This window comes from Aromatoleum tolulyticum (assembly GCF_900156155.1).
Lineage (GTDB): Bacteria > Pseudomonadota > Gammaproteobacteria > Burkholderiales > Rhodocyclaceae > Aromatoleum > Aromatoleum tolulyticum.
Genome location: NZ_FTMD01000002.1, coordinates 1 through 228,355, shown reverse-complemented (window position 1 = coordinate 228,355; position 228,355 = coordinate 1). Strand labels below are relative to the sequence as shown.

221 protein-coding genes and 2 tRNA genes (1 of these 223 cut by a window edge) are annotated in these 228,355 nt (G+C 65.6%); 102 read left to right on the top strand and 121 right to left on the bottom strand.

The genetic code is table 11. From position 1 onward, the window contains the following. Positions 1-56: the beginning of a DUF1415 domain-containing protein gene (locus BW991_RS03675; protein WP_076600732.1), read on the bottom strand. It extends 505 nt beyond the left edge of the window; only the first 56 of its 561 coding nucleotides appear in the window; it begins with the start codon at positions 54-56; its stop codon lies beyond the left edge, outside the window. Between the two features lie 88 nt (positions 57-144). Between BW991_RS03675 and ylqF the strand changes: the two genes are divergently transcribed. After that, on the top strand, positions 145-1,053 hold the full coding sequence (ylqF, locus tag BW991_RS03670; RefSeq protein ID WP_076600731.1) for a ribosome biogenesis GTPase YlqF: 909 nt from the start codon (positions 145-147) through the stop codon (positions 1,051-1,053). On the opposite strand, the gene BW991_RS03665 is transcribed toward ylqF, so the two are convergent. After that, entirely contained in the window at positions 1,019-1,228 is a 210-nt protein-coding gene (locus BW991_RS03665; RefSeq protein WP_076600730.1) for a dodecin, read from the bottom strand. The genes ylqF and BW991_RS03665 overlap by 35 nt on opposite strands. Before the next feature lie 205 nt (positions 1,229-1,433). On the opposite strand from BW991_RS03665, the gene BW991_RS03660 reads away from it, so the two are divergent. The 6 genes from BW991_RS03660 to BW991_RS03635 all read left to right on the top strand — a co-directional run bounded on the left by BW991_RS03660 (position 1,434) and on the right by BW991_RS03635 (position 10,765). Next, positions 1,434-2,636 (top strand): YbfB/YjiJ family MFS transporter, encoded by a 1,203-nt coding sequence (locus BW991_RS03660; protein WP_076600729.1) that lies wholly within the window; start codon positions 1,434-1,436, stop codon positions 2,634-2,636. 56 nt (positions 2,637-2,692) lie between these two features. After that, complete coding sequence (locus tag BW991_RS03655) at positions 2,693-4,318, top strand: NAD(P)/FAD-dependent oxidoreductase (RefSeq protein WP_076600728.1); 1,626 nt, start codon at positions 2,693-2,695, stop codon at positions 4,316-4,318. Continuing rightward, positions 4,318-4,518: a SlyX family protein gene (locus tag BW991_RS03650; RefSeq protein ID WP_076600727.1), complete on the top strand. Its 201-nt coding sequence runs from the start codon at positions 4,318-4,320 to the stop codon at positions 4,516-4,518. The genes BW991_RS03655 and BW991_RS03650 overlap by 1 nt, the downstream gene beginning before the upstream one ends. A 90-nt stretch (positions 4,519-4,608) precedes the next feature. Then, positions 4,609-4,854, top strand: a complete 246-nt coding sequence (locus BW991_RS03645; RefSeq protein ID WP_076600726.1) for a CDGSH iron-sulfur domain-containing protein — start codon at positions 4,609-4,611, stop codon at positions 4,852-4,854. A gap of 184 nt (positions 4,855-5,038) precedes the next feature. Beyond that, positions 5,039-9,556, top strand: coding sequence for a PAS domain S-box protein (locus BW991_RS03640; protein ID WP_076600725.1), 4,518 nt, complete (start codon positions 5,039-5,041; stop codon positions 9,554-9,556). Between the two features lie 3 nt (positions 9,557-9,559). After that, positions 9,560-10,765 (top strand): EAL domain-containing response regulator, encoded by a 1,206-nt coding sequence (locus BW991_RS03635; protein WP_076600724.1) that lies wholly within the window; start codon positions 9,560-9,562, stop codon positions 10,763-10,765. 4 nt (positions 10,766-10,769) lie between these two features. Here the strand turns inward: BW991_RS03635 and BW991_RS03630 are convergent, their stop codons facing one another. From BW991_RS03630 to BW991_RS03620, 3 genes are read right to left on the bottom strand one after another with little or no spacing between them, the layout of a single operon-like run. Further along, complete coding sequence (locus tag BW991_RS03630; protein WP_076600723.1) at positions 10,770-11,810, bottom strand: CobW family GTP-binding protein; 1,041 nt, start codon at positions 11,808-11,810, stop codon at positions 10,770-10,772. 38 nt (positions 11,811-11,848) lie between these two features. Next, a complete protein-coding gene (locus BW991_RS03625) occupies positions 11,849-12,043 on the bottom strand; it encodes a YbdD/YjiX family protein (protein WP_076600722.1) in 195 nt (64 codons plus the stop codon). A 4-nt stretch (positions 12,044-12,047) separates the two neighbouring features. Beyond that, positions 12,048-14,117 (bottom strand): carbon starvation CstA family protein, encoded by a 2,070-nt coding sequence (locus BW991_RS03620; RefSeq protein WP_076600721.1) that lies wholly within the window; start codon positions 14,115-14,117, stop codon positions 12,048-12,050. 234 nt (positions 14,118-14,351) lie between these two features. On the opposite strand from BW991_RS03620, the gene BW991_RS03615 reads away from it, so the two are divergent. Both BW991_RS03615 and BW991_RS03610 read left to right on the top strand, forming a co-directional pair. After that, entirely contained in the window at positions 14,352-15,722 is a 1,371-nt protein-coding gene (locus BW991_RS03615) for a cache domain-containing protein (protein ID WP_076600720.1), read from the top strand. Next, positions 15,719-16,363, top strand: coding sequence for a response regulator (locus BW991_RS03610; RefSeq protein ID WP_076600719.1), 645 nt, complete (start codon positions 15,719-15,721; stop codon positions 16,361-16,363). The genes BW991_RS03615 and BW991_RS03610 overlap by 4 nt, the downstream gene beginning before the upstream one ends. A gap of 15 nt (positions 16,364-16,378) precedes the next feature. On the opposite strand, the gene BW991_RS03605 is transcribed toward BW991_RS03610, so the two are convergent. The 15 genes from BW991_RS03605 to BW991_RS03535 all read right to left on the bottom strand — a co-directional run bounded on the left by BW991_RS03605 (position 16,379) and on the right by BW991_RS03535 (position 27,655). Then, positions 16,379-17,281, bottom strand: coding sequence for a DMT family transporter (locus BW991_RS03605; protein ID WP_076600718.1), 903 nt, complete (start codon positions 17,279-17,281; stop codon positions 16,379-16,381). Then, a complete protein-coding gene (locus tag BW991_RS03600) occupies positions 17,281-17,991 on the bottom strand; it encodes an ABC transporter ATP-binding protein (protein WP_076600992.1) in 711 nt (236 codons plus the stop codon). The genes BW991_RS03605 and BW991_RS03600 overlap by 1 nt, the downstream gene beginning before the upstream one ends. Further along, positions 17,991-18,821 (bottom strand): ABC transporter ATP-binding protein, encoded by an 831-nt coding sequence (locus BW991_RS03595; protein WP_076600717.1) that lies wholly within the window; start codon positions 18,819-18,821, stop codon positions 17,991-17,993. Before BW991_RS03595 ends, BW991_RS03600 begins: the two co-directional genes overlap by 1 nt. Beyond that, positions 18,818-20,119 carry a high-affinity branched-chain amino acid ABC transporter permease LivM gene (gene livM, locus BW991_RS03590; RefSeq protein ID WP_076600716.1) on the bottom strand — a complete coding sequence of 434 codons (1,302 nt, stop codon included), beginning with the start codon at positions 20,117-20,119 and terminating at the stop codon, positions 18,818-18,820. Before livM ends, BW991_RS03595 begins: the two co-directional genes overlap by 4 nt. Next, the gene (locus BW991_RS03585) at positions 20,119-21,033 is read right to left on the bottom strand and encodes an ABC transporter permease subunit (protein ID WP_076600715.1); all 915 of its coding nucleotides are present in this window, start codon (positions 21,031-21,033) and stop codon (positions 20,119-20,121) included. Before BW991_RS03585 ends, livM begins: the two co-directional genes overlap by 1 nt. A gap of 162 nt (positions 21,034-21,195) precedes the next feature. Beyond that, entirely contained in the window at positions 21,196-22,293 is a 1,098-nt protein-coding gene (locus tag BW991_RS03580; RefSeq protein ID WP_076600714.1) for a branched-chain amino acid ABC transporter substrate-binding protein, read from the bottom strand. After that, positions 22,290-22,988, bottom strand: coding sequence for a GntR family transcriptional regulator (locus tag BW991_RS03575; protein WP_076600713.1), 699 nt, complete (start codon positions 22,986-22,988; stop codon positions 22,290-22,292). The genes BW991_RS03580 and BW991_RS03575 overlap by 4 nt, the downstream gene beginning before the upstream one ends. A gap of 120 nt (positions 22,989-23,108) precedes the next feature. Beyond that, positions 23,109-23,321, bottom strand: a complete 213-nt coding sequence (locus BW991_RS03570) for a hypothetical protein (RefSeq protein ID WP_076600712.1) — start codon at positions 23,319-23,321, stop codon at positions 23,109-23,111. A 24-nt stretch (positions 23,322-23,345) separates the two neighbouring features. Further along, positions 23,346-23,744, bottom strand: coding sequence for a thioredoxin family protein (locus BW991_RS03565; protein WP_076600711.1), 399 nt, complete (start codon positions 23,742-23,744; stop codon positions 23,346-23,348). Between the two features lie 123 nt (positions 23,745-23,867). Next, positions 23,868-24,659, bottom strand: coding sequence for a methyltransferase domain-containing protein (locus BW991_RS03560; RefSeq protein ID WP_076600991.1), 792 nt, complete (start codon positions 24,657-24,659; stop codon positions 23,868-23,870). A 23-nt stretch (positions 24,660-24,682) separates the two neighbouring features. Next, complete coding sequence (locus BW991_RS03555) at positions 24,683-24,922, bottom strand: anti-sigma factor family protein (protein WP_076600710.1); 240 nt, start codon at positions 24,920-24,922, stop codon at positions 24,683-24,685. Continuing rightward, the gene (locus BW991_RS03550) at positions 24,915-25,508 is read right to left on the bottom strand and encodes an RNA polymerase sigma factor (RefSeq protein ID WP_244551599.1); all 594 of its coding nucleotides are present in this window, start codon (positions 25,506-25,508) and stop codon (positions 24,915-24,917) included. The genes BW991_RS03555 and BW991_RS03550 overlap by 8 nt, the downstream gene beginning before the upstream one ends. A 63-nt stretch (positions 25,509-25,571) precedes the next feature. Beyond that, positions 25,572-26,348, bottom strand: a complete 777-nt coding sequence (locus BW991_RS03545; protein ID WP_076600708.1) for a methyltransferase domain-containing protein — start codon at positions 26,346-26,348, stop codon at positions 25,572-25,574. A 123-nt stretch (positions 26,349-26,471) separates the two neighbouring features. Next, entirely contained in the window at positions 26,472-26,927 is a 456-nt protein-coding gene (locus tag BW991_RS03540) for a cupin domain-containing protein (protein WP_076600707.1), read from the bottom strand. Between the two features lie 116 nt (positions 26,928-27,043). After that, the gene (locus tag BW991_RS03535) at positions 27,044-27,655 is read right to left on the bottom strand and encodes a hypothetical protein (RefSeq protein ID WP_076600706.1); all 612 of its coding nucleotides are present in this window, start codon (positions 27,653-27,655) and stop codon (positions 27,044-27,046) included. 285 nt (positions 27,656-27,940) lie between these two features. On the opposite strand from BW991_RS03535, the gene BW991_RS03530 reads away from it, so the two are divergent. Beyond that, entirely contained in the window at positions 27,941-29,041 is a 1,101-nt protein-coding gene (locus tag BW991_RS03530) for a PQQ-dependent sugar dehydrogenase (RefSeq protein ID WP_076600990.1), read from the top strand. A 15-nt stretch (positions 29,042-29,056) separates the two neighbouring features. Here the strand turns inward: BW991_RS03530 and BW991_RS03525 are convergent, their stop codons facing one another. Beyond that, positions 29,057-29,620 (bottom strand): thioesterase family protein, encoded by a 564-nt coding sequence (locus BW991_RS03525; RefSeq protein WP_342066997.1) that lies wholly within the window; start codon positions 29,618-29,620, stop codon positions 29,057-29,059. 106 nt (positions 29,621-29,726) lie between these two features. On the opposite strand from BW991_RS03525, the gene BW991_RS03520 reads away from it, so the two are divergent. Next, positions 29,727-31,862, top strand: a complete 2,136-nt coding sequence (locus tag BW991_RS03520) for a DUF1631 domain-containing protein (protein WP_244551598.1) — start codon at positions 29,727-29,729, stop codon at positions 31,860-31,862. Positions 31,863-31,975: 113 nt separating this feature from the next. Then, positions 31,976-32,911, top strand: coding sequence for an HDOD domain-containing protein (locus BW991_RS03515; RefSeq protein ID WP_076600989.1), 936 nt, complete (start codon positions 31,976-31,978; stop codon positions 32,909-32,911). Between the two features lie 14 nt (positions 32,912-32,925). Here BW991_RS03515 and BW991_RS03510 read toward each other — a convergent pair whose 3' ends face one another. Next, positions 32,926-33,435 (bottom strand): helix-turn-helix domain-containing protein, encoded by a 510-nt coding sequence (locus BW991_RS03510; RefSeq protein WP_076600703.1) that lies wholly within the window; start codon positions 33,433-33,435, stop codon positions 32,926-32,928. 221 nt (positions 33,436-33,656) lie between these two features. Between BW991_RS03510 and BW991_RS03505 the strand changes: the two genes are divergently transcribed. The 4 genes from BW991_RS03505 (at position 33,657) to BW991_RS03490 (ending at position 36,667) form a co-directional block, all read left to right on the top strand. Then, positions 33,657-33,731: transfer RNA gene (locus tag BW991_RS03505), tRNA-Val, on the top strand. A 27-nt stretch (positions 33,732-33,758) separates the two neighbouring features. Then, a tRNA-Val gene (locus BW991_RS03500) sits at positions 33,759-33,833 on the top strand. 139 nt (positions 33,834-33,972) lie between these two features. Then, positions 33,973-35,370, top strand: coding sequence for a glutamate--tRNA ligase (gene gltX, locus BW991_RS03495; RefSeq protein WP_076600702.1), 1,398 nt, complete (start codon positions 33,973-33,975; stop codon positions 35,368-35,370). Positions 35,371-35,596: 226 nt separating this feature from the next. Further along, the gene (locus BW991_RS03490) at positions 35,597-36,667 is read left to right on the top strand and encodes a L,D-transpeptidase Cds6 family protein (RefSeq protein ID WP_084204943.1); all 1,071 of its coding nucleotides are present in this window, start codon (positions 35,597-35,599) and stop codon (positions 36,665-36,667) included. 152 nt (positions 36,668-36,819) lie between these two features. Here the strand turns inward: BW991_RS03490 and BW991_RS03485 are convergent, their stop codons facing one another. Beyond that, complete coding sequence (locus BW991_RS03485; RefSeq protein WP_139335892.1) at positions 36,820-37,287, bottom strand: hypothetical protein; 468 nt, start codon at positions 37,285-37,287, stop codon at positions 36,820-36,822. A 199-nt stretch (positions 37,288-37,486) separates the two neighbouring features. On the opposite strand from BW991_RS03485, the gene BW991_RS03480 reads away from it, so the two are divergent. From BW991_RS03480 to BW991_RS03375, 22 genes are all read left to right on the top strand, one after another. Continuing rightward, positions 37,487-38,383: a helix-turn-helix transcriptional regulator gene (locus BW991_RS03480; protein WP_076600699.1), complete on the top strand. Its 897-nt coding sequence runs from the start codon at positions 37,487-37,489 to the stop codon at positions 38,381-38,383. Between the two features lie 473 nt (positions 38,384-38,856). Next, positions 38,857-39,996 (top strand): benzoyl-CoA reductase, bzd-type, subunit N, encoded by a 1,140-nt coding sequence (bzdN, locus tag BW991_RS03475; RefSeq protein ID WP_076600698.1) that lies wholly within the window; start codon positions 38,857-38,859, stop codon positions 39,994-39,996. A 21-nt stretch (positions 39,997-40,017) separates the two neighbouring features. Beyond that, the gene (gene bzdO / locus BW991_RS03470) at positions 40,018-41,331 is read left to right on the top strand and encodes a benzoyl-CoA reductase, bzd-type, subunit O (protein WP_244551597.1); all 1,314 of its coding nucleotides are present in this window, start codon (positions 40,018-40,020) and stop codon (positions 41,329-41,331) included. Positions 41,332-41,359: 28 nt separating this feature from the next. Then, on the top strand, positions 41,360-42,169 hold the full coding sequence (locus BW991_RS03465; protein ID WP_076600697.1) for an acyl-CoA dehydratase activase: 810 nt from the start codon (positions 41,360-41,362) through the stop codon (positions 42,167-42,169). A 38-nt stretch (positions 42,170-42,207) separates the two neighbouring features. Beyond that, entirely contained in the window at positions 42,208-43,113 is a 906-nt protein-coding gene (gene bzdQ / locus BW991_RS03460; protein ID WP_076600696.1) for a benzoyl-CoA reductase, bzd-type, subunit Q, read from the top strand. Between the two features lie 90 nt (positions 43,114-43,203). Beyond that, complete coding sequence (locus BW991_RS03455) at positions 43,204-43,488, top strand: ferredoxin (protein WP_076600695.1); 285 nt, start codon at positions 43,204-43,206, stop codon at positions 43,486-43,488. Between the two features lie 40 nt (positions 43,489-43,528). After that, positions 43,529-43,825: a hypothetical protein gene (locus BW991_RS03450; RefSeq protein ID WP_244551596.1), complete on the top strand. Its 297-nt coding sequence runs from the start codon at positions 43,529-43,531 to the stop codon at positions 43,823-43,825. 51 nt (positions 43,826-43,876) lie between these two features. Next, positions 43,877-44,329, top strand: coding sequence for a GNAT family N-acetyltransferase (locus BW991_RS03445; protein ID WP_076600693.1), 453 nt, complete (start codon positions 43,877-43,879; stop codon positions 44,327-44,329). A gap of 30 nt (positions 44,330-44,359) precedes the next feature. Further along, positions 44,360-45,001, top strand: a complete 642-nt coding sequence (locus BW991_RS03440; protein ID WP_076600692.1) for a CehA/McbA family metallohydrolase — start codon at positions 44,360-44,362, stop codon at positions 44,999-45,001. A 57-nt stretch (positions 45,002-45,058) separates the two neighbouring features. Further along, positions 45,059-47,608, top strand: coding sequence for an FAD-dependent oxidoreductase (locus BW991_RS03435; protein ID WP_244551595.1), 2,550 nt, complete (start codon positions 45,059-45,061; stop codon positions 47,606-47,608). Between the two features lie 10 nt (positions 47,609-47,618). Beyond that, positions 47,619-47,801, top strand: coding sequence for a hypothetical protein (locus BW991_RS03430; RefSeq protein WP_076600690.1), 183 nt, complete (start codon positions 47,619-47,621; stop codon positions 47,799-47,801). Positions 47,802-47,846: 45 nt separating this feature from the next. Further along, positions 47,847-48,626, top strand: coding sequence for an enoyl-CoA hydratase/isomerase family protein (locus BW991_RS03425; RefSeq protein ID WP_076600689.1), 780 nt, complete (start codon positions 47,847-47,849; stop codon positions 48,624-48,626). Between the two features lie 168 nt (positions 48,627-48,794). After that, entirely contained in the window at positions 48,795-49,862 is a 1,068-nt protein-coding gene (gene had, locus BW991_RS03420) for a 6-hydroxycyclohex-1-ene-1-carbonyl-CoA dehydrogenase (RefSeq protein ID WP_076600688.1), read from the top strand. Between the two features lie 35 nt (positions 49,863-49,897). Further along, the gene (gene oah / locus BW991_RS03415) at positions 49,898-51,028 is read left to right on the top strand and encodes a 6-oxocyclohex-1-ene-1-carbonyl-CoA hydratase (protein WP_076600687.1); all 1,131 of its coding nucleotides are present in this window, start codon (positions 49,898-49,900) and stop codon (positions 51,026-51,028) included. A gap of 156 nt (positions 51,029-51,184) precedes the next feature. Further along, the gene (locus BW991_RS03410) at positions 51,185-51,931 is read left to right on the top strand and encodes an SDR family NAD(P)-dependent oxidoreductase (protein ID WP_076600686.1); all 747 of its coding nucleotides are present in this window, start codon (positions 51,185-51,187) and stop codon (positions 51,929-51,931) included. Between the two features lie 49 nt (positions 51,932-51,980). Further along, complete coding sequence (locus BW991_RS03405; RefSeq protein WP_076600685.1) at positions 51,981-53,582, top strand: benzoate-CoA ligase family protein; 1,602 nt, start codon at positions 51,981-51,983, stop codon at positions 53,580-53,582. Between the two features lie 61 nt (positions 53,583-53,643). Then, the gene (locus BW991_RS03400) at positions 53,644-54,831 is read left to right on the top strand and encodes an ABC transporter substrate-binding protein (RefSeq protein ID WP_076600684.1); all 1,188 of its coding nucleotides are present in this window, start codon (positions 53,644-53,646) and stop codon (positions 54,829-54,831) included. 178 nt (positions 54,832-55,009) lie between these two features. Continuing rightward, positions 55,010-55,876, top strand: coding sequence for a branched-chain amino acid ABC transporter permease (locus BW991_RS03395; RefSeq protein ID WP_076600683.1), 867 nt, complete (start codon positions 55,010-55,012; stop codon positions 55,874-55,876). A gap of 2 nt (positions 55,877-55,878) precedes the next feature. After that, positions 55,879-56,856: a branched-chain amino acid ABC transporter permease gene (locus BW991_RS03390; protein ID WP_076600682.1), complete on the top strand. Its 978-nt coding sequence runs from the start codon at positions 55,879-55,881 to the stop codon at positions 56,854-56,856. After that, complete coding sequence (locus BW991_RS03385; protein WP_076600681.1) at positions 56,849-57,610, top strand: ABC transporter ATP-binding protein; 762 nt, start codon at positions 56,849-56,851, stop codon at positions 57,608-57,610. Before BW991_RS03390 ends, BW991_RS03385 begins: the two co-directional genes overlap by 8 nt. Further along, entirely contained in the window at positions 57,603-58,319 is a 717-nt protein-coding gene (locus tag BW991_RS03380) for an ABC transporter ATP-binding protein (RefSeq protein ID WP_076600680.1), read from the top strand. The genes BW991_RS03385 and BW991_RS03380 overlap by 8 nt, the downstream gene beginning before the upstream one ends. Positions 58,320-58,392: 73 nt before the next feature. Then, positions 58,393-59,751 (top strand): MFS transporter, encoded by a 1,359-nt coding sequence (locus tag BW991_RS03375; protein WP_076600679.1) that lies wholly within the window; start codon positions 58,393-58,395, stop codon positions 59,749-59,751. 75 nt (positions 59,752-59,826) lie between these two features. On the opposite strand, the gene BW991_RS03370 is transcribed toward BW991_RS03375, so the two are convergent. The 5 genes from BW991_RS03370 to BW991_RS03350 are packed head-to-tail and all read right to left on the bottom strand — an operon-like array spanning position 59,827 to position 66,329. Beyond that, on the bottom strand, positions 59,827-60,207 hold the full coding sequence (locus BW991_RS03370) for a hypothetical protein (RefSeq protein ID WP_076600678.1): 381 nt from the start codon (positions 60,205-60,207) through the stop codon (positions 59,827-59,829). A gap of 50 nt (positions 60,208-60,257) precedes the next feature. After that, entirely contained in the window at positions 60,258-63,377 is a 3,120-nt protein-coding gene (locus BW991_RS03365) for an efflux RND transporter permease subunit (protein ID WP_076600677.1), read from the bottom strand. A 9-nt stretch (positions 63,378-63,386) separates the two neighbouring features. After that, entirely contained in the window at positions 63,387-64,541 is a 1,155-nt protein-coding gene (locus tag BW991_RS03360; protein ID WP_212566853.1) for an efflux RND transporter periplasmic adaptor subunit, read from the bottom strand. Between the two features lie 22 nt (positions 64,542-64,563). Further along, on the bottom strand, positions 64,564-65,127 hold the full coding sequence (locus tag BW991_RS03355; protein WP_076600676.1) for a hypothetical protein: 564 nt from the start codon (positions 65,125-65,127) through the stop codon (positions 64,564-64,566). Continuing rightward, the gene (locus BW991_RS03350) at positions 65,124-66,329 is read right to left on the bottom strand and encodes a TolC family protein (protein WP_170879038.1); all 1,206 of its coding nucleotides are present in this window, start codon (positions 66,327-66,329) and stop codon (positions 65,124-65,126) included. The genes BW991_RS03355 and BW991_RS03350 overlap by 4 nt, the downstream gene beginning before the upstream one ends. A gap of 314 nt (positions 66,330-66,643) precedes the next feature. On the opposite strand from BW991_RS03350, the gene BW991_RS03345 reads away from it, so the two are divergent. Together BW991_RS03345 and BW991_RS03340 are read left to right on the top strand one after the other, a co-directional pair. Continuing rightward, positions 66,644-68,647 carry a methyl-accepting chemotaxis protein gene (locus BW991_RS03345; protein ID WP_076600674.1) on the top strand — a complete coding sequence of 668 codons (2,004 nt, stop codon included), beginning with the start codon at positions 66,644-66,646 and terminating at the stop codon, positions 68,645-68,647. A gap of 169 nt (positions 68,648-68,816) precedes the next feature. Next, positions 68,817-69,173, top strand: coding sequence for a DUF423 domain-containing protein (locus tag BW991_RS03340; RefSeq protein ID WP_076600986.1), 357 nt, complete (start codon positions 68,817-68,819; stop codon positions 69,171-69,173). A 21-nt stretch (positions 69,174-69,194) separates the two neighbouring features. Here the strand turns inward: BW991_RS03340 and BW991_RS03335 are convergent, their stop codons facing one another. The 8 genes from BW991_RS03335 to BW991_RS03300 all read right to left on the bottom strand — a co-directional run bounded on the left by BW991_RS03335 (position 69,195) and on the right by BW991_RS03300 (position 75,536). Continuing rightward, on the bottom strand, positions 69,195-69,734 hold the full coding sequence (locus BW991_RS03335; protein WP_076600985.1) for a TPM domain-containing protein: 540 nt from the start codon (positions 69,732-69,734) through the stop codon (positions 69,195-69,197). Between the two features lie 31 nt (positions 69,735-69,765). Then, positions 69,766-70,722: a TPM domain-containing protein gene (locus tag BW991_RS03330; RefSeq protein ID WP_425290201.1), complete on the bottom strand. Its 957-nt coding sequence runs from the start codon at positions 70,720-70,722 to the stop codon at positions 69,766-69,768. Beyond that, positions 70,703-71,323 (bottom strand): LemA family protein, encoded by a 621-nt coding sequence (locus BW991_RS03325; protein ID WP_076600673.1) that lies wholly within the window; start codon positions 71,321-71,323, stop codon positions 70,703-70,705. The genes BW991_RS03330 and BW991_RS03325 overlap by 20 nt, the downstream gene beginning before the upstream one ends. Positions 71,324-71,485: 162 nt before the next feature. After that, positions 71,486-71,944 carry a hypothetical protein gene (locus BW991_RS03320; protein ID WP_076600672.1) on the bottom strand — a complete coding sequence of 153 codons (459 nt, stop codon included), beginning with the start codon at positions 71,942-71,944 and terminating at the stop codon, positions 71,486-71,488. Positions 71,945-72,002: 58 nt separating this feature from the next. Continuing rightward, positions 72,003-72,662 (bottom strand): peroxiredoxin, encoded by a 660-nt coding sequence (locus tag BW991_RS03315; RefSeq protein ID WP_076600671.1) that lies wholly within the window; start codon positions 72,660-72,662, stop codon positions 72,003-72,005. 47 nt (positions 72,663-72,709) lie between these two features. Beyond that, positions 72,710-73,648, bottom strand: a complete 939-nt coding sequence (locus BW991_RS03310; RefSeq protein WP_076600670.1) for a PLP-dependent cysteine synthase family protein — start codon at positions 73,646-73,648, stop codon at positions 72,710-72,712. A 23-nt stretch (positions 73,649-73,671) separates the two neighbouring features. Continuing rightward, positions 73,672-75,123 (bottom strand): molybdopterin-synthase adenylyltransferase MoeB, encoded by a 1,452-nt coding sequence (moeB, locus tag BW991_RS03305; RefSeq protein ID WP_076600669.1) that lies wholly within the window; start codon positions 75,121-75,123, stop codon positions 73,672-73,674. After that, positions 75,120-75,536: a M67 family metallopeptidase gene (locus tag BW991_RS03300; RefSeq protein WP_076600668.1), complete on the bottom strand. Its 417-nt coding sequence runs from the start codon at positions 75,534-75,536 to the stop codon at positions 75,120-75,122. The genes moeB and BW991_RS03300 overlap by 4 nt, the downstream gene beginning before the upstream one ends. A 213-nt stretch (positions 75,537-75,749) precedes the next feature. On the opposite strand from BW991_RS03300, the gene BW991_RS03295 reads away from it, so the two are divergent. From BW991_RS03295 to map, 3 genes are all read left to right on the top strand, one after another. Next, on the top strand, positions 75,750-77,990 hold the full coding sequence (locus BW991_RS03295) for a DUF6351 family protein (RefSeq protein WP_244551594.1): 2,241 nt from the start codon (positions 75,750-75,752) through the stop codon (positions 77,988-77,990). A 179-nt stretch (positions 77,991-78,169) separates the two neighbouring features. Continuing rightward, entirely contained in the window at positions 78,170-78,403 is a 234-nt protein-coding gene (locus tag BW991_RS03290) for a ParD-like family protein (protein ID WP_076600983.1), read from the top strand. Continuing rightward, positions 78,403-79,230 carry a type I methionyl aminopeptidase gene (gene map / locus BW991_RS03285; RefSeq protein WP_076600666.1) on the top strand — a complete coding sequence of 276 codons (828 nt, stop codon included), beginning with the start codon at positions 78,403-78,405 and terminating at the stop codon, positions 79,228-79,230. Before BW991_RS03290 ends, map begins: the two co-directional genes overlap by 1 nt. A 55-nt stretch (positions 79,231-79,285) precedes the next feature. On the opposite strand, the gene BW991_RS03280 is transcribed toward map, so the two are convergent. Together BW991_RS03280 and BW991_RS03275 are read right to left on the bottom strand one after the other, a co-directional pair. Further along, positions 79,286-80,959 carry a sialidase family protein gene (locus tag BW991_RS03280; RefSeq protein ID WP_139335891.1) on the bottom strand — a complete coding sequence of 558 codons (1,674 nt, stop codon included), beginning with the start codon at positions 80,957-80,959 and terminating at the stop codon, positions 79,286-79,288. A 133-nt stretch (positions 80,960-81,092) separates the two neighbouring features. Beyond that, entirely contained in the window at positions 81,093-81,626 is a 534-nt protein-coding gene (locus BW991_RS03275; protein ID WP_076600664.1) for a hypothetical protein, read from the bottom strand. Positions 81,627-81,809: 183 nt separating this feature from the next. On the opposite strand from BW991_RS03275, the gene BW991_RS03270 reads away from it, so the two are divergent. Both BW991_RS03270 and BW991_RS03265 read left to right on the top strand, forming a co-directional pair. Then, on the top strand, positions 81,810-82,289 hold the full coding sequence (locus tag BW991_RS03270) for a VOC family protein (RefSeq protein WP_076600663.1): 480 nt from the start codon (positions 81,810-81,812) through the stop codon (positions 82,287-82,289). 267 nt (positions 82,290-82,556) lie between these two features. After that, a complete protein-coding gene (locus tag BW991_RS03265; protein WP_244551593.1) occupies positions 82,557-84,050 on the top strand; it encodes an FAD-binding oxidoreductase in 1,494 nt (497 codons plus the stop codon). Positions 84,051-84,164: 114 nt separating this feature from the next. Here BW991_RS03265 and BW991_RS03260 read toward each other — a convergent pair whose 3' ends face one another. From BW991_RS03260 to BW991_RS03250, 3 genes are read right to left on the bottom strand one after another with little or no spacing between them, the layout of a single operon-like run. After that, entirely contained in the window at positions 84,165-84,710 is a 546-nt protein-coding gene (locus BW991_RS03260) for a methyltransferase family protein (protein WP_076600661.1), read from the bottom strand. A gap of 33 nt (positions 84,711-84,743) precedes the next feature. After that, positions 84,744-85,997, bottom strand: coding sequence for a beta-ketoacyl-[acyl-carrier-protein] synthase family protein (locus BW991_RS03255; protein WP_076600660.1), 1,254 nt, complete (start codon positions 85,995-85,997; stop codon positions 84,744-84,746). Positions 85,998-86,000: 3 nt separating this feature from the next. After that, positions 86,001-86,243, bottom strand: a complete 243-nt coding sequence (locus BW991_RS03250; protein WP_076600659.1) for an acyl carrier protein — start codon at positions 86,241-86,243, stop codon at positions 86,001-86,003. Between the two features lie 93 nt (positions 86,244-86,336). Here BW991_RS03250 and BW991_RS03245 point away from each other — a divergent pair, with 93 nt between their 5' ends. Next, positions 86,337-87,032: a phosphatase PAP2 family protein gene (locus BW991_RS03245; protein WP_076600658.1), complete on the top strand. Its 696-nt coding sequence runs from the start codon at positions 86,337-86,339 to the stop codon at positions 87,030-87,032. Between the two features lie 75 nt (positions 87,033-87,107). On the opposite strand, the gene BW991_RS03240 is transcribed toward BW991_RS03245, so the two are convergent. From BW991_RS03240 to BW991_RS03210, 7 genes are all read right to left on the bottom strand, one after another. Next, the gene (locus BW991_RS03240; protein WP_076600657.1) at positions 87,108-87,893 is read right to left on the bottom strand and encodes a phosphate ABC transporter ATP-binding protein; all 786 of its coding nucleotides are present in this window, start codon (positions 87,891-87,893) and stop codon (positions 87,108-87,110) included. Beyond that, positions 87,890-88,744 (bottom strand): phosphate ABC transporter permease PstA, encoded by an 855-nt coding sequence (pstA, locus tag BW991_RS03235; RefSeq protein WP_170879037.1) that lies wholly within the window; start codon positions 88,742-88,744, stop codon positions 87,890-87,892. Before pstA ends, BW991_RS03240 begins: the two co-directional genes overlap by 4 nt. Next, the gene (locus BW991_RS03230) at positions 88,734-89,630 is read right to left on the bottom strand and encodes a PstC family ABC transporter permease (RefSeq protein ID WP_076600656.1); all 897 of its coding nucleotides are present in this window, start codon (positions 89,628-89,630) and stop codon (positions 88,734-88,736) included. The genes pstA and BW991_RS03230 overlap by 11 nt, the downstream gene beginning before the upstream one ends. Then, positions 89,590-90,438: a phosphate ABC transporter substrate-binding protein gene (locus tag BW991_RS03225; protein WP_170879036.1), complete on the bottom strand. Its 849-nt coding sequence runs from the start codon at positions 90,436-90,438 to the stop codon at positions 89,590-89,592. The genes BW991_RS03230 and BW991_RS03225 overlap by 41 nt, the downstream gene beginning before the upstream one ends. After that, positions 90,429-91,475, bottom strand: a complete 1,047-nt coding sequence (locus BW991_RS03220; protein ID WP_076600655.1) for a methyltransferase domain-containing protein — start codon at positions 91,473-91,475, stop codon at positions 90,429-90,431. Before BW991_RS03220 ends, BW991_RS03225 begins: the two co-directional genes overlap by 10 nt. Before the next feature lie 51 nt (positions 91,476-91,526). Further along, positions 91,527-92,525: an arsenosugar biosynthesis radical SAM (seleno)protein ArsS gene (gene arsS / locus BW991_RS03215; protein ID WP_076600654.1), complete on the bottom strand. Its 999-nt coding sequence runs from the start codon at positions 92,523-92,525 to the stop codon at positions 91,527-91,529. Positions 92,526-92,766: 241 nt separating this feature from the next. Then, positions 92,767-93,306: a carboxymuconolactone decarboxylase family protein gene (locus tag BW991_RS03210; RefSeq protein ID WP_076600653.1), complete on the bottom strand. Its 540-nt coding sequence runs from the start codon at positions 93,304-93,306 to the stop codon at positions 92,767-92,769. Positions 93,307-93,558: 252 nt separating this feature from the next. On the opposite strand from BW991_RS03210, the gene BW991_RS03205 reads away from it, so the two are divergent. Further along, the gene (locus BW991_RS03205) at positions 93,559-93,951 is read left to right on the top strand and encodes a hypothetical protein (RefSeq protein ID WP_076600652.1); all 393 of its coding nucleotides are present in this window, start codon (positions 93,559-93,561) and stop codon (positions 93,949-93,951) included. A 271-nt stretch (positions 93,952-94,222) separates the two neighbouring features. Continuing rightward, positions 94,223-94,612, top strand: a complete 390-nt coding sequence (locus BW991_RS03200) for a copper-binding protein (protein WP_076600980.1) — start codon at positions 94,223-94,225, stop codon at positions 94,610-94,612. Positions 94,613-94,739: 127 nt separating this feature from the next. Here the strand turns inward: BW991_RS03200 and merR are convergent, their stop codons facing one another. Further along, complete coding sequence (gene merR, locus BW991_RS03195; RefSeq protein ID WP_076600651.1) at positions 94,740-95,195, bottom strand: mercury resistance transcriptional regulator MerR; 456 nt, start codon at positions 95,193-95,195, stop codon at positions 94,740-94,742. A gap of 72 nt (positions 95,196-95,267) precedes the next feature. Here merR and merT point away from each other — a divergent pair, with 72 nt between their 5' ends. The 3 genes from merT to merA all read left to right on the top strand — a co-directional run bounded on the left by merT (position 95,268) and on the right by merA (position 97,395). Next, positions 95,268-95,618, top strand: a complete 351-nt coding sequence (merT, locus tag BW991_RS03190) for a mercuric ion transporter MerT (protein ID WP_076600650.1) — start codon at positions 95,268-95,270, stop codon at positions 95,616-95,618. A 62-nt stretch (positions 95,619-95,680) separates the two neighbouring features. Beyond that, a complete protein-coding gene (merF, locus tag BW991_RS03185) occupies positions 95,681-95,938 on the top strand; it encodes a mercury resistance system transport protein MerF (protein WP_076600649.1) in 258 nt (85 codons plus the stop codon). Beyond that, the gene (gene merA / locus BW991_RS03180) at positions 95,935-97,395 is read left to right on the top strand and encodes a mercury(II) reductase (RefSeq protein ID WP_076600648.1); all 1,461 of its coding nucleotides are present in this window, start codon (positions 95,935-95,937) and stop codon (positions 97,393-97,395) included. Before merF ends, merA begins: the two co-directional genes overlap by 4 nt. A 43-nt stretch (positions 97,396-97,438) precedes the next feature. Here the strand turns inward: merA and BW991_RS03175 are convergent, their stop codons facing one another. From BW991_RS03175 to BW991_RS24320, 4 genes are read right to left on the bottom strand one after another with little or no spacing between them, the layout of a single operon-like run. After that, positions 97,439-98,338, bottom strand: coding sequence for a transporter (locus BW991_RS03175; RefSeq protein WP_076600647.1), 900 nt, complete (start codon positions 98,336-98,338; stop codon positions 97,439-97,441). Next, the gene (locus BW991_RS03170; protein ID WP_076600646.1) at positions 98,335-98,649 is read right to left on the bottom strand and encodes a heavy-metal-associated domain-containing protein; all 315 of its coding nucleotides are present in this window, start codon (positions 98,647-98,649) and stop codon (positions 98,335-98,337) included. The genes BW991_RS03175 and BW991_RS03170 overlap by 4 nt, the downstream gene beginning before the upstream one ends. A 25-nt stretch (positions 98,650-98,674) precedes the next feature. Beyond that, on the bottom strand, positions 98,675-99,073 hold the full coding sequence (locus BW991_RS03165) for a hypothetical protein (RefSeq protein WP_076600645.1): 399 nt from the start codon (positions 99,071-99,073) through the stop codon (positions 98,675-98,677). After that, entirely contained in the window at positions 99,070-99,198 is a 129-nt protein-coding gene (locus tag BW991_RS24320; RefSeq protein ID WP_280174115.1) for a hypothetical protein, read from the bottom strand. The genes BW991_RS03165 and BW991_RS24320 overlap by 4 nt, the downstream gene beginning before the upstream one ends. A gap of 228 nt (positions 99,199-99,426) precedes the next feature. Here BW991_RS24320 and BW991_RS03160 point away from each other — a divergent pair, with 228 nt between their 5' ends. Then, positions 99,427-100,272 carry an AraC family transcriptional regulator gene (locus BW991_RS03160; RefSeq protein WP_076600644.1) on the top strand — a complete coding sequence of 282 codons (846 nt, stop codon included), beginning with the start codon at positions 99,427-99,429 and terminating at the stop codon, positions 100,270-100,272. Positions 100,273-100,366: 94 nt separating this feature from the next. Here BW991_RS03160 and BW991_RS03155 read toward each other — a convergent pair whose 3' ends face one another. Further along, complete coding sequence (locus BW991_RS03155; RefSeq protein WP_076600643.1) at positions 100,367-100,810, bottom strand: CzcE family metal-binding protein; 444 nt, start codon at positions 100,808-100,810, stop codon at positions 100,367-100,369. Between the two features lie 155 nt (positions 100,811-100,965). After that, positions 100,966-101,511, bottom strand: a complete 546-nt coding sequence (locus tag BW991_RS23475; RefSeq protein ID WP_212566852.1) for a hypothetical protein — start codon at positions 101,509-101,511, stop codon at positions 100,966-100,968. A gap of 129 nt (positions 101,512-101,640) precedes the next feature. Here BW991_RS23475 and BW991_RS03145 point away from each other — a divergent pair, with 129 nt between their 5' ends. From BW991_RS03145 to BW991_RS03060, 18 genes are all read left to right on the top strand, one after another. Further along, on the top strand, positions 101,641-102,432 hold the full coding sequence (locus BW991_RS03145) for a cytochrome c peroxidase (RefSeq protein ID WP_244551592.1): 792 nt from the start codon (positions 101,641-101,643) through the stop codon (positions 102,430-102,432). After that, positions 102,429-103,217, top strand: coding sequence for a DUF6969 family protein (locus BW991_RS03140; protein ID WP_084204965.1), 789 nt, complete (start codon positions 102,429-102,431; stop codon positions 103,215-103,217). The genes BW991_RS03145 and BW991_RS03140 overlap by 4 nt, the downstream gene beginning before the upstream one ends. A 62-nt stretch (positions 103,218-103,279) precedes the next feature. Further along, positions 103,280-104,221 (top strand): HD-GYP domain-containing protein, encoded by a 942-nt coding sequence (locus tag BW991_RS03135; RefSeq protein ID WP_076600641.1) that lies wholly within the window; start codon positions 103,280-103,282, stop codon positions 104,219-104,221. Further along, positions 104,218-104,457 (top strand): nitrate/nitrite transporter NrtS, encoded by a 240-nt coding sequence (gene nrtS, locus BW991_RS03130; protein WP_076600640.1) that lies wholly within the window; start codon positions 104,218-104,220, stop codon positions 104,455-104,457. Before BW991_RS03135 ends, nrtS begins: the two co-directional genes overlap by 4 nt. Continuing rightward, positions 104,454-105,068, top strand: a complete 615-nt coding sequence (locus tag BW991_RS03125; protein WP_076600639.1) for a sigma-70 family RNA polymerase sigma factor — start codon at positions 104,454-104,456, stop codon at positions 105,066-105,068. The genes nrtS and BW991_RS03125 overlap by 4 nt, the downstream gene beginning before the upstream one ends. Next, positions 105,065-105,256, top strand: a complete 192-nt coding sequence (locus BW991_RS03120; RefSeq protein WP_076600638.1) for an anti-sigma factor family protein — start codon at positions 105,065-105,067, stop codon at positions 105,254-105,256. Before BW991_RS03125 ends, BW991_RS03120 begins: the two co-directional genes overlap by 4 nt. A 31-nt stretch (positions 105,257-105,287) precedes the next feature. After that, entirely contained in the window at positions 105,288-106,082 is a 795-nt protein-coding gene (locus tag BW991_RS03115) for a YiiX/YebB-like N1pC/P60 family cysteine hydrolase (protein ID WP_076600637.1), read from the top strand. Between the two features lie 30 nt (positions 106,083-106,112). Further along, positions 106,113-106,700, top strand: a complete 588-nt coding sequence (locus BW991_RS03110; protein WP_076600977.1) for a TetR/AcrR family transcriptional regulator — start codon at positions 106,113-106,115, stop codon at positions 106,698-106,700. Positions 106,701-106,758: 58 nt separating this feature from the next. Further along, a complete protein-coding gene (locus tag BW991_RS03105; RefSeq protein WP_076600636.1) occupies positions 106,759-107,334 on the top strand; it encodes a carboxymuconolactone decarboxylase family protein in 576 nt (191 codons plus the stop codon). A 92-nt stretch (positions 107,335-107,426) separates the two neighbouring features. Next, positions 107,427-107,816 (top strand): carboxymuconolactone decarboxylase family protein, encoded by a 390-nt coding sequence (locus tag BW991_RS03100; RefSeq protein WP_076600635.1) that lies wholly within the window; start codon positions 107,427-107,429, stop codon positions 107,814-107,816. A 62-nt stretch (positions 107,817-107,878) separates the two neighbouring features. Beyond that, positions 107,879-108,586, top strand: a complete 708-nt coding sequence (locus BW991_RS03095) for a haloacid dehalogenase type II (RefSeq protein WP_076600634.1) — start codon at positions 107,879-107,881, stop codon at positions 108,584-108,586. 90 nt (positions 108,587-108,676) lie between these two features. Beyond that, the gene (locus BW991_RS03090; RefSeq protein WP_139335889.1) at positions 108,677-109,060 is read left to right on the top strand and encodes a hypothetical protein; all 384 of its coding nucleotides are present in this window, start codon (positions 108,677-108,679) and stop codon (positions 109,058-109,060) included. A 71-nt stretch (positions 109,061-109,131) separates the two neighbouring features. Continuing rightward, on the top strand, positions 109,132-110,292 hold the full coding sequence (locus BW991_RS03085) for a YeeE/YedE family protein (protein WP_170879035.1): 1,161 nt from the start codon (positions 109,132-109,134) through the stop codon (positions 110,290-110,292). 131 nt (positions 110,293-110,423) lie between these two features. After that, the gene (locus BW991_RS03080; protein WP_076600631.1) at positions 110,424-110,741 is read left to right on the top strand and encodes a hypothetical protein; all 318 of its coding nucleotides are present in this window, start codon (positions 110,424-110,426) and stop codon (positions 110,739-110,741) included. Between the two features lie 112 nt (positions 110,742-110,853). Further along, on the top strand, positions 110,854-112,011 hold the full coding sequence (locus tag BW991_RS03075; protein ID WP_076600630.1) for a multiheme c-type cytochrome: 1,158 nt from the start codon (positions 110,854-110,856) through the stop codon (positions 112,009-112,011). Positions 112,012-112,129: 118 nt separating this feature from the next. Beyond that, positions 112,130-114,346 (top strand): FAD-dependent oxidoreductase, encoded by a 2,217-nt coding sequence (locus BW991_RS03070; protein ID WP_076600629.1) that lies wholly within the window; start codon positions 112,130-112,132, stop codon positions 114,344-114,346. 40 nt (positions 114,347-114,386) lie between these two features. Continuing rightward, positions 114,387-115,061, top strand: coding sequence for a TIGR04283 family arsenosugar biosynthesis glycosyltransferase (locus BW991_RS03065; protein WP_244551591.1), 675 nt, complete (start codon positions 114,387-114,389; stop codon positions 115,059-115,061). Beyond that, positions 115,058-115,732, top strand: coding sequence for a TIGR04282 family arsenosugar biosynthesis glycosyltransferase (locus tag BW991_RS03060; RefSeq protein ID WP_076600628.1), 675 nt, complete (start codon positions 115,058-115,060; stop codon positions 115,730-115,732). The genes BW991_RS03065 and BW991_RS03060 overlap by 4 nt, the downstream gene beginning before the upstream one ends. A gap of 58 nt (positions 115,733-115,790) precedes the next feature. On the opposite strand, the gene BW991_RS03055 is transcribed toward BW991_RS03060, so the two are convergent. Beyond that, a complete protein-coding gene (locus tag BW991_RS03055) occupies positions 115,791-116,285 on the bottom strand; it encodes a GNAT family N-acetyltransferase (RefSeq protein WP_084204936.1) in 495 nt (164 codons plus the stop codon). 383 nt (positions 116,286-116,668) lie between these two features. On the opposite strand from BW991_RS03055, the gene BW991_RS03050 reads away from it, so the two are divergent. The 6 genes from BW991_RS03050 (at position 116,669) to BW991_RS03025 (ending at position 124,064) form a co-directional block, all read left to right on the top strand. Further along, positions 116,669-117,346, top strand: coding sequence for an OmpW/AlkL family protein (locus BW991_RS03050; RefSeq protein ID WP_076600627.1), 678 nt, complete (start codon positions 116,669-116,671; stop codon positions 117,344-117,346). A gap of 144 nt (positions 117,347-117,490) precedes the next feature. Next, positions 117,491-118,595 (top strand): peptide chain release factor 2 gene (prfB, locus tag BW991_RS03045; RefSeq protein WP_139335888.1). Its coding sequence is split into 2 segments (ribosomal slippage): positions 117,491-117,571 and positions 117,573-118,595, totalling 1,104 coding nucleotides; the frame shifts between segments, so codons are not numbered across the junction. A gap of 21 nt (positions 118,596-118,616) precedes the next feature. Next, entirely contained in the window at positions 118,617-119,924 is a 1,308-nt protein-coding gene (locus BW991_RS03040; RefSeq protein WP_076600626.1) for a hypothetical protein, read from the top strand. Further along, a complete protein-coding gene (locus tag BW991_RS03035) occupies positions 119,924-120,631 on the top strand; it encodes a hypothetical protein (protein WP_076600625.1) in 708 nt (235 codons plus the stop codon). The genes BW991_RS03040 and BW991_RS03035 overlap by 1 nt, the downstream gene beginning before the upstream one ends. After that, positions 120,631-123,423: an AAA family ATPase gene (locus BW991_RS03030; protein ID WP_076600624.1), complete on the top strand. Its 2,793-nt coding sequence runs from the start codon at positions 120,631-120,633 to the stop codon at positions 123,421-123,423. The genes BW991_RS03035 and BW991_RS03030 overlap by 1 nt, the downstream gene beginning before the upstream one ends. Continuing rightward, positions 123,420-124,064, top strand: a complete 645-nt coding sequence (locus tag BW991_RS03025) for a LysE family translocator (protein WP_244551590.1) — start codon at positions 123,420-123,422, stop codon at positions 124,062-124,064. Before BW991_RS03030 ends, BW991_RS03025 begins: the two co-directional genes overlap by 4 nt. A 92-nt stretch (positions 124,065-124,156) precedes the next feature. Here BW991_RS03025 and BW991_RS03020 read toward each other — a convergent pair whose 3' ends face one another. From BW991_RS03020 to BW991_RS03010, 3 genes are all read right to left on the bottom strand, one after another. Continuing rightward, positions 124,157-127,258, bottom strand: a complete 3,102-nt coding sequence (locus BW991_RS03020) for an efflux RND transporter permease subunit (protein ID WP_076600623.1) — start codon at positions 127,256-127,258, stop codon at positions 124,157-124,159. Next, positions 127,255-128,391, bottom strand: a complete 1,137-nt coding sequence (locus BW991_RS03015) for an efflux RND transporter periplasmic adaptor subunit (protein ID WP_076600973.1) — start codon at positions 128,389-128,391, stop codon at positions 127,255-127,257. Before BW991_RS03015 ends, BW991_RS03020 begins: the two co-directional genes overlap by 4 nt. An 84-nt stretch (positions 128,392-128,475) precedes the next feature. Next, positions 128,476-129,093 (bottom strand): TetR/AcrR family transcriptional regulator, encoded by a 618-nt coding sequence (locus tag BW991_RS03010; protein ID WP_076600622.1) that lies wholly within the window; start codon positions 129,091-129,093, stop codon positions 128,476-128,478. A gap of 117 nt (positions 129,094-129,210) precedes the next feature. Between BW991_RS03010 and BW991_RS03005 the strand changes: the two genes are divergently transcribed. The 4 genes from BW991_RS03005 to BW991_RS02990 are packed head-to-tail and all read left to right on the top strand — an operon-like array spanning position 129,211 to position 132,475. Then, a complete protein-coding gene (locus tag BW991_RS03005; RefSeq protein WP_076600621.1) occupies positions 129,211-130,716 on the top strand; it encodes an efflux transporter outer membrane subunit in 1,506 nt (501 codons plus the stop codon). A gap of 5 nt (positions 130,717-130,721) precedes the next feature. Beyond that, on the top strand, positions 130,722-131,507 hold the full coding sequence (locus BW991_RS03000; RefSeq protein WP_076600620.1) for an SDR family NAD(P)-dependent oxidoreductase: 786 nt from the start codon (positions 130,722-130,724) through the stop codon (positions 131,505-131,507). Between the two features lie 46 nt (positions 131,508-131,553). Then, on the top strand, positions 131,554-131,877 hold the full coding sequence (locus BW991_RS02995) for a hypothetical protein (RefSeq protein ID WP_076600619.1): 324 nt from the start codon (positions 131,554-131,556) through the stop codon (positions 131,875-131,877). 40 nt (positions 131,878-131,917) lie between these two features. Continuing rightward, complete coding sequence (locus BW991_RS02990; RefSeq protein ID WP_076600618.1) at positions 131,918-132,475, top strand: PaaI family thioesterase; 558 nt, start codon at positions 131,918-131,920, stop codon at positions 132,473-132,475. A gap of 375 nt (positions 132,476-132,850) precedes the next feature. On the opposite strand, the gene BW991_RS02980 is transcribed toward BW991_RS02990, so the two are convergent. The 6 genes from BW991_RS02980 to BW991_RS02955 all read right to left on the bottom strand — a co-directional run bounded on the left by BW991_RS02980 (position 132,851) and on the right by BW991_RS02955 (position 140,068). After that, a complete protein-coding gene (locus BW991_RS02980; protein WP_076600616.1) occupies positions 132,851-135,529 on the bottom strand; it encodes a LuxR C-terminal-related transcriptional regulator in 2,679 nt (892 codons plus the stop codon). Positions 135,530-135,558: 29 nt separating this feature from the next. Then, positions 135,559-135,774 (bottom strand): cysteine protease, encoded by a 216-nt coding sequence (locus BW991_RS02975; protein ID WP_076600615.1) that lies wholly within the window; start codon positions 135,772-135,774, stop codon positions 135,559-135,561. Next, a complete protein-coding gene (locus BW991_RS02970) occupies positions 135,771-136,262 on the bottom strand; it encodes a hypothetical protein (RefSeq protein WP_076600614.1) in 492 nt (163 codons plus the stop codon). Before BW991_RS02970 ends, BW991_RS02975 begins: the two co-directional genes overlap by 4 nt. Continuing rightward, entirely contained in the window at positions 136,252-136,815 is a 564-nt protein-coding gene (locus BW991_RS02965) for an acyl-CoA thioesterase (RefSeq protein WP_244551589.1), read from the bottom strand. Before BW991_RS02965 ends, BW991_RS02970 begins: the two co-directional genes overlap by 11 nt. Before the next feature lie 87 nt (positions 136,816-136,902). Further along, a complete protein-coding gene (locus tag BW991_RS02960) occupies positions 136,903-138,918 on the bottom strand; it encodes a 3-hydroxyacyl-CoA dehydrogenase/enoyl-CoA hydratase family protein (RefSeq protein WP_076600613.1) in 2,016 nt (671 codons plus the stop codon). Positions 138,919-139,153: 235 nt separating this feature from the next. After that, positions 139,154-140,068: a TetR/AcrR family transcriptional regulator gene (locus tag BW991_RS02955; RefSeq protein WP_076600612.1), complete on the bottom strand. Its 915-nt coding sequence runs from the start codon at positions 140,066-140,068 to the stop codon at positions 139,154-139,156. A gap of 234 nt (positions 140,069-140,302) precedes the next feature. Between BW991_RS02955 and BW991_RS02950 the strand changes: the two genes are divergently transcribed. The 15 genes from BW991_RS02950 to BW991_RS02880 all read left to right on the top strand — a co-directional run bounded on the left by BW991_RS02950 (position 140,303) and on the right by BW991_RS02880 (position 159,314). Continuing rightward, on the top strand, positions 140,303-140,986 hold the full coding sequence (locus BW991_RS02950; protein ID WP_076600611.1) for a GntR family transcriptional regulator: 684 nt from the start codon (positions 140,303-140,305) through the stop codon (positions 140,984-140,986). A gap of 55 nt (positions 140,987-141,041) precedes the next feature. After that, on the top strand, positions 141,042-142,250 hold the full coding sequence (locus tag BW991_RS02945) for a thiolase family protein (RefSeq protein WP_076600610.1): 1,209 nt from the start codon (positions 141,042-141,044) through the stop codon (positions 142,248-142,250). 187 nt (positions 142,251-142,437) lie between these two features. After that, positions 142,438-143,970, top strand: a complete 1,533-nt coding sequence (locus tag BW991_RS02940) for an acyl-CoA synthetase (RefSeq protein WP_076600609.1) — start codon at positions 142,438-142,440, stop codon at positions 143,968-143,970. Next, a complete protein-coding gene (locus tag BW991_RS02935; protein WP_076600608.1) occupies positions 143,970-146,096 on the top strand; it encodes a hydantoinase/oxoprolinase family protein in 2,127 nt (708 codons plus the stop codon). The genes BW991_RS02940 and BW991_RS02935 overlap by 1 nt, the downstream gene beginning before the upstream one ends. Further along, the gene (locus BW991_RS02930; protein ID WP_076600607.1) at positions 146,093-147,790 is read left to right on the top strand and encodes a hydantoinase B/oxoprolinase family protein; all 1,698 of its coding nucleotides are present in this window, start codon (positions 146,093-146,095) and stop codon (positions 147,788-147,790) included. The genes BW991_RS02935 and BW991_RS02930 overlap by 4 nt, the downstream gene beginning before the upstream one ends. Further along, positions 147,787-148,920 (top strand): benzylmalonyl-CoA dehydrogenase, encoded by a 1,134-nt coding sequence (gene iaaF / locus BW991_RS02925; protein ID WP_076600606.1) that lies wholly within the window; start codon positions 147,787-147,789, stop codon positions 148,918-148,920. Before BW991_RS02930 ends, iaaF begins: the two co-directional genes overlap by 4 nt. Continuing rightward, entirely contained in the window at positions 148,917-149,333 is a 417-nt protein-coding gene (locus tag BW991_RS02920) for a cobalamin B12-binding domain-containing protein (RefSeq protein ID WP_076600605.1), read from the top strand. Before iaaF ends, BW991_RS02920 begins: the two co-directional genes overlap by 4 nt. After that, the gene (locus BW991_RS02915; protein ID WP_076600604.1) at positions 149,330-150,943 is read left to right on the top strand and encodes an acyl-CoA mutase large subunit family protein; all 1,614 of its coding nucleotides are present in this window, start codon (positions 149,330-149,332) and stop codon (positions 150,941-150,943) included. Before BW991_RS02920 ends, BW991_RS02915 begins: the two co-directional genes overlap by 4 nt. A gap of 10 nt (positions 150,944-150,953) precedes the next feature. Continuing rightward, complete coding sequence (locus BW991_RS02910) at positions 150,954-151,820, top strand: FAD binding domain-containing protein (protein WP_076600603.1); 867 nt, start codon at positions 150,954-150,956, stop codon at positions 151,818-151,820. Next, positions 151,804-152,277, top strand: a complete 474-nt coding sequence (locus BW991_RS02905; RefSeq protein ID WP_076600602.1) for a (2Fe-2S)-binding protein — start codon at positions 151,804-151,806, stop codon at positions 152,275-152,277. The genes BW991_RS02910 and BW991_RS02905 overlap by 17 nt, the downstream gene beginning before the upstream one ends. A 10-nt stretch (positions 152,278-152,287) precedes the next feature. Beyond that, the gene (locus tag BW991_RS02900; RefSeq protein WP_076600601.1) at positions 152,288-154,696 is read left to right on the top strand and encodes a xanthine dehydrogenase family protein molybdopterin-binding subunit; all 2,409 of its coding nucleotides are present in this window, start codon (positions 152,288-152,290) and stop codon (positions 154,694-154,696) included. Further along, a complete protein-coding gene (locus BW991_RS02895) occupies positions 154,693-155,889 on the top strand; it encodes a CaiB/BaiF CoA transferase family protein (RefSeq protein WP_076600600.1) in 1,197 nt (398 codons plus the stop codon). Before BW991_RS02900 ends, BW991_RS02895 begins: the two co-directional genes overlap by 4 nt. A gap of 157 nt (positions 155,890-156,046) precedes the next feature. After that, on the top strand, positions 156,047-157,195 hold the full coding sequence (locus BW991_RS02890) for an ABC transporter substrate-binding protein (protein WP_211164940.1): 1,149 nt from the start codon (positions 156,047-156,049) through the stop codon (positions 157,193-157,195). Positions 157,196-157,490: 295 nt separating this feature from the next. Next, entirely contained in the window at positions 157,491-158,654 is a 1,164-nt protein-coding gene (locus tag BW991_RS02885; protein WP_244551588.1) for an NnrS family protein, read from the top strand. A gap of 396 nt (positions 158,655-159,050) precedes the next feature. Then, a complete protein-coding gene (locus tag BW991_RS02880) occupies positions 159,051-159,314 on the top strand; it encodes a hypothetical protein (RefSeq protein ID WP_076600598.1) in 264 nt (87 codons plus the stop codon). Positions 159,315-159,642: 328 nt separating this feature from the next. On the opposite strand, the gene BW991_RS23610 is transcribed toward BW991_RS02880, so the two are convergent. The 31 genes from BW991_RS23610 to BW991_RS02720 form a co-directional block, all read right to left on the bottom strand. Then, entirely contained in the window at positions 159,643-160,542 is a 900-nt protein-coding gene (locus tag BW991_RS23610) for a surface-adhesin E family protein (protein WP_139335885.1), read from the bottom strand. Between the two features lie 526 nt (positions 160,543-161,068). Further along, the gene (locus tag BW991_RS02870; protein ID WP_076600596.1) at positions 161,069-161,491 is read right to left on the bottom strand and encodes an iron-sulfur cluster assembly scaffold protein; all 423 of its coding nucleotides are present in this window, start codon (positions 161,489-161,491) and stop codon (positions 161,069-161,071) included. Further along, positions 161,488-162,570 (bottom strand): molybdopterin-binding protein, encoded by a 1,083-nt coding sequence (locus tag BW991_RS02865; protein WP_076600595.1) that lies wholly within the window; start codon positions 162,568-162,570, stop codon positions 161,488-161,490. Before BW991_RS02865 ends, BW991_RS02870 begins: the two co-directional genes overlap by 4 nt. Before the next feature lie 202 nt (positions 162,571-162,772). Beyond that, positions 162,773-164,584: a methylmalonyl Co-A mutase-associated GTPase MeaB gene (meaB, locus tag BW991_RS23990; protein WP_084204935.1), complete on the bottom strand. Its 1,812-nt coding sequence runs from the start codon at positions 164,582-164,584 to the stop codon at positions 162,773-162,775. A 98-nt stretch (positions 164,585-164,682) separates the two neighbouring features. Next, complete coding sequence (locus BW991_RS02850) at positions 164,683-165,075, bottom strand: hypothetical protein (RefSeq protein ID WP_076600594.1); 393 nt, start codon at positions 165,073-165,075, stop codon at positions 164,683-164,685. Positions 165,076-165,084: 9 nt separating this feature from the next. Further along, positions 165,085-165,477 (bottom strand): RidA family protein, encoded by a 393-nt coding sequence (locus BW991_RS02845; RefSeq protein WP_076600593.1) that lies wholly within the window; start codon positions 165,475-165,477, stop codon positions 165,085-165,087. A gap of 149 nt (positions 165,478-165,626) precedes the next feature. Further along, complete coding sequence (locus BW991_RS02840; protein WP_076600592.1) at positions 165,627-167,597, bottom strand: oxidoreductase; 1,971 nt, start codon at positions 167,595-167,597, stop codon at positions 165,627-165,629. 60 nt (positions 167,598-167,657) lie between these two features. After that, the gene (locus tag BW991_RS02835) at positions 167,658-167,897 is read right to left on the bottom strand and encodes a hypothetical protein (protein ID WP_139335884.1); all 240 of its coding nucleotides are present in this window, start codon (positions 167,895-167,897) and stop codon (positions 167,658-167,660) included. 255 nt (positions 167,898-168,152) lie between these two features. Then, entirely contained in the window at positions 168,153-169,163 is a 1,011-nt protein-coding gene (locus tag BW991_RS02830) for an AraC family transcriptional regulator (RefSeq protein WP_076600590.1), read from the bottom strand. Between the two features lie 241 nt (positions 169,164-169,404). Beyond that, positions 169,405-170,787, bottom strand: a complete 1,383-nt coding sequence (padI, locus tag BW991_RS02825; protein ID WP_084204934.1) for an NADH-dependent phenylglyoxylate dehydrogenase subunit beta — start codon at positions 170,785-170,787, stop codon at positions 169,405-169,407. A 4-nt stretch (positions 170,788-170,791) separates the two neighbouring features. Beyond that, positions 170,792-172,054, bottom strand: coding sequence for an NADH-dependent phenylglyoxylate dehydrogenase subunit epsilon (gene padH / locus BW991_RS02820; RefSeq protein WP_076600589.1), 1,263 nt, complete (start codon positions 172,052-172,054; stop codon positions 170,792-170,794). Then, the gene (padG, locus tag BW991_RS02815; protein WP_244551587.1) at positions 172,055-173,350 is read right to left on the bottom strand and encodes an NADH-dependent phenylglyoxylate dehydrogenase subunit alpha; all 1,296 of its coding nucleotides are present in this window, start codon (positions 173,348-173,350) and stop codon (positions 172,055-172,057) included. It lies immediately after the preceding gene. A 1-nt stretch (position 173,351) separates the two neighbouring features. Beyond that, entirely contained in the window at positions 173,352-173,642 is a 291-nt protein-coding gene (padF, locus tag BW991_RS02810; protein WP_076600588.1) for an NADH-dependent phenylglyoxylate dehydrogenase subunit delta, read from the bottom strand. Then, on the bottom strand, positions 173,639-174,211 hold the full coding sequence (padE, locus tag BW991_RS02805) for an NADH-dependent phenylglyoxylate dehydrogenase subunit gamma (protein ID WP_076600587.1): 573 nt from the start codon (positions 174,209-174,211) through the stop codon (positions 173,639-173,641). The genes padF and padE overlap by 4 nt, the downstream gene beginning before the upstream one ends. Positions 174,212-174,221: 10 nt before the next feature. Further along, complete coding sequence (locus BW991_RS02800) at positions 174,222-175,010, bottom strand: cyclase family protein (RefSeq protein WP_076600586.1); 789 nt, start codon at positions 175,008-175,010, stop codon at positions 174,222-174,224. A 10-nt stretch (positions 175,011-175,020) separates the two neighbouring features. Further along, positions 175,021-175,983, bottom strand: a complete 963-nt coding sequence (gene fdhD / locus BW991_RS02795; protein ID WP_076600585.1) for a formate dehydrogenase accessory sulfurtransferase FdhD — start codon at positions 175,981-175,983, stop codon at positions 175,021-175,023. Positions 175,984-176,005: 22 nt separating this feature from the next. Beyond that, complete coding sequence (locus tag BW991_RS02790; protein ID WP_076600584.1) at positions 176,006-176,905, bottom strand: DmsC/YnfH family molybdoenzyme membrane anchor subunit; 900 nt, start codon at positions 176,903-176,905, stop codon at positions 176,006-176,008. 11 nt (positions 176,906-176,916) lie between these two features. After that, positions 176,917-177,516, bottom strand: a complete 600-nt coding sequence (locus tag BW991_RS02785) for a 4Fe-4S dicluster domain-containing protein (RefSeq protein WP_244551586.1) — start codon at positions 177,514-177,516, stop codon at positions 176,917-176,919. Positions 177,517-177,530: 14 nt separating this feature from the next. Next, entirely contained in the window at positions 177,531-180,146 is a 2,616-nt protein-coding gene (locus BW991_RS02780) for a molybdopterin-dependent oxidoreductase (RefSeq protein ID WP_076600582.1), read from the bottom strand. A 366-nt stretch (positions 180,147-180,512) separates the two neighbouring features. Then, positions 180,513-181,142 (bottom strand): hypothetical protein, encoded by a 630-nt coding sequence (locus tag BW991_RS02775; protein ID WP_076600581.1) that lies wholly within the window; start codon positions 181,140-181,142, stop codon positions 180,513-180,515. Positions 181,143-181,234: 92 nt separating this feature from the next. Then, positions 181,235-181,774 (bottom strand): hypothetical protein, encoded by a 540-nt coding sequence (locus BW991_RS02770; protein WP_076600580.1) that lies wholly within the window; start codon positions 181,772-181,774, stop codon positions 181,235-181,237. A gap of 132 nt (positions 181,775-181,906) precedes the next feature. Continuing rightward, complete coding sequence (locus BW991_RS02765; protein WP_212566850.1) at positions 181,907-182,704, bottom strand: hypothetical protein; 798 nt, start codon at positions 182,702-182,704, stop codon at positions 181,907-181,909. A gap of 36 nt (positions 182,705-182,740) precedes the next feature. Continuing rightward, a complete protein-coding gene (locus BW991_RS02760; RefSeq protein ID WP_076600578.1) occupies positions 182,741-183,601 on the bottom strand; it encodes a hypothetical protein in 861 nt (286 codons plus the stop codon). Between the two features lie 161 nt (positions 183,602-183,762). Beyond that, entirely contained in the window at positions 183,763-184,524 is a 762-nt protein-coding gene (locus BW991_RS02755) for a DUF4145 domain-containing protein (RefSeq protein ID WP_076600577.1), read from the bottom strand. A 425-nt stretch (positions 184,525-184,949) separates the two neighbouring features. Then, the gene (locus tag BW991_RS02750) at positions 184,950-186,251 is read right to left on the bottom strand and encodes a DUF1329 domain-containing protein (RefSeq protein ID WP_076600576.1); all 1,302 of its coding nucleotides are present in this window, start codon (positions 186,249-186,251) and stop codon (positions 184,950-184,952) included. Positions 186,252-186,270: 19 nt separating this feature from the next. Continuing rightward, a complete protein-coding gene (locus BW991_RS02745; protein ID WP_076600969.1) occupies positions 186,271-188,226 on the bottom strand; it encodes a DUF1302 family protein in 1,956 nt (651 codons plus the stop codon). Next, on the bottom strand, positions 188,135-190,687 hold the full coding sequence (locus BW991_RS02740; RefSeq protein ID WP_244551585.1) for an efflux RND transporter permease subunit: 2,553 nt from the start codon (positions 190,685-190,687) through the stop codon (positions 188,135-188,137). The genes BW991_RS02745 and BW991_RS02740 overlap by 92 nt, the downstream gene beginning before the upstream one ends. A gap of 9 nt (positions 190,688-190,696) precedes the next feature. Further along, positions 190,697-191,662: a YCF48-related protein gene (locus tag BW991_RS02735; RefSeq protein ID WP_076600575.1), complete on the bottom strand. Its 966-nt coding sequence runs from the start codon at positions 191,660-191,662 to the stop codon at positions 190,697-190,699. Between the two features lie 310 nt (positions 191,663-191,972). Continuing rightward, positions 191,973-194,351, bottom strand: coding sequence for a xanthine dehydrogenase family protein molybdopterin-binding subunit (locus tag BW991_RS02730; protein ID WP_076600574.1), 2,379 nt, complete (start codon positions 194,349-194,351; stop codon positions 191,973-191,975). Then, positions 194,348-194,860: a (2Fe-2S)-binding protein gene (locus tag BW991_RS02725; RefSeq protein ID WP_076600573.1), complete on the bottom strand. Its 513-nt coding sequence runs from the start codon at positions 194,858-194,860 to the stop codon at positions 194,348-194,350. The genes BW991_RS02730 and BW991_RS02725 overlap by 4 nt, the downstream gene beginning before the upstream one ends. Before the next feature lie 33 nt (positions 194,861-194,893). Beyond that, on the bottom strand, positions 194,894-195,763 hold the full coding sequence (locus BW991_RS02720) for an FAD binding domain-containing protein (RefSeq protein ID WP_076600572.1): 870 nt from the start codon (positions 195,761-195,763) through the stop codon (positions 194,894-194,896). 272 nt (positions 195,764-196,035) lie between these two features. Between BW991_RS02720 and BW991_RS02715 the strand changes: the two genes are divergently transcribed. The 3 genes from BW991_RS02715 to BW991_RS02705 all read left to right on the top strand — a co-directional run bounded on the left by BW991_RS02715 (position 196,036) and on the right by BW991_RS02705 (position 197,986). Continuing rightward, positions 196,036-196,248 carry a hypothetical protein gene (locus tag BW991_RS02715; RefSeq protein WP_076600571.1) on the top strand — a complete coding sequence of 71 codons (213 nt, stop codon included), beginning with the start codon at positions 196,036-196,038 and terminating at the stop codon, positions 196,246-196,248. 206 nt (positions 196,249-196,454) lie between these two features. Continuing rightward, entirely contained in the window at positions 196,455-196,640 is a 186-nt protein-coding gene (locus BW991_RS02710) for a hypothetical protein (RefSeq protein WP_076600570.1), read from the top strand. Positions 196,641-196,723: 83 nt separating this feature from the next. Then, entirely contained in the window at positions 196,724-197,986 is a 1,263-nt protein-coding gene (locus BW991_RS02705) for a cysteine desulfurase (protein WP_076600569.1), read from the top strand. Between the two features lie 373 nt (positions 197,987-198,359). Here the strand turns inward: BW991_RS02705 and guaA are convergent, their stop codons facing one another. Together guaA and guaB are read right to left on the bottom strand one after the other, a co-directional pair. Continuing rightward, positions 198,360-199,925: a glutamine-hydrolyzing GMP synthase gene (gene guaA, locus BW991_RS02700; protein WP_076600568.1), complete on the bottom strand. Its 1,566-nt coding sequence runs from the start codon at positions 199,923-199,925 to the stop codon at positions 198,360-198,362. A gap of 71 nt (positions 199,926-199,996) precedes the next feature. After that, positions 199,997-201,457, bottom strand: a complete 1,461-nt coding sequence (gene guaB, locus BW991_RS02695; protein ID WP_076600567.1) for an IMP dehydrogenase — start codon at positions 201,455-201,457, stop codon at positions 199,997-199,999. 83 nt (positions 201,458-201,540) lie between these two features. Here guaB and BW991_RS02690 point away from each other — a divergent pair, with 83 nt between their 5' ends. Then, positions 201,541-202,089, top strand: coding sequence for a DUF4124 domain-containing protein (locus BW991_RS02690; protein WP_076600566.1), 549 nt, complete (start codon positions 201,541-201,543; stop codon positions 202,087-202,089). 38 nt (positions 202,090-202,127) lie between these two features. On the opposite strand, the gene BW991_RS02685 is transcribed toward BW991_RS02690, so the two are convergent. Then, positions 202,128-202,448, bottom strand: a complete 321-nt coding sequence (locus tag BW991_RS02685; RefSeq protein ID WP_076600565.1) for an RnfH family protein — start codon at positions 202,446-202,448, stop codon at positions 202,128-202,130. Between the two features lie 2 nt (positions 202,449-202,450). Further along, positions 202,451-202,888 (bottom strand): type II toxin-antitoxin system RatA family toxin, encoded by a 438-nt coding sequence (locus BW991_RS02680; protein WP_076600564.1) that lies wholly within the window; start codon positions 202,886-202,888, stop codon positions 202,451-202,453. Positions 202,889-203,002: 114 nt separating this feature from the next. Between BW991_RS02680 and smpB the strand changes: the two genes are divergently transcribed. Next, a complete protein-coding gene (gene smpB, locus BW991_RS02675) occupies positions 203,003-203,449 on the top strand; it encodes an SsrA-binding protein SmpB (RefSeq protein WP_076600563.1) in 447 nt (148 codons plus the stop codon). 1 nt (position 203,450) lies between these two features. On the opposite strand, the gene BW991_RS02670 is transcribed toward smpB, so the two are convergent. From BW991_RS02670 to BW991_RS02655, 4 genes are all read right to left on the bottom strand, one after another. After that, positions 203,451-205,010 (bottom strand): protein adenylyltransferase SelO, encoded by a 1,560-nt coding sequence (locus tag BW991_RS02670; RefSeq protein WP_076600562.1) that lies wholly within the window; start codon positions 205,008-205,010, stop codon positions 203,451-203,453. A gap of 82 nt (positions 205,011-205,092) precedes the next feature. After that, positions 205,093-206,508, bottom strand: coding sequence for an ABC transporter permease (locus BW991_RS02665; RefSeq protein ID WP_076600561.1), 1,416 nt, complete (start codon positions 206,506-206,508; stop codon positions 205,093-205,095). Positions 206,509-206,511: 3 nt separating this feature from the next. Next, a complete protein-coding gene (locus BW991_RS02660) occupies positions 206,512-207,489 on the bottom strand; it encodes an ABC transporter permease (RefSeq protein ID WP_076600560.1) in 978 nt (325 codons plus the stop codon). Next, positions 207,489-209,660: an ABC transporter substrate-binding protein gene (locus BW991_RS02655; RefSeq protein WP_076600559.1), complete on the bottom strand. Its 2,172-nt coding sequence runs from the start codon at positions 209,658-209,660 to the stop codon at positions 207,489-207,491. The genes BW991_RS02660 and BW991_RS02655 overlap by 1 nt, the downstream gene beginning before the upstream one ends. A gap of 128 nt (positions 209,661-209,788) precedes the next feature. Between BW991_RS02655 and BW991_RS02650 the strand changes: the two genes are divergently transcribed. Beyond that, positions 209,789-210,580: an enoyl-ACP reductase FabI gene (locus tag BW991_RS02650; RefSeq protein WP_076600558.1), complete on the top strand. Its 792-nt coding sequence runs from the start codon at positions 209,789-209,791 to the stop codon at positions 210,578-210,580. Between the two features lie 137 nt (positions 210,581-210,717). Here BW991_RS02650 and BW991_RS02645 read toward each other — a convergent pair whose 3' ends face one another. From BW991_RS02645 to BW991_RS02565, 17 genes are all read right to left on the bottom strand, one after another. Continuing rightward, positions 210,718-212,616, bottom strand: a complete 1,899-nt coding sequence (locus tag BW991_RS02645) for a SurA N-terminal domain-containing protein (RefSeq protein ID WP_076600557.1) — start codon at positions 212,614-212,616, stop codon at positions 210,718-210,720. 114 nt (positions 212,617-212,730) lie between these two features. Then, positions 212,731-214,011, bottom strand: a complete 1,281-nt coding sequence (locus tag BW991_RS02640; RefSeq protein ID WP_076600556.1) for a nucleotide sugar dehydrogenase — start codon at positions 214,009-214,011, stop codon at positions 212,731-212,733. Between the two features lie 48 nt (positions 214,012-214,059). Beyond that, entirely contained in the window at positions 214,060-214,536 is a 477-nt protein-coding gene (locus BW991_RS02635) for a glycosyltransferase (RefSeq protein WP_280174116.1), read from the bottom strand. 5 nt (positions 214,537-214,541) lie between these two features. Further along, the gene (locus tag BW991_RS02630; protein WP_076600554.1) at positions 214,542-214,988 is read right to left on the bottom strand and encodes a glycosyltransferase family protein; all 447 of its coding nucleotides are present in this window, start codon (positions 214,986-214,988) and stop codon (positions 214,542-214,544) included. A 24-nt stretch (positions 214,989-215,012) separates the two neighbouring features. Then, on the bottom strand, positions 215,013-216,089 hold the full coding sequence (locus tag BW991_RS02625; RefSeq protein ID WP_084204931.1) for a glycosyltransferase family 4 protein: 1,077 nt from the start codon (positions 216,087-216,089) through the stop codon (positions 215,013-215,015). Between the two features lie 2 nt (positions 216,090-216,091). Beyond that, positions 216,092-216,358 carry a hypothetical protein gene (locus tag BW991_RS24420; protein ID WP_342066914.1) on the bottom strand — a complete coding sequence of 89 codons (267 nt, stop codon included), beginning with the start codon at positions 216,356-216,358 and terminating at the stop codon, positions 216,092-216,094. Positions 216,359-216,545: 187 nt separating this feature from the next. Continuing rightward, positions 216,546-218,051, bottom strand: coding sequence for a hypothetical protein (locus tag BW991_RS02615; RefSeq protein WP_076600553.1), 1,506 nt, complete (start codon positions 218,049-218,051; stop codon positions 216,546-216,548). Further along, positions 218,048-218,881, bottom strand: a complete 834-nt coding sequence (locus BW991_RS02610) for a polysaccharide lyase family 20 protein (RefSeq protein ID WP_084204929.1) — start codon at positions 218,879-218,881, stop codon at positions 218,048-218,050. The genes BW991_RS02615 and BW991_RS02610 overlap by 4 nt, the downstream gene beginning before the upstream one ends. Further along, positions 218,878-220,386: a lipopolysaccharide biosynthesis protein gene (locus tag BW991_RS02605; protein ID WP_076600551.1), complete on the bottom strand. Its 1,509-nt coding sequence runs from the start codon at positions 220,384-220,386 to the stop codon at positions 218,878-218,880. The genes BW991_RS02610 and BW991_RS02605 overlap by 4 nt, the downstream gene beginning before the upstream one ends. Then, positions 220,383-221,099, bottom strand: a complete 717-nt coding sequence (epsI, locus tag BW991_RS02600) for an exosortase-associated protein EpsI, B-type (protein WP_076600550.1) — start codon at positions 221,097-221,099, stop codon at positions 220,383-220,385. The genes BW991_RS02605 and epsI overlap by 4 nt, the downstream gene beginning before the upstream one ends. Continuing rightward, on the bottom strand, positions 221,096-222,010 hold the full coding sequence (gene xrtB / locus BW991_RS02595; protein ID WP_084204928.1) for an exosortase B: 915 nt from the start codon (positions 222,008-222,010) through the stop codon (positions 221,096-221,098). The genes epsI and xrtB overlap by 4 nt, the downstream gene beginning before the upstream one ends. Positions 222,011-222,020: 10 nt before the next feature. Next, on the bottom strand, positions 222,021-222,893 hold the full coding sequence (gene epsG, locus BW991_RS02590; RefSeq protein ID WP_076600549.1) for a chain length determinant protein tyrosine kinase EpsG: 873 nt from the start codon (positions 222,891-222,893) through the stop codon (positions 222,021-222,023). 7 nt (positions 222,894-222,900) lie between these two features. Continuing rightward, positions 222,901-224,244 (bottom strand): chain length determinant protein EpsF, encoded by a 1,344-nt coding sequence (epsF, locus tag BW991_RS02585; protein WP_076600548.1) that lies wholly within the window; start codon positions 224,242-224,244, stop codon positions 222,901-222,903. A 55-nt stretch (positions 224,245-224,299) separates the two neighbouring features. Beyond that, complete coding sequence (gene epsE / locus BW991_RS02580; RefSeq protein WP_076600547.1) at positions 224,300-225,136, bottom strand: polysaccharide export protein EpsE; 837 nt, start codon at positions 225,134-225,136, stop codon at positions 224,300-224,302. 61 nt (positions 225,137-225,197) lie between these two features. Next, on the bottom strand, positions 225,198-226,151 hold the full coding sequence (locus tag BW991_RS02575; protein WP_076600546.1) for an EpsD family peptidyl-prolyl cis-trans isomerase: 954 nt from the start codon (positions 226,149-226,151) through the stop codon (positions 225,198-225,200). A gap of 139 nt (positions 226,152-226,290) precedes the next feature. Beyond that, the gene (locus tag BW991_RS02570; RefSeq protein ID WP_076600545.1) at positions 226,291-226,650 is read right to left on the bottom strand and encodes a PEP-CTERM sorting domain-containing protein; all 360 of its coding nucleotides are present in this window, start codon (positions 226,648-226,650) and stop codon (positions 226,291-226,293) included. A gap of 240 nt (positions 226,651-226,890) precedes the next feature. Beyond that, positions 226,891-227,565 (bottom strand): PEP-CTERM sorting domain-containing protein, encoded by a 675-nt coding sequence (locus BW991_RS02565; RefSeq protein WP_212566848.1) that lies wholly within the window; start codon positions 227,563-227,565, stop codon positions 226,891-226,893. A 526-nt stretch (positions 227,566-228,091) separates the two neighbouring features. On the opposite strand from BW991_RS02565, the gene BW991_RS02560 reads away from it, so the two are divergent. Then, the coding region (locus tag BW991_RS02560; RefSeq protein WP_139335883.1) for a transposase at positions 228,092-228,355 on the top strand (264 nt) is incomplete at its 3' end.

Here is a 228,355-nt window from a genome sequence, read left to right as displayed (position 1 = left end):
ATCACCGCTTTCTCGATCCACTGGCGCGTGGCCGCGATCACTTCGTCACGATTCATGCACTACCCCTCGAAAGGCCGCCATTTTGCCCCAATCGGGGGCCGAACGAGGCGATAATGCGCGCCTTGTCCAATACTTACTGTCCAGATGTCCATCCAGTGGTTTCCCGGTCACATGACCTCGGCGCGCAAGAAGGCGGCCGAGACCATGGCCATGACCGACGTCGTGATCGAGGTGCTCGACGCCCGCATTCCCGAGGCGAGCAGCAACCCGATGATCCGCGAGTTGCGCCTGTTCCGGCAGCGTCCGTGCCTCAAGCTGCTCAACAAGGCCGACCTCGCGGACCCCGTCGCGACCCGCGCCTGGCTGGACTTCTTCAACGCGCAGGCCGGCGTGAAGGCGGTGGCGCTGTCGTGCAAGAAGCCGGGCGATGTCGCGCGCGTGCCGGCCCTGTGCCAGGCGCTCGCACCGCACCGCACCGACGGCACGAAGCCGCTGCGCATCATGATCATGGGCATCCCCAACGTCGGCAAATCGACGCTGATGAACGCGCTGCTCAAACGTCGCGTCGCGGCGGTGGGCGACGAGCCGGCAGTGACCAAGCAGCAGCAGACCTTCGATCTCGGCTCGCACATGACGATCACCGACACGCCGGGCCTGATGTGGCCGAAGATCGACCACGATTCGGACGGCTTCATGCTCGCCGCGAGCCACGCGATCGGGCGCAATGCGGTGATCGACGAGGAGGTTGCCGCGTTCCTCGGCGACGTGCTGGTGGAGCGCTATCCCGATCTCGTCGCGAAGCGTTATGGCATTGCTCCCGAACGCATGGAGGCGCTCGACGGCGTCGGCGTGGTCGAGATCGTCGCAGCGCGGCGCGGCTGCCGCCTCAAGGGCGGTGCGCCTGACCTGGAGAAGGCCGCGCAGATCCTCCTGGTCGACTACCGCAGCGGCGCCCTCGGGCGCATCAGCCTCGAGACGCCGGAAAGCCGCCGCATGATGCTCGAAGCCGGCCGCGGCCTCACACCTCCAGCCGGAACCCCACCTTCAGCTTGACCTGGTAGTGAGCCACCTTGCCGTCGGTGATGTGGCCGCGGATCTCGGTCGCCTCGAACCAGTCGAGATGACGGATCGTCTTGCCGGCGGTCTCGATCGCGTTACGGATCGCGGCGTCGACGCTGTCCGGGGACGAACCGACGATTTCGACGAGTTTGTAGGTGTGGGCGGACATCGCGGTCTCCTTTGTTGTTCGGGATCGAGTTCCCAGTATAGATAGGCGGCTCGGCGCCGCACGGCCGACGGGCCGGTTGCCGTGCGCTATTTCGCTGCGCGGGCATATGCGCAGGAGATCAGTCGCGCTTATGCCGGTATATGCGGGACTTGCGCGATACGGTTCCATACCGTAGCGTATTGATCCGGATACCACGGCCCCCACGATGAGCGATTCACAAAAACAACGACTGAAGGTCCTGAGTGCCGGCATCCTGAGCCTGATCCTGGTGATGGGCGTTGCACGCTTCGCCTACACCCCTCTCTTGCCGTTGATGCAGCAGCAGGCCGGCCTCGGCGTGGCCGATGGCGGGTGGCTGGCGGCGTGGAACTACGCCGGCTACCTCAGCGGTGCGCTGATCGCATCGATGATCAGCGACCTCGTGCTCAAGGATCGTCTCTACCGCATCGGGCTGGTCGTCGCCGTGCTCACCACGGTGGCGATGGGCCTCACGACCGACGTCTTCTGGTGGTCGGTGTCCCGCTTCCTTGCCGGTTTGAGCACCGCCGGGGGCATGCTGCTGGGTACCGGGCTGATCCTGAACTGGCTCATCCGCCACCAGCACCGCTCCGAGCTGGGGATCCACTTCACCGGCATCGGCCTCGGCATCGCGGGCTGTGCGGCCGCGGTGGCGCTGATGACGCAGTGGCTGGACTGGCGCGCGCAGTGGTTCGTGTTCAGCGCCCTGGGTGTGCTGCTGCTGATTCCCGCGTGGCGCTGGCTGCCCCCGCCCGACAGCACGTCCCTCACGGTCGGCGGACAGAAGATGGAGGACAACCCGCCGGGAGCCGGCTTCCTGCGCGTGTTCATGGCGGCGTATTTCTGTGCCGGCGTCGGCTACGTGGTCAGTGCGACCTTCATCGTCGCGATCATCGACAAGTTGCCCGGGCTGGGCGGGCGAGGGGCGCTCGTGTTCCTCGTGCTCGGGCTCTCCGCCGTACCGGCGTGCATCGTGTGGGACTTCATCGCGCGCCGGGTCGGCTACCTGAATTCGCTGCTGCTGTCTTTCGTGCTGCAGATCGTGGGCATCCTGCTGCCGCTGGCGGGCGGCCTGATCCCGGCCTTCCTCGGGGCGACCCTGTTCGGCGGCAACTTCATCGGCGCGGTCAGCCTCGTCCTGACGATGGCCGGCCGCTACTATCCGACCCGTCCGGCGAAGATGATGGGGAAGATGACCATTGCCTACGGCATCGCGCAGGTCGCCGGTCCGGCGGTCACCGGCACCCTCGCGGCACATGGCGGCAGCTATGCGGACGGGCTCTACGTGGCGGCGGCGGTGATGGCCGTCGGAACGGTGCTGGTCGCGCTGCTCAGGGTAATGGCCGCGCGGGGACCGGAAAACACGGTGACGGCAGGCAATCCCGTTTAAAATCGCGGCCTTCGACGTGCACGGCACGTCCCCGAGAACCTGCGACCGGAATCACCATGCTGCGAATCAACGAACTCAGGCTGCCCCTCGATCACCCCGAGGGCGCCCTGAGGGACGCCATCGTTGCCCGCCTGGGCATCCAGCCCGCCGAACTGGGCGAGTTCACCGTGTTCAAGCGCAGCTACGATGCGCGCAAGCCGAGCGCGATCACGCTGAGCTACACGATCGACATGCAGTTGGCGAACGAGGACGCGCTGCTGGCGAAGTTCGCCGGCGACCGCAACGTGGTCCGTACGCCCGACACGAACTACCGTTTCGTCGGCAAGGCGCCGGAGCAGCTCGCCCACCGGCCGGTGGTGGTCGGCTTCGGCCCGTGCGGCATCTTCGCGGCGCTGATCCTCGCGCAGATGGGCTTTCGCCCCATCGTGCTGGAGCGCGGCAAGGCCGTGCGCGAGCGCACCAAGGACACCTGGGGGCTGTGGCGCAACAGTGTGCTGAACCCCGAGTCGAACGTGCAGTTCGGCGAAGGTGGGGCGGGCACCTTCTCGGACGGCAAGCTCTACAGCCAGATCAAGGACCCGAAGCACTACGGTCGCAAGGTGCTGACGGAGTTCGTGAAGGCGGGCGCGCCGGAAGAGATCCTGTACGTGAGCAAGCCGCACATCGGCACCTTCCGCCTCGTCGGCATGGTCGAGAACATGCGTGCGGACATCATCGCGCTGGGGGGCGAGATCCGCTTCCAGCAGCGCGTTGCCGACGTGCGGATCGAGGACGGGCATCTGCGTGGCGTCGTCCTCGCGAACGGGGAGGAAATCCGCTCGGACCACGTCATCCTCGCGCTCGGCCACAGCGCGCGCGACACCTTCGAGATGCTGCACGAGCGGGGCGTGTACATGGAGGCCAAGCCGTTCTCGGTCGGCTTCCGCGTCGAACATCCCCAGTCGCTGATCGACAAGGCGCGCTTCGGCCCCAATGCCGGACATCCGGTGCTGGGCGCGGCCGACTACAAGCTCGTCCATCACGCGAAGAACGGCCGCTCCGTGTATAGCTTCTGCATGTGTCCGGGCGGGACGGTGGTCGCGGCCACCTCCGAGCCCAATCGTGTCGTCACCAACGGCATGAGCCAGTATTCGCGCAACGAGCGCAACGCCAACGCCGGTATCGTCGTCGGCATCACGCCGGACGACTACCCGGGCGGCCCGCTGGCGGGCATCGCCTTCCAGCGTCACTGGGAATCGCGCGCCTATGAGCTGGGCGGGGGCGACTACATCGCGCCGGGCCAGCTCGTCGGCGATTTCATCAAGGCACAGCCGTCGAGCGTGCTCGGCTCGGTCGAGCCCTCGTACAAGCCGGGCGTGAAGCTGGGCGACCTGTCCACGAGCCTGCCCGACTACGCGATCGCCGCCGTGCGCGAAGCGCTGCCGGCCTTCGAGCGCCAGATCAAGGGCTTCTCCATGCGCGACGCGGTGCTCACCGGCGTCGAGACGCGCACCTCGTCGCCGTTGCGCATCACGCGCGGTGCGGACTGCCAGAGCCTCAACGTGAAGGGCTTGTTCCCGGCGGGCGAGGGAGCGGGCTACGCCGGCGGCATCCTGTCGGCCGGTGTCGACGGCATCCGCGTTGCCGAGGCGGTGGCGAAGTCCATTCTCGGCGACGTGAGCGTCGTGGCGGAGGAGGCGTGATGGAAGACCGCCTCGACCGCATCGAAAGCAAGCTCGCACTCGCCGAGGACGCAATCGACGAGCTCAACATGACGGTGTTCCGCCAGCAGCAGCTGATCGACCGCCTGCAGAAGCAGATCGTCGAATTGCACCGCCAGATCGCCTCCGGTTCGCCCGGCGAGCGGCGCGACCTGCGCGAGGAGATTCCGCCGCACTACTGAGGTGCCCGTCTGGCGGAGCGTGGCTGCGGTCGTCTAGAGTGGAAAAGCGCAGGCCCGGTCGCGGGCCCGCTTCATTTCAGGAGTGATGTCATGACCGAGCCGGAACCGACCATCGCACAGAAAGGGCCCTATGCCGTCGAACTGGAGGCCGGCAAGAGCTATTACTGGTGCCGCTGCGGCAACAGCAAGAACCAGCCGTTCTGCGACGGTTCGCACAAGGGTGGGCCATTCCTGCCGGTGAACTTCACCGCGAAGGAGACGGGCACGGCCTATCTGTGCGGCTGCAAGCACACCGGCCACCAACCCTACTGCGACGGCACGCACAAGACGCTGTAGGTATCCGGCGACCGCGTCGGTCGCCCCGGCGGACAGAGCGAGCATGTCTGGAACCCCCGCATCGGGGCAGGGATGTGTGGGGAATATCACGCTGGGTTGGCAGCAGGGTGATAACATTGTCCCAAAGTAGATAACGGCGACATTTCGGATCCGCCGTTCGCCCCGGTCCGCGAGGTGCGTCCTGATGGCCGATTCCGGGCTGCAAACCGACCCCGATTCCTTTGCTTCAAACTCGCTGGACGCGATTGCCGGCGCTCGGTCAGGACTGACTGCGCCTGCCGGTGTCGCGGGGCCTGTCGCCCTCTGGCTCAGGATCGTCGTCGTCGCGGCGATGTATGTCGCGGGTGGGCTGTTGGCGCGTGCGCTGACTCAGTCATCCGGATACGCATCGCCCGTGTGGCCCGCGGCCGGAGTCGCCCTGGCTGCCTTGTTGGTGTGGGGCGGGCGGTGTTGGCCGGGGGTCTGGCTGGGAGCCTTCCTGATCGACTTCCTGCCCGATCGGACGTCCACCAGCGCGCTGATTTCCGTGATCGGCGCGACTGGGGCAACGCTTCAGGCATTGCTCGGCGCCGGTCTCAGCAGGCGCTTCCAGCGTTCGCCATCGTTTCCCGCACGTAATCGCGATATCGTGCGTTTCCTGCTGCTGACCGGGCCGGTCGCCTGTCTGGTGTCGTCGAGCATCGGCGTCGGCGCGCTGGTCGCCTTGGGACGCATTGCCCGGCCGGATGCGCCGGGCGAGTGGCTGGCCTGGTGGGCCGGCGACACGCAGGGCGTATTGCTGTTCGCACCGTTGGTGCTGCTTGCCTGGCCCGGAGCGCTTCGCCTCTGGCTGCGCCGGGGCGGGGGAACGCGGATTTCCATCCTGCTGATCGTCGCCGTCGCAATCCTCTCGGCCGGCAGCTTCAGTGTCGCCCGCATCGAGGAGGGGCGCAAACGCGCGGAAATCGCCCAGCAGATGGACGAGGTGTTCGAGATCGGTTTTCTTCCCCTGCCGGGCGTCATCGTTCCGCTCGAAGGGGTCGAGCGCTTCATCAGCGCGAGTTCGGTTGTGACTGCGGACGAGTTTGCGAGGTTCACTGCATGGATCACCCGGCATCCGGCTGTGATGTCGATCGATTGGGCGCCACGCGTGCTGCATGGCGAACGCGGGCGCTTCGAACGGGCCGTCCGCGCCGAGGGGATGCAGGACTATCACATCCGCGAGGTCGGCGAGGACGGCAAACCGCGACCGAGCACGAACCGGCCCGATTATTTCCCCGTGCTGTACACCGCACCCGCTGAAATGGGGCAGAGCATCCTGGGACTGGACCACGGCCATGATCCGCACCGACGCATCGAGATGGAGCACGCGACGGAAAGCGGTGTTGCCCATCTGGTTCGCGCGATACCGCTGCTGCGGACGAAACGCCTGGCGCTGCTCGTCTTCCAGCCGGTGCGTGGCGTGGCGCACGCTTCATGGATCGGTGCCGGGCGGGCCGGAACCCATGGTCTGCTGGGCCACGTCGTGGGCGTCTTCGACGTCGTGCAGCTGTTCGGTCCGCTGGCCGACGCCGCGCGCGCGCGGAGCATCGGTTTCCGCGTTTCGGACGTGACGCCCGGCGAACCCGTACAGACCTTGCTCGACGAAATGCGGCCGGGCGTGACGCCGTCCGTGCGCAAGGAGATCAAGTTCGGCGGGCGGACGCTCGGTCTGGATATGGCGTCTGACGGATCGGCCGGATACGCGGGTTATCGGGGCGAGGAGCGGATCTATCAGGTTTTTTCGGTTCTTGCGGCCGTGCTCGTGGCCTATGTCGCACTGAGCGGCGCCGGTCACACGGCGGCCATCGAGGCGGAGGTGGCCGAGCGCACCGTCGACCTCAAGCGCGCGCTGGATGCCAGGCTGGCCGCGGAGGACGAACGTGACCGCATCTTCGATCTGTCGCTCGATCTGATCGGCATTGCGGGCGTGGACGGGTATTTCAAACGCGTGAATCCGGCCTTCGGCCGGACGCTGGGCTGGAGCGACGAGGAGTTCCTGTCGCGGCCCTTCCTCGATTTCGTGCATGCCGACGACGTCGAGGCGACGCTCGCAGTGCTGGATCACCTCGCCCACGGCGAAACGACGATCGGTTTCGAGAATCGCTATCGCTGCAAGGACGGTACGTGGCGCTGGCTGGAGTGGAAAGCCTTGCCGCAGCCGGGCGGCTTGATACTCGCGACGGCGAGCGATTGCACGCACCGGCATGAGACTGCCCAGCACCTGCGCGAGCTCAACGCCGAACTGACGCGTCGCGTAGCGGAGCGCCAGACGGCCCTGGATGCGCTCGGTGCGAAGCAGGAGGAGATCCGTGCGGCACTGGACAATCTGCTCGAGTGCGTCGTGACGATCGACGCGCAGGGGATCGTCCACGGGGCGAACGCCGCCGTGGAGGCAGTGTTCGGATATGCGCGCGACGAAGTTCTCGGGCGCAACGTCTCGCTGCTGATGCCTTCGCCGCATCGGGAGCGGCACGACGATTACCTGGCGCGCTACCTGAAGACCGGCGTCAAGCACATCATCGGAACGACCCGCGAGGTGGAGGGGAGGCACAAGCTCGGCCACCCGATCGCGCTGGAGTTGAGCATTGCCGAGTACCGCGTGCGCGACGAGCAGTTTTTCATCGGCACACTGCGCGACATCGGCGCGCGCAAGGCATTGGTCGCCGCGCTGACGCAGGCCCGGGAAGACGCGGAGCAGGCGAACCGGGCGAAATCGGCCTTCCTGGCTGCGATGAGCCACGAGATCCGCACGCCGATGAACGGGGTGATCGGTTTGGTCGAAGTGCTCGCACGCAGCCAGATGTCGGAACATCAGGCCGATCTGGTGGCGACGATTCGCGAATCGTCATCGACGCTGTTGCGCATCATCGACGACATCCTCGATTTCTCGAAGATCGAGGCCGGCCGGCTGGAACTCGACATCGGCGCGGTGTCGATCGCGGATCTGGTCGAAGGCGTGACCGGGTCGCTTCTTCCGGTGGCGGCGCGGCGCAAGGTGGATCTGTCGGTGTTCGTGGCGCCGGAGGTGCCCGGGCGGGTGCAGGCCGACGAGCTGCGGATGCGGCAGGTCCTCTACAACCTCGTCGGCAACGCGATCAAGTTCTCGTCCGGCCGGCCGCAGGTGCGCGGGCGGGTATCGGTCCGCGTGACGGTGGCCGATACCGCGCCCCTGCGGCTCGCGTTCGCGATCGCGGACAACGGCATCGGCATCGATCCGGGCAAGGTGGAGGAACTGTTCAATCCCTTCACCCAGGCGGAAACCTCCACGACGCGCCGCTTCGGCGGAACCGGCCTCGGCCTGGCGATCTGCTGGCGACTCGTGAACCTGATGCAGGGCGAGATCAAGCTTCACAGCGAGCCGGGAAACGGATCGACGTTCGCGGTGACCATCCCCTTCGTGCAATCGGACGAACAGCCGGTGCCCAACCTGCCGGAGCTTGGCGGGGTGAACTGCGTCGTCGTCGACAGCCCGGAACTCAACACCGAGGACCTTCGCGTGTATCTGGAGCATGCTGGCGCAAACGTGTTCGCGGCGGACGATGAGGCCGCGGCCGGCGTCGCGGCGGCGAACCTGGCCGCACCGGTGGTCCTGATCGACTTTGGCGGCGAGGGACAGAATGCGGGAAGCGAAAGGGCGCTCGGCGCGGGCGCTGCAGCCCGCGTCCGGATCACGCGCGGCAGGCGCCGGCGCCCGCGCATCACGGGCCCCGACACGGTCATGCTGGACGGCAACGCGCTGCGCCGCCAGTCGCTGCTGCGGGCCGTCGCAGTTGCCGCCGGACGTGCGTCGCCGGAGATCTTCCATTCAGTGCCCACCGAGACCGCCGTGCCGGCGACGAAGAATGCGCCGAGTGTCGACGAGGCACGCCGGCAGGGGCGCCTGATCCTCGTCGCCGACGATGACGAGATCAACAAGAAGGTGATCCTCGAACAACTTGCGCTGCTCGGCCATGCCGCGGAAATCGCCGACGACGGGGCCGAAGCCCTGCGCATGTGGCAGCGCGGCGGCTATGCGCTGATCCTGACGGACCTGCACATGCCGACCATGGACGGATATAGTCTGACGAAGGCAATCCGTGAGGTGGAAGACGGTGCGGCGCGCATACCGATCGTGGCGCTTACGGCGAACGCGCTGCAGGGCGAATCAAGACGGGCGCTCGAAGCGGGGATGGACGATTACCTGACGAAACCCGTCAGGCTCGATGTACTCGGCGCGCATCTCGAACGATGGCTGCCGCGGCAGGATACGGTGGTTGCAAGGGCGGAGCAGGTCGCCTCCGGGCCGGCGCCGGACGCCTCGGCGTCCGCGCTGCCGATCCTCGATGTGTCGGTGCTGGGTGGACTGGTGGGGGACGACCCGGTCGTGATTCGCGAGTTCCTGGGCGACTATCTTGCGTCGGCAAGAAGCCTGGTGGCGGAAGCGCGGACTGCATTCGCCGCAGGAGACAGCAGCTTGATAGCCGCATGCGCCCACAAGCTCAAGTCTTCGTCGCGAGCCGTCGGCGCCCTGGCCCTGGGGGACCTGTGCAATTGCATCGAGAACGCGGTCCGGGTGGCGGATCCGGTAGCTCTGGAGCTGGAAATGGGGCGATTCGACAATGTCGTCATCGCGACCGAAACCCGTATCGCCGCGCTGTTGTCCGAACCGCTGGAACGCATCGAATCCCGTAGTCGGGGGTAGGCAATGAAGATTCTCGTGATCGATGACGAGCCTTTCGTACGCAAGCTCCTCGTACACCAGCTCGGGCGCCTGGGCTTCGGACGCGTGCAGCCCTGCGCGAGTGCGCAGGAGGCCCTGTCGCTGCTCGGGCATCCGGGAGAATGTGCCGATCTGATTTTCTGCGACCTGCAGATGCCGGAAATGGACGGCGTCGAGTTCGTCCGTCACCTCGTGCGCGTGGGTTATGCGGGCGGTCTGGTGCTGGTCAGCGGCGAGGACGAACGGGTCGTGCAGACCGCGGCGAAGCTCGCTCGCGCCCACAAGCTGAAGGTACTCGGCGCGCTCAACAAACCGGTTTCGATCGACAGGCTCAGGCAGATACTTGCAAGTGCCGGCGCGCACACCCCCGCCCAGCCGTGCGCGGAGCGCAAGGTCTACTCCGCCGAGCGCCTGCGGCAGGCGATAGCCGATGGCGAACTTATCAACCACTACCAGCCCAAGGTCGAACTCGCATCGGGGGTGGTCACCGGGATCGAGACCCTGGTGCGCTGGCAGCACCCGCAGGACGGACTGATATTCCCCGATCTGTTCATTCCGACTGCCGAAGAGAGCGGACTGATCAACGAGCTGACGCGATCGGTGCTGCGCACGGCCTTGCGCCACGCGCGCGCGTGGCGCGACGACGGCCTTCCGCTGCAGGTTGCGGTCAACGTGTCGATGGACAATCTGGTCTCGCTGGACTTCCCCGATTTCGTCGAACGCGCGGTCAGCGAGGCCGGTATCGCGGCAAGCGGCCTGTTGCTGGAGGTCACGGAAAGCCGCCTGATGAAGGATCCGCTGACGCCGCTGGAAGTGCTGGCGCGCCTGCGGCTCAAGCGCATCGGATTGTCGATCGACGACTTCGGCACCGGGCACTCCTCGCTTGCCCAGCTGCGCGACATCCCGTTCAGCGAACTGAAGGTCGACCGCGGCTTCGTGCATGGTGCGTGGCGCGACGCCTCGCTGCGCGCGATCCTCGAGGCGAGCCTCGGAATGGCGCGCCAGCTCGGCATGAAGACGGTTGCCGAAGGGGTCGAGGACCGGGAGGACTGGGACTTCCTGCGCACCATCGGTTGCGAACTGGCGCAGGGCTGGTTCATCTCCAAGGCTCTGCCGCCCGAGCAGATTCCTGACTGGATCGCCGACTGGGAAGTGCGGCGGTCGACCTTCATTGACCCGGGATCACGATGACCGCCTAAAGGGCGGCGATCACGCACTCCGCAAAACCGGCACGCAATTCGTCCGCCGGCAGCCGGCGGCCGATCACGACGATGCGCGAGCGCCGCGCGGCGTCGTCCCATTCCGCCCCGTAGTCGAAGCCAGCGAGACGATGCACGCCCTGGAACACCAGCCGGTTCGGCTGTCCGGGAATCGCGAGCACGCCCTTGTAGCGGAGCAGGTCGTCGCCGCGGCGGTCGAGGAGCCCCTGCACGAAGGCGCCGATGCGGTCGAGGTCGACGTCGCCTGCATGTTCGAGCAGCAGCGAGCCGATCTCGTCATTGTGTGCGCTTCCACCGACCACGCGGCTGCCGCCCTTTGCTGCCATGCGGAAACGGGGCGTGGCGGGGGCATCTTCGGCGAGCAGGTTTTCGTTCAGGTTGAAGCCGCGGATGTCGAGCAGGAAGCCGACATCGAGTTCGCCGGCGACGAGCTGGCGAATCGGCGCGCGCGCGTTGATGCGCGCGAGCCGGTCGCGCAGCGCCTCGAGCGCATCGGCGGCCACGCCCTCGCTCTTGGATACGAGCAGGCGATCGGCGAAACCGATCTGCTTGAGCAGCACGGCGTGTTCGTCGAGCTGGCGCGGGGCGTGTATGGCGTCGACCACCGTGAGCACCGCATCGAGCAGGTAGGCGTCGGCGAGTTCGGGTTCGGCGAAGAAGGTCTGGATCACCGGCCCGGGATCGGCGAGGCCGGTGGTTTCGATGACGATGCGGTCGAAGGCGAGCTCGCCGGTGTCGCGGCGCGCCTTGAGGTCGACGAGGTTCTTCGCCAGATCGCCGCGCACGGTGCAGCACAGGCAGCCATTGGTCATCTCGACGACTTCCGCGCTTTGCTGCACGAGCAGTTCGCTGTCGATATTGACCGGCCCGAACTCGTTTTCGATTACCGCGATGCGATGCCCGTGGGCGGTCGTCAGGATGCGGTTGAGCAGCGTCGTCTTGCCGGCGCCGAGAAAGCCGGTGAGGACCGTGACCGGAATCGGGACGGAGGAAGGGTTGGGGTTGGGGTGTTGCATGCTCGATCCTTGGTCCGTTCCGGTTTCTTGACGGTTCCTCAACAGCAGCGGCCGGTGCCGCCGCCGTAGCGCGCTTCCTGACGCTCGCGGAAGAATTCCTCGTAGCTCATCACCGGCCGGTCCGGGTGCGTCGCCTTCATGTGCGTGACGTAGGTATCGTAGTCGGGCAGGCCTACCATCAGGCGGGCAGCCTGCCCGAGATACTTGCCGAGCTTGGAGAGGTCGTTGAACACTGGCTTACGCCGCGACGCCCTGGGAGGTCGCGCCCGGTGCGCCGACCTCCTGCGCGGTCGGATGCGCCACGCGGTAGGCCTGGTAGCAGGTGCGTGCGCCGAACACCAGGATGCTCAGGACGACGAGCATGAAGAACGCGGTCAGTCCGGCATCGATCTGGTTGTTGAGGATGATCTGGTGCATCTGGTCCAGCGTCTTTGCCGGTGCGAGCAGTTCGCCGCGGGCAAGGGCGTCCTGATAGCGCGACGACTGGGCGAGGAAGCCGATCTTCGGGTTGGCGGCAAACACCTTCTGCCAGCCGGCCGTCAGCGTGCAGGCGAGCAGCCACACCATCGGCAGGATCGTCACCCACGCAAAGCGCTCGCGCTTCATCTTAAACAGCACGACCGTGCAGAGGATCAGCGCGACGGCGGCAAGCATCTGGTTGGCGATGCCGAACAGCGGCCACAAGGTATTGATGCCGCCTAACGGATCGACCACGCCCTGGTAGAGGAAGTAGCCCCACGCAGTGACGCACAGCGCGGTGGCGATCGCGTTGCCGGCCCAGGAGTCGGTGCGCTTCATCGCGGGTACGAAGGTGCCGAGCAGGTCCTGCAGCATGAAGCGACCCGCACGCGTACCGGCATCGACCGCGGTGAGGATGAAGAGCGCCTCGAACAGGATCGCGAAGTGGTACCAGAAGCCCATCATCGCGGTGCCGCCGAACATCTTCGAGAAGATCTGCGCCATGCCCACCGCAAGGGTCGGCGCGCCGCCGGCACGCGCGATGATCGTGTTCTCGCCGACCGCGGCCGCGGTGCCGGTGAGCGTTTCGGGGGTGACGACGAAGCCCCAGTTCGAGATCACTTGTGCAGCGCTTTCGGCCGTCGGCCCGAGCACCGCGAGCGGGCTGTTCATCGCGAAATACACGCCCGGGTCGATGATGGATGCGGCAACCAGCGCCATGATCGCGACGAACGATTCCATCAGCATGCCACCATAGCCGATCAGGGGCATGTGCGACTCGTTCTCAATCATCTTCGGGGTGGTGCCCGAAGAAATCAGCGCATGGAAGCCGGATACGGCGCCGCAGGCGATGGTGATGAAGAGGAAGGGGAACAGGCTGCCCGACCAGGCGGGGCCGGTGCCGTCGATGAAGCGCGTGACCGCCGGCATTTCGAGGTCGGGCGCGACGAACAGGATGCCGACCGCGAGCGCGAGGATCGCGCCGATCTTCAGGAAGGTCGACAGGTAGTCGCGCGGCGCGAGCAGCAGCCACACGGGGAGCACGGAGGCGATGAAGCCGTAGCCGATCAGCATCCAGGTTAGTTGCGTGCCGGTGAAGGTGAACAGCGCCGCCAGTGCGGGATCGGCAGCGATCTTGCCGCCGCCCACGATGGCCCAGATCAGCAGCACGAAGCCGATCACCGAGATCTCGCCGATACGGCCCGGACGGATGTAGCGCGCGTAGATGCCCATGAAGATCGCGATCGGGATCGTCGCGGCGACGGTGAAGGTGCCCCACGGGCTTTCGGCCAGGGCCTTCACGACGATCAGCGCGAGCACCGCGAGGATGATCACCATGATCATGAAGGTGCCGAACAGCGCGATCACGCCGGGAATCGGCCCGAGCTCGGACTTGATCAGGTCGCCGAGCGAGCGGCCGTCGCGGCGCGTGGACACGAACAGCACCATGAAGTCCTGCACTGCGCCGGCCAGCACGACGCCAGCGAGGATCCACAACATGCCCGGCAGGTAGCCCATCTGTGCCGCAAGCACCGGGCCGACCAGCGGGCCGGCGCCGGCGATGGCGGCGAAGTGGTGGCCGAACAGCACGTACTTGTCGGTCGGCACATAGTCCAGGCCATCGTTGTTTCGGCAGGCCGGGGTGGTGCGGTCGGGATCCAGCGACATCACCCGCTTCGCGATGAACAGGCTGTAGTAGCGGTAGGCGATGAGGTAAACGGAAACCGCGGCGACCACGATCCACAGGGCGTTGATCGTTTCACCGCGATTGAGTGCGATATATGCGAGCGCGAAAGCGCCGAAGATGCCGACAAGCGCCCACAGCGCGTGTCTCGACAGCGTAGCCATCTGTACTCCTCCTCTCTCCGGATAGGCCGTTGAATCAGGCTCTGGTCTTACCGGATCTGGTTCCGGGTCCCGGCACCCGTGTGCCGGGTATCACGCGTTAATGTCGCGGAATGGCGCCGGTCGGACCATTCGCACTACTACTTTCCGCGGCTGCGTAGTTCTACGCAGACGTGCCGTAGGACTGCCGCACGGCACTACAATCGCAAGCGGACAACGGGGGAGAGGAAGGCAGACTTGCGGCTCAAGCACAAAGTCATCGTCCTGGCCGTGCTGCCGCTCATTGCGGCGGTGGCCGCGATCGCGATCCTCGTCGCGATGCAGGCGCGCGACCTCGAACGACAGCAGGAGGGCGTGCTGAAGGAGGCGATGCTCGCCGCCAAACGCGCGGAGCTGCAGCACTACGTCCAGCTCGCTCAGACTTCGATCGACCATCTGTACTCGTCGGGGCGCGACGACGAGGCGACCAAGACGGAGGCAAAGCGCATCCTCGGCGAGATGAACTACGGCGACGACGGCTACTTCTTCGCCTACGACATCACCGGCCTCAACATCGTGCATCCCCGCCAGTCCGAGCTCGTCGGCCGCAACCTGTGGGACAAGCAGGATTCCGAAGGCCTCCCGGTCATCCAGCGCCTGATCGCCGCGGCCGCATCCGGCGACGGATTCCTCCAGTACAAGTGGAACAAGCCTTCGACGGGCAAGGAAACCGACAAGCTCGGCTATGTCGTGAAACTCGACCGCTGGGGCTGGGTGCTCGGGACCGGCATCTACCTCGACGACGTCGAGAGCATCCGCAGCATGCTGCGCGAGCGCATGGCGTCACGCATCGCGGCGACCGTCGTGGGCTTCACGGTCGTGGGGATCGTCGCGGCGCTCATCGTGTTCGCCGGTGGCATGGCGCTGAACATCAGCGAACACCAACTCGCCGACCGCCGGCTTAAAGCGCTCGCGCAGCGCATCGTGACCTCGCACGAGGAGGAGCGCACGCGCGTCGCACGCGACCTGCACGACGGCCTCAGCCAGCTGCTGGTGTCGGTCAAGTTCCACCTCGAACTTGCGAAGGAGAGGGCGCTCGCCGGGCGTGACGACGTCGCGGAGCACATCACCAAGGGTCTCGAAGGACTCGGCGTGGCGATCGGCGAGATCCGCAGCATCTCGCACAATCTGCGTCCCTCGCTGCTCGACAATCTCGGCCTGTCAGCGGCCCTGCGGCAACTGCTCGACGAGTTCCAAGTGCGCACCGGCATGGTCGTCGACGCCGACATTGGCAAGGTCGACCTGCTCGCCGACGAGGCCGGCGCGACGACGTTGTATCGCATCGCGCAGGAAGCATTGACGAACATCGAGCGCCACGCCGGCGCCCAACACGTCCGCCTCGCCCTTGCGGCCGGGGGCGGGACCGTCCGCCTCGTGATCGCCGACGACGGGCGCGGCTTCGACATCTCCCGGATCGACCACCCGCGCAGCGGTGGCATCGGCCTGCGTAACATGCGCGAGCGCATCGAGCATCATGGCGGGAAGCTTGCGGTCAGCTCCGTGCCCGGCCATACCGAGCTCAGTGCGCTGCTGCCGTGCCCGAATGCGAAGAAAGGAAGCCTGTCATGAGCGATACGACCGATCCCGGCGCCCGGATTCGCCTGCTGCTCGTCGACGATCATCAGCTCGTCCGCGACGGCCTGCGCGCGCGGCTGGGCGACATCCCCGAGATCGACATCGTCGGGGAGGCGGCCAACGGCGAGCAGGCGCTGGCTGCCGCCGAAACCCTGCGCCCGGACCTCGCGCTGGTTGATGTCGGCCTTCCCGACATCAACGGCATCGAACTGACCACGGCACTCGCACAACGGTGCCCGGAGCTGCGCGTGCTGATCCTGAGCATGTACGACAGCCAGGGCTACGTGATGTCGGCGATGCGTGCCGGCGCGCGCGGTTACGTGCTCAAGGATGCCCCCTCGGCCGAGATCATTGCGGCGATCCGGGCGGTCGCCGCCGGCGGCGCCTACTTCAGCAGCGCCCTGACCGCCGCGCTGGCGACGCAGGGCGACGACGCGACGGCCCTGACTGAGCGGGAACGGGAAGTGCTGATCCTCGTCGCCCAGGGCGACAGCAACAAGCGCATCGCGCAGAAGCTGGATGTCAGCGTGCGCACGGTCGAGACGCATCGCCTGAACCTGCGCCGCAAGCTCGGTATCGAGACGGCCGCCGGACTCGCCGGCTACGCGCTGAAGCGCGGCTGGATCAGGGGCTGACCGGCTGGGCGCCGCTCAGGATTTCTCGCCGCGCGCCGCCAGATAGATGCCCGCAAGCAGCAGCGCGAAGCCGCCGAACTGCAGCGGCGCGAAACCTTCGCCGAAGACGATGAAGGCCATCGCTGCGCTGGCCACCGGCTCGCCGAGCGTGACCACCGCGACGAAAGTCGCCGAGACGTGGCGCAGCGACCAGTTGTACGCGGTGTGCCCGAGCAGCTGCGGCCCGAGCGCCATGCCGGCCAGCACCGCCCAGGCGGTGACGCTGAAGCCGCTGAGCGGCGAGCCGCTGCTGCCGCTCGCCACAACCAGGAGCAGGGCCGCCACGCCGTACGCAAGCCACACATAGGCCGGCAGCGGCAGCCCCGCCCGCAAGCGTCGGCCGATAAGCAGGTACGCCGAGAAGCACCACGACCCGACCAGCGCCAGCAGGTTGCCGAGCATAGGGTTCGCCCCGGCGCCGGCGTTCTGGCTGTCGCTCCAGAAGATCAGCAGGCTGCCGCCGAAGGACAGGGCGATGCCGCCGAGCATCATGCGGCTGGGTCGTTCGCGAAAGAGTACGAAGGACGCCAGGCCGATCCACAACGGGTTGGTGGTCACCAGCGCCGTGCTGGAGGCGACCGAGGTGTATTCCAGCGACGTGATCCAGGTGCCGAAGTGCAGCGCGAGGAAGAAACCGGCCGCCAGGGCGAGCAGCCCCTGGCGACGGTTCAGCCGCGCGAGCGCGTGCCCCGACTGCCACAGCGCGATCGGCGTCACGACGAGCGCCGCCAACCCCAGCCGCCAGCACGCCACCGCGAGCGAGGGGACCCCTTCGGCCTGCGCAAAGCGCGCGAAGATCGCGCCGAAGGAAACCGCCATCAGTCCGATGCCCAGCACGACGAAGGGCATCCAGCGCGGCGGCGGGGCGCCTCGATCCATCAGTGCCCGCCCTCCAGGTAGGCCGCACGCACCTCCTCGCTCGCGAGCAGCTCCTGCCCGGTGCCCGCGAGCACGATCTCGCCGTGCTGCAGCACGTAGCCGCGGTGGGCGACGCGCAGCGCATGGTGGGCGTTCTGCTCGACCAGCAGCACCGTCATGCCGTGCTCGGTGTTGAGCTCGCGGATGATCTGGAAGATGCGCTTGATGTAGATCGGCGCGAGGCCCAGCGACGGCTCGTCGAGCAGCAGCAGCTTGGGCCGGCTCATCAGCGCGCGGCCGATCGCCAGCATCTGCTGCTCGCCGCCCGACAGCGTGCCGGCGCGCTGCGATGCCCGCTGCTCGAGGATCGGGAACATCGCATACACCCGCTTGATGTCGGCGTTGAAGTTCGCCGGGTCGGCGAAGGCCGTGCCCATCAGCAGGTTCTCCATCACCGTCATGCGCGGGAAGATGCGCCGGCCTTCCGGCACGATCGCGATGCCGCGACGCGAGATCAGGTGGCTGGGCACGCGCGTGATGTCCTCGCCGTCGAACACGATGCGCCCCGACGAGGCGCCCGGCTTGCCGAACAGGCTCATCATCAGCGTTGACTTGCCCGCACCGTTGGCGCCGATCAGCGTGACGATCTCGCCGACCTGCACCGTGACATCGACGCCGCGCAGCGCGTGAATATGGCCGTAATGGGCGTGCACGCCCTCCATGTGCAGCATCATGCGGCGATCCCCCCGGATGCGGTTTCCTCGTCATCCTCGCCGAGGTAGGCCTTGATGACTTGCGGGTCGTTGCGGATTTCCTCCGGCGTGCCTTCGGCGATCTTGCGCCCGTAGTTCAGCACGCAGATGTGGTCGGAGACGTTCATCACGACGCTCATGTCGTGCTCGATCAGCAGGATCGCGATGCCTTCCTCGCGACACAGCGACAACAGCAGCGTGTTGAGCTCGGCCGATTCGCGCGGGTTCAGGCCCGCAGCCGGCTCGTCCAGGCACAGCAGCACCGGATCGACGCACAGCGCGCGCGCGATCTCGATGCGCCGCTGCGTGCCGTAGGGCAGGTCGCCCGCGGCGACGTCGGCGATGCCGGTCAGGCCCAGGCGATCGAGCCAGTGCGCGGCCGTCTTCAGTGCCTCGGCCTCGGCCTTGCGGTAGCCCGGCAGCCGGAAGATGCCGGCGATCGAGAAGCGCGACGCCTCCTGCAGGAAATTGTGCTGCGCGACGATCAGGTTTTCCAGCACCGTCATTTTCGGGAACAGGCGGATGTTCTGGAACGTGCGTACGACCTGCGCATCGCGTGCGACGCGGTGGCCGGTCAACGTTTCCAGCCGCATCTCGCCCTTCTTCGGATGCACGAGGCGCACGCTGCCGGTGGTCGGCTTGTAGAAGCCGGTCAGGCAGTTGAAGAACGTCGTCTTGCCGGCGCCGTTGGGGCCGATGATCGCGGTGATCTTCCCGGCCGGCACGGACACCGACAGGTCGTCGATCGCGGTAAGGCCGCCGAAGCGCATCGTCAGGTTCTCGACCGAGAGCAAGGTGGCAGAGCTCATGCCTCACCTCCCGCGGTAACGGCCTTGTTGAGTCGGATTGTCGGTTCGCGTGACGCGAGCAGGCCGCCCGGTTTCCACACCATGATCAACACCATCGCCGCGCCGAACATCAGCATGCGGTACTCGGAGAAATTGCGCCCCAGCTCCGGCAGCAGTACCAGCACCAGCGCCGCGAGCACCACGCCCAGCTGGCTGCCCATGCCGCCCAGCACGACGATCGCGAGGATCGTCGCCGACTCGGTGAAGGTGAAGCTTTCCGGCGAGATGAAGCCCTGGCGTGCGGCGAAGAACACGCCGGCGAAGCCGCCCAGCATCGCGCCGATCGCAAACGCGGAGAGTTTCACGTTGGTCACGTTCATGCCCATCGCCTTGCACGCGATCTCGTCCTCGCGCAGCGCCTCCCATGCGCGCCCGACCGGCAGCTTCCTCAGGCGCGAGACGAAGACGTTGGTCAGCAGCGCCAGCACCAGGATCAGGTAGTACAGGAAGATGATGCGGTGCATGCCCGAGAAGTCGAGCCCGAAGAAGGTCGCGAAACTCTGCGTCCCTTCGGCCGGATTGCGGTCGAAGGGCAGGCCGAACAGCGTCGGGCGCGGGATCGAGCCGATGCCGTTGGGGCCGTTCGACAGCTCCGTCCAGTTCACCAGGATCACGCGGATGATCTCGCCGAAGCCCAGCGTCACGATCGCCAGGTAGTCGCCGCGCAGGCGCAGGATCGGATAGCCGAGCAGGATGCCGAAGGTCGCGGCCATCGCGCCTGCCACCGGCAATGCCTCCCAGAAGGTCCAGCCGAAATGCGAGAAGAGCAGGGCGTAGGTGTAGGCACCCACCGCATAGAACGCGACGTAGCCGAGGTCGAGCAGGCCGGCCAGGCCGACGACGACGTTCAGGCCCCAGCCGAGCATCACGTAGATCAGCACCGTCGTCGCGGTATCGATCACATAGCGGTTTTCGGAGAAGACGATCGGCAGGGCGATCGATGCGCCCAGCACTGCCCAACCGATCACCTTGATCGCCTGCGGCGTGCGGTCGACCTTCACCACGGCCGGTTTTGCCGCGCGACGGCTGCGGACTTGGTCCATGATCCAGCGGAAGATGAAACGCCCGACGAAGGATGCGCCGACGAAGGCTCCCAGCATGCCGAAGCGGGTGTGAACGGCCAGAGCGCCGCCCTCGTCGACAGTCGTCAGGCCGACCATCGGAATGCCCAGCAGCAGGGCGATGAAGGCGACCCAGGCCGCGTCCTTGAAGCGTTCGGCCGGCGTGCGCGCGTGGCGCGCGATGATCACGGCGCTCATCAGACCTTCTCCACTTCAGGACGGCCGAGGAGCCCGCTCGGGCGGAACATCAGCACGAGGATCAGGATCGCGAAGGTCGCGACGTCCTTGTATTCGGGCGACAGATAAGCCGCCCAGAAGGCTTCGATGAGACCGATGATCAGCCCGCCGAGCATCGCACCCGGCAGCGAGCCGATCCCGCCCAGCACCGCTGCCGTGAAGGCCTTGATGCCCGCGACGAAACCGATGAAGAAGTCGACGACGCCGTAGTACACGGTCACCATCACGCCGGCGACCGCGGCCAGCGCCGCGCCGAGCATGAAGGTCGCCGAGATCGTGCGATCGACGTTGATGCCGAGCAGCGCCGTCATCGTGCTGTCCTGCTCGCAGGCACGCTGCTGTCGCCCGAACGCCGTTTGCGTGATCAGCCAGGTGAAGGCCACCATCAGCACGATCGTTACCAGCACGATCATGATCTGCGTCCATGACACCTGCACCGTGAAATCGGCCGTCCGCCACAGTTCGATGCCGCCTTCCAGCACGGGCGGAATCGGCTTCACGCGCGCGCCCTGGGTGAGCTGCACCATGTTCTGCAGGAAGATCGACATGCCGATCGCGGAGATCAGCGGCGCGAGTCGCGTCGAGCCGCGCAGGGGTCGGTAGGCCATGCGCTCGACCGCCCAACCGTAGGCCGACGTGAAGAAAATCGCGGTGATCAGCACTGCGGTGATTGCCAGCGGCAGCGACGTGATGTCGAAGGCCGCGAGCAGCGTGAAGGCGGTGACCGCGATGAACGCGCTCACCATGAAGATGTCGCCGTGGGCGAAGTTGATCATGCCGATGATGCCGTACACCATCGTGTAGCCGATCGCGATCAGGCCGTACACGGCGCCCAGCGTCAGGCCGTTGATGAGCTGTTGCAATGCATATGCCACAGCAGTCTCCTTTCTCGTTATGCGGTGTCTCACGAGCGACGCCGGCCGACAGGGCTGCCGTCCGCGCCGTAAATCATTCCGCGAGAGTGCGCCGCCGGCCTTTTGGACCGGCGGCGCGTGGGCCGGGCGGGTTGCCCGGCCGGTGACTAGACCAAAGAAGGATTACTTGGCGGCGTAGTCGTACTGGCCGCCCTTCCACTGGTACACGACGAAGCCGGGCTGCTTCTGGTCGCCCTTGGCGTCGAAGGCGAGCTCGCCGATCACGGTCTTGAAGGTGCCGCCGCGCATCGTCTTCTCCAGATCGGAGAACTTGGTGCTCTTGGCCTGGGTCGCGGCGTCGGCGAAGAGCTGCATCGCGGCGTAGGCGTACATCACGTAGCCTTCCGGTTCGACCTTGGCGTCGCGGAAGCGCTTCACGATCGGAGCGGCATCCGGGTTCTTGCGCGGATCGGGCGAGAACGTGAACATCACGTTGTCGGAGTTGGCGCCGGCAGCGGTGACGAGCTCCGAGTTGGTCATGGTGTCGCCGCCCATCACGGTCAGCTTCAGGCCGGCCTGCTGCGCCTGGCGCAGGATCAGCGCGACTTCGGTGTGATAGCCGCCGTAGGCCAGCACCTCGACGCCGGCCTGCTTGAGCTTGGTCACGATGCCCGAGTAGTCCTTCTCGCCCGCGGTGATCGACTCGCGCAGCGTCGGCTTCAGGCCTTTGGCGGTCATCGCCTTGGCCATCTCGTCGGCCAGGCCCTTGCCGTAGGCGCTCTTGTCGTCGAGCACGGCGACCTTCTTGCCCTTGAACTTGTCGGCGATGTAGTTGCCGGCGACCAGGCCCTGCTGGTCGTCACGACCCATGATGCGGAAGATGTTCTTCAGGCCGCGCTCGGTGACCTGCGGATTGGTCGACACGGTCGCCATCGGGATGTCGGCCTCGACGTACACTTCCGACGCCGGGATCGTCGAGCTCGAGCACCAGTGGCCGTGCATGAACACGACCTTCTTGTTGACCATCGTGTTCGCGACCGAGACCGCCTGCTTCGGATCGCAGGCGTCGTCACCGACTTCCAGCTTGAGCTTCTGCCCGAGCACGCCGCCCTTGGCGTTGATGTCGGCGATCGCCATTTCCGCGCCGCGGCGGATCTGGTCGCCGGCCGAGGCATACTGGCCGGTCATCGGGCCCGCGATCGCCACCGTCAGGTCGGCGTGGGCGAGCGGCGCCTGCGCGCCGAGCGCGAGGAAGGCGGTCGCAATCAGGGTTTTCTTCATGTGTTTCCTCCGTGGTGTCTGTGGTCCTTCAGGTACTGCACGAGCGACGCCCCCGCATCGAGCACATGGGCCCGCGTCAGGGACGCCGCAGCGTCGGGGTCGCGCCTTGCGAACGCATCGAGGATCGCGCTGTGTTCGCTCTGCGTCTTGGGCATCTCGGTCTGCGCCGTCATTGCCAGCAGGGCGCGCACGTAGCGCTCCAGCTTGTCGTAGAGCGCGCGGATCTCGGCCAGCAGGATGGGCCGGTCGGCGTCGGCGTAAAGCGTCGAATGGAACAGCCAGTTCAGTTCGCCCCAGCGTCCGGGGTCCTGCGACGCGCCGAACTCGGCCAGCTTCTGGCGAGCTTCGTTCAGGCGTTCGTCGCTGATGCGGGCCGCTGCGAGCCCGGCGGCGCGTGCTTCGAGCATCGCGCGGATGTCCATGTATTCGAGAATCTCGGCCGGCGACAGGCCGGCCACCACTGCACCACGGTTCTTCGTGAAGCGTACCAGGCCCTCCGCTTCCAGCCGCTTCAGTGCTTCGCGCACCGGGATCTTGCTGACATGGAATCGGGCCGCGATCTCATCCTGGCGGAGCACCACGCCGGTCGCGAGGTGCCCCCTGACAATCGCGTCGCGCAGCGAACCGGCAATCTGGTCGGATGCCGAGAGACGCAAGACACGCGGGACTGCGAGTTGTTCGAGTGGCAAAGCCATGGATGGTCTTGTGTAAGATCGTATACGTTATACGGAGAGGCGCGAAAATTACCCGCCCGCGTAACGGATTGCAAGCTGCACCGCAACATCAGGATTTGCCGATTTTTCCCGGCGTCGCGCTCAGGCGTCGGGGAGCGTCAGTTCCGCCCACATGACCCACTGTCCGCAGGCATTGCGGGGGCCGCGCAGGGTGCCGTGCCACGGCCCCTCGTTGCACGGGCCGCGGGCATCGTCCTCGTACTCGACTTCGCCCGGATTCGCTCCGGGTTTGCGCGCACCGCCCCAGCGTTTGCACGAAACGCAGCGCTTGCGGTCGGCGGGCTGGACGGGCATCGAGGGGAAGCCGGAGGAGGGGGCTCAGGCGGCCTTGCGCGCGAGATGCTTCGCGAGTGCCGGGCGCAGATTGCACTCCTGCTGCCACGCCCGCCGCTCGTCGTTGGCAAAGGCGTAGGCACGCGCCTCGTCATCGCCGAGCGCAGTCAGGGTCTCCAGCGTGCGCTGCAGGAAAACGTGCTGCGGCAGCATCGTGCCGAAGAACAGCACCACATCGCCGCGCTGGATCAGTAGCGTGGGGAAGTTCTCGATATCGAGGTCGCCCGCCACGTCGGCATCGTCCTCGACATCCACCCAATGGAATCCGGCCTGCGGCCACTGCGCCGCGAGCGCCTCGAATCCGGCGCGGTATTCGCGGCACGTGCCGCACCATTCGGCGCACAGGCAGACGACTAGCAGTTCGGGAAGCGGCAGGGCATTCATTGGCATACTTTCGGGAAACCGGCGGCCCGAGGCTAGCACATCCGGCGCGGCGGCACACGCCGTGCCCATCGCGCATCGGCATGCGGTCGCGCTGACCGTCGGCGCCCAACGGCACCGCAGCGATCAGGTTCCGCCCGGTTTGTGCAGCTTGAGCTCCAGCGCATGCGCCCCCAGCGCAGAGGCGATCCGCCGGGTGTCCTCGCTGTTGCTGCCGGAGAAATAGTCGAATCGGCGCAGGATGCTCACGGCGTCGAAACCCGCTGCGCGGAACGTGTCGAGGTAGATTTCCTCGATGACTGCGCCCACCACGCACTCCGCCCACAACCTGGGATTGCTGCGCGACTTCTCCCCGATCGGCTGCGATACGACGATGTCGGCCAGCTGGACGCAGCCGCCCGGGCGGAGCACGCGGAAGATCTCCGCGAACGCCGTCGCCTTGTCCGGAACGAGATTGAGCACGCCGTTGCTCGTGACGACATCGACGCACGCATCGGGCAGGGGGATGGCCTCGGCATTGCCTTCGATCGGCTCCACGTTTTCGACGCCGGCGAGTGAGATATTGACGCGCAGCTTGTCGAGCATCGCGGGCGTCATGTCGAGCGCCAGCACACGTCCGGCATCCCCGACCAGCCCTGCGGCAATCAGCGTATCCGTGCCCGCCCCGGCCCCCACGTCGAGGACCCGGTCACCGCTGCGGATCACGTCCGCGGCGAACGGAAAGCCGACACCGGCGAAGGACTCCTGCGCGCTCGGCGGAATCCGGTCCAGCCAGCTTTCCGGATACCCGACGAACAGGCACGCCGCGCGCCCGGTCGGGAAGTGAAAGCGCCTGTCCGGCTGCGTGGCGACGTCCGTGTACATCTGCTGCACGGCTTCGAAGATCTGCTCCTTCCGGAGTCCGGCGATCGCAACCATGATCTCCTCCCGCATGAGTCCGTTCAGAATTCGTCGAGAATCGCTTTCAGTCGGCGCTTGAGCGAGTCGGGAGGGGGCTCAGTGGCGAGCGCCTGCAGCCTGCGTCGCAGCGCGCGCTCGAACTCGGCGCGGGAGAAGCACCCGCGGCACTCGGCGAGATGGTCCTCGATCCGTGCCCGCCTTGCGTCGTCGAGCTCGCCGTCCAGGTATTCCAGCAGGCTTGCGACCACCTCGTCGCAATGGATCCGTTCCTGCTCAGTCATGAGCATCTCCCTCGTCGAGGCTGCCGCGCACCAGGCCGGCCGCCTGCGCCTGCTGCCACAGCGCGCGCTGCAGCTGCGACCGCGCGCGGTTGAGCCGCGAGCGGACCGTCCCGACCGGCACGCCGAGCATCCCGGCGACCTCGGCATACGAGTGGCCGAGCAGGTCGACCGAAACGACAACCGCCCGATAGCAGTCGGGCAGGGCGCCCAGTGCGCGGTCCAGATCCTCGCACAGCAGCTTGTTGATCAGTTCCTGCTCGGGATTGCCCCACCACAACAGGAAGGGCTGGTGGAGGCGGTCGAACAGCGAAAAGCCATCCTCGTCCTCCTCGGCCGCAAGCGTCTCTTCGCGCCTGTGACGGCACTGACTGAAAAAGGTGTTTGCCAGAATCCGGAAGATCCATTTCTCGAAGCACGTCCGGTCTTCCAGTTGCGGCAGATGGGCCCACGCCTTGACCACTGTCTCGGAAACCAGATCTTCCGCGGCGGCGCGGTTGCGCGTGAAGCGCAGCGCGACGCCGTAGAGCCGGTCTGCCAGCTCTTCGATGCGCAGGGCGAAGAACGTGCGGTTGTCGGTTGCACACACGGGCGGCTCACGCCCTGACCGGCCGCACTGGCGCGAAGACCGAAGCGAACCTTGTTCCATGTGTCATGCCTTCGTCGCCAGGACCGAAACGCTCTTCACCCCGTATTTCCGGCACGCCGCCTGCGCGTTTTCGGAGATGAAGCGGTACGCTGGGTTATCGCGCATCTCCACGACGCGCAGGCCCGCAGACGCGATCATCTCGCGGTATGCATCCTGCTGCGCGGCACCGCCGATGCACGCCGCCCACAGCGTCGGATTGCACACGATGCCCTCCGGCAGCTCACGCTCCGCGACGATGTCCGAAATTGCCAGACGACCACCGGATTTCAGCACGCGGGCGATCTCCCGGAACACGGCGGGCTTGTCGGCGGAAAGATTGATCACGCCGTTGCTGATGACCGCATCCGCCGACGCATCGGGCTGCGGAACTTCCTCAATATAGCCCTTCAGGTAACTGATCTGCCCGAAACCGTGTGCGTCGCGCAGACGTTCGGCCTTCGCTCGCTGCGCGTCCGTCATGTCGATGCCGATCACGCGTCCCTGCGGTCCTACGCGGAGGGCCGCGATGAAGGTATCCATGCCCGATCCGCTGCCAAGGTCGAGCACGAGCTCGCCGGCGGCCGGCGCCGCGAGATCGAAATGGTGGCCGACGCCCGCGAAGGATTCGATGGCTTCGGCCGGCACCCGGTCCAGTTCGTCCGCAAGGTAGCCGAGGCGCTCGGCGAGCCCGCGGCCCATCTCGAAATGGAACTCGCCGTGCGGATTCTCGGCGACCTCGCAGTACATGGTCTTGACCCGGGACTCGAGTTCCCTGGGGTCGAACAGGGTATTCGTCGTCATGCTGCGTCCTCCAGCGAATGTGCTCGAACGCGGTCCCCGCAGGGGCGGGGCCGCGCACAGCCGTGGCGCCGCCCGCGACGGGCGGGCGACGCACCGTGGCCCGTCTGACAGACGGGCGCGTAGTCACTCGTGAAAGACGGTATCTTCCAGCGGTTTCCAGCCTGCGGTCGCGACGACCAGGAGGACAAGATCCTCCTCGCCGCTCCTCTCGAAAGCATGCTTCTTGCCGCGCGGCAGGTTGAAGATGTCACCGGGCTTGACGGGGCGGGCTTCGATCTTTCCGGCATCGTTCTCCAGCCGCGCGCTCCCGCTCCCGCGCGCAACGTAGACCACATGGTCTTCCTGCGCGTGGTGGTGGAGGCGGATCTTGCTCATGCGGATGATCTGCAGTTCGCTGTTGCCGGCGCGCGTCGAGGAAATGACCTTGGCCGTCGGGCCGCCCGCCTGCAGCGGGTTGGCCGTGACGACCGAATCGAGGTTTGCGGTTTCGATCCTCTTGTCCTGGGCTGCGAGCGGAGATGCGAACAGCTGAACGGTGGCGAACGCCGCCACGGTCAGCAAGGTGTGGGTTGTTTTCATGATCGACTGCTCCTTCGGGGTCGGGGGCCTCCCTGTTTTTGCCCAAAGGACGCAGAACTCCGCCGGATGGTTCCAACCCGGCGCCTATCCGTCGGGGACGGGGCGAAGCGCTCGCGTCAGCCGCAGGCGTCAACGCGGAAGACTGCAGGGTCGTCCCCGTGGTCGATCAGGATCCTGCGCACGCGCTCCTGCCAGAGGCGTCCGAAGCGCGCGGCCAGTTCGGTATCGCCGGGTGCCTGCAGGCAGCGCCCCAGCAATTCGGGCATTTCCGGAGCGGCCGGCACCGACGACAGGTCCGTTTGCGTGTCGACGGCGGTGCCCGTGTCGAGGCGCGTGAAGCGCATCGCCAGTGGCAGATCGGCGGCGAAGTCCAGCAGACCGCGGCGCACGAAGCGCCCGCCCAGCCCCTTGAACCCGCCATCGTGCGCCGCGCCGGTCAGCAGCGTGACGACGCTCGCGATCACCCCGGTGACACCTTCGTCCACGCGCCCGCGGAACGCAACGCTGACGCCGCCGCGCTCGGGCCGTTCATTGCCATACAGCGCACGCAGCGCATGCACGCAGATCATGTAGGCCGACGCGACGGTGGGGCAGGAATGTCCGGCAAGCTTCACCGCATCCTCGTAGCCGTACTCGATCACGCCGCCCTCGCTCGCGCCGAGAAAGGCTGCAAGCGGGTCGCGCAGTTCGATCCGACGCACGTCGGCAAAAAAATCGGGGAACCTCATTCGAGACCTCTTATCCTTTTGTGTGTTGGCGCTCTTTGTCGAGCGCCGCGCGTCGGGTGGGGCGCCATCCGACAACTTCGTTCATATCGCAAGGATCTCAGCAGCGCGCCCGGCGTCTCATTGATGCCCGTCAAATTGCCACCCGGATTCGCGGCGGGCCGGCTACCGATTATTCGAACGGATAGGGGAGATTCCATGACGCGGTTCTCATCGCTTCGCACCACGCCAGGCGCAGCTACCTCCGGCCGCAACACGCGTCTTGCGCGCTGCATCGGCTCTGTGCTGATGTTTTCCGTCCTTTGCCTGCCGCCTGTGACAAGCGCGCAGACGGTGGTCCGCAGCGAGGCAGGGCCGGTCCGCGTCACCGAAGTCGCGCGCGGGCTCGAAACCCCCTGGTCGCTCGCCTTCCTGCCCGACGGCAACATGCTCGTCACCGAACGCCCGGGGCGACTGCGCGTCGTGACGCCGGACGGCAAGCTGTCGGCGCCGGTCCAGAACGTTCCGCGCGTGCATGCAGCCGGGCAGGGCGGATTGCTCGACGTCGTCGTCGGGCCGGATTTCGCGCGCGACCGCCTCATCTGGCTGTCCTTTGCGCAGCCGACCCAGAAAGGCGCCCGCACCGCCGTTGCCCGGGCGCGGCTGGACGAATCCTCCCGCAGCCTGCACAACGTCGAGGTCGTGTTCGCCCAGCGCGACGATCCGGATGGTCGCAATCATTGGGGATCGCGACTCGTGTTCGACCGCGACGGCAACCTCTTCGTCACGCTGGGCGACCGCCACGCCTACCGCGACAGTGCCCAGGACACGGGCAGCCATCTCGGCAAGATCGTCCGGATCCGGCCCGACGGCGGCATTCCGCCCGGCAACCCGTTCGTCGGCAAGACCGGCGCATTGCCCGAAATCTGGTCCTACGGTCACCGCAACGTGCAGGGCGCGGCGCTGCACCCGGTCACCGGCAAGCTGTGGGCGCACGAGCACGGACCGCAGGGCGGCGACGAGGTCAATGTCGTCCGTGCCGGAGCCAATTACGGCTGGCCGGTGATCACGTACGGCAAGGAATACGTCAGCGGATTCAGCATAGGGGAGGGGACGCAACGTGCCGACGTCATACCGCCGGTCAGGTACTGGGTCCCGTCGATCGCACCGTCGGGGATGACCTTCTATACGGGCGACGTGTTTCCGAAGTGGAAGGGCAACCTCTTCGTCGGCGCCCTGCGCGGGCAACTCCTCGTGCGGATCGAACTGGATGGCGAAAAGTTCATCCGCGAGGAGCGGCTGCTGACCGAGCTGGGCAGCCGCATCCGCGACGTGCGCCAGGGGCCGGACGGCAAGCTCTACCTCCTCGACGAGTCGGAGGGGCGGATCCTGCGCCTCGATCCGGGCTGAATCCCGGGTGCCGTTTCAGGCGGCGGCCACCCGTTCGAGGAAGCGCGGAGGAATCGGCGCCACCTTGCGCGTCGTGTAGTCGAAAAACACGAAACCCAGCTTGGCCCGTGCAACTTCGCGCCCGCTCTCGCGCTCGCTGACGCGGCAGACGATGTCGCCGCCATACCTGTTGAAGTCGTTCGCAGCGAGCCGGAAGACCAGCGTCTCACCCTCGAAGGCTTCCGACATGTACTGGAATGCGGCATCGGTAATGACCGTGCCGAGCCCTTCGACATTGTTCTGGTTGTAGCCGAGACCGACAAAAAAAGCCTCGCGTGCGCCCGAAATCAGAACCACCATCTGTGCATTGTCGACATGGCCGGCGCCATTGATATGCAGTGCTTGCACCGGGATTTCGATTGCGAAGGAAAAACGTTCGGGCAGCTCGACCTTGATTCGTGGCATGGGGAAATCGCTAAAGAGATCACTTGCGGAGCCGTAATTATAAAGAAGGCGTCCATGCGCCGGTACGCGCCTGCCATTCGTGCCCGCACGCGGACCGGTCGTCGGAATGCCGCGTCGCAGCGTGGTTTGAAGCATCGAAGGGGCGGATAAAATGTGTCAAACTGATCGAGTTTAAGATTCGCCCCCAGTCCGGCGGCAGTAATCGCCATTGTCCCGTACCGCCATCGAAGCGGAGCATCTCGTGACTACCCTACAACCATCGCGCCAGACCGGAGCTTCCGATGCGTTCCGTCCGCATCAGGGGGTTCTGCTCGAATGCCGCGACTTCGTCAGCCAGCGCGTACGCGAAGCGCTCGCCCGGGCTGTCGGCGAGGTCGGCGATCAAATCCAGGCTCGCCGAATGGGCACAAAGAATGCGGAAGAGGCGCAGAAGCTGATCGAGCTACAGGTGCTCCTGCGCGGCATCGGTGCCGATATCGATCGCGCCTTCAGCTCCGGCTTCGAGGATCAATTCCAGGAGCGCGCGAAGACCTCGAACGTCGGCGACTCGTTCTACGAGAGCGAAAACGGCTTCTTTCCGGAACTTTCGCTCGTCGACGAGACCGAGATCGACGAAACCCTGGCCGTGAAGAACCTGGCAACCCGTCTCGAAAGAGCGTGCGAAGCCGAGAATCAGGACCTGCAGACCCGGGTCGCCTTCATGCTTGGCGAAAGCGACATCGACAACGCCACGAACCCCATCGGTCCGACCGCAATCTGCGAAGCGTTGAAGAACATCTGCTGGAGTCAGGAAGGGTCCGGCGGACTGCGCGCAACCGCGCTCGAACTGCTGATCGGCCGGCTGGCGGGAGAACTTTCCACCGTATATCACGATGTCAATGCGCTGCTCGTAGCACGGCGCGTCATGCCCAACGTCCGGCCGCGTGCGCGGCGCGGCAAGGCCTCGCAGCGCATGGCCGTGCGCAAGAGCGCAACGCTGCCGGGAGACCCCGATCCCGCCGATGTCGTGAAACAGATCTTCACGGCCAGGACCGCTGCCGCCGAAAGGGCCGACTGGCGCCAGCGCGCGGGTACGGTCGACCTCATGCAGTTGCTCGACGGCCTGCAACAGGGGCGGGGCGACCTGCAGTTCGGCGGGCAAAGCTTCGCGCTTCCGGCCGACGGCCAAACCAGCGGCAACGTCATCAGCGCACTGATCGAAGCCGGCCTCAGCAAGCAGGCGAGTTCCGTCGACGGCATCGTCATCGACGTCGTCGCCACGCTGTTCGACTACATCTTCGACGACTCGCGCGTTCCCGACGCCATGAAGGGGCTGATCGGCCGCCTGCAGATCCCCGTCCTGAAGCTGGCGATGATGGATCACGGCTTCTTCTCCAACCGCACCCACCCGGCGCGCCGGCTGATCAACTCCCTGGCACAGGCAAGCGTCACGTGGGACGGCCCGCTGAGCGAGGACAGCTCCCTCTACCGCATCGCCGAAGGCATCGTCGTCCGCATACAGAACCAGTTCGCGGACGACCCCAGCGTCTTCGCGAGCTGCCTGCAGGAGCTCGAGAACTACCTCGCCGAGCAGGAACGCTATGCGGACGCACGCGCGGCGACGCTGACCGAGCGCCTCAAGGAACGCGAACGCGTCGACCTCGCCCGCCAGGTCGGCGAGGACGCGCTCGCCGCTCACCTCGCGAACGAGGACGTACCTGCCGTCGTGCGCGATTTCATCCGCGACACGTGGACGCGGGTGCTCGCGCATGCCGCCCTTGAGAGCGGCGCCACGACCGCGCCGCCGGCCAACAGCGAGCGCTGGACCAATGCGATCGCCGCGGTCGGCGAACTCGTGTGGAGCGTCCTTCCCAAGCAGAGCATGGAAGAACGCCAGCGCATGGTAAAGCAGCTCCCGGCGATCCTGCGCAACCTGAAGGCGAGCATGACGGGGGCGGGCATAGACGAAGCACGCCAGAAGGCATTCTTTTCGGAGCTGGTCCGATGCCATGCCGCAGCCCTGAAAGCCCCGGTCGCAACCGCGCCGGCTCCGGTGCCCCCCGCACCGAACGCACCGGCGCGGCCCACCGGACCGTTGCCCGGCCTTCAGCCCATCGGAGAAGAGCCCACGCCCGAGATGCTGGAGCTCGATCTTCTCACCCGCGGGAGCTGGGTGGAACTGAGGGACGAATCCGGTGAGGTCCGTCGCGTACGCCTCACCTGGATCAGTCCCGCACGGACCATGTACCTGTTCGCGAACCGGCAGGGGCAGCGCGCGCTTGCCCTGACGCGGGCGGAACTCACGCGGCGCTTCTCGAACGGGGAGGCATCGACTGCCGATCAGGAACCCCTCCTGGATCGCGTCGTGGATGATGTGCTCGACGAATTGCGGGGCTGACCGCCGGGACGCTCGAATCGGCACGAAATGAAAGAGAATCCAGCAGTCGGGCCATCGCGCGGACGATACAGCGAAATGCCTTGCCCGACTGCGCTGCACTAGAGGTAATGGGAATGAATTCAGCCAGCAACCAGCGAGACCGCGGCCAGGTGACCGGAAGCATCCGGGACTTCCTGCTCGCGGCCGACGAGCTGCCCAGCCCGCGCGGAGCGGCGCTGAAACTTATCGAGCTCGCACGAGATCCCGAGGTGCGCATCGACGCCGTCGTGCGCGTGATCCGCTCCGACCCCGCACTGTCGGGCTTTGTCCTGCGTGCCGCTTCCGCTGCGCGTTTCGGCCGCACGGAACGTTCGCTCGACCTGCAGCAGGCTGTCATCCGGCTGGGCATGAACATCGTGCGCGCCCACGCCGTCGCGCTGTCGCTGGTTACGAATCGCCCGAAGGTGACCTCGAAACGCTTCAACTACAACGCCTTCTGGACCTCGTCGCTGCTCACCGCGGCCGTCATGGAAACATTGGCGCACCACCGCGGCGATCTGCCTGCGTCCGAAGCGTTCACGCTGGGTCTGCTGAGCGAGATCGGCACGCTCGCGTTCGCCACGGGTGCGCCGGCGACCTACGACCTCACGCTGGAGCAAGCCGCACGGGGTACGGATCCAGTCGAAACGGTCGAGGTCGCCACCTTCGGCTTCGACCGGCACGAGTTGTCGGCAGTCCTGCTGGCCGATTGGGGGCTGCCGACTTCGCTCGCCGACGTCGTCTACTGGCAATGCGATCCCGAGGGCGGCGGCTTCGAGCCCGATTCCCGTTCCTATCGTCTCGCCTGCGGCCTGCAGCTGGCGACGAAGCTCGCCGATACCTGCCTGGCCGCCCAGCCCGATCCGGATTCGGTGGCGACGATCTACCTGCGCGCGGCCATCCTCGACCTGACGCCGGAAGAAACGCGCAAGCTCGCAACCGATGCGCTGGCCGAACTCCCGATGTGGACCGATCTCGTGCGCCTTCCCAAGCCCGCGATCACGGCCCTGCCATCGTCATGGGTGGACTGAACTGAATCGCCGTCTCAGAGCACCTTCAGCAGATCCTTGCGCAGGTTTTCCGCGCTGCGCCGGCCGGAGCGGCTATCGACGATGAGCCGGTACCACTCCGGGTAAAGTTCGCGCAGCTCCTCGTGCGAGGATGCGGCGTTGATATTGCTCATCAGCGAGATGGGGCCGTACAGGCTGCAGAAGTTCTTCAGCGTGTTGATCATGAAGTTGCGCGCCATCTCGAGTTCCTTCGGCTGGCGATTCGCCGGCAGCTCGCGGAAGGCCGTGATCGAAGGCAGGGCGCCGGCAGGCTCGTCGCCCCCGCCGCCCGCCGAATCCGCCTTGCGCACCTCGATCAGGCCGAGCTCCTCGAGCGCACCCAGCGTGTGGGTCAGATCGTCGGCCGCCACCAGCTCGCGAAGTTCGGTAACCGTCTTCCGGCCGTCCACCAGAATCAGCACCCGGCGCACGCGGGGCGACAGTCCCCCGGCGCGGCTGGAAATTTCATCCTGCCCGTTCGCCGTCTTGGCGAAAACCACTCCCATCGATGTCTCCTCGTTATTTTCTCTGCATCGTCCGTCGAGGGACGCAGCACGATTCTGGCATGACTCGGGGCCTCGCCGCGAGACCGCGAAGGCATGCGCCGCGATCCGGGCGGCGAAACCGCCCATGAAGCGGCGCCGAACGGATGCTTCTTCGCAAAGTCTCGTCGCATGCTTGACGAAGGAATTCCCGTCCCTCTACAATCGCGCCTCTTCGCCACACTGGGCGGTTAGCTCAGCGGTAGAGCACTGCCTTCACACGGCAGGGGTCACTGGTTCGATCCCAGTACCGCCCACCAGTCGATGACGAAGACGCGCGGAATTCCGGGCGGTTAGCTCAGCGGTAGAGCACTGCCTTCACACGGCAGGGGTCACTGGTTCGATCCCAGTACCGCCCACCACAATGCAAGGCCCTGGAGCTTCGGTTTCAGGGCCTTTGTTCTTTTGCGTGCGGATTGCTCCCGTCATCGCCTCCGCGCCGTGGAGGCGGGGCGATGGCGTAGAATCCGCGTCTTTAGATCCGGTCCAGAGTCCTCATCGATGGCTTCCAACGTTCGCACCCGTTTCGCACCCAGCCCCACCGGCTACCTCCATATCGGCGGCGCGCGTACCGCGCTCTTCTCGTGGGCCTTTGCGCGTCGTCACGGCGGCACCTTCATCCTCCGCATCGAGGATACCGATGTCGCGCGCTCGACGCCCGAAGCGGTGCAGGCGATCCTCGACGGCATGGCCTGGCTGGGGCTCGATGCCGACGAAGGCCCGTTCTATCAGATGCAGCGGATGGAGCGGTACAAGGAAGTCATCCAGCAGATGCTGGCCGCCGGCACCGCCTATCACTGCTATACCTCGCCGGAGGAGCTGGACCGCATCCGCGAGGAGCAGCGCGCGCGCGGCGAGAAGCCGCGCTACGACGGCCGCTGGCGCCCGGAGGCGGGCAAGGTCCTGCCGACGCCGCCCGAGGGCGTGAAGCCGGTCGTGCGCTTCCGCAATCCCGCCGAAGGCGTCGTTGCCTGGGACGATCTGGTCAAGGGACGCATCGAGATCGCCAACACCGAGCTCGACGATCTCGTGATCGCGCGCGCCGACGGCACCCCGACCTACAACTTCTGCGTCGTCGTCGACGACCTCGACATGGGCATCACCCACGTCATCCGTGGCGACGACCACGTCAACAACACCCCGCGGCAGATCAACATCCTGCAGGCGCTCGGCGCCCAGGTGCCGCTGTACGCCCACCTGTCGATGATCCTCGGCGACGACGGCACCAAGCTGTCGAAGCGGCATGGCGCGGTGAGCGTGATGCAGTACGACGACGACGGCTATCTGCCGGAGGCGGTCGTGAATTACCTCGGCCGACTGGGCTGGAGCCACGGCGATGACGAGATCTTCTCGCGCGAGCAATTCGTCGAATGGTTCGATCTCGACCACATCACGCCGTCGGCCGCGCAGTTCAACACCGAGAAGCTCAACTGGCTCAATGCCCACTACATCAAGCAGGCCGACAATGCCCGCCTCGCGGCAGAGGTTGCGCGCCGTCTCGCACGCCGCGGCGTAGATCCCGAAGCCGGGCCCGCCATCGAAGCGGTTGTCGCCCTGTACAAGGACCGGGTTGCCAACCTCAACGAGCTGGCCGACTCGACGGAGCTCTATTGCGTCGAGGTTCATCCTGCCCCCGAGCTTGTGGCCCAGCACCTGACGGAGGTGTCGCGCCCGGCGCTCGCGGGCCTGAAGGCTCGCCTCGCAGCCGCCACGTGGGAGAAGTCGGCCCTCAATCAGGCCATCAAGGACACGATGGCCGAGCATGGCCTGAAGATGCCCCAGGTGGCGATTCCGCTCCGCGTTGCGACCCTGGGCGTGGCCCAGACCCCGGCAATCGACGCCGTGCTCGAGGTTCTCGGGCGCGAGCGCGTGCTCGCGCGCATGGCGCGCTACGTCTGACGGTTGCAGGAGGATGCCGCCTGCGGGCGGTGCCTCCGACACTCGTTTCCAACGGGGGCGCAGCGGGCGCCCCCGCTGCATTTCGGGCCTCCTGCAGCGCGAGCGCGTTTGACGACGATCAAAACGTCGGCAATTTCCCGGTTTGCGCGGCAGATCGGGGCGATCGCGCGTGCAAGCCACCGCCCGGCATTTGCTAGAATCGCCCCCTCCCGCTATCGGTAACAAAATGCAACCTGAAACCTTGCATCGCCGTGCACACCTGCGCGTAGTCAGGGGTCTCGCCGGCATCGCGCTGTTCGGCGTCACCGGTCTGGCGCTCGCGACGGTTGGCAACGGTCCGTTCGTCAAACCGTTCCGGCCCGATTTTCATCCCGTCACCCGTGTGTCCTGCCCGCCGTCGGGCCCGTTGCCGCGCAACCTGATCGACGCTGCAGCCTGCGGCGACCTGTTCCGCGTGCGCGCCCGCATTGCCGAGGGCGGCGACCTCACCGCGACAGATCCACGCAAGCCGCTTACGGGACGCACGGCGCTCCATCATGCGGTACAGCGTGGCGACAAAGACATCGTCGAAGCGTTGCTGGCGGCCGGTGCGAATCCCGACGCCGCAGACGCCGCGGGCAATTCCGCCATGCACCTTCTGGCGATGCGCTCACGCGGGGAGTCGGATGCCGCAATCGTCGATGCGCTGATCCAGGCCGGTGCAGATGGGCGTCTGCGCAACGCGAAGGGGCGCACGCCGCTCACGGAACTGCTGGATTTCACGACATACAGCATCGATCCCGCGCGAATCGGAGCAGAGCGAATCGGTCGCATGTTCGACGAGGCGGAGGCCAAGGGCCCTCTTAAGGCAAGTCCGGTCCAGCCCGCGCAGGCGGTGGTCGGGCAGGCGTCCGGCGCGGATGTGCGGCAAGGCGAGGCGGCGTCCGCCGGGGACCCTGCTCCGGCGAGCCCGCCGGGTGCCGAGTCGTCCGTTCGGGAGGCGCTGGATGCATGGGCCAGTGCCTGGTCTGCGCGCAATATCGACGCCTATCTGCACCATTACGCTTCCGACTTCCGTCCGGCCGATGGCCGTCAGGTTGAGCAGTGGCGCGCCTTGCGGCGGGAACGGATCGGCGGTGCGTCTTCGATCGACGTGAAGCTCACGGACGTGAAGATCCTGGTCGATGGAAGTCGTGCCGTTGCACAGTTCCGCCAGGACTATCGCAGCGACGCCCTGAAGTCCGTTGATCAGAAGACTCTGGTGCTCGACAACGTGGCGGGCAAGTGGCGTATCGTCGAGGAAAGGACGGGCAGATAGACCCGGCAATGCACCGGCCGCGCCGGAACGGACTACCGGGTTCGTCTGTTGCGCAGTAGCGATGCCGACCGATGGGCTCGACGCGTCCGGGGGCACCGGGGGTGCCTCCGCCTACGCGGGGCCGGGTATCGGCGCAGGAGCGCGGCCGGCCTTCAATCGGCCGCAAAACATTCGCTGAAGTAGCGGTCCCGCAGCGTGCGCGCACGCAGCTCGTGGTCGCGCTTGTGGCGGTTTCGCCGCAGGTGCATTCTGGCGTCCGCATCGGCCCGTTCCGCACGTTCCTGATAGCTCGCGCAGCGTGCTTCGTGTGCCTGCCGCTCCTCGTCGCGTTGCTTCTGCTCCGCCCGTGCGCTGCGCCTCGCGGCTTCCCGCGCGGATTCGATGTCGGTGACGAAACCCTGTTCCTTGCGCATCCGGGTCCGCGCGGCCGCTTGCTCCCCCGGGGCGGGATCGCGCACGGGGAGATCGATGCGCCCCCCGTCATTTTCGCACGGGAGTGCCTGATAGCTTGCCTGCCCGCTGCCGGACACGCACTTGAACACCTGCGCGGGGCAGGCGGGGGCGACAAGGACAAAAACCGTCGCGATGACGGCGAAGGCAGGCAGTTTTCCGCGGTTCATGACGTTCATCGGCTGGCAAGGTCACCGATGATGCCATATGCATCATCCGGCGTCTCGTGGATCCGATCACGAGCCTTCTCGCGCGATTCTTGGGGTTACTACGGATGGCCGCCACCGCAGCTGCATGTTGCAATCGCGCTCAACCTTGAGCACTATAATTCATCGGCACTTTACTGCCGCTCAAATAGGGGTAGCTCCAATGTCCAACGATGAGAATTCATCACGGCTCAAGCGCCCGGACCTGTCGCTGGAAGAGAACAATTACCTGCTGATGCTCGGCGACCGTATTCGCGACCTGCGCGCGCAGCGGGGAATGACGCGCAAGATGCTCGCGCAGCAGTCCGGGGTGTCGGAGCGCTACCTTGCCCAGCTGGAAACGGGGCACGGCAATATCTCCATCATCCTCTTGCGGCAGATTGCGCAGGGTCTCGGCTTTCCCATCGTGGATCTCGTGCGCGAAGAGGCGGAGCAGTCTCCGGAACTGACGTTGCTGATCCAGTACCTGACCCGTTTCCCGCCCAAGACGCATGAGTGGGCGCGCCGGCTGCTGCAGAACGAGCTCGAGTCGTCGGGACGATCCGCGCGTCGGCAGCGCATCGCCTTCATCGGACTGCGCGGGGCGGGGAAGACCACGCTGGGGACGATGCTGGCCGAACATCTCGGCGTACCTTTCCTCGAACTCGCGAAAGTGATCGAACAGGAAGCGGGTGCCGATCTGTCCGAAATTTTTTCGCTGTACGGTCAGACGGCTTACCGCCGCTACGAGCGCCGCGGGCTGGAGTCGGTGGTCGCAAACAACGAGGCGTTCGTGCTGATTGCGGGCGGCAGCATCGTGTCCGAGCCGGCCAACTTCGACCTGTTGCTGTCATCGTGTTTCACGATCTGGCTGTGCGCTTCCCCCGAGGAGCACATGTCTCGCGTCATGGCGCAGGGAGACTACCGTCCCATGCACGGAAACCAGGAGGCGATGGAAGACCTGAAGCGCATCCTGGCGGGCCGGACGGCCATGTACAGCAAGGCAGACGCCATCATCGACACATCCGGCCGCACGGTCGAGCAATCCTTCCTGGACATCCTCGAAGTCCTCGCGCGCTGAGCGTCAACCCAAGCGTGCCGTTCCGCGCCCGCCGGGCGCGGAACAATTTCGGAAGTCACTGCCGCGGGGCGAGCCCCCGCGTTCTCCGAATCCCGGGAAAAAGCGGCCACCGCACTGCAACATCCTGCATCGTGCGTTCCGGGAGCCTCTCCTCAGCCACCTGATCTTCCCTGAAGCCTTGCCCTCACTGGGGGGCGCGCCGGTTCGAGCTCGCTCCCGGGAGCTCGCCGTGTTCGCATTGTTGTTTGTTGCAATGCATCAAAATACATTTATTTGTGCAGCGCAGCGACTACAAGTGCATTTTGGTGCGCTGAAAATGCAATCGAGTGCATGCAAACGTGCCCGGCATTTGACTTAGGTCAACATCGCCTGCACTGCAGTGCGTAACATGCGAAATCATGCAGGAACGGCACAATAATGCAGCAAACGCGGACTCGGGGACGGATCCGCAACACATCAGAGGAGATAGTTCGATGAGCGATGGTTTGTTCGACCAGTTCAAGACCTGGTACGAGAAGCGCCACGATTATGCACGCGACTGGAAGGCGCGGACAGGTGGCCAGGTGGTGGCAACGATGTGCACCTACACGCCGGAAGAGCTGCTGATCGCGGCCGGCATGCTGCCGGTGCGCGTCCTTGGTGCGCACGAGCCGCAGAACGTGACCGAGCCGCACATCTTCGGCATGTTCTGCCCGTTCTGCCGCGACTCGCTCGCACAGGGCCTGCTGGGCCGCTTCGACTACGCGGAAGGCGTCACGCTGACCCAGTCGTGTATCCAGTATCGCCAGACCTTCGGTTCGTGGCGCCTGCACGTTCCCACCGTGAAGTGGGACTACTACGTGCCGATGCCCAACGAAGTCCAGTCGCAGCACTCGCGCAAGGCTCATTACGAGGAAGTGCAGTCCTTCCGCGTGTTCCTGCAGACGCTGACCGGCAAGGAAATCACCGACGCCATGCTGAGCGACGCGCTCGCCGTGTGCGACGAGAACCGCCGCCTGCTGCGCGAGCTGTATGAATACCGCAAGGAAGCCGACCCGAAGGTCACCGGCGTCGAGGCCTTGTACGCATCGCTGACCGCGCAGTTCATCGACAAGCGCGAACACAACGAGATGCTGAAGAAGACCCTCGCCGCGCTGCCGAACCGCAAGGTCGAGCGCAAGACGGGCGCGCGCTTCATGACCATCGGTTCCGAGAACGACGACATCGCGTTCATGGGCATGGTGGAGTCGGTCGGTGCGACCATCGTGATCGACGACCAGTGCTCCGGCAGCCGCTACTTCTGGAACGCCTCGAAGCCCGAAGGCGATGTGATCAAGGCGATCGCCGAGCGCTACTGCGATCGTCCGGCCTGTCCGACCAAGGATTACCCGGCTCACACGCGCTTCGACCACGTTCTCGGTCTGGCCAAGGAATACGACGTTCAGGGCGCGATCTTCCTGCAGCAGAAGTTCTGCGATCCGCACGAGGGCGATTACCCGGATCTGAAGCGTCATCTCGAAGACAACGGCATTCCGACGCTGTTCCTCGAGTTCGACATCACGAACCCGATCGGCCCCTTCCGCATCCGTATCGAGGCATTCCTCGAGACGCTGAGCGAAGAAGAACTGTTCTGAACCGAGACTGCGGAGCTAACGATGAACGCAATGGCAAACAAGTACCCGACCGAGCAGCTTAAGCTCTGGAAGAAGGCGAAGGAACTGCGCGAGCAGTACTACATGAACTACGCGCGGGCGAAGGAGAAGGGCGGCATCCGCTGGTCCGGCTCGGCCTGGGCGCTCGACGCGATCCCCGCCGGTCTCGGTGAGGACGTCTATTCGCTGACCGGCGAGCCGTACGCCGCAGCCGTCGCCCATGACCGCAAGTTCGCGAAAGAGTGCATGGATGCGGCCGAAGCCTACGGTTTCGCTCGTGACCTGTGCTCGTACATGCGCATCTACTGGGGTGGCATGCACCTGAACAAGTACGCCTTCGGCGGCGAGTTCCCGAAGCCCGACTTCGTGTTCCAGACGCAGATCTGCTGCTCGCACTCCAAGTGGTACCAGCACGTCGCGAAGGAAGAGAAGATCCCCGAGTTCTACCTCGACGTCGGCGTCGGTCCTTACAAGGACATGACGGATGCACGCCTCGACTACGTCGCCAACCAGCTGCACGACGGCATCGCGTTCGTCGAGAAGGCCAGCGGCCGCACGTTCGATGACGAGCTGTTCATCAAGGCGGTGAAGAACGAGATGCGTTCGACCTCCCGCTGGGCGGACATCTGCGCGCTGAACAAGGTGAAGCCCGCGCCGCTCGACGAGAAGACGATGTACTCGCTGTACGTGCTCTGCACGCTGTCGAAGTCGTCGCAATGGTGCGCGGACTTCATGGACGAGCTGTACGAGGAAGTGAAGGATCGCGTCGCCCGCGGCATCGCAGCCGTGCCGAACGAGACGATCCGCCTGATGACGGACACGCAGCCGCCCTGGTCGTTCCTGAAGATCTTCCGCTACCTCGAGACCTACGGTGCGGTTTCGATCGGCTCGCTCTACACCTTCGCGCTCGAAGGCATCTGGGAAGAGAAGGCCGACGGCACCTGGGGCGGCCGCACGCTGCCGTGGGACAAGGGCATCGAGATCAAGGATCGCGACACCGCGGTGCGCCTGTATGCCGACTGGAACCTGTCGAAGCCGCAGTGGCAGCACTTCTACGACCCTACCATCAAGAGCGACATGATGCTGCGCATCATCAAGGAATGGCAGGTCGACGGCGTGATGCTGCACCTGAACCGCGGTTGCGAAGGTCTGTCGGTCGGCATCATGGAGAACCGCCTTGCGATCGCGAAGTCGGGTACTCCGGTGATGACGTTCGAAGGAAACATGGGCGACGAGCGCGAGTTCGACGAAGTGCGTACTCAGGCACGGGTCGACGCCTTCATGGAACAGCTTGGGGTGCGCCGTCAGGCCGCCTGATCGGAAACAGAGCGAAGAGGAGACGAGAATGATTACCGCTGGAATCGATATGGGCTCCCGCAGCGTCAAGGTGGTGCTGCTGGAACAAATCAAGGTGGAAGGCGCCAAGGAGCCGAGCTTCGCGGTCAAGAAGGCTCATCTGATGATGCCGGGTGACCTCGACGCCGACCAGGCTGCCGAGAAGGCCTTCGACGCGGCGCTCGCCGAGGCGGGCGTGAGCCGTGACCAGGTGAAGTCGGTGTTCGCAACCGGCGCCGGCCGCGGCCAGGTCGCCTTCGCGACCGAAGGCGTCACCGAGATGACCGCCGGAGCGCGTGGTGCGGTGTTCATGTATCCGCAGGCCCGCACCGTGGTGGACGTCGGTGCCGAGGAAGGTCGCGGCATCAAGACCGATCCGGACGGCAAGGCGATCGACTTCGCCGGTAACGAGAAGTGCGCCGCGGGCGCCGGCTCCTTCGCCGAGGCGATGAGCCGCGCGCTGCAGCTCTCGCTCAAGGAGTTCGGCGAAGCCAGCCTGCGCTCCGACAAGAGCATCCCGATGAACGCGCAATGCACGGTGTTCGCTGAGTCGGAAGTGGTGTCGCTGATTCACTCCTCGACGCCGAAGGAAGACATCGCCAAGGCGGTGCTGGATGCGGTGGCGAGCCGGGTGTGCGCGATGGTTCGTCGCGTCGGCATCGAAGGCAACGTCGTGCTGATCGGTGGCATGGGTCACAACCCCGGTTTCGTCCAGTCGCTGAAGAGCGCGATGGATGTTGATCAGGTGCTGCTGCCCGAAATGCCGGAATTCGTCAGCGCCATCGGCTGCGCGCTGATTGCGGCCGAACGCCAGCACTGAACCGATACGCGAAACGACACGGATAAAGGAGCGATCAAATGAATGCAGAAGTTGCTGCCGCCACCGCCGCCCCCGAGAAGAAGGAATTCTGGCGCTGGCAGGAAAACACCTGGTTCGACGAGACGAAGAACTGGAAGGACGCCAAGATCATCACCTGCGGCATCGACGTCGGCTCGGTGTCCTCGCAGGCGGTGCTGGTCTGTGACGGCGAGCTGTATGGCTACAACAGCATGCGCACCGGCAACAACTCGCCGGACTCGGCCAAGAACGCCCTGCAGGGCATCATGGACAAGATCGGCATGAAGCTCGAGGACATCAACTATGTCGTCGGCACCGGCTACGGCCGGGTGAACGTGCCCTTCGCCCACAAGGCGATCACCGAGATCGCCTGCCATGCCCGCGGCGCAAACTACATGGGCGGCAACCAGGTGCGGACCATCCTCGACATGGGCGGCCAGGACTGCAAGGCCATCCACTGCGACGAGAAGGGCAAGGTCACCAACTTCCTGATGAACGACAAGTGCGCGGCCGGCACCGGGCGCGGCATGGAAGTCATCTCCGACCTGATGCAGATCCCCATCGCCGAGCTGGGCCCGCGTTCCTTCGACGTGGATGTCGAGCCGGAAGCAGTGTCGTCGATCTGCGTGGTGTTCGCGAAGTCCGAAGCGCTGGGTCTGCTCAAGGCCGGCTACACGAAGAACATGGTGATCGCAGCTTACTGCCAGGCGATGGCCGAGCGGGTCGTGAGCCTGCTGGAGCGTATCGGTGTCGAGGAAGGCTTCTTCATCACCGGCGGCATCGCGAAGAACCCGGGCGTCGTGAAGCGGATCGAGCGGCTGCTGGGCATCAAGCAGGTCGAGACCAAGATCGACAGCCAGATCGCCGGCGCGCTGGGCGCCGCGCTGTTCGGCTACACGCTGATGCAGAAGCAGGCCGCCAAGTAATTGGTGCCAGAGCCACGACCGTCGCCGGAACCCGCCTGAGGTATGGCGGTTCCGGCGGGGCGCGGCGCAAACGAATCCAGGAGGACGAACATGATCGCGAACTACGGTTACAAGGACGGTTCCGGCGAGTATTACATCAGCATCGACACGGACAAGTGCATCGACTGTGCCGCGGATCGGGCCTGCCTGACCGCGTGCCCCAAGCACATGTTCGAAATCATCACCGACGACTATGACGACGAAGTGGCGTGGGTGAAGAAGGAATGCACGCGCGCGCTCGCCTACGACTGCGCCGGTTGCAAGCCTGCGGGCGGCTACACCAGTTTGCCCTGTACCACCGCCTGTACGCCGGGCGCGATCAAGCATTCCTGGTAAGGAGAAGAACATGTTCCCGGCGATGACGGAGGGTTCCCCGATGAGCACGAAAAAGATGATCCCGATCAAGCTGGCTGGTGCCACGCGCGAAGAGGACGTCGAGGATCGGTTGCTGCGCGAAGGCTGGAAGCGGCTGACGACGATCGGCGAACCGCGCTTGTCCGAGATCGCCGAAGCATATCGGGGCATGGGTTTCGAGGTGCACGTCGAGAGCTACAAGACGGAAGGTGACGGCTGCACGACCTGCCTCGACACCGACCAGGAAATGGGGAAGGTGATCGGCACGGTGTATACGCGCCGCTCGACGAAGCCCCAGCAGGAAGACGAACTGTTCTGAGAGGCAGCGACGCGAACGGAAGCGGAACTGCCAACCAAAGGAGATAGGTAAATGTCTGACCAGAAGCGTGTGATGCGGGTGCTGAAGAAGGAAGACCTGAACGCGATCGTCGAGATCGACGCAGCAGGTTCAAAGCAGAACCGTCGCGACTACTACGAGCGCAAGCTCGATGCGATCCTGAACCCGAAGCACAATATCAACTCCTCACTGGTGTGCGAGATCGACGGCAAGGTTGCCGGCTTCGTGATGGGCGACATCTATTTCGGCGAGTTCGGCATTCCGGACTCGACCGCGACCATCGACACGATCGGCGTCGATCCGCGCTTCCAGAACCGCGGCGTGGCGAGCGAACTGCTCGACCAGTTCATGATGAACATGAAGGCAGCGGGCGTGAAGAAGGTCTACACGCTGGTGAATTGGGACGACTTCGCGCTGGAGAAATTCTTCTCCCGCCAGCGCTTCTCGCCGTCCAAGCGCATCAACCTCGAATACACCGTTTCCTGAGCGGCCAGGCCGGCGCGCGGAGTCCGTCCCATGTGGATCGATTGCCATTGCCATACCAAATATTCCTACGACAACTGGCTCGAGCCGGTGGATCTGATCCGCCGCGCGAAGGAGCTGGGACTCGACGGGGTGTGCATCACCGAACATTACTCGTACGAAGCATCGCTACCGGTTGAACAGGTGGCGCGCGACGAGGGTTTCCTGGTGTTGCGGGGCGTGGAGATCGCAACCGATCGCGGGCATATGCTGGCATACGGTGTCGAGGATGACGGCTGGAACATCTGGGGGCGCGACAACTACCTCCCGATGACCGACGTCATTGAGCACATCAACAGCATTGGCGGAATCTGCGTGCCGGCCCATCCGTTTCGCGAGGTCGGGGTGTCGAGCCTGCTGCACGGCCTGCTCGACATCACCGGGATCGCCGCCGTGGAAACGCACAACGGCGGCAACCTCGACAGCGACAACGATCTGGCAATCAGTGCCGCTCGCCACATGGCCCTGCCTGCGCTGGGCGGCAGCGATTGCCACAAGACGATTGCCGTCGGACGGTGCGCGACGAAGTTCTCGCAGCCCGTGACCGACATGGCGAGTTTCATCGCAGCGGTGCGCGCGGGAGCGTGCCAGGGGAGCTACTACCCCGGCTACGTGCAACTCGCGCAGGCTGCCTAAGAACGGCTTGGACCGGGCACACGCGAAGCCCGGCGCAGAATAGAGGACGAGAGAGACATGGAAGCCGTACAGACATCGGAAATCAGGTGGTGGAAGGCGAGCAAGCCGGCCGGGATGGCCGAGTTCGGCGCGCCGGTGAAGCTGAGCATCGACGGCGTCGAGGTCGAGGCACCGGCGGGCGCGTCGGTCCTGAATGCGGCGACGGCAGCGGGTCTCTACATTCCGGCGCTGTGCGCGCACCCCGATCTTCCCCCGGCCGGCCAGCGCGGTGCGGGCGAGGGCGGCTGCAACCTGTGCATGGTCGAGATCGAGGGCACGGACGGTCTGTCCAAGGCCTGTTCGACCACCGTCACGGCCGGCATGGTCGTGACGACCACGTCGGCGGCGATCCAGACCGTTCGCCAGGCGAACCTGGCGAAAATCCTCGGCCCGCACCCGCATGTCTGCCTCACCTGTCCGCAGCGCGACGGCTGTTCGCGCTCGCAGTGCTCCTACGGCAACCCGCAGGAGACGCGCTGCTGCACGATCTTCTCGTCCTGTGAGCTGCGCAAGGTCTCCGACTACATCGGCATCCCGAACACGACGCCGCCTTACAAGCCCGTGCAGCTGCCGATCATCAAGGACGAGCCGTTCTTCGATCGCGACTACAACCTGTGCATCGATTGCCGCCGCTGCCTCGTCGCCTGTAATGACGTGCGTGGCGTGGGCTGTCTCGAGGTGAAGGAAGTCGAGACGCCGCAGGGCAAGCGCACCTATGTCGGCACCATCGCGCCGACCCTGATCGAATCCGGCTGTACCTTCTGCCAGGCCTGTGTGACCGTGTGTCCGACGGGCGCACTGATGGACCGCACGCTCGACCCCGCGAAGCGCGAGGAGTCGATGGTGCCGTGCAAGAACGCCTGCCCGGCGGGCATCGACGTGCCGCGCTACGTGCAGCTCGCGGCCGAAGGCAAATACGGCGAGGCGATCGCGGTGGTGCGCGAGCGGCTGCCGTTCCCGGGCATCCTCGGCCGCGCCTGCTTCGCGATGTGCGAATCGGCATGCCGCCGCAAGGACCTCGACGATCCGCTGTCGATCCGCAACCTCAAGCGCATCGCCGCGGACAACGACACCGGCCTGTGGCGCGAGCATGCGAAGAAGCTGCCGGCGACGGGGAAGAAGGCGGCGGTGATCGGCGCCGGACCGGCGGGCCTGACGGTGGCGTACTACCTCGCCAAGCAGGGCCACGGCGTAACCATCTTCGATGCGCAGCCGGCCGCAGGCGGCATGGCGCGCTACGGCATCCCGTCCTATCGGGTGCCGGCTGAAGTCATCGATAACGAAGTCGCGGAAGTTTCGGCCCTGGGTGTCGAGTTCCGCTACGGCGCCAAGGTCGAGAGCGTCGATACGCTCTTCAACGACGGCTATGGCGCGGTGTTCGTCGGCATCGGCGCGCAGGGCGGCGACAGGCTGGGCATCCCCGGCGACGACCTGCCCGGCGTGGTCGACAGCCCCACCTACCTCAAGGCCGTGACGATGGGCCTGGTGAATACGCCCGAGGGTATCCAGACCGGCAAGAAGGTAGCGGTGATCGGCGGCGGCAACGTCGCGACCGACAACGCGCGTTCCTCGCGTCGCTTCGGCGCCGAGGTCGACATGGTGTATCGCCGCACCCGCGAGGAAATGCCGGCGCGCCTGGAGGAGTTCGAGGGCTGCGTGGAGGAGGGCGTGAATATCCGCTACCTGCTCGCGCCGAAGAAGATCGAGCCGGGCACCAACGGTTATCGCTTGCAGATCACGTACGCGAAGATGGCGCTCGGTGAGGCCGATGCATCGGGCCGCCGCAAGCCGGTGGAGACTGGCGAGGAAGTCGTCGAGGGCGTCGATCTGGTGATTGCCGCGATCGGCCAATTCCCGAACCGCTTCGAGGGCTTCGGCGTCGAGACCGATCGCAAGGGCCGCATCACGGTGCGCGAGGATTCGATGCTGACGAGCCGGCCTAAGGTGTATGCCGGCGGCGACTGCGTGCTCGGACCTTCGACGCTGATCGAGTCGGTCGCTCAGGGACGTGTCGCGGCCTCTGCGATGGACGTGGTGCTCGGCGGCGACGGCGACATCTCGGAAGTGCTGCTGCGCGACGGCTGGGAGACCAGCCCCTACATCGGGCGCAAGGAAGGCTTCAACAAGATCCGCAAGTTCCACCCGATCATGCTGGCGCCGGAACAGCGCACCGGCTGGGACGAGGTCGAACTGGGCTTCGACGACGCGACGGCACGCGCCGAGGCAGCGCGCTGCTTCAAGTGCAACCTCGCGCCGAAGATTGCCGACGCGGTGCTGCCGCCGGAGTCCTCGCTGAAGTTCGACGAGGCGACGATCGCCTCCGTGCCGACCGAGTCGGGCGTGTTCCAGTTGCTCGATGGCGACAAGAACGTGCTGATGATCAAGGGCGTGGAGAACCTGCGCGAAGGCTTGATGGAGCAGCTCGAGCGGGGCGGCGATGCGACGAACTTCGTGTTCGAGGAAGCCGCGCTCTTCACCTCGCGTGAAAGCCAGATGATCCAGGCCTACCTGCAGCAGTACGGAAAGATGCCGGGCGGCGGATCGGACGAGCTCGACGACCTGTTCTGAGGACCACGCCATGGGACAGGTGATCGATTTCTGGTCGGCGGAGGAAATCCGCCCGTCCGTCAAACCCGAGGCCAAGTGCCGGTGCACGAACTGCGGCGCGGACCTGTGGCACATCCGCTGCGACGGCGAAGTGTGCTGCGCGGACTGCGACGCGGTCTGCCCCTACCGGCTGCAGATGAAGAACGAAAACTGAAACACCCGAAGACGCGCACAGCGAACGAGAACCAGGGGAGACACCATGAGTAAAGCGCAATTCCAGTTCATCACCTACGGCGTGGCCGACGGCCTCGCGACGCTGACGATCAACCGCCCGCCGTTCAACGTCCTCGACATCCCGACGATGGAGGAGATGAACGTCGCGCTCGATCTGTGCCAGGCCGATACCAGCGTGAAGCTGCTGATGATTACCGGTGCGGGCGAGAAGGCCTTCTCCGCCGGCGTCGAGGTCGCGGACCACACGCCGGACAAGGTCGACCGCATGATCGAGGTCTTCCACGGCATCTTCCGCCGCATGCAGCAGCTGCAGATCCCGACGCTGGCCGCCGTGAATGGTGTGGCGTTGGGTGGCGGCATGGAAGTCGCGATCGCGTGCGACATGCTCGTCGCGGCCTCCAACGCCAAGTTCGGCCAGCCCGAGATCAAGCTCGCGGTGTTCCCGCCGATCGCCGCGGTGCTGCTGCCGCGCCTGGTGCCGCCGGCCCGTGCGCTGGAACTGCTGCTCGGCGGCGAGAACATCGGCGCCGACGAGGCGAAGGCGATCGGGCTGGTGAACCGCGTGTTCGCGAAGGAAACCTTCGCCGCCGACGTGCAGGCTTTCGTCGCTCCCTTCATGGGCCTGAGCCGTGCGGCGCTCGCCAGCACCCGCAAGACTATCCGCGCTGTGGCAGACAAGCCCTTCGGTGCCGCGCTCGACACGGCCGAGAACATCTATCTGAAGGAGCTGATGAACACCGACGATGCGAAGGAAGGGCTCGCGGCCTTCCTCGAGAAGCGCAAGCCGGTGTGGCGGAATACTTGAGAAATGTGATTAGCAGGTTCCTTCCCCTTCAAGGGGAAGGACAGGATGGGGATGGGTCAAGGTTGCGGTGAAGCATTAGACCCATCCCCACCCCGGCCCTCCGCTTGAAGGGGAGGGAGAAAACCGCAGCACCTCACATGACTACCGAAAGATAAAGGGAGACAAAGCGTGATTCCTGAATTCATCGATACCTGGCAGATGACCGAGCCGGGCAAGCTGCAGAAGACCCGCGTGCCGATGCCCGAGCTGCAACCGGGCGACGTGGTGGTGAAGATCGCCGGCTGCGGCGTGTGCCATACCGATCTGTCGTACTACTACATGGGCGTGCCGACGGTGCAGAAGCCCCCGCTGTCGCTGGGCCATGAGATTTCGGGCACGGTGATCGGCGGCGAAGCGTCGATGATCGGCAAGGAAGTGATCGTGCCGGCCGTGATCCCCTGCGGCGAGTGCGAGTTGTGCAAGACCGGCCGCGGCAACCGCTGCCTGTCGCAAAAGATGCCGGGCAACTCGATGGGCATCTATGGCGGGTATTCGAGCCACATCGTCGCGCAGTCGAAGTACCTGTGCGTGGTCGAGAATCGCGGCAGCACGCCGCTGGAGCACCTCGCCGTGGTCGCCGATGCCGTGACCACGCCTTACCAGGCTGCGGTACGCGCGGACCTGAAGAAGGACGATCTGGTGATCGTCATCGGCGCGGCCGGCGGCGTCGGCAGCTTCATGGTGCAGACCGCCAAGGGCATGGGTGCGAAGGCCGTCATCGGCATCGACATCAACGAAGAAAAGCTGACGATGATGAAGGACTTCGGTGCCGACTTCATCATCAACCCGAAGGACAAGAGCGCGAAGGACGTCAAGGAGCTCTTCAAGGGCTTCTGCAAGGAGCGCGGCCTGCCGTCGAACTACGGCTGGAAGATCTTCGAGGTCACCGGCAGCAAGCCGGGCCAGGAGCTCGCGCTGTCGCTGCTGTCCTTTACGGGCAAGCTCGTCATCGTCGGTTACGGCACGGCCGAGACCAACTACATGCTGTCGAAGCTGATGGCCTTCGACGCCGAGATCATCGGCACCTGGGGCTGCCCGCCGGACCGCTACGCCGCCGTGCGCGACATGTGCCTCGACGGCCGCATCAAGCTCGGACCCTTCGTCGAAACCCGCCCGATGAGCCAGATCGAACAAGTGTTCGACGAGGCCCACCACGGCAAGCTCAAGCGGCGCGTCATCCTGACGCCCGATTTCTGATCACGCACACCACTGGACAAAACAGGAGACATCTCATGGCACTCGATTGGCTGCGCCGCGACAACGAACTCAAGGATCACGCACTGCTCGGCGAGGAGCATTTCGGCACCGAAGCGCCTTCGGTGATCTTCGAGAAGCGCCCCGTCACCGACCCGCAGGGCAACCAGGTCCCGGGCCTGTACGCCGCCTGGATCATCCTGAACAACCCGACGCAGTACAACTCCTACACGACCGAGATGGTCAAGGCCGTGATCGCAGGCTTCCAGCGCGCGTCGTCGGACCGCTCAGTTGTCGCCGCGGTGTTCACCGCTGTCGGCGACAAGGCCTTCTGCACCGGCGGTAACACGGCCGAGTATGCCGGCTACTACTCGAAGCGCCCGAACGAGTATGGCGAATACATGGATCTGTTCAATGCCATGGTCGATGGCATCCTGAACTGCAAGAAGCCGGTGATCTGCCGCGTGAACGGCATGCGCGTCGGCGGCGGCCAGGAGATCGGCATGGCGACCGACCTGACCGTGACCTCCGACATGGCGGTGTTCGGCCAAGCCGGCCCGAAACACGGCAGCGCGCCGGACGGCGGTTCGACCGACTTCCTGCCGTGGATGCTGAACATGGAAGACGCGATGTACAACTGCATCTCGTGCGAGCCGTGGAGCGCGTACAAGATGAAGGCCAAGAACCTCGTCACCAAGGTCGTTCCGGTGCTGAAGAAGGATGGCCAGTGGGTGCGCAACCCCCTCGTCCGCACCGACGCCTACGTCGATGACGGCGAACTGGTGTACGGCGAACCCGTCTCCCCCGAGCAGGCGAAGGCAGCGAAGGAGCTGATCGGGCAATGCACTACGGACTTCGCGAAGCTCGACGAAGCAGTCAATGCGCTGGTGTGGAAGTTCACCAACCTGTTCCCGCACTGCCTGGTCAAGACGATCGAGGGCATCCGCGGCAAGAAGAAGTTCTTCTGGGATCAGCTCAAGGTCGCGAACCGCCACTGGCTGGCTGCGAACATGAACCACGAGGCCTACTTGGGCTTCACGGCGTTCGATAGCAAGAAGCAGACGGGCAAGGACGTCATCGACTTCATCAAGTACCGTCAGCTGATCGCCGAAGGCGCGATGTTCGACGAGAACTTCGCCGAGCAGGTGCTCGCGAAGCCGAAGGCCTGACGCCAGGGCGCTAAAAGTTTCATAAGGTCTCTCCCTTCCCGGGGTGGTGGATGCGGCATTGGTCGTTTTCCTCCCACCCCGGCCTTTTCTGATGCGGGGGAGCATTTGCAGTTCACCGGCGGTGCATCTGCCGCCATGCGGTTGAAGGGGACTTGCATGCAGTTGAAGGACAGGGTCGCAATCGTGACCGGAGCGGGGCAGGGCATCGGCGCGGCGGTCGCGAAGGCCTACGGGCGCGAAGGCGCGAAGGTCGCAGTCATCGATCTGGATCTCGCCGCCGCCGACCGGGTCGCGGCACAGATCGTCGAAGCGGGTGGACAGGCGATCGGGGTGGCCTGCGACGTCGCGAATCGCGAGCAGGTCGAAGCGATGGCCGCCAGGGTCAATGCCGAATGGGGACGCATCGACATCCTCGTCAATAACGCCGGCATCACCCGCACGGCGATGCTCAACAAGATGACGCCGGAGCAGTGGAACCAGGTGTTGGCCGTGCATCTGACGGGCGCGTTCAACTGCCTGCAGGCAGTGGTCGGCGGCATGATCGAACGCCAGTACGGTCGCATCATCTACGTCACTTCCACTGCCGGCGTGCTCGGCACGATCGGGCAGATCAACTACAGCGCGGCCAAGGCCGGTGTGCTCGGCATGACCAAGAGCACCGCGAAGGAGCTCGCGCGCTACAACATCACCGCGAATGCGATCGCGCCGGGAGCGGCCACGCCGATGACCGAGACGATCCGCACCGACGAGCGCTTCAAGGAAAAGTACCTCGACCGGATTCCTCTCGGGCGCTGGGCCGAGCCGGAGGAGATCACACCGGTGTTCGTGTTCTTCGCATCCGACGCGTCGAGCTACGTCACGGGACAGATTCTTGCAGCCGATGGCGGACTGACGATCCACTGAGAAATCCGCAACGCCACGCCAGCAAGAACCATAAGTAGAGGAGGAGTAAATGGCAGAACTCAGCGTCGCGGATCAAAGTGTCAGTCCTCCGCGCATCACCATCCCGCGCGAGTACAACGCCGCGCACGACCTCATCGAGCGCAACCTGCGCGCCGGGCGCGGCAGCAAGACGGCAGTGATCGACCACGCGGGAAGCTATACCTACGCGCAGCTTGCCGAACGAGTCGATCGCTTTGCCCATGCCCTGGGTGAGTTGGGCATCAGAATGGAGGAGCGGGTGCTGCTGTGCCTGCTCGATACCGTCGATTTCCCCACCGCCTTCCTCGGTTGCATCAAGGCCGGCGTCGTCCCGATTCCCGTCAACACCCTTCTGACGGCGTCCGATTACACCTACATGCTGCGCGACAGCCGTGCGCGTGGTCTGGTCGTTTCGTCGGCCCTGCTGCCGGCCTTTTCCAGCGCGATCGAAGCCAGCCCCTTCGTCAAGAATGTCGTCGTTTCGGGCGGCGATGCGGGCATGCGCGGCGGGCATCTCGATTTCGCCGAACTCGTCGCCTCCCCGCGTCCGCCGTACGAGGCGGCCCAGACCTGTTGCGACGATCCCTGTTTCTGGCTGTATTCGTCTGGTTCCACAGGGGCACCCAAGGGGACGGTGCACCTGCACTCCAGCCTGATCAACACCGCCGAGCTGTATGCGACACCGATCCTGGGTGTGCGCGAGAACGACGTCGTCTTCTCGGCAGCGAAGCTGTTCTTTGCCTACGGGTTGGGCAACGGCCTGACCTTCCCGCTCGCCGCGGGCGCCACCGCCGTGCTGATGGCCGAACGGCCGACGCCCGATGCGGTGTTCCGCGTGCTGCGCGAGCACCAGCCGACGATCTACTGCGGCGTGCCGACCCTGTACGCATCGATGCTGGCGAGCCCGGCGCTGCCGGGGCGCGAGGAACTGTCGATTCGCCGCTGCGCCTCCGCCGGCGAGGCTCTGCCGGCCGAAGTGGGCAATCGCTGGACCGAGCATTTCGGCGTCGAGATCCTCGACGGACTCGGCTCGACCGAGATGCTGCACATCTTCCTCTCGAACAGGGCAGGGGACGTCCATTACGGCACCAGCGGCAAGCCGGTGCCGGGATACGAGCTGCGCCTGATCGGTGACGACGGGGAGGAGGTCGCTCCCGGCGAGGCCGGCGAACTGCAGGTGCGCGGTCCGACCAGCGCGGCGCTCTACTGGAACAACCGGACCAAGAGTCGCGAGACCTTCGTCGGCCAGTGGACGCGCAGCGGCGACAAGTACAGCCAGGACGCTGACGGCAACTACGTGTACGCGGGGCGCAACGACGACATGCTCAAGGTCGGCGGTATCTACGTCTCGCCGATCGAGGTCGAATCGGCCCTCATCACGCATGCTGCGGTGCTCGAAGCGGCAGTGGTCGGAAAGGCGGACGATGACGGCCTGATCAAGCCGCTGGCCTTCGTCGTGCTGAAGCCCGGACGCATGCCCGCGGCGGATCTTGCCGACGAGCTGAAGCTCCACGTCAAGAGCAAGCTCGCTCCGTACAAGTACCCGCGCTGGCTGGAGTTCGTCGACGAGCTGCCCAAGACGGCAACCGGCAAGATCCAGCGTTTCAAGCTTCGTTCGCTTTCAGGGGCGTAGATCCCGCGCGAAAAACATAACCAGAGCCGCCCGAGCGGCCTAACCAAAGGAGGAGTGTGAGATGGAGCAAGGATTCAATCGCCGTCGTTTCCTGCTGTCCACTGCCGGTATCGCTGGGGGGCTTGCCCTGCCCGCAGCTCCGGTCTTCGCTCAAGGGGCGAAGAAGATCCGGGTCGGGCTGATGCTGCCATACACCGGCACCTACGCCTCGCTGGGTACCGCCATCACCAACGGTTTCAAGCTCGCGGTCGATGAGGGCGGAGGCAAGCTCGGCGGGCGCGAGATCGAGTACTTCACCGTCGATGACGAGTCGGACGCGGCAAAGGCGCCGGAAAATGCCAACAAGCTCATCAAGCGTGACAACGTCGATGTGCTGGTAGGTACCGTCCATTCGGGCGTCGCGCTGGCGATGGCGCGCGTCGCGCGCGAGACCAACACCCTGCTGATCGTGCCGAACGCGGGCGCAGACGAGATTACGGGCCCGTTATGTGCACCGAATATCTTTCGCACCTCGTTTTCGGCGTGGCAGCCGTCCTACGCCATGGGCCAGGTGATGGCCGACCGCAAGCACAAGAACGTCGTCACGCTTGCGTGGAAGTATTCGTTCGGCGAACAGTCGGTGGCGGGCTTCAAGGAGGCATTCGAGAAGGCCGGCGGCAAGGTCGTGAAGGAAATGTACCTGCCATTCCCGAACGTCGAATTCCAGCCCTACCTGACCGAGATCGCGGCGCTCAAGCCCGACGCCGTATTCGTGTTCTTCTCGGGCGGCGGCGCGGTGAAATTCGTGCGCGATTACGCGGCGGCCGGACTACGATCCTCGATCCCGCTGTACGGTCCCGGCTTTGTTACCGACGGCACGCTGGAGGGGCAGGGCGAGGCGGCGGAGGGGATGCTGACCACGCTGCATTACGCCGACAACCTGGACCTGCCAAAGAGCAAGTCCTTCAAGGCGGCGTATTTCAAGGCGTTCAAGATGCAGCCGGACGTCTTCGCGGTGCAGGGCTATGACGCGGCACAACTGTTTGCGGCAGGCCTCGCCCAGGTGAACGGTGATGTCGGCAAGCGTGCCGACATGATCAAGGCGATGGAAACCGCGACCATCGACAGTCCGCGCGGGGCGTTCACCTTGTCGAAGGCGCACAACCCGGTGCAGGACATCTATCTGCGCAAGGTCGAAGGCAAGGAGAACAAGTTCGTGTCGGTGGCGGCCAAAGCGTTGGCCGACCCTGCGCGCGGCTGCCGAATGTAATCCGGTTGCCTGCCCCGGCGGGGCCAGCGCGGGCGCGCACGCAAAGTGGCGCCCCCACGCGGACAAGGCCTCGCCGGCGCGGCACCATGCCTGCGGCAGACATTCGCCCTTTGCGGGCGAACGTCTGATCCGCTTCACCTGCATTCGGGTGCCTCGACGCGCCCGGAAGGATACGGCGATGGATTTCTCGACCTTCCTGATCCAGCTGCTGAACTCGTTTCAGTACGGACTGCTGCTGTTCCTGGTGGCCAGTGGGCTGACCCTGATCTTCGGCATCATGGGCATCATCAACCTCGCCCACGGCAGCTTCTACATGATGGGCGCCTACATGGCGTTCTCGCTCACCGCCCTCTCGGGCAACCTGCTCGTCGCGATTATCGTGGGTGTTGCACTCAGTGTGCTGATCGGCTTCCTGCTCGAGTGGGCGCTGTTCAGCAGACTGTATAAACGCGACCATCTCGATCAGGTGCTGCTGACCTACGGCCTGATCCTGATCTTCGAGGAGCTGCGCAGCCTGCTTGTCGGCGACGACGTGCACGGCGTGCCCATCCCCGAGCTGCTGTCGGCGTCGATCCAGCTCAGCGAAACGCTGAGCTATCCGGTGTACCGGCTGTTCATGTCCGCCGTCTGCATCCTGCTGGCGATCGTGATGTACTGGCTAATCCGCCACACGCGCCTCGGGATGATGATCCGTGCCGGCAGTTCGAACCGCGAGATGGTGCAGGCGCTGGGCATCAACATCGACCTGATCTACCGCATCGTGTTCGGCCTCGGGGTCACGCTCGCGGCCTTCGCCGGGATGCTCGCGGCCCCGGTGTCGTCGGTCTATCCCGGCATGGGCAACCAGGTGCTGATCATCTGCTTCGTCGTCGTTGTGATCGGCGGCGTCGGGTCGGTGTGGGGCGCGCTCGTAGCCGCGCTGCTGATCGGCCTGGCCGACACCTTCGGCAAGGTCATCGCGCCCGACTATGCGGGCCTTGCCGTGTATGTGCTGATGGCCGCGGTGCTGCTGTGGCGGCCCGAAGGCATCTTCCGGAGGATCTGACGATGCCGCTCGCGCGCAAGAAAACCCGCAACTACCTGCCGCTCGTGCTGCTGATGCTGGCGCTTTTTCCCATCTTCGGTTCGAGTTATTACAACGAACTGATCGGGAAGATCATGATCATGACGATCTTCGCGATGAGCCTGGACCTGCTGGTCGGCTTCACCGGCCTTGTCAGCTTCGGGCACGCGGCGTTCTTCGGTGTCGCCGCTTACAGCGTGGTGCTGCTGTCGCCGAAGTACGATCCAGGCAACCTGTTGCTCGTCCTGCCGGGAGCGGTATTCACCGGTGCGGCGGTCGCCTTCGTCGTGGGGCTCTTCGTGCTGCGCACGAAGGGGATCTACTTCATCATGGTGACGCTCGCGTTCGCCCAGATGATCTATTTCGTGTTTCACGACACGCCGCTGGGCGGGGGCTCGGACGGGGCCTTCCTCAACGTGAAGCCGGAACTGCGCATCGGCGAAAAGGTGCTGCTCGACCTCAACGAGCCGATGCAGTTCTATTACGTCGTGCTGGTCCTGCTGGTCGTGGCCTACGTGTTCCTGCGGGTGCTGCTGCGCTCGCCGTTGGGGCATGCGCTGGCGGGGATCCGGAGCAACGAGCATCGCATGCTCTCGCTGGGCTTTCCCGTGTTCCTCTACAAGCTCGCCGGGTTCGTTACCGCGGGAGGGATCGCCGGGCTGGCCGGTTTCCTGTCCGCCTGCCAGTACGGTTTCGTCACGCCGGAGATCCTGTCCTGGCACCAGTCGGGCAATGTGCTGCTGATGGTGATCCTGGGCGGCATGGGCACACTGAACGGGGCCGCGATCGGAGCCTTCGCGTTCGTGGTGCTGCAGGAGGTGTTTTCCGCACTGACGAAGCACTGGCAACTGCTGATGGGGGTCGTCATCGTGACGGTCGTCATGGTGCTGCCCGGCGGGCTGTCGAGCCTGCCCGCGCGACTGAAGGGTCTGCTGATCGGGGGAGGCAACCGCAATGGCTGAACTCGTTCTCTCGGCACGTGGCATGTCCCGCCGTTTCGGGGGGCTGTACGCCAACAAGGACGTATCGCTGGACATGCACAAGGGCGTGCTGCATGCGGTCCTCGGACCCAACGGCGCAGGCAAATCCACGCTCATCAACCTGCTTTCCGGTGACTTGCCTCCGTCTGCGGGAGAGATTCTCTACCGCGGCGAAGACATCTCGGGATGGAGCCCGGACAAGCGTTCGCGCGCCGGCATTGGCCGCAGCTACCAGCGTACAAACATCTTCCCCGGCTTCACGGTGTTCGAGAACTGTCGCCTCGCCGCGCAGTCGCGCGCACCGAGGGCGCTGCGCGTCTTCTCGAAAGCCGTTTCTTTCGCCGACCTGCGCGACGCGGCCGACCGGGCGATCGCGCAGGCAGGGCTTGCCGAGCGGCGCGATGTCGTCGCGGCGACCTTGAGCCACGGCGAGCAGCGGCAACTGGAAATCGCGATGGTGCTCGCGACCTCGCCCTCGGTGCTGCTGCTCGACGAACCGCTCGCCGGCATGGGCCCTGAGGAGTCGCAGTCGATGGTGGCGCTGCTGAAGAAGCTCACCCCGGATCACGCCATCCTGCTCGTCGAACACGACATGGACGCGGTGTTCGCGGTCGCCGACGTGATCACGGTGATGGTGGCGGGGCAGGTGCTCGAAAGCGGACCGCCGGATCAGATCCGCGACAGCGTCGCGGTTCAGGAAGCCTACCTGGGTGAAGGAGAACCGGACGATGAGTGACGTACTCCTGGAAGCCGAAGGGCTGCACGCCTTCTACGGCAGCAGCCACATCCTGCACGGCATCGATTTCCACATCAGCCGCGGCGAGACGGTCGGCCTGATGGGCCGCAACGGCATGGGCAAGACCACGCTGATCCGCAGCATGCTCGGCCACGTGCGCCCGCGCCACGGCCGCGTTGCGGTGCGCGGCAAGACGATGACGGGCGCGCGGCCCTATCTCATCGCGCGCAAGGGCATCGCCTACGTGCCCGAGGGTAGGGGAATCTTCCCTAACCTGACGGTGCGCGAAAACCTGATCATGGGGGCGAAACCGGGCGTCGACGGGCGGCGCGACTGGACCTACCAGCGCGTGCTCGACACCTTCCCGCGCCTTGGTGAGAGGCTCACCAACGGCGGCAATCAGCTTTCCGGCGGCGAGCAGCAGATGCTCACGATCGGCCGCGCGCTGATGACGAACCCGGACCTGCTGATCCTCGACGAGGCGACGGAGGGGCTCGCGCCGCTGATCGCCAAGGAGATCTGGTACATCATCCGCCAGATCCGTGCCACCGGCATCGCCACCATCGTCATCGACAAGAACCACGCGGCAGTGACGTCGATTTCCGACCGCAACGTCATCCTCGTGAAGGGTCAGGTCGCCCACGAGGCGAGCAGCGCCGAGCTGCGCGCGAACCCGGACCTGCTGCACAAACATCTGGGCGTGAGCTGATCGCCCGTCACCGAACTGCGCGGCTCCACAAGGAGCCCTGCGGGATTAAAACGATACCAGGAGACACGGCGGCATGAGAAACATCGATGTACACAAACTGATCGACGAGGCGAAATTCAATCGCTTCCACTGGCAGGTCCTGTTCTGGTGTGCCCTGATCATCATCTTCGACGGCTACGATCTGGTGATCTACGGGGTCGTGCTGCCGGTGCTGATGAAGGAATGGGGCCTGTCGCCGATCCAGGCCGGCACCCTCGGCAGCTATGCGCTGTTCGGCATGATGTTCGGCGCACTGGTGTTCGGTCCGATGTCCGACCGCTTCGGGCGCAAGAAGGTGATCGCGGTGTGCGTGATCCTCTTCAGCCTGTTCACCTTCCTCAACGGCTTCGCGCGCGATGTTACCGAGTTCGCAGTCTGCCGCTTCCTGGCAGGACTGGGGATAGGAGGCGTGATGCCCAACGTCGTCGCCCTGATGACCGAGTATTCGCCGAAGAAGCTGCGCACCACGCTGGTCGCGATCATGTTCAGCGGCTATTCGGTGGGCGGCATGCTGTCGGCGGGGCTGGGCATCTACCTGATCCCGGCCTACGGCTGGTCCGCGGTGTTCTTCGTCGCGGGGTTGCCGTTGCTGCTGCTGCCCGTGATCCTCTACCTGCTGCCCGAATCCATCGGCTTCCTGCTGCACGCGAAACGCGACCAGGAGGCGGCCATCCTGCTGTCGCGCGTCGAAGGCAGCTTCGTTCCGCAGCCGGGCGACCGCTATGATTTCCCGACCGGAACCACCGGCCACGCTCCCCTCGTGGCACTGTTCAAGCACGGCCGCGCGCTCAGCACGATGATGTTCTGGGTGGCCTTCTTCATGTGCCTGCTGATGGTCTACGCGCTGGCATCGTGGCTGCCGAAGCTGATGACGCAGGCGGGCTATGGTCTCGGCTCCAGCCTGTCCTTCCTGCTGGTGCTGAACCTGGGTGCCATCTTCGGCGCAGTGGGAGGCGGGGTCGTCGCGGATCGCCTGCACCTGAAGACGGTGCTGATGGTCTTCTTCGTGATTGGATCGGTCTCGATCAGCCTGCTCGGCTATAAGAGTCCGACGGAGGTTCTGTACATCCTCGTCGCGCTGGCCGGAGCGACCACCATCGGTTCCCAGATCCTGCTGTACGCGTATGCGGCGCAGTTCTATCCGATGGCGATCCGCTCGACCGGTATCGGCTGGGCTTCGGGCGTCGGCCGCAGCGGTGCGATCCTCGGACCCATCGTCGGCGGCACGCTGCTGGCGATGGCCATGCCGCTGCACTTCAACTTCCTGTTCTTCGCGATCCCGGGCGCCATTGCGGCATTCGCGGTCTCGCTGATCTCGCGCAGCGCGTTCCACGCGCCCGAAGAAGAGCAGCCGCTCGCCTTTGCGGGCGAAATCGGTGTCGTGACCGAATAAGACTGCGGAGAACGCCCGCCCCGTAGTCGGGGCGGGCGCCGTCGGTCGTGGGGCGGCGCGCCCCGCGGGACCGACCTACTTGATCGAAAACCGCGCCGTCGCCGGCGCCTTGCCGGCGAGCGTGACCACCGCCACCGCCTTGGTGCCCGAACCGACCTTGAACGCGCCGTTGGCTTCGAGCTTGTTGTCGCCGGCCGGGGCGAGGTTGGCTTCGGTTTTCTCGGCACCGTTCAGCAGCGTGACTTTCGCCGTGCCGCCGGTCGTGTCGACCTTCCTGCCGTGATCGTCGAGATACAGCGTCAGGGCCTCGGGCGTCGCGACCAGTTCATACACCACATCCTTGACCTCGACGACGGCGCCGCCGTGCCGGGGTGTCAGGTCGTGACCCGCACCGGCGAAGACGGCGGGGGCGGACAGGATCGCGATGGCGGCGACCAGGGTGTTGAGTGATTTCATCGGTTTCTCCTTTGATGTCGATGCTGGGGCGGATGAAGGGGGGAGGTCGTTCAATACGCCTCGCCGCCCGAATCGGCGACGAGACGCTCCATCGGCTTGCGCCCGAAGATCCAGACCATTGCGGGCGTCACGAAGGTATCGAGCAGCGTCGAGCTGATCAGGCCCGAGAAGATCACCACGGCGACGGGATGCAGGATCTCGGTGCCCGGTTGTTCGGCCTCGAACAGCAGCGGGGCGAGCGCGAAGGCGGCGACGAGCGCGGTCATCAGCACAGGCGTCAGCCGTTCGAGCGAGCCGCGCACGAGCATGTGGCGGTCGAATTTCTCGTCCTCGAAGGCGCACAGGTTGATGTAGTGGCTGACCTTGAGGATGCCGTTGCGCGTCGAGATGCCGGCGAGCGTGATGAAGCCGATCAGCGCCGCGACCGACAGCGGCTGGCCGGACAGCCACAGGCCGATCACCGAGCCGACCAGCGCGAGGGGGATGTTCGCCATGATCATCAGTGCGAGCGCGGTGCTCTTGTAGCGGCTGTAGAGGACGAGGAACACCATCGCGGCGGAGACCAGCGACAGCAGGCCGATCAGGCGGCTGGATTCCTCCTGCGCCTCGAACTGGCCGCCCAGGTCGATGAAGTAACCTTCCGGCAGCGGCGTATCGGCGATGACCTTGCGGATATCGGCAATGACGTCCGACAGCGGGCGTTGCGACGCGTTGGCGGACAGCACGATGCGTCGTTTGCCGTCGTCGCGGCTGATCTGGTTGGGGCCGTCGGATTCGTCGATGCGCGCGAGCTTCGATAGCGGCACGCGACCGTTCGGCGTGTCGATCAGGACGTTGGCGAGGCCGTCCACCGAGCGTGCGGCATCGGGCAGGCGCAGCACCAGGTTGAAGCGGCGGTTGCCTTCGATGACCTGCGTGATGCGTTCGCCGTCGACCAGCATCTTCAGCTCCTCGAGCAGTTTCGACGGCGGCAGGCCGTAGGCCTCGGCGGCGTCGAAGTCGACGCGCACCTTGATCTGCGGCGTGAGCACCTGCTTTTCGATCTCGAGGTCGGCCAGGCCCTCGATGCCGGCGAGGCGGCCGCGCAGGGCATCGGCCTGGGCGCGCAGCGTGTCGAGGTCGTCGCCGAAGACCTTGATCGCGATCTGCGCACGCACGCCGGAGAGCAGGTGGTCGATGCGATGGCTGATCGGCTGGCCGATGCCGATCGCCGCCGGCAGGCTCGCGAGGCGTTCGCGGATGTCGGCATACACCGCGTCGAGCGGGCGCTCGCCCGGGCGCAGCGCGATGTCCAGCTCGGACGAATGCACGCCCTCGGCATGTTCGTCCATCTCGGCGCGGCCCGAACGGCGGCCGACGTGCACCACTTCCGGCACCTCGCGAATGAGGTGCTCGGCCTGCGTCGCGATGCGTACCGACTCGGTGAGCGTGGTGCCCGGGTTCAGGCGCAGGCCGACCAGCACCGTGCCCTCGTTGAAAGGTGGCAGGAAGGTTGTCGGGAAGAAGGGCACCAGCGCCAGCGCGGCGGCGACCGCGACGGCCGCGGCGGCGAGCAGCGTGCGGGCGTGGTCGAAGCTCCATTCCAGCGCCGCGGCGTAACGCTTCTTGAGCCAGTGCACCAGCCGCGTGTCGCCGTGATCCAGGCTCTTCATGCGCGGCAGGAGGTAGAACGCCATCACCGGCGTGAGCGTCACGGACACCAGCATCGAGGCGAGGATGGAGGTGATGTAGGCGATCCCCAGCGGCATGAATAGCCGCCCTTCGATACCGGGCAGCGCGAACAGGGGCACGAACACGAGCACGATGATGAAGGTCGCGTACACGATCGCCGAGCGCACTTCCAGCGTGGCCTTGCCGATCAGTTCGAGCGGGTTCAGGCGGGCGTGGCCCTCGGCGCCGCGCCGGCGCTCCTGCTTGAGTCGCCGCAGCACGTTCTCGACGCCGACGACCGCGTCGTCGACGAGCTCGCCGATCGCGATCGCCAGCCCGCCCAGCGTCATCGTGTTGATCGACATGCCGAAGTAGCGGAACACCAGCACGGTCGTGAGGATGGAGGCCGGGATCGCGACGAGCGAGATCAGCGTCGTGCGCAGGTTGGCGAGGAAGAGGTAGAGCACCACCGCGACGATGGCCGAGGCGGCGACGAGCTTGCCCTGCAGGTTGCCGATCGAGGATTCGATGAAGTTGGCCTGGCGGAAGGTCACGCGCGGCGCGTCCATGCCGGCGGGCAGGGACTTCTTCAGCTCGTCGAGCGCGGATTCGATCTCGCGCGTGAGCTTCACGGTGTCGGCGTCGGGCTGCTTCTGCACCGACAGGATCACCGCCGGCTGGCCGTTGAAACCCGCATCGCCGCGCTTGATCGCGGGCGCGAAGGCGACCGCGGCGACCTGCTTGAGCAGGATGCTGCGGCCGTCGCGGACGGCGACCGGCAGGCGTTCGAGGTCTGCGAGGCGGGTGGTGTGGCCGATGTGGCGGATCAGGTATTCGCGCGCATTGAGTTCGAGGAAGCCGCCGCTGGTGTTGGCGGAAAAGCCCTTCAGCGCGCCTGCGATGTCGTCGATGGTGACGCCCAGCGCGGCCATGCGCGCGGTGTCGGGCTGCACCTGGTACTGTCGCACCTCGCCGCCGATGGGGATCGCCTGGGCGACGCCGGGGACCGAGAGCAGGCGCGGGCGCAGCACGAAATCGGCGTATTCGCGCGTGGCCATCGGGTCGATCCTCAAAGGGTCGATCGGGATCGCGATCAGCAGGATCTCGCCCATGATCGAGCTGATCGGCCCCATCGCGACGTGCTCGATACCGGCGGGCAGCTGGTCGCGCACCGTGGTGAAGCGTTCGTTCACCATCTGCCGCGCACGGTAGATGTCGACGCCCCAGTCGAAGCTCACATACACGAAAGCGAGACCGACCGAAGATACCGAGCGCACCGCACTCACGCCGGGCAGGCCGCTCATCGAGACTTCGAGCGGGATCGTGATGAGCTGCTCGACTTCCTCCGGGGCCATGCCGCCGGCCTCGACCTGCAGCGTGACCTGCGGGCGGTTGAGGTCGGGGAAGACATCGACCGGCGTGCGCACCAGCGTCATGCCGCCGTAGAGCATCATCACCGCGGCGAGCGCGAGCACCAGCAGGCGGTTGCGCAGGGATTGATTGACGAGCCAGTCGAACATGAGTCGTCCTCAGCGCACCTGGTTCACGAGGGCTGCGCCCTGCACGACGACCCGGTCGCCGGCGGCAAGCCCATCGGTGATGGTGACGGTCGCGCCATCGAGCGGATGCTGGCGCACGGTGCGCGGCACGAAACGTTCGGCGGAGCTGTGGACCCAGACGATCTCCTGGTTCGCAGGATTCTTCACCAGCGCGGCGGCTGGCACAGGGATGCCGGTGATCTGCTCGCGCGACTGCACGACGACCTGCAGCGGCTGCCCGACGGCGAGCGGCGGCGCCTTGCCCGCGACGGTACGGAACAGCACCGGCAGGCTCTGTTCGCGCAGCGCCCGGCCGGCGCCGACCCATGTCAGCGGAAAGGTGGTCCGCCCGCCGTCGACGGAGGCCGAGGCCTGCGCGACGCCGTCAGCCTGCGTGACGTCGTGCGCGATGGCTTCGACCTGCAGGCGGGCGGGGTCGACGATCTCGAACAGCACTTCGCGTGCCTCCACGACCTGGCCCGTGACCACATTGCTTGCGGCGATGACGCCCGACACGGGGGCGACGAGCGCCTCCGCCGTATTCAGGCTGCCGGCGACTGCGGAGAGGCGTTCGCCCTGGCTGCGCACCTCGGTCTGCGCGGCCTCGATCTCCTTGCGTGGCACGCTGCCTTCCAGCTCCTGCAGGCGGGCGAGCTGCTTCTTCGCGGTATCCAGACTGGCGCGCAACTCGGCCGCCTGCGCCTGCTGGCCGGCGCGCTCGATCGGGCCGGCAGACGGGCGCACGTGCGCGAGAACTTCCCCCTTGCGCACCGCCTGACCGAGCACCGGCAAGCCGCGCGGTCCGGCTTCGATGCGGCCTTCGATAGTCGGCTGCACCTTGCCACCGGCGTTGGGATCCATGACGACCTTGCCGACCCATTGCCAGGTCCGGGGCAGGGACTGCGCCTCGGCGACGACGGTACGGACGCCCAGCTGGCGCTGCGACAGCTTGGGCAGGAACACCGAACCGTCGGGAAGGCGTTTGGGCGCGTCGGGATTGGTCGCGACGGGCATTTCATCGTGGTCGTGGCCACCGTCGTGGCCCGGCCCCGCGAAGGCCGGGACGGCGAGGGCGACGGCGAGGAAAGGGAGAATCAGCCAAGGTGTCAGCGCACGGCCGGGCGCGGGGTGGGGGAGGGTCTTCATGGTTGTTCCGCGAGGGCTGTTCTCAGGACGCCGGGCGGCGGCGACGCAGGCCGAAGGCGAGTGCGAGGATCGCGGCGGCACCGCCGGCGCCCCACCACAGGACGCCCTTCGACGTGCGAGCCGCTCCGGCGCTGGGTACTGCCTGCGCTTGCGGCACGACGAGGTCTGCGGCAAGAAGATCGACATCGTCGCCGGCCGTGATCGTCAGCGTCACCGGATAGCTCCCCGGCGCGGCGAACGGGGCGGCGGCGAAGCGATACAGCTGGCGTTCGGGAACGTATTCGCCTTGCGCCTTGAAACTGCCCGACTCGAGCTCGATCTGCGCATCCGGGACAGGCTCGTTGCTTGCGTAGCGGTCGAGCGTGAGCGCCAGCGCGCCGCGCGAAACGACGCCGACCACCTCGAACAGTTCCGAGTGCGCCTCGAAGCGCGGGACCGCCGGTCCGGATGCGACGGGCTGTGCCTCGTCGTGGTCGTGTCCGCCCTCATGCCCGGGGCCGGCGAGAGCGGGCGTCGCGAGGACTAGGCTGCCGGCGACTGCCAGCGATCCGAGGCGTCGCGCGAAGTGATGCGTTACTGGGATCATGGAAGCAATCCGTAGGCTTGTTTCAGTCGGGACGCCGCGCGGCCGGATTCGAGGCGTGCGCGGCCGAGCGCGAGCTCGGCGTCGAATGCGTCGTTTTCCGCACGCAAGCGCGCGGGAAGGTCGATCTGTCCGAATTCGAATGCCTTGACCAGGAGTTGCCGGCTGTCGGCGGCAAGACGGGCCCGCTCGGCGGCAAAGGTCTCGGCTTGTCTGGCCAGCTCGACGTCGGCACGGGCCGCCTCGACCTCGGCGTTCAGGCGCTCGCGCTGCAGCGTGGCAGTCGTCTCGGCCTCGATGAGCTCCGCGTTCGCCGCGCCGATCAGAGGCCGGTTGCGTGCATCGGAACCGAAGGGCAGACGCACGCCGACACTCGTCGTGTTCGCGTAGCGCTCGCCGAAGTCGCCGCGCTCGCGCTTCATGCCGAGGATCAGCTCCGGGCTGTCGCGCGTCGCAGTGCCCGCCTCGTGCAGCCGGGCGCGCGCCAGGTCTGCCGCGCCGCGCGCCGCGATCAACACCGGATGGGCTTCGAGGTCGCCCGTCTCGGGCGCCGGCTCCGTATCTGCCGGCACCCGCACGACACCGGTCAGCGCCTCGTAGAGCCGTTGCTCGCGCCGTACGCGCGCCACTACCTCGGCCAGGGCCGCCTTCGCGACCAGCACGGCCGCGTGTGCAGTGTTGGCGTCGACACGAGCCAGATCGCCGGCACGAACGCGGCGTTCGACGTCCGCGGCGAGCGCTTCCGTCTGCGCGACGCGGCGTTCGTTCGCGTCGAGATCGTTGCGGGCCAGCCGCAGCGACCATACGGCTTCGCGCACCTCGGCGGCAATGCGAAGCCGGGCAGAGGCGAGATCGCCTTCGAGCGCCGCGGCTTCCGCCTCGGCAGTGGCCGCGCCTGCGGCACGTACGCCGGGCGTGCGCAGCGGCACTTCGAGCTCGGCCTCGACTTCGCGCATCCCGTCGTTGCGATTCAGGCGATCGGATGTGTGCACCAGCGTGAGACTCGGTGGGCTCGCCATCCAGCCGCTCGCCGCGTTGCGTCGTGCGTCCGCAAGTTCGCGCCGCGCCTCGGTCGCGCGCGACGCGGCGCTGCGCTGCCATGCGGCCGCGACGACGGCGCGGATCGTGACGGAGCCGTCGCCACCGGATCGGGAATCCGGCTGCTGGGCGGCCAGCGAAGACGAGACGGCGATCGCGACGAGCATGCCCCAGCGCATGCGATTCGCTTGGCGTCGGGAGTGCGGAGCGGAAGAAGGGGCGGAACGCAATGGCATGACGGCGTGGGCGAACGCGGCCGTTCCGCGCAAGTGTGGATGAGGTGGGCGATGATGCTTGCCGCGGGCAAACGAGACCCTGACGGGTAAATTACATTTTTGTAAGCTTGGACTGCGCCGCGCACGCATCAGACGTGCAACACCGCCGCTGTCCCGACGACCGAAGATCGCGATCCGTAATACGCACGACACACGGCCCCGTTAGCCTCGCCCGGTTCGTATCAGCCACCAGCGACTTCAAGGCCGTGCTCAAGCGATTCCTCCAACCTGCGATCTGGCTTGCCGGACGCCTGAATTTCCGTCACAAGCTGCTCGGCGCCTTCCTGTTGTTTTCCCTGCCGCTGGCGGGCGCGACAGCCCTTTTGCTGCATGGAGCGTCGCAGTCGATCGATCGCATCGTCCTGCAGCGGCAGGGACTTGCGCTGCAAATGCCGGTACTGGGAGTGGTGCGCAGCGTGCAGGACCACTTCGCTGCGTCCCTCGCTGCGGCGCACGGCGACATGGCACTCGAGACGCGTATTACGGCGTCGGTCCGCGAGTTCGAAGGTGCTGCGTCGTCCGTTCTGGCTCATCCGCTCGCCGGCGACGACGGCGGCAGGATCCGCCGGCAATGGGGCGAACTCGCTTCGCGGAGCTTCGCGGACGCCGACGAGGTCCGCGAAGCGCACGAGCGCATGCTGGAAGAGCTGTTCCGCCTGCGCGAAGCCATCGTCGATCGCAGCGGGCTGGGCCTGCAGGACGAGATCTCCGTGCAGGTTGCGACCGGCATCCTCAACGACCAGCTGGTGCCCCTGGTACAAAACCTCGGGCAGGCGCGCGACACCGGCACCGGATTCATCGCCCGCGGCCGCATCGGTTCGTCGCAGCGCGACGCGTTGAGCATGCTGCGCGGCAGCTTCGACACGCTCCTGACGTGGATGAGCAAGAGTGTCGAGAAGACGGGCACGATCGCCCCGGCAACCGGCAAGACGCTTGCAGCGCCGCTGGATACGCTGAATCTCGCGACCCTCGGCCTGCAGGAATTCCTCACGACCAAGCTCATCAGCACGACCGAGTTCGACCTTCCTGCGGCCGACTTCCATGCCAAGGGCAGCGCGGCCCTCGATGCGGCCATGGCCTTCGGTGCGACGCTCGTCCCGGGCATCGACGGGCTGATGGCAGCGGCCGAAGCCAGGGCGCGGACGAGCTTCAACGCGAGCCTGATCGTATTCGGCGCGAGCATCGTGCTGATCGGCTGGATCTTCGCCGGTGCCTATTCGTCGATCATCGGCTCCATCGGGGAACTCGAACGCGCCGTCCGCTCGATGACCGCAGGGGATCTCCGGACCCGCGTCGAGCTGCGGACGCGCGACGAGATCGGTCACGTCGGCGACGGGTTCAACACGATGGCGCGGAGTTTTGCCGAACTCATCGGCAAGGTCGCGGCCGCCGCGGGCGACACGCAATCCGCTGCCGGCATCCTGACCGACCAGATCGGACTGGTGACCACCGCCTCGGGCCGGCAAAGCGAAACCGCGGCGAGCTCGTCCAGCTCCGTGCAGCAACTCGCGGTCAGCGTGCAGGAGGTGGCCGCGCACGCCGAGGACACGAGCCGCATCGTGCGCCAGGCGGCGGATCTCTCCGCCGAAGGGCGCGACGTCGCGGACCGGGCAAAGGCGGAGATGCAGCGCGTCGTCGAAGACATCTCGCGGGCGGTCGACGCCGTGCTCGCGCTGGAAGAGCGATCGCGCAACGTGGATCAGGTCGTGGGCGTGATCTCCGAGATCGCCGACCAGACCAACCTGCTCGCGCTGAACGCCGCGATCGAGGCGGCGCGGGCCGGCGAATTAGGGCGCGGCTTCGCGGTGGTCGCGGACGAAGTCCGCAAGCTCGCGGACCGTACCGGAAAATCCACGCGCGAGATCGGTGGAACGATCCGCGAGATGCGCGCCGGCATACAGGACGTGGTCGCCAGCATCCGCGAGGGCAGCGACCGCGTGGGTGCGAGTTCGGCGAGCTTCTCGAGGGTCCGCGAGGCGCTCGATTCCATCCACGACGAGGTATCGCGCTCCGCGAACTTCATGAGCGAGATCGTCGATGCAACGCGCGCGCAGACCGAGGTCAGCACCGACATCGCGCGCAGCATCGAGCGCATGTCGGCGATGGCGGACGAAAACCACGCCGCCGCACGTCACACGGGCAGCATCATCGACGAACTGCAGCTGCTTTCCGGCGGACTGCGGCATGCGGTGTCGGGCCTGCGCGTCTGACCGGTTCGGGACGCGAGTGCCCGCGCCGGACGCCCCGTAGCGGTGGGCCATTGCGCGGACGACGAGGGCGGCGGACACTATCCGCCTTCAGCTTGTCCGATGCCTGCGCATCGGCCGGCACTCTGCCGCGCGGCGCGTGTCGTGCGGAAACGCGATGCTTCAGCAAACCATGAATCGATTCATTCTGATCGCGGGCAGCCTGCTCGCGGGACTGGGCGTGGCCCTCGGGGCCTTCGGGGCTCACGGTCTGCGCAACGTGCTCGGCGCCGCAGAACTCGGATGGTGGAGCACTGCCGTGCAATACCAGATGTGGCACGCGACCGGGCTCCTCGCGCTCGGCGCCTGGCGGTTGCCGAATACGGGCCCCGTGGCAGTCCTGCTCGTGCTCGGGACGCTCGTCTTTTCCGGCAGCCTGTACGTGATGGCGCTGAGCGGATGGCGCGTGCTGGGGATGATCACCCCGATAGGCGGCACGCTGCTGATCGCCGGCTGGCTGCTGCTCGCGTGGCGGGCGCTGCGCGGGTAGGTGACGCAGCGAGAGTGCGGGTCAGCGCAGGACGGGTCGGTTCGGCAACTCGTTCACCTGCCCGGTGCCGTCGTCGCCCGTATCCGTCGCGGGAAAGGCGGTGCGGAGTACCGCGCTGACGGCGTCGATCGCGCGCCCCAAGCCTTCCTCGTAGCGGCCGGCCCTGAATTCGGGCGTGGCCTCGGCGATCATGCGCTGCCACTCGGCGTCGCTCACGTTCCGCGCCACGGCACGGTCGGCCACGATCTCGATGCGGTGTTCGGCGAGTTGCAGGTAGATCAGGACGCCGTTGTTGAGTTCGGTGTCCCACACGCGCAGCTTTCCGAACTGCGTCACGGCGCGTTCCCGCACGACGGTGGCGATCGGGGCCCCCTTGAGGTGGCGCCACAGATAGCTCAGCGGAAGACTGGCCTCGACGCACAGGCAGATCTCGCCGGTGTGCTGCCGTTCGCTTTCGCGCACGCGCGCCTCGAGGCGCAGCAGTGCGTCCTGCCCGACCGCCCGTCGGGCATCGCCGGCATCCAGCCAAAGGTGGCGGACGAGACGGGCGAGGGCGCTCATCGACATCCCCCGGTTGCCGGATTCATCTTCGCTACCATCGCCCGGACGCGCCTCCACCGCCGAAACTTCCACCGCCGCCCGAGCCGAAACCGCCGCCGCCGAAGCCGCCTCGTCCTCCGCCGCCCCAGATGATCGGTCCGCCGGGACCGCCGCGGCCACCGCGCCCGCCACCGCCGGTGCCGAGCACGAAGACGAACACGATGGCGAGGACGGCGACGATGATGCCCAGCACGAAGCTGCCGAGCAGGAATTTCGCGAGGAGGCCGAAGACGCCGCCAGTTGCCAGGGCGCCGAGCTTGCGGCCCAGGACCGCGACGAGCATGCCGCCGACGATGGGCACGCCGAACATGAGGAAGACGGCGACGTCCTGCAGCGAACCGAATCCGCGCGAGTCGCGGGTGTCGGGCTCGGGCAGGGCCAGGTTTTCGCCGCGGATGCGTGCCATCAGCGCATCCACGCCGGCGTCGATACCGGCGGCGAACCGGCCTTCGCGGAAGGCGGGCGTGATGGCGCGGTCGATGATGTGGAAGGCGGCCAGGTCGGGCACCGCGCCTTCGAGCGCGCGCGCGACCTCGATGCGCACGCGCCGGTCTTCCTTCGCGACGACCAGCAGGAGGCCGTCGCCGACGTCGCGCCGGCCGATCTTCCAGTCCGCCGCGACGCGATAGGCGAAGGCGGCGATGTCCTCGGGCGCCGTCGTCGGCACGACCAGGACGACAAGCTGGCTGCCGCGCTCGGTTTCGAATCGGGCCAGCTTGTCTTCGAGCGCCTGCCGCTCGGCGGACGACAGGGTTCCCGTCTGGTCGATGACGCGTGCCGTCAGCTGGGGAACCGGAATCAGTTCCTGCGCGCCTGCCGCGCCCGGCCACAGCAGCAGCGCAAGGACGCACATCGCCAGGCGCAGGGCGTAATCCAGCGCAAGCATGGGACGGGCGACGATCGGCATCGGGGCAGGGGGACTGACGGCTTCAGCGCTTGGGCGCGCCACCGCCGAATTCCACTGCCGGGGGCCGCGAGATCTCCTGCTCGTTCGCGACGGTGAATCCGACCTTGGGCGCGTAGCTGAACACCATCGCGGTCAGGTTCGTCGGAAAGCTGCGGGCGAGGACGTTGTATTCCTGCACGGTCTTGATGTAGCCGTTGCGCGCGACGGTGATGCGGTTCTCGGTGCCTTCGAGCTGCACGCGCAGATCCTGGAAGGCCTGGTTGGCCTTCAGGTTCGGGTAGTTCTCGGCAACGACGAGCAGGCGCGACAGCGCGCTGCCCAACTGGCCCTGTGCCTGCTGGAAGCGTTCCATCGCCTGCGGGTCGGCGAGCATTTCGGGGGTGAGCTGGATCGAGGTCGCTTTCGCCCGTGCCTCGATCACTCGTGTCAGCGTTTCCTGTTCGAAGTTCGCCTCGCCCTTGACGGTCGCGACGAGGTTGGGAATCAGGTCGGCGCGCCGCTGATACTGGTTCAGCACCTCGGCCCAGGCAGCCTTGCTTTGCTCGTCAAGGCGCTGGAAATCGTTGTAGCCGCAGCCGGCGGTGCTCAGCGCAGCCACAACAGCGGTGGCCGAAGCAAGGCGGCGCAAGAAGGATCTCGACACGTCACACTCCCAGGATCAGGTCAGCCGCATCAGGCGGGTCAATGAGTCGCGCGCAGCCTATGACTGCCGCGACACCCGATATGCGGGAGTGATGATAACCCGCCGCGCGCCGATTGCGACGACGGCGGCAACACAGTGCGCAGCGGGAGGCGGCCTATCCGCTCAGTCGTCGTGCTTCTTGTCCGGTCCGTGGGGCATCACGGTATCGATGGAGATCACGTTGCTGCCGCCCATCCAGGGCAATGTCGGCACGCGCACGCGCATCGACAACCTCGTCGCCTCCGTCCCCGGCTCGTCTTCCGAGCGGCAGAAGGGAATGACCGTCGATTCGATCTTGGGAACCCACGGGAGCTCCGCATGCCGGCGCTCCGGGCGTGGCGACCGGGCGCGCCCGGAAGCGCGCGCCGGTGCACTCTCCGGGCCGTGCTGTCCGAGCCACGTTGCCCAGGACTGCATCCACAGGTTGACCCATGGCATCCCCATCCAGGCCGCCGTTACGTCGGCAAACGGCCATGTCGCGCGCGATTCGTCGGGTGCAGGCTCGACCGGCGGCGCATGCGCCGACTCGTGAGCTATGGCTTTCTTTGGCATGATCGGCTCCTCGGCTTCAAGGCTGGTCATTCCCTGTATAGAGCACCTTGCCGACAGACCGCAAGAGCCGGCCGCACATTCACCACTCCTATTTGGGTTGAGGAACGATGCGCAGGTAGGGCTTGGGAGCCTTCCAGCCGTCCGGGAAGCGGGTCTTCGCCTCGGCGTCGGAAACCGACGGCACGATGATCACGTCCTCACCCGCCTTCCAGTTGACCGGCGTGGCCACCTTGTACCTGGCCGTGAGCTGGATCGAGTCCAGCACGCGCAGGACTTCATCGAAGTTGCGGCCGGTGCTCATCGGGTAGGTGAGCATCAGCTTGATCTTCTTGTCCGGCCCGACCACGAACACCGAACGCACCGTCAGGTTGTCCTGCGCCGTGCGGTCCTGGGCGCTGCCGCTGGCGTTGGGGTGGATCATGTCGTAGAGCTTGGCCACCTTGAGCTCCGGGTCGCCGATCAGCGGGTAATTGACGCGGTGCCCCTGCGTCTCCTCGATGTCCTTCGACCAGCGGTCGTGGTCGCTGATGCTGTCAACGCTCAGGCCGATGATCTTGGTGTTGCGCTTATCGAATTCCTCCTTGAGTCCCGCCATATAGCCCAACTCCGTGGTGCAGACGGGGGTGAAGTCCTTCGGATGCGAGAACAGGATCGCCCACCCGTCCCCGATCCACTCGTGAAACCGGATCGTTCCCTGGGTCGTTTCCGCCGTGAAGTCCGGTGCATCGTCGCCCAATCGCAGTGCCATGTCACACCTCCATGCATTCGTTGCTCCCTGCGCTTCCCCTTGCCCTGTCATCCGTCCTCGCCGGCCCAGAGTCCGGTCGACACGTAGCGCTCACCGGTGTCGGGCAGCACCGTCGCGATGCAGCGCAAGCCGTCCTCGGCCGCCGCCCGGCATGCGACATGCACCAGCGCGCCGGCCGACGGGCCGACGAACAGGCCGGTTTTCGCGAGTTTCCGGCACATCGGGATCGCGTCTTCCATGCGCACGGGCAGCCGACGGTCGATCAGGCTCTCGTCGAGGATCGCCGGCACCATGTCGCCCGGATGACCGAGCGGCTTGAGGCCCTCGATGCCGGGGAATTCGTCGGGGATCGCCGCGATCACGATCGTTGCCGGATGGACTTCCTTGAGCCGGCGCGCGACGCCCGTGAGCGTGCCGCCGGTGCCGATGCCGGCAACGAACGCATCCGGCGGCTTCCCGGTGCTCTCCACGACGCCCCGCAGCAGCTCCGGGCCGGTGGTGTCGTAATGTGCGCGCCAGTTCTCCGGGTTCGAATACTGGTCGCAGTACCAGTAGCGCTCGGGGTGAACGCGCGCGAGGCGGCGCGCCTCGGCTACCGCAAAGTCGTAGCCTTCCAGCGGATCGGTGAGGATCAGTTCGGCGCCGCTGGCGCGGATGCGGTCGAGGCGTTCGCGGCTGGCATTGCCCGGCACGACCAGCGTGACCGGTATGCCCAGCGCCGCGCCGTACAGGGCATACGAGATTCCCGCATTGCCGGACGACGAATCGAGCAGCCGCCGTCCGCCGTCGAGGCGGCCGGTCTGAATGGCCTTCATCAACATGCGCACGACCGGCCGGTCCTTGATCGAACCGCCGGGATTCACCCCTTCGAGGGTGGCGAACACGCGGCAAGTCGGCGCCAGCTCGCGAGCGGCGTGGATTTCGACCAGCGGGACGTGTCCGACGCCGGAGAGCAGGGCGGATTCGCGGATCGGGATCGCTGCCATGACCGTCTTCCGTTGCGGCACGCTTACGCGGCCGTCGCGCAGAACGCTTCGTAGTCGACGTAGCCCGGGAACGCGCGCCCTTCGGCGCACAGCGCGCAGTCGGGATTCGCGGCGAGGCGGTATTCGTCGAAGCGTGCACGCAGGGCGTCGTAATGCAGCAGTCGCCCGACCAGCGGGTCGCCGAGATCGAGCAGCAGCTTGATTGTCTCGACCGCTTCGAGGAGCCCGACGACGCCGGGCAGCACGCCGAGCACGCCTGCGTCGGCGCACGAAGGCGCGAATTCGGCGGGGGGCGGCTCAGGATAGAGGCAGCGATAGCACGGGCCGCGGCGCGCCGGATAACGCGGCCAGAACACCGTCACCTGGCCTTCGAAGCGGTACACCGAGCCGTGTACGCAAGGGATCTGCAGGCGCACGCAGGCGTCGTTGACGAGGTAGCGGGTGGGGAAGTTGTCCGAGCCGTCGACGACGACGTCGTAGCCTTCGAGGATGCGTTCGACGTTGGCCGAAGTCAGGCGCTCGGCGTAGGTCGCGACATTCACGGACGGGTTGAGGCCCTGCAGCGTGCGGCGCGCAGAGTCGACCTTGGGCTGGCCGATGCGCTCGTCGTTGTGCAGGATCTGCCGCTGCAGGTTGGAACGATCGACGACGTCGTGGTCGACAATGCCCAGCGTGCCGACTCCGGCCGCAGCGAGGTACAGGGCCGCCGGCGACCCGAGACCACCGGCGCCGATCAGCAGCACGCGGCTGTCCAGCAGGCGCCGCTGTCCGGCTTCCCCGATTTCCGGCATCGTCAGGTGCCGCGCATAGCGTTCGCGCGCGTGTGGATCGAGGCCGCGCGGGGTCTCGAAGGGCAGGCCTTCGGCCTTCCAGCGCGAGAAGCCGCCCGCCACGGACGCGACCTTGCGATAGCCGAGCCGCTGCAAGTCCTCGGCCGCAAACAGCGAGCGGACACCACCGCCGCACATCACCAGCAGCGGCCGGTCCGTATCGGGAATGGCTTCCTCCACGCGCAGTTCGAGGAAGCCGCGACCGAGGCGGAATGCGCCGCGGGGACTGCCTTGGGCGATCTCGTCCGCCTCGCGCACGTCGATCAGCGCGGCGCCTTGCGCCTGCTGGGCGAACGCTTCGCGCGGACCGATCTCGGGCACGCTCGCCTTCAATTCGGCGATCCGCCGCTCGCGTGCGCCACCAGCACCGCCCGCGACCGCGGGAACGATCGCAAGCACGGCGCCGTCATGGGGCAGGGCGGCCGCAAGCCCGCCCAGATCGCGCACGTTGTCCGCGCCAAGGTAGACATTCACGAAGGGGCGCAGCGAGCCATCCGCCGCACACACGCGCGGCAGTAGTCCTTCGTGGCGACGGGCGAGGGCCTGCAGCGCATCGCCGACCGTGGCGGCCTCGACCTCGACTTCGTCGGCGCCACCGGTATAGGAACGCAACGGCGTCGGAATGCGAACGATGACGTGGCTCATGACAGCACCTCCTCTTCGCCGAACGTTTCGCCCTCCAGCCGCCACGATCGCAACTCGGTGGCGACGCCGGCATTGACCGAGACGATCGGATAGGACCAGCCCGCCCACGCGAATTCGCGATCCGTATCCGACGGCCGGGGCGGATGGTCGGGATGGGAATGCCACACGCCGACCAACTGCAGTCCATCGGCGGCGGCCGCGTATTCGGCGTCGAGATAATCCTGCGGCTCGATCAGGAAACGGTCCGCGGTGCGCTCCGGGTGCACGTTGCGGGCGGGATGGACGGCGCACACGGTCACGGCACCGGCGTCCTGCCGTCCCAGCAGGAGACCGCACACCTCGTCGGGGTAGCCCGTCTGCGCCGCAGCAAGGATGGTGTCGCGCAGCGGGGGTGGCAGTCGCAAGGTCGTCATGGAAGAGCCCCTCGTCACAAATTTCAATAGTCGACTAAATCCGTCTACTTTTGAATGCGATCGGGCGGCCGGAGTTCGCGCCCGCGGCGCGGACGAAGCAAATTTCTATCCGATGCTCGTTACTAGGCGTCGCGCGTTGCAGCCGGCCAGCCGTGATCTATACATGAATCATGGACGGCTCCGCCGGACGGGATGCGCAGCAGGATGCCAATAATGAAGAGAAAAAGATGGCTGTGGCCGGGGCTGATCCTTGTCGGATTCGCCGTCGGCGGCCAGTCCGACGGGCGCGGACAATTTGGCCAGCGCCAAGTCGTCGGCTTGCCGCCGGGTTTTGACGCCGGCGCGCCCGCCCAACCCTATGCCGGACCGCATCCTTCGCGCCTCGAACGGCCGGCCGAAACCTTCCGCTTTCCGATCATGCTCGGTCAGGTCGGCCCGAGCGAGCCGCTGTTTGCCGGCCCGAACCAATATCCCTTCATCTGCGACACCGCAAACTCGGGCCTGGGGGTTCCGCTTGCGGACAATTCGGAGGGGATAGGGACGCCGGTCGATTCCAGCGACGACACCACGGACGGAAGGCGCAAGGCTGCGGCCTTCAGCAAGGATTGCCTGGCACCGACGAAAGCCTGGTACTTCTACAAACCGGTGGGCGAGAAGCATTTTGCGCGCTGGAACGTCGAGTCGGAGGACGTCGACACGATCACAATCAATGGTGCCCGCATACCCTTCATCGTGCGTGTCGAGATGGGCACGATCAACCGCTTCATCTACCTCATCGCGGTCCTCAAGGGCGCGCGCGAGCTCATCGACGCTCCCGCCGCCGATCGCTGGAACCGTCGCCTGATCTACCAGTTCTACGGTGGGGTTGGAATCGGTCATCGACAGGGCAGGGCGAGCGTGAAGGCGGTTCTCGATGATCGCCGCGAACAGCTTGCGCAGGGCTACGCGGTCGTCGCGTCGACGGGAACGACGAGCCGGAACCACTTCGACATCTGGCTCGCGGAAGACACCGCACTGCGCGTCAAGCGGCAGTTCGTCGCGCTGTACGGCGAGCCCGACTACACGGTCGGCGTGGGCGCCTCGGGGGGCGCGATCCAGCAATATCTCCTCGCGCAGAACCGCCCCGGCCTGATCGACGCGGCGATCGCCCAGTATTCGTATCCGGACATGATCACGCAGACGATCCCGGTGTTCGACTGCGAACTGCTCGAGTATTACTTCGACGTCACCGACGGCAACAACCGCGCCTGGCGCAAGGCCGAACACCGGCGCTGGATCGAAGGCTTCAATGCCAGCAATCGCCATGAAAGTTCGGGCGGTCTGATGAAGATCGAGGTCACGACCCGCGTGGCCTTCATGATGCGCGGCGAATCGGTGCCCGAACGTAAAGGCGACACGGAATGCGTGGTGGGCTGGCGCGGGCTCACGCCGCTCGTCCTGAATCCGCGGTTCGCGCATTTCGAATCGCATCTGACGCGCGACGTGTTCAAGCAAGTACGCTGGAGCTACTTCGAGGATCTGAAGCGTTTCTTCGGCACCGACGCGAAGGGCTACGCGCGCATTCCGTGGGACAACGTCGGCGTGCAATACGGCCTCGGGGCGCTGCAGAACAAGCGGATCAGCCCGAAGCAGTTCCTGCAGCTGAATGCCCGCGTCGGCAGCTGGAAGCCGCCTGCAGACATGCAGCGCGAGCATTACTGGCTGATCGACGGCGGCGAGAGCGAGCTGAGCGCCTTTTCACCCTGGAGCGCTCACAACATCAACCTGAGCCCCGATCGAGCTCGTCCGGCGCCGCGCTTCGCGGGCGACCTCGAAGCGATCGCAGCTGCGTATCGTTCAGGCCAGGTCTTCCTCGGTCGCATCGACATTCCGGTCATCGACGAGCGCCTGTACCTCGAAGCCGAACTGGACATGCACCACACGGCGGCATCGTTTTCCGCACGGGCGCGGATGATCGAAGCCCAGGGCGATGCGGGCAATCAGGCGATCTGGATGAGCGACAAGGCCTACGACCCGACCCCCCGGGCTTTCGCCGCGATCGATCAGTGGCTGCGCGCGAAACGTGCGCGTCCCGAGCTGTCGTGGGCGGAAGTTCGCCCGGGGACGGCCGGCGACCGCTGTTTCGACGCTCGCGGCCGGATCATGTTCAAGGGCGACGGGGTCTGGGACGGCAACTGGAACCAGCGTCCCGCAGGCGCCTGCATGCGGGCGTATCCGATCTACAGCAGCTCGCGCATGGTTGCCGGCGACGGGATTACCGGCGACCGCTTCAAGTGCGCCTTGCAGACGGTGTCGGCCGCGCTCGACGGTGGCGTGTATGAGCCGGTGGACATGAGGCCGTACAAGGCACAACTCGAACAGATCTTTCCCGACGGCGTGTGCGACTATCGCCAGCCCGACCAAGGACGTCCGCTGGACCTGGCGGGCGGCGACGAGGTCAAGGGAGCTCATTAGGGGCAACGAAGATCGGTCCGGATCGAGTGTGTTGAAGCGATCCCCGATCTATCTGAAACCGCCATAATTGGTATTATGTCAACTACGAAACTGACCGCGTGTTTTCGCAACGCCAGATAATCGGATCAGCGGGCAATGATAATATATGGACCATATACAAACCGTACATGGGTGACCTTGTGGGAATCGTCAAGATCTCGGAGCAGATGCATGAAGCCCTGCGCCGGACCAGCGGCGCGCTCAGCCGCTCCATCAACAGCCAGGCGGAACATTGGCTGCGCGTCGGCATGCTCGCGGAACTCAATCCGACCCTGCGCTACAGCGAAATCTGCCAGATTCTGATCCAGGAAGAAGAGACGCACGGCGCGCTCGAAGCGCCCTCCCCGCTGACGAACCTGAGCAAGGTGGCCTGATGGCGAAGAAACAGCAGGTCCCGATCCGCTCCCAGGCCGAGATCGACATGGCACGCCGCGCCGGCGCGCTGGCCGCCGACGTCCTGCGCATGATCGGAGAACACGTCCGACCCGGCGTCACCACCGACGACCTCGACCGCATCTGTCATGATTACATCGTCAACGTGCAGCAGGCCGTACCGGCGAACATCGGCTATCACGGCTACCCGAAGACGATCTGCGCCTCGGCCAACCACGTCGTCTGCCACGGCATCCCGTCCGCGAAGCGCCTGAACAGCGGCGACATCGTCAACATCGACGTCGCCGTCATCAAGGACGGCTGGTTCGGCGACAGCAGCCGCATGTACTTCGTCGGCAAGCCCGGCGTCCTTGCCCGACGCCTCGTGCGGACAACCTACGAAGCCATGCGTGCCGGCATCCTCGCCGTCCGCCCCGGCGCCACGCTCGGCGACATCGGTCACGCCATCCAGACCGTCGCCCACCGCGAAGGCTTCACCGTCGTCCGCGAGTATTGCGGCCACGGCATCGGCGATGTGTACCACGACGAACCGCAAGTCCTCCACTACGGCCGTCCCGGCGCCGGCCTGACGCTCGAACCCGGCATGGTGTTCACGATCGAGCCCATGATCAACGCCGGCCGGCCCGAAACCCGCGAACTGGGTGACGGCTGGACCGTCGTCACCAGGGACCATTCGCTGTCGGCGCAGTGGGAGCATATGGTGGCCGTGACGGCGGACGGGTTCGAGATCCTTACGCCCTGGCCGGAGGGGTATGGGGAATATCCGCCTATCGAAGCACGCGCTCCGGAGCCGTCACAGGCTCTTTGAGTGACTGCTCCTGGAGGCGGCGCGGGCGCCCGCTCTCTCCAGGAGCAATCACCGCTTACGGCGTCTCGCGCACGAACACGATGTCCTGCCGGTTATGGGTGTCGAGGAACAAGCCGTTCTCGTTTTGCGGGAAAACCACCGGCAGACCGAGGTTGTTGCTCCTCGTGAATGCGGCGACGAAATCGCTGCCGGCGCGGGCGAGCCCGACGTAGTCGCCGGGGAAGAAGCCGCGCGTGCCGGTGATCACCATCTGACGCATGTCGAATGAGCTGGCCGTCAGCGGGCGCTCGCCGAGAAAGTCCAGTTCCGGCGTGAACAGCGACAGGAACACGTCGGTGCTCAACGGTGCATCGCCGAGCACGTCGTTGCGGAAATCGTAGAAGAGCACGCCCACGGTGCCTTGCTCGTTGACCGCAACGATCGGCAGGAACGCCTGGACCTCATCCGACGTGCCCTGATTGACGCGCACCGGCGCCGACCAGGTCAGGCCACCGTCGTTGGAGCTCGCGACGAAGACGCCAACGAGCCCCGCGCCGTTGGCGTTGCGGTCTTGCCACGCGATATAGAGCCGGCCGGTACCAGGATTGACCGCGATGCTCGGCAATCCGCTCGCGTCGCGCACCGGAATGTCACGCTCGGTATCGACCGCCGACGCGCTCTCGAACGGCGCGACCCGCGTATCCAGGCGTGTCCAGTGCCGCCCCTGATCGGTCGAGCGCAGGATCGCCTGCTCGTTGGTTACCTCCCCGGTGGCGTCGTCCAACAGTATCCGGAAGAACGCGTTTATCAGGGTTCCATCGGGAAGAACGACGATCTGCGCGCCTTGGCGGAAGATGGTCTTCTCGGAACTCCCGACCCCCGAGCCCATCGTCGCGATCGGCGCCGGATTGGACCAGGTGAGCCCGCCGTTCGTGGAGCGCGCGAACACGAGCGACGTGATCCCGGTGCGGAACAAGGTCCAGGTCGCATAGACGAGCCGCTCGTCGAATGGGTCGGCGGTGAGACTGTTCTTGTCGTGGAACAGCGAACGCAACACCGGATCCTGTGCCGGCATGCGCGCGATCGCCACTGGTGCGGACCAGGTATTACCGCCGTCGGTCGAACGCGCGGTGACCATTGCGTTCTCGTTGACAGACTTGTCGGTGACCAGCGCCATGTAATGTGCCGTACCGGTCGGGCCGAAGCTGATCCACGGATCCGAGCCGCGCTCGTAATCGCCCGCAGAGCGCCGCGTCGCACCGGAACAGCGCGTAAACGGGATCACCACCTGCGTCCATGACACGCCGCCGTCGGTCGTGTAAGCCGCGCCCAGGCTTTGCGCGCCGCCGGAGCTCCAGCGGTCCTGGTGCCACCCGGCGATCATGTTCTCCGGGTTGAGCGGATTGACCGCGAGGTGCGGCTCGCTCTCGCTATTGCGATAGAGAACACCCAGCTGCGGCGCTCCGTTGCACTGTGTCACCGCGAGCGGATCGCTCGGATCGCCGCCGTCCGGGTTCGAGCTCACGTCGCTGATCGGCGTCTGTGCGTGCGTGGCGCCGGCTGCGAGTACCGTCATGCCGAGTACTGCCGCCCGCAGGATTGCCAATCTCGTCGAGCGTGATTGCGTGTGAACCATGATCGCACTCCTTTCTGTAGGGAGACCGGAGCAGGCATGGTGCGCGCGCGGCAAAAACAGCGTCGCCTGCGTCACGCCGCCTGCATTTGCGGCCTGACTGGACTGTCGGTCCATGGAAGCCCCCGAAAGCCGAGCTACCCTGATAGGGGTAGTGGTCTCGTCTTTGGGCGGGGGTGTTGGGGGCAAACGATTGCAATGCACCAAATGCTGATGGCACCATTCTGGATAGATGCCATTCCGGGCCTGGTCAACCCGAGTGCATCTTGTTGACGTCGTTGTAGTCGCCGACCGCCTCCTGGATGACTTCCCTTGCGATGGCTGTTTCCTGCTCCGTCAGGGTCTCCGCCACCAGCACCACTTGGCCGCTCACGATCGCATCGTGGACCAGTTCCGAAAGCGGCCCGTGCTTGTCGCCGGGGCCGGCCGCGGCACCGGCCGCGGCGCCGATGAGGCCGCCGAGACCGGCGCCCCAGCCAAGCATCGCGAGGGGACCGATCAAGGGGCTGGCGATAAACAGGCTCGTGCTTCCCGCCACCAAGGCCACTTGCGCGAGTGCGCCGATGCCGGTGCCCACTGCGGTTCCGATGGCACCGTCGACGAGTACGTCCTTCAATACCGCATTGCTGTCTGATTGTGGCTCGGGGACCGGTGGGGCCGAGTCGGCGTCGAAGATGTGCAGCCGTTCCCGCGGCAGCCCCCGCTCGATGAGGCTGGATAAGGCGCCATCGGCTTCGGCACGGAGGGCAAAAAAACCCGATACGTGGTGGCGATATTTATCCATGTCAATTCTCCTTGGGAGGATCCAAGCATGACGAAATTTAAGTTTATGCTGAGTGCACTGACGGGTCTGTACGCTGTCGCACCGATGCGGTGGGCTGAAACTCAGGCTTTGATGGGACCTTCCGCCCAGCCAATTTTCCCTTGTTCCAGGGGTCCCGATGCCCGCGAATTCAGAAGAACCAAGATGGTCAGCAAGAACACAATTTGTCTCTGGTACGACGGCAACGCGTTGGACGCCGCGACGTTCTACGTCGAGACGTTCCCGGACAGCGCGGTAGTTGCTGTCCATCGCGCGCCTGGCGACTATCCCGCGGGCAAGCAGGGCGATGTCCTGACGGTCGAGTTCACGGTGATGGGCATCCCTTGCCTCGGCCTGAACGGCGGCCCGGCGTTCAAACACAACGAGGCTTTCTCGTTCCAGGTGGCGACCGACGACCAGGCCGAAACGGACCGCTTGTGGAACGCGATTGTCGGAAACGGCGGTCAGGAAAGCGAATGCGGCTGGTGCAAGGACAAGTGGGGACTGTCGTGGCAGATCACGCCGCGCGCCCTGACTGCCGCGATCACCGATCCTGATCCGGCGGCGGCCAAGCGCGCGTTCGAAGCCATGATGGGGATGGAAAAGATCGACATCGCCGCGATCGAAGCGGCTCGCCGCGGCTGACACTCCCCTACCCGGCCCTGCTCCCGTCGCCGTGGCAAGCGGTCATGCGCGCCCGGAAGGTACATCTACCTTGCTTGTCAGTCGCAGGCGTCTACGCTGAACAGATATGAGCTACGGCTGGTTCATACCGCCCACACGCGGTTGGTGTGATATTTCAGTTATTGAGACCCATGACGCGCCTTGTGGGTACGACATAGCTCAATCCTTGCCTGTTTTGCGCCCGAATTGCGCCCGTCCGTGGAGACGTAGCGGCTGCAATCGCTAACCGTGCCTGACCTTCGCGGCAAACGGGTTCCCCAGCATACACAGCATGTTCCGGCACACACGTCGAAATTGACTTTCGCAGTGCGTCAGGCGCGGGCCGAGGAGAAAGGCATGGACCGGTTACAACGGGCAGAGATCGAGGCGTTCAAAGCGCTCTTCCAGGGCGATGTGCTTCTCCCTGACGACGCGGGTTACGACGAGGTGCGCCAGATCTGGAACGCCATGACGGACCGCAGGCCCGGGCTGATCGCCCGCTGCACGTCGCCAGAAGATGTCGTTCAGGCCGTCAAGCTCGCGCGCAAGCACATGCTGCTCGTTTCGATCCGAGGGGGCGGGCACAACATCGCGGGCAATGCCGTCTGCGACGACGGCCTCATGATCGACCTCTCGCTGATGAAGAAGATCCATGTGGACCGGAACGCGCGCCGCGCGAGCGTCGAGCCGGGCTGCACCCTCGCCGACTTCGACGCGGCCGCGCAGGCGCATGGCCTCGCCACGCCGCTGGGCATCAACTCGACCACCGGCGTCGCCGGCCTGACGCTCGGCGGCGGCTTCGGCTGGCTGAGCCGAAAGTACGGCATGACCATCGACAACCTGCTCTCCGCACACGTCGTCACGGCGGATGGCGGCCAAGTGCACGCCAGCGAAACCGAAAACGCCGACCTCTTCTGGGGGCTGCGAGGTGGCGGTGGGAACTTCGGTATTGTCACGAGCTTCGAGTTCCAGCTCCATCCCGTCGGGCCGGACGTGCTGAGCGGGCTCATCGTATTCCCGTTCGATCAGGCGAAATCAGTGCTTACGCAGTTCGCCCGCTTCACCGAAACGATGCCGGACGACCTCACCGTCTGGATGGTCACGCGCAAGGCGCCCCCGCTTCCCTTCCTGCCCGAAGACGTCCACGGGAAAGAGATCGTCGCGCTCGCACTATGCTACGCAGGCGACCCCGTTGAGGGCGAGAAGCTGATCGAGCCGCTGCGCGGGTTCGGTACCGCGCACGGGGAGCATGTCGGCGTGCAGCCCTATACCGCCTGGCAGCAGGCCTTCGATCCGCTCCTGACGCGGGGCGCGCGCAACTATTGGAAATCGCATAATTTCTCCCGCCTCAGCGAAGGCGCGATCGATGCAGTCATCGAGTACGCGGGGAAGCTGCCGTCGCCGCAGTGCGAGATTTTCGTCGGCACGATCGGTGGCCGCACCGCCCGCGTGGCGCCCGACGCAATGGCCTACTCGAGCCGGGACGCCAACTACGTGATGAACGTGCACGGCCGCTGGGAGTCGGCCGCCGAGGACGAACGCTGCATCGCCTGGGCACGCGAATTCTTCGCCAAGTCACAGCCCTTCGCCAGCGGCGGGGCGTACATCAACTTCCTCACCCAAGACGAAACCGACCGTATCGCGTTCGCCTACGGTGCGACATACAACCGCTTGGTGGAGATCAAGAAGAAATACGATCCGACCAACCTCTTCCGGATGAACCAGAACATCAAGCCGGACTGAGAGAAGGTCATGCGCCGAACAACGGCGCGGACGCCCGATCAGCGATGATCATCGCGTGCTTTCGGCTACCGCCGCGTCGAGGATTTCAACGCCCTGTCGAAGGTTGGCCGGCATTCAGAACAGCCACGGGATGAAGCGTCGGGTGCCGCGCATGTAGTCGACATAGGCCTGGCCGAAATAGGCGATGCATTCCTTTTCGTCGGCCAGCGCGGTCAGCAGTACGCAGGCGCTGCCGAACAAGGCCAGTGCAAATGCCGGCCAATTCGCGGCGCGGAAGAACATGCCCCAGTCGAGCGCCAGGAGCGCGCTGTACATGGGGTGGCGGATCAGGCCGAAGATGCCGCCCGTAATGAGCGCGGTGGTCTTTTCCCAACCATAAAGGGAGCTGTCCTCGCGCCGCGCTGTGTCGCGTTTTCCCTGACGACGCAGGGCGATGAAGCCGAAGAGCAGCGGCAGCAGGCTGAGCTGCAGCAGGGTTTCGGAAATCAGCTGGTCGCCGACGGGCTCCCGGTTGAGAACGGTCAGCGCGAGGATCGTCTCCCACGCGAAGAAGCGGTAGAAGCCGTGGCTGCCGGGATTGCGCAGCGGCTTGCGCGACAGCCACAGCAGGCCAGCGGTGCCGGTGAGCATCAGCGGCAGGTTGGCGATCGGCAGGCTCATGGGCTCTCCGGTGAAACGACTGAATTTCCGGCCTTACTGGCGGACGGCGCGGAAAACGAGGACTGCGTTGCTGCCGCCGAAGGCGAAGGAATTCGACAGTGCCGCGCGCGGCGCCGCCCCTTGCCGCGCGACGGTCAGGTGGTCGACGCCGCTACAGGCGGAATCGAGATTGTCGGCAAGGTTGACGGTGGGCGGCAGGATGTCGTCGCGCAGCGCGAGCACGGAGGCGATCGCCTCGATGGCACCGGCGGCACCGAGCAGATGGCCGTGCATCGACTTGGTGGCGCTGACCGGGAGCGTTTTCGCGCGCTCGCCGAACACTGACTTCAGTGCCGCGATCTCCACCGGGTCGCCTTCCGCAGTGGCGGTGCCGTGGGCATTGATGTAGTCGATGTCGTCCGCGGCCAGCCCGGCATCGGCGAGCGCCGCCTGCAGCGCGCGGATCTGGCCGGCAGCCTCGGGACGCACGAGGTGGCTGTGGTCGCAGCTCGCGCCGTAGCCGACGATCTCGCCGTGGATGGTCGCGCCCCGGGCGAGGGCGTGATCCCGGTCCTCGAGGACCAGCGCGGCCCCGCCTTCGCCGAGCACGAGGCCGCGGCGGTCCGAGGCGAAGGGGCGGCAGGCGGCGGGCGAGGTTTCGGCGTCGCCGGGGGCCATGACGCGCAGGGCTTCCCAGGCGCGCGCGACGCCGTAGGCCTGCGGCACGTCGGAGCCGCCGGTGACCATGATCGTCGCCTCGCCCGAGCGGACGCGCCGGAAAGCCTCGCCGATCGCAACGGCCGAGGACGCGCAGGCGACGGTGTGGCTGGTGCTGACGCCGCCCAGACCCAGCTGGATCGAGATGTGGGCGTTGGCGGCGTTGTTCATGCCGAGCAGCACCGAGAGCGGCGACAGGCGTTCGCGGCCGCGCTGCCACAGTTCGCGGTAGCCCTTTTCATAGGCGAGGGTGCCGCCGAGTGCGGTGCCCCAGGACACGCCCCAGTCGTCGCGCGATTCGTCACTTGCAGCACGTGCGAGGCCGGCAGCGTCCCATGCGTCGAAGGCGGCCGCCATGCCTAGCTGGGCGAAGCGGTCCATCATCGCGGCCAGCGGCTTGCCGAGCGCGGCATCGGCATCGAAGGCCGGACACGCGACGAAGGGGATCGACAAGGGCCGCGGCTGGTCGTCGGTGAGCAGGTGGCGGATCGCCGATTCGCCTGCGCACAACCGGGTGAAGAAATCGGCGAGATCGCCGCCGTAGGGGCTGACCAGCCCGAGGCCTGTAATCGCAACCCGACGCCGGACCATGACTCAGCTCGCGTTCGCTGTGGTGATCAGGCCATCCATGGCGGCCACCATGTCGCCCACACTGTTCGGATTTTCGAGCTCGTTCGGGATCTTGATCCCGAAGCGGTCCTCGAACGCGAACATCAGTTCGAGCATCATCAGCGAGTCGACGCCGAGGTCGACCAAGAGCGCGTCTGAAACCACCTTTTCGGACGCAACGCCGAGGCGCTCGTCGAGAAATTCGCGAATAAGTGCAATTGAATTCATAGGGCGCGAATTTTATATGAAATCAAATGTTTCACCATAGATTCGTCGGTCATTTCCGGTGTGTTCGCCGATGTTTGATACTATCCGGCGGCCATGCCGACACACTCCGCCCTGCCGCTGGTCGCGCCCCCCCGCCTCGCCTGGTTCCGCCAGCTGGCTGTCCGTTTCGCCATTCTCTGGCCGCTGAAGGCGGCGGGAACGATGACCTTCATGGCGCTGTTCTTCTGGGGATACTTCACGGTTCTCCGCCAGCCGCTGACGGTGCCGACGATGATGCCCCGCCTCGTCGTCGATGAATGGATTCCCTTCTCCGCCGCCGCGTTTCCGGTCTACGCCAGCTTGTGGGTGTATGTGTCGCTGCCACCCGCCTTCATTGGCAGCCTGCGCCCCCTGCTCTGGTTCGGCGCGTGGATCTCGGCGATGTGCCTGTTCTGCCTCGGCATTTACTGGCTGCTTCCGACCTCGGTGCCGTCGGCGGGCATCGACTGGTCGGCGTACCCGCAGCTGGCCGCGATCAAGAACGTGGACGCCGCCGGCAACGCCTGTCCGTCGCTGCATGTCGCCTCGTCGGTATTCACGGCGTTGTGGCTCGAGCGCATCGCCCGCTCGGTGAAGGCGCCTGCGGCGCTGCGCTGGGGAAACGCCCTGCTCTGCGCGGCCATCCTGTGGTCGACGATCGCCACTCGCCAACATGTCGTGCTCGATGTCATCGCCGGCGTCGTCGTCGGCCTGGCCTTCGCGTTGCCGTCGCTGCGGCATGTGGCGCGGATGGCGCCGAGAGAGCTCTGAGGCTGCGGCGGGAACGGCGCGGCGCTTAGGGATCGCGCGTTTCCGCCGAGGCGAGCGATCCAGGCCTGCGAGCCGCTAACCGGCGAGTCCCTGGCAGTAGGCACGCGTGACCGGATGGCCGGGCGTGGTGAACATGTGCTCGGTCTGCCCGCTCTCGACCACGCAGCCGCAGCCGTTCTCCATCCAGCACACGGCAACCGAGTCGGCGAGGCGTCGCGCCTGCGCGAGGTTGTGGGTGACCATCAGCATCGTGTAGCGCCCCTTCAGATCGAGGATGAGGCGTTCGACCGAGGCGGTCGCGATCGGGTCGAGGGCGCTGCATGGTTCGTCGAGCAACAGCACCTCCGGGGCAAGGACGATCGCCCGCGCAACGCACAGCCTTTGCTGCTGGCCACCCGAGAGCGTGAGCGCGGACTGGTCGAGGCGCCCCGCGACTTCGCCCCAGAGCCCCACGTCGCGCAGCGCGCGTTCGACCATCGGCTCGCGCACCTCGCGCTGCCCGATGCCATGCTCGCGCAAGGGGAAGTGCAGATTGTCGGCGATCGACAGGGGGAAGGGATTCGGCTGCTGGAAGACCATGCCGACACGTCGCCGCAGGAGCGGCAGGGACACCCCCTGCCCCGTCACGGAGACGCCGTCGATGCGGATATCGCCGCTCACACGGCAGCCGGGAATCATGTCCGCCATGCGGTTGACGGCGGCCAGCAGGCTGCTCTTGCCGCAACCGCTGGGGCCGACCAGCGCCATCAGTTCGCCTGCCGCGACATCGAGGCTGGCGTGCTGCACGGCCGGACGGCCGCCGTAGGACACGGAGACGTCGTCGAGTTCGAGCACCGGCGGGGCCGTCCTGTCGCAGATCATGTTGAAGCTCCTTTCGCGATCCGCCCCACGCCGGCGGCCAGCGCCTGGATGCCGATGGCCAGCACCATCAGGACCAGCGCGGTCGCCGCGGCGTTGGTGCTGCCCCCCGACACGTTCATCGCGAGGTCGTAGATGTGCACGGCCAGCGTGCGGCCGGAATCGAACCAGCTCCCGGGCCAGCGCGTGACGTAACCGGCAGTGAAAAGCAGCACGGCCGTCTCGGCGAGCGCGCGGCCGGAGGCGAGCACCACACCCAGCGCAATGCCCGGCGCCGCCGTCGGGAGCAGGATGCGACGCACGAAGCCCCAGCGCGACAGCGCCAGCGCCGCCGCCGCCTGGCGGTAGCCGGTGGGGCACTGGCGCAGCGACTGCTCGGCGGCGCGGATGAAGAGCGGCAGGACCATGCAGGCGAGCGTCAGTCCGCCCGAGAGGATGGAGAAACCGAGCCCCAGCTCCACTGCAAAGAAGCGGTTGCCGAACAGGCCGAAAACGATCGAGGGTACCCCGCCGAGGATGTCCAGCACGAGTTGCAGGCTGCGTTCGAGCCGGCTGCCCGCCCGTACGTGCTCGACGAGAAACAGGGCGCACCCCAGCCCCAGCGGCAGCACGACGCCCAGGCATACCGCGAGCACCCACAGCGTCGATACCAGCACGGAACCGATGCCACCGGCGCGTCCCGCATCGGCCGGCGCGCTCAACAGGAAGTCCGCCGTCAGGGCCGGCAGCCCGTCGACGAGCAATTCGCCGATCAGCAGCACGGGCACCGACAAGGTGAGGACGGCGAGCAGGCCCATCCAGCGGCCGTGCAGGCGATCGGAACGGCTGGCGTGATCCAGCGTATCAAGGTGCATCGCCACGCCCCTTCCCGATGTACCCCTCCCCCAGACGCCTGGTCATGGCGCGCGCGCCGAGCATGATCAGCGTCACCAGCACGAACAGCAGCCATCCGCTAGCGAACAGCGCGGTCCGATGCGCGCCGCTGGCGTAGGCCATTTCGAGCGCGATGTTCGCGGTGAGGGTGCGAATCGGCGTGCTGATCGCATCGGGCAGTTGCACCACGTTGCCCGCCACCATCAGCACGGCCATCGTCTCGCCCAGGGCCCGCCCGAGTTGCAGCAGCACTGCGGGTAGCAGCTGCGGAGCGGCCGTCGGCAGGAGCACGCGGCGCACCGTTCCGCTGACCGAAGCGCCGAGCGCCATGGCCGCGGCGAGGTGCCGGCGCCGCGCCTCGTCGAGCGCCAGGTCGGCCTGCAGCACGAGGATGGGCAGGACCATCAGCGCGAGCACCAGCGCGGCGGCGAGCAGGCTCGCCCCGGGCGGCGCCCAGCGGTTGAGCAGCGGAACCAGCACCACCAGCCCCCAGAACCCATACACCACCGACGGGATGCTCGCCAGAAGCCCCATCGCACCGCGGTACAGGCCGCCTACCCACGGCGGCGCGAAGAAGCGCCCCCACACCGCGAGCACCAGGCCCGGCGGCACCGCGATCAGCAGCGCCAGCAGGCTTACCGCGACGGAGCCGAGCAGCATCGCGACGAGGCCGTAGGCGCCGGCCGACGGCTGCCAGTGCAGCTGCCACAGCCCCGTGTCCGCGAACAGCAGCGAGGCGCTGGCGAGCGTCAGATACAGCAGGATCAGCGCGAGGATCGCCGCGACGGCGCCCGCACTGAAGGCGAGCGCGCGAAAGAGGGCCCGGTCAGCGGCCGGCGAGCGGAACGAAGTACTGGCCGGTGACAAGATCGTGCACCTCGGGCGAAGTCGCGAACGCGATGAACTCGCGCGCGATGCGACCCGGTTCGCCGCGCTGAACGAGGTTCAAGGGCCGCGAGAGCGGGAAATCCCCTCGCGCCACGTGCGCGGTCGTGGCGTCGACGCCATCGAGCGGCAGCAGGCGGATCGGCGTGCCGCGGCGTGCCTCGAATTCGGCCGTGCCGACCGACACGTAGCCGATCGCCTGCGGGTTGCCCGCGATGGTCTTGATCCCCTGCTGGTTGTCGCCGATCACCACATCGGCGCGGATCGCGGGGGACTCGAGCTTGAAGTGGCTCAGGAAGAGCTCCAGCGTCGAGCGTCCTTCGGCCTTGTTGACCACCGTGATCGGCGCATCCGGTCCGCCCACTTCCTGCCAGTTGCGCACCTTCCCCGTGTAGATCGCGACGATCTGCCCGCCGCTCAGCGCCCCGATGGGGTTGTCGCGATGCACGATCATCGCGATGCCGTCGTGCGCGATCGTCGTCGCCGCGAGATCGCCCTCCTCCGGTTTGAGCGCCCGCGACACCATGCCCAACTGGGCAAGCCCCTGGCGCACGTCGGCGATGCCGCGCGACGAGCCGCCCGCCTGCACGTCGATCTTGACGCCGGGGTGCGCGGACTCGAAGGCCTGGGCGATGACCGTGACCAGCGGAGCGATGGTGCTCGATCCGGTGATCACCAAGCGATCGCCGGCGTCGCGCGAGCAGCCGGAGAGGGCCAGCGCCGCCATCGTGACGATCCCGGCGAGCCGCGCGGCTCGCTTCAGGCCATCGCGGATGCCCCTCAGCAGCATGCGCCCTCCGCACCGGCCGTGTTTTCGCGGTCGAAGGGGATCTGGCTGCCGCAGCCGTCGAACAGCCCGAAGTGCCGCTCGAAGCTGCCGACGAACTCGAAATGCTCGCGGAAGCGCGTTTCGTTGAGCATGCGCCAGGTGTTGCCGCACACGGGAAAGACGCGCCCGGCTTCGATGTCGTGGTGTTTGTCGAGGCGGAAACGCTGCGCCATCGTCGGCACCGTGCCGCGATAGATCACCGCCTGTCCGTAGTCCTCGCACTGCGGTTCGAGGCCCTCGAGCTTGAACAGCCGGTAGGTGGCCGAGTGGAAGCCGATGCCGGCCGCCCGCTCGGCGAGCGCGGGATCGGTGATCGCGATGGGCCGGTCCTCGACGAGACGCGGATCGCCGAAGCCGTGGCGTTTTGCGAGCGCGATGAAGTCGCCCCAGTAGAGCGCACCGCCGAGGCATTCGCCGTAGAGCAAGGGATCATTGCGTACCTGCGCCGGCACGCGGCGGTCGGCGTAGATGTCGGAGAAGTAGAACTCGCCGCCGGGTTTGAGCAGGCGGAAGACCTCGCGCAGCACGGCGTCCTTGTCGGGCGAGAGGTTGACGACGCAGTTCGACACGACGACGTCGAAGCTCGCCTCGGGCAGCCCCAGTTCGTCGAGATGCTCGATGTAGCCGAGCATGAAGCCGACGTTGTCCTGCGCGTATCCGAAGGCCTCGCGATGGTAGTCGCGGTGGCGCAGCGCCACGTCGAGCTGCTCCTCGGTCATGTCTACGCCGACGACCCGTCCGCGTTCGCCGACCAGCTGCGACAGGACATAGACGTCGCGCCCCGATCCGCTACCCAGATCCAGCACGCGACACCCCTCCAGCAGGGGCGGACAGACCAGCCCGCAGCCGTAGTAGCGCGACAGCACCTCGGGGTGCACGCGAGCGAGCAGCGGCTTGAGCCACGCCGGCACCTGGCTCGCATCGCAGCACGCAGTGGTGCGCAAGTCTTCGCTCGTCTGCAGAGCCTTGCCGTAATAATCCTTGACGATGTCATGCATGCGTTATCACTCCGGGAGTATCGAAATCAGTCGGATCCTGGCGGACGGCCATCAGGCCGCGCACTTCGCCGCCTCGGTCTGGCCGTCCGCGAGCGCGCCGCCGCAACTCGACCCCTGGCCTGCCGTGCAGCCATAACAGTGATCGGCCACGCGGATCGCTCCACCCGCGAGGTCTGCCGCGGTGGCATCGCGGATATGCAGGCGGGGGTGGGCCGCCCCGGCGATCGGCATCTCGAGCTGCTGGTTGAAGTCGCAGTCGTAGAGGTAGCCCTGCCAGTCGACGCTGACGAGGCTGCGGCACATCACGGCGGAGAGGTTCTCCGGCCGGTGCGCGCCGCGCAGGGTGTGCATGTAGTCGTGGAACTGTCCCCTGGACACCAGCATGCTGCCGAAACGCTTGATCGGCATGTTGGCGAGGGTGAAGAGCCGGTTGAAGCGGATGCCGTAGTCGCTGCCGAGACGTTCGCGATAAGCGCGTTCGAGCGCGGCCTGCGCCGGCGGCAGCACCGGCCCCTGGGGGTTGTAGACGAGGTCGAGCATCAGACCGCTGCCTTCCCGGCCGTACCCCAGCGCGTTGAGCATCTGCAGCCCGCGGATGCTTGCACCGAACACCCCCCTGCCCCGCTGCCGGTCGACGTTGTCCTCGAGGTAGCACGGCAGGGAGGCGACCACCTCCACGCCCTGCTCCGCCAGGAAACGCGCCAGATCCGCGTAGCCCGGCTCTTCCAGGATCGTCAGGTTGCAGCGGTCGATGACGTGCAGTCCGCGCACGCGGGCGGCCCGCACGAGGCGGCGGAAATTCGCATTCATCTCGGGCGCGCCGCCAGTCAGGTCGAGCGTCTGCACCGTCGGGCTCCCGTCGAGGAAGCCGATCACCGCGTTGGCCGTCTCTTCCGTCATCTCCTCGCGGCGATTGGGCCCCGCATTCACGTGGCAATGCACGCAGCTCTGGTTGCAGCGGTAGCCGAGATTCACCTGCAGGGTCTCGACCGTCCCGCGCCGCAGCTTCGGGAAATCGGTGGCGGCGAGCAGTGGAAACGTCGGGTGCATGCGGTGCTCCTTGTGCAAGTCGTGTTGGCGGTTTTCATGAATAGTCGGACGGGACGGCCAATCCTTACACGGTTCCGGCGCATCCAGCCGATTCGTGCGAGCCGGAGCTCCGTGTGGCCGAACGGGACGGGCGCCGGTCCCGCCCGGCCGCGGCCCCGTTCGCCAGGTCGCGAAAGCGGGGGATCAACCCGGTACGTTCTTCATGAAGTTCTCCAGTGAATGGGCCGCGGTCGCAACGCCGTCAGACGTCCACCTCGACACGGGGAAAATCGATCTCGGTGCCCGCGACGTGGTTCGTGTAGTTGGTGATCACGTTCAGAGCGACGTTGGCGATGATTTCCAGGATCAGCGCATCGGACAGCCCGTTTTCCCGCGCCAGCGCGGCGCCGCCGGCATCCAGACGGCCGCCGGCACGCACGAGTTGGCGCGTGAACGAGGCGATTGCCGCATCTCGCGGCGTACTCGCCGTTCCCGCGCGGGCCAGGCGGATTTCCTCGTCGCTCAGGCCTGTGGCCTTACCGATGAGGCTGTGCGCGCTAAGGCAATAGCCGCAAGCGTTTGCCTGCGCCGTCGCCAGCGCGACGATCTCCCGCTGCCGCGCACTGAGTTCCCCGGCGCCGAGCGTTTCGGAGAGTTGCAGGTAGCCCTGCAACGCCGCGGGCGAATTGGCGAGCGTCGCGATGATGTTGGGTATGCCGCCCAGCTTGGCCTTGACCGCGTTGAGGGTCGCGGCGGTCGGCTGGTCGGCGTCGGAAAGCTTCAGGGGATGGATCGCGGGCATGGTGTTCTCCGTTCATGCGTTGCGTGCGGAAGTGCACGGTGCATAGAATGGGCGTTGGAGCGATACGATTGGATTGCGATAGTCTTGTTTTAGATACGCAGCGTATCGCTCAGCGGTGAGCCCTGGTGCGCGCCAGGACGTTCCCGCCCGGGGAACCTGCCGACTCGAGAACCTGTCGGAGTCGAGGTCGATTGGCATGGATGACCGGGCTCCGGTACGATCCCTGCGCTGTCTCCGGACCAAGAACAATCCATGACTCGGGCTTTTCGCAGGTTTATTGCCAGGCTGGGAATCGCGGCGCTGCTGTTCATGCAGCTCGCGGTGGCGGCCTACGCCTGTCCGGGCGTGGCGGATTCTTCCCGCTCGCCCATGGTCATGGACAGTGCGGTGGAGACGATGCCGACAGGCGATTGCGCAATGCTCGACCAGTCCGCCCCCACGCTGTGCGATCAACACTGCCAGCAGGACGGTCAGGCGGCCGGACATGCCTCTCCGCCCATGTTCGCCGCGGATCTGCCGCTCCTCGTGGTCCTGCCGGTCGTGCAAGCGTGTCCGCCCCCGGTGGCGTTCGACGTTTCCCGCGAGTTCCTCACGCACGCGACTGCGCCCCCTCCAGCCATAGGCTTCGGCGCGTTCCGATCCTAGCCTCCCGAGCGTCTTCTTCCGTCCGTAGCGCATGCCGCGGGCGGCGGTCCGATTTGCTCCGGAGGTTTTCATGCTTGTTTCGAACAAGACGCGGAATCGCCGCGTCCTCGCGCACGCCCGACTGATCGGTGCAGCGCTTGCTGCAATCCTTGTTCCCCTTTCCGCGGCGCCGGCCGAGCCGGCCCGTTCCCTGAGCTTCGCGGCAGCTTTCGTGCCGCCGGGGGGCTTCGCGACGCACAAGTTTTTCAACCACAACGCAAGGAGATGCAAAATGAAGCAAACCGCAATGGCCACCCTGACGATCGTCCTGACGCTCGGTGCAGGTTCAGCGCTTGCTCAGCCGAAGATGGGCGGCATGAATGACATGGGCATGAGCAGGATGGACGAAATGAAAGGAATGGGCATGGACATGGGCGGCCAGAAGACCATGCCCGGCGCCCAAGCCGCGCACACGGGGCGCGGTGTCGTGAAGAAGCTCGACGCCAAGGCCGGCAGCGTGACCTTCGATCACGAGCCGGTGAAGAGCCTCGACTGGCCGGCGATGACCATGAGCTTCACCGTACGCGACAAGGCGCTCCTCGACAAACTCTCCGTAGGCAAGAAGGTCGAGTTCGAGTTTGTTCAGGACGGCAAGAGGTATGTCGTGACCGGCGTGAAATGACCGGCGGGCCGAGCGGACCGCCTTGGCGCGAACTGCGGCAGGGCCGGGACATCCGGGACGCGTCACGCCCCGGTGTGGCGCGTCGGCTGCCATCGCCATAAAGCTGCGCTGCCCCCGGGGCAGCGCGCTAGACCGTGTTTCGTTCCATCTCGCCCCCCGCCGCAGTGCCGAGCTTCGTGCCGTTTTGCAGCGATGCGATCAGCGGACACGAAACGTTTGCCGTGTGTGCATGGCAGGCGCGCACCAGCCCGGACAGTACCGCCTCCATACGCATCAGATCGGCCAGCTTGGCGCGTACGTCCCGGAGCTTGAGCTCGGCCAGGCGGCTGGCTTCGTCGCAGTGGGCGCCGTCCTCCAGCCGCAGCAGCTCGGCGATCTCATCCAGGCTGAACCCCAGGCGCTGGGCCGATTTCACGAATCTCACCCGTGCCACGTCCGCCTGTCCATAGCGGCGGATGCGGCCATACGGCCGTTCCGGTTGGGGTAGCAGGCCCTTGAGCTGATAGAAGCGGATCGTCTCGACGTTCACTTCGGCCGCCCTGGCGAAGGCCCCGATGGTCAGAGTCTCTCGAGCGTTCTCCATGGTGCTTGACTCCGTAGTGGACTACGGAAATAACGTTACATCACCAAACGACGGCGCGGAAGGAGAACTTTAATGACGGAACCCGAAAACGGGCGCGGCGCACTGGCCACCAGCGGCATCGCAGCCGTCTTCGCTTCGGCCTGCTGCCTGGCCCCTCTCGCGCTGGCCGCGTTGGGCATCTCGGGCGCGTGGATCGGCAACGTCGCCGCGCTCGAGCCGTACCGCCCGATCTTCGCGGGCACGGCGCTGGTGGCGCTGTTCCTTGCTCACCGGCGCATGTTCGGTTCGGCGCAGGTCTGCAAGCCCGGCGACGCGTGCGCGGTGCCGCGGGGGCGGACCGGCCGCAAGGCGATCTTCTGGGCGGTCGCAGCCCTGGTCCTGGTTGCCCTCGCCTTTCCGTATATCGCACCGTCGTTCTTATGAAGCCTTCAACAAGCCCCAGGCGAGCGGCGTCATTCGACTGCCGCCCCGACAGGAGGTGATGCATGGATAACCGCACCCTGCTCAAGACCGGCATCACCGGCTCGGTGATCGCCGCCATATGCTGCGCAACCCCTGTGCTCGCGATTGCGCTCGGCATCGTGGGGCTGTCGGCCTGGGTCGGCTGGCTCGATTACGTGCTGATCCCCGCACTCGTCATCTTTGTCGGCATCACGGCCTACGCCTTGTATCGCCGACGGGCGGAAACGGACTGCTGCGAAGTTGAAATCGGACAGCGGACGAAGAAAGGCAGTATGAAATGAGTAGCCGCGTCCTTCACGCCACCGGTGAGACCTGCAATTCCTGCCCAAGCCAGGTCGAGCATTCCCTGCATGTTGCCGTGATCGGCAGCGGCGGTGCGGCGATGGCCGCTGCGCTGAAGGCAGTCGAACAAGGCGCGCGCGTCACGCTGATCGAACGCGGCACGATCGGCGGAACATGCGTCAATGTCGGCTGCGTGCCATCGAAGATCATGATCCGGGCAGCGCACATCGCCCACCTGCGACGCCAAAGCCCGTTCGACGACGGCTTGCCGCCCGCGGCGCCGACCGTGTTGCGCGAGCGGCTGCTCGTCCAGCAGCAAGCCCGCGTCGATGAGCTGCGCCACGCCAAGTACGAAGGAATCCTGGCGAGCACGGCGGCCATCACCGTGCTGCGTGGCGAAGCCCGGTTCAAGGGCCCGCACACGCTGAGCGTGGGGACCGCAGACGGCGGTGCGCGCGAGGTCGGCTTCGACCGCTGCCTGATCGCTACTGGCGCGAGCCCTGCGATTCCGCCGATCCCCGGCTTACAGGGCACGCCCTGCTGGACCTCCACCGAGGCGCTGGAAAGCAGCGCCATCCCCCCACGGTTGGCCGTAATCGGCTCGTCGGTGGTGGCGCTCGAGCTGGCGCAGGCCTTCGCCCGGCTTGGTAGCCAGGTCACGATTCTGGCGCGCAGGACGCTGCTCTTCCGCGAAGACCCGGCCATCGGCGAGGCGATCACGGCGGCCTTCCGCGCCGAGGGCATCGAGGTGCTGGAGCACGCGCAGGCCAGCCAGGTCGCCTATGCGGACGGAGAGTTCGTGCTCGCCACCGGGTACGGGGAAGTGCGTGCCGACAAGCTGCTGGTCGCCACCGGCCGCGCTCCGGCCACCGGCAGCCTGAACCTTGAAGCGGCGGGCGTAGAACTCGACGCGCAAGGCGCCATCGCCATCGACCACGCCATGCGCACCAGCGCGCCGCACATCTACGCGGCCGGCGACTGCACCGACCAGCCGCAATTCGTGTATGTGGCGGCAGCGGCCGGCACGCGCGCGGCGATCAATATGACCGGCGGCGAGGCGGCGCTGGACCTGACGGCGATGCCGGCGGTGGTGTTCACCGATCCGCAGGTCGCAACCGTGGGCTACGACGAAGCCGCGGCGCAGCGCGCCGGCATCGCGACCGACAGCCGCACCCTCATGCTGGATCACGTGCCCAGGGCGCTGGCCAACTTCGACACGCGCGGGTTCATCAAGCTGGTCGCCGAGGCCGGCTCGGGGCGGCTGCTCGGCGTGCAGGCCGTCGCGCCGGAGGCGGGCGAGTTGATCCAGACCGCAGCGCTGGCGATCCGCCACCGGATGACCGTACAGGAGCTGGCCGACCAGTTGTTCCCGTACCTGACGATGGTCGAGGGGCTGAAGCTCGCGGCGCAGACCTTCACAAAAGACGTGAAGCAACTGTCCTGCTGCGCGGGGTGAGAAGCAGGAGGCGCTCTGGATACGGAGGCTTGTAGACCGTCGCCTACAGGTTCAGGCGGAAGCCGGTGGTCAGTATGTAATCGTTCTCGAGCGCGGTGCCGTTCAAACGCTGCGAAACCGGAATCTGGATACCTGCTTCAAGCACCCATTTCCGGGTAACGTACTGCACGGTGGGCGTCAGGTACAGCGTCGTACCGCCGGAGTTCGGATCATCCTCCCCGCGCATCCTGTTCTTGCCGACGTGGACGAGGTTGGCCTCCAGCCCGCCATAGAGGAAGCCGGGAACGCCTTCGCCGAGCGTGCGGGGCCACAGACGGCGCTGCACCGAAAGGTCGAGACGGCTGGTCGCGCCGGCCCTGAAACGGTTGGCTTCGCCGTTGGCCCGGTGGGCAAACTGGATATCTCCGCCCCACTCCAGGGTCTGCCACGATGCCACCGCGCCGCCCTGCCAGTCCCACGAACCGGAACCCGGCTGGAGCGGCGGCGGCAAACGTCCCAGGCTGTCCGAAGCACCATCGCTTCCGGTGGGCGTCTTGACGCCGAGAAACGGCGCGATGCGGAACGTGTATCGCCGCCCGTTCTCCTCATGGGCCGTGTAGCGGCCCATGAGGATCAGGTCGCCGGGCCCCGCCCGGCTGCGGCTTGCGTCTCGGCCGCCCGCGTTCATCGACAGCCGTTTGTCGGCATACGGCAACATGCCGAATACGGCGAAGTCGCGGGTGACGCCGTAGCCCAGCGTCGTCACGAGGGCCGACACTTCCATCCTGCGCTTCATCGGCGAGGGATCGTCGGTGCTCTTCATGTAAATGAACTGCTCGCGCACGATCCACTCGTCCGTGGAGACGGGCAAGGCCGTGTTGAACGTAAGCGGCGCGGCGATGGCAGCGCTAGTCCACACGCCAAGGATGGCTGGCGCCACGATGCCCCTGAACGAGGGGTTCATTCGATTTCTTCCGTCGAGACATGCGCCTCGCCGGGGGTAAAACCCGCGTCATTGATCAGCTGCTTGTAGCGCACGATATTGGGCTGCGTGCCGGGCTTGAGCACGATGTGCACGTTCTGCGACTTCAGGCTCGCGCTTGCCTGCTCGACCTCGCCGGCCTTGCCGAGATTCTTTTCCAGCCCGTAGGCACAAAACGGGCAGGTCATGCCCCGGACGGCGATATCCACCACCTGGCGCTCGGCGCCAAAGGCCAGAAGGGGCACGGCAAGCGCCAAGAGCATTGCGGCAAGTCCGGGGCGAAAGGTTTTCATGGTGTTCTCCTTCGGGAAAGGGGGCTCAGGAGCCGAGCCAGATACGGAGCGGGAGCGCCAGATAGGCGGCGAAGGCACCGACACTCCAAATGACCGCCGAGACGCCAAGAACCCGACGGTTCCAGCGCAGGGCGCGCGCGCACAGGCGCCCGGCTTCCGGATCGCTCGGACAGACGCGGCCCGGCCGGTAGAGCAGCCAGCCGGACCAGAGCAGCATCAGCCCGGATCCGGCGAAGACCCACCCCTTATGCAGGGCCAGCGTGACCAGAAACGGCGCGGCGCTGCTTGCAGCGGCAACCGCGGCGCCCAGGCCCACGGTGACGAACAGGATCGGCAGCGCGCAGCAGATCAGCGTGCCGGTCGAGGTGAACAAGGTCAGCCAACTGACGGTGCGTTGCCGAATCAGCGAGCGATCGGTCTTCATGTTGCGCGCCCTGCTTTGTCGCCGACGGATTCGAGCGCCGCCAGAATCGGACAGTCATCGAGCGGCAGTGCACCGCCGCCACACTCGCCGATCAAACGATCGAGCGCTGCGGACATGGCCTGCATGGCGCGGATCTTCTCGATTCGGGCGGCCCCCGCCCGACGCCGGGCCATTACGCTCAGGACGTCGGAACACGGCCTGTTACGAGCGCGCCGCGAAAGTGCTGGACGGTCGCGAGGCCGCTCTGCTGCAATACCTGTCGCCGGTCGGCCGGATCGGCGCTGGATAATCCGTACGGCTACGGCCGCTGCGGCCTGTGTGGCGTACGGTTTTCCGTTTCCCGGGATGCTCCGATGGATCAACTCTCCCCCCTGCTCGACCGCTTTGCCCTCAGCGCCCGCGTGTTCTACTCGGGCACCCTGTGCGGCGTCACCACTTTCGAGGCGACGGATGAAGCCGGCCATCTCCACGTCGTCAGGCGCGGGCCGCTGCAGGTGCAGGGAGCCGATGGCCGCCTCATCGACATCGAGGAACCCAGCCTGCTGTTCTATCCGCGCCCCACGAGCCACCGCCTGAGGGCGCACAAGCAAACCGGTGCCGACGTGGTCTGCGCCTCGGTCGAATTCGGCGGCGGCCGCGGCAATCCGCTCGCCCGCGCCCTCCCCTCGCTGCTCGTGATCCGTCTGGCGGACGTGCCCGGCCTCGATGCCAGCGTCCGCCTGCTGCTCGACGAAGCCTTCGAACGGCGCTACGGACGGCAGGCGATCATCGACCGCCTGTGCGAGGTCGTGCTCGTCCATATGCTGCGTCATACCATCGAGCGCCACGTCGCGTCCGCAGGGCTTTTCGCGGGCCTCGCGGATTCCCGACTCGCGCGCGCGATCCATGCGATGCACGAACAGCCGGCGCGTCGCTGGACGCTGGAAGCGCTGGCGGAAACGGCCGGCATGTCGCGCGCCCGTTTTGCGGTGAATTTCCGCGAAACCGTCGGCCAGACACCGCTCGATTACCTCACCGACTGGCGCATCGGCCTTGCGCAGACCCTGCTGCGCAAGGGGCGGCCGGTCAAGATCGTGGCCGACGAAGTGGGTTACGGCAGCGCCGCCGCGTTGGCACGCGCGTTCACGGCACGCCTGGGCATGCCGCCCATGGCATGGACACGCGGCGAACAGCGGCGCGCCGGCGCGCAAACCGATTGATGCCTGTACTCTTCTGCGACTGTCGCAGCACTCCGCGAGCGCAGCGCGCACGCGCGAAACAGAGACTCCGCACGTGCGCCGCGGCCGGCCGGCCTCAATGTCCACGGTAGAGCGGATTCTCGGCCACATGGACGGTCACGCCATCAGCGCCGGGAATGATCTGCGAAAGCGGGAAATTGCGCCGCGGGATTGCGTCGAATGTCCAGGTCGTGGTCTTGTCGCCGATGCGAATGGCCACCGTCTCGAGCTGCACCACATTCAGGTAGCGGGAATCCTTACCGACAACGAACACGCGGGCCGGCGCCGCGTCGGGCGCCGCATACCCGTATGGGGCCAGCTGCCGCGGGGTGGGCTGAGCGGGCGTCGAGCCGACATGCTCGAGCCAGTGGGCCGAGCCGTTCTCCGAATACTCGGTATGCGCAGCCGCGCCGGCTGCCGCTGCAAGGATGGCGGCCGAAAATGCGATCCGGGCAGCCAGCTGGATTGCGCGAACATGTTCGGGCTGTCCCGATGCGCGCCGGGAAATATTGCTTGTCATGGCTCTCTCCGTGGTTCCGTTCGAGCGACACCCTTGCCGCTCAATGATTTAGTCGGATACGCGGAGCCGGTCCTTACAGTCTTGATGTCGATAGAAATACCGTTGGCATTATCGGTAAAGTTGCGTCACCATTCGCCGCGACAGCCGGGTCGACGTCACCCGGGTGCGCTTCGTGACGGCCGGGGATCCCATTCGCGCAGGCACCAGAGCGCAAGCCCGGGCACGACGACCCATTGAAGGAGAGGCGCGACGCCGATCCCGGCCACCGTCGGCATCGTCTCAACGTAAGCCCACGAACCGAGCTTGAAGACATGCCGCCACTCGCTGAATACCGTCCACGCGAGCCCGCTTGCCCACAGCGCCGCCAGCCCGCGCCCCGGCGCAGCCCACGGCCAGTCGATCGAACGCGCCGCGCACGCCGCGGCGAGATAAGTCCCCAGCGCGATCAGCCCGTCGCCCGCGGTGCAATGCACCACCGCCCAGGCGATGACTGCCGGCGATGCTTCCCGCCAGACGGTGTAGAACGGCAACTGGGCAAGTTCCCAGGCGAGATGCAGCACCAGCGACGCCAGCACCCACGCCCCGAGCACCCTGAACGCCGCGCTCCCCTGAATTGCGCCCACTCTCGACTGGATCACTTCACGCATCCACAGACCATAGATACGGATGAGCGTAGAAATCGCGCGGGGTTCCGCAAACACGAACTGCGCGCTGCTCACCCCGGTGAAGGCACACGCGGCAATGCTGCAGGCCGACAAGGCGTTCAAGCATTTCAGGAGTGGCGAGGCCGGGTCGGACGCAGCGCCGGGCCGCTGCAGCGAGTGCGCCGAATGCCCGAGACAGAAAATATTTCCGGCCGCTGTAAGGATCGACCCGCTCCCACGACCAATGCCCATGACCAGCTGCGCCGGACTGGCGGCCGGTCGTGCAAAAAACATCCACTTCACACGGAGGAGCCGTCCATGAAATACGCCGTCAAATGTCGCACCGTCACCGCAATGATCTACGCCGGCCTGATGGGCGCCGCGCTGGGTGTACCGCACGCCGCCTTCGCACAGGCCAACCCCTGCGCCGCGGGCGCGAGTTCATCGCGAGCGGCAAACCCGTGTGCCGCGAAAAACCCCTGCGCTGCAAGGAATCCGTGCGCGGCGAAGAACCCGTGCGCGGTAAAAGCCATCCAGCGTCCCGCCGGCTACAAGCCCTATCAGGGCAATCGCGCCGAACTGGTCGCAGCGGGCAAGAAGCTCTTCTCCGACGCGAGCCTGTCGACGAACAATTCCTCGTGCGCGACTTGCCATACCGACTACGCCGGTTACAAGGCGAGCTTCGCGCAGCCCTACCCGCATAAGGTCGAAATGGCCGCGGGCACGTACGGCATGAAGCAAATCCATCTGGACGAGATGGTGCAACTCTGCATCGTAACGCCGATGGCGGGTAAGGCGCTCGACTGGAAGTCGAAGGATCTGGCCGCTCTGGTGGCTTACGCGGAAGAACAGCAGAAAGGCTTCAAGGCACACTTGGCGAAGAATCCGTGCGCTGCGAAGAACCCCTGCGCCGCGAAGAATCCGTGCGCCGCGAAGAATCCGTGCGCCGCGAAGAACCCCTGCGCCGCGAAGAGATGACCACTGCCACGACTTCGAGGCCCGCAGCCGCCCCGTCCGCTGATGGGGCGGCTGCGGGTCTGCGCGCTTCACCGGATCTGTCGGATTTCCTGCCGGCGCTCGGGGAACTGGACCAGCGCGCCCGGCGCGAGCTCCTCGCCGCCGGAAAGGAGGTGCTCGAATGCCGCCGCGTGCTCGCCAAGGTCGGCCTCAACGTGGTCGGCGAGGTGCTGCGCGACCAGGGCGATTTCGTCGAGATGGAGCACTACCCCCACGACGACGTGTTCGATGCGGACACCCACGCCCAGTACTACTATCACGCCCACCGGGGCGAGTCCGAGCACGGTCATTTCCACACTTTCCTGCGCGCCGACGGGATGCCCGAGGGTGTCGCACCGCTGGCGTTCCCGCAAGCGAGCGAACCATGGCCAACCGGCGACGAGGCGATCAGTCACCTGGTCGGAATTTCGATGGATGCCTGGGGCGATCCGATCGGCCTGTTCGCCTGCAACCGCTGGGTTACCGGGGAAACCTGGTATCCGGCCGAAGACGTGATCCGCATGCTGGATCGATTCGAGATCGACCATGCGTGGCCCTCATGGCCGGCGAACCGCTGGCTCGGCGCGATGCTGCGCCTGTACCGCCCCTGGATCGAGGGCCTGATCCGGCATCGCGACACGGTGATCGCCGTACATCGGCGTGAGCGTCCCGACGAGGATGTGTTCGAGGATCGTTCGCTCGAGATCACCGGCTATCTGCCGGTCTCCGTCGAGCATCTGGTCGCCGCGCTGGAGGAGGCTGCATAGATTTTCAGCGCCCTGCGTAAGGTTCGTGGCCGCTTGTGCGACGAACCGGGGAGGAGACCAGAATGAACATTCGTAGCGCGCTCGGAAGATGGATCGCACCGTACCGGCAAGCGCCCGCAGATGCGCGTGCGAATGAGCTGCTCGCCAGCCTGCTCGTGATGGCGTGGATGGTGGAAGCGCGCGACCCCTATACGGGCGGGCACCTATGGCGCGTTTCGCGCTATGCCGAACTGCTCGCGGAGAAAGCCGGCCTGAGCGAGGCACAAGTCGCCCGCGTGGCGATCGGCGGCTTCCTGCACGACCTCGGCAAGATCGGCATTCCGGACGCGATCCTGCGCAAGCCCGGCCGCCTCGACGCCGACGAATACGCGACCATCCGCACGCATCCCGAGGTGGGCGCGCGCCTGCTCGCCGCGCACCCGCTCGCCACGCTGGTGCGTCCGGCGGTGGAGTCGCATCACGAGCGCCCCGACGGCCGCGGCTATCCTCGCGGCCTGCCTGACGCGGAGATTCCGCTCGACGCGCGCGTCGTCTCGATCTGCGATGCGTTCGATGCGATGACGAGTACCCGCCCCTACCGGGTCGGCATGCCGATCGAGGCCGCGCTCGACATCATCGGAGCACGACTTGGCACCCAGTTCGACACGGAGCTGGCCGGTCACTTTCTGGCGCTCGCCGACACCGGCGTGCTCGAACACATCGTTGGGCACAGTGACGACGGCATTCCGCTGCAGACCTGTGTGATGTGCGGACCGACCCTCGTCCTGACGCCGGCCAGCGCCCCCGGCGACCCTGTGTATTGCCGGTCGTGCGGCGGCGAATACTGCGTCACCGCGACACCGAACGGCGTTCTCGGCGTGGAGCCGACAGGACGCCGGGGCGACGCGCGTGCGCTGGAACCCGCCGCCGACATCGCGCTGATCGCGCGCACCGTGCAGTCTGCCGTCGGGCGCGTATCGCTGCCCGACATGCTCGCGAGCCTGCCGCAGAGCTGTCCCGCATGACCCGCCTCTCCAACGTGATGCGTACTGCATGTCGTCCCGAAATCGCCTGTTCGGCGCTGAAGGTATCGCTCGTGGTCGGCGTGATGCTGAACCTGGTCAATCAGTGGGGTGCCGTTTTCGGCGGCGGGCCGGTCGACTGGGGGCGCGGGTTGCTGAACTTTCTGGTTCCGTATTGTGTATCGAGCTACAGTGCGGCGCTGAATGCGACCCGGAAATGCACGAGGAATGAACCATGAAGAACAACGTGCCCCAGACCACGGCCGCCCTGTGGGACGACCCGTCGATCGTGGCGATCCGCCGCGACATGCTGCGCTTCGCGCAACTGCAGTTGCGGGACAGCGGCGCGGCCGAAGACATGGTGCAGGAAGCGCTCATGGCGGCCATGAGCAACGCGAAGAGCTTCGCCGGACGCGCGGCGCTCAAGACCTGGATGTTCGCGATCCTGCGCAACAAGATCGTCGATTACATCCGCAGTTCGTCGCGCGAGATCTGCGGATCGGACTTCATACAGAACCCGGGCGCCGACACCGACATTCAGGATTTCGATGCGCTCTTCGACCGGCGCGGTTTCTGGAATCCGGACGACCGCCCGGCCACCTGGTCCGACCCGGATGCCTCTCTTGAGCAGAAGGAATTCTGGGCGGTATTCGACGCCTGCCTGAACAACCTGCCCGAACAGATCGCCCGCGTCTACATGATGCGGGAATTCCTTGAATTCGAGACCGGCGAAATCTGCCGTCAGCTCGGCATTTCGAACGGCAACTGCTGGGTGATCCTGCACCGCGCGCGCATGGGACTGCGCGAGTGCCTGGAAAACCGCTGGTTCCAGGGAGGGGCCATCGCATGATGAACTGCAAGGAGGCGACCCGCCTCATGTCCGAAGGGTACGAGCGCAAGCTGACGCTGCGCGAGCGTCTCGCACTGAAGATGCACAGGCTGATGTGCATCGGCTGCACCAACTACGGCAAGCACCTGGGCTTCCTGCGCAGGGCCGCGCAGCGCTTGCGCGAAGGGGGCGCCGGTAGCGAGCGCTGAGGCCGCACCCTGCCCACCCGAGGAGCACGCGATGGGATTCATGCTGGGACGCGTGGGGAACTGGCTCGGGCGCGCCCTGAGCCGGCCGACCCATGTCCACACCCTCTCGCAACCGACGCCGGTCGCGGACCTGCTCGCCTGCCTGCGCCCCGGGGACGTGTTGCTGGTCGAGGGGCATTCGCGCATCAGCACCGCGATCAAGTACCTGACGCAGTCGACGTGGTCCCACGCGGCGCTGTACGTGGGCGATGCCCTGAATGGCCGCGCCCCGCCCGACCACTGCTTTGTCGAGGCCGACATCGTCGCCGGCGTGCGCAGCATCGGCATCGGGGAGTTCGCCAGTCTGCATAGCCGCATCTGCCGCCCCAGCGGGCTCTCGGACGAGGACTGCGACGCGGTCGTCGCCTACGCGATCGCCCGCATCGGTCATCAGTACGACCTGCGCAACGTGTTCGATCTCGCCCGCTACCTGTTGCCGACTCCGCCCGTGCCGCAGCGCTTCCGCCGACGCATGCTCGCATTGGGCAGCGGCGATCCGACCCGTGCCATCTGCTCGACGCTGATCGCCCAGGCCTTCCAGTCGGTGCGCTACCCGATCCTGCCGGCAATCACGCGCCGGGCGAGCCGCGATCCGATGTGTCCGGGCTGTGTCGAGGAGATCCTCCACGTGCGCCATCACAGCCTTTTCGCACCGCGCGACTTCGATGTCTCGCCCTATTTTGCAGTCGTCAAACCCACGTTGGCGCGTGGCTTCGACTACCGCGCCCTGCAATGGGATGACCGCCCGGGGCGTGAAGACGCGCCGCGCGGCGAAGCGATGGCTTGACAAATGGACTGCACGGTCCAGAATATCCGCATGCAAACCGGCCGCCCCCTCGAATTCGATCCCGAGCTCGCGCTCGAAGCCGCGATGACGGTCTTTTGGCAACAGGGCTTCGAGGCCACCTCGCTCGCCGACCTGCTCCAGGCGATGGGCCTGTCGAAAAGCAGTTTCTACAACGAGTTCGGCAGCAAGCAGCAGCTCTTCGAAGCATGTCTCGAGCGTTTTCGCGGGCGGCAGGTCGGACGGATGCGCGAGGGCCTTTCTTCCGCCGCATCGCCACTGGACTTCGTGCGCGGCATGCTGCTCACCAATGCCGCCGAAGCGCGCCAGGACGGGCCACGGCGCGGCTGCCTCATCATGAATACCGCGACCGAGTTCGCCGGCCGCGACCCGGCGGTCGCTGGACTGGTGTCGAGCGCCGCACGGGACTTCGCGAGCATGTTCCGGGTCGCCGTCGAAATGGCCCAGGAACAGGGCGAAATCCGCCGCGACGCCGATCCGGAGATGCTCGCGGGTTACCTGCTCACCACGATGGCCGGGCTCCGAACGATGGTCAAGGCGGGTCTCCCGGCGAACGAGATCGAGCAAATCGTGGAGGTCGCGCTGAAGGCCCTGCAGTAGTTTTTTTGCGCCAGTTTTGGACCTGTCGGTCCATTTTCCCCGAGGAAGGAGAAACGCGATGCTTGCCGAATACCAGATGACCCTGCCCCCGCAATCGCTCGAAACCGCGGACGGCCCGGCGAAGGAAGTGCTGCAGAAGGCGCTGAAACAGGTCGGCTTCATCCCCAACATGTACGCCAACATGGTGCATTCGCCGGGCCTGCTGAATACCTACCTCGACGGCTACGCCGCATTCCGCAAGGAATCGGGCCTCACACCCGCCGAGCAGGAGGTGGTCTTCCTCGCCATTTCGCGCGAGAACGGCTGCGAATATTGCGTCTCGGCGCACAGTTTCATTGCCGACGCGATGTCGGGCGTACCCACCGACGTCACCGACGCGATCCGCGACGGCCGCCCCATCCCCGATGCCAAACTGCAGGCGCTCGCGGAATTCACCCGCGTCATGGTCGCGAGCCGCGGCCTGCCCGACCGCAAGCAGACCGGCGCCTTCCTTTCGGCCGGCTATGGCGAGCGCCAGATCCTCGAGATCGTCCTCGCCATTGCCGTGAAGACGCTCAGCAACTACACGAACCACCTCTTCCACACACCGCTCGACGCGAATTTCGAGGGACGTCGCTGGACGGATCCGCGCTGAGCGAGTCCCCGCCGACATGGTCCGGACGACGCTCGATGATCGTTGGCGGGACGTGGCAAGCACACCGTTCACCTCGATACAAGGAAGCAGAAATGGCAACCGTCAGCTACGTCAGTGAAGACGACGCAACCGGCCTCGTGCGCGAGGTCTATGAGGACATCCGGAAAACCTTCGGGATGCCCTTCGTCCCCAACCTGTTCAAGGTGATGGCGCACAACCCCGCCTACTTGCAGGCGAGCTGGCAACGCGTCAAGACGATCATGGGACCGGGGCTCCTCGACCGGAAGACGAAGGAGATGATCGCCGTCGCCGTCTCCGCGACGAATGGGTGCGACTACTGTGTCCGCGCCCACACCGGAGCATTGCGTGCGATGGGAAGCACGGATGGCGAACTGGTCGAATTGATGGCCGTCGTCGATCTGTTCAGCGGTTTCAACAAGATGCTGGAGGGGCTGCAGGTCGACAACGACCTGGGGCGCTGACCTGCCAACCTGCCCCGATGCGCGACACGATGGCTGACGGACCGATTCCCTGGAGGCAACACATGCAACTCACCCGACTTGATGACATCGAGGCCTGCGTCTTCGATGCCTACGGCACCCTGTTCGACTTCAACAGCGCGGCGCAGGGCGCGCGCGACGAACTCGGCGAAGACTGGCTGCGGCTCTCGGAACTGTGGCGGCAGAAGCAGCTCCAGTACACGTGGCTGCGTGGGCTGGGCCAGCACTATGCGGACTTCTGGCAGGTGACCGGCGACGCGCTGGATTTCGCGCTCGCGACGCTGCGTTTGAACCGGCCGGGTCTGCGCGCCCGGCTGATGGACCTCTATCTGCACCTGCAGTGCTATCCGGAGGTGCCGCAAACGCTTCGCCGCCTGAAGGCCGGCGGAGTGAAGCTGGCGATCCTGTCCAACGGCTCGCTGCCGATGTTGTCGGCCGTGGTGCGCAACAACGGCCTCGAGGACATTTTCGATGCAGTGCTGTCGGTCGAGGAAGTGCGGGTGTTCAAGCCGCATCCGTCGGTTTATCGACTTGCCTCGACACGACTGGAGATCGCACCGGATCGCATCTGCTTCCTCTCGTCCAACGCATGGGACGCGTTCTCGGCAAAGGCTTGCGGCTTCCGTGTGCTGTGGTGCAACCGCTTCGGCCAGGAGCCGGAACGCATCCCCGCCACGCCGGACGGTGAAATCGCCGATCTTTCGACCCTGCCGGAATGCCTCGGGCTCGCGGGAACTTCCGCAGGGGGATGACTCCGGTTGTAAGGAGGCACGGGTCGCGCGCGACTAATCACTACGAGCGCGCCCGCCGTGCCCCCGAACAACCCACCTGAGGATTCGATCATGAAAACATGCGCAAGTGGCTTGATTGCTGCCGTCGTCAGTGCCGCGTTACTGGCGGCGACTCCGGCGGGCGCGGCCGATCCCGGCGAGTGGCTGCAGCGACAGTTCAGTACGGATCATCGCGAGGTCGGTGCAACGCCCACGGCTGTATCGGTTGCCACGTCGGCACCCGGCGCCCGTCATCCTGACGGCGCGGGCCACGCCTTCGCGCAAGCCTGGCTGAAGCGTCAGTTCGCCGGCGCGACGCTGGTCGTGGCACGCAGCGAGGGAGTCGCCGGCCGCGCCGGACCGATCGAGACGGAGGACACGACATCGCCCTTGTCCAACACCTGGCTGCGCCACCAATTCACGACCGACCACCGTGGCCCGGAGACCCGTCATTGATTCGTCCACGGTGACCGCATCGCTGGACCAGATGGCGCGTGGACTCGATCCCCTCTTCGAGGTCATTGGTCGTGACGCCAGCCAGTGAATTCGCTTCCGTGCATGGCACCGTGCGCCCGGTGGCGGCGCTCGTCTGGGCCTCGCTGGCACTGGCGGTCGGCGTAGCGGCCTTCCACGCGCAGGGCGGCCGTCATCTGGCCCTGTACGCCGTCGGCCTGCTGATCGGCGCGGTGCTGCTGCGCAGCGAATTCGGTTTTACCGGCAGCCTGAGGCATTTCGTCGTAGACCGTGACCCGCTCGCCCTGCGCGCGCCGCTGGCCCTGCTCGGCCTGAGCACCCTGGCGTTCGCGCCGGCCCTGGCGATCGGCGAAGCCTTCGGGCAGCCACTCGGACCCGCGGCGGCACCCGTTGCAGTACAGGTCGCGGTCGGCGCGCTACTCTTCGGCGTCGGCATGCAACTCGCCGGCGGTTGCGGCTCGGGCACGCTGTTCAGCCTGGGTGGCGGCAACGGACGCATGCTGGTGGTGATCGTATTCTTCTGCGCCGGCTCATTTCTTGCCAGCCTGCACATGGGCTGGTGGGCGGCGCTGCCCGCGCTGGCCCCGATCGTGCTGGGCGAGCGCTTCGGCTGGCCATTGGCCGCCCTGCTGCAGAGCGCGCTGATTGCATTGCTGTGGTGGCGACTGGGGCGTGCCCGCCGTGTCGGTCTCCCACGCTTTTCGACGCCGGCACGGACGCACCGCGCGCACACCCAGTGGATGGCGGTGATCGCGCTGACGATTCTCAACCTCGCGACGCTCCTGCTCGCCGGCCACCCGTGGACCATCACCTGGGCCTATGCGCTGTGGGGCGCGAAAACGGCCGTGCAATTCGGTTGGGATCCGGCAAGCTCCGCTTTCTGGCAGGCCCCGTTCCAGTCGGCTGCGCTCGCCCGCGGGGTGCTCGACGACGTCACCTCGCTGATGAATATCGGGCTCGTGCTCGGTGCGGGCGGCAGCGCGCTGGCGGCCGGGCGCTGGACGCTGCGTTTCGACCACCGCCCCGGTGCGATGATCGCGGCGGCACTGGGAGGCGTGCTGATGGGATACGGTGCGCGCATCGGCTTCGGCTGCACCATCGGCGCGCTGCTTTCGGGCGTGGCCTCGACCAGTGTGCACGGCTGGCTCTGGTTCGTCGCGGTGCTGCCGGGGACCTGGCTCGGTGGCAGACTGCGACCGTGGTTCGGATTATGAGTCGTGGAGGGCAGAGCGAAAGCGCGAGTCTCGTTGTAAGGATCGCGGCGCAGGGGACGACTAAGCCATGTGCCCGCAGTAAAAGCATGCGGTCTCTAGCTGCAACACCCCACCTACGGAGAGGATTGATCATGAAACACGCCCACACCCGCCGCACCCTCACGACCCTCATTTCCGCCGGTATCCTCGGCGCCGCGTTGGGCATGCCGTTGGCGGCCCACGCTGCGAACCCCTGCGCGCCGATGACGAGTACCCAGGCGGCCAACCCGTGCGCTGCAAAGAATCCCTGCGCGGCGAAAAATCCCTGTGCCGCCGCGAACCCGTGCGCGGCCAAGAAAGCGACCGCCACAAGTAATCCGTGTGCGGCGAAGAACCCCTGCGCGGCGAAAAACCCGTGCGCCGCCAAGAATCCCTGCGCCGCCAAGAATCCCTGCGCCGCCAAAAAGTGACGCCCGCCCGTAACCACACCCTGGACACGGACGTGCCGGCACGCATTTCGTGCCGGCACGGCTCGGATGGGGCACGTAAATGACAGGCCTGCAACGGCTCCTGATATGCGGGTTGATTCTGGCCACCGGCGTTGCCCGCGCGGACGCCGGAGATTTCCTCGACCGTCACTGGCGGCGCCCGCTCGGCCCGCAGGGGACGCCTCCGGCGACTTACACGCCACAGGAAGCCTCGCTCGACCCCGCGGCGTGCGGCGCCTGCCACCAGTCCCAGTTCGACGACTGGCGCGCCAGCCGCCATGCGCAGGCGATGGGACCAGGCGTGCTCGGTCAATTGATCGCGATGGATGCCGATGCGCCCGACGAGCACCAGTCCTGCCTGCGTTGCCACGCACCACTCGCCGAGCAGGCAGCGTCGCTCGCCGGAGCGATCCGCGCCAAAGCGCGTGGTCGCACGCATGAGCAGGGCCTGACCTGTGCCGGCTGCCACGTGCGTGATCACGTGCGCCACGGGCCTCCGCGCCGCGATGGCTCCATCCCGAAGGCCGGCGACCGTCTGCCCCACGACGGCTGGCGAGCGAGTCGCGCGTTCGAGGACGCGCGCTTCTGCGCGGCCTGCCACCAGTTCGAGGACGACGGTTACGCGCTCAACGGCAAGCTGCTCGAAAACACCTACGAAGAATGGCGCGCGAGTCCTGCCGGCCGCGAAGGCCGCGCCTGCCAGTCCTGCCACATGCCGGACCGCCGCCATCTCTGGCGCGGCATCCACGACCCGGAAATGACGCGCGCCGGCGTTACCATCGATGCCGACGCGCCGCTGCTGGCGGGTACGCGCATCACTGGTCGACTGCGTATCACCAACACCGGCACGGGACACGCATTTCCGACCTACGTCACCCCGCGCGTCACACTGGAAATTTCCCAGGTCGACATCCGCGCCCGTCCGATCGCCGGGACACAGCGCAGTCGCCGCATCGCGCGTGACGTGGCCCCCGACCTGTCCCGCGAGCTGGCCGATACCCGCCTGCTGCCCGGCGCCGAGACCATTCTCCGCTACGACGCACTGCAGCAACGCGGCGCCGTGGCACTCGTCTATCGCGTGCGGGTCGAACCGGATGCCTTTTATGCCAATTTCTACCGCGATGTCCTTCGCGGCAACGGTACGCCCGCCGACCGCAAGATGATGAGGCAGGCGCTGGCGGAGGCGACGGCCTCCGAATATGTACTCTTCGAGAGGCGGGAACCGCTGCCGAAGAGCGAACTGAGACGATGACGGGCATGCGCGCCGCCGCTGCAGCTCCATTCGTGCAACGGTGTAAGTTATTCGCGCCCGCTCACGACCAAGCATTACGTCGCGTTCGCGGCGGTGCCATGACACCCGGGTCCAAAGAATGAAAACCAGCCGCCTGATCCTCCTGACCACGCTCGTCATCGCGACTGCGCTGTTCTTCGCGTTCGATCTCGACCGCTATCTCACGCTCGATTTCTTCAAGAACCAGCAGGCCGCCATCGAAGCGTGGCGCGACGCCCGGCCTGCGGTTGCGGCACTCGGCTTCTTCGCGGTGTATGTGGCGGTCACGGGCCTGTCGCTGCCGGGGGGAGCCGTCATGACGCTCGCAACGGGCGCGATCTTCGGCCTGTGGTGGGGCACCATGATCGTATCCTTCGCCTCGTCCATCGGCGCGACGCTGGCCTTTCTCGCCTCGCGTTTCGTGCTCCGCGACACCGTGCAGGCGCGTTTCGGCGAGCGCCTGCGCGCGATCAATGAAGGCGTCGCCAGGGACGGCGCCTTCTATCTCTTCACGCTGCGCCTCGTGCCGGTGTTCCCCTTCTTCGTCATCAACCTGGTGATGGGGCTGACGCCGATCCGCACCTGGACCTTCTACTGGGTGAGCCAGATCGGCATGCTCGCCGGCACCCTGGTGTATGTAAACGCCGGCACTCAGCTCGCACGGATCGAGTCGTTATCGGAGATCCTGTCGCCTGCCCTGCTCGCCTCCTTCGCGCTGCTGGGCATCTTCCCGCTGATCGCGAAGAAACTCGTCGAGGTGGCCAGGACGCGAAAAATCTACGCCGGCTGGACGAAGCCCGCGCATTTCGACCGCAACCTGGTCGTGATCGGCGCCGGCGCCGCCGGGCTCGTGAGCAGCTATATCGCTGCGGCGGTAAAAGCCAAGGTCACGCTGGTCGAAAAGCACAAGATGGGGGGTGACTGCCTGAACACCGGCTGCGTACCCTCGAAGGCGCTGATCCGCTCGGCGAAGCTGCTGTCGCACATGCGCCGCTCGAAGGAGTTCGGGATCCGCGATGCACGGGCCGAATTCGCCTTCGCCGACGTGATGGAACGCGTGCACTCGATCATCCGGACCGTCGCCCCGCACGACTCCGTCGAGCGCTACACCGAGCTCGGCGTCGAGGTCATCGAAGGCCGGGCGAAGATCATATCGCCCTGGGAAGTGGAGATCGCCCGCAACGACGGACGACGCGAGACGCTCACGACCCGCAGCATCATCATCGCCGCGGGGGCGCGCCCCGCGGTGCCGCCCATCCCCGGCATCGAGGAGGTCGGCTACTACACCTCGGACACGATCTGGAACCTGCGCGATCTCCCGCGCCGACTGCTGGTACTGGGCGGCGGACCGATCGGCGCGGAGCTCACGCAGACCTTCGCCCGCTTCGGCGCCGCGGTGACACAGCTCGTGAAGGGCGAACGCATCATGCCCCGCGAGGACGCCGAAGTCTCAGCAATGGTCATGGAACGCTTTCGCAAGGAGGGCATCGACCTCAGGACGAACCATCGCACGCAACGCTTCGTGATCGAAGATGGCGAGAAGATCCTGATCGCCGAGCACCTGGGCCAGGAGGTCCGCATTCCCTTCGACGTGCTGCTCGTCGCCGTCGGCCGCACGGCCTACCTCAAGGGCTACGGACTGGAAGAGCTGGGCATCCCCGCGGGACGCACGGTCGAGGTCAATGAGTACCTGCAGACGCGCTACCCCAACATCTACGCCGCCGGCGACGTTGCCGGGCCCTACCAGTTCACCCATACCGCCGCCCACCAGGCCTGGTACGCGTCGGTCAACGCCCTGTTCTCGCCGTTCAGGAAGTTCCGCGCCGACTACTCGACGATCCCCTGGGCGACCTTTGTCGATCCCGAAGTCGCGCGCGTCGGCCTCAACGAACAGGAGGCGCGCGAGCGAAATATTCCCTTCGAAGTCACCCGCTTCGGCATCGACGACCTCGACCGCGCCATCGCGGACGGCGAGGCACACGGCTTCGTCAAGATACTCACGGTCCCCGGCAAGGACAGGATCCTCGGCGTCACGATTGTCGGCGAGCACGCCGGGGACCTCCTCGCCGAGTACGTGCTCGCGATGCGCCACGGGCTCGGGCTGAACAAGATCCTGGGAACGATCCACGTCTACCCGACACTGGCCGAAGCCAACAAGTACGCGGCAGGCGAATGGAAGCGCGCCCACGCGCCGCGGAAGCTGCTCGAATGGGTCGGACGTTTCCACGACTGGCGTCGGGGGCGTCCGGCCTCAGGCTCCCCTGCGCAACGCCGCGCCTCGAAGTTGCGCGGCGCACCTTCCGCACCGCGGGGCTAGCCCGGACGGTCATTGTCGGGGAACCATCGAGGAAGCAAGCATGATGAGCTTTACCATCGTCATACCGGTGCTGAACGAAGCGGCAAACCTGCCACGGCTGGCCGCGCAGCTCGGCCCCCTGGCGCAGCGAAGCGTGGAAATCGTGATCGTCGATGGCGGAAGTGCCGACGATACCGTCCGACTGGCCGAACAAGCGGGCTTCAGGGTCATCCGGAGCGCGCGCGGGCGTGCGGCCCAGATGAACGCGGGCGCTGCCCGATCGACGGGGGACGTGCTGATCTTCCTGCATGCGGACACCGAACTTCCACCAGACGCCCTGCCCCGCATCGCGGCGCACCTGGATTCCGGCTACGAGTGGGGGCGCTTCGACGTCACGATCGTCGGCACTCCCGTCATGCTGCGCGTGGTCGCCACGATGATGAACTGGCGTTCCCGCCTGACCGGCATCGCAACCGGCGATCAGGCAATCTTCATGACCCGCGACGCATACGACGCGGTCGGGGGCTTTCCCGATCAACCCCTCATGGAGGACATCGAAATCTCCCGTCGCCTGCGCAGTCGCTCGCGCCCGGCGTGCCTCGGCAGCCGGGTTGCCACGTCCGGCCGACGCTGGGAGAGCCGCGGCGTGTGGCGCACGATCTTCCTGATGTGGCGCTTGCGTTGGGCGTACTGGCGTGGCCGGCCGGCACGCGAACTGGCCGAGGCCTACCGGTGAGGCGCGCCCGGATCGTCATCATCGCGAAGGCACCGATCGGCGGATTCGCGAAGACACGCCTGATTCCCGCGCTCGGACGGGACGGCACGGCGCGACTGGCCAGGCGCATGCTGGAACATGCCGCGCACACAGCCTTGCATGCGGATGTGGGGCCGGTCGAACTCTGTGTAACGCCGTCCCCCGCGGACCCGGTCTGGACGACGCTCGGCTTGCCCGAGCGCCTCGCGTGGAGCGCACAGGGCGACGGCGATCTCGGCATGCGCATGGCGCGTGCTGCTTCGCGAGCGACCGACGCCGGCGAAGAAGTGATCCTGATCGGCACCGACTGCCCCGGCCTGACGGCGCAACACCTGCGCGACGCCGCAGCGGCGCTCGCACATCACGATGCCGCGATCGTTCCGACCGTCGATGGCGGCTACGCGCTGCTCGCACTCCGTCGCTTCCACACCAGTCTGTTCGAACACATGCCCTGGAGTACTGACGGCGTGGCCTTCGAAACCCTGTGCCGGATCGGCCGACTGGGCTGGCACGCAAGCACGGCGCGCCCCCTGCACGACATCGATGAACCGGCCGATCTCGCGTGGCTGCCGGCAGACTGGCAGGACGCAATGGGACTTTCCCGTTCCTCCACCCTGCATACGCCGCCGGCGAACGAACGGAAGCGTCGATGATCGGCTGATCCGGGTACGCGGGCGCGCGCACCGCAAACCGCCGCGAGCGATCGCTCGGTTAGTCGTGATTCCCGAGCGGCTTCTGCCAGAACAGCGCACTGCCTGCGCGCACGTCGAGCGTGTAATCGCGAAAACCGAACTTCGCATATGCCGCCCGCGCCGCTTCATTCCCGCTGAGCACCTCCAGCGTGATCTTGCAGCATCCCCGCTCCCTGGCCGCGGCTTCCACCGCCTCCAAAAGATCCTGGCTCACCCCACGTCCGCGGTATTCCGCGAGAACGACGAAATCGTGGATGTTGATCAACGGCCTTGCGGCGAAGGTGGAAAACGCTTCGAAGCAATTCGCCAGCCCTACCGCGACGCCATCCGCGTAGGCGATCAGGCTGAACGCATGCGGCAGGCGCGCAAGCTCGCGCACGACCCTTTCCTTGACCTCGGCAGGCAACGCCTCGCCGCCGCCCATCGGGTCGCGCGCATAGGCGTCCAGCAACTCGATAATGGCATTTGCATGAACGGGGTCGTGATAATCGGCACGAATGACTTCGACGGACACGTGTATTTTCTCGGGCGTTCGTTTCGGGCGGTGCGCCATCATACCGCGGCGGCTCGCTCCTGCTTCGAGAGCTGAGTTCCGGCTGCATCCGTAGAACCGTTTCTCTTTGAGGCACTGCAACAAAAGCGGGCACATTTCCGCCCTGCAGTGAACGAACGGGACGACCGGATCTTCAAGCAACAGATGTCGCTCGTCTCGGAGCCGGCCGGAAACCCGCTGACAACCTGCCTCGACCCCGGATGGATACATCCCACACTGGCATCATGGGTTTCTTTTGACTTTCGTCAAACATGAGTGAAATTTTTGTGCAATGCACATAGCCACGCCTGAAAAGTGGGTAATATGCCCCACAATTCATTCGCGTCATGCAAGAGGAGTAGCTCATGAAAAAATCGCTCGTCATCGCCTCCATGCTCGCCCTGGGCACTGCAAGCCCCTTTGCACACGCCTACAAGGCGGGAGACTTCGTCGTCCGCGCGGGTGCGGCGCGGGTAGCCCCGGAAATGGGCGGGTCCGACGTCTCGTCCAGCGCCACCGGCAAGATCGCAGGATCCAATGCCACGGTGAGCGACGACACCCAGCTCGGCCTGACGTTCGGTTACATGCTGACCGATCACGTCGGCGTCGAACTGCTCGCCGCCACCCCGTTCAAGCACAGCGTCAGCGTCAAGGGGCTGCCCGCAGGCCTCAACGGCAAGCTCGCCACCATCGAGCAACTGCCGCCGACCGTTACGCTGCAGTACTTCCCCCTGGATTCCAGCTCGAAGTGGCAGCCGTATGTCGGCGCCGGCATCAACTACACCACCTTCTTCAATGAAGACCTGACAGACGGGCGCAAGGCCCAGGGCTTTTCCCACCTCGATCGCGAGGACTCGTGGGGGCTCGCCCTGCAGGCCGGCATCGACTACATGCTGACCGACCGGGTTGTCCTGAACGCGGCCGTGTGGCGTATCGGCATCGACAGTCACGCCACCGCCCGGCACCCCGTGCTCGGGAAGGTCAAGGTCAGTGTCGAGATCGATCCGTGGGTGTACATGGTCGGCATCGGCTACAAGTTCTGATACGACCCTCCCCGGCACACACAACGGCGACCCGCGGGTCGCCGTTGTTTTGGCATCGCCCGAAAGACCTCGCCCCGGGGCAAGCGCGGCGCGATCCGATCGGGGTATACTTATCGGTTTCCCAGAATCGCCCGGAGCCCCGCCATGGAAGCCGAACGCATCAACGCCATTTCCCAGAAACTCGACGACCTGCAGGCCCGCGGTCGCGAACTTCGGAGGTATCTTTGACTACGACGAAAAGGCGTCGAAGCTCGAAGAAGTAACCCGCGCGCTGGAAGATCCGGCCGTCTGGAACAATGCCGAGAAGGCTCAGGAACTCGGCAAGGAAAAACGTCAGCTCGACGATATCGTCGTCAACCTGCGCGACATCGAGCAATCGTCCATCGACCTCAAGGACCTGTTCGAACTCGCTCAGGCCGAGGACGACGAGGACACCCTGAGCGCCGTCGAAGGCGACCTCGCCCCGCTCGAAGCGAAGGTGCACGCACTCGAATTCCGCCGGATGTTCTCGAATCCGATGGATCCGAATTCCTGCTTCATCGAAATCCAGGCCGGCGCCGGCGGCACCGAAGCCCAGGACTGGGCAGGCATGCTCGAGCGCATGTACCTGCGCTACTGCGAGCGCAAGGGTTTCGCGGTCGAGCTCATGGAAGAGTCCGAGGGCGAAGTCGCCGGCATCAAGGGCGCCACGATCAAGGTCAGCGGGGACTACGCCTACGGTTTCCTGCGCACCGAAACGGGCATCCACCGCCTCGTGCGCAAGAGTCCGTTCGACTCCAACGCGCGCCGTCATACCAGCTTCTCGTCGGTGTTCGTATATCCGGAAGTCGACGACTCGATCGAGATCGACATCAATCCGGCCGACCTGCGCATCGACACCTACCGCGCGTCCGGCGCCGGCGGCCAGCACATCAACAAGACGGACTCCGCGGTGCGCATCACGCACGAGCCCACCGGCGTCGTCGTGCAATGCCAGAACGACCGCTCGCAGCACAAGAACAAGGCCGAAGCGATGTCCATGCTGAAGGCGCGCCTGTACGAACTGGAGCTGCGCAAGCGCCAGGCCGAGCAGCAGAAGCTGGAAGACTCCAAGAGCGACATCGGCTGGGGCCACCAGATCCGTTCCTACGTGCTCGACCAGTCGCGCATCAAGGACCTGCGCACCAACTACGAAGTCGGCAACACCCAGGCCGTGCTCGACGGCGACCTGGACGACTTCATCGCGGCGAGCCTCAAGCAGGGTGTGTAAGCGCCCTGCCCGCGCGCACGCATGACGCCTGAGCTCGTCGATTTCCTCGCCCCCGGCGTTGCCGCGGATGACGTGCCCGAACTCGCGCCGCTCGCCGCGGCGCGACCGCTGATCGACGCCTTCATCACGCTGTTCCGCGGCTCCGAGGCGGAGGTCATGCTGCGCCTGCTGGTGCTGCGCGAGATCGGTCAGGAGGCGGAAGCGCCGCGCTGGTCGCCCGACGCCCTGCGCGCGCGCTTCACCTACCTCGACCCGGTGAAGCTCGAAACCGTCCTGAAGCGCCTGCGCGACAACCAGCTGCTCGCCTATGCGGACGACGGCAATTACCACCTCTCGGACCTCGGCCGCAACGCCGTGGCGGCCATCGCCATGCTGCTGCGCTTCTCGGCCGAAGAGGACGCGGAACTGGGTTTCCTCACCGCCCAGCTCGCCGGCCTGCAGGCGGTCGGCAGCGTCACGCCCGAAGCGCTCGGCCACCTGCTCTCCAAACTCAACGACCTCACCTGGCACTTCGAGGAGGCGATCGCCTCTGGTTCGGAGTTCCAGATCCTCGGCGCACGTCGCCGCCTTTCCGCCAACGAACGCTGGCTCGGGCGCGGCACCGAGATTCTCAAGGGCCTGCTGGCCGACCCCGAAGTCGACTTCGAAATCGCGCGCATCGCACAGCGCATCGGCCTCGCCCAGTCCAGGCTCGCACGCGCCGACGCGAGTTTCCAGCGTGCGCTCAACAAGATCGAGGCGCAGCGCGTCACCCTGGGCGCATCGGGCATCTCCTCGTCCGACGTTGCGGCGTGGCTGCGCGGCCTCGACGCCGCCACCTTCGCCGCTTTCGCCGAGGGAGCTCTCCTCGTGGTGCCCGAGGTGCCGCTGCTCGCGGGCGGCCACGAGCTCATCGACCGCGCCGAAAGCGTGCTCTCCGACGAGGTCCGCGCCAGCGAAACCGACACCGCACTGCCGCCCCCGGACGCCGCCGCCGTAAACGCGGCGCCCGAGCAGGACGATCTCGCGCTCCTCGAACACTTTGCACGGCGGCTCGACACCCTGCCGGCCTCCGCCCCGCTGCACTCCGTGGTGGCCGGCGGCGGCTTTGCGCCCGCCTCCTACCGCCTGTCGCTCCTGGCACTGCTCGCCGACGGCGAGTCCGCAGGCCCCGCCGACGGCCCGGTGGGCGACTTCATGCGCCTTCCCGTGGATGTCCACTTCGGCGATACGCTCGTACCGGTCGGCGAAGACGAGATCGCTGCCATGTCCGAAGGCCGGGTGATCCCCCGCCAGGAGGCCTCCGCAGCGCCCGAATCCGCGAACGCGCGCCCCCTCATGGACGCCTGATGGAACACGAACTCAAGACCCTCACCGCGCGCCTGCTCGCCCACCGCTGGCTTCCGCGCAACGATCGGCTCGTGCGCCGCGCGCTGGTCGACGAAACCTTCCGCGTGGAACTCGACCACCGCCTCGCAGCCGTCGGACTGCAGCTCCAGGACAACCCCTACGCCGGCCACGTTGCCGCCGTGCTCACCCCGGAAATGCTCGAGCCGGTGTTCGGCGCAAGGCGCGAATACGCCGCAAGCAACGTCGGGCTCACGCGCGACGAGGTCGCGCTGCTCGTCGTCGTCTGGTCGCTGATCATCCTGCCCAAACGCGAGCGCCAGGTGACCCGGCGCGAACTGGCCGACGACGGCCAGGGCGACATGTTCGGCGCCGAAAAACCGGTCGTCCACGGCGACACGGTCTCCGGCGGACTCACGGAAGCGTCGCTCATTGCCGACTTCGGCCCGCTGCTGGGCGGCAAGACCAAGGTCAAGAACTTCATGCTCGGCAAACTCGCGCGCCTGGGCTTCATCGAGCGGCGCAACGGCGTGCTGTACGAAGGGCCCCTGCTCGACGTCGCGCTCGACTATCGTGTGCTTGCCGACCGCATCATCCACGGCACGCTCGCCGATGTGCTGAAGAACGCAGGACACGCCGTTCCCGCGGCCAACGCCTTCGAGGCGGCCGAAGTCCTGCCCGACGTCGATGACCAAGAGGAAGACGCCTGATGTTCCACATCAAGCAACTGGAACTCGTCCACTGGGACTACTGGCGCCGGTTCACGCTGCCACTGGACGCACAGATCATCACCATCGTCGGCCCCAACGGCTCGGGCAAGACGACGCTGCTCGACGCCCTGCGCACCCTGTTCGCGCTGCGCTGCTCCGGCAAGCGCGACTTCCGCCGCTACGTACGCCGCGCCGAACGCAGCTTTGCGTGGATCCGCGCCGTCGTCGCGAACAAGCCCGGCACGTCCGGCCGCCGTCCGTTCTTCCCCTGCCTGCACGACGAAGTCACCCTCGCCTGCCGCATCCGCCGTGCGGGTGGCGAATGGACGCGCGATTACGCCATCATCGACGGCGACCAGCCCATCGAGGCGCTGGAGCAGACCGAAGACTGGATCGGCCTGCGCGACTACCAGAACCGGCTCGCCTGGGGCGGACTCACGCCCGCAATCTCGAAGGTGCTCGCGCTCGAACAGGGCGACACCGACAAGCTGTGCGAATACTCCCCGCGCGCGCTGCTCGAGCTCGTCTTCGACGTCTTCGGCGACAAGGAGGTGCTCGACAACTACCAGGCGGCACGCGAGGAACAGAAGAGCGCCGAGCGCGAACTCGGCGACCTCAGCCTCGACCTCGACCGCCTGCGTGCACAGGCCGAGGGACGGCGCCTCGAAGCCGACAACTACCTGCAGTGGAAACAGCTCGCTGACGAGACGCACGCGCTCGAGGCCGAGATCGTCCCGCGCCTGGAGGCCGCCGAGCTCGCACGCGACGTTGCCGCCGAGCGTGGCGAGCTTGCCCGCCAGCGTGGTGAATACGCGCTCAGGCAAACCGAGCGCCGCGCCGCCCGCCAGCGACTGGACGCGGTACAGGCCGAAAAGGCGGAAGCGGAAAGCCGGCGCACCACGCTGCGCGCGGAACTCGACGCGGCCGGGACGACCCACCTCGAAGCGCACGACGCGGTGCGCGATCTCGAGAAGCTCATTACCGAGCGCGACAACCTGCGTGCCCAACTCGCCGCCGAGCACGGCGCCGACGCCGTCGCGCTCGAGGCGCAGCACGAATCGGCCGAAGCCGCGCTGCGTGAAATGAAGGCGCGCGAGCGCACCCTCGTCGCCGAATTCGAGGACAAGACCACTTCGCTGCGCAATGCCAAGAGCCGCTCCGGGCCGCCGTCAGACCCCGAGGTCGCCCGCTTCCGTGCCGTGCTGGACGCCGAAGGCATCGCCCACTGCGGCCTTGCCGAGGTCATCGAGGTCACCGACGCGACCTGGCAGGCTGCGCTCGAAGCCGTGCTGCGCCCCTACCGCCACGTCATCCTCCTCGAGCGCGAGTCCGACCGCCATGCCGCGTGGGCGCTCGGCGAGCGCGAACGCTTCCGCCACTTCGTGGTGCCGGAGCGCGAGGAGGCCCCGCCCGCAGTCGCCCGCAGCCTCGCCGAGGTCGCGCGCTTCTCGGCCCCGGCCCCGCGCTGGCTGGCAGATCTGCTCAACCGCATCCGCCGCGTCGACAGTGTCGACGCGGCCCGCGACCTGCCGCGCGAGGTCGAATGGATCACCCGCGACGCCTACCACCGCGAGCGGCGCGGCGCCCGCCACCTGGGTCGCCCCGCCGAATTCCACTTCGGTGAACTCGCCCGCCAGGCGCGCATCACCCAACTCGAAGAGGACATCGCCGGGCTCGATCGCCAGCTCCAGCACCTGCGTCCCCGGGTCGCCAAGGCTGCCGACGAACTCACCACCCTGCGCCAGCGCCTGCTGGGCCTGCAATCCGCACAGCTGCTTGCCGCAAAGGCCGAAACCTACGCCGAGGCCGAAGCCGCCCTGCCCGCCGCCCGTGCCGCGCTCACCGCGGCCATCGCGCAGCGAGCCGACGCGCAGGGGGCGCTGGACGAACTCGGCGGCCGCATCAACGGAGTCGTCATCGAGATCGACCGGCGCAACCGCGAGCTGCGCGCCATCGACAGCCGCATCACCGAGCTCGAAACCGGCGCCGCACCGCGCCGCCACGCCCAGGCGCAGCGCATCCAGCGCCTGCGCTCCCTGCGCCGCGGCATGCCCGCGCACTGGCGCGACCCCGCCGAGATCGCGCTGCTGGCCGAACGCTACGAAAACGCCGCCGCAGCAAGGCGCGAGCGCGACCGCCTGCGCGCGCGCCTCGACGAAGGCGACTGGGTCAAGGATCCGACGGTCATCACCCTGTCGGAACGCCTCAAGGCCGACGTCGCCCAGCGCGAACGCGACTTCCAGGAGCGCCAAGGCTATTGCGCGACCGCCCGCCGGCTCACCGAAGAGGCGCGCTCCGCCTACATCGCCAAACTGCGGGCCACCGTGCGCCAGTACGGCAAGAACCTCAAGGCGCTCGGCGAACTCGCCGGCGTCGGCGTGGATTGCCCCGCCCCCGCGCTGGGCAACGACGACCTCTCGCTCGGCCACGCCGGACTCGAAGTGCGCTTCGACTTCGACCGCAAGGGCGCCGTCGGCCTCAACGACGGCGAAGCCTCCGGCGGCCAGCAGGTGATGAAGTCCCTGATCCTGCTGATCGCGCTGCTGATGGACGACGCGCGCCCCGGCGGCTTCGTCTTCATCGACGAACCCTTCGCCCACCTCGACGTCGCCAACATCGACCGTGTCGGCACCTTCCTGCGCGCCACGCGCGCGCAGTACCTCATCACCACGCCGGTCACCCACAACGCCAACGTCTTCGCCCCAGCGCAACTCACGCTGGTCACGCGCAAGAAAAAACCCGGCGAGGAGTGGGCGCCGACCATCGGCGTGCTGGCGCGCGCCATCGCATGAGCGTGGAAATGTTCGAGCACTTCCCCTGGCTCCCCTTCCTCATCGCCATCACCGCGCTCACCATGTCGCCGGGTGTCGACTCCCTGCTGGTGATCCGCAACGCGGCCCGCGGCGGACTGCGCGACGGGCTGCTCACCAGCCTCGGCATCTGCCTCGGACTGTTCGCGCACGCCACCGTCTCGGCGCTGGGTCTCTCGGTCATCCTGCTCAGTTCGGCAACGTTGTTTGCCGCGATGAAGATTGCCGGGGCTGTCTACCTCGCCTGGCTGGGCATCCAGAGCCTGCGCTCCGCGTGGCACGCGCGCGGAATGCAGATTTCGGTGCAACGCGCCGGTGTGGTGCCGGCAGCGACCTCGCTGCGCGAAGGCCTGTTGTCGAACGTGCTCAACCCCAAGCCCATCATCTTCTACATGGCCTTCCTGCCGCAGTTCATCGATCCGGCCCACTCGGCACTGCTGCAGTCGCTCGCGATGGCCGCGATGCATTTCGCCATCGCGACGGTCTGGCAGGGCCTGCTCGCGCTCATGGTCGAACGCGCCCGCACCCTGCTCGCCCGCCCTCGCGTCAGTCGCATTCTCGACGGCATCACCGGAGTGCTGTTGCTCGGTTTCGGCGCGCGGCTCGCTGCGACCCAATCCTGAACGGCGCTTGACGCGACCGGCTCAGCCGAACCGTTCCGGCCGCACCGCCGCACAACGGATGCCCCTCGGTGCGGTCTGCGTAAACGCTTCTGCTAGGCCGTGACAGCTTCCGTTCGCATCGCAGGAACGGCTTGCCCATCCCTCGCCGCCGGCCTGATCTTGAACCAGATCGCGTACAACGCCGGCAGGAACACCAGGGTCAGAGCCGTCCCGGCGAAGGTCCCACCGATCAAGGTATAGGCCAGCGTTCCCCAGAACACCGACTGCGTGAGGGGTATGAACGCCAGGATGGCGGCGAGCGCGGTCAGGATGACCGGACGCGCGCGCTGCACGGTGGCCTCGACCACGGCGTCGAAGGGCGCCAATCCCTCCTTTTCGTTGTCGCGAATCTGACCGATCAGGATGAGCGTGTTGCGCATCAGGATGCCGGACAGCGCGATCAGTCCGACGAGCGCGTTGATGCCGAACGGCTGGTTGAACGCAAGCAGCGTGGGCACGACCCCGATCAAGCCCAGCGGCGCACTGGCGAACACCATCGCCATCGCGGAGATCGACCGCACCTGGAAGATGATCGTGATCAGCGTCAAAGCGATCATGATGGGGAAGATCGGCGCCAAGGCGCGATTCGCCTTGCCGGATTCCTCGATGGAACCGCCCTCTTCGATCCGGTAGCCGGCCGGCAGCCTGGCGATAATGGGCTGAAGCTCCTGGAATACGGCGGTGGATACGTCCGGCGGCTGCAAGCCCTCGGCGATGTCTCCGCGCACGGTGATCGTCGGCGTGCGATCGCGGCGGCGCAGGATCGGGTCTTCCATGCGGACGTCCACGGCGCCGACCTGCGACAGTGGAATCCGCTGGCCGACCGCGCCGACCAGGGTGAAATCGCCGATCCTGGCCGGATCGAGCCGCGTGTTTCCGGCCGAGCGGGCGGCGACCTGCACCGAACGGATGTCCTCGCGCACCTCGGTAATGGGGATGCCGCTCAACAGGAACTGAAGCTGTTGGGCCACGTCGCTGGAGCTCAGGCCGAGGCTCTGCAGCCGGTCCTGGTCGAGCGCGAAACGCAGCGTCGGCACGCGCTCGCCCCAGTCGGTATTGACCGTTCGCATCTGCGACGAGGCCTGCATGACGGTGCGAACTTCCGCCGCGATGTCGCGCAGCGTGTCGGGGTCGGGCCCCATCACACGGAAGGCCACGGGGAAGGGCGAGTACGGGCCGAACACCAACTGGGTCACCCGCACGCGCGCCTCCGGCGCCAGACCGTCGGCCACCGCCTGCCGCAGCCTGAGCTTGAGCGCCTTACGGGCCGCCTGGTCGTCCGTCAGGACGACGATCTTCGCGAACGAGGGATCGGGCAGTTCCGGCGCCATGGCGAGGTAGAAGCGCGGCGCGCCCTGCCCGACGTAGGCCGTGACGATCTTCGCTTCCGGCTGCCCGGCGAGCCACGCTTCGACCTTGGCGGCCGCCGCGCTCGTCTGCTGGATCGAGGTGCCATACGGCATCTGGACTTCGACCAGCACTTCGGGGCGATCGGAAGTCGGAAAGAACTGCTTGTTGACCACGCCCATGCCCAGGACCGCGACGGCGAAGGCAGCGATCACACCCGCCGCGACCAGCCACTTGCGCCGGATCACGCCACCCAGCAGGCGGCGGAAGCGCTCGTAGTGCGGGGTGGCGTAGAGGGCCTCGTGCGCGCCCTCGCGCTGCGGGTAGTTCGGGAGCAGCTTCACCCCCAGGTAGGGCGTGAACACGACGGCGACGATCCACGACGCGATCAGCGCAATACCGACGATCCAGAACAGATTGCCCGCATACTCACCGGCGGTCGACTTGGCGAAGCCGTTCGGCATGAAGCCGATCGCCGTCACCAGGGTCCCGGCGAGCATGGGCGCGGCGGTGTGGCTCCAGGCATAGGCCGCCGCGCGGATGCGGTCGTAGCCTTCCTCCATCTTCACCACCATCATCTCGATGGCGATGATCGCGTCGTCGACCAGCAGCCCCAGGGCCAGGATCAGGGAGCCGAGCGTGATCCGGTCGAAGTTCTTGCCGGTCGCCGCCATGACCACGAAGACCGCGGCCAGGGTCAGGGGAACCGCTGCCGAGACCACGATGCCGGCGCGCCATCCCATGCTGAGGAAGCCCACCAGCATGACCACGCCGAGGGCGACGCAGAACTTCACCATGAACTCGTCGACGGCCGAGCGGATATTGACCGACTGGTCCGTGACCTTGGACAGGCTCATGCCGAGCGGCATCTCGGCGTTGATCGCCGCCGCTTCCGCCTCCAGCGCCTGGCCGAGATCGAGGCCGTTCCAGCCCTCGCGCATCACCACGCCGAGCAGCAAGGCCGGTTCGCCGTTGTTGCGGATGAGGAAGGTCGCCGGATCCTCGTAGCCCCGCTTCACCTCGGCGACGTCGCCGAGCTTCAGCGTCCGACCCCGCGCCGCGACCGGCGTGTTGCGGATCGCCTCCAGGTCGTCGATCGCCCCGTCCAGCCGGATGAAGACCTGCGGGCCCTTGGCTTCGATCGAGCCGGCGGGCGTCATGACGTTGCGCCCGTTCAGCGCGGCGAAGAGGTCGCGAGGGGAGACGCCCAGGGTCGCAAGGCGGTCATGGGAGAACTCGACGAAGATCCTTTCGGCCTGCTCGCCGATGATGTTCACCTTCTTGACGCCCGGCACGTGAAGCAGGCGCTGGCGCATGCTCTCCGCGTCGCGCACCAGGTGCCGGTGCGGCTCGCCCTTCGCTTTCAAGGCATAGAGCGCAAAGGTCACGTCGGCGTATTCGTCGTTCACCATCGGGCCGATGACGCCCCGCGGCAGCTTGAGCGCCTCGTCGCCGAGCTTCTTGCGCGCCTGATAGAACTCGTCGGGGACGTCGCGGGGCGGCGTGCTGTCGAGCAGGTACACGGTGGTGAAGGCCAGGCCCGGTCGCGTAAAAGTCTCGGTGCGGTCATGCCAGCGCAGTTCCTGCATGCGCTTTTCCAGGGGCTCGGCGACCAGTTCTTCCATCTCCTTGGCCGTGGCCCCGGGCCAGGCGGTGACCACGGTCATCTGCTTGACGGTGAAGGCGGGGTCCTCCGCCCGGCCCAGCGTCAGGAAGGCGACGACCCCGGCGACGAAGATCGCCAGCATCAGGAACAGGGTGACCGGGCGCTCGCGCACGGCGAGGGCGGAGAGGTTGAACGCACTCATTGCTGTCCCCCGTTCTTGAGGGCCACACTTTGCGCGGCTTCGTGGTCAGCCAGTCGTACCGGCTCGCCTTCGTGCAGCAGATGCGCGCCGAGCACGACCACGCGATCACCCGCCTTGAGTCCACCAACGACCGCGGCCGCGTCGTCACTGAGGCCGGCCAGCTGCACGGCGCGCCAGGTGACCCGCGGCCCCTGCCCTTCGACCCCTTCTCCTTCGACCAGCCATACGCCGGGCCCTTTGCCCGGATCGAAGAGCGCGCCGATCGGGACCTGCAGCGCCGGCACGGAGCGGTCCCGGGGGATGTGGATCGAGATGGTCGAGCCCAGCGGCGCGTCCGCCAGGCGGCCCTCCAGCACGTAGCGCGCCTCGAAGGTGCGCGTCTGCGGGTTGGCGGCGTCCGACAACTGGCGCAGTTTCGCGGCGCCCGTGAGCCCGTTGCCATACAGGGTCGCGCGGCCGGCGGAGCCGACCGCCGGGCGCAGGGTTTCGGGGAGCTCGACGACCGCTTCGCGGCGTCCGGCATGCGCCACACGGACGACCACCTGACCGGCGCCGAGGACCTGTCCCGGCTCCGCCAGGGTCTCCACCACCACGCCGTCCGCGTCGGCGAGCAGGACCGTGTAGCCGGTTTCGTTGCGCGCAACGTCGGCCTGGGCCTGGGCCCCCTTGAGCTCCGCCCGTGCCGACTCGGCGGCGGCCTTGATCTTGTCGTAGGCGGAGGCCGACACCGCACCCGCCGAGACAAGATCGCGGTATCTCGCCTCGTCCTCCGCGGTCTGGCGCGCGCGCGCCGTGGCGGCGGCAACGGCCTCCTCAAAGGCGCGCGTGGCGAGCCTCAAGTCGGTGGGGTCGATGCGCATGAGCGGCTGGCCGCGCTTGACGGCCTGCCCGGTATCGACCAGGCGCTCCAGGACCTTGCCGGGAACGCGGAAACCCAGGTCGCTCTGTACCCGCGCCGCAACGATGCCGGTGAATGAACGCTCGGCCTCGACGGCGGGCTGTATGGCCCCCACGCGCACCAGGGGAATCTGCGTCCGCGGATCGACTGAAGAAGTGGCGTCGCTGCATGCTGCCAGGGCTAAGGGCAACAGACCGACGACGGCGAGGAAGGGAAGAGTACGGCTCTCAAGCATGGCGACCTCCGTGGATGCGAAGGCCTCCATACTCCATCGAGTGACTATTTCTGTCAATAGTCACTCTCGTAATTCTCGAACCGGCTAAGGGGCCAGGCTGCGCAGCACCAGATTGGAAAGCTGTGCCGGGGCCTCCTCGGCAACATCGAGGTTGTACTGGAGCAGGAGCGGGTTCACATAGGGCTGCATGACCAAATCGATGGCATGCACGGTCTCGTCCAGCGGCGTCTTGCGCTCGAACTCGCCGCTCTCCCGCCCTTCGCGGACGATCTCCGTCAGGATCTGCCGGATACGCTCACAGTAGGCGCGGGCCGACGGCCACCCCTCGCCCGCGGAATACGCGGCGATGTCGTACAGCTTGCGATCGTTGAAGAACAGACTCACCCCGGTCGAGACCAAGGTCTTGAACATTCGGCGGAATTTTTCCGTGGGCGTGGTTGCGCCCGCCACCGCCTCTTCGACCGCTGCGACGATGGCGCTCAAGGTCTTGGCGCAAATGGCCTCACCGATCGCCTGCTTGGAATCGAAGAACTTGTAGATATAGGCCTTCGAAAAACCGATCGCCTTGGCCAGGTCGGAGACCGTGGTCTTCTCGTAGCCGTAGTGGCTGAAGTGCTCGCCCGCCGCCTCCACGATCTGGTCTCGGACATTGTGGTCGGCGGGGCCGCGCGATGCGGGGACGGAAGACGGGGTTTGGCTCATGAAAAAACAATACCTCACATGCCCTATCTTTTCAACTAGTGACTATTTTAGTTGACAGTCACACACGAGTGACTATTATGGCCTTTAGTCACCCAAGTTCAACTCAGAAGGACTCTCATGCTCGCCCACCCCCGCTCTCTCGCCCTTGTTCTGAGCGTCGGCGTCTTGACGGGCTGCGCCGTCGGCCCCGCCTACCGGCCGCCCGAGATCGCGCTGTCCTCCACCTTCCTCGGACAAGAAGGTGTCGATCACCGGCAGGTTCAGCACACGGCAGACCTCCAGGTCTGGTGGGCCGCCTTCGATGATCGCCTGCTGATGCAATTCGTCTCCCTGGCCCTGGAACAGAACCTGGACCTCGCGCAAGCGGCGGCACGTGTCGCCCAGTCGCGCGCATCACTGCGCTACGCCGATGCGGCGCTACTTCCGGCGGCCAGCGTGAGTGCAAGCGCTGCGAGAGCCTACCAGTCGGTCGAGACCCCGCTGGGGCAGGTGCTCGACGCCACGCCCGGCTTCGATCGCAGCGGCAGCGCCTACGAGGCCAACCTCGGTGCGAGCTGGGAGATCGACGTGTTCGGCGGTCTGCGACGGGGGCGGGAGGCCGCACGCGCGGAGTACGAAGCATCCGAAGCCGGCGCCGTGGCGACGCGGCTGACCGTGGCCGCGCAGACCGCGGACGTGTACGTCACGATCCGGGGCTTGCAGGCGCGCATCGCGATCGCCAGACAGCAAGTGGAGACCCGCCGTCAGCTGCTCGCCCTGGTCAAGCTCCAGTACGAGAAGGGGATCGCCGCCGAGCTCCAGATGAACCAGGCCGAGGGGTCGCTCACCCAGGCCGAGGCGCAGATCCCGGTCCTGGAAGCCGGTCTCGATTCGGCGATGAACGCGCTGGACGTGCTGCTCGGGGTGCAGCCGGGCACCTGGCGCACGGAGCTGGCCGCAGTGGCGCCGGTCCCGCTCGCGCCGGGCCTGGCCGGGACCGGCACCCCGGCCGAGATGATTCGGCGCAGGCCCGATCTCATCGTCGCCGAACGGCGCCTCGCCGCGGCCAATGCGCGCATCGGCGTGGCGATCTCCGAGTACTACCCCAAGTTCTCGCTCGCCGCCCTGCTGGGCAGCGCCACCGCGATCGCCAGCGGCAACCTCTTCACCGGGGCCGCGAGCCAGACGCAGGGCGTCCTCGGACTGCGCTGGCGCCTGTTCGACTTCGGCCGCGTCGACGCGCAGATCGCCGCCGCGCGCGGCGCGGAGGCCGAAGCCCTGGCGACCTGGCGGCTGGCCGTGTTGCGGGCGACCGAGGATGTCGAGAACGCCTTCTCCGCCCTCGTCAAACGCGAGGCGCAGGTCGGCATCCTGACGCGGGGTGAATCCTCGCTCGCCCGTGCGCGCGAGAACTCGTTTGCCGCCTACCAAGGCGGCGTCGTCAGCCTGATCGAGGTGCTCGATGCCGACAGCAATCTCCTGCAGGCGCGCGACGCGAAGGCACAGGCGCAAACCGAGGTTGCGCGCGCCGCCATTGCCTCCTTCCGGGCATTGGGGGGCGGATGGGATGCGCCGCATGCAGGCAGCGACCGCCTCTACAGCGACCTTTCCACCAACGACCTCTCCATCAACGACCGCAGGTAAGCAAAATGGCCAAAACGAACAACTCATGGGTGCTCATCACGGGCGCATCGAGCGGCTTCGGCGAGGAGTTCGCCCGCCAATATGCCGGGCAAGGCCACTCGTTGGTCCTGGTGGCGCGCCGACTGGACCGGCTGCAAGCACTCGCCGAGGCACTCCGCCGGCAGTACCGCATCGAGATCGTGGTGGAGCAAGTCGATCTCTCGGACATTGCCGCGGTCACCCAACTGCATCGGCGCCTCCACGAGCGAGGCATTGCGATCGACATCCTGATCAACAACGCCGGCCATGGACTGCAGGGGCCGTTCGTGGAAAGCCAGCTGGACGCGGCGCTGGCGATGGTGCAGCTGGATGTGGCGAGCCTGACCGCGGTCACCCATGTCTTTGCGCAGGACATGCGGGCGCGGGGACGCGGGAAGATCCTGCTGGTCGCGAGCCTGCTGGCCTACCAGGGCGTGCAGAACTTCGCCGTCTATGCCGCCGCCAAGGCCTACGTATTGCGTCTGGGCGAGGCGCTTCATCGCGAGTTCAAGCGCGATGGCGTCACGGTGACGGTGCTTTGCCCGGGCGTGTCGGACACCGGCTTCGCCACCGCGGCGCAGATGAAGATCACGCCCGCTTTGAAGCCCCTGATGATGCGGCCGGCCCCCGTCGTGCGCGCCGGTATCCGCGCCTTGCAGGCCGGACGCATCAGCGTCGTGCCGGGCTGGGCGAACAAGGCCCTCGTGATCCTCACGTGGGCGACGCCACGCCGGCTGCACCAGGCGTTCTTGTCGCGCGCGATGAACGGATGACGCGCATTTCCCCCGCCGATTGCTTCCCCCCAACAGGAGACTCATCATGAAATCGATTCTGGCTTTGTCCGGCATCGCCCTCGTCCTTTCCGCCCACACCGCACTGGCCGATGTCGGTCGCCCTCTGGACCCGCACGAGCAGGCGCGGCAGTTGATACTGGGCGTGACACAGCATGCAGCAGCCATCCGCGACACAACGGCAACCGTGGCGCTGGCGCTGACGGATCCGCATGAACTCGCGCGTCAGCGAATTGCCGCGTCGGCCGTGACAGACGTCGCGTCCCGATCCACACCCGCGACGGAATGGCAGCCCGCGATCGACCCGCACGAACGCGCGCGCCGCTCGATTCTGGGAAGCTCCGGTGAGTAGCGGAACCAGCTCCATACCCATACATCAAGGGCTTGATTTCATGACACCACCAACCGAGACGATGAATCCCGACGAAACGCTTGCCCGCTGGCGGGCCGAGGAAGCGGCCGTGCGCGCCCGCCTCCAGACGGCTCCCGGCGTAGCCTCACCCGCCCAGGTCGCCGGGCGCAGCGGATTGCAGATATTCCAGGCACTCCTCGCCGGCGAGATCCCGCCTCCGCCGATGGCGGTCACGCTCGACTTCACCCTGCTTCGCATCGAGCCCGGATTGGCGGTTTTCCAGGGACGACCAGGCATCAACCACTACAACCCGATGGGCACGGTGCACGGTGGCTGGTTCGCGACGATGCTCGACTCCGCCATGGGATGCGCCGTGCATTCCACGCTGCCGGCAGGCAAGGCCTACACGACCCTCGAACTGAAGCTCAACCTCGTCCGCGCACTCACCGACGCAGTGCCGCTGGTACGTGCGGAAGGCCGCCTCGTTCACGGCGGCCGCCAGGTGGCGACCGCGGAAGGCCGCCTTGTCGGACCGGACGGCAAGCTCTATGCCCATGCGAGCACAACTTGCCTGGTATTCGACCAGGCCTTGCGATGACTCTTCAGCAACTGCGCCGACACGCCATCGAACAGCGCCTTCGCGCCGGCTTCGCCGATGCGCTTCACGAAGGTCCACACCCTCATACCGTCAGGGATGGCCTTTTGACGCCCGTAGCGGGTCGATTCGCAGATGTCCGAGGCGATTCGAGGCAAAGATGGGGCGACACCGCCGGAAAAAGCGGCAAATTGCCGCATCAAGGCACGAACACTCAGCACCCTTGATCGACGCCGGGACTGCCGCGCTCGGGCATCCAACAGGAAAGATCAGATCCATGAGGCCAGGTCGGACGAGCGCGACATTTCATACCCCTTACATGACGTTCCGCAGCCACTTGACGCACCTCCCCCACGTGGTGCGCGTGCGCATCGCAGTTCAATCCAGGATCCCCAGCAGCCGCGCGCGATCGACCGCATGCCGGCGGTTCGCGGCGTTGAGCTTGGCCAGCAGGTTCCGCATATGCCACTTGATCGTCTGGGGCCCGACGTCGAGGATGTTCGCGATTTCCTTGTTCGTGCGGCCATGGGCAAGCGCGGCGAGGATTTCCATTTCGCGCGCAGACAGCTGGGCGGGGCGCTGATTGCCGGTGGCGGTTCTCGGTGCAGCGGACTTGGGCACCCAGCCGACGCGGCAGCGCTCGGTGACGCGTTCGATGAAGGCGGGAGATACGCCGGCGGCGTCACCACAGCCCGAGCGGTCGAGTTCCGGCAAGACGTCGAGTGCCGCCGGCCAGTCGTCGGCGAGCACGCGCACGAGACCGAAGGATTCCGCGAGGCTCAGCGCTTCGGCGAGCAGACGCGGTCCTTCGTCGTCGTCGCGAAGGCTGCTTGCACGCACGATGCGCAATGCAATCTGATCGCGCCCGCGCCGCAGCCGTGCCGCGATCTCGGCAGCCTGATCCAGCCCGGCGCATGCGACGCTGTCATCATGTTCGAGCAAGGCGACGCGCGCCGCCGCGGTCTCGCGGATCAGCCGCAATTCCGCCTCGAGCCCGCGATCCTCACGCCCGGGGTCGGTGACGATCGCGTCCAGCCCATTCATCAGCATCCGGCACGACATGAGCCGGTTGCGGATCGCGTGCTGGCGGACCTGTTCGCCGAGGCTCGCGGCGACGAGGCGCGGCTGGCCGCGCAGTTCGCCGATCGCGGCCAGGCTGTTGAGCGCGTCGAAGGCTTTGCCTTCGCTGCCCTTCTGGCTCTCGTAGCGCGCGAGCGTCAGGTAGGCGAGGATCACCGCGTCCGGTAGCGCAGCCTGCTCGATCAGGTCGAGGCGATTCGCGAGCAGCGCGCGCGCTTCGTCCTCGGCGCCGAGCTCCCAGTTCGCCGCGGCGAGCCCCGCCGCGTGGATCGCCGCCGGCATCGAGCGCCATCCCGTCGTGGTTTCCGCGCGTTCGAGCGCCGCGCCGAAGACCGCCGCCGCTTCCTTCGCCTGACCTTCGATCAGGTAGCTCAGCCCGACCGCGAACGCGCCGTAGATCGAATCGTAGAAACTGCGCGCAACGCGGCCGTGGCCGTCGGAGATCTGCTGGTAGTAGCGCGCGCGCTCGGGAAAACCGCTGTGGATCGCGATGAAGGACAGCGTGTTGCAGTAGAGGGGACCGAGCGCGGGGTCGTAGGTGTCGATGCAGACGCGCGCGCGCTGGTAGTCGTCGCAATGGATCGCCGCGGCCGAACGAACGATGTTCGCCTGCAGCACCACCTCGGGCGTCACCCCGGGCCGCGCGAGGATCACGTCGGTGAGCCGTTCCGCGTCCTGCGGCCGGTAGCACAGCGCGCACGCCCACGCTGCGGTGAGCTGGATGCCCTCGCGCCGCGCGATCTCCTCCGGCGGAAGGCGATCCAGCCACGCGAGCACCTCGACGATGCGTCCCTGCACACCGAGGTAGCGCACGCGTTTCTCGATCCAGTCCATCGCCTCGGCGCGCAGTCCGCCGAGGAAGGCGTGCTCGGCGGCGTGCTCGAGCATGTGGTGCGCCGCGAACCATTGCGCGGCCTTCGCATGCAGGGCGGTGCGTTCGCCGGCCGGCAGCTCCGCGGCGAGACTTGCGAGGTACTCGCGGAACAGCGGATGCATGCGATAGACGTCCCCGCCATCGACGGATGTCACCAGCCCGGTCTGCTGCTCGAGCCGGGCGAGAATCTCGGCCGCCTCGACGCCGTCCCCGAACGCCGCGCACAGCCCCGGGTGCAGGGTTTCGAGCAGGGACGCGCGAACGAGCATCGCAACCGCCCGTTCGTCGAGACTTTCGAGCACGAATTGCGAGAAATAGCGCGCCACGTCCCCTGTCGCGCCGGACAGGCTCGCTACCGTACCGGCGATGTCGCTGCGCCGGGCCATCGCCGAAGTCACGATCTGCAGCGCCATCGGCCAGCCTTCGGTGCGCTCGTGCAGGCGCGCGCAGGTCTCGATGTCGACCTCGTCGCCGAGCCGCCGGCGCAGGAAGGCGACCGTGTCGTCGAGCCGCAACCGCAGGTCCTCGGTGACGAACTGGGTGTAGAGCCCGTGCGCGCGGAGTTCCTCGACCGGGAACGGCGGGTCGGTCCGCGAGCTGACGACGACGTGGAAGTTCGGCGGCGCGTTCGTCACGAGGTAGTAGATGAAGTCGATCGCGTCGCGGTCGGCGAGCTGGTGCAGGTCGTCGATCAGGAGCCAGGTCGGGCGGGCGAGCTCGTGCATCTGCACGAGCAGCTCGCTCGCGGCCCACAACTCCGCACCTGCCTGCCCCACCTGGTTGAATGCGCGCGTGGGCAATTCGAGCCCGAGCGCGGTGATCAACGACGCGATGACCGCGGGCGCGACCACCGACCTGTCGTCGCTGGCCTCGATCGTCAGCCACGCGACGGCGGCGCCAGGCGCGAGGAGTTCGCGGCGCAGTTGCACGAGCAGCGACGTCTTGCCGAAGCCCGCGAGCGAAGTCACGGCCACGAGCGGCTGCTCGACGGCCTCGCGCAGCCGCGCGAGCAGCCGCGGCGGGGCCACCGCCTGGCGCGCCGAATGCGGCGGCATCGTCTTGAGGGCGAGACGATACGGGACGTCGGGAACAGTCTTCTTCATCGGCCTTCGGGACGCTTCGGGGGCGGATTCTAGCGGACGGCCGGAGTGCCGGCAGCCCTCGGCTCGTCGGCGCGCACCGTCTCGCGCGCCCGGAAGTGCTCGACTGCGAGCTTGAACTCCGCGATCGATTCGGCGCTCACCTTCGTGCCGCACTCGTAGCAGGTGTCGTTGATGCGGTCGAACCAGCGGCAGCCACACTGCTCGCACGCGAGCTCGGGCGCGCCGGCGGGATTGTGGAAGATCATCGGCAGGCTCCGAGGAAGGCGAGGCCGAGCGTATCGAGGAATTCCTCGTAGCCCGCGTCCTGAAGTTCGAATTTCGTGCGCAGCACGAAGAACATGATATGCCCCTGCCGGATCAGTCGTTTGATCAGCGACAAGGTGTCGCCGGCGAGGCTCGCGCGCATCGCTTCGAGCGCAGCGTCGTCGGCGACGAAGAGCAGATCGACGCGCGCTTCCTGGAAGCCCGGATAGCGCATGACGCCGGCCGACATGCCGTTGCCGTCGTTGGTCCATTTCAACATCGGCACCTCGCCCGCGGCTTCGACCAGTCCGGCGACGTGCTTGCCCGGCTGAATGCCCGAGCCGCTGCGCGGCACGAAGCCGACCGACGAACCTTCGACCATGTCGGTGAAGAGCACGCTGTACCGGTCGAGCATGGCCTGCCATGGCGCGAGCTCGCCGAAGGGGTCCTCGGCGGTAGCGAGTTCATCGGCTTCCATTTCAATCTGCATGTTTGCCTCCGTCAGTTTCCCGCCGGATGCCATCGGCGGGCATGGAAAGGGATTCGGGCGCGATCTCAGGCACCGGCTGGCAGTAGCGCCCGAGACGGTCACGGATGTCGGCCGGGATCGGCACCGATTTCATGGTCTCGAGGTCCAGCGTGACGAGCGTCTGCCTGGCCCGCAGGCGCAGTTCTTCGCCAACCCGTCCCTGCACGTCGAGACCGATGGAGCGCCCGCCGATGCGGGTGACGGTGAGCCCGAGCACCAATGTGTCGCCCAGCGTGCTCGGCCGCGTGAAGGTGCAGTCCATGCGTACCGTCGGAATTCCGAGCCGCCGCCTCATGATCATGTCCGCGAATGAGGTGCCGAGCCCGTCCGTCAGCCAGTCCTCGACAAGCCCGTTGAGGAGCACGAAGTACTGCGGATAGAACACGATCCCGGCCGGATCGCAATGCGCGAAGCGCACGAGCACCTCGCGCTCGAACATCGCCGGGCGCGCCGGAGCGGATGCCTTCGCTCCGACGTCGCCGACGAACGCAATCGCGTTGCTGAGGTCTGTCATCGTCGTGTCTCCTGTGCGCGTGGTCATGGGCTCAATGTATCCACGCGCCGCTGCAGGCGCCCCCCCCACCCGGTATGGCTCAGCTCGTCACGGCGTCTTCGTGAAATCCGGCTTGCGCTTCTCCTGGAAGGCGCTGATGCCCTCGCGTGCCGCGGCCGTGCAGGCGCTGTCGCCCCATGCCAGGTAGCCGATCTCCAGCGCCTCCTCGAACGTCGGCGCGGCAGCGGCGGCCTCCACGGCCCGCTCGAGAATGCCGATGACTTCGGCACTGAGCGGCTGACCGCTGGCGGCGACCGGGGCGATGGGGTCGAGCCGCGCGATCTGTACGGCGCCGTCAGGGATGCCCCCCACCTTGCCGTCCAGCGCCTTCACCCGCGCGACGGCCGCCTGGATGAGTTCGGGATAGTCGCGGGCGAGCCCGTCGACGACGCCCAGCTCGAACGCCTTCGTCGCCTTCAGGCGCTCGGCCCGGCGCAGCATGCCGTGGAACTCGGCCGACGCCTGCGGCCAGCGACGGTAGGGCACGACCATCGCGCCGATGCCGTGGACGATGCCGAGCGTGATTTCGGGCATCTGCATCCATGCGTTCGCCAGCGCGACGATGCCGTGGCAGCGCATCGCCAGCTCGAAGCCGCCGCCCAGCGCCATGCCGTTGATCGCGGCGACGACCGGCTTCTTCATGCGGTCGAGGTGCACGAGCAAGCGCGAACAGTCGCGGGCGTACTGCGCGGAGGCCGGCGCGTCGCCGAGCATGTTCACGAAGCGCCCGATGTCGCCGCCGGCGCAGAAGGCGCGATTGCCGTAGCCGACGAGGACGAAGCCGGCCACGGCTGGATCCTGCTCGAAGCGCCGAATGACGGACAGGATCTCGTCGGTCAATTCGTCGTGGAGCGCGTTCAGGGCTTCGGGGCGGCGCAGCGTGATGACCTTGACGTCGCCGATGTCGTCAACGAGCACATGGCGCAGGAAGCCCTGGTAATCCCCGAGCGGCTTCCGGGCGCCCGGCATCCCGCGCCGCTCGTCGCAGAAGCGCGCGAGCATGCGACCGGCGTCGGTGTCGCCCAGGTCGCGCATCAGTTCCAGCGGCCCCTTCTTGAACCCGAGCGCCTGACGGCAGCCGAAATCGAGGTCGGCCGGCTCGCCGATGTCCCGGTCGAGGATGTCCACCGTCTGCGAGAACAGCACGCCGAGAAGACGCTCACGCACCGTCACCGCGGTGTCGTCCGCGACCTTGACGGGCTTGCCGGGGGGCACCGTCAGCCAGCGGTCGACCGAGCGGAACACCGGCGCCGGCTGGTAATGCTCGCCTTCGAGTTCGGCTTGCAGCGTGTTCGTCTCGGTGATGATCGGGTTGCCGTTGGCGAGGTTCAGCACGAAGAACGGCCCCGCATGCACGAACTCGCCCGCGACGCTGTCAATCTCGGCCGCGGTCGCGCGGTCGAGCAGCAATCCGGACTCGTTGCACCAGTTGTCGAAGATGCGATCCAGCATGAAGCACGCGACGTCGTCGGTGACGAGCGGAACCTTGCCGGTCGTGCAGAAGGCCCAGCGCAGGTATTCGACGACGGCCGGGTCGGTGCGCCCCCAGCGGACGACCTCCACGACCGGGTTGCGCCAAGCCGGCGCGAAGAAGTGCGTGACGGTCGCGCGCTCGGGGTGTTTCAAGTCGGAAAAGATCTGCGCGGCCGGCAGCGAGCTCGTGTTTGACGTGATCAACGCGTCCGCGCGGACCACCGCCTCCACGTCGGCGAAGATGCGCCGTTTCAACGCGAGGTTCTCGGTGGCCGCCTCGAGCACCCAGTCGGCCTCCGCGAGGTCGCGATAATCGAGCGTGCCGACGACCCCGGCCGTGGCCGCCGCGGCTTCGGCCTCGCTCATCTTCCCTTTCGCGACTGCTTTCGCCGCGTAATCGGCGAAGCGCTGCAAGGCACGGTCGAGCGCCGCCTGGGCGACGTCGACGAGGATCAGCTTCAAATCCGGCAGCGCGCTCTTCAGGTAATAGCCGATATCCGGACCGATCGTGCCGGCACCGATTATTGCGACGGTGCGCGGCAGCGGACGCTGCGGCGTGGCGAGCAGAGGATTGGCGAAACGGGTGACCATCAGGGAGCCTCCTTCGGTAGTCTCAAGCGGCGGGCCGTCGGTGCGGCGCGCATCCTTATCGGTCGGCCATACGGCACCGGCCGGCGAACTCCTCTGGGGCACCCGTTCAGGGCGATCGGCGCAGTCCTGCCGCCGTTTGTCTTTTGATGTATACAGTATCCAGTGTATTCATGAAAAAAAGCAACCGCTTCCGGGGCTGCATGACACGGGGCCGTAACACGATCGACGGCTACTTTCAGGAAGACGATGGAGATTTCATCGCAGCGCCGGGCGATTCCACCCCACGCCGCAGCGTATCCACCATGGCCGCGGCGATCTCGTCGGGAGAGCGCCGGCCCTGGCGGTACCAGACGTGAATCCAGTTGAGAAAACTCAGGAGCATCAGCCGCAGCAGGCTGCGGTCGGCATGCGGTGCGAGCGGCAACTCATCGATGAGCCCGCGGTAGACGTTCTCGTAGGCTTCGCGCATCGGCCGGATCTTTGCAAAGAGTTCCGCGTTGCCCGTCATTGCGAGGCTGTGGCCGGTGACGCGGTCGATGTAGGTGCCGCTGGTGATCGCCGCGATGTGGACCTGGCAAACGCGGGTGAGTCGCTCCCATGGATTGCTCGCACTGGTCAACGCCTCGGCGACGGCGGCCATCAGGCGTCGGAAGCCTTCCCCGTGCACGGCGAGATAGAGCTCATCCTTCGACGCGAAATAGTGGTAGATCGACCCGGGCAAGAGACCGACCCGGCTGGCGATGTCACGAATGGAAGTGCTGTCGTAGCCCTGCTCCGCAAAGAGCGCCGCCGCCGCGTCGAGGATCACCTGACGACGGTCGAGCGGCTCGCCGACCGTGGCGGCGTCACCGGCCACGAGCTGCGCGGCGACAGCCCCCCGCTCCAGCAATCCGCGCTGCGTATCGGTAAGCGCCCCGACGCCCTCGCGGGACGACTGCGCGATCATCCGCAATCGCTTCACGGCGGTCTCGAGGTCGTGCTTCTGCCATATGTAACGCACCCCCGACGGGGAAATGGCAAATCCCTCCCGCCGCAGGCGCGCGGAGACCGCGGCCTGGCCCAGCCCGGGCTCCTCCCGCGCGAGGCGGAGGATCGCGGCCTCGACGTCCGGGCCGCGGCGCTCTTCTTCATGGCAGGCATCCAGGCTCATGCGCGTCACCCGATTGATTGGATATCCATCATAGCCAAGCCGTCGCCGTGGCGGCAAACTGCTGCAACGGCTTCCAGCGTCGGCGGACTTCGATCGCCGGATCCGAGAATTCCCGGCGGAAGCTCGTCCCCGTCCGATGACGCAAAGAACACTTTACACCCTAAAAAATACTGTATACAGTACACATTAACTCGAAAGCCGCTGCAAACAACGAACATCAAAGGCTCCAGAAAAATGGTCTCCACGCTTCAGCCCGTCGAACGCCCCCTCGCTCTCGGTGAACGGGTCTATCACACCTTGCGCGATCACCTTCGAAGTGGTCAGATCGTCGCCGGCCAGCCGCTGCAGGAAGTCCAGCTCGCCGAAAAGCTCGGCGTCTCGCGCACCCCCGTACGCGAAGCGCTGCGGCGCCTCGCAAGCGAAGGACTGCTCGTCTCCGACAACCGCAGCTTCGTCGTGCCGTCGCTGACGCTGCAGGACGTCAACGACATCTACGAGATCCGCTTCCTCATCGAACCGGCCGCAATCCGCAGCATCGCACCGCTGACGCGCTCGCCCGAGCTCCGCCGTGGCATCGAGGACGCGCTCGCGGCAATCGTACGCGCCCACAAGGCCGGCGACGCCGCAGCCTTCCGTGAAGCGACGATCTGCTTCCGTGCGGCATGGCTCGCCCTGGTGCCGAATCCGCGGCTCGTGCGGATCGTCGAACAGTACGCCGACCACATGCAGCGCATCCGCACGCTGACGCTCGATGATCCCGAGATCCGCACGATCGTGCTGCGCGGCCTGAATCGCATCTCGTCCGCGCTGGCCGCCGGTGACGGCGACACTGCTGCCACGGCCATGCTCGAACATCTGGTCGAGGCGAAGCGGGCGTTCATCGCCGCCGTCGGCCTCAACGAAGACGGCCCGGCCTGATCCTGCCAGCCGGCTGTTCGGGCGCTAACAGAAAAAATCCCGGAGACCGCAGACGATGACCCGTTACACGGCAGAAATCCCGTACGGTGCCTACTGGAGCACGCCGTTCGCGCGCTGGCAGGGCAGCTTCGCGTCGCTGCACAGCGTTCGCTTCGCCGCCCATGTGGCGAAGAACGAGCTTGCGAAACGGAACATCGACTCGCAGACGATCGACTACGGCGTCCTGGGATTCTCCGTGCCGCAGCAGCACGCGTTCTACGGCCTGCCCTGGCTCGCGGGACTGATCGGCGCGACCCGCGCGGGCGGGCCGACGATGATGCAGGCGTGCGCGACCGGCGTGCGCACGCTGCTTGCCGCGGCGCAGGAGATCGAAGCCGGTCTGTCCGAGGTGGCGCTCGTGGTGAACTGCGACCGCACGTCTAACGGCCCGCATCTCTACTACCCGAATCCGCGCGGCCCCGGCGGCACCGGTTCGTCCGAGGACTGGGTGCTCGACAACTTCGGCTGCGACCCGCTCGGCGGCCACTCAATGGTGCAGACGGCGGAGAACGTCGCCGCGAGGCATGGTGTCGCGACCTCGCAGCAGCACGAGCTCGTGCTGCGACGCGAGGCGCAATACGCCGACGCGCTGAAGGACGACTCCGCCTTCCTGCGCCGCTTCATGACCCTGCCCTTTGACGTGCCGAGCGCCGATTTCCGCAAGATCGCGGGCACGCTCGACGGCGACGAGGGCGTGTCCCACTCGACGGCCGCCGGCCTCGCGAAGCTGAAGCCCGTCATGGAAGGTGGAACGGTCACCTTCGGCGGCCAGACGCATCCGGCGGACGGCAATGCGGCGATCGTTGTGACCACGCCCGAGCAGGCGAAAGCGCTGTCGAAGGATCCGGCGATCGCCGTGCGGCTTCGCGGCTTCGGCCTCGCCCGCACAGAGCTCGCGTACATGCCCGAGGCGATGATCCCCGCCGCGCGCCGTGCGCTCGGCCAGGCCGGACTCGACGTCGCCGACATGACGGCAATCAAGACCCATAACCCGTTCGCGGTCAACGACATCGTCTTTGCGCGCGAGACCGGCGCGAAGCTCGATGCGATGAACAACTTCGGCTGCTCGCTCGTCTGGGGTCATCCGCAGGCACCCATGGGCACGCGCGCGATTATCGAATTGATCGAGGAACTCGCGCTGCGTGGGGGTGGCCTCGGCCTCTTCACCGGATGCGCCGCCGGCGACACGGCGATGGCGGTCGTCATCGAGGTCGGCGACCGGTAAGCGTTGCAAGCGCCGCGCCCCTTTTCGAAGGGAGGCGCGGCGCACGGCAGGAAAGGATCACCGCCTCCCCGCCAAAGGGAGACACGAGAGGCGCAAAAGCGCACGGATGCAGCATCCCCAACCGGATTCAAACGAGTCAGAAGAGGCGCGCAAAGCGTCCGTGACCGAACCTGGAGGAGGAATGGGGATGGACTTGTCCGAATGGATCGTCCGTCAGGCCGGGCTCGCGCCCGACAGGACGGCGATCCGCTTTCCGGAGCGCGACCTGACGTACGCGGCGTTCGCCGCCGAGATCGATCGGCTCGCGTCGGCGCTCCGCGTGTCGGGCGTGGAGCGCGGCGACTGCGTCGCGTTTCTCGCCTACAACCGTCCGGAAGCGCTCACGACGCTGTTCGCCTGCGCTCGTCTGGGCGCGCTTTTCATGCCACTGAACTGGCGGCTCGCGGGCCCCGAGCACCGGCAATTGCTCGCAGACTGTCCGCCGAAGGTGCTGCTCGTGGAACCGCGCTTCGTCGGGCAGATCGACGCCTTCCGGGAAGCGCTCGGTGCGGTGCCGCTCGTTGCGTTCGGCACCCCGCCGCAGGGCTGGATCGCCTTCGACGAGCTGATGGAGCGCGGCGGCGAGCCCGTGGCGCCTGACCCGCGGGTCGGCCCCGACACGCCCTTGTTGATCTGTTACACGTCCGGTACCACCGGCAAGGCGAAAGGCGCGCTCCTGACCCAGGACGCGCTCGCGTGGAACGCCGCGAACAGCGCCGATCTGCACGGGCTCACGAGTGACGACCGCGTCCTGACGACGCTGCCGCTGTTCCACGTCGGCGGGCTCAACAACCAGACGACCCCCGCCCTGTCGCGCGGCGCCACCGTCGTCCTGCACCCGCGATTCGACGTCGATGAGACCTTCGATGCGATCGAGGCGGAGCGCATCACGCTGACCGTCCTCGTACCGGCGCAGATCGAGGCAATGGTGGCACATCCCCGCTGGCCGACCGCGGATCTCTCGCGCCTGCGGATGATCACGACGGGCTCGACGATCGTGCCCGACAGGCTCTTCCGCGCGGTGCACGAACGCGGCATCCCCCTCGTGCAGATCTACGGCTCGACCGAAACCAGCCCGATCGCGGCCTATGTGAAGGCTGCCGACGCGTACGCGCACGCCGGTTCGGCGGGACGTCCGGCACGCCACTGCAGCGTTCGCGTTTCGGGCGAAGGCGGCGCGGACGCGAAGACGGGCGTCAGCGGCGAGATCCTCGTGCGCGGGCCGAACGTGATGGCGGGCTACTGGAACAACCCCCAGGCGACCTCCGAGGCGCTGCGGGACGGCTGGTTCCACACCGGCGACATGGGCCATTTCGATGCCGACGGCTGGCTGTGGGTCGACGGCCGCAAGAAGGAAATGATCATCTCCGGCGGCGAGAACATCTATCCGGCCGAGATCGAGAACCTCCTCATGGAGTCGCCCGACATCGCCGAAGTCGCCGTCGTCGGGCGCCCGGACGAGCGTTGGGGCGAATGCGTGGTTGCGGTCATCGTCACGCACGAAGGCTCGACCCTCGATGCCGGCGGCGTGCTCGGGCTCCTCGACGGCCGAATCGCCCGCTACAAGTTGCCCAAGGAAGTGTTGTTCATCGACGAACTCCCGCGCACGGCGCTGGGCAAGGTCCGCAAGGACGAAGTGCGGCGTCTGGTCGCGCGCAAAACGTTCATGGAGCACATCTGATGACATTGAAAATCGGAATCGACGTCGGCGGCACCTTCACCGATTTCGTCGTTACCCGCGACGGTGCCGAACCGGCCATCTTCAAGACCTTGTCGACGCCGTCCGACCCCTCGATCGCGGTCGTCAACGGGCTCGCCGAGATCGCCGCGAGCATGCATCCGCCGATGACGCTCGAAGCGTTCGCGCCGACGATAGCCACGATCGTGCACGGCACGACGGTGACGACCAACGCGACCCTGACGGGCACCGGCGCGAAGAGCGGCCTGCTGACGACCGAAGGGGTGCGCGACGCGCTGGAGATGCGCCGCGGCGTGCGCGAGGAGCAATACAACAACCGCTACACCAACGTGAAGCCGCTGGTGCCGCGCTACCTGCGGGCGGGCATTCCCGGGCGGGTCGACCGTGACGGCAACGAGGCCGCGGCGCTCGACCTCGACGCGGTGCGAAGCGCGATCGAACTCTTTCGCACCGAACGCGTGCAGGCGGTGTCGATCTGTTTCCTGAACTCGTTCGCCAACCCCGCACACGAGCAGGCCGCGGCCGACATGGTGCGCCGCGAGCTGCCCGGCGCCTATCTGTCGGTGTCGACGGATCTCTTGCCGTCGATCCGCTTCTACGAGCGGGTCAGCACGACGGCATTGAACTCCTACGTCGGTCCGAAGCTGAACCATTACCTGGACCAGCTCGTCGGCCGCCTGAAGGGCATCGGCTTCGACGGGCTGCTGCTGATCATGCAGTCGAACGGCGGCGTGATCTCGCCGCAGCTCGCACGCGAGAAGGCCGCGCTGACGCTGCTGTCCGGCCCTGCCGGCGGCCCTGGCGCGGGCCTGCACTACGTGCGCGTGCATGGCCAAAACAAATGCATCATCACCGACATGGGCGGCACGAGCTTCGAGGCCTCCGTCGCCGTCGATGCGCCGATGATCAAGAACGACGGCGAGATCGCGCGCCACAAGATCGCGCTGCCGATGCTCGACATCCACACCATCGGTGCCGGCGGCGGCTCGATTGGCTGGCTCGACGAAGGCGGCCTGCTGCGCATGGGCCCGGCGAGCGCCGGCGCGGACCCCGGCCCGGCCTGCTACGGCAAGGGCGGCAAGCTGCCGGCGACGACCGATGCGAACGTCGTGCTGGGCTACCTCGACCCGGAGTTCTTCGCCGGCGGCAAGATGAAGCTCGACGTCGAGGCGGCCCGCGCCGCGATCGACGAGCACATCGCCAAGCCGATGGGCCTGTCCATCGAGGAGGCCGCGGCCGGCATGTACCGCGTCGCGTGCAACAACATGGCGCAGGGCGTGCGCGAAGTGACGATCAAGCGCGGCTTCGATCCGCGCGAGTTCCCCTTCATCCCGGCGGGCGGCGCCGGCCCGATCCATTCGTGCCTGATCTGCGAGGAACTCGAGATTCCGCTGCAGGTCGTGCCGCGCGAATCCTCGGTGCTGTGTGCGTTCGGCATGCTGATGAGCGAGCTCAAGCACGATTTCGTGCGCACTTTCGTGTCGCGGCTCGACGCGGCCGACTGGACGAAGCTCGCGGGCATCATCACCGCGATGGCCGCCGACGGGGCCCGTCAGCTCGACGAGGAGCGCATCCCCGAGGGACGCCGCCGTTTCGACGTCAAGCTCGACTGTCGCTACGTGAAGCAGTACCACGAGGTCTCCTTCGTCGTGCCGCAGGCCCTGATCGCCGCCGGCGACGCACAGGGCATCGCGCGCGCCTTCCATGCCGAGCACAACCGCCTGTACGGCTACTCGCTGGAAGCGGAGAACACGCCGGTCGAGATCATCAACGTGCGCGTGCAGGCGATCGGCGTCACCGACAAGCCAGTCGCGCGCCACGAGTCCTGGGCGGGCGAGGACGCGGCGCACGCGCTCAAGGGCCGGCGCGCCGTGTATATCCCCGAGACGCGGAAATTCCGCGAAGTGCCGGTCTATGACGGCCACCGCATGCGACACGGCAACCGCATCGAGGGGCCGGCGATGATTGAGCAGGAGACGACGGCGATCTTCGTGTCGGCGTCCTTCGACTGCGTCATCGATGCGCTCGGCTCGTTCGCGCTGTACCAGAAGGGCCGCGCCGACCTCGTGGCGTCGTGCATCAAGGACATGAAGGAGGCGCTGGTATGAGCACCGCGAAAATCGATCCCATCCTGCTGTCCGTGTACGCCCGGACCTTCCGCTCGATCACCGACGAGATGAGCATCTCGATGGAGCAGACGACCCGTTCGCCCATCCTGTGCGAGGCCAAGGACTACGTGACGGGCCTCTACGACGGCGACGGCAACATGCTCGAGCAGACCGAGAACCTGCCGATCCTCGCGTTCTCTCTGGCGCCAGTGTGCAAGTACATCAAGGACTACTTCGGCGACGACCTGCATCCCGGCGACGTGATCTTCCACAACGACGTCTTCAGCCTGGGCAACCAGAACAACGACGTCGCGGTGTTCAAGCCGGTGTTCTTCGAGGGCAAGCTCGTCGCCTGGACCGCGGTCAAGGGTCACCAGGCCGACATCGGCGGCAACGTCGCCGGCGGCTACAACCCGAACGCGGTCGAGGTGTGGCAGGAGGCGTTGCGCATCCCGCCGGTGAAGGTCGTCGAGAAAGGAAAGCTGCGCAAGGACGTGTGGAACCTGATCTTCGCCAACGTGCGCCTCGACATCGTGCAGCACGACATGAAGGCCGAGATGGGGGCGTGCACCGTCGGCGAGCGGCGCTTCCTCGAGCTGATCTCGAAGTACGGCGTGGCGAGCTACGACGCACACAAGCAGGCGCTCTTCGACGCAACCCGCCGGATGATGGAAGCCGAGATCGCCAAGATCCCGAACGGCCGTTACTCCGGCGAAGGGCGCGTGTATTACGACGGGCGCCACGTCGGTTCGGAATTCACGATCCGCGTCGACATCGAGGTGCAGGACAAGTCCATCCGCTTCGACTACTCGCGCACCGATCCGCAGACCAACGGCTTCGTGAACGGCACCTTCACGTCGAGCGCGTCGGCGACGATCCTGACCCTGCTGCAGATGGTGAACCCCGACATCCCGCACAACGAGGGCATGATGCAGCCGATCGAGATCGTGATCCCGGAGGGCACGATCCTCAACGCGGCCTACCCGAAGGCGACGACCTTCGGCAATCACCTGTGCCCGCCCAATGCCGACGCGATCCAGCGCGCATTGGCGCCGGTGATGCCCGAGCGCGTTACGGCAGGCTGGAACAACCTGCTCGCGAGCCTCACCACCGGCATCGATCCGAAGACCAACGAGAAATACGTCGACATCGGCTTCATGGGCCTGAAGGGCGGCTCGGGCGCGATGCTCGGCACCGACGGCTACGACCACATCGGCATGATCGACGCTTCAGGCGGCGTGCTCGACCAGGACTACGAGATGTTCGAGCAGCAGACGCCGCACCGGCTGATCCGTCACGAGCTGCTCGCCGACTCGGCCGGCGCCGGCGAATGGCGCGGTGGGCTCGGCGTCGAGACGATCTTCGAGATCGGATCGGACGACACGCAACTCGTGACTTTCGGCGATGGCGACTTCGAGCCGGCGTTCGGACTCTTCGGCGGCGGCGACGGCGGCCTGAACTTCATCCGCTTGCACTATCCGGACGGGCAGACGGTCGTGCCGAAGAACAAGGACCTGATCACCGGCGTACCGAAGGGCACGATCTACCACCAGGTCGCGAGCGGCGGCGGCGGCTACGGCGATCCGAAGCGGCGCGACCGCAAGCTCCTCGCCGAGGAGATTCGCAACGGCGTGATCACCGAGCAGGCAGCGCGCGAGCTGTACGGGTTCGAGCCCGGGCAGGTGACCGGATGAACTTCGATCTCACCGACGAACAACGCGCGATCCGGGACACGTTCGCGCGCTTCTGCGACGAGCGCATCGCGCCGCAAGCGGCCGCGCTCGACGAGGCGCGCGCGTTCCCGCGGGCGCTGTTCCGCGAGCTCGCCGAGCTCGGCTTCTTCGGCATGCGCTATCCCGAATCGGTCGGCGGCACCGGGCTCGCGCTCACCGAGTTCTGTCTCGCGCTGACCGAGGTCGCGCGCGGCTCGATGTCGCTCGCCGGCGCGGTCGCGATGCAGTCGCTAATGGGCACGAAGTTCCTGCAGCTCCTCGGCAACGCCGACATCGTCGAGCGCCTCTTCAAGCCGGCGCTCCGCGGCGACAGGATCGGCGCAATCTGCATGACCGAGCCGAATGCCGGGTCGGATCTCGAATCGATCGCGACCACCGCGACCCGGGTCGACGGCGGCTACGTGATCAACGGCCAGAAGACCTGGATCACCTCCGCGCCGGTCGCCGACTTCTTCACGGTCTTTGCGCGCGCGGGTGAAGAAAAGAAGCTGACGATCTTCCTCATCGAGAAGGAGTTCAAGGGCCTCGTCGTCGGCCGCGAGATCCACAAGATGGGCGTGTGGGCGCTGCCCACCTCCGAAGTCGCGTTCAACGACTGCTTTGTGCCGGACAGCCACCGTCTGTCGAAGGAGGAAGGGGACGGCGAAGGCCACTTGAGGAAGACGCTCGCCGAGATCCGCATCATCACCGGCGCGATGGCGCTCGGCGTCGCGCGCGCGGCGCTCGACGAGGCGGTGCGCTACGCCGGCGAGCGCCAGCAGTTCGGCAAGCCGATCAACCGCTTTCAGGCGATCCAGCTGAAGCTCGCCGAGATGGCGACCGGGCTGGAGGCCGCCACCGCCCTCGTCCACCGCGCCGCGTGGCTATGCGACGCCAAGCGTCCGCACCACAAGGAAGCCGCGATGGCGAAGCTCTTCGCGACCGAAACCGCCGCATCGATCTGCGACCAGGCCGCGCGCGTGCTCGCGTCCTACGGCTACGCGATGGAGTACCCCGTGCAGCGCTACCTGCGCGACGTGCGCTTCACGCTGATCGGCGGCGGCACCAGCGAAATCCTCAAACTCGTCATTGCGAAGGAGGTCAGCGCATGAACGACACCGCACAACGCCGCATCCGCGTGCTGCTCGCGAAGCCCGGCCTCGACGGTCACGATCAGGGCGCGAAAGTCGTCGCCCGGGCGATGATGGACGCGGGCTTCGAGGTCATCTACACCGGCCTGCGGCAGACGCCCGAACAGGTGAGCCGCATCGCCCTCGACGAGGACGTCGACGTCATCGCGCTGTCGAGCATGGCGGGGTCGCACCTGCCCTTCTGCCGCAAGTTGAAGCCGCTGCTCGAAGCGAACGGCCTCGGCGACAAGCTGTGGATGATCGGCGGCAACCTGCCGGCGCAGGACCACGACGCGCTGCGCAGCCTCGGCTTCACGGGGATCTTCCCGACCGGTTCGAAGTTCGACGCGATCGTCGCTTACATCCGTGAGAACGTCCGGGAGAACGTCGCATGAACGACCGCGCCCAACCGACGCTGAAGCGCGTCACGAACGAATCCGGCCTCGAAGTCCAGCCGCTCTACACCGCCGCCGACGTCGCGGCGAGCGGCGGCGACGCGATGATCGGCCTGCCCGGCGAATATCCCTTCACGCGCGGCATCCACCGCGAGATGTACCGCAAGCAGCCGTGGACGATGCGCCAGTACGCGGGCTTCGGCAATCCGGCCGACACCAACCAGCGCTTCAAGTACCTGATCGCCAACGGCCAGACGGGGCTCAACGTCGCCTTCGACCTGCCGACGCAGATCGGCCTCGACTCGGACGACCCGCTCGCCCAAGGCGAGATCGGCCGCGTCGGCATGTCGGTCGACACCCTGCGCGACTTCGAGATCGCGTTCGACGGCATCGACCTCGACAAGATCACCGTGTCGATGACGATCAACGGTGCTGCGGCGATCGCTATCGCGATGTATCTCGCGATGGCCGAGAAGCGCGGCTACGACGTCAAGCAGCTGCGCGGCACGGCGCAGAACGACATCCTGAAGGAGTTCATCGGTCGCGGCACCTGGATCTTCCCGGTCGAGCCCTCGATCAAGCTCGTCGGCGACACGATCGAGTACTGCGCAGAGCACGCGCCCAAGTACAGCCCGGTTTCGGTGTGCGGCTACCACATCCGCGAATCGGGCGCGACGCCGGCGGAGGAAATGGCCTACGCCTTCTGCATCGCCCGCGCCTATGCCGATGAGGTCATCGCGCGCGGTCTCCACGTCGACGAGTTCGCCGGGCGGCTGTCGTACAACTTCAACATCTTCGGCAACCTCTTCGAGCAGGTGTGCAAGTTCCGCGCGGGGCGCAGCCTGTGGGCCAAGATCATGAAGGAGGAGTACAAGGCCGAAAAACCGGGCTCGATGTGGCTGCGCATGATCGCGGCGGGCGGCGGTGGCGGGCTCACCTTCGAGCAGCCCGAGCTCAACATCGTGCGCGGCGCCTACTACGCGCTGATCAGCGCGCTCTCGGGCACGCAGACGATGGCGCTGTGCTCGTACGACGAGGCCTACACCATCCCGACCGAGTATTCGGCGCGCATCTCGCTGCGCACCATGCAGATCCTCATCGCGGAGATGGGCCTCACCGAGACGGTCGATCCGCTCGGCGGCTCGTACTACGTCGAGACGATGACGAACCAGATGCGCGACAAGATGGAAGAGATCATCGCCGAGACCGACGCGCAGGGCGGGATCGTCAAGCTGGTGTCCGAAGGCGCGATCCAGGCGAAGGTGTCGGCGCAGGCGTACAAGATGCAGCGCGACATCGAGAGCGGCGCGTTCCCCAAGGTCGGCGTGAATTGCTACCGCAACGACCAGGAGGACGAGCACAAGGTCGAATTCCACCCCTACGACGAGGACGACGCGCGCGTGCAGATCGACTCGCTGAATCGCGTGCGCGCCGAGCGCGACGCCGACCGCGTCGCCCGCACGCTCGCGGGCGTCGGCGAGGCCGCGCGCGCGGGCGCCAACGTCATGCCGGCGATCGTCGAGGCGGTGAAGGCCTATGCGAGCGTCGGCGAGATCACGCAGGAACTGGTGAAAGTGTACGGACGGTACCAGGAACCGATCCGCTTCTGAGGGACGATCAATGACAGCCATCGAAAGATATGCCGCGCCGCAGAGCCTCGACGAGGCGCTCGGCATCCTGCAGCAGGGCGAGGTGACCATCCTCGCAGGCGGCACCGACCTGATGCCGCAGACGAAAGCCGGCCGCATCGCGTTCAAGCCGACGCTGATGAACATCGGCCGCGTCGCGGGACTGAAAGGGGTCAGCCTCGACGGCGCGTACCTGCGCATCGGGGCGCTCACCACGATCAGCGAGCTCCTCCGCGATCCGCTCGTCGTGCAGCACGCGCCGGTACTGGCCGAGGCCTGCGATCAGTTCGCGAGCGACCAGATCCGCAACGCGGGCACGCTCGGGGGCAACATCAACAACGCCTCGCCCGCGGGCGACACCCTGGTGCCGCTGATCGTGCTCGACGCCGAGGTCGAGCTCGCGTCGAAGCCCAATGGCAGCGTCACCACGCGGCGCCTGCCGCTCGCCGAGTTCTTCACCGGCCCCGGCAGGACAAAGCGCGCCGCGAACGAGCTGCTCACCGCGGTGCGCGTCCCGCTACCGCAACCGGGCCACGTCGCGCGCTTCTACAAGTTCGGCACGCGCCCCGCGCTGGACATCTCGACGATCTCGATCGGCATCGCCGGCATCAAGCGCGACGGTGCGCTCACCGACATCCGCGTCGCCTTCGGCGCAGTCGCCCCGACGCCGGTGCGCGCGCCGCGCACCGAAGCCGCGCTCGAAGGCCGTCCCCTCGATGCCGAGGCCATCGCCGCCGGCGCAGACACCGCGCGCGACGAGGTCAGCCCGATCGACGACGTCCGTGCCACCGCGTGGTACCGCAAGGAACTCATCCACAACATGACAAAAAGGATGCTCGACCATGTCGCTCAAGCATGACATCGAATTCACGCTGAATGGCGTGAGGAAGCGCGTCACCGTCGACGTCGCGATGACCGCGCTCGACATGCTGCGCGACGTCGTCGGCCTCACCGGCACGAAGTACGGCTGCGGCGAAGGCGAGTGCGGCGCGTGCACGATCCGCGTCGACGGCGAGACGCGCAATTCCTGCCTGATGTTCGCCGTCGATTTCGACGGCCGCGACATCGTGACGATTGAGGGCCTCGCCGCCGACCCGAAGGCGGACGCGCTGCGCGAAGCCTTCGTCGAGCACGGCGCGGTGCAGTGCGGCTTCTGCACGCCGGGGATGGTGATGCAGGCATCGCACATTCTCGACACGAACCCGAACGCCGACGCGGAGACGATCAAGCGCGGTATCGAAGGGAATCTCTGCCGTTGCACCGGCTACAAGAAGATCGTCGACGCGGTCGAGTCCGCGTGCTGCGGCGGTCGCTGAGGAGGACAGGATGAACGTTGCTGAAAAACCCGTCATCGCCGCCGCCTCGTTGATCGGTCAGCGCATCCAGAAGAAGGACGCGCCCGAAAAGGCCGCCGGCAAGACGCGCTACATCCAGGACATGGTCGTTCCCGGCATGCTGCACGCGAAGATCCTGCGTTCGAGCCGCGTGCACGCGAAGATCAAGAGCATCGACACGTCAGCGGCGAAGGCGCTGCCCGGCGTGCATGTCGTCCTCACTGCGGCGGACGTGCCCGACCAGCAACCGATCGGCGTCGCGCGCGACCACCTGCCGCTGAAGGGTGAACGCGTGCGCAGCCTGCGCGACGAGATCGCTGCGGTGGCCGCCGACAGCGACGAGATCGCCGAAGCCGCGCTGAAACTGATCCGCGTCGAATACGAGGACCTGCCGGTCATCGCCTCGCCCGAGGACGCGATCAAGCCGGGCGCGCCGCTGATCCACCCCACCCCGCTCGACGCCCACGGCCGCCCGCAGTCGCTGCCGCCGAAAACGCCGATCGCGTTCGCCGGCAAGCCGGACAACATCGCGATGCGCTTCGACTACACGCACGGCGACATCGCGCAGGCCGAAGCCGAATCCGACGTCGTCGTTGAGGACAGCTTCCAGCTGCACTACGTGACGCACTGCTGCATGGGCGTGTCGGGGGTCATTGCCGAGTTCGACGCCTCCGGCAACCTGCTGATGTACTCCAACACGCAGGTGCCCTTCCTGCACAAGCGCGAGTTCGCCGAATACCTGAACATCGACCCGAGCCGCGTGCGCATCATCCAGCCGCCGATCGGTGGCGGCTTCGGCTCCAAGCTCGACATCTATCCCTTCGAGGTCATCTGCATCTTCCTCGCCCGCGCCGCGAAGCGCCCGGTGAAGATGGTCTTTACGCGCGAAGAGGAATTCCTGGCCTCGCCGACGCGCCAGCCCGTGCTCTTGACGCTGCGTTCGGGCTGCAGGAAGGACGGCACGCTGACGTTCCGCCAGGTGCATACGCTGCACGACAACGGCGCCTACACGTCGTGGGGCGCGACCACGCCGTTCGTGATGATGCAGACCTTCTCGTCGCTGTACCGCGTGCCGGCCTGCGACTACCACACGACGGTGGTCTACACGAACAACCCCTACGCCGGCTCCTTCCGCGGCTACGGCAACCTGCAGGCGACCTTCGCCATCGAGCAGCACATGGACATGCTGGCCGAGAAGATCGGCATGGATCCGCTCGACTTCCGGCTGAAGAACGCGCAGGACGCGGGCGAAGTGACCGGCCAGGGGATGACGTTCAAGAGCTGCGGCTTCAAGGAATGCATCACGACGGCGGCCGAGCGCAGCGATTACCGGAAGAAGCACGCCGACAACATCGCGAACCGCAACGCGCGCGGCCCGGTAAAGCGCGGCATCGGCATCGCGTCGATGCTGCACGTCGGCGGCGGCGCGAAAATCTATCCGTCGGACGGCTGCGGCACGATCCTGAAGCTCGACGATTTTGCGAACGTCACGCTCATCACCGGCGCGTCCGAGATCGGCCAGGGCTCGGAAACGGTGCTGTCGCAGCTGGTCTGCGAGGAGCTCGGGCTGCCCATCTCGGCGGTCACCGTGGTCAATAACGACACCGCGATCACGCCGTGGGACGTCGGCGTGCATGCGAGCCGCACGACCTTCATCGCCGGCAACTCCGCGATCGGGGCGGCGCGCAAGGCGAAGGCGAAGATCCTCGCCGCGGCGGCGAAGAAGCACGACTGCGACGAGGCGGCGCTCGACCTGCGCGGCGGCTTCGTCGTCGTCGCCGAGACCGGAGAGCCCGTGGTCGAGCTGGCGCGCCTGATGCGGAACCTGCACTTCTCCGACAAGGCCGAGCTCGTCATGACGACCTTCTACTACGAGCCGCCGAGCGTCCATCAGGACAAGGCCTTCAAGGGCGACGTGTCAGCCGCCTACGCGTGGGCCGCGCAGGTCGTCGAGGTCGAGGTCGATACCGAGACCGGCATCGTGAAGATGACGAAGGTCACCGGCACGCACGACGTCGGCCGCGTTCTCAACCGCCTCGGCCTCGAAGGCCAGATCGAAGGCGGCGTCGTCATGGGCCAGGGCTACGCGCTGACCGAGAACCTGATCGTCGAGAACGGCGTCACGCGCAACCCGAACTTCCGCGACTACAAGCTGGTGACGGCGCCGGAGATCCCCGAGATGGACATCACCTTCGTCGAGTCGATGGACGGAGAAGGTCCGCAGGGCGCCAAGGGCGTTGGCGAGGCGCCGGCGATCTGCATCGCCGCGGCCGCCGCGAACGCGATCCACAACGCGACGGGGGTGCGCATCTTCGGCCTGCCCTTCACCCCGGAAGCGGTGTACCGGGCCCTCCGCGGCAAGTCCGACAAGCCTCACTGGCCCGCGTGGAAACCGGAATGAAGCCGCGCACCGTACTCTCCATGGAGCAGGCGCTGTCGATGCCCTACGCGACGCTGCGCTTCGCGCAGCTCGGCTGGCGCGTGATCCGCCTCGAATCGACGCCGTCGGGCGATGGCCTGCCCGGGGACCCCAACCGCTACATCGGCGGCAAGGTCGCCGACGACGACCGGCGCACCTACTTCATCGCGCCCAACGTCGGCAAGGAGGCGATCGCGCTCAACCTCAAGGAGCCCGACGGCCAGGCGCTGCTCAGGCGTCTGCTGGTCGAGCTCGACGTCGACGTGTTCTGCTGCAACACGGTGCCGCGCCGCTACAAACAGCTGGGCATCGACTACAGCACGCTCGCCGCGGCGAAACCGGACCTGATCTGGGCGGGCATCTCGGCGATGGGACCGGACTACCCGGATGCGCCCGGCTACGATCCGGTGATCCAGGCGATGGCCGGCTACATGGAACTCACCGGTGCCGCCGACGGGCCGCCGACGCTCGCGGGCGTGCCAATCATCGACCTCAAGGCGGGCGACGAGGTCTATGCGAACGTGATGATGGCGCTGATCGAGCGCGCCGAGAGCGGCAAGGGCACGCGCATCGACGTCTCCATGCTGCAGGCCGCCGCGTCCTGGCTCATCACGACGCTGCCGCTGCTCGATTTCGACTGCCAGCCGTCCGAGATCACCCGCTGCGGCAACGAGCACCGCAAGTTCATCCCGACGAACGTCTATCCGACCGCCGACGGATTCATCTACATGGCGATCGGCAGCGACGTGCAGTGGAGGCGCCTCTCCGAGATCCCGAAGTTCGCGTCGATCGGCAGCGCCACGCGCACGACCAACGAAGGTCGCCACCGCGAGCGTGACGCGATCCACCGCGACGTCACCGCCGTCACAAGCCGCTATCCGACTGCTGAAATTGCCGCGGATTTCCGCGATGCGACAATCCCGCACGCACCGATCCACGACATCCCGGCGGTGCGCGAGATGGAAGCCATCCGACGGCGATTGACGACCACGCGCATGCCCGGCGGCAAGCTCGTGCATATGCAGCCGATGGCGGTCGACGTTGCCGGTGCCGATGGCGGAGAGCTGCCGTTCGCGCCGCGCTACGGCCAGCACACGGATGCCGTCCTGCGCGAGACCGGATGCAGCGAGGACGAGATCGCGCTGCTGCACGCACGAGGAATCGTCGCCGGCTGAGCCCGGGCACCGCATCGTCATGCGGCGCCCCACCGGGAGGGGCGCCGCCCTCGACTCACGAACCCCGGAAACCATCGACGGCGAGAGGAGCGCGCGGACCCGATCCGCACGCGCGACAGGAGGTCCTTGTGGTGCACACCGTAGGAGACATCAGAACATGAAGATGCTTGGCATTCGATTGGCGCTGTCCGGACTCGTTCTGGCGGCGTCGTTGTCGGCGCACGCCCAGGTTAAGATCGGCGTCGTGTCCTCGGCGACCGGGCCGACCGCGCTGGTCGGCATTCCGCAGAAGAACACGGTGGCGCTGCTGCCGGCGAAGATCGGCGATCTCAACGTCGAGTACATCGCGCTCGACGACGCAAGCGATCCCACCGCGTCGGTCACCGCCGTGAAGAAACTGATCTCGGAGCAGAACGTCGACGCGATCATCGGGCCTTCCGGCTCCCCCAACGCGATGGGCGTGATCCAGTTCGTCGCCGACGCGGGCGTGCCGCTGCTCGCGCCGGTGGGCACGGCGGCCGTCGTGACCCCGATGGACGACAAGAAGAAGTGGGTGTTCAAGACCACCCAGAACGACGACATCATCGCCACGGCGCTGGTCGAGCACATGGTGAGGAAGGGCGTGAAGACGGTCGGCTTCATCGGCGTCGGCGACCCCTATGGGGAGAACTGGTACAAGGTGTTCTCGGCGCTCGCGGACAAGAACGGCATGAAGATCGTCGCCAACGAGCGCTTCCAGCGCCAGGATGCGTCGGTCACCGGCCAGAGCCTCAAGATCCTCGGCGCCGCGCCGGACGCAGTGCTCGTCGCCGCCGCCGGCGGGCCGGCGGTGCTGCCGCATACCACGCTCGTCGAGCAAGGCTACAAGGGGCAGATCTACCAGACGCACGGCGCGGCGCTGCCCGATTTCCTCAAGCTCGGCGGCAAGAAGGTCGAGGGCACGGTCCTCGCCGCAAGCCTGATGCTGGTGCTGCCCGAGATCGCCGACAACCACCCGTCGAAGAAGATCGCCGCCGACTACATCGCCGCCTACGAGAAGGCGCACGGCACGAAACCGGCGACCTTCGGCGCGAACGTCTTCGATGCCGGCCTGCTGCTGCAGCAGGCGATCCCGGCGGCGGCGAAGGTGGCCAAACCCGGAACGAAGGAGTTCCGCGCCGCGCTGCGCGACAGCCTCGAGCAGACCCGCGAGCTCGTCGGCACCCAGGGCATCTACAACATGAGCGCCACCGACCACAGCGGCTTCGACGAGCGCGGCCGCGTCCTCATCGCCGTCAGGGACGGCGGCTGGACGCTCGCGAAGTAAGCGGCGGACCCCGCCTCTCGCCGCGAAGCCGCGCTACAAACGGGCCCGCGTCACGGAACGACCGTGCGCGGGTCCGTCGTCGTCCGGCCCGCAAAAAACCTCGCGCTCCCGCAAGCGAACGCCTGCGCAGCAAGGATCATCCGTAGCGGAAGAAACTTTCGCCGCGACCGTCGCGTCCTTTGACGCCGGACAGAAACTCCGACCCGTATCGACCCTAGACTGAAGCCGTTCAAACAATTTCACGGCAAACTAAATGTCCGCGACCGCATCCCGATTGTTTCCGGCAGCGCTATGGGTGAGCGCGTTCCGCCCTTTCTTCCTGCTCGGTACGCTGTATGCGCCGCTGCTGATCGGCGCGTGGCTGGGCGCGGGGTTCGGATGGTGGAGCGGGCCGGTCGGCGACATGCCGGGCGCGCTGTGGCACGGCCACGAAATGATCTTCGGCTTCTCGTCCGCGATCATCCTCGGCATCGTGCTCACCGCGTTGCCGAGCTGGGCCGGCACCGAGGAAATCCACGGCGCCCGCCTCGCGCTGCTCGTCGCCGCCTGGCTCGCGGGCCGGCTCGCGTTCTGGGCGCTGCCGCTGTTGCCGGCCACCGTCGCGGCGGTGGCCGACTGCCTGCTGTTTCCGCTCGTGTTCGCGACCCTCGCGCCGCAACTGCTGCAGGTGGAGAACCGGCTGTACCTGCTGCTGCTGCCGGTGCTCGCGGCCTTCTTCGCGGCCAACCTCGCCTTTCATCTGGGCATCGGCGCGGGCAACCCCGCCTTCGCCACGATCGCCCTGCACGGCGGCGTCTACACGATCCTCACGCTGTACGTGCTCAAGGGCGGCGTGCTGACGCCGGTTTTCACGGGCAACGCGCTGCGCGAGAAGGGGCGCGGGGAACAGGCACCGTTCCGGATGGGGCTCGACGTCACCGCCGTCGGCCTCGTAGTCGCCCTCGCCGCGCTCGACCTCACCGGCGCCCCGGCCCGCTGGGTCGGCCTCACCGCCCTCGCCTGCACACTCGTCCACGCCTGGCGCGTCGGTCGCTGGCAAGGCTGGCGCGTGGCCGACGTCCCCCTCCTCCTCGTCATGCATCTCGGCTTCGTCTGGCTGATCCTCGCCTTCGCGCTCAAGGCACTCGCGGCGCTCACCGGCCTCGTTCCGGACACGATGTGGCTGCACGCCTTCACGGTCGGAAGCCTCGGCATGATGATGCTCGGCCTGATGACGCGCGTAAGCCTCCGCCACACCGGCCGTCCCCTGAAGCTGCCGGCCGCGATGCGCGTCGCCTGCGCACTCGTCTTCACCGCGGCCATCGCGCGGCTCGCGCTGTCGATGCCCGACCTACGCCCGGCCGCGATCACCGTCGCCGCGATACTGTGGGCCGCGGCTTTCGTGATCTACGTGTCCAGGTTCGGGTCGCTGCTGGCCGTGCCGAGCCTCCCGCGCAAGAACGGTGTTCTCAACAAATAACGTCGAAAACGCGCAATCGGATTCAGTTGGGCGGAGCTGTGGTCCTTCTTAACTGGGCGCGACTGGCAAGTCGTCGGTGCGGATTCAACCGGTGGATGCAACAGTTTGGTGAAACCGCCCAGCTGGTGTTTGGTAATGGAGTGTCTTCCTCGGTCGGCCGTTCGGTGCGCTCGGGACATTTTGGGCCCTTGAGCGGCAGGTTCGAAGGCGGACCGGTTGGCGAGCTCGTGATCGTGTCGGACATGCCCCGGCCACGAGGTGACGGTGACCGTTACATTCCACTTGAAAAGTGACGACACTTCTCTATGTTGAAGCCATGCCGGGTCACGAGGTTCATGTCGGCCGGGCCTGTTCAAAAACGCTGGCTTCAAGGTTCACTACAGAAAGGTTGTCAAAATGACCACGGTAATCGCGGTGCATGATGTGAACGACGTCGCTCACTGGCTGAGTTCGCCCAAGCGGGCCGAGTTCTTTGGCGCGCACGGAATGACTGTACGAACGTTCGTCAGTCCTGATGGGAAGAATCGAGTCGGGCTCATTATCGAGAACGTACCCAGTCTAGAGGCCCTGAGCCAAGCCCTTGAGGGTGCTGACGCGGCCGAGGCAATGAAGTACGACGGAGTGCATCCGGACACTGTGGAGCTTTTCGTGGCGTCATAACGCGGACAGGCCTGCGGCGGGCGCCTGCTTCAGGCCTGTCCGTTTGCTTGTGGTCGCTGAACGGCCGGTTTCGTACTTGGTGATTGGCTGCTCCAGGGCACTGTCGTCGGCCGGGCGTGGCTGCTGATTGGCCAATTCCGAACGCAAGCTGTCCGCGAGGCCGCGAATGACGAACTTCCACCAGAAAGTCCAGACCGGTCAGAAAGAAGCCGCCCAGCCTCGGCAAGCATCCGTCCGTGCCCGACCCTAAGCTGAAGTTGGCGATCCGGAAAGGCGGACGCTCAGGAACGTAAGAATGTGCGGGGCCGGGACAAAACCTGCAACGTGATCAGTGAGGCGAATCCCGCAGATACGAAACAATGTTTTGCAGGGATCTAACCCAAGCCTCGCCGGCGGCCAATACGTCACGCCGATCTACCATCTCGTTGGCAATTGCGCTCTTCTTCCACCTCAAATTGGCCATCATGTCGATACCGGAATTGACGATCCTTAACTGGCCGCCTTCCAAAACCATTACCGTCAATGTATTTCCTGCCGATGTTTCGACAAGTCCTGACCGGACGAACACGAATTCTGCCCCGTGTTTGCGATCTAGTCGATAGATTAATCTCTTACCGTCTCCGCCATACGCATCTTCGACCACCTGATCGCCATCAAATTCATAGCTCACCAAAGCGAACCAGCCACCTGCAACGCCCAATGCGTCAGCAAGGGCTGATGAATTTGACGGCCGCGGCCTTGTCGTCAGGTTCTTCTCGGTACCGGCGGCATCAAGTATCCACGTTCCGCACAACTTACCGGACGCTTCGTCACACGACTTCTTAACAGGCTCGATGGACGCTTTCGCTGCCGCCAATGTGCAAACGTAATTCAAATCCATTTCGGGGAGCGAACCCGCAGAAATCGATTTCCATTCCCGATATGGCAAGTTGCCTGGCGCGGACGCAGTTCCCGATGCCATTTGACCGCTATAACTGATTGGCGAAGTCATCAATCGAGCGCGCCGCTCTTTGCAGTCGTAGGCCATCTGAAAACGCGACGATTGGATCAGGGGATTTTTGTACGGAGGGGAGAAGTCCGCTAGCATCCATGCCAACCAGATATCATTGTCATATCGCGCGATCTCAGGATCTATGTAAATCGTCGATACCGGGTGCTTTCTTACCTCCACCCACTCGGCTGTTGCCCGTTCGCATTGGACACAAAGGACTACGGTCGTGAGCAGCATGACGACCACGCGTGAGAAAGCGCTTGAACTAGGCATGTGAATTTACTTCTATGCTCTTGGGATTCGATTGCTCATGAGCGGCGGCATTGTTTGGACCTCCGCGACATGGAATGCCCCACACACAAGATAATTGACAGGCTCTGCGTGACCGCGAACCTGTCTTTTTTTGTCATATTTAATGACTGGATTAGGAAAACAATGTCACCGACTGCTTCTGTTCGAGCTGAGGCGACGTGTGTTCCAATTTGCTAGCCGGATGCGGTTAATTTAGCTGGATCATTGTACGTGCAAATTATGGAAATTGGGTAGCACCCTCGACAGGCAGATAATGGCCGGACAGAGACCTCGCCAAGTCGCTGGCCAACGTCTGGAACGCTCAGAAAGCTGCCCGTTGTGCGCAAAATGTGGCGTAACAAGGCGAATGGCGGCTTACCGGTGTGCTGTCCAGTTCAACGTCCGCTTCCGCGTAAAACCTCCATCGGCCGGTCAGGCCGACCACCTGCCCCTCCCGCACCAGACGAGCGAGTCAACCGGCGGCGAGTGCGATCGTCAGGGCTTCGAAGGGAATCATCACGCAGCCATGCCGGCTGCGATAGCCATGCACCGGCGCGAATAGGGCGATCTCGGCGGCCCCTTCGGACATGCCGAACACCTCCCCTGCGGCCAGCATCGCCGCGATACCCGCGCGCAACCGTTCGACCTCGGCCGGCGTGCGGTCGAGCGCATGCAGCCCGAGCAGCGACGCTGACGCGCGGCACAGGAGGCAACCCTTGACCTCGTGCGCGATCGCCGCGATGCGGCCGTCGATGAGTTCGACGTCGATCCGCACGCGGTCGCCGCACATCGGGCTGTCGCGCAGGGCCGAACCGGTAGGCGCGGCCAGCCGGCCGGCGCCGTGGGCGGCGTCGGCGAGTTCGCGGATGCCTTTGTTGTAGAGGGCTTCGATCATAGGCGGGAAGTCGTTACGCGCCGGTCGGCAGCGGCAGCGGCTGCATGCGATGCGAGGTCGCCGGCGCGGTCGTTGTCGGTGAGGTTCGCGTCCTCCCCCTCGTCCGGCGCGCTGCGGATCAGGCCGCCGACGCCCATGCGCATGATGTCCTCCCGCGTCGGGGGGATGCCGGCCATCAGGCGCGGCAGCACGAGGTCGAGGCCGTTGCTCTTTCGCGAGCGGCCGCAGCCGGGCAGGATCACGACGGGCACGGCGCCGATGCGTCCGAGCACGAGCATGTTGCCGGGCTCGACGGGCATGCCGAAATGTTCGATCGTGCCACCGACGGCCGTCACGGAGGCGGGGGCGATGTCGTTGCGGTCCTTGGCGACGGTGGCGCCGCACACCATCACGAGTTCGCAACCGGTAGCGAGCGCCTGGTGCAGCATGGATTCGAGAGCGTCGCGGCGGTGGGGGCCGCGCAGCGCGAGTGTGAGCCGGCCGCCGAGGGCCTCGACCCGCTCGCGCGTGACCTTCGCGGTCGCCGCGAAGATCGAGTCTTTCATGCCGGGCAGTTCGGTCTGGATCAGCGCCGCGCGACAGGGCTTCAGGTCGGCGACGGCGATCGGCGGTGCGCCGGCGGCGATCGCGCCGCACGCGTCGAGCAGGCGCCGCGGCACGGCGAACGGGATGATCTTGACGGTAGCGACGACCTGGCCGGGACGCACGACCGCATGCGGCGGCAGGGTCCCGATGGCGATGGCCTCGTCGAGCAGGTTCATCCGGTGGATGCGTTCGGTGTCGATGCGCAGCACGCCGGCTGCCAACGCGTGAAGGTTCCCACGGCCGGCGCGCGGAGGGCGCGTCTCCATGTTCGCGCCGACGAGCAGCGCGGCCAGTTCGGCCGCGGCGACGTCCTCGGCGACGTCGTCCGGCCCCAGGCGCGCGCCGGTGACTGTCGAGAAACCCTCGTCTTCGAGCAGATCGAGATCGAGTGCGGACAGCACGCGACCCTTCTTCAGCGTCCGTCCGCCGAGCTTCAGCGTGTGGGCGAGCATCACGCCTTCGGCGGCGGTCAGGGGAAATTCGTCGAAGATCATCCGACACTCCTCGGGGCGCGTCGCGGCCCATTCGGGCGCGACGCTTTGGCCAGCAAGACGGATTCGGGGGTCAACAGCACCGCTTCGGCGAGCAGGGTTCGAGCCGGTACCGGTCTAGCCAGGATTGGGGCCGGCAGTCCTGCAGCAGGGCGATCGCTCATCATTTCATCCTCGCGATGAAGCCCATTTCCGGCGACGTCGATCATCGGCGGTGCCTCGCCTGGATCACCTCCGCGAGGATCGCGACCGCGATCTCGGCGGGCGCGCGACCGCCCAGATCGAGGCCGACCGGCGCGCGGATGCGCGGAATCGCGTCGCCCAGTCCTGCCTCGGTGAGCCGTGCGACCCGCTTCGCGTGCGTGCGCGTGCTGCCGAGCGAGCCGATGTAGAACGCGGGGCTCGCGAGCGCGATCGTCAGCGCCGGGTCGTCGAGCTTGGGGTCGTGCGTCAACGTGACGAGGGCGGTCTCGGCGTCGGGCTGCAGGCGTTCGAGGGCCTCGTCGGGCCATTCCGTCGACACCTCGACGTTCGGCAGCCGTTCGGGCGTCGCGAACGCGCGGCGCGGGTCGATGACGACGACGTCGAAACCGGCGATGGCCGCCATCGGCGCGAGCGCCTGGGTGATGTGCACCGCTCCGACGACGATCATGCGCGGCGCGCCGACGTGGCAGCGCACGAAGAGCGCCGCCTCATTCGCCCCCTCATCCGTGGCGAGTGCACCGCTGCGGTTCGCGGCGAGCCGCGCGCGCGTCTCGGCGAGCTGGGGGTCATCGAGGGGAAGCGCGCCTGCCACGGCGTCGTCGAAGACCAGCGCGTGCGCGCCGTCCGCGAGCCGTGTGACGACCGCGACCGGGCGTTTCGCACGCCGCGCCGCCAGCAGCGGACCGAAGAGCTCGTCATCGACGCGCTCGACGAGCACCTGCACGCGACCGCCGCACGCCAGCCCCACTTCCCACGCCTGCTCGTCGCTGACGCCGAATTCCAGCAGCCGCGCCTTGCCGTCGGCGATCGAATCCTGCGCCTCGCCGATCACGGCGCCCTCGATGCAGCCGCCCGAGACCGAACCGACGAAGGCGCCGCCCTGCTCCACCGCGAGATGGCTGCCCTCGGGGCGCGGCGACGATCCCCAGGTGCGGACGACGGTTGCGAGCGCGACGCCGCGGCCCTCCGCCCGCCATTGTTCGAGCTGGGAGAAGAGCTGGTCGTCCGTCGCGGGCGCGGAAGGTGTGGGCGCGACCGCAGCGCTGCTGGTTTTGAGGCGTCGACCGACGCCCGCAACCTGCGCATGGGAATCGATACGGTCCGCCAGCGCGGCCACGCCCTCGCCGCTTGTCGCCACGGTAGTCAGGACGGGCACCTCCCAGCCTTCGCCGCGCGCGCCGCCGCGCGCTTCGAGGTCGCGGACCGTGGCCGCGGCGACCGGCGAATCGGCCTTGTTCACGACGAGAATATCTGCGATCTCGAGCACGCCGGCCTTGATCGCCTGCACCTCGTCGCCGAGCCCCGGCCCGCACACGACGACGCGCGTGTCGGCCAAACGTGCGACTTCGACTTCGGACTGGCCGACGCCGACGGTCTCGACGATGACGACGTCGAACCCGGCCGCGTCGAAAAGATCCACCGCCCGAGCGCTTGTCCGGGACAGCCCGCCAAGCTGACCGCGCGACGACAGCGAGCGGATGAAGACGCGCTCGTCACTGCCGTGCGTGCCCATGCGAACCCGGTCGCCAAGCAAGGCGCCGCCGCTGACCGGACTCGAAGGATCGACGGCGACGACGGCGACGCGCTTGCCACGTTGCAGCAGTGCGCCGAGCAAGGCGTTGATCAGGGTTGACTTGCCGATGCCGGGCGCACCGGTAATGCCGACAACATGGGCGCGGCCCATTCGGCCGGCGAGCGACGCGAGAAGGGCGTCGGCGCCCGCCAGATCGTTCTCGATCGCGGTCAATGCACGGGCGAGCGCCGGGCGCGAACCGGCTGCGATCTCGTCGGGGAGCGGGCTTGGCGGATGCATTGGACGCCCTCAATCAGTGGGAGATCCCATTATCTTTCGCAGTCGGGTGTTCGGGAAAGTTTCCGTGTATCAGATTCATTCCTGGCCAGCCTGCCGGGTCAATGGCGCGGAAACACCAGCCCGAAATCCTCGACGAAGTCGGCGAGGCCGGCGGCCTCCAGTCCGTCGAGCGACCGGAGCATGTAAGGATGGAGCCTGCCGCGTCGCACGAGCTGCGGCACCTCCGCGAGGCCCTGCTCCACGACCGCGGCCAGCGCATCGTGATCGGCGACGAGCAGCATCGCGACGTCGGCATCGAAATCTCCGCAGAAATCGCGCAGCGCGACGCTCGCGCCGCCCGAGGTTCCCCGCCATACGAGGACCCGGCCGCGGCGCGCGGAAAACGCGTCCTTCGTCAGCACGCCGACGGAGGCGTCCGCCGCGGCGAGCCCTTCGCGATCCAGCATCGCCTTCCATGCCGCGCAGTCGAGCGCCGTTCCGGCCGTTTCCATCGCCTGCCCCTACGCCGGCAACATCGCGGTCACTTCGATCTCGACCTTCGCGCCATGCTCGACGAAGCCGGCGACCTGCAAGGCTGTCATCGCCGGGAAATGCTTGCCGATCAGCTCGCGATAGACCGCTCCGATCTCGGGGAGCCGCGCGTTGTATTCCGCCGCGTCGCCGAGATACCAGTTCATGCGCACGATGTTCGACGGGCGCGCATCGGCCTGCGCGAGGATCGCGACGATGTTGGTCAGCGCCTGGCGGACCTGGCCGACGAGATCGTCGGTCTGGAACTTCTCGTTCTCGTCCCAGCCGACCTGGCCGGCGACGAACACCATGCGGCCGTTCGTGACGACGCCGTTCGAATAGCCTTTCGGGCGAACCCAGCCGGGCGGTTGCAGGAATTGCATGTCTCGTTTTCCTCGTTGATGGGCGGTTCGGTTTTATGTCACGGCGGCTTGACCCATCCCCACCCAAACCCTCCCCTTGAAGGGGAGGGAGAAAATGCGTCCCACTCGAGCTGCCATCGCTACAGGTGGAACGGGTTGATGGGAACGCCTCAGATCCGCACGCCCAGCCGGTAGCCCTCGTGGATCGCCGCGTCGAGGCCGCGTGCGATGACCGCGTCGCCGGCGCCGTGCAGCTCGTCCACCATCCACTGGAACTCGTGGAAGAGGTCGTGGTTCGCCTTGCGCGGCCCGGACACGATCACGGTGTCGGCCTCGACGAAGGTCTCCTCGCCCTTCGCGCTGCGCACCATCGCGCCTTCGGTGGTGACACCGGCGAGCACCGAGGAGGTCAGCGTGCGGATCTCGAGTTCCTCGATCCACGCCGAGTGGCGCCACTTGAAGGACGGCATGACGTCGCCGGCGATGCGTTTGTCCTCCTCGATGATGACCACCTCGTGGCCTTGCTTGCACAGCGACTCGGCGAGCGTGAGGCCGATCTTGCCCGCCCCGACCATGACGATGCGCTTGCCGGGCTGCACCTTGCCAGTCGCTACATCGAGCGCATCGACGAGCTTGTCGTGGCCCGGAATGTGACGATAGGCGTTCATGTCGGTGCGCGAGCCCGCCGCGACGATGCAAACGTCGTACTGATGGAGGATGCTGCGCATGAACTTCGCGTTGGCCTCGGTGTTGAAGCGCACGTCGATCTCCATCTTGCGCGCCATCGTCTCGTAGTAGCGCACGACCGACATCAGGTCGTCGGGGCGCGCCAAGTCGTTCGACGCGTAGCCGACGAGGCTGCCGCCGATGCGCTCGCCCTTCTCGAACACGGTCACGTCATGGCCGCGCCGCTTCGCGGTGATCGCCGCCTCCATGCCGGCGGGACCGGCGCCGATGATCATGATCTTCTTCTTCACCGCGGCGGGCGTGACGTGGTACTCCGGCTCGACCTCGTGGCCCAGCGTCGGGTTCATCGCGCAGGTGTAGGGCAGATCGCGGAAGAGCCGCGACAGGCAGTTGAGCGAGCCGATGCAGCGGCGCACCTCGTCGAGCCGGTCCTCGGCCGCCTTGTGCAGCAGCTCGGGGTCGGCGAGCATCGGGCGGCACACTTCCCAGTAGTCGAAGATGCCGTCGGCAATGCACTGGTTCGCCATGACGGGGTCGGGCAGCCGGTTGCCGAAGGTGATCAGCGTGTTCGGGAACAGCTTCTTCGCCTTCGCCGACAAATAGTTCCAATGCCCCGGCGCGACGTCGCGGCCGATCGACGACTCGGGCGCCTCCTGCCAACCGACCGTCACCGAGATCATGTCGACGCCGCAGTCGACCGCCTGCTGCATCAGCTCGAAGCACTCGTCCTCGCTGTTGCCGCCCCAACGGTCCATCAGCTCGGCGCCGTTCAGGCGCACGATGAGCGGATGCTCGGGGGTGGCCTGCTTGATCGAGTCGATGAGCTCGCGCATGAAGCGGCCGCGGTTCTCGATCGACCCGCCGTATTCATCGGTGCGCTGGTTGGTGAAGCGCGAGTTGAAGTTCGCGAGCAGGTAGCCCATGAAGCTCGTGACTTCGGTGCCGTCGAAACCGGCACGAATCGCGCGCTTGGCGGCGTCGGCGTGCTGCATGACGATCGCGCGGATCTGCTCCTTCGTCAGCTCGCGCGGCGGACGGAAGTGCGGCAGCGTCTGCGGCACCACCGACGGCTGGATGCAGTAGCCCAGGTCGATGCCGCCGTACCGGCCGGCATGCAGGATCTGCTGGATCGCGACGGCGCCGTTGTCGTGGATGTACTGGGCGATGGTCTCGAACTGCGGCAGGAACTTGTCGTCGAAGATCGCGACCTGGCGGAAGTAGGCCTTGCCTTCGCCGAGTGGGTCCGGGTATGCCCCCTGGTTGGTGATAATGCCGGCACCGGTGCCGGCGATTACGCGGGTGCGTGCGAGCTCGCGCGGCGTGATGTAACCGTCGCGCGTGTTGTAGTTCGACACGCAGCAGGCGCCGTACTTGACCATGTTCTTGGTCGCGTACTTGCCGATCTTGCCGGGCTTGAACAGGTGGGGGAGCTTGAGCTCGCCGGGTCGCTTCATCGTTGTCTCCTCGTCAATTCGTTTTGGCTGGAACTTCGTTTGAATCTTCGGTCGGCCGTCTCAGGCAGCGACGGCGCTACGCGGTCCCTGCACGGGCGGCAGCGTCGCAATGAATTCACGCAGGCTCTCGCCCTGCATGTCGCGGATGCACCCGAGGACGTCGCCGAGCGACGACCCGCATACGCAGGAACATGCCGCCGGGAACACGAAGCCGCCGGGGCCGAGCGGCTCTTCGGACACGAAGGCCTTCTCTTCCTGAAGTTCCTGCACCAATGCCATCACATTCCCGAGAGCTGTCATGTTGTTCTCCTCGAACGAATCGGCCTGGATCACCCAAACCGTTGCACGTGGAGTCAATGTATCGGGCCGCCTCCTGCAGTTCCCCCCCCACCCGGTATGGGTTGAAGGAGCTGCCGAGAAATCCCGTGAAGACGTCTAAGCGGCGCGGGAAAACGAATCCCCCGTTCAGCGTCAATGACCCTGAACGCATATCCCATCTAAGTTTTCGACGTGAAGCTCGAGCCTGCAAACAGCCTCACGATACGCAGACCGGGTTCAGGCCAGCGCCTTCTCCCGTGTCCGTGACGGCGACTCGCCGAATCTCGACTTGTACGCGGTCGCAAAATGACCAAGGTGGTGGAATCCCCAGCGGGTCGCGATACAGGTCACGGTCCTTTCGGCGGATGTGGGGTCGCGCAATTCCTCATGCACCCGCTGCATCCGCACCGATTTCAGATACGCCATCGGCGTCGTGTTGCGGAACTCGCGAAAACCCGCGAAAAGCGCGCTCGTGCTGACGTTGGCGTACGCGGCAAGGTCCCCGACGGTCAGATCCTGATCGGCATGCGCGTCGATGTATTCCTCGACCCGGCGCACGTGGCGTGGCGCGATCGACTGCGACGGGTTCAGGAGTTCGTCGCGATAGTTGTTCGGCTGCACGATGAGCAGCGTGCTGACGAGCAGGTGCTCGATCTGCGCCGTGGCAAGCGACGATGTGACCGTCGGCGACTGATGCTCGAACTCCGATACCAGATATGACACCAGCGCCTGCCAGCTGACGCCGCCTTGGCTCGACATCTCGAATCCGAGCCCGAATTCCAGCGGCTTGCGCAAAGGGTGGCCGAGATGCTGCGCGCAGACGTTCTCGAGCAGCGCGCGGTCGATCTTGACCATGATCTGGTCGCACTCGTCGTAGATCATCTCCGTCAAGGGCAGCGTCGGCGTGACCACCGATGCGACTTCGGGCGTCGAGTGGATTGCTTGCTCGCCGCAGCGCACGTCGGCGTGTCCGGTGAGCGGCATCATCACGAGCAGGAAATCGTGCAGACAGCCCGCGTCGATCGCGACGGTCGCGCCATAACCGAGGCGGTTCACCGACACGCCGCGGATCGGCGCATGCTGCATGCGGGTATTCACGCGGCTGTCGCAGCCCGCAAACTTCAAGTCGTGCGGGCAGAACACACCCGCCACACGGTCCCGGGCCTCGTCGAGGTCACGGGTATGAAAAAGCGTGAAGCGCGAAAGCGCGTCGCGCCCTCCCAGCGACGTCATCAACGCCTGGGTCATGGTTTTCCTCCTCCGGTGTGGATTCCGTGCCTTCTTATTGCTGCCAGGCCTCGGAATCGTTTCGGACACGCGCGGTCTGCGCCGTCGTACGCGTCCTATTCAGCGTCTATTGTCGAACCTCCTGTTCCTTCTTGTGAGGTGGCCGCACCGACCTGGACCCCGGCGGGCCCGAGGGAAATCGGTCAATGTATACAGTATCCCTGTATATCCTTGTGCATAGTAGGGCCAGGCGCGGGGACGGTTACTGATCCAGGTCAACTGCCATCAAATCAGATTGATGCCCAACTACCTGTCGGCGCTCGCGCGGATGCATTGCGGCCAGTTCGCGCAGTACCTGCTCCTGCTCCGCGACGTGTCGCTCGATGTGCGCGATCTGCGTTGCGTCGAGATGGCGGAACTTGCCGAGCAGCTTCAGGTATTCGGTGACCGGAAGCGGGGCGTCAATGTCGCGCGACAGCTTCAGACCCTGGTCGCGGCGGTAGTCCCACAGCACGGCGAAGTTGGTCTCAACGGCCTTGCGCGCGACTTCGATGTTGCTCGCCGACGGGAAACGCCAGCCGGACGTGCAGGGCGAATACAGGTGCAGGTAGGCGAAGCCGCGTTGCGACGCGTCGAGCGCCGCCTCGAGCTTCGCGTAGAAGTCCTCCATGAACGCGGTCGAGGCGGTCGCGACGTATTCACAGCCATGCCACATCATCAGCAGGGGCAGGTTCTTGGCGTCCTGCGTCTTGCCGCGCGCGCTCTCACCGATCGGCGTCGTCGCCGTCCACGCACCGTAGGTCGTGCTGCCCGAGCGCTGGGCACCGGTGTTCATGTAACCCTCGTTGTCGACGCAGATGAAGAGGATCTGCTCGCCGCGCTCCGCGGCCCCCGACAGCGACTGGAAACCGACGTCGCCCGCGCCGCCGTCACCGGCGAGGGCGAGCGCGGTCACGTTGCGACCCTTGCGCTTGTATTGGCGGCGGATGCCGGTCAGCATCGAGGCGGTGTTCGTCAACAGCGGATGGAACACCGGCACCTTGCAGCCGAGCATGCCGTTGTAGCCGACCGAGCCCATGCCGGGAATGCATCCGGGGGGCGTCGCGAGCACCGTGTTCGACCCGACGCGGCGCAGCGTGTGACGCATGATGAGCTCGGTGTTGCAGCCCTGGCAGCCACCCAGGCCCGGAACGAACAGGTCCTCGAGCTCGCCCCAGCGGTTGTAGAGGGTGGCCGTCGTGACGTAGCGCAGCGCCCCCCGCGTGCAGGCCGCGACGCATTGGGGCGCGCCCTCGCACTGGTCGCATTTGACCACGTGGCCTTCTGCGGGGCTGAACGCTATGCCGCCGAAGGTGCAGCCGGCGGTGCAGATCAGGCAGTTCACGCAGCGCTTGCCGTCCCACGCGACGATGCCATCGTCGCCCTTTTCGAGCGCTGCTGCGGGGCATACCGACGCGCAGCGCGGGTCGCCGCACTGGCGGCACTGCGCGATGCCCCAGCGCCCGCTCTCGTCGTCGCGCAGGATCTGTATCCGGGGCTGCGCTCGGTGCGCGTCCGAAGATTTAGCGCTCACGCACGCGTTCATGCAGTGTCCGCAACCGTCGCAGCGCGCGGCGTCGAAGGCGATCGTAGGGGTTGCGCTCATCGACTCATCTCCACAGTCCGGACATCAGGGCACGTGCAGCGTCCTGCGGGTTCTCGAGCAGGGCCTTGGCCCGCGCGCCGAGTTCGACGCGGCGCAGGATCAGCTCCCACATGATCCCGGGGTCGAACAGCACGTCGACGCCGAAAACGCCTTGCAGCCGGCCGTCGCGCAGCACGATTTTGAGATAGGCGTCACTGCCCTCCCCGCCGCGCACGAGCACCTCCCAATCCGCTCCGCCCTGCTGGGGAGCGTCTCGCCCGACGGACAGCGCGCGTCGACCGAAGAACCCGTACGTGTTCAGCGACACCCCGCCGGGATACGCCCGGACGCCCGGGTCGCCGGCCATGCTCATGCCAGCAGTGCGGCCCTGCTCGACCGCGTCGGGCAGGATGCCGCCGGCCGGCGTCGCATCGCCGAAGAAGCTCGGCGTCTGCACGACGTCGCCCGCCGCCCAGACGTTCGCTGCGGTGCTGCGCATGAACGCGTCGACGACGACGCCGCGCTCGACCGTCACGCCGGAGCCTGCCAGATAAGAAACCTCAGGCCGCACCCCGGCGGCGACGAGCAGGAGGTTCGCGTCGCACGGCTCGCCGCCGTCGAGCTGCACCGTGCAGCCTCCCGCACGCGGCGCGACGCTTGCGACACGTCGACCGGTCAGCACCTCGACTCCGTTGTCGTGGAAAGCGGCCTGGATGCGCGCCGCAGCGGTCGCATCGAAGTAGCCGGGCAGCACCTGGTCGCGCATCTCGATGATCGTCACGCGAGCCCCGGCGCGCGCCAGATTTTCCGCCGCATGCATGCCGACGAGCCCCGCGCCGAGGACGACCGCGCGCCCGGCCGACCGCCCGGCCTCGCGCAGCGCGAGCGCGTCGTCGAGCGTGCGCAGCACGTGGAAGCGCACGTCCGACAGGCCCGCGATCGGAGGAACCGCCGGCGCGGCGCCAGTAGCGAGCAAGAGCTTGCCGTAACCGATCTCGCTGCCGTCGGCGAGGCGCAGCCGCGAATGCGCGCTGTCGAGGGCGGCGGCGTGGGCCTGTTGCCGGTAGTCGACCCGCAGGTCGTCGAACCAGCCCCGCTCACGCAGTGCGATACGGTCCTGGCGGCGCTTGCCGGACACCACGTAGGGCAGCACCGTCGGGGACACCGGGAGCCGCGCTTCGCGATCGAGCACGGCGATGCTGCCATCCGAATCGTGGGCGCGGATCGCACGCAGCGCTTCGAGACCCGCGTGGCTCGCGCCGAGCACGACATAGTCGAACTGTTCCATTCATCGATCCTCGGCATTGAGCCACACCGGCTCCCGTGGGCAGGGCGAGACGAGCAGCCTGGCGGTCTCGGCGATCGCGTGCGCGAAATGCGCCTCGGTGAGATCCGCACCGGCGAGGCCCCCGATCAGCGACAGGCACGGGACGCGGTGGGGGCAATACTGCAGCGCCGCGAGCGTCTCCTGATGGACCGGGCCGCTGTTCCAGCCATAGGACACGGCGCGGTCGACGACCCCGACGGCGCGCACCTTGTCGAGCGCCGTGACCATCGCATCGAGCGGAAACGGCCGCAGTGTCTTGATGCGGATGAGCCCGACCGGCTCGCCCCGCTCGCGCGCGGCATCCACGGCGTCCTTCGCGGCGCCCGCCATGCTGCCGATCGTCACGAGCGCGTAATCGGCGCCGTCGAGCCGATATTCCTCGACGAGCGGCGCGTAGCGGCGGCCGAAGCGGCGCGCCCACTCCTCGTGCACGTCGACAATCACGCGCAGCGCGTTCTGCATGCCCTCGCAGTGCCCCCGACGGTAGCCGACGAAGAGCGCCGGCCCGGGCCCTGTCGCTCCCCCGGTCAAGGGATCGACGCCCATCGGCCGCTTGGGGTCGAGCGCCGCGTGCCAATTCACGTCCGGCGCACCGAGAAAGTCGTCGACCTCCGCCTGCTCCGGCAGCTCGATGCGCACGATGCCGTTAGACAGGTAGTTGCCGTCGTGATTGACGTTGACCGGCAGCATCACCGAGCGGTCCTCGGCGATTCGGTAGGCCATGACGATCGTGTCGAGCACTTCCTGCACCGTCTCGCAGAAGAGCTGCACCCAGCCAACCTCGCGCACCGTCATCGCGTCCTGCTGGCCGCCCCACACGCACTGCGGCGTGATGCCGTCGCGGTTGACGATCGACATGACGATCGGCAGGCGCAGGTTGGGGGTGCGGAAATACGGCTCGAACATGAACGCCAGGCCCTGGCCGCAGCTCGCGGTATAAGTGCGCGCTCCGGCGAGCGCCGCGCCGTGCAGCACCGACAGCACGCTGTGCTCGCCCTCGGCCTCGACGAGTTCGGCATCGAGCACGCCGTCGGCGACGAACTGCGCGACGTACTCGGCGAGCGAGGACTGCGGCGTGATCGGGTACACCGCCACCATGTCCGGCCGCGACAGCACGACGCCCCACGCCGCCGCCTCGTTGCCGTCGCAGACGAGGATCTTCGGTTCCTTTTTCGTGACCGCCTTATCGGGCCCCTGCGCGATTCCTTCGGCCGCCGGTTCGGTAAGCGGAGCGGTCTTCTCGACGACCTCGTTCATCTCATTCCTCTTCGGCCACCATCGAAATCGCGCCGTGCGGGCATTCATGGGCGCAGATGCCGCAGCCCTTGCAGGTCGCGAGGTTCATGTCGAACCAGCTGGCGCGCTCGACGACGCACTGCACTGGGCAGTACAGCCAACACACGGCGCATTTCACGCATTTCCTGCGGTCGACGATGGGACGCACCGAGCGCCAGTCGCCGGGCAGCATGCGGCTGTACTCGGTCGCGATCGGGCACAGCGTCTTCGGGATCGCACTCGCATCGAACAACGGCACCGCCTGCTTCTTCATGCGGCCTCCCGCTGACCAGTGCGATGCACCACGGTGCGCGCGTGGCCGAGCGCGAGCGCGCGGCGGTTCTGCACCAGGCCGCCGTCCCGGAAGCTCGTCTCTTCCAGCGCGCGGTCGAGCGCCTCGAGGGACACGAGGCCGGTCGCGCGGGCGAAAGCCCCCAGCATCACGGTATTGGTGATCGGCCGTCCGAAGACCTCGCGTGCGATGCCGATCGCATCGCACACGGCGATCGTCGCGACCGTTGGCGGCACCACGATGTCCTGCGGCGCGAGCCGGCTCGCCTGCACCAGCGTCCCGCCGGCGCGCAGCCCGGCGAAGATGTCGACGACGCGCGGCAAGGACGAGTCGATGCAGACGACGCACTCCGGCGCGTAGATGTTCGTCATCGCCCGCATCGGCGTCGCGGACGCGCGCAGGTAGGCCGCGACCGGGGCTCCCCGTCGCTCGAAGCCGAACTGCGGCACCGCGACGACGTGCTTTCCCTCGGCGACGAGCGCCTTCGCGAGTATTCCGGCGGCGAGCACGGTTCCCTGGCCGCCGCGTCCGTGCAGTCGCACCTCGAACATGCTTCCTCCGTCAGGCCGGCACGAGCGCGAGCACGCGCAGCGGGCTGCCGGAGCCGCCGACGAGCTTCAGCGGCGAGGCGACGACGACGGCCCCGGTCGGCGGCAGGCGGTCGAGGTTCGCGAGACTCGCGAGCCCGAACTTGCCGTTGCCCTGCATGATGTGATGCGTCCAGAACGGCGGATCGAAGCTGTGCGCCTGGCCCGCGTCGGTGCCCACCGTCTCGACGCCAACGCCGAGCACGTCGCGCTCCAGCGCGAGGAGCTCCGTCGCGCCGCGGTCGAAGCCCGGCGAATGCGGCCCGTCGTCGCGGCAGTTCAGGAACTCGGCGGCGCCGACGCGCTTCGACCAGTCGCTCCGCAGCAGCACCCACGACTTCGGCTGGATGCGGCCGTGCTTCGCCTCCCACGCGAGCACCGCGTCGCGCGTGAGCAAGTGGTCCGGGTCTGCCGCCGCCTCGCGGCTGATGTCGATGACGCAGGCAGGGCCAACGAAGCGCTCGGCGGGGATCGTGTCGAGCGTGTTGTCGGCGCGATCCTTGCCGCTGACCCAATGCACCGGCGCGTCGAAATGCGTGCCGGTGTGCTCGCCCATGCGGATCGTGCGCCAGTACCACGCCGGCCCCTTGTCGTCGTAGTGCGAGATCGTCTCGAAGCTCACGCCCGGCGAGTTCGCGAACGGCGGCGGCAGCGCGAGCACCGGCGTGTCGGGGCCGAGCGGCTGAGTCAGATCGACGACCGTGATCGAGCCGCGGGCGAGCTCCGCGGCGAGCTGCGTCAATACATTGCCATTGGCGGTCATGCTTTTCTCCTCATTCGTCGAGCGTGAAAGGAACCACGGCGGCACCCGCCGCACGGGCAGGCTCGCGCCCGCCGGCGCAGTCGCGGATGCGTTGCGGGTGGGTATAGACGGTCGCGGCAGCGCCACGGACGAAGCCGCACAGCGTGATGCCAACGTGTTCGGCGAGCGCGATCGCGAGCGAGGTCGGCGCGGACACCGCAGCGACGATCTCGAAGCCCGCGCGCGCGGCCTTCGCGACCATCTCGTAGCTCAGGCGCGACGACAGCACGACGCCGCAACCGGCGAGCGGTACCTCGCGCAGCAGGCATTCACCGATGACCTTGTCGAGCGCGTTGTGGCGACCCAGGTCCTCGGCGGCGGCGACGATGCCGGCGCGCGGCGAGAACACCGCGGCGGCGTGCGCACCGCCGGTGGTCCTGAAGAGGCGCTGCCGGCGCTGCATCGCCGCCATCAGCGCGGCGAGCTCCGACGTCGCGAGGCGCAACTGCGCCGCGACCGGCGCGAAGTCGTCGAAGCCCTCCTCGATCGCGTCGCGTCCGCCGCACAGGCCGCACGAGCTCGCGATGACGACGTCGCGCCGCGTCACTGCGGCGCGCTCGGGCGCGACGAGGCGGATGCGCACGACGTCCCGCCGGTCGGGGCAGACGGCCATCGTCGCGATATCGTCGACACTACCGATGATCCCTTCCGAATATGCGAAGCCCGCCGCGAGCGCGAGCCGCTCGGGTACCGGTTCGTCGCCGAGCACGCCTTCGCCGGCGACGAAGCCGGCGGCGCCGTCGTCGCGCCCTTCACCCTCGGCCGGCGTCCACATCAGCGTGTAGCGGCCGACGCCTTCGACGTCGATCGTCAGCGCGTCTTCGTCGATGACGCGGCAGCTTGCCTCGCGGCGCGCGTCCCCGGCGGTCAGCCGGAACGCGGACACCGCGCGGCTGCCGCCCTCACGCCACAGGCGGGCAATGCTCGTACGCATCGGGCGTCTCCGTCGCGGCAGGTCAGTGCCGGAAGCGGTAAGCGAGGCTCAGCGCCGGGTCGTAGCCCCCGGCCTTGAACACGAGCACGCGGAACGCGTAGTAGCCGGTGAGTTCGAGGCCGGCGACCGCGAGCATCCACGCGAACGCCGGCGGCGCGGCGAGCATCATCAGCGCCGAGACGACGAACCCCGCCCCGATCACGAGCGGCACGAACCAGCGCGCGAAGCCGCCCTGCAGCAGCATCGCGACCGACTGCCGCCCCGCTTCCGAGGCGCGGCGCGCGCCGTGCAGCAGGCTCAAGACCGTGACGAGCCCGTAGAGCATCAGCGCGACCGCAAGGACCTGCAGCAGCCGAACGGTTTCGGGCCGCTCGGCGAGGAAGGGCTCGCCGAAGCCGAACACGAGCGTCAGCAGCACCCCGTTCAACAGCGCGTAGGTCAGGCTCGCGACCGGCATCAGTCCGCCGCTCCACAGCGCGATCGCGGACGACTGCGACATCGCGAAGCCCTGGTACACCATGATGACGAAGCATGCGGCGAGCGCGACCGCGGCGACGAGCTGCGACACCGCGGTCGGCAGCAGGCCGGAACGGACGTCGATGACGTGCAGCGCACCCGCGGCGACGAACAATAGGATCGCTGCGAGCCCACGGCTCACCCACGACGTGCGCACCTTCGTCAGTGCCCGCCAGCCGCGCAGCGGCTGCCCGAGGTGCAGCACGTGCCCGCCGGCCTTGCCGACCAGCACCATGACGAGCCCGGCGACCATGCCGAGCACGAAGTCGAAGAACTGCGCGACGAAGTACAGCCCGGCGCCGGCTTCGCCGAAGAAGAAGGCGGTGGCCATCTGCACGCCCCACGCCTTCTGCAGGCCGACGCCGACGCGGAACGTCCCGTCCGCGATGCGGTTGCTCGCGATCATGTGGATCTCCTTCAGTCGATGTAGAAGACGCGCGGGTTGGTGTTCTTCTCGGGCAACGGCTGGCGCCCGCGGCGTTCCAGGATCAGTTGCCGCGGCCGGCTCGCCGGGTCGTCCAAGTCGCCGAAGATGCGCGCCTCGGTCGGACAGGTCGCGACGCACGCGGGCAGCTGGCCGGCGTCGACGCGTTCATGACAGAAGGTGCATTTGACAACGGTGCCGACGGTGAAGCGCCCGATGCCCTGCTCCTCAAACGGCGTCAGCCGCCCGCCCCCGAAAAGCCCCTCGTGCAGCATCTCCGGCTCGAGGCGCGTGCGCTGGTCGTACGGACACGCGACGATGCAGGTGCCGCAGCCGATGCACTTGTTGCGATCGACCATGACGATGCCGTCGGGGCGCGTGTAAGTGGCACCGGTCGGGCAGGCGCTCTCGCACGGTGCGTCCTCGCAGTGGTTGCAGATCGTCGGCACATAGCTGCGCGTGACGTCGGGATACTCGCCGACTTCCTCCGACAGCGTCTTCGTGAAGAACACGCCGTCGGGCAGGCTGTTCTCCTGCTTGCACGCGACCGCGCACGCGTTGCAGCCGATGCAGCGGCGCAGATCGAAAACCATCCCCCACGTGGCCATCAGTGCGCCCTCCCCATGCCGCTCATCTTTCCGAACACCGAGTTGCCCGCGGCGACATCCGTCGGCACGCCGGCAAGCTTGATCAGCCTGACCCTGGCGACCGTCTCCGGCTGGCCGCTGCACGCGTCGGTGTGCCGCAGGTTCGCCGGCAGCAGCTGGTTGAAGTTGCCGCCGCCGTGGCGCACGCCGGTGTTCTGCGTCGCGACCCGCGACAGCGCGTTCGACACGCACACCGCATCGGGATGGACGCCTTCGGACAGCGCGAGCTTCGCGACGATCGCACCGTACGGCGACTCGATGCGCACGACGTCGCCGTCGTCCAGCCGCTTTTCACGCGCGGTCTTCGGGTTCAGCAGCACCGCGGTATGCACCGGGTCCTTGAACACGATGTCGTTGATCCACGGGTTGCCGATGCTCTCGCCGAAGTTGATCTGGATGTCCTTGAACGTGATCGCGTAGAGGTCGAAGTCGGCTGGCTCCAGATGCACCGGGTCGGGCACCGCCGTCGGCAGGGGCTGGTAGTCGCCCCACTCCCACTCGTGGCGGAACGGCACGTCGGCCGCCTCCATCTTCTGCCGCAGCGTATCGCGCGCGCGGACGATGTCCTCGAGATAGAAGTGCAGCCGCATCCCGTCCCACGGCCGGTACCACTTGTCCGGACGGCGCGGCGTCACCGCGTGGCCGTGCTCGACATACCAGTCGAGCCCCTGCCCGTTCCACAGCTTGCCCTTGCGCTCGGCGATCTCGCGGTCGCTGTATTTGCGGTTCGGCTCGAGCAGCAGCTCGGGCTTCTGGTGGAAGCCGTTGACGAAGTTGAGGATGCCGTTCCAGGTCTCGAGCAGCCCCAGCCGCTCGGAGATCTCGTAGAAGATCTCCTCCTCGCTCTTCGTGTCGTACAGCGGCGGCGTCGCGGGCTGGCGCAGGCACATGCCCTCGTGATGCGGCGGCTCGATCATCGTCATGTTCCACGACTCGAGCAGATCGTGCGACGGCAGGATCACGTCGGCCCACTCGTTCGATTCGTTCGGCAGGATGTCGATCGCGACGATGAAGCGCATCGAGCGCAGCAGGTCGTACCATTGCTCGCGGTCGCCGGGCAGGTTCCACAGCGGGTTCGAGTGACACATCAGCAGCGTGTCGGGCTGGTAGTCGAGCCCGAACTTGTCGGCGTTCGCGAGCGTGTGCTGCGTCAGGTGCCCGGGATCGACGCCGATCGGGAAGAAGCCCATCAGGTGCGTCTCGTTCGGCGGCCACGAGAACGGCACCTCCGGATGGAGCTGGTGCGGCATCGTCTGCAGCATGCCGTTCTCGCCGGGCCGGATGGCGCCGAAACCGCCGCGGATGTCCTGCATCTGGTCGTCGAGCGTGACGCCGACGTGGCCCCCGGGGGTGTCGATCGCGCCGACGAGGAAGTTCACGAGCTTGAACGCGTGGTTCGCCATCGCGCTGTACTTGTGGCCCTGCGCACCGCGGTAGTAGTTGTACGCAGCGGGACGCAGCGGCAGCACGCGGCCGTCGATCTCGATGAAGGAGCCGATCTGCGCGGCCTTCGCGAACTCACGCGCGATGCGCCGCGTCGTCGCCGCGGGCACCGTCGTCAGCTTCTCCATCTGCTCGGGCGAGCAGTCGCCAAGGATGTCCTTGAACTTCTGGAACGCTGGCCGGCAGGGCTTGCCGTCGATGGTGTAGGTGCCTTCGAGCGCGAAGTCGTTGAGCTCGGGGTCGTCCCACAGCCGCGCGCGGTTGTCGACGGCGTCCCACACGTAGATCTTGCCCTCGCCGTTGCGCACGAAGTAGCCGTCGGGGCCGACGAGGTAGGGCGCGTTGGTGTCCTTCTTCAGGAATTTCGCGTCGTAGAGCTTCTCGGCGACGAGCACGTGGGCGAGTCCGAGCGCGAACTGGCGATCGGTCGCCGGCCGGATCGGCACCCATTCGTTGGCCTTCGCGGCGCCGATCGACAGCCGCGGCTCGATGACGACGACACGCATGTTGCGCTCGACGCGTGCCTTCGCAACGTGGTTCGCCTGTGCGGCGGTGTGCAGGTGCGACGAGAAGCCGTCGCCGCCGCCATTGTTGATCCAGTAGTTGCAGTAATTGACGTCGTTCGCCGCGGCAAAGGCCGCGTGGATGAACCCGTTCATCGGATGGTAGCCGCCGCCGCAGAAGTTGCCGACCGACGACAGGTAGTTCGCGTTGCCCAGCGCCGCCGGCCACGCCCACAGGAAGAGCTTCTGGAAGTCGTTGATCGCCGGCATCAGCTTGCGCGGATCGTCATCGAGCGTCTTCCTGAGCTCGCGGCCGACGAGATCCAGCGCCTCGTCCCAGCCGATCGGCTCCCATTTCGGATCGACGCCGGGCCCCTTCTCCGGGTTCGTGCGGCGCAGCGGCGTGCGGAAGCGCGCCGGATCGTAGTGCCGCATGATCGCCGCGTTGCCCTTCGGGCACAGCCGCCCGTTGTTGCTCGGGCTCGTCGGGTTGCCCTCGATCTTGTTGATGACGCCGTCTTCGGTGACGTGGATCCGCGTCGTACAGGAGTGGATGCACATCTTGCAGCTCGAATTGAGCCACTTTCCCGGTTTCATCGAGTTCTGCACCGGCTGCGTGAGAGTCTCCATTGCCGCTCCTCGGTGGAAAGTCGCGTCGCTTATCGAGGATCAACACTATTGGAGCGCCGCGGGTGGGGCTATCCGGCGACTGCGGCGCCTATCCGGGGACTGCGGATGTTTGCCGGAGCGGGATTTGTAGGGCGGAAAAGCTGAAGGCGCCTTCCGCCGCATCGTCACGTCTGCACCGGGAGGCGCTGTGCATTCGGCCAGGCGATACCTGGTCTTTGGGCCTACAGGTTCTTGGCTACGAATGATCGCCAAGCACGGGCGCCACGCCAAAATCAACTACGATGAGCGCCAAATGGCGTTACGCCGGATGAGCCCGAACATGCGGTCTGCAAGGAAGAGGATGACGGGAAGTCCCTCGGGGATGGGTCAGGCGTCATCGGTGACAAGGCGCCCGCCATTTCCATGAGACAGTCCGAGGTTCCTCAGCACCGGGGCGAGTACTTGGTTGAAAACTTCGGTAGAAACGTCTATTCCGTGCTGCGCTTGTTCGGGAGTAACCGCTTCGCCTTGATGAATTACGGCGTTTCGAAGTACCTGGATATCCGCTGCTTCGCGAAGTAATGGCTTCGCCTCTGGCTTTCGACGCAGCGTGGCCAGTTCAACGCCCGCCAGTTCCAGAAACATTTTCGCCAGAAGCTTTTCATACCTCATAAAGCCAGTTTGCGATAGTGCAGCTGCTACTACAAATTCGGCCAGCGATCCATTGTGGACAAGTCCGTAGACTACCGGCCGGAGCAACGATGACTTGAGAAACAACTCGGTAGCCGATGCGGCGAATACCAATGCAGCACTGTCATGGCCGTTCGCAAGAAGCGCCTTCGCTTCCTTGAAGGCCCGAGCGGCTGGTACAAGAACCTCCGGGTGTGCGAGGTAGTAGGAACGCAGGCGTTCGTTCGTGAACTCGGCGATCGCTTGTTCTTTGTGTTCAGGGTACAACTCACGAGACATGCTCTCATAAGCTTCGTCCCAAGCTGCATCTTCCGGGCTGTAGGTCACGGCAGGAGAGGTCTAACGTGGTAACCGGAGTGTTAGCCGGGGATTCCGCACAGGATGCCGATGGCGAGACGATGGAAGCGGCAGTCTACGAGTCACTTGCTCTCGATTTTCTCCTCGTCAGAATCGTCCCATGCTGGCGGAAGAGGGAATCTTCTAACATTGGGAGCAGGTGCTGCGGTGATGTATGCAGACCCGTCGTTCCAAGTGTTTTCGCCGGATGCCGACCAAATCGGCAAGAACTCAAGCTGATCTGGGGTGTCCTTCATGTATTCCCACATTGTCACAGGCAACAGATCGCCGCCTTCGAGCACTCCGACCAATTCAGACAACCATCCAGCATACTGCCAATCTCGCCCCGCACCGCGCTTTGCTACATCAGCGAAGCGGAGCAAGAACTTCTCGGCGAGAGCTCGCGCGTTGTCGCTCTTGGCGTCTTGCCAATCGAAATAGCAGTTACCGCCACCGGCAGACGAATAAATCGGCACGCCTTCCCAAGCGTTGTCCTTCAGAGACGCCCCATTCCGTAATGAGAATCCGTCCCTTGGCGCTACCGCGAGACGCCACGCTAGCGGATGCTCATAAGGCATGATACGCAAGCGCTGAAATCCCATCCGGTGCAACTCACTGACCATGCGGATTACTCGTTGCGCCCGACGCACCCATTCAATATTTGATTTCACAGCTCACCTAATCGGGACGTGCGAGTGAATAAATGGACGCTGTAGATACCCCGGTCATAAACAACTTTCCAACGAGTATCGCATTTATGAGAAAAGACTCTTCTCGATGAGTGCCATGTTCCTGTTCGTGTAGAAAAGATCAGGTTCATGCCGAGCCGGGCGTACATGGATTCTGAAATCAGGAGTCGCTGGGGATTGTGCGTCGAATGTGACCAAGCCAATACCAAATATCTGGCACAAGGAGTCGAGTCGCGATATCTCTTCCTTCTGGGACTGGCGAGGAACTACCAGGTAGACTCTGTGGCTGAACAGCTTATATGCGCATGCTTGACCGAAGGCGGTAACGAGTTGAAGGGTCTCGGTCTTTATCTCAGCGGAAACGATTTCTGTAGGGCCTTTGATGATGTCACTACGCATTGATTCGCGCTTCCCGACGACGTCAGGCGTACCCCACTTATCTTTGAACTTATTACCGCCAAGTGGAATTGCATGGGTTACATCTTCAATCTCGTTCTTGAGCCAGTCGGCGAAGGGCGCGTAGAAATCTTCTTCCGTTACTTTGTTAGCAGTCGCCGTAGCAGAATTCGGCAGAGTTGGCACTTCTGTATCCGATGGACTGTTCTTCAGGAGACGGAAGAGTCCTTTGGATGGCTTGTACACCTTCTCCGGGTAGATGGAGTCAAGGTTCCAGATGCAGCCGTTGATTGTATTCGGATTGAAAGTGCTATCTGTCTTCAAGATCTTCGCGTGTAGTTCCGAGTACCGTAGTCCCTCGGGATGCTGCGCAAGAAGCTCCAGTGCTTTCGCTTTAATGCGTTCGGTAACTTTGGTCGGTTGCACGGTGAGTTCTAAACGTTTGACATGAGTGGCGGGCGTAGGCAAGCGCGGCTTACCGGAGCCGTCCGCTCGATGGAGGGGTTATGCGTCATCGCCGCGCTGGCGACTGAATAGAAGGAAGTGCATGAGCGCGTAGAGCCGATGGAAAAGGTAATCGAACTGCTCAGGCTGGGCGAGCGATATCTTGTCGGTTTCGAAATGCCGGATGTGGAAAGCGTTCCCAATCTCTGTAAGTGTCTTTGCCTCTGCCTCAAGGTACGTTCTGAAAGCAGGATCGGGTGACGCGCGATCCAACAGGCGTATCACCGAAAGCTTCTTGTTGCCTTGGACCTCCACAGATTTCAGCCTCTCCCAAGCGTCCCATAGTTTCTCCGTCGCTTCTGCACGAGCCTTGGGGGCTGGATCCTTGAACTTGAGGCATGCATCCCGAAGCATCGAGTCAAGAAGGGCATCCCCGCTGGGGGGCAAGTTGCCCATCGCTTCAAAAAGAACCGGTGGTACTGCCCGCGACTCTGTTAGGCGCTTCATATCACGGAGTAAAGGTTCGAGGAGCTTGGCAGCGAAGGCTTCCACGTGGTCCGACAAGTTTCGTCCCGAATAGTAGAACTGGTGAACGAAATCGAGGAAGCGTACCTGCTTCGATGCAATAGCTCGAACAAGGGCGATTTGCATCGCGACGCGTTCGCTTCTGTCAACAGGCCACTCGAGTACCCCTGACCCAACCATCGACCCAACCGATCCTTGTGTCTTACCGAACCATTCAGAAAATATTGGCGCTGGCAGTACTGCTGCAAGGAAGCCGGACATTGGTTCTTCGTCCAGTTGGTATATGAGGCGCTCAAGAACGCTTTCGCAAGACTGGAAGGAAGCGTCCCGAAAGTCTGAAATGGTCTCTTCGAGGTCTTGCAACGACGGGACAAGGACGGAAGTCACGGTAGTCATTTGATAGCGTCAAACCGACGCATAACGAAGTGGAGCTAACCGACCGCCGGAGCGCGCAGCGCGGAGGTCCATAGATGAGTACGTGATCGACGTCATGATCGGCCTGCGGCCGGTCTGCAAAGAAGAGGTTGACGGGAAGTCCCTTGGGGCAGGGTTAGGCATCACTTGAGCGGCCCCTTCTTCTTGTTCACCTTCTTCGCGATGGCCTTCAACTTTTTCCCCTTGGCTTCGTAGATCTCAGAAAGTGCGTGCTCGAGAAGGTCGTACGTCGTTCGGACATCTCCCGCGTTGGGTTTGTCGCCATCGTGGCTGCCTGCATTCCCGAGCCACTTTACTGCCAACAGCATTTCTTTCAGATCGTCGTACTTCGGAGGAAGCAGTTGGATTCTCTGGTGCAGGTTAACCGGCCTCCGCTTTCCATTTGACAGTACAAACCTCTTGATCCCGAGGTTCGTCAGGACTGCTTCCACTGCCGCTCGTGTGCAGTTCAGCGCGGCCCCTGGATCGGCAAAGAACAGTGCAAAGGATTCGGTGAGATGAGCAGCTGCCTCTGGCGGACAGTTCTTCGGGATGTCCATCAGGACCAATGGTGGATTGAAGTACTTTGGCGTAAAGCGGTCGTCGGATGACTGCGCCCATCCGTGCTCTTCATCCTCGTACTCGAAGAAATCCACCCGACCTTCTCCGCAGCAGGCAACTACTTCCTTGCAGTCGGCGTTCGTGCACTCGAAGACGCATGAGAAGACGTATCTGATCCAATCCGGCTCCCACGCCTCGTGTTCGTGTTCGCGCAAGCTTTCGGGCGTCTCCTTGTGCACCAGCGTCTTCGGCACTAGGGCGAGGTGGCCAACGCCACACTTTGGGCACGGCCATTTCGGAACGTGCTGCTCGGTGAACGGAAGATGGAATGAAGTGCGGTCCATGGTGGTTGTGATGCCTAACGTCGGTCGACACCAAGTGTCGAAATTAGAATGTTATCGGACAGCGCGAATATCCTGTCGCCCACTGACAAGCCGATGTTTCGTAAGGGGAATCTAGACATTTATACGTCATGGTGTCCGAGAGCGTGGGGAAACCTCCCTCTCCCGTGTCCGTCGCCTCCGGACCCCGATGCTGCTCGACCTCGTGCGTGAACGCTTCGGTTGAAGCATCACAGCTTGCATACCGGAATGGCGTACCTCGTTGGATCAGACGATACAACATGTTTCGGGGGCTGCACCATCCCCGTGACATTGGAAAGCGCCAGATGAAGGCGTTCCTGACATCGTTCGCGGCGGAGCGCGCGTCCTTCCCAATATGAAAAAGGGGCGCTTTCGCGCCCCCCTCTCCTCAACCTGCCCCGCGGACCTCAGCTGCCGCGCATGTACTGCACCGAGAAGAGCTTCGTCGGGCTCATCTCCTGGTCGAGGTGCACTTTGAACTTGCCGGTCGAGCAATGCTTCGCCTGCACATCGATGATGCTGAAGCCGTCGTTGATCGCCACGCCGCGTCCGGCGTTCTTCGGCATGTGGCTCTCCGAATCCGTGTAGGCGATGATGAAGGTCTTCCACAGCTCGCCCTTGCGGTCGTAGATCTCGTTCAGGCTCAGCGCGTAGGTCTCGGCGTCGACGTAATGCACGCGTTTGCTGATGACGTGGTCGGGATTGACCGGCACCGATTCGATGACGTAGGTCTTGCGCAGTTGCCACGTCACGTTCGGGAAGCACGCCCCTTCGCCGCCGAAGTCGATGAACTTGAAGCCGTCGGCCTCCTTCGGTTCCTCGGCGAGTTTCTGCTTGTTGTGGGCGTAGAACGGCACCAGGAGTTCGCGCGTGCCCTTGTATTCCCACTTCATGTCGCGCATGCGGCCGTTGTAGCCCTCGAAGTCCTCCACCATCAGGTCCGAGCCGAGGAATGGGTCGGTGACCTGGTTCGACGCCAGGCGGCGCACGCGGCGCTGGAAGCCGAGGTAGAGGTACACCTCGTCGAGCTTCGCGTCGTCCGAGAAGCGGCTGATCAGGAGCTGCGTGTCCTTCAGATCCTGCGGCTCATGCACCTTCAGGTAGCCCGAGCGCAGCAACTGCGAGGGGTTGGGCTCGACCTCCGGGCGCGGATCCTGGTCGACGCGGTGCTTCCACTGGATGATGTGGTATTCCTGCTTCAGCGTGCGCTCGACCTTGCCGCTCGCCATGTTCTTGTATTCCATGTGCCACGGCCAGATCGTGTAGCTGTCGCCGATGCGGTTGTTGTGCTGGAAGTTCCAGAACACCTTCTCGCCGGCGCGCGGGTCCTTCGCGTCGGGCTCCTGCGGGAACGGCCGGCCGGCGACGAAGCCGACCAGATCGCCGACATTGGGGCCCAGCGACACCTTGTTGAGGTTCTTGCGCGTCGCATCGATGTAGTTCTTGCTGATGCCGAACGAGTAGGTCTCGCCCACCGCGAGCGTCGTCTGCCCGCTCTTGATGAATTGCGCCATGCTCGGGATCAGCGCGGCCTTCGCGGCCTCGACGTTGTTCTTGTCGATGACCATGCCGGGCTTGACGCCGGCGACCGTCGGCACGCCGCTCTTGTACGGGCCGAAGCTCTTGTCGACGTCGGCCTCGGTCGCGGCCTGCGCCGTGCCGATCGCGCCGGCCGCCAACAGCATCGATGTCATTGTCTTCATCTTCATTGTCGTCCTCCTCCGGGAATCAGAACTTGTACTGCAGTACGAACTGCAACTCGTCTTCCTCCTGCGCCATGCCGATCGGGCCGGCGCGGAAGCGGCCGAGCGGCTCGAATCCGCCCAGGCCGAGCGAGCCGTCGTTCGGCCCCTGCCCCGGCGAGGCGGAGAACGGATGGAAGGGGTTGCAGGTGCGGCAGTCGTCGAACTTGCGTGCGCCGCGGCCGACCTTCACGTTCGCGCCGACCGTGAGCTTCAGGTTGTCGCTGACGAGCCAGTCGATCGATGGCGCGATCGTGGTCGCCTCGCCGCGGAAGTCGTGCGCCATGATCACCTGCGGGCTCAGCCGGTCGTTCATGTAGAAGCCCTTCAGGAGCAGCGTGAAGATGTTGTTGTCCTTCCAGTCCGGCATGCCGACCTTGCCGAGCGGACGGTCCTCCAGCTCGTGGTCGAGCAGGTGCTGGCCGAACAGCTGCGCCGAGATCAGGAACGCGCGGGTCTTGTTGAGGAACGGGATGAAGGTCGGACGATCCCAGCCGACCACATAACGGAACACACGCGACTCGGAGAACAGGCGCTTGCGCAAGCCGTTCGGGAACTCCTCGCCCTCGGTCAGCGCCGCCTCGAGCCGGAATACCGATTTGATCGCATCCACCTGCAGATCCATCGATCCGCCGATCAGGTTCACCCGCGGGAAGTGCACGTCGAATGCGATCAGGTACGGGTACGGATGCGGTTGCGGCTGCGTGTCGACGGCACCGACCGGGTCGAACGGGTTGTTCGCCGGGATGCCGCCGCGCAGCGACGGCAGCTGCGAGCGGTAGGTCAGCGCATTCAGCGAGAAGCCGACGCCGCTCTTCTGGCCTTCGAGCTTGACGCCCAGCTGCGTGTTCGACAGCGACCAGTTCGGCAGATGCGCCTTGCGGATGCCGATCTGGTTCGGGCCGAAGTCGGTCGCCGCGAGCCCCGGCAGGCCCAGGTTCGCGAAGTTCGCGACGGTGCCGCCGTTGTCCCACAGGTTCTTCATGCCGCGCATGAAGCAGCCCGCGTCGAGGATCACGTTCGGGCTGCCGCACTGGCCGATGTTGTGCGGCCGGAACTTGTCGAAGTTCCACACGACTGCGAAGTTGAGGTCGTCGAAGGTCTCCGTCGCGCCCGCCCGGTACTCCGCCTGCATGATCCACATCGGGATGCGGATGTCCTGGAGTTCGTCGTAGATGTTGTTGCGCGAGTAATCGACCGGGTTGATGACGTCGAGCACGCGGAAGAGGTCGGTGCGGCCCCACACGACCTGCTGCTTGCCGACCTTCATGAACAAGGCGGAGCCGTCGTCGAACGGCACGGAGCCGGTCACGTAGGCCTCGCGGATGAAGTCCCAGCGGTCGTTGAACTCGGGCGACTCGAGCTCTTGGCGGGTCGCGTCGAGGTAGTCCTTGATGCAGCCGCGCGAGTCCTTGTCGCACGGGCGCACCGGCACCGCGAAGGCGACGCCGCCGTCGGTGCGGTGGAGATGCTCGCCGAGCACGACCATCCCCTCGTTCGGGTTGTAGCGCGGCGCCGACGGGTCGGTCGAGTTGAAGCCGAAGGCGCCGCCGCCGGGCAGCCCCGCGAGCCCGGCGGTCAGCGGGCTGGTCGGGCTGCCGAGGCCGTCGCCGTGCGCCACGCTCGAACCCGGGATGCCGACGGTGTTCTCGAGCCGGACCGCGCCGCCGGCCTTGTTGCCGTAGGTGTCTTCATTCAGACGATAGACGCCGTCGAACGTGCCGCGCAGCTTCAGGTTCACACCGACGTCGTCGAACGCGCCGCGCCGGCCGAGCTGGCGGTCGATGTCGACCTTCAGCGTGTTGCGGAACTTCGACAGCCCGACGTCGCGGCGCGCGAACGTCGCGTTCTCATAGACCACGTCGACGCGCGCCTCCTCGTTCGGAATGTCGCCGGCCGCGGCGCAGCCCGTGTGCACAACGCCGACGGCGAGCGTCAGCATGCCGGCCGCGAGCGGCGCGTTGCGGCGATCCTTCGTTGCGGATTTCCTCACCTTCGTCCTCCCCTCGTTGTTGTCGGCCGCCGCGTGAAGCCGCCTGCAGCACGCCGTCTTCGTCGAGCCGTGCCTTCGTGATGAAGGTCGGCTTGAACATCACGACCCACGCCGGCATCAGCAGCATCGCGGCGAGCGCGTTGAGCACCAGCATCAGGGTCAGCAGCAGCGCGGAATCCGCCTGGAAACGCAGATCGGACAGGAGGACCCACATGATCACGCCCGCGATCAGGGTCACCGCGGTGAACACCACCGCGAAGCCCGTCGTCCCGGCCGCGATGCGCACCGCCCGGCCGAGGTCGCCGCACGCGGCCGTCTCCTCGCGGATGCGGTTCATGATGTAGATCGCGTAGTCGATGCCGACGCCGATGCCGACGGCGATGACGGGCACGGTATTGACGTTGATGCCGATGCCCATGGCGCCCATGTACGCGTAGGTCATGACCGTGGCGAACAGCATCGGCAGCACCATCAGCCAGCCGGCATGGAGCGAGCCGTAGGACATCGTCACGAAGACGAACGCCAGCGCGAGCACGAGCGGCACGATCAGGCGGTTGTCGTCGTCGACGGCGTCGTTGATCGCGGCATTGACACCGATCGCGCCGCCGCCCAGGCGCAGCTCGAAGCCCTCCACCGCCCCGACCTTGGCGATGCCCTGCTCGGCCACATGCACCGCGCGCCGGATCGTGTCGGCCTGCTTGTCCTTGTAGTAGAAGACGAGGTTCGCGTCGCGCTCGTCGGCGTCGAGGAACTCGGCGAGCGCGCCGGGGATCGGGCTCGCCGCCATGTACGCGAAAAGCAGCCCGCCGACCGCCGAGGCCGACTCGGGAATCTGGTTCCAGCGCGGGTCGGTGTTGTGGATCAGGCCGTTGACCGCGCGCACCAGGCCGGGCAGCGCCTTGGTGCCGCCGAGCGCCGGATCGAGCAGCATGTGGTGCTGGAACTGCTCGATTGCGCGCAGTACCTCGGGCCGCTTCAGCCCGCCCTTCTCCTCGGTGCGCGCGACGATGTAGAGCTCCTCGGAGCCGGGAAAGCGCGCGTTGATCGCGCGCGACGACACGTTGTAGTCGTGGTCCGGATACAGCAGCGGTGAACCGGCCTCGGCCTCGCCGATCATGACCCGCGCGGCGAGCACGCCGCCGACGACGAACAGCACCGCGGCGACCGCCAACACTGAGGCCGCCGCGCGGCGGCCGGCCACTGCACCGAACACCCGCTCGACCGCCGCATGCGCCCAGCCGCGGCGGTTCTCGGTATTGCGCGGCGCGGGCAGCAGCCACAGCAGCAGCGGCACGACCAGCAGCACCGTGAAGAACACCGAGAACGCCCAGAAACCGGCGTAGTAGCCGAGCTTCGTGTTGATCGGCGCCGCGCCGAGCGCGAGTACGGCGATGCCGATCGCATCCACCGAGATCGCCAGCGCCCCTGGCCGGAACAAGTCCTCGAACGCCGCGCGCGCCGCGACGCGGCCGTCGCGACTCGTCTCGAGCTCGGCGTAGTAGCGCTCGACGAGCTGGATGCTGTGCGACATCGCGCGCGCAGCGATCAGGAACGGGATCACGAGCGACAGCGGATCGAGGTTCCAGCCCATCTTCGACACGAAGCCAAGGCCCCAGACCGACGACAGCGCGATGCCGACGAGCGGCAGCGCGACGCCGTAGAAGCGGCGGAAATACGCGACCAGCAGCCCGACCATCAGCAGCAGCGTGTAGAGGAAGATCTGTAGGATCTGCGGCAGATAGGTGTAGACCCAGCCGATCAGCACCGGCTGGCCGGTCGCGTGGATCTTCGTGCCGGCCGCCTGCTCCTTCGCGCGCGCCGCCTGCAGCTCGGCGAAGATCTTCTCGTAGTCGATCGCGCCGGCTTCGTTCATCTGCGCCTTGACGAGGGCGGCTTTCGCGTCGGGCGACACGAGCAGTCCGTAGATGCGCGGGTTCGCGCGGACCTCCTTGCCAAGCGCATCGAGTTCGTCGACCGACAGCGCGGGACGCTGCGGATCGTAGTACGGCTGGGAGCGCATCTCGCCGTCCTCGGTCAGCCAGATCTTCCGCGACGTCCGGTGTGTCAGGCTGGAGACGAGGTTGTGATTCACGCCCGACAGGCTGTCGACGGCCTGCGTGACGCGGTGGATCAGCGCGAGCGTGTCGTTCGTGAAGATCGTGCCGTCCTCGACCTCGACCGCGACGACGACCTGGTTTGCGCCGCCGAAGGTGTCGCGGATCTCGTTGTGCAGCCGGATGAACGCATGGCGCTGAGGCAGCAGGTCGCCGAATTCGGTGTGCATCTTCAGCGCCGGGATCTGCAGCGCGAAATACGCCGTGACCGCAAGGATCGCGACGAGCACGAGGCGCGGGAACGCGAAGATCTTCAGTTCAAGTTCGTGCAGCGCGTGGGTGAATTGGTGTCGCACGGCCTCTCCTTACTTCGGCGTTGCAGGGGTCGGGAAAACGATGTCGAGCGTGCCCGCGCCGCCCGCGACGAGCAGGCCGCGCCCCGCGAGCGAGAAGCCGCTGCGCAGGTAGGGCGCCGGACGGCCCTCGACCGGCCGCCACTGCCCGTCGGCGAGTGCGAGCACCAGCCCGTTCGCGCCGAGCGCATAGACGCGATCCTCGTGCCGGGCGAGTCCGTACATCGGCGCGCCGGTCGGATTCGACTGCTTCTGCCAGCTCGCGCCGCCGTCGGTGGTGTGCAGGATCGTGCCGGCGAGCCCGCTGACCCAGCCGGTCCGCGAATCGGTGAAGAGCGCGCCGTACGGATAGAAGTCGTTCGGGATCGGCGCGCCCGCCTGCCAGCTCGTGCCACCGTCCTGCGTCGTCAGGAAGCTGCCGAACTCGCCGGTGATGACGCCGTGCCGCTCGTCGACGAACTGCACCGTCGTGAACATCTGGTCCTCGCCGAGCGACGCGTCGCGCCACGTCGCGCCGCGGTCCGCGCTCGACAGGATCGCGCTCTCGCTGCCGACCACCCACACCTGCCCCTTCACGTCGCAGGTGACCGCAAGCGGCGTCGCCCCGCTCGTGATCGGGCGTGCCGTCCAGCTGCTCGCCGCGGCGTCGGCGATCCACACGCGGCGCCCGAAATCGAGTGCGACGAAGGCGCCGTCCGGGCACACTGCGGCGCCGATCAGCGACGCGCCGGCATCGACGACCTGGCGCCTCCAGCTCTTGCCGGCGTCGTCCGACGACACCACGACGCCGTTCCCCCCGACCGCGACGAGCACGCTCGAATTCGCGACGGCGGCCTGGAACTGGTCTGAGCGCAGCACCGGCGCGGACTGCATCGCGGCAACCTCCTGGAGGTTGGCCGACGCGCTGCAGCCGAGCAGACCGGACTGCGCGAGCGCGAACGGCAGGACCCAGGTACGGATTCGGTCAATCCCAGTCATGAAATCCCCTTGCGATCTGCAATGGCTCCCCCTTCTGGGGGGAAGGCGAAATCTGAGGCTGGGGTTGGATGTCCGTCGTGCGACTGGGCCGATTCCGGTTCCGGCTCTGTGATCGGGGTCAGGATTCCCGACGCCGCGCGACGTTAGAAAGGTAAGGATTTCAGGGGGTCTGCCGCTATCCGGGGAATGCGGCGCTTATCCGCGGACTACGGATCGTTTCATGCGTGCATCCCGCGGCGGATCGCCGCAGCGCGATGCACAAACGCAGCGGCCGCCCGACGGCGGCCGCGCGCGGGCAAGGTGCAAGGCTCTAGCTGCGACGGATCGTGGCGTAATCCCGGACCCCCTTCTCCAGAATGCCCTTCAATACCTTCTCCGGCGTGATCGGCGCCTCGGTGAACTGGATCCCGATCGCGTGGAAGATCGCGTTGGCAACCGCACCGACCGGGCTCACGAGCCCCGACTCGCCAACGCTCTTCGCGCCGTACGGGCCGATCGGGTCGGCGTCCTCGACGAGGATCGTCGTGATCTTGGGCATATCCTCGGGCCCGAACATCTTGTAGTCGGTAAAGCTGTTGTTCTGCACCCGGCCGTCGGCGTCGTAATAGATCTCCTCGCTCAACACGAAGCCGAGCCCCTGCTGGATGCCGCCTTCGAGCTGCCCTTCGACCGCCGCCGGGTTGATCGCGCGGCCGATGTCGTGCGCATTGACGAGCTCGACGACGCGCACCTCGCCGGTTTCGGTGTCGATCTCGACCTCGGCAAACGACGCACCGAACGGCGGCGAGTTGTGCGGCGGGAAGAAGCTCACGTAGCCCTGGATCTGCCCCGGCACGCCGCCGGGCTCGCCGGTCGCGGGGTCGATGAAGTGATAGACGCCGGCACGCGTGATCGCCTCGGCGTCGATGCCGCGCGCAGGATCCTCCTGGACGAAGATCCGCTTGTCACGGATGTCGAGCTGGTCGGCGGGCACCCCGAGCTGGAGCGATGCGCGCTCGAAGAGCTGCCGCTTGACCTCCTCGCAGGCCTTCTTCACCGCCGCGCCGCCGACGTAGATCGTGCGGCTCGCGTGCGCGCCGATGTCGAAGCCGGCGACATCCGACGTGCCGGGTGACAGCTGCACATGCTCGAACGGGAAGCCCAGCGTCTCGGCGGCGATCTGCTTCAAGGCCGTGTGCGAACCCTGGCCCATGTCCGAGCAGGCGAAGAGGATCTCGGCGGTCGCATCCTCGTTGAGCTTCACCGTGCACGCCGTGTGCTCGAGCAGCATCGGCATCGCGCCGCTGGTGTGGTTCATGACGGCGACGCCGACGCCGCGCCGGATCGGCCCGTCCTGCTTCGCGTACTTGCGGCGCTTCTCGGTCCAGCCGATCGCCGCCGCACCGCGGTCGAGGCATTCGTCGAGCGCGCACGACGGATAGGTGACGCCGGGGCACCAGCCGTCGTCGCCGACGCCCTTGTGCCATTTCTTGCGCCATTCGACCGGGTCCGCGCCGAACTCGGCGCACGCGCGGTCGATCAGCTGCTCGAGCACGAAGTTAGTCTGCGGATTGCCGTAGCCGCGGTATGCGCCGGTCAGGCCCTGGTTCGTGAAGTAGGACTCGCCGTGGTAGCGCAGCGCCGGGAAGCGGTACATGCCGCCCAGCCAGGCGCCGGCGGTGAAGGCCGTGCCGGAAGCGTCGAGGTAGTAGCCGCCCTTGTAGTTCTCGAAACGCGCGTCGCATGCGAGCGGCGAGCCGTCGCGCTTGAAGCCGATCCTCATCCAGTACTTGCCCGGGTGCCGGCTCGGCGAGATGACCCAGTCCTCTTCGCGCAGCGTCTGCAGCTTCACCGGATGCCCGGGCACCGCCAGCGCCATCGCGCAGGCCTGCGGCTCCGAGATCATGCCGAGGCGCGTGCCGAAGCCACCACCGATCACCGTCGGAACGATCTTGACGAGGTTCATCGGCAGGTCGAAGAGCTTCGAGAGCTTGCGCTGCACGAGCTTCGGCATCTGCGACGAGGTCCAGCAGGTGAGCCGCCCGCCGCTGTCGACTTTCGCGACGTAGGCGTGCGGCTCCATCTGGCACTGCTTCTGTTTCGGCACGTAGAACGCGTCCTCGACGACAACGTCCGCCTCGCGCATCGCCGCCTCGACATCGCCGCCGCCCAGCGCGTGGTTCGGGAACATCGCCTCGGGCAACTGGAAGGCGAGGTTGCCGGGCTTTTCCGGCGTGAATTGCACCGCCCCCGGCGCGCGCGATGCTTCCGCGGTCAGATACACCGGCAGCGGCTCGTATTCGACGACGACCTTCGCTGCGGCGCGCTCGGCCGCCTCCTCGGTGCGCGCGATGATTCCGCAGATCGCATCGCCCTGGAATTTCACGTGATCGGTGAAGATCGGCTGGTCGTCGATGTCGCCGAGCATGTCGTGCATCGACTCGGACACCATCAGGTCGAGCACCGACGAGTTGTAGCGCTTGGGCGTGACGTCCTTCGGACCGAGCACGCGCACGACGCCCGGCGAAGCGGCCGCCGCCGAGAGATCCAACCGCTTCACGCGCGCGTGGGCGTGTTCCCAGCAGCGCACGACCTTGCCGTACAGCATGCCGGGCAGCCGGATGTCGGCCGCGTACTGCGCCTGCCCGGTCGCCTTGTCGCGCACGTCCACGCGCGGCGCGTTGGTACCGACGATCGCTTGCTCGCTCATTGCACGACCTCCTTGCAGGGTTCGACCGCCGCCGCGCGGCCCGGCATCGTCGCGGCAGCCTTCTTCACCGCCTTGACGATCTTCTCGTAGCCGGTGCAGCGGCAGATGTTGCCTTCCAGCGCGTGGCGGATCTCGGCCTCGCTCGGGTCGGGGTTCTTCGCGAGCAGGCTCGCCGTCTTCATGACCATGCCCGGCGTACAGTAGCCGCACTGGATCGCGGCCTCGTCGACGAAGGCCTGCTGGATGTGGTCGAGCCGACCGAAGTCCGCGCGCCCCGCGACCGTCGTGATGCGCTTGCCGTCCATCGTCGCGGCGAGCGTCAGGCACGAATTGACCTCCTTGCCCTCGACGAGCACGGTACACGCGCCGCATTCGCCCGTGCCGCAACCGTATTTCGTCTCGGTCATGCCGAGTTCGTCGCGCAGCACGTCGAGCAGCGTGCGATTGACGGCGACGTTCAGCCTGTATTCCTCTCCATTGATATGGAGAGTGATTTCCCGGTTCTTCATTCTCGTCTCCTCGTCTTTGTCGGCCGCGTCCGCTCAAGCGGCGCCGCACGCTTCCTGAATCGCCCGCTTGAGCAGCACGCCCGACACCTGCTTGCGGTATTCGGCGGTGGAACGCTTGTCGTCGATCGGGCTGATCTCCCATTGCACCGACGCGGCGACGCGTTGCAGCACCTCCGCGGTGAGCTCCCTGCCCTTCAGCAGCGTCTCGGTCCTGGTCAGCCGCAGCGGCGTGGGCGCGACGCAGCCCATGGCGAGGCGGGCATCGATGCAGGTGTTGCCCGACATTTCGAGCCTCACCGCGACGTTGAGCTTCGCGAGGTCCTCGCTCACACGCGTCATGCGCTTGAACGCGGAGCGCGAGCCGGCGGCGGGCGGCGGCAGGATCAGTTCGACGGCGAGCTCGTCCGGCCGCCGCGCCGTGACGCCGTACGACAGCCAGAAGTCGTCGATGTCGACTTCGCGTCGGCCGGACGATCCCTGCAGCACGACGACGCCCCCGATCGCGTAGATCGCGCAACTGCAGTCACCGGCAGGCGACGCGCGCAGCAGGTTGCCGAGCACGGTGGCCGTGTTGCGCACCTGACCGGTCGCGAAGGTCTGCGCGGCATGCCACAGTGCACGGTAATGCCGTTTCACCTCCGCCTGCGCGAGCAGATCGGCAACCGTCGCCTTGGCGCCGATGCGCAGCCCCTTCTCCGGGTCGAACAGCACGTAGGCGAGGCCCGGAACGTTCTCCAGGCTCATCAACTGCGCGGGCGACTGCGCGAACTTCATCGCAACCATGACGTCGGTGCCACCGGCCATCACGGTGATGCGATCGCGATGCGTCGACAGCAGCTCGACCGCCTCGGCGACGCTCTGCGGCAGCAACAGGTCAAAATCCGGCAATATTCGACTGCTCATGGAGTCACTCCTTCGCGAGACGCAAGGTGGATGGATCGGACCGCACGGGTGGGCCCCGAATTCCCGTATTGAAACTGCGGCGGGACGGCGCCGACTATCCGGCACGTACGGCGCCTATCCCCGGAGTTCGGAAAGTTCGGCCCGCCGGCCGATGCGCACGGCGTGAGGCCGCCCATACCGCGTGGGGGGGATCCGGACGGCAGCGCATGGCTATATTCACCTCACGTTCCACCGCATTCGACGATGCGTCGATTCAAACGAGGAGAAACGCCATGGCTTCCCGATACGATCCGATGGTCCCGGTGATGGAACCCGAGGGTGATGACACCGACGTGGCCGGCATTCCGTTCCCCGCCCAGCGCTGCGCCACGCCCCTGGACTTCCCGCCCGTGCTCGATGGCGACTCGTTCCTCGGCGAAGTGCTGGCGTTCATCCGCAGCACGGCCGAACGGACCGCCGGCGGTGCCCCCGCCAGCCGCGCCTGACTCGACGCGGCCGGAGTCGGCTTGCGAATGACTGCACACAGGGGGACGGTGCGATGCGCGCATATCGCTGGGTGATGCACAGCGGACAGGCGATGACGAAGGTGGCGATGGACACCGGCGGAGCCGCTGCCGCGCCCAGAGGATGCCCGGCAACCATATCCATGGCGGCTTCGCGACGCATGTGCGGGTGCCGGCCGCGGGGCTGTGTGCGGTGGACGAGGACGGGCTGCCCGCCCGAGTGGTATCCGGGGGCGCTGGATCTGGTCCTGTCCGACAAAATCACGGTCGCCGACTTCATCGAACGGCGCCCGCTGGGTACCATCAACGAGACTTTCGCCAAGGAGCGCGACCACGGCCTGACGCGCCGGGTCCCGCTCACGCCGGCGGAGTGAGCGGGAAGCGATCACCGGCCCGGGCATCCGCGTGATATGAATGGAATGGACGCGCGCCCTTGAGAATCACAGCAGGGAAACACATGACCAGCCGAACCGAAGCATCCCGCGATCCGAACGTTGTCCAACGCGATCTCGCGCAAGCTCGCGCCGATTTCCCCATACTGCGCACCCGCGTGCATGGCAAACCGTTGGCCTACCTCGACAATGCGGCGACCACCCAAAAGCCCGATGCGGTCATCGACGCCGAGGCGGATTTCTACCGCAACGCCAACGCCAACGTGCACCGCGGCGTGCATGCCCTGAGCCAGCGAGCCACCGACGCCTACGAAGGTGCGCGCCACAAGGTCCGGTCATTCATCAATGCGGGTGCCGATGCCGAGATCATCTTCGTGCGCGGCACGACCGACGCGATCAACCTCGTCGCGCAAGGCTTTTCACTACCGCGCCTCGTCGCCGGCGACGAAATCATTGTCAGCGCGTTGGAACACCATTCCAACATCGTGCCGTGGCAGATGGCGTGCCGGCGCGCTGGCGCCGTGCTGCGCGTGGTTCCCATCGACGATGCGGGTGAGTTCGACCTCGACGCGTATGCGGCGCTGCTGAACGGACGCACGCGCCTCGTGGCCGTGACCCATCTGTCCAACGCGCTGGGCACGATCAACCCGGTTCGGCGCATCATCGACCTCGCCCATGCCCACGGGGTGCCGGTGCTGCTCGACGGTGCACAGGCGGTTTCGCATCTGCCGGTCGACGTGCGCGCACTCGACTGCGATTTCTATGCGTTCTCCGCACACAAGTTGTACGGCCCTACGGGCATCGGCGTGCTGTATGGCAAGACGGCGCACCTGCAGGCGATGACGCCGTGCCAAGGCGGCGGCGACATGATCCGTTCGGTCAGCTTCGGGACGACCGAGTACAACGAGCTTCCCTATAGGCTCGAAGCCGGCACGCCCCACATCGCGGGCGTCGTCGGACTGGGCGCCGCGCTCGACTACGTGACCTCGATCGGCATCGAACGCATCGGCGCCCACGAACGCGAACTGCTGCACTCCGCGACGCGACAGGTGACCGGCATTCCAGGGTTGCGCATCGTCGGGACCGCTGCGGAAAAGGCGGGCATCCTGTCCTTCACGCTCGCCGGCATCCATCCTCACGACATCGGCACGATGCTCGACGATTCCGGGATCGCAATCCGCGCCGGCCACCACTGCGCAATGCCGCTGATGCAGCGCCTCGGCGTCGACGGCACCGCACGCGCATCATTTGCGCTGTACAACACGCACGACGATGTGGACCGGCTCGTTGCGGCCATTCGGCGGGTCTGCGCCACGCTCCGCTCATGAGTTCGACACAGATCGCGTCTAAACGTCATCCGTAGCGGACCATCATGACTCATCGTTGATCACCGGTCTGGTTCACCGTCAGAGCGCCTCTGCCGCAATCTTCCGAAGCCGCTTCGCGGTCCTGGGATTGCGCCGCCGCTTACCATCAAATATGCGATCAGGGTGCTGACGGTAAACGAGCAATTCCCTGACAACGCGCGGCGTATACCGTCAAAAATACCGTCCGTTCGCGCCAGTTCGCCTCGACGCCTTGCAGGGTCCAGAAAGGAAGAAACCCCAGCTATCACCGGGGCTTCTGCTCGTTGACAATTCGCTCCGCATCATCAACAACTATCATCTATCTGATTGATAGTTATTCTGTTTTCCGCGCACGTCACTCCCACTCGATCGTCGCGGGCGGCTTGCCGGAAATGTCGTACACGACCCGGTTGATGCCGCGTACCTCGTTGATGATCCGGTTCGATACCTTGCCCAGCAGGCTGTGCGGCAGCTCGGCCCAGTGCGCGGTCATGAAGTCCTGCGTCTGCACCGCGCGCAGCGCGACGACGTACTCGTAGGTGCGGCCGTCGCCCATCACGCCGACGCTCTTCACCGGCAGAAACACCGCGAAGGCCTGGCTGGTCTTGTCGTACCAGTCGGCGGCGCGCAGCTCGTCGATGAAGATTGCGTCCGCGCGGCGCAGCAGGTCGGCGAAGTCCTTCTTCACCTCGCCGAGAATACGCACGCCGAGGCCGGGACCGGGGAAGGGATGGCGATACACCATGTCGTGCGGCAGACCCAGTGCGATACCCAGTTCGCGCACTTCGTCCTTGAACAGCTCGCGCAGCGGCTCGAGCAGCTTGAGATTCAACGTATCGGGCAGCCCGCCCACGTTGTGGTGACTCTTGATCGTGTGCGCCTTGCCGGTCTTGGAGCCAGCCGACTCGATCACGTCGGGATAGATCGTGCCCTGCGCCAGCCACTTCGCATTCGGCAGCTTCTTCGCCTCGGCCTGGAAGACTTCGACGAACTCGCGACCGATGATCTTGCGCTTCTGCTCCGGATCCGAGACCCCCTTCAGGTGGCCCATGAACTGCTCGGTGGCATCGACGTGGATTACCTTGACGCCGAGATTGCGCGAGAAGGTCTCCATCACCTGCTCGGCCTCGTTCAGGCGCAGGAGTCCGTTGTCGACGAACACGCAGGTCAGCTGCTCGCCGATCGCGCGATGCAGCAGCGCCGCGACCACCGAGGAGTCGACTCCGCCGGACAGGCCCAGGATGACCTCCTCGTCGCCGACCTGGGCGCGCACCTTCTCGATCGCCTCACTGACGTAATCGGGCATGTTCCAGTCATGGCCGCAGCCGCAGATCTCATGCACGAAACGGGCGATCATCTCCTTGCCCTTGATCGTGTGCGTGACCTCGGGGTGGAACTGCACCGCATAGAACCTGCGTGTCTCGTCGGCCATCGCTGCAACCGGGCAGGACTCGTTGCTCGCGATGACCTTGAAGCCTGGCGGCAGCTCGGTAACCTTGTCGCCGTGACTCATCCATACGTCGAGCAGTCCGTGACCTTCGTCGTTCGTGCGGTCCTGAATGCCGCGGAAAAGGTCGGAATGCCCGCGCGCGCGGATCTCCGCATAGCCGAATTCGCGCTTGCCTGAGCTTTCGACGGACCCGCCGAGTTGTTGGGCCATCGTCTGCATGCCGTAGCAGATCCCGAGTACCGGCACGCCGAGTTCGAACACCGCTTGCGGGGCCTTCCACTCCAGTGCCTCGTACACCGAGTTCGGCCCACCCGACAGGATCACGCCGGCCGGGGCGAACTCGCGCACGAACTCTTCCGACACGTCGAAGGGGTGGAGCTCGCAATACACCTGCTGCTCCCGCACGCGACGGGCGATGAGCTGGGTAACCTGGGAACCGAAGTCGAGGATGAGGATTTTCTGATGAGCCATGGCAACGCTCTCGGGACGTACGAAAAAAGGAAAGGCGGCCCGAGCGGGCCGCCTTCGATGTCGGGATCGGATCAATCCACGTGGTAGTTGGGCGCTTCCTTGGTGATCTGGACGTCATGCACGTGCGATTCGCGCACGCCCGCCGAAGTGATCTCGACGAACTCCGCCTTGCGGTGCATTTCATCGATCGTCGCGCAACCCAGGTAACCCATGGAAGCACGCAGACCGCCCACGAGCTGGTGGATCACCGCCGTGACTGCCCCCTTGTATGGCACACGGCCTTCGATGCCTTCGGGAACCAGCTTGTCGGCATTGCCGTCCGATTCCTGGAAATAACGGTCCGCAGCGCCCTGCTGCATCGCGCCGAGCGAGCCCATGCCGCGGTACGACTTGTACGAACGGCCCTGGTACAGCACCGTTTCGCCCGGCGCTTCTTCGGTACCGGCGAACAGGCCGCCCAGCATCACGACGTTCGCACCGGCGGCGATCGCCTTGGAAATGTCGCCCGAGAAACGGATGCCGCCATCGGCAATCAGCGGGACGCCCGTACCTGCGAGAGCAGTCGCGACATTGTCGATGGCCGTCACCTGCGGCACACCGACGCCGGCGACGATCCGCGTCGTGCAGATCGAACCCGGCCCGATACCGACCTTCACGGCATCCGCGCCGGCATCGGCCAGCGCGCGCGCAGCCGCAGCAGTGGCGATGTTGCCGCCGATCACTTCGACATGCGGGAAATTCTTCTTGACCCAGCTCACGCGGTCCAGCACACCCTGCGAGTGGCCGTGCGCCGTATCGACCACGACGACATCCACGCCCGCCTCGACCAGTGCCTCGGCACGTTCTTCCGTGCCGGCACCGACCCCGAGCGCCGCACCGACGCGCAGCCGGCCCAAGTCGTCCTTGGCAGCAAGCGGGTGCTCGGTGGACTTCATCATGTCCTTCACGGTGATCAGCCCACGCAGCTCACGAGCATCGTTCAGCACCAACACCCGTTCCAGGCGGTGCTTGTGCATCAGTCGGCGAGCTTCCTCGAGGCTGTCGCCTTCCTTGACCGTAACCAGACGATCGAACGGCGTCATGATCGCGGAAACCGGCTGATCGAGATTCGTCTCGAACCGAACGTCACGGTTCGTGACGATACCGACCACGCGCTTACCCTCGACGACGGGCAGGCCAGAGAACTTGTGCTGGCGTGTCAGTGCGACGACGTCGTGGACGCTCATCGTCGGAGGAATCGTGATCGGATCCTTGAGGACGCCCGACTCGAAGCGCTTCACCTTCGCGACCATGCCCGCCTGCTGCTTGACGGGAAGGTTCTTGTGGATGATGCCGATGCCGCCTTCCTGCGCCAGCGCAATCGCCAGGCGGGATTCGGTCACCGTATCCATCGCGGCGGATACCAGCGGAATATTGATGCGGATGTTGCGAGTCAGCTGTGCCCGCAGGCTGACATCGCGGGGGAGAACCGTAGAGTGGGCGGGGATGAGAAGGACGTCATCGAACGTCAGCGCCTTCTGAATCACTCGCATGGCTTCTATCCTTTCGGCCAAATCCGTATTATACAGATGCCGCGGAATCATGGTAAGCGGCGCTTTTCAATGGAGCCCGTCCGATGCGTCGCCTTAGCCTGCTCGTCTTGAGCCTGACCCTTGCACTGCCCGCAGCAGCTCAGGTGTATCAATGGCGCGACGCGCAGGGCCGGATCAATTACTCGGATACACCTCCCCCGACCGGCGCCGCAAAAACCGTCAAACCGGCGAGCCGGCCCAAGGTGCCGACCGCCGATGAAGCCGCCCCGGATCAATCCGCAGAGGCGGCATCGCAGAACCCCGCAACCGACGGTGCTGCCGGCGAAACGGGCAAACAGGCCAAGGAAACGGCGAATCCAGCCAAGCCCAAGACGATGGCGGAAAAGGAAACCGAATTCCGTCAGCGCAAAGTGGCTGCAGCAGAGGCCGAAGCCAAGATCGAAAAGGAGCGCCAGAAGGCAGCCGAACTTGCGCGCTACTGTGATCAGGCACGCAGCCAGATCGTCGGGCTCAAGAACAGCCGCCGTGTCACGCGCTTCAACAGCGAAGGTCAGCGCGAACTGATGGACGATGCCGCACGCAGGGCCGAGATCGAGCGCTCGCAGCGCTACATCGACGAGAACTGCAAGTAAGCGCCACGCCCGGATTGGTCCGGGACTGGCGCACGGCCTCACTCCTCCGCCGGGCCGCCCCCCTTCTTCATCGCTTTGCCTTCCTCGGCACGCTTTTTCCGCACCGCCTTCGGATCGGCGATGAGCGGCCGGTAGATCTCCACCCGGTCGCGGTCGCGCAGCACGGTATCGAGGCGCGTCAGCTTGGCGAACACTCCGACCTTGTTGCGGCCGTCGATCTCGATGTCGGGGTGTTTCACGAGCACGCCGGATGCCTCGATCGCATCGCGAACCGTCGCGCCCTCGGCCACCCGGACCTTTATCAGCTCCTGCTTTGACGGCAGTGCGTAGGAGACTTCCACGTCGATGAATGCGGCCATTGTCATCCCTTCGGATACACCTGCTGCGCGCGTTTGATGAACGATTCCACGAAAGTGTTCGCGATGTGGCTGAACACCGGACCGAGCACCTTTTCGAGCAGCTTGCTGGAAAACTGGTAGTGCAGGTTGAACTCGACCTTGCACGCCGTGTCGCCGAGTGCGATGAATCGCCACAGGCCGTCGAGATGCGTGAAAGGGCCTTCGCGGAGGCCGATCTTCATCTCGCCCGGAAATACCTTGGCATTCTCGGTCGTGAAATTCGCCTTGATGCCGTGATAGCTGATGTGCAGCGTCGCAACCGTCTTGTGTTCAGTGCGCTCCTGCACCTCCGCTCCTCCGCACCACGGGAGGAATTGCGGATAGTCTTCACAGCGGTCGACGAGCTCGAACATCTGCGCGGGAGTGAACTCGATCAGAACCTGCTTCCTGACTTCAGCCATGTGCGTGTGGGACCGGCGCTTTGCCGACCTGCTAAAATGCGCGATTCTACCGCAACGCACCGCCAACGACCGCTTCCCGCGGACCGGCCGCGAGGCACAGGATCCTGAACCCGCATGAGCATCATCGACAACCGCAAGGCCTACCACGACTACTTCATCGAGGAGAAGTACGAAGCCGGGCTCGTGCTCGAGGGCTGGGAGGTCAAGGCGATCCGCGCCGGCCGCGCGAACATCAAGGAAGCCTACGTCATCATCCGCAATGCGGAAATCTTCATCGTCGGCATGCACATCACGGCCCTGGCCGCGGCTTCATCGCACATCAAGCCGGACCCCGTGCGCACGCGCAAGCTCCTTCTCCATGCCAGCGAGATTTCCAAGCTCATCGGCAAGGTCGAACGCGCCGGCTACGCGCTCGTGCCGCTCGACCTTCACTTCACGAAGGGCCGCATCAAGGCGCTGATCGGCCTCGCGAAGGGCAAGAAGCAATACGACAAGCGCGAGGACGCGAAGGAGCGCGACTGGGAACGCGACAAGGCGCGCCTGATGAAGACCAAGGTCTGACCTAGGAACTGCACGACAGCATCGAACACCCTGCACGGTTGCGCGCCCAGTCGGGGCGGCGGGCCGCGAAACGTTCGCGGCCGGGCTGTTCGTCGTACGGCCGGCGCATCACCTCCAGCAGTTCGAACACGAGTGATTCGTCGCCCTGCTCCGCCGCGTCGATCGCCTCCTGCGCAAGATAGTTCCGCAGCACGTAGAGCGGATTGACCGCGTTCATGCGTGACCGTCGCACATCCGACGGCAATCCTTCCGCGCGGACCCGCGCGGCATAGCGCCCCAGCCACTCTGCGAATGCCGCCTCGTGCTCGCGGAGCTTGTCCTCAGCGTAGAACGCCTCGCGCAGCGGCTCGAGGGCAGGCGCCTCGATGTCGACGCGGGAGAGCTCGCGGAACAGGATCGTCATATCGACTTCCGCCCCGGTCATAAGCTCGTGCAAGGTTTCGACGAGGCCATCGTCCTCCTCGCGCAGCTCCTCGAAGCCGAGTTTCGCGGCAAGCATGCGGCGGCTTTCGGCCTCGTATATGGCCGCGTAGCGTGACAGGCCGTCCTGCAATGGTTCGACGGCACCGAAGGCCGGAAACAGCGCGTTCGCCAGCTGGAGCAGGTTCCACTGCGCGATTTGCGGCTGATTGCCGAAGCGGTAGCGGCGCCCCTCTGCGTCGGTCGTGTTCGGTGTCCATCCGGGATCGAAGTTGTCGATCCAGCCGTAGGGGCCGTAGTCGATCGTCAGCCCGAGGATCGACATGTTGTCGGTGTTCATCACGCCATGCACGAACCCCACGCGCATCCAGTGGGCGACGAGCCGCGCCGTGCGCTCGCATACGGCATGGAACCAGTCGGCCCGCCGCGCCGCCGCACCGCCGGTGATCTCGGGAAAGTCGCGTGCGATCGTGAAGTCGACCAGCTTTTCCAGGACGTCCTGGTCGCCGCGTGCGGTAAAGATCTCGAAGTTGCCGAAACGGATGAACGACGGGGCCACGCGGCACACGACCGCACCCGGTTCGGCCTTCGGCCGCCCGTCGTAGAACATGTCGCGGATAACCGCCTCGCCCGTGGCGACGATGCTCAGGGCTCGGGTGGTCGGGATGCCCAGGTGATGCATGGCCTCGCTGCACAGGAACTCGCGGATCGACGAACGCAGCACCGCGCGGCCGTCCGCCCGGCGCGAGTATGGTGTCGGTCCGGCGCCCTTCAGCTGGAGCTCCCATCGTTCGCCGCGCGGATTGACGGTTTCACCGAGCGTGATCGCCCGTCCGTCACCAAGCTGCCCCGCCCAGTTGCCGAACTGGTGACCGCCGTAACATGCAGCGTAGGGCTCCATACCGGGCAACAGCGCGTTGCCGCCGAAGACCTGCGCGAACTCCGGCGAACGGACGTCGGCCTCATCGAAGCCGACCAGCCGTGCGACCTCTGGCGACCAGGCGATCAGGCGGGGAGCCGCGACCGGCGTCGGCATAACGCGCGAGTAGCAGGCGCCATGCACCTGGCGGACATGCTGAGACGCTTCCGGGTCGCCCGGCAGTTCACGCACGAAGCGGTTGTCGAAATCGAGGATTTTCATTATGGGGTAACGCCTGGGGTTGGGGGCTGCCCGTATGAGACGGCTGCGGCCGTGCTTGGTTCGCGGGCGCGGTGCGCTGCGTTCAGGAACGGCGCGGATCGAAGGCGTCGCGCACGACGTCGGCGAACAGGTTTGCCGACAGCACGAGCACGAACATGAAGACGAAGGCCGCCATCAGCGACCACCACACCGAGGGCTCGCGCGCGAGTTCGGCCCGCGCCATATTGATCATCGTACCGAAGCTGATGGTCGTCGGATCGACGCCGATCCCGACATAAGACAGCACCGCTTCGGCCAGCACCAGACCGGAAAAGTCCATGACCAGCGCGATCAGCACGATGTGCATCACGTTGGGCAACACGTGACGTCGCAGGATGGCGGAGGTACCTACTCCGAAGGCGCGCGCCGCCTGCACGTATTCCAGCTCGCGCAGCTTCAGCGTCTCGCCACGCAGCAGCCGACACAGTCCGGTCCAGCTCGTTATACCGAGGATCAGGCACAAGGCCAGCAGCCGCGCGTCGGCGCGCTCGGCTGCGGTCGAGAACCATTGCGGATGGGTGTCGATCACCACCTGCATCATCAGCACCGCCGCGGCGATCAGCAGCACACCGGGAATGGCATTGAGAACCGTGTAGACGTACTGGATCACGTCATCGACCCAGCCTCCGAGATACCCCGCCATGATGCCCAGGGCGACCGCGAACGGCAGCATCACGAGCGTCGTCAGCGTCCCGATGATCAGCGCGGTGCGCACGCTCTTGAGCGACAGGTAAAGCACGTCCTGCCCGACCTTGTCGGTGCCGAAGACGTGGTAGTAGGGCGCGAGCTTGATCGCCAGAATCGCTACCACGAGCACGCAGGCGAACGTGACCAGCGCAGCCCGCCACGCCAGATCCGTCTCGCCCCGCCACAGGGCGCGAGCTGCCTCCCCCATCCCGTTCCCGCGCCTGCGCGCCAGCATGACGACCAGAATTGCCGCCACGGCGATCCAGACCGCCATCGCTCCGGCAACCCCCGTTGCGATCCGTCTTGCGACATCCGCATCGCGCTCGCCGGTCGCTTCGCCCAGATGAGCCCCGCCCCACGCGAGCCGCGGATAGATGCGCGACTGCCCTCCCCCGGGTAGTTCGACGGTCTCACGCGCGTACAACGCCGTCGCAAAGGGGGCCGAATAGGTCTTCTCGACATGCGTACGCAAGGGCGCCAACAGGACATCCAGTGCGCTAAGCACCTCGGACGAGTGGGCAACAGGCACATTCTCCGCCGCGCCGTTGGCAACCGGCAGCTGCGGCCGAAAATGGAAACTGTCGACCAAGCCGACAACGAGGAACGCGAGCAGGATCACCGCCGAGGCCATGCCGCTGGGCCGCCCCCCCACCCGGCGCCAGGCGGCGCGCAGCGGGGCTTCCCGGCGCACATGGACGATCGTTGCGACCCCGATCGCGAGCAGCAGGAAGAACAGCACATCGGTCCACAGCAGAACCGGCAGGAATCCCATCGCCTACTCCAGCCTCACGCGCGGATCGACCAGCGTATAGGAAATGTCGGTCAGGATCAGGCCGACGATGTACAGCACCGAACCGATGAACACCATCGCCCGCACGACGGCAAAGTCCTGGGCGTTGATCGCGTCGATCGTGTAGCTGCCCAGCCCCGGGATGCCGAAGAACGACTCGACCAGCAGGCTGCCCATGAATAGCAGCGGAATGACCACGACGACACCGGTCAGGATCGGGATCATCGCGTTCTTCAGCACGTGCCGGAACAACACGACACGCTCGGAAAGCCCCTTCGCGCGCGCGGTCCGCACGTAATCGCGCGAGATCTCTTCGAGGAAAATCGTCCGGTACCAGCGCGCATTGGAACCCACCCCGGCGATCACGCTGATCGCCACCGGCAACACGAGGAAGCGTGCGGCGTCGAAACCCGGCGCGTAGCCCGAAATCGGCACCAGCGCCCACAACTTGGAGACCAGCCACTGCCCGCCGATGATGTAGAAGAGGCTCGAGATCGACATCATCGCCACGCACAGCACGACGCCCCAGAAATCCAGATAGCTCGCCCGGAAGAACACCAGGATCAGCGCGAACGAAACCGATGCGAACAGACCCAGCACGAAAGTCGGCAACGCCAAGGCAAGCGAGGGCCCCATGCGGTCGCGGATCTCCTGCGCGATGTCGCGTCCGTCGTCGGCACGCCCGAAATCGAACGTGAACATCCGCAGGGACTTCTGGAAGAAGATCGTCTCCGTGACCTGTCCGCTCCCCTGCGCCGCGGCATTGAAAAACAGCGGACGGTCGTAACCTCGTTCGACCTTCCAGCGCTCGATCGCTTCGGGCGCCACGCGCTTCACGCCGAGCTGCATGCGCGCCATGTCGTCGGGCGAATTGACGACGAAGAACAGCGCGAAGGTCACGAGATTGACTCCGATCAGGATGGGCAGCGCATACAGCAGCCGGCGCAGCACGTACGCGAACATCAGCGGCCACCTCCCAATGCCGTCGCCCGTTCGCGCCGCCGGTAATGGACAAACGCCGGCGCAATCGCGACAAGCGCAAGCGCAGCCAACAGCAGCAGCGGCCACACGACCGGCCGATTCCATTGCGCCCGCGCGGCGTCGCGCCGTTCGACGTCGATGCGCTGGTACTTCAGCGTATTGCGCACCATGCTTCCCGTCTTGCGATTAAGCACCCAGCCATGCTGCAGCGAATACGCCTTCGGATGGAATCCGAAGATCCACGGCGCATCGTGCTGCAGGATCGCGACCATGCGATCGATCACCGCCTGCCGCTCGGGACCGTCGGGCATGCTCTTCATCTTCTCGAACAGACGGTCGTACTCCGCGTTCACGTAGTTGGCCGCGTTCTGGCCCGATTCCTTCACCTTCGCCTGGGCGCCGTGCAACAGGAAGAGCATGTTCTCCGGATCCGGATAATCCGCATTCCAACCGAAGAAGAACAGCTGCGCGTTGCCCTCGCGGATCTTGTCCTGGAAGCGGTTGTAGTCGGTCGCGCGCACGACGAACTGCACGCCGAGTTCGCGGAACTGCTTTGCCAGCCAGTCGGAGCGCGCCTTGTCGCCGAGGCCGCCGGGCGTCGTGTCGAGATTCAGGATCAGGGGCTCCCCGGTCTTCGCATCGCGCCCGTCAGGGTACCCCGCCTCGGCCAGCAAGCGGCGCGCCGCGTCCTTGCTGCGTCGCACTGCATGCCCATCGCGCCATTCGTACACCACCGGATTGATCCCGGCCTCACCTTCACGCGCGCCGAAGATGCCCGGCGGAATCGGATGCATCGCCGTCACCCCGCGCCCGTTCAGGAAGATCGACACGAACTCGTCCATGTCCAGCGCGATCGAGATCGCCTGCCGCAGCTTGCGCGCCCGCACCTGTCCCTCCGCACCAGCTCCGCCACCGACGACACTGTCGAGCATGTTGAAGCCGAGGTAAAAGATGGACGGCGACACCGAGGTCAGCAGCTGGATCCCTTGCTCGCGCATCTCGTCCGAAAGCGATACCTCGCCCTGGCTGGTCATCGTCACCGCCTGGTCGAAGTTGTCCGACGAAACGCCGGAAGCGTCGTAATAGCCCTGCAGGAACTTGTTCCAGTACGGAATGCTCTCGCGTTCGCGCGTGAACACGACCTTCTCGACAAAGGGCATCGTCTTGCCGCAGTCGGCAAGCAGGCCCGCCTCCCGATCGCCCGGTTCGCCTTCGCACGGGAAGCTCTCGCCGCGGAAATTGGGATTCCGCGCAAGCACCATGCGCGCATTCGGATTGTTCTCCGACAGCATGTACGGGCCGGTGCCGATCGGCCACCAATCGAGGGTCAGGTTGCGCTCGGCCATGCCCGGCTGCCCGTAGAAACGGTCGGCCTCCGGCGGGACCGGGGCGAAAAACGGCATCGACAGCCAATAAAGAAACTGCGGATAAGCCCCATTCAGCGTGATCCGATAGGTGTAGCGATCGACGATCTCGATGCCCGGAACGGCGTGACGTTCCAGATCAAGAGCGCCGGATGTCCGGGCTGCCTCGTCGGCGAGCGCCTTCTGCAAGGCCTTGAGGCCCGGCAGATACTCGGCGATCAGCTCGAAGATCGGCGAGTGCAGTCGCGGATGCGCGAGCCGCTTGATCTGATGCACGAAATCGCCGGCTTCCAGCTCGCGCGTGCCGGTTTCGGCAAAATCGCCAAGCCCACGCACATCCTCGAGATCGGCCGCCGACAGGGCCGCATAGCGCGGAGTACCGTCGGCCCGGCGGGCCAGCGCCGGGTGCGGCTGGTAGAAAATGCCCGGCCGGATCCGGATCTCATAGACGCTCTTCGCCACCTGCGTCGCCGGGGCGGTCTCAGGCAGTTCGCGCCCGGCCTCATCATAGCGCCGCACCACCGGCATCGCCGCGGCGCTGCCGGGTACCAGCGTATATGGCCGTTTCAGGTAGTGATACTGAAGCGGCGGCTCATAGATCTGGTACAGGAAGGTGGCCTCATCCTCGCTGTACGACTGCACCGGATCGAGGTGCTTGGGACGGTCAGTGAATGCCGAATACATGATATTGCGTCCCTGCTCCGCCGCCGGATAGGGGTCGTTCCACACCGACCCACAGGCGGCGAGGAAGACGCAATACACCAGCAGGAGCGGGAAACGGCGCAACATGGCAGCCGATTCTACCTGCAAGCCGGCACGCTTCGCGCCCCGAAGCGATACGATCGTGGTTGTGCACGTCGACCATCGGCGCCCATCGGCTATAATCCGCCGATCATCAAGAAGGAGCATTACCGAAAATGGGCTTTCTCGCCGGCAAACGCATTCTGATCACCGGACTGCTCAGCAATCGCTCGATTTCGTACGGCATCGCCAAAGCCATGCACCGTGAAGGTGCGGAACTCGCCTTCACGTACCAGAACGAACGCTTCCAGGACCGCGTAGCCAAGATGGCTGCCGAATTCGATTCGGACCTCATCTTCTCGTGCGACGTGCAGAACGACGAGGAAATCACCGCGCTGTTCGACCAGTTGGCGCAGAAATGGGATGGCCTCGACGGCCTCGTCCATTCGATCGCCTTTGCGCCTGGCGATGCCCTGGAAGGCGACTTCCTCGAAGGCTTCTCGCGCGAAGCGTTCCGCATCTCCCAGGAGATCAGTGCCGGCAGCTTCCCGCTGCTCGCCAAGGCCGCACGCCCGATGATGAAGGGCCGCAGGGGCGCACTCCTGACGATGTCCTACCTCGGCGCCGTGCGCACGATGCCCAACTACAACATCATGGGCCTGGCCAAGGCAAGCCTCGAGAGTGCGGTGCGCTATCTCGCCGTCTGCCTCGGCCCGGAAGGCACCCGTGTGAACGCGATCTCCGCCGGCCCGATCAAGACTCTGGCGGCATCGGGCATCGGCAGCTTCAGCAAGCTGCTGTCGTTCAACGAGCACAACGCCCCGCTGCGTCGCAACGTCACCATCGAGGAAGTCGGCAACGCTGCGGCCTTCCTCTGCTCGGATCTCGCAAGCGGCGTCACCGGCGAGATCATGTATGTTGACGGCGGCTTCAACACCACAGCTCTCGGCAACTCCGAGCAGCCCTGACGCCAGCCATCATCTCCGGCGGCCGCCCGACGCGCGGCCGCTAGTGTCCAAAACAGAACGCCCGATGCTCATGCATCGGGCGTTCTTGTTTGTGCAGGCGACAAGGGCTACGCCACGGCGTGCCCTCGCGTGACGCCCTACTGCTGCGGCGGCCGCACCACTGCCGTATTGATGTTCACCGCATAACGCCCGCGCAGGGACGTAAGAAAGGCATTGAAATCTCGCTCGGCAACCAGCCGTTGGTACTGACCTTCCAGGGCCTTGAGGCGCGGATCGTCCTTCGCGATATCAATGCGATTCACGCTTTCGATGCGGAATACCGAATATCCGCCCCCTTGCATCGGCGCCCCGACATAGGCGGGAAGCTTCGTGCTCGATGCGCCAAACACCGCCGAAATCGCCGCCTGCGGCAACTCAGGCTTCGCCCGCTGCACGGAGCGCGCCACGCTCCACTCGCCCGACACCGATTCACCCTTCTGCAGCGACGCGAGTGCAGCCTCCCCGCGTTCGGTAGCCAGCTTTGCCGCCTGCTCCGTCTTGAGCTGCTGTTCGATAGCACCCTTTACCTGCTCGAACGGCGTCCGTTGAGCCGCCTGATGCTCCACGACGCGGGCGGACACCAGCGTTCCGCGCGACACCTCGACAGCCTCGACGTTACGCTGCTTCGTCATGGCCTCGTCCGAGAACAGGGCATTCAGCAACTTCTCGTTCGTGTAGTCGCCCACCGCACCGCCAACCCGCTCGATCCAGTCGGTGGTGCGAATCTGCAGCTTCAGCGCCTCCGCCACCGGCTTCAGGCTGTCCGACTGCTCATACACGGTGTTCGAGAACACCTCGGCCTGCTCAGCGAACTTCTTGCTCGCCTCCTGACGTTTGAGCTCTTCGACGATCTCCCCCTTCACCTCGTCGAACGGCCGGGCGTGCGCCGGCTTGATGTCCGTGACCTCGATGATGTGGAAGCCGAAGTCCGAACGCACGACCTCGCTGATCTGTCCCTTGCCGAGGCCGAACACGGCATCCTCGAACGGTTTCACCATCGCGCCCCGCCCGAAGAATCCGAGATCGCCCCCGCGGGATGCCGAGCCCGGGTCTTGAGATTCCGCCTTCGCCAGTTCCGCGAACCGCTTAGGATCGGCGCGCAGCTGCTTCAGGATCCCGGCAGCCTTCTCGTTCGCCTTCGCCACTGCATCGGCAGACGCATCCGCCGCGGCGGAGATCAGGATATGCCGTGCGCTGCGCTCCTCGGGCTGGCTGAAACGTTCTGCATTCGCGTCATAGAACTTGCGAGCAGCCTCGTCCGACACACTGACCTGACCGAGAACCGCGTCCTGGTTGAAGACCACATACTCGGCGCGCAGCCGGGCGGGCCGCTCGAACCGCTCGCCGTTCGCATCGTAGTACTGCTTCGCCGCGTCGTCGGCGAGCTTCACCTCACCGACAAACCGGTTTGCGGGAAACTGCAGTTCACTCACTTTCCGTTCTTCGAGCTGCGCCGTCAGGAAGCGCCTGATCGACTCACGCGACGCGAACGCCGAATCGCCGACTGCCTGCGCCACCTGCTGCATACGCAGGTCCTGCGCCAGACGAGACTCGAACATCGCCGGAGTCATGCCCTGCGCCCGCACAGCCGCCTCGTATCGCTCGATCGAAAAGCGCCCATCCTGCTGGAACGCGTCGACTCCCGCGATCACCTGCTGCAACTGCTGCGGCGTCACGATGAGCCGACTGTCAGCCGCATGGAGCGCCAGCAGACGCTGATTCACCAGGTTCTCCACCACCGAACGACGGATCGGTTCGGAATCGAGCAATGCCCGATCGACCTCGCCCCCCATCGACTCCCGCAGCCGGTCCTGCTGCTCGCGCAAGGCCTGATCGAACTCAGCGGTTGAAATCTTCGACTTGCCGACCGTAGCGACGTCGGTCCCGCCAGGGCCATCCTGGAAATACGAATCCAGCCCGAAGAAAGCGAAGGGGACGATCAGCAGCGCAAGGATGATCTGCGCCACGCGTTTGTTATTGCGAACTGATTCCAGCATCGTTGAGTTCCGTGAAATCCCTGGAGGATGGCAAGGCGGCGTGCGCCGCGGACATAGGCGTAGGATTATCGCATTGCACGGCACGCGAGGCCAAACGTCACGGTCACCCCTCGATCAAAGCCGCCACACGCGTAGTCCGGCTTCGCGAAGCACATTCGGGTTGAAACTGCTCTTTACATCGACGAACACGCCCGCCTTCACCACCTTGCGTTGAATATCCTCGAGCGCAAGTCCGACGATCTCGCGGTGCGCCACTGCCGCCACGATGGCATCCGAGCGCGGCAAGTCATCCCACGTCGAGAGCGTCACGCCGTACTCGTGCATCACCTCATCGGCATCAGCCCAGGGATCGTACGCAAAGACCTCAATCCCATAGCTCTTCAACTCCTTGATGACGTCCGCCACCTTCGAATTGCGAATATCGGCGCAGTTTTCCTTGAACGTCAGGCCGAGAATATTCACCCTCGCGCCTTTGACGTAGCTCCCCGCCGCGATCATGTTCTTGACGGTCTGCTCGGCAATGTACTTGCCCATCCCGTCGTTGATCCGGCGTCCCGCCAGAATGACCTCCGGGTGGTAACCCAGCATCTCGGCCTTGTGCGTCAGATAGTACGGGTCCACCCCGATGCAGTGCCCCCCAACCAGCCCCGGGGAAAACCGCAGGAAATTCCACTTTGTTCCCGCCGCCTGCAGCACCTCGGAGGTATCGATGCCGACCTTCTCGAAAATGATCGCCAACTCGTTCATCAGCGCAATGTTGAGGTCGCGTTGCGTATTCTCGATGACCTTGCTCGCCTCCGCGACCTTGATGCTCGACGTGCGATGCACTCCCGGCTCCACGATCATTTCGTAGAGCGCCGCTACCTTGCCGAGGGTCTCCGGCGTATCACCCGATACCACCTTCACGATTTTCGACAGCGTGTGCTCGCGATCACCTGGATTGATCCGCTCCGGCGAGTACCCGACGAAGAAATCTTCCTTCCACTTAAAGCCGGACTCGCGTTCGAGAACCGGCACACACACCTCTTCCGTCGCCCCCGGATAAACCGTCGACTCGTACACCACCACCGCGCCACGTTTCAGGTTCTGCCCCACCGTGCGACTTGCACCAACCAGCGGCCCGAAGTCCGGAATATGCGCGTTGTCCACCGGCGTCGGCACCGCAACGACAACGATATCAGCCTCCTGCAAACGCGCAGGGTCGGCGGTGTACTCCGCATGTTTCGCCGCAGCCAACTCGGAATCTGGCAACTCCCGCGACGGGTCAATGCCCCGATTGCACGACTCCACCTTCGGAACCGAAATATCGAAACCGATCGTCCGAACGCGCTTTCCAAACTCGATGACAAGCGGAAGACCCACGTAACCGAGGCCAATGACGGCGATGATAGTCATATCGTTAACTCAAAAGAATAAAAACCAGATCAAAACTCTTCGCCCGATCTACCGCTCGTGGATAAATCCACTCAACGCAGTGAGCAGCTTCGCGGAGGCAACATTAGAAATAGGCACACCAGAATCACGAACCCCAAGCGCGCGCTCTATGGCCACTGGCAATTCACGAACATCCATTGCAACGAAAACTCCTGGCCGATTATTCAGCCACTTGGCTGTAGCGACCTGATGGTTGTTTCTCGTTTCCTGAAGGCTGCCCAAGCGCGGCATCAATACAATCGGCTTTGCCGCCTGAAGTGCAGTCAGAACCGAACCCATTCCAGCATGGGCAACGATCAGACTCGAAGCTTCGACCAACTCGCTAAAACGAGCAGGAGAAACTGCAGCTTCGTACTTCATAAATCGCGGTTTCAGTGACGTAATTCCAACTTGTGCCACAATTTCGACACTCGCGGCTCGCGTTGCAGCCCATTCGTCCACCGCCCCAACCAAGCGATCGAACGGCATCTGCGAGCCAACCGTCAAAAATATCAAAGCACGCCCCCTTCGTAACGCGGCCCTTCATCAGTGGCCAAATGCTCCCACTGCGTAAGCCAAAGGTCTGCGAACCCCCTGACCCTTAAGCCGGAAAGGGACACCTGCTCCACATTTGCAACACTGTCCAGCCAGACCGTCTTCGCACCGAGCAATTTACCGACGCGAAGAGCCACTACTCCAGGAGCTGCCCCCGTTGAAATGACCACCTCCGGTCGCTCGCGGACGACGATCAAACAAACCTGAAACACCATCTTCAGCAGAGCCCAGCGACTCCATCGAGTTGCATCAGTGAATTGATAGAAGCGACTTCCAGAGACCTGTTCCGCATAGCTAGACTGCACCGTGGCATACACTACGTCGCAACCTTCGAAAGCACTTCTCAGGCGCAACAACTGAACCCAGTGCCCTCCACCTGAAGAAATCGCAAGAATTTTTTTCATACCGAATTCACCGAGCAAGACCGGTCACCGCTCAACAGAAGAAGAAAGTGCCACATAGAATTCGGTCAATGACCTCGTGACTTGTTGTGCGGAATAGTTGCTCCGAACATGGTGGTATCCAGCCATCCCCATGCGAGACCTTCCTTCCTTGTCGCCCAAGAGTGCGATCAGTCTCGCTGACAAGGTGACAGGGTCGCGAGGCGGAACGAGATAGCCATGGACGCCATCAACCATAACCTCAGGAATCCCGCCCACTCGCGTAGCAACGACTGGAACTCCGCAAGCCATTGCATCAAGAATCGCGACACCAAATGCCTCGAAATGAGACGGCAAGACCACGACAGACGCCTCCCTCAAGCAGCTATCTTTTCGCACTCCATCGATCCATCCTTCGAAGACAACTGAGTTCTCGATACCCAAGTCTCTGGCAGCTTGTTCCGCTCTTCCCCTATCTCCATCACCGGCAACAACCAAAATCAAGTCCGGAAATTTAGCCAATACCGAAGGGATCGCCTGAAAAAGGTCGAACAAACCTTTCTTTTCAGTAAGACGCCCTAGAAACAGCAAACGGGGCGAACGAGCGTCAACGCGGGGCGGCACTCCCTCAGGAACCACAACTGGATTTGGTAAACAAGCGTACTGCCCGTCGGGTGCAATGGTTGCCAGTTTGGACTTCCACCCTGGAGTGACACAAATCACTCCTGCCGACCTGCATAGAGTTGATCGAACAAGAGCCTTCCCCAATCGACCGCATTCTTTTTCAAAGAAAACGATGAACTCTCCACTATGCACGTGAACTACATAAGGGATGCGAATCAATCTGGCCAACCAGCCAATAATCGCTGCGCGCCAAAAACTGCCACGCGAGGCGGCATGCACGTGCAGAAGCGCAACCTGATTATTAAGCCACATCGCCAAGATGGCCAGACACGTACGTACCATTACGCTGAGCTGTCTGCGGACTCCTGGGCTATCGTAATTAGAAAGATAAATAACATTTGCTCTATCAAAAAAACCAATATCACGATATGTCCGCACAACAGAAGCAATTCCACCGGGCCCGAGGATGTTATCCCCGACCATGACAATTGAACGCTCCATTTTTATGTCCTGTCCGAGCTGAAAGAGAAATAATCCGGAACTTGATCCGGAGTCAGAAACTTCACAACTCTCGCCGGCACACCTACTACCACAGCAAAGTCCGGCACATCGGACAACACCACGGCATTCGCACCAATCGACGCAAATCGTCCAATGCGGATCGGGCCTAGCAGTTTTGCCCCTGACCCAATCATTGTGTCATTACCAATGATAGGAACCTCGTGATGGCCTGCGCGGCCACCAATTGTCACGCCAGTACCGATAATCACACGATCTCCAATTACCGCACGACGATGAATCACTGTACCGAGGCCGTGGTAACTGAGTAGCACTCCCTCCCCCAATTTCGCTGAGGGAGGAAGAACAACCGAAAACACCAAACGGTTCACAATCTTGATAATTTTAGGAATGAGTGGAATTCCACACATCCAACACCAATACGCGACGCGGTGCAACCTAATTGGCATGCAAAATCCCTTTTTTCTTATCATCAGTTTGCAGCCCGACGGAAAATTCAGATCCTGTTACCCGCCATACCGCACCCATCAATACCCAGAACAGGAAACAGCTTCGTGGATCAGTAAGTGCGCCGGAAGACGGCGAGTTGGCGAGCAACAGCGTCAATCCAGCCAGCGCGATCAGGCATGGCGCGGCGGTAGTCGAGTTCCGCCAAGTAAGTGCCCGGCGGAACAGGCTGTACCAGAGAACCAGCAAGGTGAGCAGGAGCGTAGCAGCACCGATGAAGCCGGCTTCTGCCATGATTCCTGGCCAGAAAGTATCGACCAGGAAGCGTCCGTCCCGAAACCACCAATAGCGCCCGAAGCCAAGTTCAACGAACAAGCTCTGATCGAATTTCTGCGCCCCTGCACCGCCGTACGTCCCCAAACCTGAGCCAAGAGGAAAGTACTGGCTCGCAACTTCCAGACCATTGGCAGTAAGGATCGCTCGCTCCGAAAGATCCGCTCGTCCTGCCAAGCCCCCCCATTGCGCCAGAGTCTCCCCCATCGGAACGTGATCGACGTGGATTAGCCCTACGACGCCCAAGCCCACGACAACAAGTGATCCAACGAGGACAAGGCTTCTATATCGCCAGCTAACGACAAGACCGAGAACGAGGCAGGCGATCACAAAGGCCAGTAGCTCCTGCCTCTGCCCGGAAAGCAGCAGCAGAAAGAAGTAGCCCCCGGTCAGCAGAAACCATGAGCGGCCGAAAAATTGTATGAGGTACGCCAACGAAGCCGATGCCAAGAACGCGCTGGTGATTGCCAGATACCCGGAGTGCGCAAACGGGCCACGGTAGCGCAAGCCGACACCCAGCAGGGGGTTTCCATGCAGGTCGGGCGGAGGGCCAAACACCGCGGCATGCGCGCCCGGGAACGCGATTTCTACGGCAACGCAAGCGCCAATCCCAATCCACGAATACTGGACAATCCGCTTGAGCGTACGCTCGACTAAAGCCCCCCAGATAACCAAAAAGCCCAGCCCGAACATGAAAGGCCACTTCAAGTTGTACTGCAGCTGCCATATCGCAGGGACTAGCTGAGAACGACCGGTCAGTGTACTGAGAATGCTCGCCAGCCAGTACCCAATAAACAAAACCGCCAATACCCGAAGCGTTCTATCGAATCGCAGTTGACGCCAAAACGTCACTACGATATTCATGGAATACAACAATAAAAGCACTTCTAGAACGTACCCGATCGGCATTGCCGTGACATTCTGCGCCGCGGTTGTCACGAGCATTACCGCCCACCCGACGGCAAGCAGCCACCCCCGCCGATCACGCGCATCTCGCCCGATCAAGAACATCACTGGAATGATAGTGATCACACCAACGGCAACCGCCAGGACTGTCCAGAATTCAACCGCAACCAGTACTCCCAGCAAAACGGCGACGGCTAGGAGCACTGCTGCCAGTCGTGTATTGTCGGGTCTGCTCATTGCCAAAGAAGACAAGATCATTCTGCGTCCTCCACCTTCGCACCAGCACATGGCGTTAGCGCTGCCATCTCCTGATACCCGGTTCGCGGCCCGCCCAAATAGATGAAATCGAGGAGCAGCATCCGTTCCTTCACGCCCATCATCCCTGGCACATAGAGCCCCGCCTTAGGGTAATTGCCGAGCCAGGTCTCGTACTGGTTATAAAGGTTGTAGCTCTCATAGACTTTGTCACCGTTCATCCAGATCTTGATCGATCCCTCCCCAAGCCGTCGCGACCAATCCGCGCGCACTACGAAACAGTACCAACTCTCCTTCATGATGCTAGCCAGACGAATCAGTTGACGCGCCGAGTTTTCTCGACTCGGCTGGGTGGCGTCATCTACGAGGCGGTGGTTGGCATACAACTCAAGATCGAGATTTTGCCCATGGACGACGAACGCAAGCGGCGGCGATAGCGTGCGGCCTTTTTGGCTAGTGTGTAGTTGCCCAACAATCACGGGATACGGATGAAAGATCCAGTCCTCTGGAAAATAGACGCTGATTGCGTACCAACGAACGCCCTCCCGTACATACTCATTGAGGGGAACGATTTCCGTGCGCAGCCCGCCAAAGACCTTTTGATCGGTATCTCGGACGATTGCCTTTAGAACCATGCGTTTACTGCTGGCCGGATCCGGAGTCCAAGTGAGATTTTCGGGGTGGGAAGTTTGTAATGCGTACCTTGAAGCGAAGTTGGCTGGCGTTGCGGCGTTTCCCCGTGCCCGGTCGACCTGCGCGAATGCGGGAGTGAACGCAACGCTAAAGGCGAATGCCAACAGAACTTTTTGATAGTTTTCTGATCGTGATATCACTTCGAATCGCTAATCACCGCGCCTCGAAAGGCGAGAGCGACTTCCTCGGGGCTCCACACCCGTACAAGGACGGCCAGCCCAAGAACTACAAAAAACGCTACAGTCGTCTGAAGCACCAAGCTAACCTTTATGCCCCCCCAGATAGGCAAACTCAGCAGCAGCCACGCCGAGAGGGCAACCCCGATCAACTTTCCAATCGCGGTCCAATTCGGGCGATAAATTTTCAGCGGCACAACGACCATCAACGTATAGACCATCTCCGCTACAACCTGAATTAGAAACAAGAGCCACCACACCTGATGAAATGCCGCCGCCAAAATAAGTAAGGGTGTAACTAGCAGTCGCAGACTGCTTTTTCGACAAAGATCTGAACGACCTAACGCATGGGCCAGCAAGTCAGTACCTCGGTGATGTGCCCACACCAGTAGCACAACAAGCCATCCCACCAAGTACCAACGTGCCGACGCATACTGCCCGTTGCTGAAGAGACCATTGATTTCGGCACCAAGGCATACCGCCAGCACCAGTATTGGCAACAGGAACAGCAGGTTAGCGCGATACATCAGATTCACTCTGACGGCAAGTTGCCTCGCGTCTCCGTCTTCAACAAATCGCGCGACCAGTATTGTACGAACAACCCCAAACATAAACTCCATTGGCATATACCGACGTATTTGCTCCGCAAGATTTCGAGTGAATCCGAGGGCCGCCGTCGCCTCCGGCCCCATAAACCGAGTTGCAATAAGGATAACAATCTGCCCTCCCCAGCATAGATTTGCCAGGTTGCTGAGCCAAGCATTCCATCCTGAGCGCAACAAGCTTCCCCAGCCCGGCGGGCGCCACAGGACATCCTCAGCTGCCCCATCTCTAACGCGGTGCAAGTAACGATATAGGCACCCGACTGCAAACGCCAAACTCAGCCCACTGGCGCACAATTCCGCCAAGGCAAGGGTCGAAGCCGATCGCCATTCGACCTCGGTCGCCAGTAAGTAGGCAAACCCAAGCATTGCGAAATTGCGCAGCATCTGACTCGTTTGTGCAGCACCTTGCAGCAACAAGCAGGAAAGCAACTGATCCCGAAAGACTCGACTGCAACCTTCGACGAGCATGACCATGCCGTAAATCCGGAGGGCGTTCGTAGCGTCCTTCATCTGGAGCCAGCCTGCCAAGGCCGGCGCAAACAAGATCATAAGGAGAGCACCCGCAACGAGGGCTGCAATCTGAATCCCCGCACATTCCCAGACAAAACGACCTAAGTCCCTGCCACTTGCCTTCAGCCTAACTTGCGGAATATAGACCGCAGTGACCCATTCCATGCCAAATCCAAATGCCACCAAACCCAACTCAAGAATGGCGAAGGCTGCAACATATTTGGCGTACTCAACCTCGGTGATATACCGTGCGACCCACACAAAGATAACAAATGCCGTAAGCGCGTTAAGCACTCGCCCACTGGTATACCGCACAATGCTTCGTCGAAATGCCTGAACCGAATATGCGCTCATCGGATTATATCTCGCGCATTTCCAGATCCGAACGGGATATTTCCGACGAGGGCAGACCTTGCACCCAATGGCAGTACTCGCATCAAGTCTTCAGCAAATTGATCGTGGATCGCGTAAGCTGATCGCGCATTGTCGACGACGGTCGACATTCGGAAGATCAATCCTTCGGGTACTTCTCCGGTAAGGCCATACCGAAGCTGAGTCAGACGCTGGCCAATCAGTCCGGTAACGGTGAAGCCACCGACCCGAATCCAGTAGGTGATGGGTTCATGCCTGCTTCCTTGTTGCGCAACCAAGCGCTTGACTGGGATTACACCGGCAGCAGACTTGATATACCCATTGCCAAATTGTTTGACATAAAATCCTTGCCCCGTGTAACACGACTCAGGCCTATGCACTCGCAAACGGGCTGTTTGGTCCACCCCGTAAGCGACCGAGAGCATTACGCGCTCACCGTCGGCATTTACGTAGGTACGCGTCACCGTCTCCGCGTAGATTTTATCCATCTTCTCTTCGAGATCAGGCGCAGGGATGACTGGCACTATGGAGCCATCAATGCTCCATTCACCGAACTCCTTCGGGATAAGTGATTCAAGTTCAATTTTCCGGACTGGCTCCGAAAATTTCACCGATGGCCTCAGCGCAATTGCAGAACCGGCAGCACCCAACATCAAGGTCAGCACAATTAGTGCCTTAAGGCGACATGAAGTCATGCAGCAACCTCATTCGCAAGGGATGTTCTTTCGCTTGCCGCAACCATCTGCAGTAGCGAATCCGCAGCAATGATGATCAGCAACGCACTGACAAAAAGCACCATCCCCGCAAACCCGTGCATGAACCCCTGCCCAGACGCGTCGCCGTAATAGAAGGTGATCAGCGTGAGCACCATTACGCGGATGACATTCGCGGTGAACGAAATCGGGACGATCAGGATGGCCAAAAGCGTGTTGCGCAGCGCCGAATTCGAATGGGTGAGCTTGAGATACAGCAGCCCCATGGCCTCCAGGGTGAAGAGCGTGTGCAGGCCGGCGCAGGCATCGGCGACGAGGAGCTTGTATTGGCCGATCTGGAGGATGACGCCGCTACGGGCGATGGGGTAGCCGGCCCAGTAGAGGACGGCCTCCGCGACATGTGACACCGCGAGCTTCATCGGCATTGTGACGGCGTCCACTACCGCGCCGGGCAGCGGGATCATAAAGATCATGAAGAACAGCGCGAACCACTGCGCCTTGACCGCTGCTGTACCCCGGAGGATAAGACCGACCGCGGCGAGCACCCATATGTGCGAGCCGATTTCGAAGATGAGGATGTCTTGCGAGCGGCCGAGCACGTAGAGGAGCAGGCCGATGATGAAGATAGGCCAGCCTGCGGCGGAAGAACGCCGGCCCGCGCTGCGCGCGAGCATCGCCGGCCACTGACGGTACAGCAGCCACAGGGATACGCCTAACACGATGGGGCCGTGCGCTTGTTCGGGGGTGCTCCACAGCCCCTTGAAGAGGTCGATGAAGCTGGGGACATACAGGAAGCACAACCCCGCGAGTACGATCAACCAGGGGGCGCACGGTTCAGCCCCCTGCGCCGGCGCGAGGTCTTCCACTGTTTCGGTGGGCGCAGGCGGGTTCATCGGGGTGCCCTCAGCCGGCGTCGTTGAGCACGTTGCCGACGACCGTGATGCCGGCCTGGTGCAGCTCGCCCGCGAGGTTGCGCAGTGCGGCCGTGCGCGTGAGATGCGGGCGCGCAACGAGCAGCGTGCCGCCCGCGCGGGCGGCGACGGTGAAGGTGTCGGCGGTGCTGCCTGCGGCGGGGGTATCGACGAGAATGACGTCGTAGTCCTCTGCGTATTGCCTGAGGAGCGCGGCAAAGGCCGGGCGGGAGATCAGCTCCTGCGGGTTGGGTGGCGTGGCGCCCGCGGGCAGGACGGAGAGGTCGACCAGTGCCGGCACACGGCGCACGATCTCTGCACCGCCGCGGCCGGACAGCGCTGCCGAAAGGCCCATGCGGTTATCGACGCCGAAGAGTAGATGCTGGCGCGGATTGCGCATATCCGCGTCAATGATGAGGGTACGCTCGCCGAGCTGCGAAAAGACGACCCCGAGATTCGCGACGAGCCAGGAGCGCCCTTCCCCACGGCAGGGGCTGGCGATGGCGAGGCAACGGCGGCCGGCGGCGGGGGCGAACCAGCGCAGCATGAGTTGGCTGCGCACGGCGCGCAGCGCTTCGACCTGGGGATGGAAGGGGTTGTACGCGGCGATGACTTCGTCTGCGACACCGCTCTCCCCACGCTGCAGGTATGGGTAGTCGAACTGCCGCGAGAGTGCGAACTGGATATCCTCTTCGGTGACGAGGCCCAGCTTGCATGCGGCATCGCCGAAGCGCAGGCCACCTTCGCGCTGCAAGCGCAGGATCTTCTCGGCATCCTCGAGCTTGAGGCGACCGGCGTCGATGAGTATGGCGCCGATCGAGCGTTCGGCGTGGCCGAGGTCCTTGGAGCTGATGGGTGCGTTCATGGGGGGCTCACGCGCGGGAAGGGATGATGCCGAGCAGCGGCGCAGCAGCGCATTGCTCAATGTCTTCAGGACCACGCACGCGCTGGTCGACGAGTTCGAGCAGCAGCGCGGAGCCGAGGCCGAGGAGCGTGCCGAGGAAGACGGCTAGCGCGAGGTTCAGCGCAGTGCGTGGGCTGGAATGCTGCACGGGCGCCTTAGCCGACGCCAGCACCGCGATATTGGTCTGCTGGGTCCGGCTTTCCAGGCTGGCCTGCGTCAGACGTTGGGCGACGAGGTCGTAGGCACGTTGCGCCGACTCGACATCGCGTTGCAGGACCGCGATCTGATCGCGCCTTTCGCGCAGTTCGAGGACACGTTTCTTCTGCGCTTCGAGCGCAGCACGCAGATCCGATTCACGGGCCACGTTCACACGCGTTGCCGTTCCCATCGAACTGGCGATACGCTGGGTCTCAGCACCGATACGCTCGCGCAGCGAACGGATTTCAGCTTCGATCCGGGCGTAGTCCGGATGGTTCTTGCCGACGCGCGAACCGAGTTGTTCGCGTGCGGCCTCCTGACGCGCGAGTTCGGCCTTCAGCCCTTGGATCAGACCGCTCTGAAGCACCTCGGGCAAGGTTTCCGCCGAACCGGATTGACTCTGGCGGGAACGGCTGTCCATGCGCTGTGCCTCGGCGGCAACGAGTTGGCTGGAGATTTCAGCCAATCGCGCATTTTCGACATCAAGCCGCCCGTCGGCCGGAACTATCCCGTGCCGCAGCTGGTAATCCGAGAGACGCTTTTGCGCGGCCTCGACCTTTTCACGCAGCGGACCGCTCTGCTCGTCGAACCAACGGGCGTATTGTCGCGCGGGCTCGACCTTCAGCTCGAGGTTGACCTCGATATACGCCTGCGCGAAAGCATTTGCCACCGCCGCGGCAAAGTCGGGGGCGTTACCCGTAAAGGCGACCGTGATCACATTGCTTTCGCGCGACGGCCGCACAACAAGCTTCTTCTGCAGCAGTTCCGCAAGCCATACGCGAAGTTCGCCACGTCCATCGGTATCGGCCTGCCACTGCTCGCGGACCGAGGGGGCTTCGTCCATCTTGAGCAGTCCGACGACACGCTCGGCAACTCGATTGGAATTGATGATATCGACCTGGGTCGCCATGTAACCGACCATCATCTGGACCGGAAGCGCGGCACCGACGATTGGATCAGGCGATTTGACGTCAATCACGAGCGCTGTTTCTGCCGTGTATTGGCGCGGGATAATCAGGCTCACCAGTAGTGTGGTGACGATGACCACGCCCAGCACGCCGGCGACAACGATCCGGCGCGCACGCAGGATCAGGAGAAACTGGTGGAAAGTCATTCGAGAGTCTTCCGCGAGAGTCGGGGCGCTTGCTTGGCGCCTGCTGATGGTGGTCTCAAAAGAGGCTTTCGCGAACGTAGATCACATCGTCCGGACGAAGCAGGTCTTCGAGTGCAGGTTCGACGATTTCGAGCCGTCCTTCGGGATCGCGCCGGTGGACCTGCAGGCCACGCAGGGTTCCGCGCTGATTGATGCCTCCCCCGGTCGCGAGCGCTTGCATGACGCTCATGTTTCGCTCGAGGCGGAAGGCGCCAGGGCGCTGGACCTCGCCGTAAATGTAAAACGTGGGGGCGCGCTGTACGTAGAGGATGTCTCCGCCCGTGATAGGAAGGTCGCTTTCGCCCCCCTTGAGAAACAGTGCCGGAATATCGATTTCGCGCCGCATCGTCTTACCGTCGCGAACGCCGACGAGCACTACGGTGTCCGCGCCGGTAGGAGCAATTCCGCCAGCTGTGGCGAGGACATCCGAAAGGCGGAGATTGTTGGTTTCAAGCGGATAACGCCCCGGACGACCGACGAGGCCGATCACGGAGACCTGATTGCCGCGCATCTGCATGGTCAGGACGCTGATTTGCGGTTGCAGGACGAACCCGCCGTCGCGAAGCTGCCGTTCGATCAGGCGCTCGACGGCGCCTGCCGACAGACCACCGACCGCAACGCTGCCGAGCAGAGGAAAACTGATCAGCCCGCCTTCGGACACGCGTGCCTCGGTCGTGAGGTCAGGATTCTGGTAGACGGTAACGCGGATCACGTCTCCCGGCCCGAGCACGTAGTCGCCCGACTGAGCGGGAACATCGCGGGAAATTTCAGCCATCGCGGGCGAAACGATACCCAATGCGAACAACAGTGACAGAACGAGGAGAATGATTGCCGTAAGCGACCGGTGGCTCATGCGTGTTCCTGGGTACGGAAAAAAAGACGAGGTTTCTGGACACGCGCGGGTGCGCATGTCATCACCGTAGCCCGCCGACGCCCTTGTCGAGCGTCGTGGGGCTGAGTGCTTGCGTGGCAGGAGGAGTTGCCGGGTTCCCGGACGGGGGGGCGGCTTCCGCCGTATGAGAGTCCGCCGCGCGAACCCGCGGATCGAACTCGCCGACATATTCGATTACAGCGCGCTGGCGCAAATCACGCAGGGCTTCACGCGCGACCTTTTCCCGCATGTGATTGGTGAGATAGCGCTCGATCAGGGGTGCAGCGGAGGTCTCGTCGACAGGCTGTTCTCGCGCACCAACCAGCTGGACGATCAACAGAGATCCTGGCGAGGACAGCACACCGAGCTGTCCCTCACGCATCACGGCCAATCGCTTGAGCGCATCGAGAGGCAAGTCTTCAGCGGGTCTCACTCCTGAATCTGACTTGAACGGGATGTGCTCTCGCCGCAGCCAGACGGCGACTTCATCCAGAGTGGCCGCCCTGTCGGCTTCCGTCCGAACATCGCTTTCACGGCCGACGGGAACCGATACGCGCAGCTCGCGCAGGGCGTACACGCGTCGCTTGCTGAAGAGTTCGGGGTTTTCGATATAGAAGCGTTGAACTTCCGCACTGCTCGGCGTCGAGGCTTGGGCAGTCAGTCGCTCCACGTATGCACGCGTAAGCACTTCCCTGCGAACAGCATCCACGGCTGCCATCACTGCCGGATCTCTGTCGATCTTCTGCTCTTCGGCTTGCGCAACCATCAGTTCCTGGTCGATAAGCCGTTCGAGCGCGAGGGCTCCCGCCTGCTTGACCTGATCGCCCGCAGCGTTACCGAGTCGTGCGAGTTCGGCGCTTACCTGATGCACGGTTATTTCGTACGAACCGACACGCGCAGCGACCTGCGATGCGGGCTGCGACTCGGTTCGTCCTCCGCATCCCGCAAGAGCGACGAGCGCGAATGAAAGCGCCAAAGAGCGTGCAAAGAGTTTCATCGTGTCGAAGCAATAGTCGGAACCGCAGGGGCGGCAGCGCGCCGCAGAATCGAACTTGATGTGCCTGTCGGTTGCGCCGATTTCGGAAGTCGCGACAAAAGGACGTGCCGTACGGCGCCGAGCGCAAAGCGCGACGTGGTCAGTGCTTGCTACGCCGGCGCGCCATCACACCCACCATGCCGAGGCCGACCAGAAGCATTGCGTAGGCATCAGGCTCCGGAACCGGCGGAATGATGTTCGGACTTCCCCCCGCCGCAATTGCTACCGAAATCCCGCCAGCACCGGTGGCAAGCCCGCTTACCGCAGAACCGATTTCCGCCCCGAAGCTCCCCGGCACCGACAAGCTCGACACGACGCCGCCACCCTGCCCTGTTGCACTGGAGTTAATCACCGCATTGAAAGCAGCGTTTTCCATACCCGAGTTACCGTTCGCATCGGCGAAAGCACCTCCGGCCAGCACGATCCCCACTACGCCGACCACCACCTGTCTCAGCTTCATCCGCAAACTTTCTCCACAAACCCAACTAACTCGGCAAGGACGCGATTTCGCGCTGCACAGACCCCGTTTCACGACGAGGCCGCGGACATGCGGCATCACGAAACAACATTTTACATATTTATATGCAATATTGTTTCGTCTTACTCAAAATAGATGAAGCGATACTGATCTGGATCAAGCTTCGATCGCTCGCACCGCCCGGGACGAAGGGTCGCCCCGGGGGACGTCCTGCCTTTCGATCTAGCGGACCGCAGACCGTCGGCGGGCAATGATGCCAACCATGCCGAGGCCCGTGAGCAGCATCAGGTATGCCTCGGGCTCGGGTACAGGCGCAACCGGTACGACGCCGAAGGAGAGCTTGGCGGTCGATACATTTACGGAGGCAAAATTGTCGGCGCTTCCGCCATTGGCGGCGAGAAACGCGGACAACCCCACATTTGCCGACTGAGCGGCCAAACCGGTAACTTCCGGACTTTCCCCTTCACCAATGGTCCACGTTCCATAACCGATAGCGCTGCCGGATGCTCTCGAACTTCCGGAGAACGTCGCTACCCCGGCACTCTCATTCGGCGTAACGAACAGGCTCGTCCCCACTGCCGTATTCGCGGCAGACCCCAGCAGCGCATAGCTTCCCCCGTCGACAAAGCCAACCGAGTCGAGCTGGTAGCCGGACCAGGCCGACACGGTCAGGTTGAATGTGCCGGCCAGGGCGCTCCACGCATTTGTAATGGACGAGACGCCGAAGCTCGTGGGGCTGAAGATGAGATTGGTTCCGACGAGAGTCGGGACACCAAAGAGGCTTGCAACGGAGTCGTCCCAGGAGACGCTGAAACCGTCTCCGTTCAGACTGATCGTCGCGGCATTCGCACTTGCCGAAACTACTGCGCTCGTCAGCGCCGCGACGAGGGATTTCATTTTCAACGCCATCCAGATTGCCTCGCTTTGCCATGAACCGGTTAATCAACCAGGAACTGCAGACGGCACGACTGCGGGAGGCGAGGACGCACGCCTTGCCGTCGTTCGCGGGACCACAACCAGTCATCCGTCAGTTTCTTCGTAATTTGCGGATAACATTTTGTCATGCAGATGACTGCTTCGCATCAGCCATATGACATATATTTGCATTCAGAACCGAAACTTTGCACTAAGGAACGCGCCTTCCGCGGAATATCCTGGCGCAGCTGCCGATGCGAAGCGCCGTTCACTTCGCGCGCCTAAGCGGAGTACCGCTGCGCGAACGGGGCTCCACTCGAACGCGACGCTCACTGCGCGTGATTTGTCATCCCGGTCGGGTGCCACCGACGCAAACGGGTCCCCTCCATAGTCGCGCGTCAACCATTCGAGCTTTCCCCGCACCCTAACAGGGTGATGCAAAACCCAGTGAACGAACTGACGAGTTGATTGTCATAGAGGCATTCCCGAAACTCCCGTCCTGACAGCGATGCGCGGCCAACTCGATCCCCAGTCCTCGATGTTCCATTACTTCTCGCCCGAGTCGCGCGTGCCCGCGGATCATCCGCTGCGGCGGGTGAAGAAGCTCGCCGATCGGGCGCTCGCAGCCATTTCGGCGGATCTGAATGCGCTGTATTCGAGTGTCGGACGGCCGTCGATCCCGCCCGAGCGCCTGCTCAAGGGGCAATTGCTGATCGCGCTGTACTCCATTCGCTCGGATCGGCAGTTTTGCGAGCAGCTCGACTACAACATT

Bases quoted from the DNA above. Each gene is read 5' to 3' on its own strand.
- BW991_RS03515 (WP_076600989.1), top strand. From the start codon at position 31,976: ATGAATTCAGCCAGCAACCAGCGAGACCGCGGCCAGGTGACCGGAAGC.
- BW991_RS03260 (WP_076600661.1), bottom strand. From the start codon at position 84,710: ATGAGCCTGCCGATCGCCAACCTGCCGCTGATGCTCACCGGCACCGCT.
- BW991_RS03355 (WP_076600676.1), bottom strand. From the start codon at position 65,127: ATGATCCCAGTAACGCATCACTTCGCGCGACGCCTCGGATCGCTGGCA.
- BW991_RS03030 (WP_076600624.1), top strand. From the start codon at position 120,631: ATGTTCCACATCAAGCAACTGGAACTCGTCCACTGGGACTACTGGCGC.
- BW991_RS03340 (WP_076600986.1), top strand. From the start codon at position 68,817: ATGAATCGATTCATTCTGATCGCGGGCAGCCTGCTCGCGGGACTGGGC.
- BW991_RS03410 (WP_076600686.1), top strand. From the start codon at position 51,185: ATGCAGTTGAAGGACAGGGTCGCAATCGTGACCGGAGCGGGGCAGGGC.
- BW991_RS02685 (WP_076600565.1), bottom strand. From the start codon at position 202,448: ATGGCCGCATTCATCGACGTGGAAGTCTCCTACGCACTGCCGTCAAAG.
- BW991_RS02865 (WP_076600595.1), bottom strand. From the start codon at position 162,570: ATGATCTTCGACGAATTTCCCCTGACCGCCGCCGAAGGCGTGATGCTC.
- BW991_RS03270 (WP_076600663.1), top strand. From the start codon at position 81,810: ATGGTCAGCAAGAACACAATTTGTCTCTGGTACGACGGCAACGCGTTG.
- BW991_RS03535 (WP_076600706.1), bottom strand. From the start codon at position 27,655: ATGAGGTTCCCCGATTTTTTTGCCGACGTGCGTCGGATCGAACTGCGC.
- BW991_RS03300 (WP_076600668.1), bottom strand. From the start codon at position 75,536: ATGACGACCTTGCGACTGCCACCCCCGCTGCGCGACACCATCCTTGCT.
- BW991_RS03580 (WP_076600714.1), bottom strand. From the start codon at position 22,293: ATGAAGAAAACCCTGATTGCGACCGCCTTCCTCGCGCTCGGCGCGCAG.
- BW991_RS03090 (WP_139335889.1), top strand. From the start codon at position 108,677: ATGAAAACATGCGCAAGTGGCTTGATTGCTGCCGTCGTCAGTGCCGCG.
- BW991_RS03540 (WP_076600707.1), bottom strand. From the start codon at position 26,927: ATGAAAACAACCCACACCTTGCTGACCGTGGCGGCGTTCGCCACCGTT.
- BW991_RS03455 (WP_076600695.1), top strand. From the start codon at position 43,204: ATGATCGCGAACTACGGTTACAAGGACGGTTCCGGCGAGTATTACATC.
- BW991_RS03255 (WP_076600660.1), bottom strand. From the start codon at position 85,997: ATGGTCCGGCGTCGGGTTGCGATTACAGGCCTCGGGCTGGTCAGCCCC.
- BW991_RS02955 (WP_076600612.1), bottom strand. From the start codon at position 140,068: ATGAGCCTGGATGCCTGCCATGAAGAAGAGCGCCGCGGCCCGGACGTC.
- ylqF (WP_076600731.1), top strand. From the start codon at position 145: ATGTCCATCCAGTGGTTTCCCGGTCACATGACCTCGGCGCGCAAGAAG.
- BW991_RS02940 (WP_076600609.1), top strand. From the start codon at position 142,438: ATGGACTTGTCCGAATGGATCGTCCGTCAGGCCGGGCTCGCGCCCGAC.
- iaaF (WP_076600606.1), top strand. From the start codon at position 147,787: ATGAACTTCGATCTCACCGACGAACAACGCGCGATCCGGGACACGTTC.
- BW991_RS03035 (WP_076600625.1), top strand. From the start codon at position 119,924: ATGGAACACGAACTCAAGACCCTCACCGCGCGCCTGCTCGCCCACCGC.
- gltX (WP_076600702.1), top strand. From the start codon at position 33,973: ATGGCTTCCAACGTTCGCACCCGTTTCGCACCCAGCCCCACCGGCTAC.
- BW991_RS02960 (WP_076600613.1), bottom strand. From the start codon at position 138,918: ATGGTCACCCGTTTCGCCAATCCTCTGCTCGCCACGCCGCAGCGTCCG.
- BW991_RS03205 (WP_076600652.1), top strand. From the start codon at position 93,559: ATGACTCGGGCTTTTCGCAGGTTTATTGCCAGGCTGGGAATCGCGGCG.
- BW991_RS03220 (WP_076600655.1), bottom strand. From the start codon at position 91,475: ATGCATGACATCGTCAAGGATTATTACGGCAAGGCTCTGCAGACGAGC.
- BW991_RS03555 (WP_076600710.1), bottom strand. From the start codon at position 24,922: ATGACTGAGCAGGAACGGATCCATTGCGACGAGGTGGTCGCAAGCCTG.
- BW991_RS03450 (WP_244551596.1), top strand. From the start codon at position 43,529: ATGAGCACGAAAAAGATGATCCCGATCAAGCTGGCTGGTGCCACGCGC.
- BW991_RS03645 (WP_076600726.1), top strand. From the start codon at position 4,609: ATGACCGAGCCGGAACCGACCATCGCACAGAAAGGGCCCTATGCCGTC.
- BW991_RS02760 (WP_076600578.1), bottom strand. From the start codon at position 183,601: ATGACTACCGTGACTTCCGTCCTTGTCCCGTCGTTGCAAGACCTCGAA.
- merT (WP_076600650.1), top strand. From the start codon at position 95,268: ATGACGGAACCCGAAAACGGGCGCGGCGCACTGGCCACCAGCGGCATC.
- BW991_RS02835 (WP_139335884.1), bottom strand. From the start codon at position 167,897: ATGACAGCTCTCGGGAATGTGATGGCATTGGTGCAGGAACTTCAGGAA.
- map (WP_076600666.1), top strand. From the start codon at position 78,403: ATGGCGAAGAAACAGCAGGTCCCGATCCGCTCCCAGGCCGAGATCGAC.
- BW991_RS03595 (WP_076600717.1), bottom strand. From the start codon at position 18,821: ATGAGCTCTGCCACCTTGCTCTCGGTCGAGAACCTGACGATGCGCTTC.
- BW991_RS03135 (WP_076600641.1), top strand. From the start codon at position 103,280: ATGAACATTCGTAGCGCGCTCGGAAGATGGATCGCACCGTACCGGCAA.
- BW991_RS03120 (WP_076600638.1), top strand. From the start codon at position 105,065: ATGATGAACTGCAAGGAGGCGACCCGCCTCATGTCCGAAGGGTACGAG.
- BW991_RS03400 (WP_076600684.1), top strand. From the start codon at position 53,644: ATGGAGCAAGGATTCAATCGCCGTCGTTTCCTGCTGTCCACTGCCGGT.
- BW991_RS02975 (WP_076600615.1), bottom strand. From the start codon at position 135,774: ATGATCTTCCACAATCCCGCCGGCGCGCCCGAGCTCGCGTGCGAGCAG.
- BW991_RS03600 (WP_076600992.1), bottom strand. From the start codon at position 17,991: ATGCTGCACATGGAGGGCGTGCACGCCCATTACGGCCATATTCACGCG.
- BW991_RS02790 (WP_076600584.1), bottom strand. From the start codon at position 176,905: ATGATCGCGAGCAACCGCATCGCGGACGGGACGTTCCGCGTCGGCGTC.
- BW991_RS03315 (WP_076600671.1), bottom strand. From the start codon at position 72,662: ATGGCACTGCGATTGGGCGACGATGCACCGGACTTCACGGCGGAAACG.
- BW991_RS02780 (WP_076600582.1), bottom strand. From the start codon at position 180,146: ATGGAGACTCTCACGCAGCCGGTGCAGAACTCGATGAAACCGGGAAAG.
- pstA (WP_170879037.1), bottom strand. From the start codon at position 88,744: ATGCACCTTGATACGCTGGATCACGCCAGCCGTTCCGATCGCCTGCAC.
- BW991_RS02715 (WP_076600571.1), top strand. From the start codon at position 196,036: ATGGCTTCCCGATACGATCCGATGGTCCCGGTGATGGAACCCGAGGGT.
- BW991_RS02830 (WP_076600590.1), bottom strand. From the start codon at position 169,163: ATGACCCAGGCGTTGATGACGTCGCTGGGAGGGCGCGACGCGCTTTCG.
- BW991_RS03620 (WP_076600721.1), bottom strand. From the start codon at position 14,117: ATGGCTACGCTGTCGAGACACGCGCTGTGGGCGCTTGTCGGCATCTTC.
- BW991_RS03310 (WP_076600670.1), bottom strand. From the start codon at position 73,648: ATGGCAGCGATCCCGATCCGCGAATCCGCCCTGCTCTCCGGCGTCGGA.
- BW991_RS03070 (WP_076600629.1), top strand. From the start codon at position 112,130: ATGAAAACCAGCCGCCTGATCCTCCTGACCACGCTCGTCATCGCGACT.
- BW991_RS03660 (WP_076600729.1), top strand. From the start codon at position 1,434: ATGAGCGATTCACAAAAACAACGACTGAAGGTCCTGAGTGCCGGCATC.
- guaB (WP_076600567.1), bottom strand. From the start codon at position 201,457: ATGCGAGTGATTCAGAAGGCGCTGACGTTCGATGACGTCCTTCTCATC.
- BW991_RS02845 (WP_076600593.1), bottom strand. From the start codon at position 165,477: ATGCAATTCCTGCAACCGCCCGGCTGGGTTCGCCCGAAAGGCTATTCG.
- BW991_RS03000 (WP_076600620.1), top strand. From the start codon at position 130,722: ATGGCCAAAACGAACAACTCATGGGTGCTCATCACGGGCGCATCGAGC.
- BW991_RS03200 (WP_076600980.1), top strand. From the start codon at position 94,223: ATGAAGCAAACCGCAATGGCCACCCTGACGATCGTCCTGACGCTCGGT.
- BW991_RS03360 (WP_212566853.1), bottom strand. From the start codon at position 64,541: ATGAAGACCCTCCCCCACCCCGCGCCCGGCCGTGCGCTGACACCTTGG.
- BW991_RS03575 (WP_076600713.1), bottom strand. From the start codon at position 22,988: ATGGCTTTGCCACTCGAACAACTCGCAGTCCCGCGTGTCTTGCGTCTC.
- smpB (WP_076600563.1), top strand. From the start codon at position 203,003: ATGAGCATCATCGACAACCGCAAGGCCTACCACGACTACTTCATCGAG.
- BW991_RS03165 (WP_076600645.1), bottom strand. From the start codon at position 99,073: ATGAAGACCGATCGCTCGCTGATTCGGCAACGCACCGTCAGTTGGCTG.
- padG (WP_244551587.1), bottom strand. From the start codon at position 173,350: ATGAACGAGGTCGTCGAGAAGACCGCTCCGCTTACCGAACCGGCGGCC.
- BW991_RS03240 (WP_076600657.1), bottom strand. From the start codon at position 87,893: ATGATCTGCGACAGGACGGCCCCGCCGGTGCTCGAACTCGACGACGTC.
- BW991_RS02850 (WP_076600594.1), bottom strand. From the start codon at position 165,075: ATGGAAACGGCCGGAACGGCGCTCGACTGCGCGGCATGGAAGGCGATG.
- BW991_RS03125 (WP_076600639.1), top strand. From the start codon at position 104,454: ATGAAGAACAACGTGCCCCAGACCACGGCCGCCCTGTGGGACGACCCG.
- BW991_RS03490 (WP_084204943.1), top strand. From the start codon at position 35,597: ATGCAACCTGAAACCTTGCATCGCCGTGCACACCTGCGCGTAGTCAGG.
- BW991_RS03275 (WP_076600664.1), bottom strand. From the start codon at position 81,626: ATGGATAAATATCGCCACCACGTATCGGGTTTTTTTGCCCTCCGTGCC.
- BW991_RS02665 (WP_076600561.1), bottom strand. From the start codon at position 206,508: ATGGGATTCCTGCCGGTTCTGCTGTGGACCGATGTGCTGTTCTTCCTG.
- BW991_RS03545 (WP_076600708.1), bottom strand. From the start codon at position 26,348: ATGACGACGAATACCCTGTTCGACCCCAGGGAACTCGAGTCCCGGGTC.
- BW991_RS02615 (WP_076600553.1), bottom strand. From the start codon at position 218,051: ATGATCTTGTCTTCTTTGGCAATGAGCAGACCCGACAATACACGACTG.
- BW991_RS03485 (WP_139335892.1), bottom strand. From the start codon at position 37,287: ATGAACCGCGGAAAACTGCCTGCCTTCGCCGTCATCGCGACGGTTTTT.
- BW991_RS03015 (WP_076600973.1), bottom strand. From the start codon at position 128,391: ATGCTTGAGAGCCGTACTCTTCCCTTCCTCGCCGTCGTCGGTCTGTTG.
- BW991_RS03365 (WP_076600677.1), bottom strand. From the start codon at position 63,377: ATGTTCGACTGGCTCGTCAATCAATCCCTGCGCAACCGCCTGCTGGTG.
- BW991_RS02895 (WP_076600600.1), top strand. From the start codon at position 154,693: ATGAAGCCGCGCACCGTACTCTCCATGGAGCAGGCGCTGTCGATGCCC.
- epsF (WP_076600548.1), bottom strand. From the start codon at position 224,244: ATGACTTTCCACCAGTTTCTCCTGATCCTGCGTGCGCGCCGGATCGTT.
- BW991_RS03100 (WP_076600635.1), top strand. From the start codon at position 107,427: ATGGCAACCGTCAGCTACGTCAGTGAAGACGACGCAACCGGCCTCGTG.
- BW991_RS03525 (WP_342066997.1), bottom strand. From the start codon at position 29,620: ATGCTTCAAACCACGCTGCGACGCGGCATTCCGACGACCGGTCCGCGT.
- BW991_RS03095 (WP_076600634.1), top strand. From the start codon at position 107,879: ATGCAACTCACCCGACTTGATGACATCGAGGCCTGCGTCTTCGATGCC.
- padH (WP_076600589.1), bottom strand. From the start codon at position 172,054: ATGGAACAGTTCGACTATGTCGTGCTCGGCGCGAGCCACGCGGGTCTC.
- BW991_RS02755 (WP_076600577.1), bottom strand. From the start codon at position 184,524: ATGGACCGCACTTCATTCCATCTTCCGTTCACCGAGCAGCACGTTCCG.
- BW991_RS02935 (WP_076600608.1), top strand. From the start codon at position 143,970: ATGACATTGAAAATCGGAATCGACGTCGGCGGCACCTTCACCGATTTC.
- BW991_RS03370 (WP_076600678.1), bottom strand. From the start codon at position 60,207: ATGAAATCACTCAACACCCTGGTCGCCGCCATCGCGATCCTGTCCGCC.
- BW991_RS03565 (WP_076600711.1), bottom strand. From the start codon at position 23,744: ATGAATGCCCTGCCGCTTCCCGAACTGCTAGTCGTCTGCCTGTGCGCC.
- BW991_RS02735 (WP_076600575.1), bottom strand. From the start codon at position 191,662: ATGACTGGGATTGACCGAATCCGTACCTGGGTCCTGCCGTTCGCGCTC.
- BW991_RS03175 (WP_076600647.1), bottom strand. From the start codon at position 98,338: ATGAACCCCTCGTTCAGGGGCATCGTGGCGCCAGCCATCCTTGGCGTG.
- meaB (WP_084204935.1), bottom strand. From the start codon at position 164,584: ATGCATCCGCCAAGCCCGCTCCCCGACGAGATCGCAGCCGGTTCGCGC.
- BW991_RS03140 (WP_084204965.1), top strand. From the start codon at position 102,429: ATGACCACTGCCACGACTTCGAGGCCCGCAGCCGCCCCGTCCGCTGAT.
- BW991_RS03320 (WP_076600672.1), bottom strand. From the start codon at position 71,944: ATGACCAGCCTTGAAGCCGAGGAGCCGATCATGCCAAAGAAAGCCATA.
- bzdN (WP_076600698.1), top strand. From the start codon at position 38,857: ATGAGCGATGGTTTGTTCGACCAGTTCAAGACCTGGTACGAGAAGCGC.
- BW991_RS02660 (WP_076600560.1), bottom strand. From the start codon at position 207,489: ATGTTCGCGTACGTGCTGCGCCGGCTGCTGTATGCGCTGCCCATCCTG.
- BW991_RS03225 (WP_170879036.1), bottom strand. From the start codon at position 90,438: ATGCTGCTGAGGGGCATCCGCGATGGCCTGAAGCGAGCCGCGCGGCTC.
- BW991_RS02745 (WP_076600969.1), bottom strand. From the start codon at position 188,226: ATGCTGACGCTCGCCGTCGGCGTTGTGCACACGGGCTGCGCCGCGGCC.
- epsG (WP_076600549.1), bottom strand. From the start codon at position 222,893: ATGAACGCACCCATCAGCTCCAAGGACCTCGGCCACGCCGAACGCTCG.
- BW991_RS03425 (WP_076600689.1), top strand. From the start codon at position 47,847: ATGAGTAAAGCGCAATTCCAGTTCATCACCTACGGCGTGGCCGACGGC.
- BW991_RS03385 (WP_076600681.1), top strand. From the start codon at position 56,849: ATGGCTGAACTCGTTCTCTCGGCACGTGGCATGTCCCGCCGTTTCGGG.
- BW991_RS03395 (WP_076600683.1), top strand. From the start codon at position 55,010: ATGGATTTCTCGACCTTCCTGATCCAGCTGCTGAACTCGTTTCAGTAC.
- BW991_RS02565 (WP_212566848.1), bottom strand. From the start codon at position 227,565: ATGAAATCCCTCGTCGCGGCGCTGACGAGCGCAGTAGTTTCGGCAAGT.
- guaA (WP_076600568.1), bottom strand. From the start codon at position 199,925: ATGGCTCATCAGAAAATCCTCATCCTCGACTTCGGTTCCCAGGTTACC.
- padI (WP_084204934.1), bottom strand. From the start codon at position 170,787: ATGAGCGCAACCCCTACGATCGCCTTCGACGCCGCGCGCTGCGACGGT.
- padF (WP_076600588.1), bottom strand. From the start codon at position 173,642: ATGAAGAAGCAGGCGGTGCCGTTGTTCGATGCGAGTGCGATCCCGAAG.
- BW991_RS02880 (WP_076600598.1), top strand. From the start codon at position 159,051: ATGACCACGGTAATCGCGGTGCATGATGTGAACGACGTCGCTCACTGG.
- nrtS (WP_076600640.1), top strand. From the start codon at position 104,218: ATGACCCGCCTCTCCAACGTGATGCGTACTGCATGTCGTCCCGAAATC.
- BW991_RS02690 (WP_076600566.1), top strand. From the start codon at position 201,541: ATGCGTCGCCTTAGCCTGCTCGTCTTGAGCCTGACCCTTGCACTGCCC.
- BW991_RS03530 (WP_076600990.1), top strand. From the start codon at position 27,941: ATGTTTTCCGTCCTTTGCCTGCCGCCTGTGACAAGCGCGCAGACGGTG.
- BW991_RS03640 (WP_076600725.1), top strand. From the start codon at position 5,039: ATGGCCGATTCCGGGCTGCAAACCGACCCCGATTCCTTTGCTTCAAAC.
- BW991_RS02905 (WP_076600602.1), top strand. From the start codon at position 151,804: ATGTCGCTCAAGCATGACATCGAATTCACGCTGAATGGCGTGAGGAAG.
- BW991_RS02575 (WP_076600546.1), bottom strand. From the start codon at position 226,151: ATGAAACTCTTTGCACGCTCTTTGGCGCTTTCATTCGCGCTCGTCGCT.
- BW991_RS03050 (WP_076600627.1), top strand. From the start codon at position 116,669: ATGAAAAAATCGCTCGTCATCGCCTCCATGCTCGCCCTGGGCACTGCA.
- fdhD (WP_076600585.1), bottom strand. From the start codon at position 175,983: ATGCGTACGAGCATTGCCCGCCTGTGGCGTGAGGGCGGCAGCCGCGCG.
- BW991_RS03040 (WP_076600626.1), top strand. From the start codon at position 118,617: ATGACGCCTGAGCTCGTCGATTTCCTCGCCCCCGGCGTTGCCGCGGAT.
- livM (WP_076600716.1), bottom strand. From the start codon at position 20,119: ATGAGCGCCGTGATCATCGCGCGCCACGCGCGCACGCCGGCCGAACGC.
- BW991_RS02900 (WP_076600601.1), top strand. From the start codon at position 152,288: ATGAACGTTGCTGAAAAACCCGTCATCGCCGCCGCCTCGTTGATCGGT.
- BW991_RS02655 (WP_076600559.1), bottom strand. From the start codon at position 209,660: ATGTTGCGCCGTTTCCCGCTCCTGCTGGTGTATTGCGTCTTCCTCGCC.
- BW991_RS02965 (WP_244551589.1), bottom strand. From the start codon at position 136,815: ATGACAGACCTCAGCAACGCGATTGCGTTCGTCGGCGACGTCGGAGCG.
- BW991_RS03160 (WP_076600644.1), top strand. From the start codon at position 99,427: ATGGATCAACTCTCCCCCCTGCTCGACCGCTTTGCCCTCAGCGCCCGC.
- BW991_RS03335 (WP_076600985.1), bottom strand. From the start codon at position 69,734: ATGAGCGCCCTCGCCCGTCTCGTCCGCCACCTTTGGCTGGATGCCGGC.
- BW991_RS03390 (WP_076600682.1), top strand. From the start codon at position 55,879: ATGCCGCTCGCGCGCAAGAAAACCCGCAACTACCTGCCGCTCGTGCTG.
- BW991_RS02870 (WP_076600596.1), bottom strand. From the start codon at position 161,491: ATGATCGAAGCCCTCTACAACAAAGGCATCCGCGAACTCGCCGACGCC.
- BW991_RS02625 (WP_084204931.1), bottom strand. From the start codon at position 216,089: ATGGAGCGTTCAATTGTCATGGTCGGGGATAACATCCTCGGGCCCGGT.
- BW991_RS02920 (WP_076600605.1), top strand. From the start codon at position 148,917: ATGAACGACACCGCACAACGCCGCATCCGCGTGCTGCTCGCGAAGCCC.
- BW991_RS03145 (WP_244551592.1), top strand. From the start codon at position 101,641: ATGCCCGAGACAGAAAATATTTCCGGCCGCTGTAAGGATCGACCCGCT.
- padE (WP_076600587.1), bottom strand. From the start codon at position 174,211: ATGTTCGAGGTGCGACTGCACGGACGCGGCGGCCAGGGAACCGTGCTC.
- xrtB (WP_084204928.1), bottom strand. From the start codon at position 222,010: ATGAACCCGCCTGCGCCCACCGAAACAGTGGAAGACCTCGCGCCGGCG.
- BW991_RS03065 (WP_244551591.1), top strand. From the start codon at position 114,387: ATGATGAGCTTTACCATCGTCATACCGGTGCTGAACGAAGCGGCAAAC.
- BW991_RS02605 (WP_076600551.1), bottom strand. From the start codon at position 220,386: ATGAGCGCATATTCGGTTCAGGCATTTCGACGAAGCATTGTGCGGTAT.
- merF (WP_076600649.1), top strand. From the start codon at position 95,681: ATGGATAACCGCACCCTGCTCAAGACCGGCATCACCGGCTCGGTGATC.
- BW991_RS03610 (WP_076600719.1), top strand. From the start codon at position 15,719: ATGAGCGATACGACCGATCCCGGCGCCCGGATTCGCCTGCTGCTCGTC.
- BW991_RS23610 (WP_139335885.1), bottom strand. From the start codon at position 160,542: ATGCTGCTCACGACCGTAGTCCTTTGTGTCCAATGCGAACGGGCAACA.
- bzdO (WP_244551597.1), top strand. From the start codon at position 40,018: ATGAACGCAATGGCAAACAAGTACCCGACCGAGCAGCTTAAGCTCTGG.
- BW991_RS02840 (WP_076600592.1), bottom strand. From the start codon at position 167,597: ATGAAGCGACCCGGCGAGCTCAAGCTCCCCCACCTGTTCAAGCCCGGC.
- BW991_RS03375 (WP_076600679.1), top strand. From the start codon at position 58,393: ATGAGAAACATCGATGTACACAAACTGATCGACGAGGCGAAATTCAAT.
- BW991_RS03115 (WP_076600637.1), top strand. From the start codon at position 105,288: ATGGGATTCATGCTGGGACGCGTGGGGAACTGGCTCGGGCGCGCCCTG.
- BW991_RS03665 (WP_076600730.1), bottom strand. From the start codon at position 1,228: ATGTCCGCCCACACCTACAAACTCGTCGAAATCGTCGGTTCGTCCCCG.
- BW991_RS03605 (WP_076600718.1), bottom strand. From the start codon at position 17,281: ATGGATCGAGGCGCCCCGCCGCCGCGCTGGATGCCCTTCGTCGTGCTG.
- BW991_RS02730 (WP_076600574.1), bottom strand. From the start codon at position 194,351: ATGAGCGAGCAAGCGATCGTCGGTACCAACGCGCCGCGCGTGGACGTG.
- BW991_RS02995 (WP_076600619.1), top strand. From the start codon at position 131,554: ATGAAATCGATTCTGGCTTTGTCCGGCATCGCCCTCGTCCTTTCCGCC.
- BW991_RS03110 (WP_076600977.1), top strand. From the start codon at position 106,113: ATGCAAACCGGCCGCCCCCTCGAATTCGATCCCGAGCTCGCGCTCGAA.
- BW991_RS03170 (WP_076600646.1), bottom strand. From the start codon at position 98,649: ATGAAAACCTTTCGCCCCGGACTTGCCGCAATGCTCTTGGCGCTTGCC.
- BW991_RS03435 (WP_244551595.1), top strand. From the start codon at position 45,059: ATGGAAGCCGTACAGACATCGGAAATCAGGTGGTGGAAGGCGAGCAAG.
- BW991_RS03210 (WP_076600653.1), bottom strand. From the start codon at position 93,306: ATGCCCGCGATCCATCCCCTGAAGCTTTCCGACGCCGACCAGCCGACC.
- BW991_RS03020 (WP_076600623.1), bottom strand. From the start codon at position 127,258: ATGAGTGCGTTCAACCTCTCCGCCCTCGCCGTGCGCGAGCGCCCGGTC.
- BW991_RS03630 (WP_076600723.1), bottom strand. From the start codon at position 11,810: ATGCAACACCCCAACCCCAACCCTTCCTCCGTCCCGATTCCGGTCACG.
- merA (WP_076600648.1), top strand. From the start codon at position 95,935: ATGAGTAGCCGCGTCCTTCACGCCACCGGTGAGACCTGCAATTCCTGC.
- arsS (WP_076600654.1), bottom strand. From the start codon at position 92,525: ATGCACCCGACGTTTCCACTGCTCGCCGCCACCGATTTCCCGAAGCTG.
- BW991_RS03635 (WP_076600724.1), top strand. From the start codon at position 9,560: ATGAAGATTCTCGTGATCGATGACGAGCCTTTCGTACGCAAGCTCCTC.
- BW991_RS03430 (WP_076600690.1), top strand. From the start codon at position 47,619: ATGGGACAGGTGATCGATTTCTGGTCGGCGGAGGAAATCCGCCCGTCC.
- BW991_RS03465 (WP_076600697.1), top strand. From the start codon at position 41,360: ATGATTACCGCTGGAATCGATATGGGCTCCCGCAGCGTCAAGGTGGTG.
- BW991_RS02890 (WP_211164940.1), top strand. From the start codon at position 156,047: ATGAAGATGCTTGGCATTCGATTGGCGCTGTCCGGACTCGTTCTGGCG.
- BW991_RS02930 (WP_076600607.1), top strand. From the start codon at position 146,093: ATGAGCACCGCGAAAATCGATCCCATCCTGCTGTCCGTGTACGCCCGG.
- BW991_RS03445 (WP_076600693.1), top strand. From the start codon at position 43,877: ATGTCTGACCAGAAGCGTGTGATGCGGGTGCTGAAGAAGGAAGACCTG.
- BW991_RS02770 (WP_076600580.1), bottom strand. From the start codon at position 181,774: ATGGTCAGTGAGTTGCACCGGATGGGATTTCAGCGCTTGCGTATCATG.
- BW991_RS02990 (WP_076600618.1), top strand. From the start codon at position 131,918: ATGACACCACCAACCGAGACGATGAATCCCGACGAAACGCTTGCCCGC.
- merR (WP_076600651.1), bottom strand. From the start codon at position 95,195: ATGGAGAACGCTCGAGAGACTCTGACCATCGGGGCCTTCGCCAGGGCG.
- epsE (WP_076600547.1), bottom strand. From the start codon at position 225,136: ATGAGCCACCGGTCGCTTACGGCAATCATTCTCCTCGTTCTGTCACTG.
- BW991_RS03655 (WP_076600728.1), top strand. From the start codon at position 2,693: ATGCTGCGAATCAACGAACTCAGGCTGCCCCTCGATCACCCCGAGGGC.
- moeB (WP_076600669.1), bottom strand. From the start codon at position 75,123: ATGAGCCACGTCATCGTTCGCATTCCGACGCCGTTGCGTTCCTATACC.
- BW991_RS03295 (WP_244551594.1), top strand. From the start codon at position 75,750: ATGAAGAGAAAAAGATGGCTGTGGCCGGGGCTGATCCTTGTCGGATTC.
- BW991_RS03405 (WP_076600685.1), top strand. From the start codon at position 51,981: ATGGCAGAACTCAGCGTCGCGGATCAAAGTGTCAGTCCTCCGCGCATC.
- BW991_RS02750 (WP_076600576.1), bottom strand. From the start codon at position 186,251: ATGAAGATGAAGACAATGACATCGATGCTGTTGGCGGCCGGCGCGATC.
- BW991_RS03025 (WP_244551590.1), top strand. From the start codon at position 123,420: ATGAGCGTGGAAATGTTCGAGCACTTCCCCTGGCTCCCCTTCCTCATC.
- BW991_RS02570 (WP_076600545.1), bottom strand. From the start codon at position 226,650: ATGAAGCTGAGACAGGTGGTGGTCGGCGTAGTGGGGATCGTGCTGGCC.
- BW991_RS03155 (WP_076600643.1), bottom strand. From the start codon at position 100,810: ATGACAAGCAATATTTCCCGGCGCGCATCGGGACAGCCCGAACATGTT.
- BW991_RS02670 (WP_076600562.1), bottom strand. From the start codon at position 205,010: ATGAAAATCCTCGATTTCGACAACCGCTTCGTGCGTGAACTGCCGGGC.
- BW991_RS02640 (WP_076600556.1), bottom strand. From the start codon at position 214,011: ATGACTATCATCGCCGTCATTGGCCTCGGTTACGTGGGTCTTCCGCTT.
- BW991_RS03560 (WP_076600991.1), bottom strand. From the start codon at position 24,659: ATGGTTGCGATCGCCGGACTCCGGAAGGAGCAGATCTTCGAAGCCGTG.
- BW991_RS03105 (WP_076600636.1), top strand. From the start codon at position 106,759: ATGCTTGCCGAATACCAGATGACCCTGCCCCCGCAATCGCTCGAAACC.
- BW991_RS03010 (WP_076600622.1), bottom strand. From the start codon at position 129,093: ATGAGCCAAACCCCGTCTTCCGTCCCCGCATCGCGCGGCCCCGCCGAC.
- BW991_RS02705 (WP_076600569.1), top strand. From the start codon at position 196,724: ATGACCAGCCGAACCGAAGCATCCCGCGATCCGAACGTTGTCCAACGC.
- BW991_RS03005 (WP_076600621.1), top strand. From the start codon at position 129,211: ATGCTCGCCCACCCCCGCTCTCTCGCCCTTGTTCTGAGCGTCGGCGTC.
- BW991_RS03440 (WP_076600692.1), top strand. From the start codon at position 44,360: ATGTGGATCGATTGCCATTGCCATACCAAATATTCCTACGACAACTGG.
- BW991_RS24320 (WP_280174115.1), bottom strand. From the start codon at position 99,198: ATGCAGGCCATGTCCGCAGCGCTCGATCGTTTGATCGGCGAGTGTGGC.
- BW991_RS03245 (WP_076600658.1), top strand. From the start codon at position 86,337: ATGCCGACACACTCCGCCCTGCCGCTGGTCGCGCCCCCCCGCCTCGCC.
- BW991_RS03080 (WP_076600631.1), top strand. From the start codon at position 110,424: ATGAAACACGCCCACACCCGCCGCACCCTCACGACCCTCATTTCCGCC.
- BW991_RS02800 (WP_076600586.1), bottom strand. From the start codon at position 175,010: ATGACCGCCAATGGCAATGTATTGACGCAGCTCGCCGCGGAGCTCGCC.
- BW991_RS02785 (WP_244551586.1), bottom strand. From the start codon at position 177,516: ATGGTTTTCGATCTGCGCCGCTGCATCGGCTGCAACGCGTGCGCGGTC.
- BW991_RS02725 (WP_076600573.1), bottom strand. From the start codon at position 194,860: ATGAAGAACCGGGAAATCACTCTCCATATCAATGGAGAGGAATACAGG.
- BW991_RS02650 (WP_076600558.1), top strand. From the start codon at position 209,789: ATGGGCTTTCTCGCCGGCAAACGCATTCTGATCACCGGACTGCTCAGC.
- BW991_RS02680 (WP_076600564.1), bottom strand. From the start codon at position 202,888: ATGGCTGAAGTCAGGAAGCAGGTTCTGATCGAGTTCACTCCCGCGCAG.
- BW991_RS03250 (WP_076600659.1), bottom strand. From the start codon at position 86,243: ATGAATTCAATTGCACTTATTCGCGAATTTCTCGACGAGCGCCTCGGC.
- BW991_RS03350 (WP_170879038.1), bottom strand. From the start codon at position 66,329: ATGCTCGTCGCGATCGCCGTCTCGTCTTCGCTGGCCGCCCAGCAGCCG.
- BW991_RS02630 (WP_076600554.1), bottom strand. From the start codon at position 214,988: ATGAAAAAAATTCTTGCGATTTCTTCAGGTGGAGGGCACTGGGTTCAG.
- BW991_RS03480 (WP_076600699.1), top strand. From the start codon at position 37,487: ATGTCCAACGATGAGAATTCATCACGGCTCAAGCGCCCGGACCTGTCG.
- BW991_RS02910 (WP_076600603.1), top strand. From the start codon at position 150,954: ATGACAGCCATCGAAAGATATGCCGCGCCGCAGAGCCTCGACGAGGCG.
- BW991_RS03570 (WP_076600712.1), bottom strand. From the start codon at position 23,321: ATGCCCGTCCAGCCCGCCGACCGCAAGCGCTGCGTTTCGTGCAAACGC.
- BW991_RS02720 (WP_076600572.1), bottom strand. From the start codon at position 195,763: ATGAGCAGTCGAATATTGCCGGATTTTGACCTGTTGCTGCCGCAGAGC.
- BW991_RS02980 (WP_076600616.1), bottom strand. From the start codon at position 135,529: ATGAAGAAGACTGTTCCCGACGTCCCGTATCGTCTCGCCCTCAAGACG.
- BW991_RS03510 (WP_076600703.1), bottom strand. From the start codon at position 33,435: ATGGGAGTGGTTTTCGCCAAGACGGCGAACGGGCAGGATGAAATTTCC.
- BW991_RS03650 (WP_076600727.1), top strand. From the start codon at position 4,318: ATGGAAGACCGCCTCGACCGCATCGAAAGCAAGCTCGCACTCGCCGAG.
- BW991_RS03380 (WP_076600680.1), top strand. From the start codon at position 57,603: ATGAGTGACGTACTCCTGGAAGCCGAAGGGCTGCACGCCTTCTACGGC.
- oah (WP_076600687.1), top strand. From the start codon at position 49,898: ATGGCACTCGATTGGCTGCGCCGCGACAACGAACTCAAGGATCACGCA.
- BW991_RS02945 (WP_076600610.1), top strand. From the start codon at position 141,042: ATGACCCGTTACACGGCAGAAATCCCGTACGGTGCCTACTGGAGCACG.
- epsI (WP_076600550.1), bottom strand. From the start codon at position 221,099: ATGACTTCATGTCGCCTTAAGGCACTAATTGTGCTGACCTTGATGTTG.
- bzdQ (WP_076600696.1), top strand. From the start codon at position 42,208: ATGAATGCAGAAGTTGCTGCCGCCACCGCCGCCCCCGAGAAGAAGGAA.
- BW991_RS02915 (WP_076600604.1), top strand. From the start codon at position 149,330: ATGAACGACCGCGCCCAACCGACGCTGAAGCGCGTCACGAACGAATCC.
- BW991_RS03280 (WP_139335891.1), bottom strand. From the start codon at position 80,959: ATGGACCGACAGTCCAGTCAGGCCGCAAATGCAGGCGGCGTGACGCAG.
- BW991_RS02645 (WP_076600557.1), bottom strand. From the start codon at position 212,616: ATGCTGGAATCAGTTCGCAATAACAAACGCGTGGCGCAGATCATCCTT.
- BW991_RS02970 (WP_076600614.1), bottom strand. From the start codon at position 136,262: ATGCAGATTGAAATGGAAGCCGATGAACTCGCTACCGCCGAGGACCCC.
- BW991_RS02950 (WP_076600611.1), top strand. From the start codon at position 140,303: ATGGTCTCCACGCTTCAGCCCGTCGAACGCCCCCTCGCTCTCGGTGAA.